Raw genomic sequence first — 186890 nt, forward strand, 5'->3', positions numbered from 1 at the left:
TCTACGGCGATGCCTCGCGGGTGGACGAAGGCACCTTCCGCCGCTATGTCGATTTCTTCTACGCCGAGGGCAGCCGCGAAGCGGTCGGCCGCATGGTGCCCAAGCTGGACTTCGACGCGCTCGACACGCAGGCGCTCAATGGCATCCGCTCGCCCACGCTGGTGCTGTGGGGCGAGCGTGACCGCTGGATCCCGCCGGCGCATGCGCAAGCCTTTGCCGGGCGCATTCCTGGCGCGCGGCTGCAGCGCTACGCCGGCCTGGGCCATATCCCGATGGAAGAGGATCCGCAGCGCGTGGCGGCGGACCTGCTGCCTTTTCTCGACGGGCGCTGAGGCCACCGCTGAAATACGCACCGCACCCGACGCACCCGACGCATTCCACGAATCGACAGGAGTACTCATCATGATGCCAGTCCGACGCGATGTGCATCCCCACTTGCCCGCCAGCCGCATCGGCGACTGGCACGTGCGGGGCCGCCATGTCACCCACTTCGTCAACGCGCTCTCGATCTTCTTTCCGGCGGGCGAACGCTTCTTCATGGACAGCGTGCGCGCCTATCGCGACGACGTGACCGACCCCGAGCTCAAGCGCGCCATCGCGGGTTTTATCGGCCAGGAGGCCATGCACACGCGCGAGCATATTCTCTACAACCGGCTGATGACGGATGCGGGCCTGCCCGCCGAGCCGCTCGATCGGTTCGTCGGCAAACTGCTCAACGTGCTGCGCAAGATACTGCCCAAGTCATGGCAGCTTGCGCACACCATCGCGCTCGAGCACTACACCGCGATGCTTGCCGGCGGGCTGCTGGCGGACCCGGACCAGATGGGCGGCTCCGAGCCCGGCTACCACCAGGTGTGGATCTGGCACGCGCTGGAAGAGACCGAGCACAAGGCCGTGGCCTACGACGTGTGGAATGCCGTGATGAAGCCGGGGCTATATCGCTATCTGCTGCGCACCTTCACCATGCTCACCACCACGGTGACGTTCTGGGCGATGGTGTTCGTATTCCACATCCGGCTGGTGATGGCGGATCGCGAGTGCCGCAACAAGCTCGGCGGCTTTGGCGGCGTGGTGCGTTTCCTGTGGGGCAAGCCTGGCGTGCTGCGCAAGATGATTCCGGAGTGGTTCGATTATTTCCGGCCGGGCTTCCACCCGTGGGATCACGACAACCGTGCGCAGCTGGCGCGCATCGAGCCGCTGATCGCGGAGATCGAGGCCACCTCCGCGCGCGCCGGCGTATCCAGCCGGGCGCCTTCGGTGAGGGCCGCGGCATGAAGGTCTGGCAGTGTGAGATCTGCGGGCTGGTCTACGACGAAGCCGCTGGCATGCCGGAGCATGGCATCGCGCCTGGCACGGCATGGAGTGCCGTGCCGGAAGACTGGAGCTGCCCCGATTGCGGCATGCGCAAGGGGGATTTCCAGATGGTGGCGCTTTAGCTAGCGGGCTAGAGCGGGCACGTACCTGTATCAGCGCCTGGCCTTGCGCGGCCCGGCCTTTGGCGCGTTGCCCGCGCCGCCGTCTTCCGGCGCGTCGTGCAAGTGCTCGATGATGGCCGCCACGCGGTCGCCGAGGTATTTATTGGCTGACTGTTCCATGGCCCGCATCATCTCCGCTTCTACCGCCACCATGGCCAGCGGGCGGATGCGCCAGAGGATATCCACCAGCCGCGGCACGTCCTGCGGCGGTGGCAGCTTGCCTTCACCGAAGCGGTCCAGCTCGCGCACGACCATGGCCACGATCCGGTCCGATACGGCTTCGAAGTGCCTGCGTGCGTGCTCGACGATGGACAGCACATCTTCCAGCGGAAATCCCGCGCGCGCGATCTCCGCGCCGGCAGTCAGCGTGCGCGGGCTGCGTGCGAGGTAGCCCATGCCGTCCGGCTCCAGCAGGCCGAGCGCGATGGCCTTGGCCAGCGCCGGGCGCGATATCGCGCGGCCGAACAGCTTGGCCAGCGCCAGGTAGGAGTAGTGGCGCGGCACTTCATCGGTCCACGGGCTGCTGATGGCGGATTCCAGCCCGAGGATGGAGCGCAGGTCATGCCCTTCCACGATGGCCTTGAGCAGCTCCTGGATATTGTTCAGCGTGTAGCCGCGCGCCAGCAGGTGGTTGATCAGCCGTAGCCGGCCCAGGTGCGTCTGCGTGTAGATGCCCACCCGGCCGCGCCGCTCGGGCGGATCGATCAGGCCGCGGTCCTGGTAGGAGCGCACATTGCGCACCGTGGTGCCGGCCGCCCGCGCCAGTTCGTCGATGGTGTATTCCGGCGGCGCGCCATTGCCATTGCCGGAGCCGGCGGCATCGTGGGCGGCGGACGCCGATGACGACGAGGAGGTGGGCGCAGTGCTGCGCTTGAAGAAGGCCATGGCAAAAATTCTACCCGAGTCGTGCGTCTGCCGTGTGTCGTATGCCGGGCGCTGCGCCTCGGGACACGCACCGCTACAGCTACAATATTCGCAGCGCCGCTCTTCGCGGCGGCGGCATTTGCCCGGATCGTCCCCATTCAACTTCTGCGCGCGCCCTGGCGCGAGTCCTTATGCATATCCGCTGGCTGGAGGATTTTGTGTGCCTGGCCCAGGCCGGCAGCCTGGCGCGCGCGGCGGAGCTGCGTAACGTCACGCCGCCGGCATTCGGGCGCCGCATGCAGGCGCTGGAAGTCTGGGCGGGTGCGCCGCTGATCGATCGCAGCGTGTTCCCGGTGCGCCTCACCGATGAGGGGCGGCAGTTCCTGGAGGCCGCGCAGAGCGCGCTGCGCACGCTGGACGATACGCGCATGTCGCTGCGCGCGGCGCATCGGGCCGATGCCAGCACCGTGGTGATCGTCACCGGCAAGACGCTGGCGCGCTCGATGGTGCCGGCGTGGCTGGCCGGCCTGCGCCATGCGCTGCGCAACGACAAGGCGGCCGCGGGGTTTCGCACGCGGCTTTCCACCTTTCCCACGCACGACGCGCTGGCGATCTTCACCGAAGGCGACGCGGATTTCCTGCTTTGCTACAACTCGCCGGAGCAGCCGGTGACGCTGGACGGCGCGCGCTACCAATACCACCTTGTGGGCGAGGAGCGCCTCGTTTGCGTGAGCGCGGCGGCGGATGGTGGCGGGCCACAGTACAAGTTGCTCGCACGCGGCCAGCGCGCCCCGGTGCCGATGATCGCCTACGCGCAGACGCTGACCCTGGGCCGCATGGTCAACGGCGAGATCGCGCGGCGCGGGCTGGCCAGCCGGCTCGACGTGATCGCGGTCAGCGATTTCGCCGAATCCGTGCATGAAATGGTGCGCCAGCGCATGGGCCTGGCGTGGCTGCCCGCGCGGCTGATCGCCGATGACCTGCACGCCGGTCGCCTGGTGCGCGCCGGGCTGGAGGTGGGCGGCGAAACGGATCTCGTGATGCAGATCCTGCTGTATCGCCCGCGCGCGCCCATGCGGGCGCTGGGCGAGGCCTTCTGGCATGCGGCGGTGGCGGGCTAGTTGTCCAGCGCCACGCGCTGGGTCCGCCTTGGCGCGGCTGGCGCCTGATCCCAGCCCCCGATCCCCCACCCTTGCCAAAACGGCAAGCGCCATTGCCAAAGCCGCACGTTGCTGCGCCTGCACGCTCTCTAAGATCGCCGCATGCCTGCATACCTTGCCTGTCTGCATACGGCGCAAATCTAAAAACGGAGAGACCTGCCATGAACAAACTGCTGCGTGCGGCTGCTGCCGCATCCTTCTGCCTGCTTGCCGGCGGCGCTGCCGCCTCGGGCTGGCCGACCAAGCCGATTTCCCTGGTGGTGGGCTACACCGCGGGCGGCAGCGTCGACCTGGTGGCCCGCACCATCGCGCCGGAACTGGGCAAGCGCCTGGGCCAGAGCGTGGTGATCGAGAACCTGGGCGGCGCGGGCGGCACCATCGGCGCGTCCAAGGTGGTCAAGGCCGACGCCGACGGCTACACGCTGCTGATGGGCTCGGGCAGCGAGGTCTCGATCGCGCGCCTGACCAACCCCGCCGTGCGCTACGACGGCGAGCGCGACCTGGCGCCGATCACCTTTGTCGGCACCCAGCCGATGGTGCTGGTGGGCAAGTCCGCGCTGCCGGCCAAGAACGCCGACGAGCTGATCGCGCTGGCCAAGGCGCAGCCGGGCAAGCTGGCCTATGCGTCGTCCGGCGTGGGCACGCCGCTGAACCTGGCCGGCGAGCTGATCAAGCAGCAAGGCAAGGTCAACATCACCCATGTGCCCTATAAGGGTGCGTCCGCCATGTCCACCGACCTGCTCGGCGGCCAGATCGACCTCGCCGTGATGGTGCTGTCGTCGGCGCTGCCGCATATCCAGGCTGGCCGGGTCAAGGCCTACGGCGTGACCGAAGGGCACCGCGCCCAGGTGGCGCCCAACGTGCCCGCGCTGGCGGAAAGCAGCGCGCTCAAGGGCGTGGACATGGGCGTGTGGTTTGGCCTGATGGCGCCGGCCAATACGCCGCGCGCCGTGGTCGATCGCCTGAACACCGAGATGCAGGCCGTGCTGGCCATGCCCGACGTGAAGAAGAAGCTGGCCGAGGCCGGCGTGGAAGTGGCGCCGGGCGGCCCGGGCCAGTTCGCCAGCTTTATCAAGCGCGAGACGGTGAAGTACAAGAGCATCGTGCAGACTGCCGGCATTCACGAATAAGGGGACGGCGGCAGGCGTACCATTTGCTTGTCGCAAGTGGCGGTGTCGGCGGTTGCCGCCCGCCCGCCTTCCCTGCTTCTTTCGCTTCTTTCGCTGTTCAGTCGCTATCACTGGCAATCTTGCCGATCAAAAAACATGACGACCACTGCCCCCAGCTTCGACGCATACCCGGTTGAAGTCGAATTCCCCGATATCTCCGCCTACGCCACCGGCAACGCCGGCGTGCCCTATGTCCACACCTTCGACAGCGGCGTGCCCGGCCCGCACGTGATGGTCAATGCGCTGACCCACGGCAACGAGGTGTGCGGCGCCATCACCGTCAAGGCGCTGCTGGACCTGGGCCTGCGCCCACGCCGCGGCCGCCTGACGCTGGCCTTTGCCAACGTCGACGCGTACCTCAGCTTCGATGCCGCCCGCCCGGATGCGTCGCGCTATGTCGACCAGGATTTCAACCGCGTGTGGACGGCCGCCGTGCTCGACGACACCACCCGTGACTCGTCCGAGCTGCGCCGCGCACGCGCCATGCGCCCGGTCATCGATACCGTGGACCTGCTGCTCGACCTGCACTCCATGCACGAGAAGAGCTTGCCGCTGATCGTGTCCGGCCCGCTCGACAAGGGCATTGCCCTGTCGCGCGCCGTGGGCGCGCCCGCCAATGTGATCGTGGACGAGGGCCATCCGGAAGGACGGCGCATGCGCGACTACGAAGGCTTTGGCGACCCCGCCAGCGCCAGGAACGCGCTGTTGATCGAATGCGGCCAGCACTGGGAAACCGCGGCCGTGGGCGTGGCCCAGGACAGCACCGCGCGCTTCCTGCTCCATGCCGGCGTGATCGATGCGGGTGACGTGCCTGCCGGCTGGCTCCTGCCCGTGGCGCCGCAGCGGGTGGTACGCGTGACCGAGCCCGTGGTCGCCAGCAGCATGGATTTCCGCTTCGCCGGCCCATACACCGGGCTGGAAACCTTCGCCGAAGCCGGCACCGTGATCGGCTGGCGCGACGGCGAGCCGGTGGTCACACCGTATCCGGATTGCGTGCTGGTGATGCCGTCGCTGCGGCAACTGCGCCCGGGCGTGACCGTGGTGCGGCTGGGGCAGGTGGTGGGCTGACCGGCTGATTTAAGTGCGCAGGCGCGCACTTATCGCTGTAATGGGTACGCCGTCGTCAAGGCGGCGGAGGTGTTCAGGCTGGCGTAGCTGGCGATTGCGGGGCGGCCGGCGCACCTGGCGTGCCTGCCGTGGACGGCTTTGGCCGCATGCCGGGCAGCAATTGCTCGAACAGCTCGTCGATCTTCATCTCGGGCGGGACCAGGTTGCTCAGGTTGATGCCGCCGGCGCTGCGCAGGGCGTCGTAGTTCGCCTTGCCGGCACGCTCGCCGTTGATATAGACGATGATCTCTGCCGTACTCAGGAAATCGCGCCAGTAGGTCTGGCGTTGCATGTAGACCGTGGCGGTATAGGGGCACGACGCCACCGACGAGCCGGGTGACAGCATCTTGAACTCAAAGCCGCGCTGCTGCACCGCGTCGCGGATGAATTCCGCATAGGCATTGCCGCCGCTGCCCGGGTTGGCGATCACGCAAAACAGCGTGCCGTCGGCGGGCTGCATGGAGGCGATACGGTCGCCGCGGTCGACCGGGACGACGGCCTGGTACGTGGCGCAGCCGGTGACCAGCAAGCCTAGGCTGGCGGCTAGCAGTGCTTTTTTCATGATGTTCCTGGAAACGCTGGTGCAAAGGTGCCGAACCGTGTTGTCGGCATGCGCGCCAGGCAACTTTAGGCCATTGCGGCGGCGGCAATCGTTGGAACAGAGCGGGTAAACCGGTCCTGTGCCGGTCCTGTGCCGGTCCAGCGCCGGTTCTGCTGCGGTTCTGTGGCTCGCCCGAGGTTAGCCTCAGAGCACAATGGCCTGCCGGCAGCGTAGCGCCATCACCTGCGCCTCGAAGGCGCGGGCCGCGCGCTGCGCGAGCTGGTCGCGGCGGCCGCCCGGGCGGCCATGATCCACGGCGAGGCGACCGAGCCCGGTCACCCGCCACTCGCGGCGCGTGATGGCGAGAATGTTGGCGAGCGCCTGGGCTTGCTGGACTTGCGGGGCAGGCAGCGTGCCCCGGGAGAGATCTTCCATCATGATATTCAGCGCGGCCCTCGCTCCGGGGGAGCTTCGGGCCGCTTTGCCTTGTCCCGTCGTTGACGTTTGTTCGTATCGTGATGGAAAGATAGACAACGCCGGAACGCGCCATTATCGATAGCGCACCGATCCTGCTGTGGGATGTGTCCTACATGCCGCCGGAGTGGCGATTGGCGTACTGGTTAACCGAGGGGAGAGGGGGAGACAGCCGTCGTCATGGCGCGCGGTCTTGGCCCGGTTGGTGGCCTCAGGCCTTTGCCGCCCCCCCGCTGGCCATCGTGCCCACCACCATCAGGCAGATCGCGGCAAGGAACACCCCCACCAGCAGGATCTGCAGGCGCCCCACCGGGCGGCCCTTCAGGAAGGCGTTGCTGATGAACGGTGGCGAGACCAGGCCCACCACGGTGACGATCAGGATGGTCAGGGCGAGTACGGAAAGCAGGGTTTGCATGCTGGATGTCGATCTGGGTAAATCTGGCTAAGTCAGTGCTCGCACTCAGTTGGCGCCGCCACGCACAAGGCAATCTTCAAGGACAGGCGAGCCTTCCACCTGGCCCGCGCCGGTGCATTCCACGGCCACCTTCTGTCCGCGCCGGACCATGGTGCCGCGCGCTTCCACCTCGCAGGTGCGCCCGGCGGGGCCGCAGATCTGGATCGGCAGGAGCTTGGCGCGCACCACCAGGGTCGGGCTATTGGAGCGGATATCCAGGAAGACCGTGTCGCTTCCCTCGCGCCGCACGCCGCTGGCCACGCCCTCCACGATGAAATACTTGCCCAGGTAGCGGTCGTTGGCCGCGCCGGCGTTCTCCTGGTAATCGTCGACAAGGGTGTCCGCCTGGTACTGCGGCAGGATGTCGGTGGAGCGGTTCGGGTCGATGCTGATCGGGTCCAGCGTGCCGTTCTTGGGCACGCCGCGCGCGCCGGCGTTGGGCTCTGGCACCGCCGCGGACGCTGCCGCGACCGGCTCTTCCTGCTGCTCTTCATGGTTGCCGGTGAGCCACAACATGCCAAGGACGGCAAGGGCGACAACGCCGATAAGGATTTGCTGGGTACGGTTCAACATCCGGGGTTTCCTGCGATAGAAATGGGCCATTGCGCTGTCAGGCACCGGCTGCGCGCATCGATCGCGCGCACTGTGCGCCGGCACGCTCGGCTCGGCTGCCAGCCCGCCTGTGGCAAGGCCTGGCGGTGCCAAGCCAGGTGTTCGGGCGGGGCTTGCCAAAAAAGTTGCCCACAGCTTTGCCCACAGGGTTGTTCGGTCTTCTCCACAGACTTGTCCACAGCCTGGGCGGGGTGCCGTGTGGGGATCCGGGCGGGCATGCGCATGCACTTCATGGCGATGGCGTGACGTAAGGCTGGCTTGCTACGGGGCTGCCTGGCTGCGCCGCATCAAGCCGCAACCGGCAAGCCGCGATCAATGAAGGTGCCGCAGCCCGGTTTCGTCATCGTCTTCGTCCTCGTCTTCCCAGTCTTCATGTTCGACCGGGGTGTCAGGCGCCATGTCGAACACCATCGAGTGGTGCTGCACGGTGAACCAGTCACGGAACTGCTGCAGCGTCAGCGTTTGCGGCCACAGGCTTTCGTCGAACCACTCCCCCAGCATGAATTCGAACAAGGCGCGCCAGCGCTGTTCCACCCACTGCAGCGCTTCCGACGTGGTCGAGACATCGTCCGGCACCAGGAACACACTCTGGTCCTCGCGTACATGCTCAAGGGTCAGCGTGGCTACCGGGTCGATATCCACGGCCATGATCCATTCGAAGAAAGGCTGCTGCGGCACCAATACGACGAGCGAGCGATTGAGGGTAAAGCGGGGATGATCGGTCATGGCAGGGGCTCGTTCGCTGAAACGGCCCATTGTAGCGGTTGGCCGTGCCCGCATGCGATTCATCGGTGGGCCGGCGGCCCGGCATTGCCAGGCCGCCGCCCGCCGCGGATCAGCACGCCTAGATGATGGGCCGTTCGCGCCTGGCGGGGTCGGCGCCAAATGCGTCCCGCGTCGGCAAGGCGGCGGATGGCGGGGGCGGCGCTGGCGTGGGAGTCCGGTCGGGGAACAACATGTCCTTGAGCCCCAGGAAGCGTTTTTCGATCAGGTGCCAGCTCAGCAAGGCCGCTGCGATGGAGGCACACAGGCACGCCGCCGAAAAGCCCAGCTGCCACGGGATCTGGCTGCCGAACAACAGGCGCGGCTCGCCGAACGCCTTGACCGCCACCACGCGGATGATCGGGTGGAACACGTAAAGCGCGTAGCTGTATTTGCCCAGGAACACCAGGTACCGGTTGCTGAACACGACGTGCCGGTCCGTGGCGCAGGCCGCGTAGATCAGGCCCACCGCCACCATGGCAACCACCGAGAAGCCCACGGTGTAGATCAGCGGGCTGGATTCCAGCCGGGAACCCATGGCCGCGAGCCCGCCCGCCAGCACCAGCAGCGCCAATGGCGCCACCTTCACCAGCCAGGGCTTGAAGTGCAATCCGCGCCGGACCGCCATCGCCAGCAACGCGCCCGCCACCAGGCCATCCAGCCGGGCCGGCGTGAACACCGAAATGGCGTCCGCGCTATAGCCTTGCAACACCATGCCGACACGCACCGCCAGCGTTCCCGCCAGCAGCACCAGGCAGAGCCGGCGCATGGCGGCCAACGGCAGCAGCAGCACCAGCAAGGGCCACACGGCGTAGAACTGTTCCTCGATGGCAAGCGACCACAAATGCCCCGCGCCCGCGCCGAAGAACGTGCCGGTCAGCGCCTGCTTGAGGTTGGACAGATACAGCACGAACCACGGCCAGCTGGCCTGCACCGCCTCCAGCTTGGCCTGCTCAAAGGCGCCGATCCGGTGCGAGATCAGCGGGAACAGCAGCAGAAACAGCACGGCCAGGTAGAAGTAGTACAGCGGAAAGATGCGCAGCACGCGGCGCCCGTAGAACGCGCGCAGGAAGTTGGGCGCGCCCTTGGTGCGCAGCAGGATGCCCGTGATCAGGAATCCCGACAGCGCAAAGAAGATATCCACGCCAATCCACCCCGTCATCGACAACTGGTAGAACAGGCGGTCGAGCGGCAGGTCCGACACCAGGCCCACATGGGCAAAGTGATAGAGCATGACAATCAGGACCGCCAAGCCCCGCACACCGTCGAGCGCGCAAACGTGCGTACCGTCTCGGTTCATGTTCACTCCCTGCCTGGGATGGCCACGCCCGGCGCGGGCGGGCCCACCGGGCTGCCGTGGTGCAATGTCAAAAGGTACCGCGCGGCCTGGCCTGCGTTGGTGTGGCAGCCAACACAGCCCAACCCAGGCCAACACACAGGCCAACACACAGGCCAGCAGTGCAACGCCCGCTTACAAGGCCTGCTGCGGCAAGTCCTGGAGCGGTTCGGCCTCGACGCTGCGCGCGGGCGCGCCGCCCTCCTCGCTCCCCGCCTCCATGGCTGTTGCCCGCGCTCGTTTGCCAAGCCAGCTCCTGAGCCGCAGAAACGGCGCTTCGACCAGCACGTAGCTCAGCGCCGCGGCTGCTAGTGCCTCCAGGATGCAATAGGGGAAGCGCAGCGCCAGCGGCGACGCCGTGCTGGTAAACAGCTGCTGCCAGACGTACAAGCTGAACGAGATCGTGCCCACGAACACAAAGGCCTTGCTCCTGAGCAGGCGCGATATCCACAACTCGGGCCGCTCCACCACAGCGAGGATCAGCAGGCCCACCGCCGCCGCCAGCGCCACCGGGCCATAGGTCGCCGTCCAGATGCCGCCGGCCAGGGTGCCGATGACCGGCAGGCCAAGCAGCAGTACCAGGATCAGCGCCGGCAGCACGAATGCGCCGGCGAAGCGTGCGTTCAGCTGCGCCTTCAGCCGCTCGCGGTCCAGGGCGATGTAGCATCCCATCAGCACCGGGTCCACGCCCGTGTGCAGCATCAACCCCAGTTGACCGCGCAACGAAGGCGTTGTGAAATAGCAGAGCACCCGCACCAGCGGCATCAGCAAGATCACCAGCACCAGCCAGCGCGGGTCCTTGCCGCGCAGCAGCAGCAACAGCACCGGCGGCCACAGCCAGTAGAACTGCTCGTCCAGCGCCAGCGTCCAGAAATGGCCGAGCAGCCACGCGCCGGTGGGATGCGCCATGTTGACGTTGCCCAGCCCGAGCAACTCGGAGTAATTCCAGAGGTGCGCGGCCGCAAACAGGAGCTGCCGCGCATCCACATCGATCAGCCCGACGATGCCGAACAGGCCAAGCGCGATCAGGTAGACATAGAAAGCCGGCCAGATGCGCAGCGCGCGGCGGCCATAGAAACGCATCAGCTTGATGGAGCCGCAGGCGCGCCACTCAGCCTGCAGCAGCTCCGTAATCAGGAAACCGCTCAACACGAACGAGATGAACACGCCGACGCCGCCATTCGCGAAATACCGCAGTGGCACAAGCAATCCCGTGTACCCCCCCTTGGCCATGTGCTCCGCATGGCTGATGACCACCAGCATGACCGCGACGCTGCGAAGCCCGGTCAGCTCTAGAACGCGACGGCTCATTTTTCCTACCCCTCAAGGTATCGGGGGGCGCGGTACTCTGCCATGCCCCCCTCGCTTGCCGCCGCGCCACAACGCTCTGCGGCGTCGCGGTGGCCGCGCGCGGCGCGCGCAACCGGTGAGCATGCGGAATGAATCTAGCTTGCCCCGCCGGCGCGCTCTGTGCGCCGGCATACCAAGTGCGTGCTAACGTGCAGGAATGACAAACGCGCGGCTACCGGTTCGGCGGCAAGGAGGCAGGCGCCATGGGATTCAAGGTCGGAATGGCGCTGGCGGCGGAGGGCCTGCTCTTTGCGGCCCTGCTGTTTGGCGCGGCGGGTACGCTGGCCTGGCCCGCCGCCTGGGCTTATCTCATCCTGTTTTTTGGCGGCGGCTATTGGCTCACGCAACGCCTGGCGCGGCACGATCCGGCACTGCTCGCCGAGCGCATGAAGATGCCGCTGCAACGCGGCCAGCCGTTCTGGGACAAGATCCTGCTGCCGTTCGTGCTCGTGGCGTGGATCGCCTGGATGGTGCTGATGGGCCTGGATGCGGTGCGCTTTCACTGGTCCGCGATGCCGCTGTGGCTGCAGTGCCTGGGCGCAGTGCTGCTGGTGCTGTCATTTCTCCTGATCGACCGCGTGTTTCACGAAAACACCTTCCTCGCGGCCGTGGTCAGGATCCAGGCCGAGCGCGGGCACCGGGTGGTGTCGAGCGGCCCCTACGCCGTGGTTCGCCACCCGCTCTACGCCACCATGCTGGTGTTCTTGCCGGCCAATGCGCTGATGCTCGGCTCCTGGTACGGCATGGCCGCATCGCCGGTGCTCATTGGCGCCATCGTGTTTCGCACGGCAATGGAAGACCGCGAGCTGCAGCGCGGCCTCAAGGGCTACGCGGCCTATGCGGCCCGGGTGCGATACCGGCTGGTCCCGTTCGTCTGGTAGCTCATCAGGCGTCAGGCGTCAGGCAGGCAGCCGGTCTTTGCTGCGGTCTTTGCTACTGATCGCAGCGGATTGCCGACGATCAGCGCATCGCAGCCTCAATGAATCTGCATCCCGCGCATGGCGTGGATGCGATCGTGATGCCACTGTATGCCCTCGTACTGGCGCTGCACCACCGCGCGGATCTCGGGCGGCATGTCCTTCATCAGCGCCGACTGGTACTCGCGCTTTGCCGTTTCCTCATCGCGCTCGCAGAGTTGCAGCACCGCATCGTCGTTGTGCGGTGCGATCACGTGCAACACTTCCATCCAGCCGCGATGCAGCGTGCCGCCCATGCTGCCGCGATCCCGGGGCTCCGCGCCCAGCGATGTCACCAGTGCCTGCAACTCCATCACCGAGGCGCGGCACGATTCCGCCGTGCCCGTAAGGATCGCGCGTATCTCGGGGTTATGCACCTCGCGGGCGCCGGTCGTGCAGCTGAGCTCGCCGTCCTTGCCAACCTCGATCAGGTGGTTCAGGGTGCCGACGATTTGTCCTTGCGCGTTGGTCATGATGATCTCCTTGCCGGTCTTGCATGGACAGGAGCCCGTGCGAATTCTCGTGCGAATTCTCGTGTGAACCCCCGCGTACATCCGCGCCGCACGCTACACGCCTGGCGTCGATGCCCGTCCGGGATTCAGGCCCCTGCTTCCTGTGCTTGCTTTGCCTGGTTGGCTTGCCGCGCGGCACTTCTACTATTGGCTCGCGCGCTGGCAGCCGCGTGGACCAGCGGCGGGCGAGATGGGGTGGGATTTCAGTATAGGAGGGTGTGCGGACTCGTTGGGGGGAGCGCTGACCGGTTTGTGCGCTGCAGCTTGCCGGAACCGGCCCGCAACCGATCCGCATGCCCTTGCCAGCACTTTGCGCTAGCCAAGCCACAAAAAAACCGCAAAATCTGCAAACCGGCTGCCGGTAGATTGCACGCCATGGAGACCACATGAAACCCGAGACCCGAATCCAGTACGCCCAACGCATGGAACCCGTCCTGCGGTGGCTGGCAAGCCACCCCGACGCCGACCCGGAGCTGTACCAACTGGCCGACCTGGCCTGCCTGTCGCCGTATCACTTCCATCGCGTCTATCGCGCCATGATGGGAGAAACGGTGAACGCCACGGTACAACGCATCCGCATGCACCGTGCGGCAATCGCGCTGGCGGGTACCGAAGCTTCATTGCGTGATGTGGCGCTGCGCGCCGGCTACGAGTCGGACGCAGCGTTCAACCGGGCATTTGGCGCGGCCTTCGGCATACCGCCGGGGCGTTATCGCGCAGCCCGCTCCGGTCCCTTCAACCCTCAGGAGCTAGGCATGTATCCCATCACGATCGAAACCTTTCCCGGCACCGTTCTGGCCACGCTGCCCCATCGTGGCAGCTATCAGGAAATCGGCCCGGTGTTCACCCGCGTCTTCATGCTGGCGGCCAGCCGGGGCCTTGCCAGCCCGGACGCCATCGGTTTTGGCGTGTACTTCAGCGATCCCGAGCAGGTGCCGGTAGCGCAATTGCGCTCGCTGGCCGGCATGCCGGTTGCGCCGGATGCCGACCTGGGCGAGGAACTGGAGCGATTCGACATCCCGGCGGGCCGCTGCGCGATACTGACTTACACAGGCCCCTACAACGAGATGAGCAAGGCGTACAACTGGATGTTCTCGGAATGGCTGCCGACCAGCGGGGCCGTGCCGGCGGACTTTCCCATGTTCGAGCAGTACGTGAACGATCCTCGCACCACGCCGCCCGCGCAGTTACAGACACGGATCTGCATGCCGGTGAAGCAGGGCTGACGCGCACCGCACAGGCACGCCCGCTTGCGCGCGCGGGCATTCCCCCCGCGCCGGGGTAACGACGCCTGCCGGGGTGATCATGCGGATTTCAGAGTTTCCGCTATCGGCCACGTACAGGTAGCCGCTTGCATCGAGCGCCACGCCAAACGGGCTCTTGAACGAAGTGGCGGTCCCGGAGCCGTCGGCGGAGCCCGCCGTTGTGGAACCCGCCAGGGTGGACACCCGCGCGTGCACTGCGCCGCAGGAAATCGTCACGTTCGTCACCGCTGCTGTGGCGACGCCGTTGTTCAGCAGGTTCCATGCAAAAAATGGGAAATTTCGCAATGACAATGAGTGCGATTCGCATTTATTATCTGAGCGTTAGGTTATCCAACGATAAGCGCTTACCTCAGCAGGCCTAACACGCAGATCTATTGCTCGGTGTTGGATATGGTCTTTGCGAAGGAAGACGCTACGAATCTCACATTCAGGAGCAACGCTTCGGGCCGGGACGGAAGCGAAACCAGGTTCAATGGCTTGTGCATATTTCAAGCCATTGCTGCCGGTTCCTTGGTTTTCAACTATCGGAGGTTTCAAAATGATCCGCCATTCTTTCGGCTTGGTTCTGCTTCGTAAACTGCCAATCCAGTGTTTTAGTTTCCCCCGGTGGAAATCAGTGCTTGCTGTCACCTTTGTCGGATTGTTAACTGGATTGTCGCTCGCAGAGAACGGGACGGCCGACGCAGTAAACCTCCCTCTTCCAGTAGCTATTGCCGCAGGCATCGTTGCATCGTGGGCCGCTTTTATTCTTATCTACGCAATTCTCAATTGGTGGGTTCGGCGCGGTGCTCGCTGGGATGGCAAAGGGGACCTGTTTAATCTTCTGGCAGCCGCCACTTTGTTTTCTGGCATTATTTCAGGCGTACTATTTTTGTTTATTGATTCGCCTGTCGTCATGCTTGTGGTTTGGTTGTACTCGATCTTGATTGCCGTGGAGGCTCTAAGTACGACCATGGAAAATGTGACTCGCATTTATTCACTCTGCGGAGTCTTGATGGCACAGGCTATTTCCATGTTGTTCTGCGCACTTATTCTTACGACCCTCTTCTCCATATTCCTCAGATTTATCAAGAATTGATCGATCTGAGGCAGATCAGCTATGCCAGCTTTATCTGCCAAGGAAATGAAGGACGCCGATGGTGCGGTGTTCCCCGCCGCTGTATGGGGTGGGATGATGTTGGGGGAAGGTTAATCCCCACATTGTAGTCTCGCCGACTCTTTGGGAGATTCCCTTGGAAAAACTAAAGACCGTCATTGGATCCCTGATTTATTTCCTGTTTGAGGTTTGTGTGGGGATGATAGCCGGGTATCTTCCCGCTATCATAATTGGCCTTGCTTTGTATTTCCTGGGGATGGAAGCCAAGGATTGGATAGAGAGAATATTCTCGAGGTCATGATCAGGCGGTCTTGGAGAGATAGATTGAAGCGTTTGATGGTTATCCATCCTTGGGGTGATCAGGCTATCCGCTAGCGTAGTCGCGGTTTCTCACGATGCATAGCCTGGCCGGGCTACGCCCACTCGGCAGACTGCCGGAGCGCTCGACCAGTGAACGATCCAGGTACGTCCCTAAGTCCCCTCGCTTTGCCATCGCCTCTTCTTCTTTCTTGCCGGCTGTCCTTGCTGCCCGCCATCCATGTCAGTCCGCTCCGCCAGCACCTTCTTCGCCAGACTCATTCCCTCGATCATCGCCGACCTGCGCAGAATAGCGAGTCGTTCCCGCGGCGAAACGACGGTTGAGGACTTGCAGGCCGAGGCCTGGCTGGTGGCGAATGAACTGAGCAGGGATCGCGACCCACCTCCAGACGCGGGGGACACAGGATTTCATCAGCAGATCCTGGGGAGGCTCTACAACCGCTTCGTGAAGTTCGCCGACAAGCGATTTCGCTTTGCGGTGCGCCTGGACGAGCAGCGCGAGGACGACGACGGCGGGATGCGAGAGAACCCTATTGCAACCGCTCTGGCGGCGCCAGAAGCTTCGGACCCGTCCTTCGCTCTGGCCGCGCGAGAGGAGTGGCGCTCGCAGGAGCAGCAAGTACTGAGCCGGTTTGCCGAGGCCGTTGCCTACCTCCGGGTCTTCGCGAACATGGGGGACGACCGAGCAGCCATCGCAGACCACTTTGCGATTGCGGCCTGCACCCTTCGCCGACGACTACGGCGGGCAGAGTACATGGTGAAGCTGCAGACGTCCCTGTTCGACGGTATCGCATCCATTCCCGATGACTTCGTGCCGCCTCGGCGGGCGCGGAAGTACCCGCCGGGAATCCATGATGCCGAGGATCCGCCAACGGCTCGCGGGCAGGGCCGGTTGTTTATTCGCGCCTACATCCCGATACGCAGGTGTTGATGGCGCCCCCTCAAACCGCGGAAGGTTGTCGGGGAAACCTCATAGCGTTCGGCATTGTGTGCGCAAAGATCTGCCCGGGCCATGAGCCGGGCACCTTGCCGCACAAGGGTTTGGCGGCCCATCATTGGCGTCGCTTGGCAACCCTTGCTATTCGATTACTTGCCAATGCAAAACCGCGTAAAAATCGTCCCCAGCAGATCATCGCTGCTGAACTCGCCGGTGATGCTGTTGAGATGGTCCTGCGCCAGGCGCAGTTCTTCGGCGAACAGGTCCAGCGCCTGCGCCTCTTGCGCCGCGCGCTCTTCGGCCAGGTCCAGGTGCGATTGCGCGTTGCGCAGCGCGGTGAGGTGCCGCTCGCGCGCGAGGAAGGTGCCTTCGTTGCCGGATTGCCAGCCCACCAGCCGCAGCAACTGGCCGCGCAGCAGGTCGATGCCGGCGCCGGTGCGTGCTGATATCCATACCTCGGCCGGGTTCGGGCCGATGGCGGCCACCACGTGCGGGCGATCCGCGCCGAAGTGGCGCTCGCCTACCTTGGGCGCCAGGTCGATCTTGTTGACCACGCGCAGGATTGGCGAGCCCGGGGGCAGGTGGCCGGAGAGGCGGTCGTCGATGGCGTCGTCGATTTCCGACAAGCCGTGTTCGACGTAGTCGGCCGCGTCCACCAGGTGCAGCACCAGGTCGGCGCGGCCCACGGCTTCCCAGGTGCGCTCGATGCCAATGCGCTCGACTTCGTCGGTGGCGTCTTCGCGCAGGCCGGCGGTGTCGATGATATGCAGCGGGATGCCTTCGATCTGGATGGTCTCGCGCACGCGGTCGCGCGTGGTGCCGGGAATCGGCGTGACGATGGCGAGTTCCGCGCCGGCCAGCGCGTTGAGCAGCGACGACTTGCCCACATTGGGCTGGCCCGCCAGCACCACCGACAAGCCCTCGCGCAGCAGCGAGCCCTGCTTGGCCTGCGCCAGCACGCCGCCCAGCGCATCACGGATATTGGCCAGCTGGCCGCGCGCGTTGGACGCTTCCAGAAAGTCGATCTCTTCCTCGGGGAAATCCAGCGTGGCTTCCACCAGCATGCGCAGGTGGATCACCTGTTCTACCAGCGCGCGGATGGCGTCGGAGAACACGCCCTCCATGGAGCGCGCGGCCGAGCGCGCGGCGGCTTCGGTGCTGGCCTCGATCAGGTCGGCCACGGCTTCCGCCTGGGCCAGGTCGAGCTTGTCATTCAGGAAGGCGCGGCGCGTGAACTCGCCGGGCTCGGCCACGCGCAGGCCCATCTCGCGGCCGGCATCCAGGCAGCGCGCCAGCAGCATCTGCATCACCACCGGGCCGCCGTGGCCCTGCAGCTCCAGCACTTCTTCGCCGGTGTACGAGTGCGGCGCGGGGAAGTACAGCGCCAGGCCATGGTCGATCGCCTTGCCGTGCGCATCCAGGAACGGCAGGTAGGTGGCGTGGCGGGCTTTCAGCGCGTGGCCACACACGGCCTGCGCAATCGCGCTCACGTCGGGGCCGGACACGCGCACCACGCCGATGCCGCCGCGCCCGGGCGCGGTAGCAATGGCGGCGATGGGCGTGGCGCGAGCGGAGCGAGGCTGGAGGGAGTGGGTTGCGGTCATGGCAGTCGTGGCAGTCATGGCGATATTGTCGCAGATCGATCCGGCGCAACCGTGGCACCCGGCGCATCCGGCACATCCTGCGCATCCTGCGCATCCGCCGCGGGCATGTCCAGGCACGCCATCATCAGGCGGCGAGCCACCGCGCCGTCGATCAGGCCGCCCAGGCTGCCCTGCCGCTTCACAAGCTTGCCGTGCAGGCGTTTGGCATAGCGCTTGGCTAGCACCGGCTTCAGGGCTTCGATCACATAGCGCAGCCGCTTGCTGCCAATGCGAAAGCGATGCACGCGCGCCAGGTCTTCCGAGCGCGCTGCGCGCGCCAGCGACTTCACGCGCTTGCGCGCGCGGCGCACCCGCCGGCGCGCGAACGCCGCCAGCCGCTCCTGCGCGGCGGGGCCCGCCCGCTGCGTGCCGCCATTACCCAGATGCGTGAGGTCGCGGTGCAGCACGGGCAGCGGCCAGTGCTGGTGTTCGGCGAGCTGCGCCAGCATGGTGGCGCGTGCGTAGTGGCGGCGCGTGATCGCGGTGTCATGCACCGCCAGCAGCACCGGATCCTCAGGCTGCAAGTCCAGCGCCGGGCGCAAGGTCTCGCTGATGAACACGTCCCAGTCGCGCACATCGCCGGCGGCCTGCGCCAGCTTGCGCAGGCAATCATCCCAGCGTGCGCGGATGGCCTTGGGCAGGGCTGGGGCAAATGCCCAGCACACCGCGCGCAGATGCCGCACCGCAACGCGCAACGCATGCACATCATCGGGATGGTCGCGGCGGTGCAAGGCATCCAGCTGATCGGCAACCGCCACCAGGCCCGCATCGCCAAGCGCGATGAAGGCATCGATGGCGCGCATGCGGGGTTGCAACTGCATGGGAAGGTTGGCGGCGCGCATAACGTATCGGCGTGGGCATAGCTACCGGAACAGCCCGATCTTGCGGAGGCCAGCGTCAGGGCATGTTTCCGGGCACGTCTAATCAGTGTAGGCGATTGTGCCGGTTGCGCCGCACTCCATTGACAGCCTGCGCGCTTCGGGTTGCAATGCGTGCTGGCAACGCCAGCCGGCCAGCCATCACAAGGCCGTACCCGATCACCACCAGTGCGAGGAGCAGCGCCATGTCCACCGAACAAGAACGGCTTTTGCTGCGCGACACCATCGAGGCCGGCTTTCGCCAGGCTGCCTTTGTCGCGGACGTCGGCATCCGGCTGGTGGATTGCGGGCCGGGCTGGTGCGAGAGCGAACTGCTGGTCACGCCCCGCCACCTGCAGCATGGCGGCATCGTGCATGCCGGCGTGCAAGCCACCATGGCCGACCACACCGCCGGCGCGGCCGCCAGCACCATGCTCGACACCGGGCGCCATGTGGTCACCGCCGAATTCAAGATCAACCTGCTGCGCGCCGCCCGCAGCGATCGCCTGACCTGCCGCGCCGACGTATTGAAGTCCGGCCGCACCATCATTGTGGTGGAGGCCGATGTCTTCGCCAGCGTGCACGGCGAGGCGGTGCTGGTCAGCCGCTTCAACGCCACCATGAGCGTGCTCGACCTGGCCTGAGCCAATACTGAGCAAATACTGAGCCAACGCCGGACTACAAAAAACACCCAAGGAGACACTGCAAGATGATCGACCACACAGGCGTTGTCGTCAGCGATTTCGCGAAGAGCCGGGCCTTTTACACCGCGGCGCTGGCCGCGCTCGGCTTCATCAAGAACATGGAGTTTCCCGCCAGCGTGACCGGCCACACCGACGTGGCTGGCTTCGGCCCGCCCGAGAAGCCCGAGTTCTGGATCAGCAACGGCACGCCCAATCAGCCACCGCTGCATATCGCCTTTCGTGCGGACTCGCGCTCACAGGTGGATGCCTACTACAAGGCCGCGCTGGCGGCCGGCGGCCGCGACAACGGCGCGCCGGGTTTGCGCCCGCACTATCACCCGAATTATTACGGCGCCTTTGTGCTGGACCCGGACGGCCACAATATCGAAGCGGTGTGCCACGCGCCTGAGTGATACGGGGGCGCCTGCGCCAGCCACGTCGTGCTGCACTTCATGGCCAGCTACGCCGCAACGGTGCCAAGGCTGCCGCTGGCGGGACTGGCGATGGTGCGGGAGACGGCGGGCAATCGGCTGGATTGGCGAGACGGTCCGATGGTCGCTTGCGCCGAGCCGCGCCTGTGCAAGCGTTAACGAGGAACCTCGTCGCTGTCACGCAGCCAGGCGGGGATGTCTCGCATGCCATGCAGGACGCGCCAGACATCAATGTGGTCGTCGCGCTCAACGTAGAACACGATGTGCGGGTAGCGCGCCAGAGGCCAGGTGCGTAGGCCCGGAAGATCAAGCTCGTGTGCGTAGCGGGGTGAGCCGGAGGCTGGATACTTGCCAATGCGCACGTAGGCCTGCTCCAGCGCGTCAATGAATCCAAGTGCTGCCTGCTCAGCGTCTTCGTTCAGATAGTAGCTGACCGTTTCCTCGACATCACGCCTGGCAAGCGCTCTCGGGATGACAGGCTTGGCCCTCATCCCCGAGCGTTGCGCACCCGCGCTCGCAGGGCGTCGAAGTAGTCGCTATCCACCGGCGTAGTCGGCGCCGAACCGGCACCCGCCAAAAGCAGGCCGCGAAGGTGCTGGCGATCCTGATCCTTGCGGATCAGCTCGCGCACGTACTCGCTGCTGGTGCCGTAGCCGCGCTGGTTGACTTGCTCATCGACAAAGGCCTTGAGCGTGTCAGGCAGAGAGATATTCATTGTGCTCATGGTTTCATGCTAGCGAGTTTGGCAAAATTTGGCAAACTTTCTGCATGGCGTCTTGCTGCCACGGCAACGTCACCTGGCGAAGCACGCTCCGGAAAAGCAAAATCCCCCGCAAGCCGAAACTTGCGGGGGATTTCAGAGAGGCCGCCATTGACGCTTTGAGCGACCTCTTTGGTGCACGTGCCGGGCCGGCGCGGGTTTGCCACCCGCTGGCCCAACTTCAACTTCAGCCCTTGGCCACCACGGCGGTCTTCGCCTTGTTCTTGCCCAGCATCCGGTTGATCTGCCATTGCTGCGCGATCGACAAGACGTTGTTGGTGACCCAGTACATCACCAGGCCAGCCGGGAAGAAGAAGAACATGAACGAGAACACCAGCGGCATGATCATCATGACCTTGGCCTGCACGGGGTCCGGCGGGGTCGGGTTCAGCTTGGTCTGCACGAACATCGACACGGCCATCAGCACCGGCAGGATGTAGAACGGATCCGGCACCGACAGGTCATGGATCCAGCCCAGCCAAGGCGCACCGCGCATTTCCACCGACGACAGCAGCACCCAGTACAGCGCAATGAACACCGGGATCTGGATCACGATGGGCAGGCAGCCGCCGAGCGGGTTGACCTTCTCGGTGCGGTACAGCGCCATCATCTCCTGGTTCATCTTCTGCGGATCGCCCTTGTGGCGCTCGCGCATCGCGGTCATGCGGGGCTGCAGGTCCTTCATCTTGCCCATGGACTTGTAGCTAGCCGCGGACAGCGGGAAGAACACCAGCTTGATCAGCACGGTCAGGCCGATGATCGACCAGCCCCAGTTGCCCAGGAAGCCGTGGATCTTTTCCAGCAGCCAGAACAGCGGCTTGGCCAGGATGGTCAGCCATCCGTAGTCCTTCACCAGTTCCAGGCCCGGGGTGATCTTCTCGAGCATGCGCTCTTCCTGCGGGCCGGCGAACAGGCGCGCATCGGTGCTCACCGTGGCGCCCGGGGCAATCGAGCCCAGCGGCTGCTGCACGCCCACGCGGAACAGGTTGTTGTCGATCTTCTCGACGTAGAAGCTGTGCTCCTTGCCCGATTGCGGAATCCACGCCGAGGCAAAGTAATGCTGCACCATCGCCACCCAGCCGCTGGTACCGGCCGCGGGGACCGAAGCCTTGCCCTTGCCGATGTCGTCGAAGGTGATCTTGTGGTACTTGTCGGCGTCGGTGTAGATGGCCGGGCCGGTGAAGGTGCTATAGAACTGCGACTGCTCGACCTTGCTGCCGTCGCGCGTCAGTTCCATGTACAGCGTCGGCGAGATCGGCTTGCCGCTGTCGTTGGTCACGGCAAATTTCGTGTCGACAACGTAGCTGCCCTTGTGGAAGGTATAGGTCTTGTCCAGCTTGACCCCGTCCTTCTCCGCCGTCAGCGTCAACGACACCTTGTCCGAGCCAGCCAGGTCGCGCGGGCCCGCCGAAGCGGTAAACACCGTGGTGTGGTTGGGCAGGTCGCCACCGATCAGGCCGGAACGGGCCATGTAGGTGCGGGTCTGGTCACGCTCGAACAGCACGACCGGCTTGCCGTCATGCTCCTTGTGGTTCAGCAGTTCCAGGCGCGTCAGGATACCGCCGGCGGTATCGATCTGGGCACGCATCACGTCGGTGCTGACCACGATCTTCTCGCCGCTCGGCTGGGCCGCGGCGACCGGCACGGACGCCGGAGCACCTGCGGCGGTGCCGGCCGTTGCATTGGCCTTGGGCACATCGCCTTGCGGGGCCGAAGCGCCGCCTGCGGTTGCCGGAGCCTGCTGCGTCGCGCTCGGGAAGAACATCGACTGGTGACCGTTGGCGCGCTGCCAGTTGTCGTAGAGCAGCACGAGGGCCATCGAGAAGATGACCCAGAGTATGGTGCGTTTGATATCCATGTCTCGCTGTGGTCGGGGGAAATCAGGGGCGGGGTAGCCGGATCGTGACTGGATGGCCAGTCGCGGGGCGAGCCCGGTCTTGCTTTGTTGCCGATGCCGGTGGCACCGGATCATACCCGCCATCCGTGAACGGATGGCAACGGCATAGCCGGCAAGCGGCCAGCCAGCTGCCGCGCCCTGCGCCATGGCACAGGATCGCTTCGCGGGCGTAATCGGAACAGGTGGGCAGGAAGCGGCACTGCGAGCCAAAAAACGGGCTCAGGGCGATCTTGTAGATACGCAGCAGGGCAAGCAGGATTCGCTTCATGGCAGCGGGCCGGTGTCAGGCAGGAGCGCCCGAGGGCGGGACTTCCGTGGGCGCAGCCTCGGCGGACGTTGGCGGCGACACCCCGGAAGGGGCAGCAGGGCGCGGGGCAAGCGGCTTCACCGCTACCTCGAACAAGCCGGTCAGCTCGGCCAGGCACACCCGGCGTATCGCGGTGCGGCTGGCAAACTCCGCGCGCGGAAACTTGGCCTGCAGGCGCAGCAACACATCGCGGCCCGCGAGTTTGTCCTGCCGCTGGCGGAACAGTTCCCGCACCATGCGCTTGACCAGGTTGCGCTCGGCGGCACGCGCTGCGAACTTCTTGCCAACCACGACACCCAGGCGGGCTTGCGGCAGGCCGTTCTCGCCCACGTACAGCACGAAATGCTGGCTGCGTCGGCGCGGACGCAATGCAAAAACGGATGAAAACTCATCCGTTTTTGTGAGCCTCGCGGCTTTAGGGTAGGCAAAGGTAGTCACGCTAGGCAAAGCGAGCGGAAAAGCTGTGCTTGGCTGCTGGCTACCGGCCGTCCAAAAGGCGAGGCGAGTGGCCAAGGCGGCGCAAGCTGCTGCACCGCCGTGGCCGGTCGCCAGGCCCTTAGACTGCCAGGCGCTTGCGGCCCTTGGCGCGACGCGCGTTGATGACGGCACGGCCGCCGCGGGTCTTCATGCGCACGCGGAAACCATGGGTACGCTTGCGGCGGGTAACGGAAGGTTGGTATGTACGTTTCATGTTGCACTCTCTGGTTGATCTGGGCTCGCCCGGCTTCCGGCGTTAAGCCGGGCGCCGCCGCGTATGGTTCGCATGGGGCTGCCGCGGTTTGCGGTGTTGCCGACTGCTATGGTGATCTTGCTGCCGGCCGTGTATCTCGCGAATCGATGGCACCGACGAATCGGACATCGACGCCGCGCGAAGCAGTTGTGGGAGGGAATCTTGCCGGAGCGGAAGCGTAAAACCAACCCATCCGTTCCAACCCCATCAGCCTGCCCGGCCCGCTGCCTGTTCCGGCCAATCCAGCTGTTTCCGGCGCGTCTCAGCTTAGTCAAACACCAAGGATTCGCACCAGTCTTGCACGGAACAGGTCAGACCCGGCGATGCGCATACGTGATCCCCTGCGGCATCGCAGAACCCGCCATTTAACTGAGTTTCGCGCGACGTGTCAAGACTACAGATGGATTAGAGCCTTGTGAGGCACCCCTGCCTCAAAAACACGCAACAGGCCGTTGTATTTCATTGTCCACAATCGCCAGTGGGTAAGTTTTTTTTCTTCGGGGGTGCCACCCGGGGTTGGCCAAGGTGAGCGAAGTCACTGTTTCGACTGGGTTTTCCCGTGTTTTGGCTACCCGGAAACCCGCGCCAGAACTAGGGTTGTGCACAACAATCCACTGCTTTTTCACAACTTATCCACAGACTTATCCTTTGTGGATAACTTGGGGCGGGGGGTACAATCCGGGTCCAAACACCACACGGGCTGCGTGGCGCAAGCGCAACCCGGGCAACACCCTGGCATGCCGGACAACGGACGCGCAACGGGCAAGCGACGATTTCGTCGCCTCGCTCGTCAGCGGCTCCCGCTTGTCGCGTCGATCACCATGGGGCCCGGGCTGCGGGGTCATTTGCGGATCGCTTAGCGATCGCGTTCTGGTTGCATGAACTCACGGCAGGGATGCCTCACCGATCCTTGCCTGTCGTCCATTCGGCCGGGCTGTCCATGCACCGTGGCGAACACCGAACAACAAAACAATGCAAGATTTCTGGCAGGCAGCAGCCGCGCAACTCGAGCGCGAACTGACGCCGCAACAGTTCAAGACCTGGATCAAGCCGTTGGCGCCTGTTGCCTTCGACGAGGACGCGCACGCGCTGCGCATCGCCGCGCCCAACCGCTTCAAGCTCGATTGGGTAAAAAGCCAGTTTTCCGGCCGCATCACCGCGCTCGCCTGCGAATACTGGGAAGCCAACGTCAGCGTTCACTTTGTCCTGGACCCCGCCGCCTCGGGCCGGGCTGCCGCTGGCTACCCGCAGCAGGCCGGCCAGCCGGGCCAGCCCGGCATGGCGCCCCAGCACGCCGGCCCCGGCTATCCGTCCGGCCAGCCGCTGTCGCAAAACTTCGGCCAGCCCGGCATGCAGCCGGGCCAGGGCGGCCAGGGCTACGGCCCCATGAACCAAGGCGGCCAGCGCGGCGGGCAAGCGCCCTACCCTGGCAACCCGGGCAATGGCGGCAACGGCAGCAATGGCGGCAACTATCCCGGCAACGCCAACCAAAGCAACATGGGCGGCATGGGTGGCGAGATCGTCGATATCGACGTGCCGCAGCTGGACCCGGCCGAGGCCAGCGCCCGCTCCTACCGCGTGCAGCCGTCGCAGCAGCCCATGCAGGGCGGCCACCCCGGTAACCAGGGCGGCCATCAAGGGCATCAGGGCAATCAAGGTCATCCGGGCCAACAAGGCCACCCCGGCAACCAGCATGGCGGCCAGCAGCAGAACGACTCGGTGCACGAGCGCTCGCGCCTGAACCACATCCTTACCTTCGACAACTTCGTCACCGGTAAGGCCAACCAGCTCGCGCGCGCCGCCGCCATCCAGGTGGCCAACAACCCAGGTAAATCTTACAACCCGCTTTATCTATATGGCGGCGTAGGCCTGGGCAAGACCCACTTGATCCACGCTATCGGCAACTTCATGTTGCTGGAGAACCCGCGCGCCCGCATCCGCTACATCCACGCCGAGCAATATGTCTCCGACGTGGTCAAGGCCTACCAGCGCAAGGCGTTCGACGAGTTCAAGCGCTACTACCACTCGCTCGACCTGCTGCTGATCGACGATATTCAATTCTTCTCCGGCAAGAACCGCACGCAGGAAGAGTTCTTCTACGCCTTCGAAGCCCTGATCGCCAACCGGGCGCAGGTGATCATCACCAGCGATACCTACCCCAAGGAAATCAGCGGCATCGACGATCGCCTGATCTCGCGCTTCGACTCCGGCCTCACGGTTGCCATCGAGCCGCCCGAGCTGGAGATGCGCGTCGCCATCCTGATGAAGAAAGCCGCCGCCGAGAACGTCAGCGTGCCCGAGGAAGTCGCCTTCTTCGTCGCCAAGCATTTGCGATCCAACGTGCGCGAGCTGGAAGGCGCGCTGCGCAAGATCCTCGCCTTCTCCAACTTCCACGGCAAGGACATCACCATCGATGTCACCCGTGAAGCGCTGAAGGACCTGCTGACGGTGCAGAACCGCCAGATCTCGGTTGAGAACATCCAGAAGACCTGCGCGGATTTCTACAACATCAAGGTCGCGGACATGTACAGCAAGAAGCGGCCCGCCAATATCGCGCGGCCCCGCCAGATTGCCATGTACCTGGCCAAGGAACTCACGCAGAAAAGCCTGCCGGAAATCGGCGAGCTGTTCGGCGGGCGCGATCACACCACCGTGCTGCACGCGGTACGCAAGATCGCCGATGAGCGCAGCAAGGACGCGCAGCTCAACCACGAGCTGCACGTGCTGGAACAGACGCTCAAGGGCTGACCCCGAGCGTCAAATCGTAGTGAAACAGTAGTGAAGCAGCAATGAAGCAGCATTTGCCAGCCCCGTCACGCGGGGCTGGCATACTGTAGGGTACGCGCCGGGCAGGATCCGGCGCATGAATCAATCGGAAAGCAACACCGGGGCATTGCGGAACATTGCCATGAAAACGGCCTGGGCTAAGGCTTTGCGGTGAGTCGGGACGAGCGGGCGGAGGGGGCGGCCAGCGACAACAGTCGCCAGCCACCGAAGAAGTCTGAATTTGTGTCGCTTTGCGCACAATTTCATCCTCCGATCGCGCTTCTCCCGCTTCACCGCAGCGGCTTATCCTTGGTACAATGGCGAATTAACTTGTTGATTCCAAAGCGTTTTGGAAGCAGTTCTGGAAACTGCGCAGCAAGTTAGTGCCAGTCAGTGCGCACCCGCGGTCGCTTACTACAAACGACGAAGGATAAATTCAATGCAATTGGTCAAAACCTCGCGAGACAATCTGCTGCGTCCGCTGCAAATCGTGAGCGGCATCGTGGAGCGCCGCCACACACTCCCGATCCTGGCCAACCTGCTGATTCGCAAGTCCGGGTCCAACGTATCCTTCCTCTCGACCGACATCGAGATCCAGATCACCACGCACGCCGAATGCGGCGTAGGCAGCGACACCGTGGCCACCACCGTGGCCGCCCGCAAGCTGCTCGACATCCTGCGCGCCATGCCCGACGGCGAAGTCGCCCTGTCGCTCAACGACAAGCGCATGACCGTGCAGTCCGGCAAGAGCCGCTTCGCGCTGCAGACCCTGGCCGCCGAGGAATTCCCCACGGTAGCCGAAGCCAGCGAGTTCGGCGCATCCGTCAGCCTGCCGCAAAAGACCTTCAAGCACCTGCTCGCCATGGTTCACTTCGCCATGGCCCAGCAAGACATCCGCTACTACCTCAACGGCATGCTGCTGGTGGTAGACGGCAAGAAGGTCATGGCAGTCGCCACCGACGGCCACCGCCTGGCCTACTGCGGCGTGGAACTGGACACCGAAGCCACCAGTGGCGAAGGCGCCCCGTCGCGCCAGGAAGTGATCATCCCGCGCAAGACCATTCTTGAGCTGCAGCGCCTGCTGGAAGACAACGACGATCCCGTGCAAGTGCAACTGGCCGCCAACCAGGTCAAGTTCACCTTCGCCAATATCGAGCTGATCTCCAAGCTGGTCGAAGGCAAGTTCCCGGACTTCCAGCGCGTGATCCCCAAGGGCTACAAGAACGCCTTCGCCATCGACCGCGTCAAGCTGCAGCAAGCCCTGCAACGCACCGCCATCCTGACCACCGACAAGTTCAAGGGCGTGCGCTGCATCCTGGATACGCACGTACTCAAGATCAGCTCCACCAATGCGGATCAGGAAGAAGCGCAGGAAGAGCTCGAACTTGATTATTCGGGCGATGCCCTCGATATCGGGTTCAACGTCACCTATTTGCTGGACGTGCTCGCCAACCTCAAGAGCGAGCAAGTCCAGGTCAGCCTCGGCGACTCCAATTCGAGCGCGCTGATCACCGTGCCGGAAGACGACAACTTCAAGTACGTCGTCATGCCGATGCGCATTTGATGAGCCGGTAACAAGGACCACAAGATACGCAAAACCGGAGCATCTAACGGCACACCACGGCTTGCGCAGCAGCCCCAGGGGCCCCGCGCAAGACCCGCCGCACCAGGGGCCGGATCGTCGAGATCCGCCCCTTTTGCCGTTTTTATGTAACCCGCTATGCGGCCCGATCCGGGCGCGCCCATCCGGGCGTGACGAGAGATCGCCGCATTCGCCGTGAGTAAGAGAACATGACCGAAGAGCAACAACCGCAATCGCAACCGCAACAGCAAGACAGCTACGGCGCAGGCTCGATCCAGATCCTGGAAGGCCTGGAGGCGGTGCGCAAGCGTCCGGGCATGTACATCGGCGACACGTCCGACGGCACCGGCCTGCACCACCTCGTATTTGAAGTGCTGGACAACTCCATCGACGAAGCCCTGGCCGGCTGGTGCACGGAAATCACCGTCACCATCCACAGCGACAACTCGATCTCCATCACCGACAACGGCCGCGGCATTCCCCCGCTCGTCAAGTTCGACGACAAGCACGAACCCAAGCGCAGCGCGGCAGAAATCGCCATGACCGAGCTGCACGCCGGCGGCAAGTTCAACCAGAACAGCTACAAGGTCTCCGGCGGCCTGCACGGCGTGGGCGTGTCCTGCGTCAACGCCCTCTCCAAGTGGCTGCGCCTGACCGTGCGCCGCGACGGCCAGGCCCACCTGCTCGAGTTCGCCCAAGGCGCCGTGCAGAACCGCGTGGTGGAAACCGTGCCCGGCCCCGACGGCGTGCCCGTGGAAGTCTCGCCGATGAAGGTGATCGGCCCCACCGACAAGCGCGGCACCGAAGTCCACTTCCTCGCCGACGAAGAAATCTTCACCAACGTCGAGTTCCACTACGAGATACTCGCCAAGCGCATCCGCGAGCTCTCGTTCCTGAACAACGGCGTGCACATCCGTCTGGCCGACCAACGCACCGGCAAGGAAGAAGATTTCGCCTTCTCCGGCGGCGTCAAAGGCTTCGTTGAGTACATCAACCGCGGCAAGAGCACCCTGCACCCCAACATCTTCTACGCCAACACCGAAAAAGACGGTATCGCCGTAGAAGTGTCCATGCAGTGGAACGACGGCTACAACGAACAAGTACTCTGCTTCACCAACAACATCCCGCAGCGTGACGGCGGCACCCACCTCACCGGGTTGCGCGCCGCCATGACGCGCGTGATGAACAAGTACATCGAAGAAAACGAGATCGCCAAAAAAGCCAAGGTAGAAACCACCGGCGACGACATGCGCGAAGGCCTGGCCTGCGTGCTCTCCGTCAAGGTGCCCGAGCCCAAGTTCAGCTCGCAGACCAAGGACAAGCTCGTCTCCTCCGAAGTGCGCCTGCCGGTGGAAGAACTCGTCGCCAAGGCCTTGGGTGACTTCCTGCTGGAAACCCCGGTAGACGCCAAGATCATCTGCGGCAAGATCGTCGACGCCGCCCGCGCCCGCGAAGCCGCCCGCAAGGCCCGCGAAATGACCCGCCGCAAAGGCGTGCTCGACGGCATGGGCCTGCCCGGCAAGCTCGCCGACTGCCAGGAGAAAGACCCCGCCCAGTCCGAACTCTTCCTGGTGGAGGGTGACTCCGCAGGCGGCTCCGCCAAGCAAGGCCGCGACCGTAAGTTCCAGGCCATCCTGCCCCTCAAGGGCAAGATCCTGAACGTGGAACGCGCCCGCTTCGACAAAATGCTCTCCAGCCAGGAAGTGCTCACGCTGATCACCGCGCTGGGCACCGGCATCGGCAAGGACGACTACAACCTCGACAAGCTGCGCTACCACCGCATCATCATCATGACCGACGCGGACGTGGACGGCTCCCACATCCGCACGCTGCTGCTCACGTTCTTCTACCGCCAGATGCCCGACATCATCGAGCGCGGCCACGTGTATATCGCCCAACCGCCGCTGTACAAGATCAAGCACGGCAAGGAAGAGCGCTATATCAAGGACGACAACGAGCTCAACGCCTACCTGCTGCGCCTGGCCATGGAAAAGGCCGCCCTGGTCAACCCCGACGGCAGCGAAGTCGCCGGCGACGCCCTGACTGAGCTGGCCCGCCAGTACCAGCTGGCCGAAGCCGTGATCGGCCGCCTGGCCCGCATCGTGGACAGCGACGCCCTGCGCGCCATTGCCGACGGCATCGAGCTGGACCTGGACAGCGCCGCCGCCGCCGAAGCCTCAGCCACCGCGCTCAAGGCCAAGCTGTCGGAAATGCACGCCAAGACCCTGCTAGGCGCCGCCGTGAACGACGACGGCACGGCAGATGTCTATGCACAGTTTGACGAGAAGACGGACAAGCACCGCCTGATGATCGCCCGCCGGCATCATGGCAATGTGCGCCTGTCTCACCTGGACGCAGACTTTGTGCACGGCGCGGATTACGCTGCGCTGTCGCTGGCCGCCAAGACCTTCCAGGGCCTGATTGCGGAAGGCACCAAGGTGCGCCGTGGCGAGGGCGAAAAGATGCGCGACCAGACGGTGAATGACTTCCATGCTGCCATGCAGTGGTTGTTGTCTGAGGCGGAGCGTGGGGTGTCTCGTCAGCGGTACAAGGGGCTGGGGGAGATGAATCCTGAGCAGTTGTTTGAGACTACGCTTGATGTGACTCAGCGCCGGTTGTTGAAGGTGCAGATTGAGGATGCTATTGCGGCGGATCAGATTTTTACTACGCTGATGGGGGATGAGGTTGAGCCGCGTAGGAATTTTATTGAGAGTAATGCTTTGGTGGCTCGGAATATTGATGTTTGATTGATTTGTTCCGAGTATTATCAGGAGCATGTGAAAGCCAATCCCGTCTGGGATTGGCTTTTTTTCTAATACTCCGCCCAGATTCCTTCCGGAACAGGTTTAGTGTTAGTGCGCTTCTATAATAATTTGCTCATTGGGGATTTCGAGCTGGCGCCGCCGCGTGCCATCAGGGAATGAGATTACAGTTGATTTTCCAAAACCCTTGAGCAAGACGATAGCGCCTTCGAAGGCTTCATAGTCCTTAGGAGTGACTGCTTCTTTAGAGCGAAGCGTTTTTGGAATCAGTGCTGAGTATGGTTCTTTCACATAAATGATCGGTTGCTCGACACGTACTCGTGCCGCTCGCATTGCTGCGTCGAGAAGTTGCCCGGACACTCCTCCCGTCAATAGCGGGAAAACTGCGATCGCCGTGAGGCTAATCATCTGCGTGCGTTTGTTTCGATTCAGATCGTCCGTCTGATAGATGTTCCGTTGCTCCTCCATTTGAATTACTGCATTCTGCTGGGCGGTGATTTTTCCGATTTTCTCTGCAGTCGACTGATAGGCGGAGTAAAAGAAATAAAGTGCAACCGAAATAAGTGGGAGGCTCCAGTATGCTGTTGAGTCTTTCTTTCCAAATATTATAATTATAATTATCGCGAACAGAGAAAATATTACAGATTGCCATTCAAATGGCGCTGGCGGGTGTTCTGGCGTGAAATTTTCTTGAGAATATCTCCTCTTTATCCAGACAGCGACGGCGAAGAGTCGCCTTGTGAGTGGAGAGAGGAGAATGCCAAGTGAAACCAGACTGGCAACAAAGAAAAGATAAACGACACCAAAGCACAAGGCAGCTAGCAAGAATAGTAGGCCGTCCCCAAGCGAGAGATCTTGAGGGAAGTGCGCTATGCGGAGCGAATATCCAATGACGCAGAATCCGCCAATAAGAATGCCAATCTTAGATGCTCCAGTTGTGATTTTTGAAATTGCATCAGAAATCTCTTCTACCATCACTGTTTTCATTCTGGCTCGATGATTGTTGGTCCCAAGGGCGTGTGGCAGGTAACCATTTTAAATGGTGTAAATAAATATCGTCAGCGCAATGATGAAATACACCCTTCTTTGGTGGGGTAGAGGCGGGAGTGTTTATGATCGCTCGTAAATATCGCCTGGTTTATTAGGGCCTCAAGCTGGCGAAGGAAGTGGTCCGCTTGATTGTGCTTCTGATGAGCATGGCCTCTAACTACCGACGCCCTTATGCCTGCCCGATGGTCTATTCAGCTTGAAATCTAGCCTGGCAGGCGGGTTTCGTCCCTACAAACGAAGTCATCAAAGAAGGTCGTGAGCTTAAAGCTGCTATCGAGCAAGTCTGGTCCGCCCCTGACTACTACTTTCATCTCAGACCTGATGGGCATGTCGCAGCGCTGAAGGAGCATATCGCCGGGGAGCTGTTTTCGCACCTAGACATCGAAGACTTCTTCGGCAGCATTTCGGCGAACCGCATTGCCCGGGCGTTGACGGGCAGGGTTAGTTACGAGACCGCCCGCAAGTGGGCGACGAAGTCAGTCGTACGCCAAGCCGAACACGTTTCGGGCTGACACGCTGGCAGGCATTTTCAGGCCCACGTAACGCAAGCACTGTTCAGACCTGTTCTCTAACTCCCAGGTGCAGGCCAGGAGACGCACCTCAAAGGCAGATTTGCGGCGCTTGGGTAGGTTTGCTCGACTCTTGAGAAGGTCCGAGCCTCGATGACAGTAGCGCGAATGCCGTCCACCGTTGCGGGAATTGCCGGGCTTACCAGTGCCCTGTGGGCGTCGCCTTTACGGACACATCGTCGACAGGGGCAATGGAGGGCGGAAAACGAGCCATCTAGCTTGTCGATGTTCGCGAGAGTTCGTCGTCGGACGTGTCGCTAGTTGGCCGGAACACGCCACGGGAAACAGTTGTGAGGAGTTTCCTGGCGGACATGCAAGTCGAGAATGCCTGCGATACTCGGGCTCGCCACATCCGCTCTGTAACAGCTCCCCAGGTCTTGTAGTAGTCGAATATCCTGCTGGCAAGTCCCTCTCGGTCAATGTCCGCCGGTGCGTGTGCGATGTGGGCCAAGGTGAACGCTAGGGCTGCACGATAGAGAATACTTCTGCCGGCTGGCAGGTCGGCATGGTCCGGCGTACCGCGAATCCTATTTGCCTCACCATATAGGCGCGCCGCAACGGCCGCTAGCGGAATTGGCGTTAGATTCGCGTAGCCATCTCTTACGCGCTTCTTAGCCATTTCGATCACAGTCGAGTCAAAGTCAGCGACCAGTTCGAAGACAACGTCGCTTGGATTTCCGACATCCTCCGAACTGTTGTCGCAGCGTGTGCAGCAATGGTTTCGGCCGCATTCGATTGGGCCGACCTCGCCGCAAGCGGCACAGATGGCTAAGTCGCACCATCCAGTCGACATTTCGCTATCCATGTCCAGGTCGGCAAGAGGAAGCGCTCGGTAGAAGCCCTGGCGCGAATTGGGGTACCAAAAATAGACGGGCCAACTATGCTCAAGCACTAAGTAGTCAATCCACGTGTGCGCGGGATCACCCAGGCTATTCAAGCCGATGAGCCAAGCCTTCCACTCCTTTGACCAAGCGAGCTGAACTGTCTTGGAGCATATCGGAACACCTACGTTCTCCATCATCGTGGACGTCAACTTGTCGCATTGAGTCTTCTCCACGATGGATCTGACCTGGTCATTCAACAGAAGCGTTCTGTGAAATTCTCCGCTCGGCCGCTCCAGCGAATTCGGGTCATAGATGGCGATACAGGCAGTTGTGGCGCGCGAGTACGCACACATGAGCTGCTTATCATCCATGTTGGCGCAGCCAACAGTAATAACAATCGGCGATTCTAGTCCTCGAAACCGCAGTACCGCCTGATGCTTGATGCCGGCTTCACGCACGATATTTGGAAGCCAAGGGTTGCCTCCACCGATAGGCGTATTGGTGAGTATGACCACGTCAGAGGCCGTCACTCCTTTGGAGAAGAGCGCCTTCAGCGTGGCTTCGAGTGTCGCGGTCAAGTCTTGCGACACAAGCTCCTGAAGTGCGTCAGGGTCATGAGGCCGCGGTGACGTGAGCTCATAGCCAATGTCGTCGCGAACGCCTTTCAGGCGATCGGTGACGACGCGTGGCGTCCGCATGACGACCGTCAAGTGATAGGGGTTTTTTACCCCAACGAGTTCACTCAGCCGACTCAGTGAGGTCGTCTCGCGTTCGAAGTCAAAGACTTGAGTTTCATCACAGAAGGCGTAGACCTCTTTGCCGGAAAACCAGTGGATTAGCAGTTCCACCCACTCGGGTTTTAGCGCTTGCGCCTCGTCCAGGACCAACCGGTCATAGCTGCCCATGACTCCCGATTCGATGGCAGCACGCAAGTCCGCCAAGCCCGCTTCCTCGCTCCAGGTGTCCGAATTGTCGACCCGCCTCCCGAGCCTCCGCCGCCCCTCGGAACAAAGGCCGTGCCAAGTGTAGGCTCTCGTGCCGCCGCCTGGCGACCACGTTCGGTTGTCCAATAGGTCGCGCAGGAGGGAGTTGAATACAACCACAAGCGTCTTGCGCCCCTCCGCAGCGGCTTCTCGCGCGAGCTCGACACCAAGTACGGTTTTGCCCGTGCCCGGCCAACCCGTTACTACCATTCGGGAGCGCCGGCGAGCAAGCTCAAGGAAATCGCGTTGTTCGTCAGTGAGGCGAAGCCAAATCTGGTTGTCGTATTGAACCCTGTACCCCCAATCGGGGGTGCCATCGAAGTTGGGACACAAGGCCTGCACAAGACGCCCTGCCTTACCCCGGCCGAGGGCGTGCGTACCGCCAGCGCTCCGCCAATAGTTCAGCATCTCGCCAACTCTCTTTGCCAAGGCCGGCATCTCGTTGCAGTCCACCACAATGCGCTGTGGAGGGTCGACGCTGATGTCGGTCAGCGCAAGGCTGACTATTGCGTCGCCGAATCGACTGTCAGGGAAAATGAATCCATATCCGAATCTGATTCGCAGCGTCGGGTCCGCGCCGAGCCAGGCAGTTACGCCATGGACGTTGCGCCGCAACTGCAACACTGGGTCGCGGGTATCTGTTCCGGTCTGGCTGACGAAAGCTCCGTCCTTCACTTTGTAGCGGCCGCCTTTCACCTCAAGAGCGAGAACCCCATGGTCTGGATGGATAACGAGGAAATCAATCTCGCCAGAAGGGGCAAATTGGGCGCCGAGCTCTTTCACCGCTTTGCAGAGCCAAGGCAAACTGTGGATTACCGTGTACTCGTCGGAAAGGTCGCGCTTGAGAAGGTGGTAGATGCTGGTTTCGGCTCTGCTCCCGGTATCTTTGGGCTGCAGCGCTGGGATCATGATGGCCATGGGTGGGCTTGATGGATGCCGTGTCTGAGGTATTTGGATTGCAATAGTAATTGACTGCACCCCAGACGTGCCACAAGGCGTGCCTTGACTTAGTGAGTGTGCTATTGAGAGCAGAGTTGGTTGCGTGTGGCTATAAATCGTCGTTGCGCGTGTACTTGGAGAGCATGGCCTGGCAACAGGGAGCGCGTCAGCCTCGTCGCCCGAGTGTCACTCTTCTAAGGCAGGGGGAGCTATGCAGGAAGGCATCTGCGTCTCTTGAGGGGGAAAGCACGTATCCCCATATCGTCGTGAAAGACGCAAACAACAACGAAGGGACGTCGTGGCCTGGAACCCCACCATGAGACGAATGTTGTCGCTGCCATAGCTATCGGGAGTGAAGGGAATAACTCCCATCAAAGCTTATTTACTATCGCAGCGGGCTCCCTGTCCGGGAATGCCTGTCGAACGAGAAGATGTGCTCGGTGGGGTGTTCGTCGCACCGGCCGATTAGTCGTCCAGCGAACTCGCGACGACCTTCTTCCAGATGGACGAGCTCTCCACAGATTGGGCAGTCCCCAGAGTAGCGAACGAGGCGTATGACCCTCAGGCTATTGCCGTCGCCGTCTTGCTCCTTTGCAGCTTCCAACTGAACACCTCGCTCCCGAATCGACACCAGGATGTCCGGAGCCATGATGATTCGCAAGTCAATCAGTCGCCAGAACGGCCTGAGTAGGGATAGTGCCACCCAACCGACCAGTGCTCCAAGCAAGAGCAGGGAGGTGATCCCCGTGATGGGCAGGGATTCCCACCCAGTCGTCAATGTCACCCACAGCCAGGCAAGTACGGGCCCGAAAATCGCCAGCCCACCGAGGCCGTATGCAAGAAACAGGGTTCTGCGCCACCCCTTCAGGGCGAAGCCGGCATGTACTAGGGGCTTGACCCAAAATGCTGGCTTTAGGGTCAAATCGCGAGCATAGGTGATATTGCCCGGAGCGGAGCCCGCCAGCGCGTCGTCGGTCGCTGGCACCGGTAGAAAGACGATTCCGAAAGAGGAATTGTTTCCCGCGCCGCCGGCACCCTGGGTCTTCTTGGGCCACGCATAGATAGTCAGGCCAGCTTGTCGAGCTGTGTCTTGCACCCCAATTTTCCAAGCTTCCAGGCGCTTCTCCAATTCGTCCCAGACCTTGGAGAGCCACCCCGTCGCTCTCTCGGGGACGATTTGGTGGCCCGCCATTTCGGCGACCTGTTGAGAGGTGTAGACGGTCAGCTCTTTGCCATCTTCCAGTCGCTGAAGCGAATCCTGGGTTAGCGCCTTGGCTACCTTTAGTCCCCGTGTCTCCCGTTCCTGCCGTTTGAAGAAGCTCAAGAACGCGCCTAGGGCTGCCTTCTCGTTCATGCCGGGGTCACCCACAGGGCGGGACTCGCCTTCTTGAAAGGCTTTGATTTTTAAAGGATTTTTCCCGTTCGACACAGTTTGTTCCGCTGTTGGTGACTGTTTCTCCGGTGATGCGCTGACTAGGCTGACTTCACTTTCAACCAGGAGGTCATATGTTTCAGCGAGACGGAGTATGGACGTTTTCCATTCACGGCGTACTGCTGTTCGTCCGTGAATTGCCGAGAAACAACATCACGGTCTATCACCCTATCTGCGAGCCGGTACGAGAACTGGTGGAGCCAATCTGCAGGGGGAGGGGCTACTGGCGGAGCGAACGCAAGAACTGGCTGGTGTTCGAGACCTTCAAGGGTATTGTCCTGGAAGAGTTGGGGCGGATATCACGGGGCTGACGTCGAGACAGAAGGGCAATCAGGGATGCCGCCCTGCCTTGGTTGCCCGTTCGCTTGCGCTAAAGAGCACGTTGCGTACCTGCAGCGCCTGCTTCTTGACGATGATCCTTCAGGGGCTGCTTACCTTCTTAACAGCTTCTTCTGATTTTGCAATTTTGGGGTAACTCGGTTACGTCAATCACAGCCCATATACCAAGCGAATTCAGAATGGGTAAAATGCACGTCCGCTTGACGTCATGGGCCACCTCGAGTAGCGTTCCTCAGTCCGTCGTCTCGGGCACGTCCCAATCGGCCAGCCTTGCTTCGCCTGTTTGGTAGAACTGCTTCACCAGCTTCACGTACTCCAGAAAATCCCGGTTCTCGGTTGCCAGCCGGTTGGCCATATCCCAATCGATCTCATCCCTTTCGCGGGCTGGGATCAAGACCTGACTTTCAGCCGGGTTGTCGGAATCCAGTTTTATCAGGCCGATGCCGTGCGCCGCAAACAGCATCCGTAGTTCCTTGAGTGTGTCCTGGCCCTCGATTTCAGCTGCCGCTAGATAGCCAAAATTGGCCCACGACGAGTTGGACACCGCCTGGAAGAAGCACTCACGCACGTTCGAACGGTTGATCAACAACTTTGCTTCGAACGACCACAGCTTGGTGCGCTTGTCGGAATACTGATTCACACAGTCCCGCACCTCCTGGTGCCACTCAGCGCCCAAGTCCTCCATCCCGACCACGTCCGGGTACAGCCAACGGTTCCCGTTTGGCCCTCGTTTGTTCGATGAGCGTTTCTCGTCAATGCGCTTCGAATAGACCCCGAACTCTTCCCACAGATACAGCGAGAGCAGTGGGTACATCGCGTGTTCACCCAGTGTCTTGCCATTGGTGCTTACGGTGGTAGTAGTGGCCGCACCCTCGGCCGCCGCAACTTCAGCGACGTCTGATTTTTCTGTGTAGTAGTACTTGCGTGGCCTACCTTCGGTCGTCTTCAGCTCAGGGTGCCGCTTCTGCAAGCTTGGGCGACGTGAGCCAATTTCCGCGACCAACTGCTGTACCAAGTCGCCGTCGGTTTTGATGTACCCGCCTTGGCTGTTGGATTTCTTCTCCTGGCACTCCGCAGGATAGGCGCCAAAAATCCACTCAGCGATTTGCCGCGCAGTCAGCTTTTCTTCGGGCCGGGCTTTCAAACAATCCAGTACGGCTTTTGCTAGATTCAGTGCCATCAAAATTCCACGAAAACATTTGTCTTTTTCACGCTAGTCAGCCGCAGCAACGGGCATCAGACCTTCCCACCCACACCTTTGAATTTTTCAACGAAAGCAGCGATTTTCTGGAACACGCTTTGCTTTTTGCTCAGGTATTTCGGATTCAGTGGGCTCATCTTGGGCAGAACGGCATTGAGCTCAGTGCCATTGTCACTGGCGAATTCGCGTTTTAGTGAGGTAGTGAAATAGCGCCGGGCCGCCTCTGCATTCAGATTCTCGGCGGTAATCAGCTCTTGTGCCTCACGCTGTTGTTCCGCTTGAGCAAAGGCGAAGAAGGCGTCTATCACACTGGCCTTATCGCCAATCTTTTCCAGGTCGGTTTGGTTAATGAAATCGACCAGCAGGCTTTCCTTGGCGCGGTTGCCCAGGCTGGCGCGAATCACCCGGCGTACGTCTTCAACCAGTGAGGCTTTGTCTTTGACCTTTTTACTATTCTCAAAAATCAATTCCAGAATGTAGTCCAGGTTGATCTCTTGAGATTTGAGCAGGTCTACCTCAAAGACCACATCGTCCCAATCGATGGTGGACTTCTCTTTTTCATTGGACGATTTTTCACGGCGCAACCAATCGCGAACATCGTTGTAGGTTGAACGGTAGTCCTGAATTTTTCGCTCTGCCGGTATCTTGATGGCTTGCAGCGCAGCCAGATCTTCATCGCTTAGATAATGCTTGGCCTTGAACTCCTCAACGACCGCAGGATCGTTCACGTCGATGCTTTGCAATGCCTTCAGGCTGGCGAATTCATCATAGTTTTGCAGCACGTTTTCAACGCGCAAATACTCACCAAACAGCTTCGCGAAAGCCTTCTTGTCGGCCTCTTTTTCAATGGCTGAAGGGTCAGGAAAGCGCTGTTCCAACTCCTTCACCACTTCCACAAAACCGCGCCGCGCTTCACCGGTGGCCACATCGGTAAAACCTTCCATGTATTCCTTGTAGCTCTTTTCCAGCACCACGTTCTTGGTATTTTTATCGCCAAACAAGGTAATGGCGTCGATGGTCGCCCGCTCCAAATCGCGGAAGGTGACGATATTGCCAAAGGTCTTGGTGGCGTCGTAAATACGGTTGGTGCGCGAATAGGCCTGCATCAACCCGTGGTAGCGCAAATTTTTATCCACAAACAAGGTGTTCAGCGTGGGGGCATCAAAGCCGGTCAGGAACATGCCCACCACAATCAACAGGTCGATTTCCTTAGTCTTAACTTGCTTGGCCAAATCGCGGTAATAGTTCTGGAAACCGTTGCTATCCACGCTGAAGTTGGTTTTGAACAGCGCGTTATAGTCAGCGATGGCCGCGCTTAAAAACTCTTTGGCGCTGCTATTCATGGCTGATACGTCAAAGCTTTCATCCAGAATATCGCCAACGGCATCCTGTTCTTCATTGGCCGCAAACGAGAAGATGGTGGCGATCTTCAGTGGCTTATCACTGCCCTTTTGCAAATCCTTGAAAGACTCGTAATACAGCTTGGCGGCATCCACGCTGCTGACGGCAAACATGGCGTTGAAGCCTTTTGCCGCTGCCTGCAGGCGGTGGGTTTTCTGCCGGAAGTTATTCAGGATGTACTGCGAAATCTCGCGAATACGGTCGGGGTGCAACAAGGCTTGCTTGTTTTCCGCCGCGCTGAGTTTTTTCTCGTCCTGTTCGCTTTCAATGGCTTTGAAGTGCGGGCGCACGTCGTTGTAGTCCACCTTGAACTTGAGCACCTTCTCATCACGAATGGCGTCGGTGATCACATACGAATGCAACTCCCGACCAAACACGCTGGCAGTGGTGTCCGCGCCCAGGGCGTTCTGCGGGAAAATCGGCGTGCCGGTAAAGCCAAACTGATAGAATTTTTTGAATTTCTTCTTCAGGTTTTTCTGGGCTTCACCAAACTGGCTGCGGTGGCATTCATCAAAAATAAACACCACCTGCTTGTTATAAATGGGCAGGTCGCCTTCGCTTTTCATCAGGTTATTGAGCTTCTGGATAGTGGTGACGACGATCTTGTTGTCGTCCTTATCCAGGTTGCGCTTCAGGCCGGAGGTAGAGTCAGAGCCATTCACGCTATCCGGCGAAAAGCGCTGGTATTCCTTCATGGTCTGGTAATCCAGATCCTTGCGATCCACCACGAAGAACACCTTGTCGATGAACTCCAGCTCAGTGGCCAAACGTGCAGCTTTAAAACTGGTCAGCGTCTTGCCCGAGCCGGTGGTGTGCCAGATAAAGCCACCGCCCTCAAGATGGCTCCAGCTCTTGGCCTGATAGGCGCTGTTGATTTTCCACAAGATTCGCTCAGTAGCGGCGATCTGGTAGGGGCGCATCACCAACAGCGTATTGCTGACGTCAAACACCGAATAATGCAGCAACACATTGAGCAGGGTGCTTTTCTGAAAGAACGTAGCGGTAAAGTCTTTCAGGTCTTTGATCAGACTGTTATCCGCCTTCGCCCAGTTCATAGTGAAGTCGAAGCTGTTTTTGTTGCGCGTCGTGGTGTTGGCAAAATAACGGCTATCGGTGCCGTTGGAGATAACAAACAGCTGCAAATACTTGAACAAGGAATGCTCGCTGTTGAAGCTCTCTTTGCTGTAGCGGTGCACCTGATTAAAGGCTTCACGAATAGCTACGCCGCGTTTTTTCAGCTCCACCTGCACCAGTGGCAAGCCATTGACCATGATCGTCACATCATAGCGGTTGGCGTGGCTGCCCGTTTGCTCAAACTGCTTGATCACCTGCACCTTATTGTGGGCAATGTTCTTTTTGTCCAGCAGGTAGATGTTCTGAATATGGCCATCGTCAAACACAAAATCATGGATATAGTCATCATGAATCTTGCGCGTTTTGTCGACGATGCTGTCGCTGGGCCTGTCCAGATAGGTTTCAACAAAGCGCTGCCACTCGCCATCAAGAAACCGCATAGCGTTCAAGGCCTGCAATTGCTCACGCACATTGGCCAGCAGCTTCTCAGGCGTGTTTAAACCGGGGGCATACTCGTAGCCCTGATTCTGCAAGTCCTGAATGAACTCCCGCTCCAGATCGCCTTCGCTCTGGTAGCTCTGATTGCCCTGCCATTCCTTAGCGTATTTATCCAGAACGATAAAGCTATTGGATTCAGCGATGGGTCTTGTGTAATCAACCATTTTGTTCTTCCTGATGCCAAAAGCCATAGTTTTTTTTCAAGTGATCGAGCAATAATTTGACCGTCGCCTTCTCCGCTTGCGTTGGCTCGGCAACGGTTTCATTGGATAGCGTGCTATGGCTCGTAAAATTGATAATTCTGCTTAGATAGAGCTGTTTATCATCAGGCAGAAGATCCGACCACTTTGGATAGCCCAGAAAGCTGGCCGTTTTCTCGTAAAGATTTCGTAGCAACGTGAAGTGATACCTTTCAACCTTGTTTTCAGCGATCGCCTGGTCGATGGTTTGCTTTAAATGCAAGTGATAGGAAAAGCTCTTGTTGGAGTCGCCGTGTTTTTCGGCAAGAGCAAAGGTGCCGTCTTCAAAACGCTCCAGCATGTAGCAAACTTTGCCGTTCAATTCATTGAAGAGTACGTTATAAAAAAGCGGGCTGTGCGTCGTGATGATAAATTTAAGATCGGATTGGCTGGATTTGATCAAGCTAGCCAAATTGACTGCTAAATCGATTAAATGATTTTCATCCAATGAACTTACCGGATCATCAATGAAAACGTATTCCAAATTATTGAAAACATCAGTAGACCGATTAGCAGTCTCTGCGGTGTTTAACTCGGAAGTCATCTGCTCAATCAATGAATGAAACACACTCCAAATAAAGTTGCTTTCCTCGCCTTTGGAGATTTTTATATTTGGCTCTTGCTGATTATTGCCTCGTTCGAATGAAAAGCTGACTTCTGAGAAGTCCGGGCTAAATTGCGGTGTTAATTTTTCATTGGCGTAGTGCTGAAAGGTGGCCGTGATATTCTGATCTTGGCCTTGCTCTTCAAGCACCCATTTGGTGAACGAGTTGGGTTGGATTTTTAACTTTGGCTCTGCATCCTGCTCTAGATCGTTATCCCAATAGAACAAATCTTCCGTGAACGCACTGTAATAGAGGATTTTCTTTTGCGCCAACTCTGACTGCTGCAAATCGTCAGCATCAGTTTTTGGTGCAATCAAATCTTTGAATTCGCGAGATAGGCGCGTTTTGCCCGTGCCGTTAAAGGCATAGATCAGCTGCACCTTTTTGTTGGCGTCTTTCAGCTGCTGGGCGATTTCCGTTAGCGTCTTGCTCATATCAGGCTGCTACCTCTCCCGGTTTCGGAAAACTTAGCAGCAGCTCGCGGTAATGCTCGTACTGCTTTTGGCGCAGCTCGATTTCGCGGGGCAAGCCTTCGGTGATGGAAGTTGTTAGAGTGTCGAATTTGTCGAGGATGGCGACGATGCGGGCTTGCTCTTCTTGCGAAGGAACAGGGATCAATATCTTGGCCAAATTATCGGCATTTACACGCCGCACTTTTGTGCCAGTAATGTATTGTTTTTTTTGCTTTTGAAATTGCTCTGTTTGAAAGAAATAAGAAACGTATTTCGGGTTCAGATTATGTCGGTAAATGCAGGCATCACCGCTCACTGCAATATCTTCCTTGCCTAGCCAAGCAACAGCCTTACAGACATCCTCATCGTTCTCACTGGTTGTTGCTATAACTAAATCGCCAGACTTTGCCTTGCGTGCTTTCTTGGCAAATTCTATTGAAACGTATGTTTTAGTTTTGTCGGTGTATGTGCCATAGTGCGTATAGATTTGGCCATAGTGAATGCAGCCAACACCTGACTCCGTAAAATCTTTTTTTTGCAGCCCTCCGCCACGGATAAATTCGCCAACGCCTTCCTGCCCCATAGGTAAGTGATCTACTTCCCCATCGTCAAAACTCAACAACTGGTTACGATAGTGGTTGTATTGTTTTTTGCGTGTGGTCAGCTCGGTGGTCAGCTCGGTGGTCAGCTCGGTGAAGGCGTCCAGAATGCGAACGATTTCCGCCTGGATTTCAAGCGATTTTTTGGGATTTTCTGGACATGGGATGGGGAGTTTGAACTCTTTTACCTTTGCGTCTGAAATTGCGGGGTATGCTGATCCACTTTGATTTTCTTCAACATGTGTTTTAAAGCTGGCAGATGCAATCCAATGCAAAATCCATTTAGGCAGAACCTCATTTTTCTTGGCGCGCAAAACACAGTAGCCAGTACTCGCAACCTCGCCAGAGTACTCATCATCAATTAAGCAATAGCGCTGTTGGGCTGGGCGAGTTGTTGCGAAAATTACGTCATCTTTTTCAACAAGTTTTTGCGCCCGACTTGGTGCATTGCTGGACGTAACCTCGGGTGTATCGGTTATTGTTTTTGTTTCAATGCTTACAGATGTGAGATCAATATAGCGATAGGTGCGATCCGTATCACGCCACCTGATATTGCTAGTGGCCAATGTAACTTCCCCCAGCGCCTTCCACTCCACTGAAGCCCCATCCAGTAGCATTTCCAAGAAGTTCACGCTGCTCATGCCTCCAACTCCTCGCCTTCAATCTCGGCCACGATGGCGTCAATATCCGAACGCAGTTGGTCGATTTTGGCAACCGTAATTTTCAGTTCGGCATTGAGCTCGCCAATATCCACCACTTCGCGGTTGTCTTTGGCTTCGACGTGGCTGCTCACCGACAGGTTGTAATCGTTGGCCGCAATGGCATCAAAGCTCACCGATTTGGCAAAGTGTTCGATATCCGCTTTGCTATCGAACACTTGCATGATGTGTTCGATGTGCGCATCCAGCAGCACGTTGTTATTGGTTTCTTTTTTGAACAGACCACTGGCATCAATAAACTGGGTGTGGGTGTCTGTTTTGTGTTTGGAGAGCACCAGAATGTTCACCGCAATGGTGGTGCCGAAAAACAGATTGGGTGCCAGCGAAATCACGGTTTCGACGTAATTGTTATCCACCAGATATTGGCGGATTTTCTGCTCGGCACCGCCACGGTAAAAAATACCGGGGAAGCAGACAATCGCCGCGCGGCCTTTGCTGGAGAGGTAACTGAGCGCATGCAGCACAAAGGCAAAGTCGGCTTTGGACTTGGGCGCGAGCACACCCGCCGGGGCGAAGCGGTCATCGTTGATCAGGGTGGGGTCGTCTGCGCCTATCCACTTCACTGAATATGGCGGGTTGGAGACGATGGCATCAAACGGTTTGTCATCGCCAAAATGCGGGTCGATCAGGGTGTTGCCGAGCTGGATGTTGAACTTGTCGTAGTTAATGTTGTGCAAGAACATGTTCATCCGCGCCAGGTTGTAGGTGGTGTGGTTGATCTCCTGACCCCAAAACCCGTCTTCAATGATATGAGCGTCAAAATGCTTTTTGGCTTGCAGCAACAATGAGCCAGAGCCACAGGCTGGGTCGTATATCTTGTTGACGCTGGTTTGCTTATGCATGGCGAGCTGTGCGATCAGCTTGGACACATGCTGCGGGGTGAAAAACTCGCCACCGGATTTACCGGCACTGGCGGCGTAGTTGGAGATGAGGAATTCGTAGGCATCGCCAAACAAATCGATGTGGCTGCGGTCAAAATCACCAAAGTCTAGCCCGGCGACCCCTTTGAGCACGGCGGCCAAGCGGGTGTTTTTGTCGACCACGGTGTTGCCGAGGCGGTTGCTGGTGGTATCAAAATCGGCAAACAGGCCTTTGATGTCGCGCTCGGAGGGGTAGCCGTTGGCGGAGCCTTCAATGGCGGCAAAGATGGCGGCCAGATCGGTGTTCAGGCTCTCGTTGGTGTTGGCGTTGGCGGCTACAGTGGCGAACAACTGGCTGGGGTAGATGAAATAGCCCTTGGTTTTAATGGCGTCGTCTTTGATGTCCGGGGTGATCACGCTATCGGGCAGCTCTGCATAGTTGACGCTGTTGTCATCGGCCTCGATATAGCTGGCGAAGTTCTCACTGATAAAGCGATAGAACAAGGTGCCCAAGACATACTGCTTGAAATCCCAGCCGTCAACGGCACCTCGGACATCGTTTGCGATCTGCCATATCTGGCGTTGTAATGCGGCGCGTTGTTGAATGCTGGTCATAGTGTTGTTCCTGTTTCAATTCGTAGTTTGTTATTTCTTCAAAGCGCTGACCGGTGGTCGATACCCCGGCGCGAGCTTTGCGTTTTCGACGCCATACAAAGCCAGCGGGTCGCTGAGCCAGAGGCGGTACTGTTCTTCTTTAAGACCGTGATCGGGCGACGCATCGACGCTCCAGCGCAGAAGCATGTAGCCCGCGACCGCTGCGCGCACACGCATGCGTATCGAGCCGTCGGTAATCCCGTAATCCATCTTGATGATCTCGGGCCGGGCGAGGCGCGGGTGCGGCACCAAATCCAACTCCACGATCCGCGTCCACTGAATATCGTTGTCCGGGCGCTCGTTGGCCTTGGGTTCTTCATCGACCAAGGTCGGCATTTCGATGCGGGTGATAACGAAGTCGCGGAACTCGCCGGACTTGCGGTCAAACGCCCGAACGTGCCAGCGCAGGCCGGTGTCAACCAGCGCAAAGGGAACAATGACCCGCTCGGACTCTCCGTTGCTCATTGAGTGGTAGCGAATCGCCACCGGGCGCTTGGCGTGGATGGCGCGGCAAATCGGTGCCAGTACGTCCATCCGAGGGCTACTCAAAGCTGCAGGGGACTCGCAGGGCAGCAGTGGCTGGGAGTCGACGCACTCTCCATCACCAAACCCAAGAGCGAGCGCAGACAAGACACGCTGTGGCGCTTGCTCGAAGATCGGGGAGAACGCCTTGCCGATGCGGTAGATCTTGTTGCTGCCGTCGAACTCGATGTTCTGTGGCGCGATTTCCCGGTACAAGGCCAGATCGCGTGTCGCACCGGCAGGGGCCACCCCAAAGCGGTTTGCCAAGTCTGGGCGCCCGATTTCACCCATGAAGTAGAGACGGAAGTCGATGTAAGCCAGCCGCTCCCGCTGTGCATGGCTCAAGCTCTCGACGCGTTGGGGATGCATGATCGGATGATCCTCAACCAAGAAAGGCGACTAAAAGACCGAAATGAAGTGTTTTTTTGCTCATTTTTAGGCGGTTTATATCATCAAATTGATGACATTATGCCCTTCGGCTTGGCTTTTGAGCAAGGAGCCTAACGGACGTGCGATGGGTCGGCGCTGTTGCAGTTCAAGGTGGCGGAGCCCTCAAGGCCAGGACGGTTGCGCCCATATACCGTCACGCGGATGCCCGCGCCTCGGGTTGCAGCTCATCCCAGAGCTCCCGAGCTTCAGCCGCAGCCCTCAGCTTCAGCGCGCTAACCAGAGCCAGTAGCGCGGCTAAGCCGCCGAGTATGCCAGCCGCCACTCGCTGCTCATGCACCGCCTGAGCAGTAAGTTTCTGTATCGATTTGTCCTCGAACGCTTTGCACAGACTCGTAGCCTCAGCGACGCTGAACTTGATCTCCTTTTGCAAGCGCGCCAGGATCTGCAAGGCAGTCCTCAAGCTTTACAGAAGGACTGCCCCAGAAACCACCGATGACCGTTCCATCGGTCTTGAACAAGACCTCGGACCCTCTGGTCCATAGGAACGCGTCATCTATGAGCAACGAGGCTATCGAAAGGCTAACGACGACGTATCCGACCCCGACTATCGCGGACTGGGTTATCGAGTACCTCCTTGGCGGCTTGAGGACGAGGTGAGGCGAGCGAATGTCGACCCACTTGCGCACCCTCTCTAGCCTGGCTATTCCAACCTTGTGCCTATGTAGCCATGACATAAGCCTCAGAAATTCAGGCTGTGTTTCGATCTTCAATCCATAGATGAAGCGAAATCGTTCGAGATCTCGATTCTCCTGAATGAGCTTCTTGAGCTGAGGATTTTGTACTTCGGCCTTGCCAGCCACCAATCGCCAGAGACGCTCAAGCAGGCTATGGAGAGAACCCACGCGGAACCAAAAGAAGGCCGGACCAACGCCCGCCAGAAGCGGGCTGATCAAGGCCGTGACAAGTGGGCCTTGAAAGATTGACGACAGGGATTCCATAGACGTCGACAGCTATCGAAAGAGTGTGCAACTGGTTCTCTGCTATGCAGCGCTGGGCGCGGGACTCCGTGTCTCTGACTACTCTTCCGCCCTCTTAATCTTCTCCAAATCCTGCGCTATTCGATCCCGAATCGGTGAGGTATGCCCATGCTCCTCGTCCGTCTTCCCAGTGACGAGCCAGTACGCATACTGAGGCCAAACCGCCCCAATAGCCTCCACCATCTCCTGTGTCACACGCTGCTGATTGCGGCAGGTGTTCTTCCAGCTATCGGATTTCACCCCAGTCAGCTCCTCCATGCGCTTGAAGCGCCGGTGCCCGCCTGCAACGAAATCTATCAATTCTTCTACCCGATCGCGCATTTCAATTGGGCTATTTAAGCTTTGCTAGGTAAATTTAGCCTCGTTCAGCGACTCGAACGGAGGAGTGGACTGGCAACTTGCTAGCAGTAGTGGCCCTTTGCCGCGCGCGCTGGTGTTGGCTTACTACTCGCGACACCCCGGCGTGGGCCAACCTATTCGTGCCGCACGACAACGAATGCACCTTGCCACCTCTCTTGTGAGGGTGGCGTATGCGCTCGCGCCGAGAACTATCAGCCGCATTATGGACCATGCGGAGGGGCTTCTGCGCCCTACGGATCTGCGCAGCGTCGTGAGGCTCCTTCGCAGAGCATCTCGACTGACATCTCAAACGAGGAGAAGCCTTTGACCGCCCGCCAACGTCACCCCCGCACCGCCGCCGAAGCAAGAGAGGCCGCCACAGAAGCCAAGCTGATCCCTAAGCCCCTCGCGCCGGAAGGCGAAACCACCCCAACCCACGAAACCATCCACCAATCCTGCCACGACCTCCTGCGCGTCAGCGCAGGCCTGGAATCCCTCCTGCTCCTGCTGCAGCTCCAGGCCGACGAGCAAGCCGCCAACAACGGCCTGCATGCCCTGCTGGCGCCGCTAAAGCAGCAGCTGGACCAGGCAGTGAACCGCGTGCAAGCGCTGTACTGAGCCACACCCGTTCCACACACCTGCACCGCGGCCCGCAAGGCCGCAGGCGGTGGGGAGTCACACGCCGATCGAGGCAAGCCCCCGCCGCCGCCGCGTGCCGGGACGATGGTTGCCAACGCCGCCCATCGCCATACCGATGTCCGCGATTGCACCCTGACCGCACCCCGATCACAAAACAGGAGGTACCCATGACCGCCCGCCAACGTCGCCCGCGCACCGCTGCCGCAGCACGGGAGGCCGCCGTGGAAGCCAGGCTGATCGCCGAGCCCGTGCTGCTGGACAACGAAGCGGATCCGAGCCACGAGGCTACCCACCAAGGCTGCCACGAACTGCTGCGCATCAGCGCGCATCTGGAATCCGTCATCACGCTGCTGAACCTGCACGCGGGCGATAGCCGCCTGCATGCCTTGCTGATGCCACTGAAGCAGCAGCTGGACCAGGCAGTGAACCGGTGCCGGCGCTGTACTCGGGCCTGCGGGGTTCGTTCGCGATCCGCGCCTGCGTCGCGGCCCGCCTCTACCCCGACGTAGGCAGGGTCTTCGGCCATACGGCGTAGCCACGTAAATCATGCCGTTTGCCCACTTGGCCAACATCGCTACCACTGAATCGAGAACGGGATCCCTGCAGCAGTCCCTCACAAGAGGGGACCTGCAGGACATGACCGGGGTAACCGCAGTACCCAGCCCCCGCCAGTACCTTGGCGGGGAGCTGGGTTGTTGAGCATCTGGGGAGCGAGGCAATCGCTGCCCCCTCGCCCGGCCGGCCTAACCCAGCAAGCCGGCACGGGCGCGACGACCAATCAACACACCCTGTCATTCGCCAAAGAGGTGATCCCATGGCCGCACGCATGAAAACACTCGCTCCCACCGCCGATGCATCCACAATCAGCATGATTGCCCAAGCGCTCTTGCCGGAGGAAACGACACCCCCGCCGGATGACCCCAGGCGCGAAGCCATCATGCAGAGCTTCGACGAACTCCTGCGCGTCAGCGCGGGCCTGGGCGCCATCCTGACGCTGCTCGATCTGCAAGCCGACGCGGCAATCGATTGCATTGGCCTGCATAGCCTGCTGGCGCCGTTGCGGCAGCAGCTTGACGCCAGCGTGAATCGTATCGACGAGTTGTTCTGAGAGCCGATGGCTGGGCGGCATCCGCTCAGCCGTCAACGTCACGCAGGTTGCATGGCGGCGTAGTCGGGAAGCCGAGCTAACACTGCCGTCGCTTTGCGCAGCGTCCAGATGAGAACCCGCCTCTCAAGTTCTCGACTCGCTCCCGTACTAAGTGACATTTCTTCACGTCACTACGGACCTTTCCCAACGCCGATCAGGCGATCCGCAGGCACATTGGCAAGGTGTTCGAGCACGCCGGGTGTCGGCGACCTGACAAGCGGCGGAAGGCATGCACGATGCGCTCGATCCGTTTGCCCGCGCCGTTTACTCCTTTCAAGACTCGGCGCAATGTCGCGGCAAATGCGTTCACCACGAGACCACGAAACGCACCGCAATAAGCATCAAACGATGCTATATTGAGTGCTCACACTTACGGAGACTCCCATGCGTACGACGATTTCGCTTGATGACGACTTGATCGCCAAAGCTCAGGCTTATACGGGGGTGGAAGAAAAAACGGCACTCGTGCGCGAAGCGTTAAAGGCCTTGATCCAGCGTGAAGCCGCGAAACGACTCGCGAATCTTGGCGGTAGCCAACCGGGCATCAAGGGGGCGCCGCGTCGTCGGTTGGACGTCGAATGATCCTTGTCGACACGTCGGTCTGGATTGACCATATCAACGCTTCTGATCCGATGCTGATTAGCCTGCTTGCCGAGGGGCGTGTGCTGGCGCATCCCTATGTGATAGGCGAGATCTCACTCGGTAGTTTGCGTGACCGTGACGTCGTGCTTGGCGCGTTGCTCGATCTGCCGCGCGCGCCAGTAGCCACACCGGAGGAGACGTTTTATCTGATCGAGCGCGAAGGATTGTTCAATCGTGGAATCGGATTTGTAGACACGTCGCTGTTGGCGTCTGCACGCCTACAACCCGGCATCACCATCTGGACGCGCGACAAGCGATTGAAGAAGGTTGCCGATGAACTCAATCTCAGCGCAGTGCTTGCGCACTAGAAAACGGAAAAGGCGGGCGGGGAGGATCGGGCAGCCGGCAAGCCGAGCCAACACTGCCATCGCCCTGCGCGGCGTCCGGATGAGAACCCGCCTCCCAGCTTCATGGCGCATTCCTGCTCACTCAGGGAATGTTCTTCGCGTTCTTGCAGAAATTTCCCAAAGCCAATCAGGCGATCCGCGGGCACATTGGCAAGGTGTCCGACCACGTTGCGTGTCGGCGGCCTGACAACGGAGGATGGCATGGACGATATGCGAGAGGCCCTGAAACATGGCGACAAGACCGGCACCGGCGGGGTACTGATGTCCAATGCAATGGCGAAAGAGGATTTCTTCCATCAGCTATGCACCGCCGAACAGGAGGCTGCGGCAAAGAACCCGCAGTGCATTGAGAATGCCGACAACGTGGCCACCTATGTCATGGTCTAAGTACTTCCGCGTGGTTGCTGCCGCAGCAGCGATCTTGGCGCAGCCCGCTTTGGCTTGCAGCTTCGACATTTCCTTTAACAGCAATTTCGAGCCTGGTGCGGATCGCCTGCCGGCTTCGGAAGTGCGCAGACTGGCGGAGTGGATGATCGACGATCCGGCAGCCTTTGAGAACAAGAAGGAGTTTCACATTCTCGTCTACGAGGCCCCAACCGATGGAGTCAGTCATGCTCTCGCACGCAAGCGCGTATCGCACCTGGAGCATTGGCTGACGACTTTTGGTGTGCCGGCGAGCATGATCTCCATGGAAATCACCCGCCACAACCCAGGCAAATCGCTGGCGCCGAACTTTGCAAATATCGATTTCATGCCGGGGTGTCCGCACCCTTGCTGCCCAGGTCCGGAACCGACCTCGCAGATTCGTTAGGCGTGCGCTAGATGACGTCACCCTGCCCGGCAGCCTGTTGTCAAACGGCATCGAGCTGGAGGCGCTGCGCGCCGAGATCAAGCACCGCAGACGCGGCACAAAATCACGCCGCGCTCCGGGCAAGATCTGGCGTCCACGTTCCTCACCGGCTCCCCTTCCTGCACCTGTCGATGTGAATCTTCCTCAGTTTCGCCGGCGATATCTGCGGCATGTCGTACGCAATGTTGGTCGCCTCGGTGGCGGTGGAGAGAAAGAGCGGGTCGTCCCCGCCAACCTGACTCAGCTTTGTGAGTACATCTTGCCTGGGCACCCCTGTATCGCGCTGTTGCGCGGCCATGAAAAGGAGGTCGGCTACGCACCGGCAGACCGACAGCCTTTGCGCCTTGCTGACGTCGTCTTGGCTCGCTGGCGTTTGCGCATAGGCTGCGGCAGCGGCAAACAGGGCTGCGGCAAACAGGGCAACGGCCGCAATCATTGCGGCTCGCACAGCTTGGTGATGCATATTGTTTTGCCCCCTCTTCTGTTGAGGTGGTCGGGTCCTGCCACGCTGGCTCCGCGCTTGTGAACATTATTCTCTTGTGCAGGAGGTGATCTGTGTGGCACCGAACCTTCGGCGCAGCTTTCCACGCGCAAGTCCCGCGCAGGAATGGGCTTCCCGAATGCGGCCCGCTGGCCTTCGTTCTGGCGGAGAATACGCGCTAGCACCACTACCGCGAGCCTTCTGATGGACAGCGAAACCGCCGTAAAAGCCCTGGCCGCGCTGGCGCAGCAATCTCGCCTGGCGATCTTCCGCCTGCTGGTCCAGGCTGGCCCGGCCGGCATGCATGCCGGGCGGATTGGCGAGGCGTTGGGCCTGCCGCCGGCAACCTTGTCTTTTCATCTCAAGGAGCTGGCCAATGCCGGGCTGGTCGCGAGCCGGCAGGAGGGCCGGAACGTCATCTACCAGGCGCGCTACGAGCGGATGAACGAGCTGCTTGGATTCCTGATGGCGCACTGCTGTGAAGGGGATCCGAAGGGCTGCGATGTCCCTTCCTTTGCGTGCAAGCCCAAGCGTGCGGCGCGGACAAAGGCCCCGGCTGGGTCGGAGTGAGTTGCGCGGCGGATCGCGCAGGCTGTCGAGCCTGCCACGATGGATCTGGCCGGGCAGGCGTCACGTATCGACGCCTGTCGACACTTTTCGACGCCTTTCCTCAGATGGGCTCACCCGTTCCGCGCGCGTCTTCCTGTTGGCCTGAGGCCTCGATCACGTTTGGGTGACCCTGTTCCTGCACGCGTGGCAGCAATGCGGTATGCAGCAGCAGCCCGATGCAGGCGCCGAGCAGTTCGGCGAGCATGAAGCCGGGCACGCTCGCGGGCGCAATGCCGGCGAAGCTATTGCTGAACATGCGTCCGAAAGCGGCGGCGGGGTTGGCGAAGGAGGTGGAGGCGGTGAACCAGTAGGCCGCGCCGATGTAGCTTGCCACCATGGCGGGGGCGCGTCCGTTGGGGGCGCGGAGGATGACCAGGATCAGGCCGGCCGTTGCCACGGTCTCCGCGATCCATTGGCCTGGCCCGCTGCGGATCTTGGCCGAGACCTGCAGGAGGCTCATATCGAACATGGCATGCGCCAGCCAGGCGCCTAGCACCGCGCCGGCCAGCTGGGCGACGATGTAAGGGGCCAGGGCGGACCGGGGCAGTTCGCCCTTCACGGCCATCACCAGGCTCACGGCGGGATTGAAATGTGCGCCGCTGATCGGGCCGAAGACCTCAATGAGCACGTACAGGCCGCCTACCGTAGCTAGCGTGTTGGCGAGCAGGGCAACGGCGATATTGCCACCGGCCAGGCGCTCGGCCATGATGCCCGAGCCGATCACCACGGCAAGCAGCAACGCGGTACCGATGACTTCCCCTGCAACCTGGCGTGGCAGACCGATCATGGCAGTTAGCTCCGCGCGATCTTGGTCAGGGCTTGCTGCAGCTGGGCATGACCCATGGTTTCAAGCGGCAGCATGAGCAGTTGCAGCATGCGGTAGCCAATGGCCTGGCGCGTGAGCTCGAACGCAAGGCGCTTTGCGTCGTCGCCGCCCTGCGCGTGCGAGGGGTCGGCATAGCCCCAGTGCACCTTGACCGGGCTGCCCGGCCAGTATGGGCAGGCCTCGGCCGCGGCGCTATCGCAAACGGTGATCACGATGTCCATCTTGGGTGCATCGTCGCCGACGAACTCGTCCCAGCTCTTGCTGCGAACGCCTTCCACGCTGACGCCGGCCTGGCTCAGCGCTTCGAGCGCAAACGGGTTGATGCGCCCGCTTGGGGCGCTGCCGGCGCTATAGGCCCGGACATCCTTGCCGAGCTGCTTTGCCAGATGGTTGAGCATGCCTTCGCTCAACACGCTGCGGGCGGAGTTGTGGGTACAAAGGATCAGGACGTTGGTCGTCATGGCAACCGCCTGGTTGTGGTCAGCTTTTCCCGATATCGCGCACTGCCTTCTGGAGGGCAACGGCATCGAGCTTAAGGATAGGTAGGGACAGGAACAGTTCGATGCGGCGTTTCAGCGCGATGGCGGCATCGTTGATCGCCTGTTGCTTCTGCGCCTCGGTCCCTTCGCATGCGGCAGGGTCGGGCACGCCCCAGTGCGCCGTTATCGGCTGACCGGGCCAAACCGGGCACATTTCTCCGGCGGCCTTGTCGCAAACCGTGAAGACAAAATCGAGTTGCGGCGCGCCGTCCCGGGAGAACTCGTCCCAGCTCTTGCTGCGGAAGGCTTCCGTCGGCAGCCCGTAGCGCCGCAGGGTCGCCAGCGCAAGGGGATTCACCACACCCGTGGGGTGGCTGCCAGCCGAGTAGGCCTGGAAGCGCCCCTTGCCCAGATGGTTCATCAGCCCTTCGGAGAGAATCGACCTTGCCGAATTCCCGGTGCAGATAAACAGCACGTTATAGGTCTTGTCGCTCATGATGGCCTTCAGCAGCACGACTTGCTGGATGTCACGGCGATGCCGATCGGCTTGCCCTGCGGGGCGCGCGGTGCGCAACATGCCGAGTCGGCGTTGGCGGACTCCGCGGGCTGGCTTTCACTGAACACCGGTACGTTCCCGAGCGTATGGAAATGCTCCCAGGCGATGCCTTGGGGATCCGTGACCCAGTGCTTCTCGCTGCGTGCGTAGCAGCACGTTGTCTGCCCCTCATCAAGCAGCGCCATATCGGCAGCTTCCGCGCGGTCTTTGAGCGCCGCCAGCTCTTGCGCGTCGTCGGTCTGGAACCCCAGGTGATCCACGCCGGGCTCACCGCCACGGGTGGAGATGGCGAAGTTCACGCGTGGGTCTTCCAGCATCCACTTTGCGTAGTCGCTCTCGACCCGCGTGGGCTCGGCCGCGAACAGCTTCGAGTAGAAGGCAATGCTCTTGCCGAGGTCCTGGACATTGAGGTGGACATGAAAGCGCTTCATTGGGGTTCCCCTTTCGTTCTCCATTAACACGCACAAACGGTAGTGGCGGCATTGTCGAGACAGGCCTCCCCTTGGCAGCAGTTGGCTGTCAGGAAGCCGAGCAGGTCATTCATGTGCGCAAACGCGGCGCGATAGATCAGGTGCCTGCCTTCACGCTCTTGCGTGATCAGGCGGGCATGCATTAATTCCTTCAGGTGGAAGGACAACGTCGCACCGGGCACCCCAATCTGTTCGGTCATCGCGCCGGGCGTCAACCCGGATGGCCCGGCCACCACCAGCAAGCGGAACACCTGTAGCCGCAGGCCATGGGCCAGGGCGGCGAGAGCGCGGAGAGCATCGTTTTCTTCCATATTTCCATAATATTGGAAATATTGGCCAAAAACAAGGGCGACGAATGTGGGCGACGAATGCGGGCTAGCCGCGTGCCAAGTCGACGATAGGCGACACTGGCTGCACGGTCGGGTTGTTGCTGGCCGCGCTCTATCATCCCGTGTGGACCAGCGCCGTGCACGGGCCCGCTGACTTCGGGCTCGCGGTGATCGCGTTTGTGGCGCTCATGTTCTGGAAGCTTTCGCCGTGGCTGGTTGTCATTTGCAGCGGAGCGCCCGGGTGGCTGCTGAGCGTCGCGCTTTAACACTCGCGCCGCCAACCGGGTTTGCGCTAGGTGCGGTCGATCCGTCGCCGCTTGAAGCTGACGGTGTCCTTGAAGTCCTGCATGCTGCCAACGCGGCGCAGGTCCGCCCAGGTGCCCTTGTAGTACGGCACCACATTGCGATCGGTCCACGGCGTGGTCACGTTGCCCATGACCCCGTTGAAATGACCAAACTGCATGAACGTCTGGTTGCGTTTGATGTCTGGCTCCAGGTAGGCAAGGGCATAGGTGGAGCCGTAGTCGTTATAGACTTCGACCACGTCGCCGGAGGTCACGCCCAGCGCTTGCGCGTCCGCTGGATGGATCTCGAGATAGGCCATGGGCACCCGCGCACGCACGAACTCGTTGAACTGGTCGTGGTACATCGTCTGCCATACCTCGTTGACCCGGCCGTTGTTGATCCAGAAGTGATACTTGGCCTTCTGCTCGGCGACCGGCTTCGGCAGCCCGGGCCAGGTCGCCGGCTTGAACTCGGCCTTGCCGTCGGGCGTATCGAACTTGCCGTCCATGTAGAGCATTTCTGTCCCGACCAGCTGGCCGTTGCGATATTCCTTTGTGGGTAGTTGCACGCCATTGTTGCCCATCGCACGCAGGCGCTCGTATGTGACCAGGTTCCCGGTCGTGCCGCCCTGGCTGTCGATCGGGACGGCGCCGGGCTGGCCCGCCTGGCGGAAGCCGTCGTTGAAGGCGTCCTCTTCGGTCCGCCAGTCGAAGCCGCCAAAGCGCGCGGCCATCTCGCCCTTGCCCTCGGCCTCGTACAAGCGCTTGAGCGTATTGGCGATATCGGCGGCGATCAGGCAGTCCGGGCGCGCGGTGCCCGGTGGATCCATGAACTTGTCCGACAAGCGCATCCGGCGCTCGCCGTTCATCGAGGTCAGGTGCATCTCGCCCGGATGCGCGGCCGGAAGCATCAGGTGGGCGGCGTCAGCCAGGCTGGTGGGATACAGGTTGATGTTGGTCAGGAACAGCCCGCCCTTGCTCTTCACGGCGTCGTAGATCGCATCGGCCATCTGCGCCACGGTGGCCCCGCGCTGGCGTGCCATCGCCTCTCGCACAACCGCGGTGCGTCGCAGGATCACGGCGCGGTGCTCCTGCGCATTGAGTGTGGTCTGGAATGGGTTGGCGCCCCACGCCGTGTACATCAGCCCCTTGCCGTGGATGATCTCCTGGTCCACGTAGATCTTCGTGCTGCCAGGATAGGGTGGCCTGGCATAGCCCTCCTGGTGCCCGCCCATGCGCACCACGCCCGTGCCGCGCCGGCCGACGTTGTGCGTGGCCAGGACCAGGTCCACCAGCGCGGACTGGATGAGGTAGTTGTCGTTGCCCCAGATGATGCCCTTTTCATAGGCATGCATCGTATGCGGCCGGTGGCCGGACGCCTTTGGCTTGTAGGCCCACTGCGCCGCGAGCCTGAGCTTGTCGACTGGCACGCCGGTAATGCGGCTGGTGTCTTCCAGCGACAACCGGTTCGCGCGCAGCGCCGCATCGAACCCCTTGGTATAGCCCGCGATAAACTCCTTGTCGTGCCAGCCCTGGTCAACCACATGGGTCAGCAACCCATCGAACAGGGCAATGTCGGTGCCGGGCTCGATATCGAGGTGCAGTACGTTGTCCTTGCCGGCCGCTTGCTCCGCCACCGCGATCGTGGTGGTGCGGCGCGGGTCCACGAAGATCACCTTGGCCGCGGCGATGCTTTCGCCGGGGAAGCGCGCCTTGCGCTTGTCCATGGTCTGGCCCTGCAGGTTCGGCAGCCAGTGCGCCAGGAAGTAGTTGGTCTGGGTCTCGTAGGAGTTGCAGCCGATTGCCATGATCACATCGGCGAGTTCGGCATCCTCATAGCTGTTGTTGAGCTCGCCGATGCCCATTTCGCGGGTGGCATGGCACTCGGAGTTGTAGGCCGGCCGATTGTGGATCCGGACCAGCGGCGTCTTGAGCGCCGTGAACATCAGCTTGCCGGTGCCCCAGGTGTTCTCGAAGCCACCGCCCGCGCCACCGTGGTCAAAGCAATCGAACGCCAGCGCGGCGGGCCCGTCGCGATCCAGGATCCGCTTGGTCACGCCGGCGTAAAGGGCCAGCGCGTCATCCCAGCTGGTATCGACCCATTGATCGGCCATATAGACGCGCGGGCTGCGCAAGCGGGCCCTGGCCACGCCGTCCGGGTTGTACATCACCTTGGCCAACTGGCCGCCTCGCGTCGACGACAAGCCCTGGTTCACGCTGCATTGCTTGTCGGGCACGATGAGGATGTTGTGGCGCTGGCCGTCCCGGTCGGTGACGGTATTCTGCATGTTCGGTGTCATCACCACCGCCAGCGCAGGCAGCTGCTTGCGAAAGTCCAGCCCCAGCGCGTTCTGGCCTGGCGCTCGGCCTCCCTCCATGTTCTCCGGCCATTTGTAGACGTGATAGCCGCACCCGACGATGCAGAAATGGCAGGTCAGGTTGGTCCGCTGCGCATTCACGGGTGGCAGGGCCATCCGGTCCTTGTTAGTTGCCATGGCAGTACGCCCCCTTCACAGCAGGTTGGCTTGACGCCCGTAGATCAGCCCCTCGACACCGACGGCTCTCACCGTGCCATCGCTGGCGTTGTACTGCAGCTGGACCATGGGCAGGTTTTCGGTTGCCTGCCCCGACACCATCTGGCCGCTCTTCTCGGGGTCGAAGATGCTGAAATGGCAGGGGCATTTGAAGGTGCGCGCGCCAGCGTCGTAGGCGACCGGGCAGCCCATGTGCGTACAGAGCGTGCTGTAGGCCACCACGTCGCGGTCGGGGCCGACCCCGCCTGGCACCGGCATCCCCATCTTGATGGCGACGCACGGCGACGACGCGTCCGGGTAGAGGAAACTGACCGGCGTATTGACCCGCAGCTGTCCGACGTGCGCAACCACCTTAGGGGTGAAAGGCAGCGTCGTCCGGCCCGGATTGGCGGGGGGTGGCGCGGCTTGCGCCGGGGTGGGCAAGCTTCCCGAAACACCAATGCCGGCGGCCGCGCCGCCGGTGGCCTTCAGGAACTCTCTGCGCGTGATGGACATGATCACCCCCTCCTGCGGAATGCGATCGCGATGCCCGTCGCGGGTCGCCGGCACTCCGTGGTCGTTGGCATGGGGGCATGCTTGCGGCCGCAGCCCCGGTGGGGCCACGCGGCTATGACTACCGCCGATATTTTTGGAAATATTTAATTATTTCTAGGGCAACGGCGCGGTGAATGCAAGCTGCACTGCGGCAGCCGCGGGAGTGTCTGTCGTAAAGCACTGGGCGCCTTGCTCGCAGTCCACGGCCCGAGGGCCATTGGACTGAAAGTGCACTATGCGGTCCGCATTTCTCTTCGAGATGGTTACGCGTAGTTCAACCGGGTGTACCGCGTGTTACCTCGCTTTATCGCGATTGGCGTGCTCCTGCGGCCCGCTCCCCTTCACCAGCTCCGCACCCACGCCAAGCATGACGCCGCCGGTCCCAACCGTCGTGGAGATTGCCGTCTCGGTGATGGTCTTCGATACGGCTCGCGTGTAGGCGTCAACCTGCACGCCAGCGCGGACGTGTGCCTGGACGGTCTGAGGCATCTGGATGGCCCGGGACGTTGACGTGAGTGATTGCCTGAACAGATTTTGCAGTCCCGACCGGATCGACGCGATCAGCAGCGCCAGCAGTGGGACGGAGAGCAGCATGATGGATAGCTTGAACAGTCCAAGCTTCATAGGGTCTCGAGCGGCCTTTGCGGCGTAGAGGATGCTGAATGCCGCGTATGCAATCAGCACCGGCAGGCCGAGGAACCCTTGCAGCCCTACCGCGCGCAGAACTGGCGCGGGGAAGAGTAGTACGTACAACAGCACACTGGCGATGGCTAGCGGCAGTAGCTGGACGATGGACGCAAGCGTCTTGGCGATGTTGAAGAGCACCCAGAGCACAACCAGGATGCCCAGCGGCGGAAACAGGGCGGCGGCAACGGTGAGTGCGAGAGAGATCACGATGCTGCCGGCAATCTCCGCCCAGTGTCCTTCGGACACGATGTAATACAGCATGCAGAGTATCGCGGCTGCGGCAACCGTCAGGAGGAAGAGCACCGGCTCGTCATAACTGTGCGGGACGAGCGCGTTGCGCAGCATGAGCAGCCCCGCGAATATCGACAGGTACACGAAGAATCTCAGGATTTGGCTGGCTGCCGTCATGGACTCGGTTTCCTCTACTTTTTTATCTGGCAATGCGGCGCCGCTATCGCGTGACGCGCTTGTTTTTTTGGTTCTTGCGGCTTCTGCATCAACGCTGGTTTGCTCCCCTCTCCCATGAAATGGGAGAGGGGAGCTACGGCAGTGCTGGATTTAGCCCAGCGATGCATCGACCCACACAAACGTCGGATGAACCGTTTTTTGCAACCGGGGGACGCACCGCCCGATCCGGTACCACACCTTCAGTGACTTACCTGGCGCCGAAGTGCAGCGCCAACTGCAGCGCAATCGATAGCACGCTCAGGCTCAGCGCGGCCGCGATGGCATAGCGGGTGCGCTTTGTGCCCTGCAGCTGCTCCGCACGGAGCTTGGCGAGTTGTGTTTGTGCGGCCTGGGCGAGTTGGCTTTCCATGCCTTGGAGCAGTGCCTGGTTCGCCGATTCCATCTTGGCTTCGGCGGCTTCCACGCGTTGCACGCAGCCGATGAGCTTGAGGGCTTGTTCCTGGGACACGCCCTTGGCTTGCAGCAGGCCTTCGTTTGCGGCGTTGATCGCGGTTTGCTGCTGCGCGAGTTCGTCCTGCTGGGCGCGGATCTGCTTGTTCTGCTCGGCAAGCGCGGTGGCTTGCTGGCGCAGTTGTGATTGCTGCTCTAGCAGCACCTGCTGCTGGTCGCTGAGTACCTTGGAGATGGCGGTGTTGACGGCCAGCAGTTCCGCGGATCGCTGGGTCAGGCTGCCAATGGATTGGCTAAGGTCAAGGCTGGCATCCTGGATCTTGTCGTCGAGGTCGTTCCACCAGTTGCTGACAAAATTGCTGCTGGACTTCTCGCGGCGCAGGCGGGCGAGGCGATTGCCGTCGCCTTCGGTGGCGTTCTTGGCGTCTGCCATGCGGGAGACCAGTTCCTGGATCTTGCCGGAACTAAAAATATGCTCTGGCAGCTCCACCGAGGAGAATGCGTGAACGATCTGTAGATCCTGCTTGCCTGCGTAACTCATGCTGCTGTCCGTTTTAGAGATGGTTCAGGAATGCGTCGATTTGCTGTTGACGGTGTTCGATGCTGGCAACGCCTTCGTGGCTGCGGCGAACCTGCTCGCGCGTCTGGGCATTGGTGTGCTCCAGGCTGGCGAGGGTGAGGGCGCTCGTCTGTCCTGCCTGGCCATAGGCCGCGCCGATGTCGGCGTAGCCTTGCATGGCTTGGGCGTACTGTTCGACATTGCGCAGGGAGGCGTCACACAGGGCGCGCAGTTCCTCCGCGAACCCGGCGCGGCGTTGTGCGTCGGCCATCAGTTCGTCCAGCAGCTTCTCGTCGCGTGCCTGCCGGTCAAACGCGCTGTCGATCTGATAGGCGAGGTAGGCGGACAGCAGGCCGCTGACAATGCCCACCAGCACGGGGGACACCACATCAGCAAATGGCTTGAGGAAGGGAATGGTGAGCATGAAGGCTGACACACTTTCTTCAAGCAGCACGCCGACCGTGGTGGCGACGACGGTGGCAAGGATCTTCAGCGCGGCCTGCATGGCCTCGCGCGGCGTCATGTGTGCAGGCCGCATGGCGATGAGCTTGAACGCGCGATAGAGGCCGAGCAGTACCTCGCGCAAGGCGGTGACGATGCGTTTGGCCGTGGTGATGAACGAATTGATCAGGAACGTGAGTAGATTGCTCATGAAGCCGCTGACGCCGCCGCCAAGCAGTTGCCCCATGGCATCTGGCAGCTTTGCCGCCACGGTTTGGATGACGCGGCCAAGGCGCTCGCGAATGTCCTGGAAGAGCGTTTTTCCTGCCTCCACGCCCCGTTTGATCAGGACCTTGAACTCATTGAACAGGCCGTTGACCAGTTCGGTGAGCAGCAGCCCTAGCGCCTGGCGCACGGCCATGCGCGCGGCTTGGTCCAGGCCCGTGGTCAGGAGCTCGCCCGTTTGCTTCTTGAGCAGGCTGGTGTCGATGGTGGCGTTGATCTTGTCGGAGGCGGTGCGGTAGGCCTCGTCCATGCGCTTGGGATCCACCTCGTAGTGCTCGGCGTTGGTTTTGTCGTCCTGGCCGGCTTTATTGGCGCGGGCCCATTCCTGGGCATCCTTGTCGCTCTTCGATCGGTTCAGGCTGGCGTCGGTGCCGACAAGGTTGGCGTCGTCGTTCAGGAGCGTCTTGATCTTGTCGACGCTGGCAGTGCCGTCCTTGACTTCGCCAAGCGCAAGGTGCGCGCGGGGATCGGTGGCAACGGCCTTGAGCGGAACGACATGGTCCAGGTCGAAGTCTTCACTGAGCGGCTTGCCGGTGTAGCCATCGATGCCGCTTTGCGCCGCGCTGTCGCGCTTGCGTTGCCAGTCGGTGGTGCTTGCCGCGTAGCTGGCGCGGTCGAACTCGTCGGCGCTTTGCCGGAAGCGCGCGTATCGCGCCTTGTCGTCGTCCGTTGCGGTGGTGCCTTGGGCGAAGTTGTGAGCGGTGGTGACGTTGCCGCCGGTCTTGTCCTGGAACATCGCCGTGGACAAGCCAAAGGGGCCGATGATCTGGGCAAGCACATGCTGCTGGCAATCGTCGAATAGGGTTTGAAGCCGTTGCTCACGCAGCTGCGTTGCGGATTCTCTCATTGCTTGCTCTTGCTTCTCTTGGTTGGGCTTGGCTGGACTTGGCTGTCGTTCGCTTGCTTAGCGCTGGCGCTCGGTGAATTGCGAGAACCATTGCCCGAAGCTGTCCGCAATGCGCTCTCTCTTGGGGGCGTCGTGCCACAGGGCGATGACCTGGCCGTACTGGCCGCCGGTATCCGGGTCCAGGTCCAGGCAGAGGTGATCGCCGGCGCCGTTGTAGGTGAAGGGGATCCATTTTGGCGACCACCACAGTGGCTTCACCCCGGGATCCGGCCTTGCCGTCATTTGTGCGAACTCGCCGCTGGCCCAGAGTTCGTGCCACACCGTCCATTCACGCAGCACGCGTGTGGTGGATAGGAATTCGGTACCGTCGAAGAGCCATTCGGCATGGCGATCCTGGCCGTCGTGCACCAGCAGGCATTGCACATAGTCATCGGGCAAGGACACGCCGAGCTCGCGCTCAAGGTCTGCCACCCGTTCGGCAGATGCGGGTGGGTTGAGTCCTGCCAGACGGTCCGGGTGGTGTGCTGTCAGCCGGGCTATCAGGCGTTGCCATTGCGTGTTCATCTTGGATTCCAGTGATGCGCGTTGCCGTGTGATGCGTTCGCCAATTCCAGATCGGCCATTCCTCGGATAACTTTAGGGAAATCTTGGATCTTTTTTCTTGGGCAGCCGATTGAGGTTGCATGGCATTCAACCGCATGACAGGGGTGCATATTGGAGGCGATACCGGACAGCGAATTGTCCGGTGCGGGCAGCAGACTTGCGGCTACCGATACACAGGAGCCTGCAAATGCATCAGAACGACCCCCTCGACATGACCATCGTGACCATCGGCCACGACGTGCTGACCCCGATCAAGCCGCTGCGGGTTGCGATTCAGCGGTGGGGTTTCTCGGCGGAGGAGGTGCAGGGCGTGATCATGGATTGCCCGACGTTTGCGGGTGCCCTGGAATGGATGCAGGCCGGGCATGCCGGCGCGCGCGCCGACGTGGTTGTCCACCTGGTTGACGCTGCGCGCCTGACCGGCGCTAACGGGGGCGCGATGTGGAATGCCATGGGGCCGGTGCAGGCGATGAGGAAGGCGCGCAACACGGGCAGCCTTGAGATTGCGCTTGTGCTCGGTGCTGCCAGCCAGCTGCCGGCCGTCCGCGCGGGCAGCTGGATCCTCGCTGGCTCGCGCAGCCTGGCGAGCGCGCTGGGCATTCTCTTGCGCTCGACGCTGGATCCGGCCGCGCTGCTGGCGGCGGGCAGCGAGCCGCTCAGGTGGCTGCGGGAGCTGGCATCGCTGGATACCACCTGCTTGCTGCTGCAGCAAACCGACCCCGCGCCCGAGCGCCTGGCCGGCAAGATCGAAGAGGATCTGGTCGCTTTGATCGGTGGAGGATACGCGGCGCCCTCCTGGATCTCCATTGCGGGCCCGAGCGCGGCCATTGCCGCGCTGCGCCAGCGCACCGGGGTCATCGCCCGGCGCTTGATGTACTCCGCGCGCCCTTTCGAAAAGGCGAGCGCGGATCTGGTGGTTGCGTTTCCCTGGCCGGATCTGATGCGCTAGGGCCTCCCTTACGTGACCGACCCCAGGGACGATGGCTGCGTGGACGCTGGCCCGGCGGTGTTGTCATCGTCATCGCTATCGCTATCGCCATCGTTGCAGCCGTCGTCGGCGTACAGGGAAGCCGCTTCCTTGAGGAGCTTGCCGATCTCGCGCCGGACACTTGCCGGGGCAATGACCTCCACAAACGGCGAGCGCTCCAGCAGCAGGTTGTTCAGCGCGATCGACGGCGCAACGGTGGCGGTCAGGACAAAGCCGCCCTCCTCCTCGGTGATGCACTGATCGTCGGAGAGCCGCACGGATCGGAACTGGCTTGGGACGGACCCACGCTCGCGTACGCGCAGAACGAGTGGCTCGGGCGTGCTGGCGAACCACTCCAGCGCCTTCTCCTCCTTGATGAAGGCCTGCAGGTCGAACCCGTGCTCGCGCTTGAGCACGAAGCCGCGGTTCTCCACCGCAAGCATGCGGTCGAGCCGCATCAACCATGGCGAGCCCTGCTTGCCGCTGGAGCGCCGGTGCTTGACCACCAGGTACCAGAATGAGCCTTTCTCGACGATGGCATAGGGCAGCACCTCGTATTCCTTGGGCTGCGTGATCTCCCTGGCCGCCACCTGGTAGCGCACGAATAGCGTCTGGTCCAGGTACAGCGCCGCCCAGATGGTCTCGAAGATCTGTTCGTCGACTGTTGGCGGGATCAAGGGGTAGCCGGCGTCCAGGCGCGCGGTCTTGCCCATCCACGCCAGCGCGCTTTCCGAGCGGCTGTCGATGGGGTTCGCGCGGAGCACGCGCGCAGCGCCTTCAAAGTATCCTTCGAGGTCGCCGATGACGCTATTGGGAAGGTGGTGTCGCGCAAGCTGACGCAGCTTGAGCAGCGCCAGCGAAAGATCGATTGATGGCCGCACGGCAGCTGCCGGCCCGTTTGCCAGCAGTCTCCACTGTCTTGCGGAACCATTGCCTTCACCCGCCAGGTAGTTCTGTTCTTCCAGTGCGGCGAAGGCACGGCGAACGTCCTTTTCCTGGTCCCCTGACATCCCCAGCTTTGCCATGACTGCGTGCTTGAGTTCGGGAGACTTCCATGCATCGCGACGCTGCGAAGCCATGATGTCCAGGACGGCGCGTTGTACTTCGGCGGGAGTCGGCATTTGGGTGAGGCATGAGTTTTGTTATCGCCGGTATCGTATTCGGACCGGACAAGCGTTGTCCAGCCGTACGTCCGCACGCTGATCGAGCCCAGCCTATGCCGGCTACGGCATAAACCTGTAAACTCGGCGCGGATCGATCCCAAAGCCTATTACCAAGCAGCACAGTATTCAGATGACATCGGAATCCAACTACACGCCACGGATCCACCCGGGCAATCCCGGCACGACCTCTGTGTTCTCCATTGCCTCTACCCGCAACGACGAAAGCCGGGCGGAGAACATCGACCTGACGAGCTTGCTCCAGGACGTGCTGATGGCCGAGAGCCAGCCGGTGTCCCGTCATGGAGCCTGGCTGCAGACCGCCGAGGGCCTGTGGCTGCTTCCGCGGTTGGTGAGATGGCATCTGCACGAGAACGGCATGGGGCAGTCATCGACTACCATCCAGGTCTGCCATGAACGGCTCGTACCCGATGGGTGCTTCGAGTTCCAGCATGCGGCCAGCGATAACGACGCGGCAACTGCCATGCGCAATGGCTTTACGCAATGGGCCAGGACCGACGCCGTGGCGCTGCGCGAGGGCACCCGCGCCGAAGTCACCGAGTGCATGTCGATGACGATGGAGTTCCCTGGCGAGGCGGGCCACCGGGCGTTGCGTCGCCGCGTGGTGTTTGGCCCAGCCTCGCATTACATGGCGAAGCCGCATGCGCAGCCGTCATGCCCGGCCGCCGCCCGCGAGGCGAGCGAGCAGGATAGCGAGAGTGAGAGCGAGAGCGATGCGCACGACTTCTGCCCATGCTGCTTGCTGACGAACTCGATTGACGCCTTTCGTCCCTTGCTTGAGGCATCCGAGTTCGCCGCCATCCGCCTGTACGCCGCGCGCGATGCCGAGGGCGAGATCCAGGCGGATTGCCGTGTCAACGGCGAAGACTATCCGGCAGGCCAGCTGGCTTTGATGGACTACGTGAAGACCTGGCCGGAGATGGGATTTGAATTCCGCAAGCAGCTTGTGGTGGTGCGCAACCTGGACTGAAAGAGCGATAGGGCGATTGGGTGGCAGCTGCCACCGCTCTTGCCGCCGCGCGTTTGCCAGCGCTGTGGCCGGTCCCTGCGCAACTGGCTTGGTTAGGAACGGCGGACACAAACACGCTGACCTTGAAAACGTTGGTTGGCGTGCCTCACGCTGACAAAGGAAATGCAATGCCACGATCTACGTCCGACCCGGTCACCACGGGCCGTGCTCTGCTTGGCGTCGGATCGCTACTGATCTTGATGGTAGGTGTGCTGCTCCTGGTGCTGCGGATCGCACAGCAGAACTACATCATGGCCCTTGGCGTGGTCTGGGTGGCCAATGGCCTGACCATGATCCTGCATGCGCTGTACTGGTGGCGCTATGGCTTGTCCAGGCGCTGGAAGGTGGCGGTGGTCCTCCAGGGCTTGCTGACGATCGCGCCGCTGCTGCTCGGAGAGTACGGGCTGGTCTTGATCTTCTTCATGCTGGGCGGGGCGATCCGCTTCTGGTAGCGCCAGCATTTACCGAGATGTCAGAATGGGTATTGAATACAAGATCGTCGTTGACCTGCCGTCAGAAGACATCGCCGAGAAAATCCTTGGCCGCGCGGGCGGCGGGACAGGCAAGAAGGGGGCCTCCGGTTTTGATTTCCGGTCGCCGGGGAATTCGGGCCAAATGCCCGATGCCATCGCCAGTGTGGAGCCCTATGGATTCTACTTTTGCAGCTTCACGGGAATCGATGGCCTGAGCGCTGAAGTGCTTGGCTTCATTGTTGCCGCCGCCGCCGCATACGGAAAGGTGTTTGTGGAGGATCTTGAGTAACGCGGCTGCCGGAAGCAATACGCTGGTTTGCTCCCCTCTCCCATGAAATGGGAGAGGGGCCGGGGGAGAGGGCGGGCGCACGCTCAACGTGAGGCGCCTCGCTTTTGCGCAGGCCCGCCCTCTCCCCCAACCCCTCCCGCCATGCGGGAGAGGGGAGCCACGGCGGCGCTGGATTTAGCCCCGCGATGCATCGGCCCACACGAAAAGGTGTATTGATCCGTTAGAAAGTTTGGAGCTTCGGACTTTGTGTGAGTACGGCATGCGGGTGCGAGTGGCCAGCAGCAATACGCTGGTTTGCTCCCCTCTCCCATGAAATGGGAGGGGAGTTACGGTAGCGCCGGATTTGCCCTATTTTGCGTCCACCGCCGAGCCAAGCTCGCCTAGCCGGCGTACAAATTCCACAGGCTCCACGGGCCGGCAGAATAGAAAGCCCTGCTGTCTTTCACAGCCTAAGGAACGTAGATAGGCTGCCTGTTCCGGGGTTTCCACGCCCTCCGCCGTGACGCTCATGCCGAGCGAGTGCGCCATCGCGACGACAGCGTGGGTAATCGCGGTGGAGTCGCGATTGTCTGGCAGCCCGGCGACGAATGATCGATCGATCTTGAGGTTATGAAGCGGGAAGCGCTTCAGATAGGATAGCGACGAGTATCCCGTGCCGAAGTCGTCGACGGAAATCCTCACGCCGGTACGGGTCAGCGATGTCAGCGCCGGCATCACCGTTTCGCTATCCATCATCAAGAGCCCCTCGGTGATTTCCAGCTCCAGCGCACTGGGATCGAGCCCCGCGCGCGTGAGGCAGCCCTGGACCATCTGCGCCAACCCTGCGTTGATCTGGCGCGGGGACAGGTTCACCGCCATTGAAAGATCCGGTGCGATGGTGCGTCGCCATTCTGCTGCTTGCGCGCATGCCCGCTCCAGCACCCACTGGCCAATGGCTACGATCATGCCTGTCTCTTCCGCGACCGGAATGAACTCCTCCGGCGAGACGTGACCGAGTTCGGCGCTGTGCCATCGCAGGAGGGCTTCCGCGCCAACCGCGCTTGTGCTCTGGCTTTCCACGATGGGCTGGTAGACGACACTGAGCTCGCCCGCGGTCAGCGCGCGCCGCAAGGATTGCTCCACGGCAAAGCGGCGCTGCATGCGTAAGTTAAGCGACGCCGTAAAGAACTGGAAGCTGTTGCGCCCCAGTTGCTTGGCGTAGTACATGGCGGAATCCGCATTGCGCAGCAGCGTTGCGGCGTCACGGCCGTCTTCTGGAAACAGGCTGATGCCAATCGAAGCGCCAATAAAATAGGCGTTCTCGCCGACCGTGAACGGCAGTGCAATGGACTCGAGAAGCTGCGCGGACAGCGCGGCGATCTCTTCGGTGCTGCGATAGCCGCGTATCACGATCACAAATTCATCGCCGCCCACGCGTGCGAGCGTGTCGTCCTCTCGTACACATCCGCTCAGCCGCTGGGCGACGCTGCGCAACAGGGCGTCGCCGGTTTCATGCCCGGCCGAGTCGTTGACCAGCTTGAAGCCGTCCAGGTCGACGTAGACGATGGCAACGCGCAGCGGGTCTTGTCCGTCGTTGTCGCCGGGCGCGAGTATTTCGGTCATCCGGTCGGCAAGATAACTGCGATTGAATAGTCCCGTCAGGGAGTCTCGCGTCGCGAGATACTTCAAGCGCTGGGTGGCGTCGCGTACCGGCCCGATATCCACAAAGGAGACCAGCAGGGAACCCGGTGCCGTCTCGCCGGGCTTGATGATCGGGACCACATTCTCGCTGATCCAGATGATCTCGCCATTGGTCAGTTCGTGCCCGATCACCTCGCCAAGAACCGGTTGCCCCGTCGCTATCACGCGGGACGTTGGCCGGTCCGAGAACGCGATCGGCGATCCGTCGTCATGAAACGACCGCGCCACGTTGCCGTAGATATTGCTGCCAACCAGCGACGTCGCCGAGCGTAGCATGCGCTGCGCACTTGGGTTGCATGCCAACACGATACCGCTTGGCGTTAGCACGAGGATGCCTTCGCTCAGGAGATCGACAACGAAGCGGTGATGTTCTTCGCTCTGCGCAAGCCGTTGCGCGATCGCATCCTGATGCACGGCGAGGCCCACGCTCTGCCCGATGTTCCGCAGGATCGTCTCTTCCTTGGCGGTCGGTCGCCGCGGGACGCGATAGTAGACCGCAAACGCCCCGAGCACCTTCCCCGCATCGTCCAGGAACGGAATCGACCAGCAGGCGCGCAGCCCGATCGGCAACGCAAGCTGCCGATAATCGTCCCACAAGGGATCTGTCGCGATATCCTCCACCACCACCATGCGCCGCTCGAACATGGCCGTGCCACATGAGCCGGCACCGGGGCCGATCTGGAGCCCGTCGATCGCCGCGCTGAACGCGTCGGGCAACGAGGGCGCCGCGCCGAATTTCGCGTGCGTGCCATCGCCATCGAGCAGGAGGATGGAACATGACGGCCCTTCGCCAAGCATCGCCTCGGCGCGGCGGCATACCTCGGCGAGCAGCGCCGGAAGCGGCATGTTGCGCGTGATCAGCCGCAGTACCGTTTGCTCGAATGCCAGCATCTCGTCGGCCAGGTCGGAGGGAGGGCGACTGGTTTGGAGCGCTGCGGCATTGCCGGAATCGGCTGGCACCGGGCTTTCTTTCATGGCTGCGCTCCCTGTTTGAGCCTAGCGGGTGGCAACATTCTACGAACATTGGCGCGTTCTTGCGACCAAAACTGCTGCCTCGGTGAAGTCGTTGTCATCGGCTGCCGCTAGCCTCAATACGCGAGCTGTCTTCCTTTGCCCGCATCCCTCTCGTCATCGGCCCCCCCCAGCGCTCCGCCCTCCCTACGTAGGGTGATGCCTCGCGGTCGGGGCGCCGTTATAAACAGATGCCTTTCTTCCTTTTGCCTCTTCAGGAGCGATCACCGCCCCTGCGGAAAGCGCGGTTGAGACCATGAGTTCAGTTTCACTAACACCTGATTAAAGCATGGCCGTTGTTGCGGACACAATTGTTGAATTTTTGTTAAATCCTTTGACTAATGCGTTCGCCGAGCCATCGGAAGCGAATAAACGCCGGAAGATTGGGAAATTTCCCAAATTTTTTACGATGGCACTCTGCTAATGTCGCGTCAAAATTCAGCGCGACAGAATCGGCAGCATCGTGGCGGCGTTTCCTTGTTGAGCATGGGAATCGCCTTACGCATCGTCTTATCCAATTTCGTTCGCGCGCACTTTGAGAATGGGAGAGGTCCTGTGCGGCGTGGCGAGACTGGGATGGAGCAGCAAAAGACGGCAGTCACCGCAATGGCGGCGCACGGCCTGCGGCTTTCCGCTCTGGCCTGGGGGGCGCTCCTGCTCACCGGCACTTGCCTTGCCGCAGGCGTGGTGACCGATGGCGGCAACAGCGCGCCCACGGTCACGGTGGGGGCCAATGGCCGCATCACCGTTGGCATCACCAATGCGGTTGGCGGCGTTTCCACCAACACCTACCGGGACTTCAACGTCCCGCGCGCCGGCGTCGATCTCGATAACCGCGCGGTGCTCGCCCGCACCATCCTGAATCAGGTCACGAGTACCAATCCGTCATTGCTTGAAGGGCCGTTGAATGTGCTGGGAAACCGCGCCAATGTCATTGTGGCCAATCCCAACGGGATCACCGTAAATGGCATGACGGTGCACAACATTGGCAATCTTGCGCTGACTACCGGGCAGGTGTCGTTCAACGATCTCACCGTCGCCAACGGCCAGCTACAGCGCAATGTTGTCCTCACTACCAGCCAGGGCACCATCGATATCGGCCCCGGCGGCCTGTCAGGCACTTTGCTGAATCTGGAACTCGTAGCCAAGCAAATCCGGGTGGGCGGTAGGGTCGAGAATCTTTATGGGGATGCCAACGCAAGCATCCGTGCCGTGGCGGGGACCGGCAGCGCCGAGATCGATACAAGCCTGTCTCCGACGGACAACGATCCGGAAAGAAAGCACCCGTGGGTGAAATACACCGCGCCCGCGGTGAACCCAGGCCAGGGCATCGCGCTGGACATCACGGCCGCGGGTAGCCTGAGTTCAGGGCGGATCGCACTGTTGGTGACCGACCAAGGCGCCGGGGTGCGCCATGCCGGCTCGGCCTACGCCACCGCCGGCGATTTCGCGGTCTCCGGCACCGGCGATCTGCAACTCGCCTCCGGCAAGATCCATGCGCTGCAGGATGTGGTGATTGGCACTGGCGGCATGCTTGGCACAGGCAACCTGGATGCCGGCCGCCATCTGCAAGTCACCTCCGACCGCATTGACCTGCATGCCACCACGCTGGCAGCCGGCACCCACACAACGGGGAATCTGGTGATGGGCGCGGCAGGCCAGGCACACAGCGAACCCATCAGGCTGACAGGCTCGGTGTTGAGCGCCAGCGGCGGCATCGGGCTTCTGGACGCTGGCGCGGGCATTGCGCTTGCCGGCACGCAGGCCTCGGCCGCGGGCAACCTCGTCATTGCGACATCGCGGCTCCAGACCACGCAGGCTGACACGCGCACGGCACTGACTTCGCGCAATGGCTCGCTGAGCATCCAGGCAGATACGGCGGCGCTGTCCGGTACCGATGTCGACGGCGTCGCCGGCACTGGTATCCAGGTGCGCGATCTTGCGTTGCAGGGCACCGCCATACGCGCCTCCGGCGCCGCCGTGGCCATCGATGCCACCGGCAGCTATGTCCAGCGTGACAGCAGCGTGCTGGCCGCGACCGATGTGCGGCTGCATGCGGGGTCGGTGCTGCTTGACTCGGCCGCCGCGCAATCGACGCTGGTGGCCACGCAGGGTGGCGTGCTGCTGCAGTCCGACCGCGAGCTGACCAGCCAGGGCGCGCTGATCCAGGGGCAATCGCGCATCGCGGGGCAAGCGCAGTCTGCCGGCGCCGTGACCGTGCTGACGGGCGGCACCGTGCTCAATACCTCCACCCCGGACTATCTTGGGATCTTCTTCGGTGCGGGCGACGATGTCACGGTTCGGGCCGGGGGCGATGTCATCAACCGCTATGGCCGCATGCTGTCGAACGGCTACCTTGCCGTGACGGCCGGCGGCGACCTGCGCAACGAGATCACCAAGCAAGCCGGCGCCAACGGCGAGCTGCCAAGCTACCAGGCCGGCAGCGGCCAGCGCTGGCTGGTGCTGACCAAGACCAGCGCGCGCTTTGACGTGGACTATGGCCAGGTTGACCGGCCGGCGCAGATTGCCTACCTGCTCTCGGACAAGGGCACCACGCTCACCGGGCGTAACGTCATCAACACCGGCGGGGAAATCTATGCCAACAACGGCGACATCAAGGTGCGCGCGGCTGACACGTTCCGCACCGAAGGGATCACCAGCGGCGCCGCGCATTATTCCCGCAGCTGCATGATCATCTGCCGCACCTCGGCGTCATCGACCACCACCGTGACGGGTGGCCTGTTGTCCGCCGGTGGCCATATCGACATTCAGGCGGGCAAGCTGGCCGCGAACGTAGGTGGGCGCGTGCTGGCGCTGGGTGACTTGACGGTCAATGCGCCGCTGACCTACGCCGCTGGTGTGACCGGCTACTCGGCGATCGCGCGCGACCGGGGCTTCAAGGCCTTCTTTGGCGACACCTGGGCCAGGCTCTACGCCACGGACATCGGCGGCAGCTGGATGGCGGCGGGCCGCACGCGCATCAGCGGCGACACCGTAACGGATGGGGGCAGTTTCGAGGGTGACGTGGCCATTGCGGGCACCACCATGGTGAAGCGGCCGCGCCAGCGCGTTCCCGTCACCGTCGAGAACCATCTCGGTTTCACTTCCTGGGTGTGGCAATGATGCGGCGCGCTACCCCACTCCGATTCCGATTTTGGCTCCGGCTCCGGCTGTCCTTGTTGGCCCTGGCGATCCTGTCTGCCGGTTCCGTGCAGGCTCAGGTACCGCCAATGCCGTTGCCATCGACGGCGCCATTGCCTCAACTCACGCCGGAAGACCCGGCGCAGCGCCTGTTGCGCGAGCAGCGCCAGCGCGACCTGGAGCGTGAGGCCACCCAGCCACCGGCCCGGATCGAGAGCCAGCAGGTTCTGCCACCCGACACACCCATCGAAGCGGTGCCCGAGACATCGGCCACGTTCGAGATCCAACGTATCCAGGTGATCGGCAATACCGTGCTGTCGGATGCCGAGATCGGCGCCATCACGGCACCGTTCGTTGGCAAGTCCTTGGGGACCAATCGCATCAACCTGTTGCTGCGGCGCTTTACCGAAGCCTTTGTGGCGCGGGGGTTTATCACCACGCGTGCTTATCTTGGCGAGCAGAATCTTGCCTCCGGCGTGCTGATGGTCACCGTTGTGCCGGGCACGGTCGAATCGATCCGCCTCAACGGGCGCGCCATCCGCCCGCGCGGCAGCGATGGTAGCGTCGATGGCAAAGATAGCGGATGGCTCGATACCGTGGGCGGCGGGCTGCTGACAGACGCTGGCACGGGCTGGCAATTCCCCGCGCCGGGCGACACCTTGCGCCTGCAGGATCTGGAGCAAGGGGTTGACCAGGTCAACCGCCTGCGCCGCAACCGCGCCGAGCTGCAGATACTGCCGGGGCAGACGCCGGGCAGCTCGGTGGTGGCGCTGGCTAACCAGCCCGGTGACCGTTTTCGCTTCAATGCCGGCGTCGACAACTATGGCAGCCGGACCACGGGCATCTCGCGCACGCGGCTGGGCATCGATGCCGACAACGCACTGGGCTTGCAGGAGGCGGTCTCCGCCAGCTATGTGGGCACGCGCGATACCAATGCGGCCGTGCTCTCGGCGGCGGCGCCGTTCGGCTACAACACCTTCAGCTATACCGGCTCGATATCCGAGTACCAGACCGCCATTGGCGATACCGCGCTGCTGTACGGCCGCACCTTTGGCCACACGCTGGGCTGGAACCGGGTCCTTACCCGCGACCGGAGCGGGCGGCAGGCTTTCGACCTGACCCTCACCTATCGCAAGAGCGAGCGCGAGATCAACAACCTGGAGCTGGATCCCCAGCGGCTCACCGTGCTGCGCGCGGCCTGGAGCGGATTGCGGCGCTTTGCCGCCAACGACCAGCAGGGCTATGCCACGGCCGAGGCGGGCGTCTCGCGCGGGTTGCGGCTGATCAATGCCACCCGCGACCCCGCCGACATCCGCTCTGACGAAGCGCATGCGCAGTTCACCAAGCTCGATGCCAATGCAAGCCTGCAACTGCCGTTGCCGCGGGCCTTCGACGCCCTGCTGGCCTGGCGTGCGCAGCTCGTCGCGCAGTGGGCCAATGTGGCGCTGTTCGGCTCCGAGCAGATCTACGCGGGCGGCGTCAGCACCGTGCGCGGCTTCCGCGAAGGCGCCATCGCTGGCGACCGTGGCGCGTATCTGCGCAACGAGATGGTGTGGGCCAACGCGCCGGCGCTGGCCGGCATCCGCATGGAGCCGTACCTGTTCCTGGACGGCGGCCAGACCCAATCGGTCGCAACCCGCGACTGGCAATCCGTGGCTGGCACCGGCGCCGGCATCCGTCTTTCGGCCCAGTGGGCCAAGCAAACATTCACCAGTGAGCTGCTGGTTGGCGTGCCGCTCGCGCAGCCCGGCTACCTGGGCACAAAGGCGCCGCTTTTTTTGGCCACGCTCAACTGGACCTATTGAGCTGTGCCTGTTGAGTTGGGCTGGAAGCGGCCTGCCTGAACACAGAACGCAGAACACAGAACTCCGATACCCGATGTCAAAGGAAACCAACATGCAATCGCAGATCTTTCGCCTTATCGCCACCACCGCATTGGCTTTCAGCCTGCAGCCTGTCCTTGCCGCTTCGGTCAACGGCGTGGCAATCCCCGATGACCAGATCACCCGTGCCATGCAGCAGGCACAACTCCCCGACAACGACGCAACGCGCAACGCCATCAAGCAGCAGCTGATCGCGCGCGAGCTGTTCCGCCAGGAGGCGGCCAAGGCCAAGGGGCTGGAAGCGCGGCCCGATGTGCAGCAGGCCCTGCGCGAGGCGAAGGACGCCATCCTGACCCAGGCCTGGCTCAAGGACCATATCAAGCCCGCGCCGGTCACCGAGGAACAGGTGCGCTCGCGCTACAACGCCATCGTGGCAAGCCTGGGCGACAAGGAATACAAGGGCCGCCTGATTGAGCTCGCCGACGATGCCGCGGCCGCCGCCGCGCTCGCACGCATCCAGGGCGGCGAGGACTTCGCCAAGGTGGCGCAGCAGGTGAGCCTCGCGCCGTCCAAGGCCAGCGGTGGCGCGATGGACTGGCTCAGCTTCAAGGTGCCGGCGCAGGAAGGCCAGACCCAGAACCTGCCCTTGCCGCTTGCGCAAGCGCTGTCCACCCTGCCCGCTGGCGCGGTGAGCGCCACCCCCGTGGCCTGGAACAACCGCCGCTTCCTGGTCAAGGTTGACGAAGTGCGCGCGACCCGTGTCCCGGCCTATGACACCGTCAAGCCCGGCATCCAGCAAGCGTTGCAGGCGCAGGAACTTGAGCGGGCCACGACCACGCTGGTCACGCAGTTGCTGGGCAAGGCAAAGATCACGCAGTAAGGCGGCACGCAAAGGCCGCCCGCCCTCCTACGCGACCCGCCCTAAGACATCCAGTTCGACGCACTGCCAGGAAGCACCATGTACCGCGTGAAGCAAGCCGCTCTGCCTCAGGACAACGCACAACCCGATCCATCGCTCGGCCTCTCCATGGCCGAGCGTGGCCGTCGCCGCTTGTGGGTGCGGGCGCTGGCTGGCGTGGTGGCCATCACGACCTGGATTGCGCCGCTGCAGATGTCCTTGCAGCAAGCCCGGCAGGCGGCAGGGGCGTTGGCGGCGGGCGCCTCGGATCCGGCTAGTCTTGCGATACAGTCCGGCGCCGCGCGGCAAAGCCTGATGCGCTGGGCGGTCGCGCACCTGCCGGTGACGGTCAGCTTTGGTCCTGCGGCGGCCCATGCCGCGCCGGTCACCGACCCGAACGCGCCGGTGCGTTTTACCCCGTCGATTGGCACCACCAGCGGACCGGGTGCGCCGGCGGGCGGCGTGCCCGTGGTGGGCATCACCACGCCCAACGCGGCGGGTATCTCGCTCAACCAGTACCGCGCATTCGTGGTCGATCCGATCGGCCTGATCCTCAATAACAGCACCACCGGCGGCGGCACGTTCCTCGGCGGCCAGGTGGGCGCCAACGCCAACCTGGCCACCTCTGGCCCGGCTGGCCTGATCATCAACCAGGTCACCAGCCAGACGCCCGCCCAGGTCAACGGCACCATCGAAGTGTTCGGCGCCCCGGCCGGGGTTGTGATCGCCGCGCCCGGCGGGGTCTATACCCGTGGTGCGAGCTTCACCAACACCACGCAGGTCACGCTCACCACCGGCGTGCCGCAGTTCCTGTCGGGCACCGGGGCAGCCACCAGCTTCGATGCCGCCACGGCCGCCGGCTTCCTCGTGCAGGGCGGGCGCGTACAGATCGCCAACCCGTCGCCGGGGAACCCCAACGGCGTGGGCATCGAGGGCACGGTCGGCAATATCAACCTGATCGCCGAGTCGATCGGTGTCGATGCGGCGCTCTACGCCGGCAACCAGATCAACCTGGTGGCCGGGCGCCAGTTGGTCACGTCCGCCGCTGCGTCCACCGCTACACCATCCGGCGGCGCCTTTGCCACCACGGCCACGGGCGCGAACAACGCGGCCAGCAACACCAGTGCCGCCAGCGGCCTGGCGATCGACGCCACCGCGTTCGGCGCCATGACTGCCGGCCAGATCCATATCGTGAGCACCGCCGCGGGCCTGGGCGTGCGCGCCGATGGCAATCTCGCCGCGTCGGCCAGCAACCTGACGCTGGACTCCGCCGGCAACCTGAAGGTTGGCAGCACCTACGCCAAGCAGGCGGTCGCGCTCAATGCCGCCGGCGCCGTGGTGGCGTCGGGCAATGGCCACAGCGAGGCCGGATACACCCTCAACGCCGGGCAGGACGCCACACTGGGTGGCACGCTGAACGCGGGCAAGGCCGCGGCGGTGTCGGCAGGTGGCTCGATCCACGGTGCCGGTGGCATCCAGGCGCAGAACGCCGTGACCCTGGCCGCCGGCGGCAGCGTGGATGTGGGCGGCGCGGTCCGTGGATCGCAGGTCGCCATCTCGGCGGCGGGCAACGATGGCCGTGGCGATATCCATTTGCGCGGCGATGTCAGCGCGCCGGGCACGATCCAGCTCAACGCGGCGCGCGACACCACCATCGACGGCAGCGCGGTCTCGGCGGCCGATCTGGACCTGTCCACCCAACGCCATCTCACCATCAACGGCATGGCGGGCAGCACCGGCGGCAATGTGTCGCTCACCGGCGTCACCGGCAACGTCACCACCACCGGCAACGTCGTGTCGCCCGGCACGCTTGCCGTCACCGCGGGCACCGATGCCAATCTTGGCGGCCAGGTGCTCGCCACCGGCCCGGTTGGCGTCACCGTCCGCAGCGGGAGTATCACCACCAGCGGGCAGATCGGCAGCAATGCCAGCCTCTCGCTCACCGCCGCGCAGAACGTCACGGTGGGCGGCCAGGCCCAGAGCGCGGGCAAGGCCACCATTACCGCCACCGCCGGCAGCGCCGCGATCAACGGCGCGCTGACCAGCGATGGCGACGCCGCTATCGCGGCGGGGCAGAACGCCAACGTGGCCGGCAGCGTGGCCAGCGGCGGCAACGCCACGATCCAGGCTGCGGCGGGATCGGCCACGGTGAGCGGCACACTCTCCAGCGTGGGCAGCGCCACCGTGAATGCGGGACAAAACCTCACCCTGGGCGGCAGCGTGCTGACCGGCCGCGATCTGGCGGCCACGGCCGGGCAGACGCTCAAGGCGGGTCAGCTCACCTGGGTGGGCGGCAACGCCACCCTGCGCGGCACGGATATCCAGGTCGGCTCGGTGGCGGGTTCAGGCACAACCGGGGGCAATGCCGTCACCGGCACGCTCGATGCGGCCGCCACGCGCAGCCTCGCCCTGACCGGCGACACCACGGCCGCCAACATGACGCTGGGCGGCCAGTCCATTGCCAACAGCGGGGCGACGATCGCCACGCAGCAGCTCACGGTCAACGGCGGCGCCGTGAGCAACGCCGGGACGCTCGCAGGCAACCAGGTCAGCCTGACGGCCTCCACCCTGACCAACCGCGGCACTGTCGGCGGCCAGACCGTCAACGTCACGGTGGCGAATGCCCTGGACAATGCCCAGGGCCTGATCGCAGGCGCCAAGCATCTCGCCGTCACCAGCGGCGCGCTCGCCAGCAACCAGGGCGGCACCCTCTTCGCCGGCGACCTCACCGGACACGCGCCCACGACAGGCGACCTGACGCTGAGCATCACCGGCGGCAGCGGGAGCTTCAACAACGCGGCAGGCCAGATCCTGGCGGGCAACAACCTGAGCGTGAATACGCCGAACCAGGTGTTCGACCCATCGGCGGCCACCGCCGGCACGCTGAACGCCAACGCCACCCTGACCCTCGCCGCGCTGGCCATCAACAACACCGGCACGTGGAACGTGCCGGGCGGCAACGTGGTGCTCAATGCCAGCCAGGGCATCACCAACACCGGCACGATCCAGAAATCCGGCGACCTGACCCTGGCCACCGGCGGCACGCTCACCAATGCCGGGCAGATCGTCAGCGGCAGCCATCTCTCGCTGTTCGCTGGCGCCTTGACGAACACCGGCACCCTGCACGCCAACGGCAATCTGGCGCTGGGCGGCAACGTGGCCAACCAGGGCACCGCCGAGGCCCTGGGCAATCTGACCGTCACCGGCGGCGACTACGACAACCGTGGCGGCACCACCCAGGCCGGCGGCGACATCAAGGTCGATATCTCCGGCACCCTCAACAACATCGGCAGCGTGATCGGCGCCAACGGCAACTTGCATATCGCCGCGGGCGCGGTCATCAATGACCGCACCGCGCCGGTGGATGCGGGCAGTTCCTTCACCAAGGTGGTCAACGACAGTCTGCTCAACGCGACAATCATCGGCAGCTATTCGCCGTGGTTGCCAGGGGGATCCTGCGACAGCTGCCCTGCCTATGCACCAGGCGCAATATCCAACATCACGCTGGCCGACGTCAGGCGCAATCCCGATGGTTCCGTACTGCTGGTTCGCGGTGCGGAGATCATTCCCTCGAACGGGGACCAGCAGTACGGACAAGACCTGTGGCACCTGATCCCGGCCGCCCCGGGTGCGGCTAGGGTGCCGCCCTTCCTGCTGACGCCCGAAAGCACCCTCAATATTGGCGTACCCACCGTCGACCATACGGTGGTGCGCCAGGCCGACGGGACTGCCGGCCAGATCATCAGCGGCGGGAACCTCGACATCGGCACGGCCTCGCTCTCGAACAAGGGCGGCATTATTTCGGCGGGCAGGAACGTAACGCTCAGCGTTGGCAGCCTGGACAACAGCCGTTCTGCAACGCTGGTCAACAGTACCGGGGATGCGGTGAACCAGGGCGAGCTCTCGGCCTTCATGGCGCAGCTCGCGGCACTCACAACGGGCAATACCGACGCCCACGGACCGGGGCCGCTGGTCTACGGCGTGCCGCCGAGCATGAGTGCCTGCGACAGCTGCTTCGCGCCGCCGCCATGGTCGCCGGTCGCGCAAGGCAAGACTGCCACTGGCGCGGCTGCGGCCGCGCCCAGCCAGGTAACCACCAGCTACCAGCTCGGCAAAGCCGGCCAGATCACCGCCGGCGGCAACCTGAATCTCACCGGCACCGGCGACCTGACCAATGCCGGCGACCTGGCTGCGGCGGGCAAGGTCGCCATCAAGACGCCGGGCACGTTCACCAACAAGGGCGTCTACGACAGCAAGATCACCACAACGCCCGGCTGCGTGGCTGGCGCGCCGGACTGCCCGGACGACAGCAATCCCCGCGTGGATTCCCTCGCCTGGCAGCAGACGCCCGGCACGGTGGCCGCTGGCCAGACGCTCACGATCAGCGCGGCCGACATCCAGAACCTGAACGCAACGCTGGCCGCGCAGGGCGATATCACCCTGAACGCCACCAGCAGCGTGACCAACCGCTCCGGCGCCATTCAATCACTGACCGGCGATGTCTCGATCACCGCGCCGACGCTGGTCAACACCACCATGGATACCGCGCGGCTGTACAAGAGCTACGGCGGCCAGAACCCACCTTACGCCGGCGGCTGCAATCCCGGTGGCACCTACGGCAACAGCCAGTGCGCGGCGAATGAGGACGCCGCCGCCGGCCCAGCCGGCGTCATCTCCGCCGCGCGCGACGTCCAGCTGTCCGGCACGAACCTGACCAACAAGGGCGCCCTCATCACCGGCGGGCGCAACGTCACGGTCGGCATGGCCGGCAGCATCGACAACAACAGCATCCCGCTCAACGCCGACTGGGTAGGACGCTGGCAGGAAGACCACAGCGGCGGCGACCGCTGGCACGACACCGGCGGGCGCGCCACGCTCGGCAGCCTGGAATCCGGCATCCAGGCCAGCAACGCGCTGTCGGTGACGGCCGGCGGCCAGGTGCTCAACACCGGCAACCTGATGGGCCGCCAGGTCGACGTCACCGGCGCCGCGCTGGTAAACGGCTACACCAGCCCCACGCAACCCACGCCGCCCGCAACCGGCGCGCAGCAAGTCATCCCGCTGGGGCCGGTGGCGGCACCCGGCGGCGCGGTACCGGCCGCCACGCCGGTGAACAACCCGACCACCCCCTGGCAGTTCAACCCGGTCATCGTGGCCACGCCGGCAGCGCCCACCACCGGCAGCAGCCCGACCATCGACTGGCACTTCAACGCCAACCTCGCCGGCAACCCGGTCACCGCGCCCAACGGCACCACAGACCGCGCGCAGTACCTGAACAACAGCCCGGCCACCGCCGTGCTGGCCGGCGTCACGCCCGACAGCCTGCTGGCGCAGCTGCCCGCCGAACTGCGCCCGGGCAAGGTCAGCTTCTACTACGACCCCTACACCGAAGGGCAACGGCTCCAGCAAGCCGCGCTGCAACAGACCGGCCAAGCCAGCTTCGTGAGCGGCCTGGCCTGGGACAGCCAGAACCAGCTCTCGGTCACCGACCAGGAAAAGCTGAGCCTCTACAAGAACGCGGCGGACTACGCCAAAGCGCACAACATCGCGCTGGGCACGGCGCTGACGCAGACGCAGGTCAACGAACTCGACAAGCCCCTGCTCTGGTACGTGCAGCAAGCCGTACCCGACCCGAACTGCAACACGGTCGCCAGCACCGCGTGTCCCACCGTGAACGCGCTGGTGCCGCAGGTGTACCTGCCAGAGGGCTACGCACAGGCGCTGACCAAGCCCACCGGCGGCACCATCGCCGGCGACAAGGTCTCGCTGGACATCGCCGGCCAGCTGCGCAACAGCGGCGCCATCACGGCCGCCGACACGCTCAACGTGAAAGCCGGCAGCATCGACGCCGGCCCCAACGTGGTGGACATCGGCACCTCAGCCTACAAGGCCCAGGGCGGCTGGAACGAGATCACCGGCACCGTGGTGCAGCCCGGCGGGTTCATGAGCGCCATGCGCATGCACATCGAGGCCGACAGCATCCACGCGGTCAACAACGCGTTCCTGATCCGCAACGCCGACGGCACGGTCGACGAGGCTGCGACGGTGGCGCTGGTGAATCAGCTGAAGGCCAACCTGGGGTTGAACTACACCGAAGGCACGATCGCTGACGATATTCATACGCGGTTTATTCAGGAGAAGAAGGGCGGGTTCGGCCCCATCGGCATGGTGGTGGCGATGGTGGCGGCGGTCGCGATTTCTATCGTGACGGCCGGGGCTGGGACGGCAATCGTGGGCGCGGCATATTCCGCCGTCATGGGCGCCACGGTCGCCGCTGGCGCGGCATTCGCGGCTGCGGGCATCGGCTTGGCGATGTCGGTAGCGGTGTCGGGGCTGATCGCCGGCACGCTCTCCAGCATGGTGAGCCAGTTGATCCTGACAGGCTCGCTGAACATGGGCGCAGCACTCAAGGCGGGTGTGGTGTCGGGGGTAACGGCGGGCCTCACGCAGGGTGCGCTGGGTGCGCTAAACCTGGGGAATGCGGGCGTTACCAGTATTGGCGACAACATTGCCAAGGGCAGTTGGGATGCCGTTCAGTCCAACCTTGGCAACTACGTCCAGGCGAGCGTGGTGCGCTCTGCCATCAGCGCCGGGGTCAATACGGTGGCCTACGGCGGCAGCTTCGGGCAAGCCTTTGCGAACGGGCTGGTGCGGGATGCGGCGGCGGTTGGGGCCAATGCCATTGGCGTGACGTTGCCGGGCATCGGCACGGTCGGCGCGGACACCAGCACGATCCTGGCTAATGCGGCTAGTCACGCGCTTCTTGGGTGTGCTGCGGCTAGCTTGAGTGGAGGCGATTGCGCGGGTGGTGCTGTTGGTGGGGCGGCGAGCGCGATTGCAGCACCGCTGATCCGCGACCAGATCTATGCCGATAGTTCGGTGCTGAACTACAGCGATGACAAGATCCGCTATGCGACCACGGTCGGACTGGCAACGCTGATTGGTGGCGCAGCCGGTGTACTGCTGGGCACGAATGCGACATCTGCCACGCTGGCAGCACAGAACGAGGTCCTGAACAACGCATTGTCAGGCAACCAAACGAAGCAGCGGGCCGATCAAATCGCGGCTGCAAAGACTGCGGCAGAGAAGCAGGCACTAGCCGCCAAGTGGGACAAGGTCGATCAAGCGCAAACCAAGGTCTATACCGATCTGACCAGTGCGAAGGACGCTTACGCAAAGGCATCGACGCCTGCTGACAAGGCGGCTGCCTATCTGAAGTTGCAGCAGGCTGTCACTCAGGCATCTGGCCTCTATGACACCTTCCAGGCTAACGGCGATAGCGGCGGCATGGGCGTTCTGGGCCGAGCGCTCCTCGGCGCCAGCATGACCATGCAGCAGGCCTCGACGGAGCTGGGAAAGCCGCTGGAACTGACCACCCAGCAGCGCGAGGCGCTTGCACAGACCTATATGCAGGTCGGCACCGCGCTGAGTGCGGCCGAGGGGTCGATGGCGAGCAGCAACACGAATCTGGCCAAGGGCGTTCAGTCTCTGGTAGATTTTGTGGGTGGCGCAGGTGCACCGTTCGGCGCGCCTGTCGGCTCGGGCAAGTTTCCCAATCTAACTGCGGAGAGTGGTCCTTACTCACCGGCGCAGGGTGGATCGCCGAGCACGGTGGTTAATGCGGGTCCGGGTTACACGGCGGCGGATGTGTTGCCGACTGCAGCGCAACCAAGGGTCAGCAATGGGGTCGTGCTTGATCCGAATCTTCCCGACCCGGTGGCGGGGCTAGGTTATCAGCCAAAGGTGCTGAACTCATCCAATCCCAATATCGCCAACTCTCAGGTGAATGGCTATGTGGGCGAATTGCGTTTGGCCAATGAAGTGGCGAGTCTGCCTAATCAAACGGTAGTAAGATATGGCGATACCGTTGGGACTCATGGCGCGGATGTAGTTTCCGTGAACTCCAGCACAGGTGAAGTAGTCCTGTGGGACAACAAGTTCCGTAGCAATACGGTTGGAGTCCCGCCCTCGAAAACGTTTACACCGGGATCGAATGCATTAAACAGCACGATTGAACAGGCGCAACAGAGCATAAATTTATCTCGATTACCTCAATCTGTAAAAGATGCCGCAATTCAAAATTTGAAAGATGGCAATTTCACGACTAACACTGTTGGATCCGGTTCCGCAAAAAATTCAACGAATGTTAGATTTTGCAATGGAAACCCATGTTGATAAATTATGTTATATGACCCAGTGAGAATTCGCCAAGTCACTGTGGAGGGTGGCTTGGCTCGAGTTCTGAGAACCCAATATGAAAAAAATCGTCCCATGGGTAACGTCGCGCAGTCTGATTTGGCGGAAGTAATCTCCGCATGGCTGGTCAGTTTGCATGTCGACGTCGCGCCTGTCATTCCGCGATCCCTCAAATGGATAGAGCAAGCCATCGAGCAAGATGAAGAATTCGGGCCAGACCCCAACGCGCATCGCACAACCTTGCACTGGGCCAAAGCCTTGGGCGGGTGGCTGGACACAGGCTGGAATTATGAGGGCGAGTGGGATTCGGCTCGCGTCTATGAGGAAGCGCGGTGGCGTTATGAGAAGCGCCCATGGCCAGCCCACGAAATCATCAAAAGCGGCCTAGATGACTACATGGCTTTTGCGTACCAAGGCGGCGAGCATGATGAGGGATTCGAGGCCGGAATTGAAATGTACGAACGCTGGACAGGTAAGACGAGTGTATCTCTATCCAAAGCACTCAAACCACGTGACTTTGGCTATGCCCTGTGCTTACATCGAACGGCTCGCCAACAGTTTGACGAGGAGGACTTGTTCAAGGCTGGGCGCAAGATGCTGCAGACCAATTTGCAAGAAAACTGGCTAGGTGGTGGGCAGTATATCCGTGCGGCTACGTGGCTAAAAATAGTGTACTGGCATCACGATGAGACTTTGACGCCCCTGCAAGTCGTATTGAAGGCGTATGACAACATGCCAAAGGTGCCACGTCCGGCGTTTGTGCCAGAAATTTAACTTCGTTTTACTTAGGCTAGTACCAGTTGGCATGATCATCACAACTGAGAATAGCGGACGCTATAGACAGAACTGGAAAGGACCATGAGGTGGCCGCGCAGGGCGATATCACCCTGAACGCCACCAGCAGCGTGACCAACCGCTCCGGCGCCATTCAGTCACTGACCGGCGATGTATCGATCACCGCGCCGACGCTGGTCAACACCACCATGGATACCGCGCGGCTGTACAAAAGCTACGGCGGCCAGAACCCGCCTTACGCCGGCGGCTGCAATCCCGGTGGCACCTACGGCAACAGCCAGTGCGCGGCGAATGAGGACGCCGCCGCCGGCCCGGCCGGCGTCATCTCCGCCGCGCGCGACGTCCAGCTGTCGGGCACGAACCTGACCAACAAGGGCGCGCTCATCACCGGCGGGCGCAACGTCACGGTCGGCATGGCCGGCACCATCGACAACAACAGCATCCCGCTTAACGCCGACTGGGTAGGGCGCTGGCAGGAAGACCACAGCGGCGGCGACCGCTGGCACAACACCGGCGGGCGCGCCACGCTCGGCAGCCTGGAATCCGGCATCCAGACCAGCAACGCGCTGTCGGTGACGGCCGGCGGCCAGGTGCTCAACACCGGCAACCTGATGGGCAGCCAGGTCGACGTCACCGGCGCCGCGCTGGTAAACGGCTACACCAGCCCCACGCAACCCACGCCGCCCGCAACCGGCGCGCAGCAAGTCATCCCGCTGGGCCCCGTGGCGGCACCCGGCGGCGCGGTACCGGCCGCCACGCCGGTGAACAACCCGACCACCCCCTGGCAGTTCAACCCGGTCATCGTGGCCACGCCGGCAGCGCCCACCACCGGCAGCAGCCCGACCATCGACTGGCACTTCAACGCCAACCTCGCCGGCAACCCGGTCACCGCGCCCAACGGCACCACAGACCGCGCGCAGTACCTGAACAACAGCCCGGCCACCGCCGTGCTGGCCGGCGTCACGCCCGACAGCCTGCTGGCGCAGCTGCCCGCCGAACTGCGCCCGGGCAAGGTCAGCTTCTACTACGACCCCTACACCGAAGGACAAAGGCTCCAGCAAGCCGCGCTGCAACAGACCGGCCAGGCCAGCTTCGTGAGCGGCCTGGCCTGGGACAGCCAGAACCAGCTCTCGGTCACCGACCAGGAAAAGCTCAGCCTCTACAAGAACGCGGCGGACTACGCCAAAGCGCACAACATCGCGCTGGGCACGGCGCTGACGCAGACGCAGGTCAACGAACTCGACAAGCCCCTGCTCTGGTACGTGCAGCAAGCCGTTCCCGACCCGAACTGCAACACCGTCGCCAGCACGGCATGCCCCACCGTGAACGCGCTCGTGCCGCAGGTGTACCTGCCCGAGGGCTACGCACAGGCGCTGACCAAGCCGACCGGCGGCACCATCGCCGGCGACAAGGTGAGCCTGGACATCGCCGGCCAACTGCGCAACAGCGGCGCCATCACGGCCGCCGACACGCTCAACGTGAAAGCCGGCGGCATCGACGCCGGCCCCAACGTGGTCGACATCGGCACCTCGGCCTACAAGGCCCAGGGCGGCTGGAACGTGATCACCGGCACGGTGGTGCAGCCCGGCGGGTTCATGAGCGCCATGCGCATGCACATCGAGGCCGACAGCATCCACGCGGTCAACAACGCGTTCCTGATCCGCAACGCCGACGGCAAGGTCGACGAGGCCGCAACGGTGGCGCTGGTGAGTCAGCTGAAGGCCAACCTGGGGTTGAACTACACCGAAGGCACGGTCGCTGACGATATTCATACGCGGTTTATTCAGGAGAAGAAGGGCGGGTTCGGCCCCATCGGCATGGTGGTGGCGATGGTGGCGGCGGTCGCGATTTCTATCGTGACGGCCGGGGCTGGGACGGCAATCGTGGGCGCGGCATATTCCGCCGTCATGGGCGCCACGGTCGCCGCTGGCGCGGCATTCGCGGCTGCGGGCATCGGCTTGGCGATGTCGGTAGCAGTGTCGGGGCTGATCGCCGGCACGCTCTCCAGCATGGTGAGCCAGTTGATCCTGACAGGCTCGCTGAACATGGGCGCAGCACTCAAGGCGGGTGTGGTGTCGGGGGTAACGGCGGGCCTCACGCAGGGTGCGCTGGGTGCGCTAAACCTGGGGAATGCGGGCGTTACCAGTATTGGCGACAACATTGCCAAGGGCAGTTGGGATGCCGTTCAGTCCAACCTTGGCAACTATGTCCAGGCGAGCGTGGTGCGCTCTGCCATCAGCGCCGGGGTCAATACGGTGGCCTACGGCGGCAGCTTTGGGCAAGCCTTTGCGAACGGGCTGGTGCGGGATGCGGCGGCGGTTGGGGCCAATGCCATTGGCGTGACGCTGCCGGGCATCGGCACGGTCGGCGCGGATACCGGCACGATCCTGGCAAACGCGGCTGGTCACGCGCTTCTTGGGTGTGCTGCGCAGAGCCTGACGGGCGGGGATTGCGCGGGTGGTGCTGTTGGAGGGGCGGCAAGTGCCTTGGCCGCTCCGCTGATCCGCGACCAGATCTATGCCGATAGCCCGGTCATCAACTACAGCGACGACAAGATCCGTCAGGCAGTGACCGTTGGGCTGGCGACGCTGGTCGGCGGGGTGACCGGTGTAATGCTGGGCACCGATGCGACGTCGGCCGCGCTGGCGGCACAGAATGAGTCTCTGAACAATGCCACTTCGCAGGGGCCGGCACGCGGGATCGTCGCCCGTGAAAATGCGCGGTTGATGGCGCAGTGCGGGGCGGCGTGTACGCAGGAGGACTTCCAGCGCATCGATACCCAGGTACGGCAGGTGGAGGCGGCGGCGATGCTGGCGCGGATGAATAATCTGACACCAGAGCAGGCGCTGAAGCTGGGTGACATGTTGACCAGCCTGCTGCCGCTGTACGGCACGCCGGCAGCGCTTTACCAGGCGGTCACCGGTCAAGGTCTGAGCGGCCAGCCGCTGGGCACGGCCGAGCGCTGGCTGATGGGTATAGCCGGCGTACTGCCCGCGGCCGGGGTAGCCTATCGCAAGTTGAGTGAGTTTGTTGCCGCTAGAGGCGTCGGTGCTGATATCGCACTGCGAACCGGAACGGCAACGGAAGTAAAGGCAGTAGGAAATCTCGAGCCCGGAAATTCGGCAAGTGTCAGTCTCCCACGAAATGGTGATCGATTGACTCTTAATCAAGGGGCGTTGCCCACTTGTGGGCCGACCTCCTGTGCAATGGTATTGGATACAGCAGGGAAACAATTTGATCTCGGAGTGTTGATTTCCGAGTCGGGCGTAACTGCAAGCGGTACGACTATGCGGAGGTTGGCCTCGACTTTGAATAATAATGGCCTGTCCGCTCAGCGAGTGTTAGGGGCAACGTTGGAGGACCTCGCTGCGGCAACAGCAAATGGAAATCCTGCTATTGTTAGAATGAGTTTGGATCGCGGCGGACATGCCATTGTTGTCGATGGAGTTACCGTGCGGAATGGGGTGGCAGTTGTGGCGATTCGAGATCCGGCGCTAGGTCGGCAGTACTTCACGCCAGTGGCAGAGTTTATGCAGAAATTTTCTGGAGAGGCGATTTTTACAAAGAGATGAATATACTAGATGAAAAACTACTATTCTGTGGCTCACAGAGGCGACTGCAAGCTCTATATGGGAAATTGGTGAGTGTCAGTGCTACGTTGGCTATCAGAGGGGGGGAGTGTTTTCTTATTCCTGAAAATAGCTCCATAGATTCGTTATTTAGGGTGGAAATATACGCACCGGGGTTGGAAAAAAAACTCGACCTCATGGTTGGAGGCTGGGTGGGTGGACCCGCTGTCTATTTTGATAGGGTTGAGTTAACAGGGGTTATTCGCGAAGGAACAACTCGAAGGAATTATGTTTCCATATCTGATATAGAGTCTTTGATATTGAATAGGGATGGTGAGAGGTTTGTGCTCTCGATGTGAAAATTTGGAGATGGGGGGTGATCCGAATATTGACGGAGCTATACAAGGGGGGTGATGTGGATGCCACTCCTTACATGCGGCGAATAGTCGGGATGATGGTGATGTATGCAATCCTCTGGCTCGCTATTTCTATCTATCGAGTTCTCCGCGAGGGTTGGCACGCGTTTCATCTAAGCTATTTGATCAGCGGTGAAAAATTCATTCTATCTGGATTAATTTTGCTCCATCTGTACGTCATAAATCGATATGGATGGCGCAAGTTCTTTCGCTTGGTGCGGGACACGCGATAACCTTGTGTTGAGACCGATGGTTGGGGCCGCCAGATTCGATGCTTCCACGATGGCTGATGGCTTTCAGAAACTAAATCAGAACATACGATTTTATGAACACCTTAGCTCTGACACGTTTGCCCCGCCTCTGGGTGCTATTCGCCAGCGGTGTGGCTTTGTCCGGCTGTGCCCCGATGATCGCAACGACGCCATCTTCCGTCGAACTTGCACAGGATGGGACCACGGCGCGATCCATCACGATCCAGGCACCAGTAGTGATCCGGCTCGATACAGGGTACTCACGAACATTGGCTGCCAAATCCGTATGGAAGCCGGTGGGACGCGTGCCGCAAGGGGCCGTCTACCGGCCGGTCGGAACGATCTTCACGATCGAGGGCCGTCAGGTCCACGAAGCCTACCTTGTCCTCAAAGACAAAAAGCTGGTGGGCTTCTATTTGCCGGGGGAGCAGAACTACTCCCCGCTTTCAACCGCAGTACCTCTGACCTTTGGAGAAACCGAATGAAACGAGTTGTACGTATGGCAATGGGTGGGATGGCGATGTCGTTGCTGATGGCGGGTTGCGCATCGGGTGTGAAGCATTCCGATATGGCGGCCTCGATCCCGACGATCAAGCCGGGCGAGGGGCGTATCTACTTCCTGCGCTCGGCGTCCATGTTCGGCGCCGCGATCCAACCGGACCTTCGCCTCAACAACCAGGTTGTGGGGGAATCCAAGCCGGGCGGCTTCTTCTTCGTGGACCGGCCTGCCGGAAAATATGTGGCCTCGGCGGCGACGGAAACGGAGAAGACGCTCAGCTTCGCCCTGGATGGTGGGGAAACGAAGTACGTGCGCAGTTCGCCATCAATGGGCCTGATGGTGGGCCGCGTGGTGCTGGAGCTGGAAACGCCCGACAAGGCCAAAGAGGAGCTGTCGTCCTTGAGCTATACCGGGGACGTGGTGAGGGCGTCGGCAAAGTGAGCTGGAAACTCAGGCTGGGCGGCGTCATGCTGGCATCGCTCGATTGATCGAGGAACAAGGGTGGGCGAACAGTTTTTTTAGCGCCGTCCACTTCCCTCCGCTTTACGGGTGACCTTCCGCCGCGTCCTTCGTCGCGATCGCCCGGTGGCTGGAGGCTGCAATCCCGGTGGCACCTACGGCGACAGCCAGTGCGCGGCGGATGAGGATGCCGCCGCCGGCCCAACGGGCGTCGTCTCGCGCTGCACGCGACGTCCAAATTCCCAATTGTTCAAAGTTCTCCCATGACGTCTTTCTTGCCCCACCGGTCATTGCTGGGTGCGCTGATAGCGCTACCGCTTTTGCTCACCGGATGCGCCGTAATGCCCGAATACGCGCCAACAGGCGCCCCTGACACGCAGGCACGCCTGCGCATCAAAGCGATGGATATGTACGCGTATCCCGCCATCATCCTTGGGACCGTCGAGCAGGACAATGAACCCAAGCGGCAGTTGCTTGCCGTCTTCACGAAGGGATGGGCAGGGATCGGCAAGACCCCGAAGGAAAGCGAGCGCATCGGCATGCCGGCCTCGACAGATCAGGATACCAATATGCCCGTGCTCGAGCGCTACGTGAGCGCGGGACAGCCGCTCTCGCTAATGTTTGCGGCCACGCTTGACGGCAGTCTTGTGTGTCGCGCGGCGGCAGTGATGACACCCGAAGCAGGGCACGATTACGAGCTCGTCGTGCTGCTGCAAGGGACGTCGATTGGCGGCAATGGACGATGCGGACTGCTCGCTTATGAGCTCCAGCCCGGCGCTGGCCCGGAGAACCGCGTGCCGTTCATGCTGCGGCCCCGGTCGGTGGCCGAGCGCTAACGTCGCGGGCATGTAGCGCAGTACGCAGGAACCATCGTATGCCTTATAAATTTCTTCATGTCGTGAATATGAGAACCACAACGCTTGTACTGACTTTGTGCGCCTGCGCGTTTGCGCTGGCCGGTTGCGCGGCCAAGTATCAGGAGCCGACGTCCGGAGAACGTGCAAGATTGCGCGTGGTCAACACCGGGCCGCGGGTCAACACGAACGTTTTCCTCTACCCGAATGCGCCGGCTGCCGCCACCTGCTTCGATTCGAAGGATACTATCGGGCGCATCAACATTGCTTTGCTCGATTGGGACAATGCGCTGCATAAGCACAAGCAGGGCGTCAGCATCGGTATTCCAGGCAACGAGGCGGAAAGGAGCGAACGTTTTGCGGAGACCAATATTCCTGCCAACCAGTCGTTCACCTTCGGCTTTGCCGGCGGCGGTACGCTGGTAGGTGTCGGCGGTTCTCTATCTGTGCGCGGAGGCTGTTCCAGTGAGGCATCGTGGGTCCCGCAGGCAGGAGTGGACTACGAAGCCAGCTACGACTGGAAATCCTGTCGCATGACGGTTTCAACGATTTCGACGCCAGGCGCCACCAACCAGGTGGTGCGCGAACCGGCAAACGTGAAGTACCTGAGTTCGTGCAACCGGCTTCCCAAGCCAGCCAAGTGATTCGCCGTGCTGAACAATGCGGGCGGCGGCTGCGCCCGCGTCTTTTCAGTTGATGTGAGGATACAACGCGGCACCTGGTCATCACCGAGGTGGAGAACCGGTTGGCACGTGACCGCAACTCAGCGCCTTGGTCGCGCAGCACTCGCGATTGGATGCCCATCGGCGCCGTGAGCCGGGCGGCTTGACTTGCCCTGATGAGCCTGCTGCAATCACTGTTGTTTCGTGTTGGGAAGACCAAGACGCCTGCCGGGGGAGCCCCTCCGCTGGCGTTTGGAAGGCTCCAGTCGTGAGTAGCAAAGCACTCGGTTGGAACCTGGGATGTTGCGTGTGGAGATCCTGGCGGGCAGATCCGGCGGTGCACAAAAGCCCGCTATAGTTGTGTTCGCCAGGCTCGAGGGCAAGTACCGCCCTGTGGGCAGGAACAAGCCGTGCTGAGGCGGCGACGATCGAGCCGTTGGCTGACGGCGAAGCCGCCCAAGAAGGAGGATCGAACATGAATCCCGATCAACTCAATACCGAAGCAATCGACAATGCTGTCCTGGGTCTCCTTTACCTGACACTGCACGACTACGATCGGGCGTGGAAAGGTTTTGACTGGGAGGCTTTGAACCGCCTTCATGAGCGCGGTCTTATTGCCGACCCTGTCAACAAGGCGAAGTCGGTGGAGTTCACTGCGCAAGGGCTGACGGAGGCGGCGCGGCTCTTTAGGAAGCAGTTTGTTCTGCCTGATTGCGATGCGAAGCCTGAATGAGCCTGTCGGCAAGCTTCGCTATCCGCCTGGGACGAGGCGGACTCGGATTTCGGGCTAAGATTGCCCTCGCTACATCATGGATCGGAACAACCGACCGATTCCTGATTTCGAGGACGGGCTTATGGCGCTGCTCGGCATCCATGTCCGATGCGGCGCCCGGCCAGGCAGCTGTTAACCTTTGGTTGACAACTGTCGCTGGTTGTATGACGAAGACTAGTTGATAGAAATGGTGACCAAGAAAACCACGCCCAGCTGGAGCGATCTCAAAGCCAGACTGGCCGACCTCGACCGTGCTGGCATTGTGTGCCTGGTGCAAGACATGTACGCCGCCAGCAAGGACAACCAGTCCTTCCTGCACGCCCGCTTCGGATTAGGGGACGACGTCCTCAAACCATACAAGGCGACAATCGACCGCTGGCTGTGGCCCAAACCGTTCACGAACCATCGGCATTCGGTTGTGACGGCGAAGAAGGCCATCGCGGACTACAAGAAGGCCATCGGGCGGCCCGAGGGGCTTGCCGAGTTGATGGTGTTCTATTGTGAGCGCGCGATCGGATGCGCCAACGAGGGCCTGGAGGACGAAAACTACTTCAGTGCGTTGGTGCGGATGTTCGAGCAGGCGTTGATGGAGATCGGCAACTTGCCAGAGGCGCAGCGGCAGCCGCTGCGGAAGCGGCTCGGGGCCGTAAGCAGCCTTGGGCAGGATATTGGCTACGGCGTGGGCGACGACATGGGCGAGCTCCTTGCTGAGTTCGGTGCCGATGGATGAGCGTGATTCCGTAGCCGCACTACAGACTGAGAACGCTCGGCTGATTGCGCTGTTGCAGAAGCACGGCATCGAGTGGCGCTTGCCGACGGTGCGATTGCAGCCTCTGCCCGGAACGGAGTCGTCTCGTCTCTCCACGGACGACAAGGTCGCTCTATTTCGCCGCTTGTTCCGCGGACGAACGGATGCCTATCCCATCCGGTGGGAGAGCAGGACTTCCGGGCGCGCGGGTTATGCGCCGGCGTGCGCCAACGAGTGGCGCACAGGTGTATGCGAGAAGCCACGCCTCAAATGCTCGGACTGTGGCAATCGTCTGCTGATTCCGCTGTCGGAATCGGTCATTTACGATCATCTGGCCGGTGTGCACACCGTAGGCGTCTATCCGTTGCTGGAGGACGACAGCTGCTATTTCCTCGCAGTCGATTTCGACAAGGCCGAGTGGCGCGAGGATGCGCGCGCATTCGTTCAATCGTGCGACGAACTGGGAGTCCCCGTCAGCCTTGAAATTTCCCGCTCCGGCCAGGGCGCGCATGCGTGGGTGTTCTTTACGAACAAGGTGTCCGCACGCGATGCCCGTCGCCTGGGTACGGCGATCATCAGCCATGCGTGCGCACGCACGCGGCAACTGAAACTCGAATCGTATGACCGGCTGTTCCCGAACCAGGACACGATGCCGAAGGGCGGCTTCGGAAACCTGATCGCCCTGCCCCTTCAGAAGAAGCCGAGGGAGAACGGCTGCAGCGTGTTCGTCGACGCCAGCCTGCAGCCCTATCCGGATCAGTGGGCATTCCTGTTGTCAGTCCGGGCAATGGCGCCACACGACATCGAGCCCGCCATCTTGCTTGCCACCGGGGGAGCGCATCCGCTGGACGTGACGTTCATTGATGAGGAGGACTTGGGAACACCTTGGAAGTCCGCATCGCCGTCCACCAGCAAGCTGTCCTTGCCGATGCCGGAGTCCCTCGCCGTGACGCTGGCGAATCTCGTTTATGTCGAGAAGGCAGCCCTGCCGCAGCCGTTGGCGAACCGCTTGATCCGCCTTGCTGCATTTCAGAACCCGGAGTTCTATAAGGCGCAGGCCATGCGGATGTCGGTGTGGGACAAGCCGCGGGTGATTGGTTGTGCGGAGAATTATCCACAACACATTGCGCTGCCGCGCGGTTGCCTCGATGCGGCGAAAGCGTTGCTTCATGACAACGGCATCCGTGCCGATCTTCGCGACGAGCGACATGGCGGGGAGCAACTTGAAGTGAAGTTCGCCGGCGTGTTGCGCCCGGACCAGGAGGCGGCCGTGGCCGCCATGCTGGACCACGATGTCGGCGTGCTGTGCGCCCCGACAGCCTTCGGAAAGACGGTGACTGCAGCGGCGATGATCGCGCGGCGTGGCGTAAGTACCCTGGTGCTTGTGCATCGCACCGAACTGCTCAAGCAGTGGCAGGAGCGTCTCCAGGTTTTTCTCGGTATCGGCAGGGACGTACTGGGTACCATTGGCGGCGGCAAAGCCAGGCCCACCGGCAGGATCGATATCGCAGTGATGCAATCGCTTTCGCGGCAACAAGAGGTCAATCCGCTGGTGGAGAGCTATGGACACGTTATCGTTGACGAATGCCACCACGTCGGCGCGGCATCCATCGACGCCATCTTGCGGAAGGTCAGGGCGAAGTACGTGCTTGGCTTGACAGCCACGCCGATTCGCCGGGATGGCCAGCAGCCCATCATCTTCATGCAATGCGGTCCGATTCGACACACAGCAGCTAGGCCATCTAGCGCCCCCCATGATCTGGAGGTGATTCCGCGCATGCTGAGTACCCGCATTGACCTGCCGCAGGAGGCGGGGATTCAAGATGTGTTCAAGCATCTTGCCCAGGCTCAAGCAAGAACGGACGCGATTGTGGCCGAGGCCGAAGACGCATTCGTGCAAGGTCGGAAGGTGCTGGTGCTGACAGAGCGTACAGAGCATCTCGATGCGATACGGGCTGTGCTGGAGGCGAAGGTGCCGGCACTGTTCGTCTTGCATGGCCGGATGTCGAAGAAGCAGCGTGCGATTGTTGTCAGCGAACTGGACGCGTTGCCTTTGGATGCCCCGCGCATTTTGTTGGCAACGGGCAAGCTGGTGGGCGAAGGCTTTGATCATCCACCGCTGGACACATTGGTGCTGGCTATGCCGGTGTCGTGGAAGGGGACGTTGCACCAATATGCTGGCCGGCTGCACCGCGAGCACGCCACCAAGACTGACGTGCGCATCATTGACTTCGTCGACAGCGGCCACGCGGCGTTGTTGCGGATGTGGGAGAAGCGACAACGGGGATATCGGGCGATGGGGTACCGGATGGCGCAGGGTTAAGCTTACCGGAGCGACCAACCCCACAAGCTAAGCCAGTGCAGCCTCAAGCCAGCCATAACCAACTCTCTCCTGCTCCAGCCGCAGGTTCTTGCGCAACCTGTTGTCCCGCAAATCGTCATAGAGGGTGCGCACTGCGCTGGTCAATCGAAGTAGTTCGCGGTGCGTTGGGCTCTCCTCGTCGCCACACTGTGCTTCAAATGCCCGGGCAAATCGACGCATGCCCGTGCACTTGATTGCGCGTCATCAGTTTATCTCGGAAGTGACCAAATAGGCGCATGGATGTTTCTCGACTTGCTGATTCCGCACGGCTTTCCGTTATAGGTCGGGAATTTCGGCAGGGCGATTGGGGCGTGTCCGGCAAATGAGCAGATCAGTCGGCTGGATTCTGCTGAGGGCGGGTGGGTTCAGAGCCGCCGTTTGCAGCAGACCAACATCTGTACCGAGTCACCGGGCGAAGCCGGCGATGGGCAAATCGATAACGTTGGCGAGGAAGTGGGCGATGCTCTCACTTTCCCGACTAGCGGGCCGCACGGTTACCGCAACGTGCGGGTATCGTGGGTCAATTCACCGGTTCCCTGCTGGTCGCCCGCTCACAGATAACTCAAAAGCACATTTATCAAGCTGGCAAACGTACATTGACGACTTCGGCTCAGCCTGATGTAATAACTGTTGTTAACAGTTAGGAGCGCCAACATGCCAACCAGCGTTGCCCTTGGCAGTCACTTCGAGACCTTCATTCGTGAACAGGTGCAAAGCGGACGCTTCAACAATCTCAGCGAGGTTGTGCGCGCTGGTCTGCGATTGCTTGAGCAGCAGGAGCAGCGCAACCAGTTGGAACTGGAAGCGCTGCGTGCTGAGATCGCAGCGGGCAGATCAAGCGGCGAGCCTAAGCTTGCTGAAGACGTCTTTGCCAGGCTCGAGACCAAGTATCGGTCCGCTGATAAAAGCAAACTTCGCTGATGCGGCTCACGATTACGCCGCTGGCCGAATTGGACCTGGAAGCCATTGCAGACTACATCGCAGCGGACAACCTTGAGCGTGCGCTGACCTTCATCGTGGAACTGCGCGAACAATGCCGACGGATCGCGGGGAATGCTCAGGCATATCGCCGCCGAATCGAGCTGGGTGGTGACATCCGCTCTTGCGCCTATGGCAACTATGTGATTTTCTTCTCGGCTAGCCATGACGAAGTGACGGTTGTTCGTGTCCTTCACGGCGCTCGCGATATCCCGACACTCTTTGGTTCCGGCGAAGCCGTGTAGTTTCCGCTGGCTGACCCTGCCCACCGCCCCCACCCTTGACACCCACCAACCCCCCATGTTCCAATCCGCCCACATTCTGATTTGGGTCGACGCCCAAGCCAACCTGCCTTCCCGGGCAAGGTGGATCGCGAAAGCGGATGTGGCTCCTTGAGGAGCAACCAAACGGGCCATGCGTCGACCCTCCTTACACGGAGGGTTTTTTGTTTTCTGCTTCGGTCATGGATTGCGAGATCACACGCAGCCGCTTCCAGGGCTGCCTGCTGGGCGGCGCTGTTGGCGATGCACTGGGCGCTCCCGTGGAGTTCCTGTCGCTCGCGGAGATCCGCGAGCGCTTTGGCAAGGACGGCATCACCGGCTACGCCCCGGCCTACGGTGGCGTCGGTACCATCACCGACGACACGCAGATGACGTTGTTCACGGCGGAGGGCTTGCTGCGGGCGTGGGTGGGCGAGGCGAGCGGGGGCGTCGGCAGTGTGCCTGGCGTGGCCTCGCGCGCTTATCTGCGCTGGTTGCTGACGCAGGGGATCCAGCCGGCGTTTCATCGCGATGTGCTGTCGGACCAGCCGGGATGGCTTTACCAGCAGGCGGCACTGCATAGCCGGCGCGCGCCGGGAAACACTTGTTTATCGGCGCTGGAGGCGATGCTCAAGCTGGGAGAGCCCGCGCGCAACGATAGCAAGGGCTGCGGGGGCGTGATGCGTGTGGCGCCGGCTGGCCTGTTTGTGTGGCGGCGCGCCGGGCAGCGATCGCCTCAGGATGCCTTTGCCCTGGGAACGGAGCTGGCCGCGCTGACCCATGGACATCCAAGCGGATCGCTGACGGGCGGCGTGCTGGCGGTGTTGATCCGCGAGCTGGCCGACGGTGCTGCGCTGCCTGATGCTTTGTCGAGCGCCAAAGCGTGCTTGTCCACGCGGCCGGATCACGAGCAGACGCTGCTGGCCATCCTGCATGCGCAGGCGCTGGCCGACTCCGGCGTGGCCTTTGATGATGCCATCGCGCGCCTGGGCGAGGGCTGGGTGGCGGAAGAGGCGTTGGCGATCTCCATTTACTGCGCGCTGGTCGCGCGTGATTTTCGTCACGGGGTTGTGCTGGCGGTGAATCACGATGGCGACTCGGATTCCACGGGCGCCATCACGGGAAACCTGCTGGGCACGTTGCTTGGCGTGGAGGCGATTCCGCCGGAGTGGCTGGCGCCTTTAGAGCTGCGCGAAGTGATCACCGAGCTGGCTGACGACCTGAGCGTGTTCCCCGAGTGGGACTTGGGCATCGACCCGGCAGACGAGGCGCTGGTTCAGCGCATCCGGACGAAGTATCCTGGGCTTTGAATGTTGCGCGCTACGGCAGCAGCGTTTGATTGCCGATAGCCGATAGCGGGACCGGACATTGCCTTGTCCGGAATGCGATTTATGATGGCGCTCCCATCTCCAAGCCCAGCAGCAGGGCCCGGTATCCCATGCATCAGGAAGAAGAACTCAGGGTCGCAAAGCGCAAGGCATTGGCCTTGCTGCTGTTCGCGTTTGCCGTTTTCGTCACCACCGTCCTCCTGCCGCGCGCGCCTTTGACGGATGGCGTGCGGGCGGCGGCGGAGGCGGCGCTGGTTGGCGGGCTGGCGGACTGGTTTGCGGTGGCGGCGCTGTTCCGGCGGATTCCGTTGCCGGGCTTTGCGCGCCACACCAACATCATCATCCGCAAGCGGGACGATATCGCGGACGGCCTGGCGGTGTTCGTGAAGGAGAAGTTCCTGGACGTGCCGTCCGTGGTTGCGCTGATCGAGCGGCACAATCCGGCGCTGGTGGTCACCCGCTGGCTGGAGTCGCCCGCCAACGCGCGGCAGATCGGTGATGTGGTGGTGAAGTTCGCGAGCGGCATGCTGGATGTGATGGATGAGCGCAACATCCAGTCGCTGCTGAAGCGGGCGGTGGATACGATGATCGACAAGGTCGATCTGTCGGAGTCGGCGGCGACCATCCTCGACAGCCTGACCAGGAACGATCGGCACCAGGCGCTGCTCGATGGGACGATCGCGCAGTTGATCGCTTTGCTGAACGAGCCGCCCGCCCGCGCTTTTATCTCGGAGCGGATCGTGGAGTGGCTCAAGAGCGATCACCCCAGGAAGGAGCGGCTGCTTCCCACCGAGTGGATCGGGAGCAATGGCGCTGACATGATTTCCGCGGCGCTGAGCCGAGTGCTGACCCAGATCGAGGGCGATGCCGATCACGAGTTGCGCAAGCGCTTCGATGCGGCCGTGCAGCGTTTGATTCAACGGCTGAAGCACGATGCCACGTTCCACGCCAAGGCCGAGGCGCTGAAGGCGCACCTGAAGCAGGATGGGGCGCTGAACGCCTATGTCGGCGGGCTTTGGGCCGAGTGGCGCGATTGGTTCAAGCGCGACCTGGCGCGCGAGGATTCCGCCACGCACCGCAAGGTGGCGGCGGCGGGCCAGTGGATCGGTGCGGAGCTGGCGCGCAACGCGTCCCTGCGCGCATCGCTCAACGATCACCTGCGCGATGCGGCGCGCAATATGGCGCCGGACTTTGCGGAGTTCATCACGCGGCATATCAGCAACACCATCCGCAGCTGGGATGCGCGCGATATGTCCCGGCAGATCGAGCTGAACGTAGGCAAGGACCTGCAGTACATTCGCATGAACGGCACGGTGGTCGGCGGGCTGATCGGCGCGGCGCTGTACCTGATCGCGCAACTGCCGGCGTGGCTCGGCCGCTAGGCGCCTGTTTAGCGTTGCCTTGCCGGTCAGGGCCGGTTGGCTAGCCGCAGCACCACTTGCAGCAGGATTTGCGCGCCATTGACCAGGTCGTCCGGCTCGGTGTACTCGCGCACGTCGTGGCTCAGGCCTTTGACGCTGGGCACGAAGATCATGCCGGTCGGGCACAGGTGCGCCAGCATCTGCGCGTCGTGCCCGGCGCCGCTGGGCATGCGCATATGGCTAAGGCCCAGCGAGGCGGTCTCTTGCTCGATCAGGTCGATGACCATGGGGTGGAACGCCACCGGCTCCAGGTGCGCCAGCAAGCGGTAGCTCAGGTTGAGGATCTCCGCCTGGCAGGTTTGCTCGGCAAAGGCCAGCACTTCGGCTTCGGCCTGGGCGAGCCGTTGGTAGTCGGTGTTGCGCAGGTCGACGGTGAAGGTGGCGCGCTCGGGAATGACGTTGATCACGTTGGGCTCGAAGCGCATGGCCCCCACCGTGCCGAGCTGGCTGTCGCCGTAGCGCAGCGCCAGGTCGTGCACGAAATTGGCGATGCGCATGGCGGCGTAGCCGGCGTCGTGGCGCAGGTCCATGGGCGTGGTGCCGGCGCTGTTGGACATGCCGTCGATCCTGAACTCCATCCAGGAGATGCCTTGGATGCTTTCCACCACGCCGATGCGCAGGTCGCGCAGATCCAGCGCCGGGCCCTGCTCGATGTGCAGCTCGATAAAGCTGTCCACTCGCGGCGCGCCCACCGGGGCTTGCCCGCTGTAGCCGATGCGCTGCAGCTCGGCCCCGACGGTGGTGCCGTCGATGCTGGTTGCCGCCAGTGCGTCTGCCAGGGGCAGGCCGCCTGCGTAGACCAGTGAGCCCATCATGTCGGGCTGGAAGCGCACGCCGGTGGCATTGGTAAAGAAGGCCACGGCAATCGGGCGGCGCGTGCGCAGGCCGGCATCGCGCAGCGTGGCGATGACTTCCAGGCCGGCCAGCACGCCGTAGCTGCCATCGTAGCGGCCACCGGTGCGCACGGTGTCGATATGCGAGCCGATCATCACGGGGGGCAGGTCCTCGGTGCCGGCATAGATGGCCACGCCGTTGCCGATGGCGTCGATCGTCACCGCCATGCCAAGCGCTTGCATGCGCGCAACCGTCCAGTCCCGGCCGAGCTCGTCGGCGTTGGTCAGCGCCAGGCGGCACACGCCGCCGCCTTCAATGCCGCCAAGCCGCGCCAGATCGTCCAGGCTTTGCAGCAGGCGCTCCGGGTGGACGCGCGGCGTGCGTGGGGTGTGTTTTTCCTGTGCTGCTTGTGCTGCTTGTGTCGCCTGCGGTGGGTGTTGCGCGGTCATGCGTGTTTCTGGGCCCAATCGGAATGCGTGGAATGCGTGGAATGCGTGGAATGCGTCCACTATGAAACGATGGTCTCGCGTTTTGGTGCACATGAGGTGCCCGTGAAACGCATGTTTCTCTGCTCGTTGTGCGTCGCGAGCCGCTTGCATTCGTGGTTCAATAGGCCCGGTGCTTATTTTCGCAGTGAACCATCATGACCCTGATCGACATCAAGACGCTCCAGCAAGCGGCCGCCGCATTTGGCGAGGCCCGCGGGTGGGGCAAGTATCACAGCCCCAAGAACCTGGCCATGGCGCTGAGCGTGGAAGTCGCCGAGCTGGTCGAGATCTTCCAGTGGAAGACGGAGGAGGAGGCGCGCGGCATCATGTCCACGGACGAGCGCGCGCACGTGGAGCAGGAGCTGGCAGACATCACGATTTACCTGGCGCAGTTGCTGACCGCGCTCGACGTTGACCTGAACGCGGCGGTGAAGGCCAAGATGGAGATGAATGCCGTGAAGTATCCGGCGAAGACGGGCGGCACGGATTGAGGTGGGGCGCCGCCTGAGAGGCCTTCAGCGCGCCGGTGCCCCTCTTTCTCACCGTTCCATCCCGGGCCACATGCCGGTAGACTTTGGCCGTTGCATCGAGGTCATGCCAGTCATTGGCCGCCGATGCCGCATCGCCGGTCCCCATCCCCCGTTCCGGCCCGACATTCCCGGCCACTTCCATGCTGGAGCCCCCGCACCGCCATGAAGATCCTGATCGCACGACTGAACCACGAAACCAATACCTTCTCGCCGGTGGCGACGCCGCTGTCGTCCTTTCATCCGCAATACGGCGAGGACGCGTATCGGGCGAGCAAGGGCACGCGCACGGCCATCGGTGCCTTTATCGACCTGGCCGAGGCGGCAGGCGCGGAGCTGGTGGTGCCGGTCACGGCCAGCGCCAACCCGAGCGGACGCGTCGCGGCCGATGCGTATGCGGCCTTGTGCGATGCCATCGTCAAGGCGGCGCCCGGGTGCGATGCCGCGATGCTCGACCTGCACGGCGCCATGGTCGCGCAGAACAGCGACGACGGCGAGGGTGAGTTGCTGGCGCGCCTGCGCGAAGTGCTGCCGCACGCGCCGATTGCCGTTGCGCTGGACCTGCACGGCAACGTGACGCAGGCCATGATCGATCACGCGGATATCGCGGTCAGCTTCAAGACTTATCCGCACGTGGACATGTACGAGACTGGCGAGCACGCGGGCCGCCTGCTGATGCGCATGCTCGAGCAAAAGGCGCGGCCCGCGCTGGCCTGGCGGCGCCTGCCGATGGTCACGCACACACTGCGCAGCAATACCGGCGAAGGCGCGATGCAGCGCGCGGTGGCGGCGGCCAGGCAGGCCGAGGCCGACGGCATGCTGGCGGTGTCGGTGCTGGCCGGCTTCGGGCTGGCGGATATCGCGGCGCCTTGCCTGAGCGTGCTGGTGGTGGCCGACGGCGGCCAGGCTGCGGCGCAGGCAGCGGCCGACAAGCTTGCCGCGCAGATCTGGGCGGAGCGCGCCGGCTTTGTCTATGAGAGCGAGCCGCTGGCGGAATCGATTGCGCGCGCCGCGCAACTGGCCGCGCAAGGTGGCAGCGGGCCGGTGCTGTTGCTGGACCACGGCGACAACTGCATGTCGGGCGGCACCTGCGACGATATGCAGGTCCTGCGCGAGGCCTTGCGGCAAGGCTTGTCCGGCATTGCCGTGGGGCCGGTATGCGACCCGCAGGCCGTAGCCGCGATGATCGAGGCCGGCGTGGATGCCCGCGTGACGTTGCCGGTGGGCAACAAGGTGCCGCTGACCCAGCTTGGCATCTACCCGACGCCGCTGACCCTGACCGGCCGGGTGGCCGCCATCAGCAATGGAGAATACGTGATCAGTGGCCCGACCTACACCGGCGCGCGCATCCGCATGGGCCGCACCGTGCTGCTCGATATCGGCGCGGCGCAGGTGGTGGTGACCGAGACACCGCAGGAGCACTGGGACCTGGGCATCTTTACCCATATCGGTGTGGATCCCCTGGCGCAGCGCTTCCTGTTGCTGAAGTCGCGCATGTACTGCCGGCCGGTGTTCGTGCCGATCGCAAAGGCGGTGGTGGAGTGTGATGGCGGTGGCGTGACGAGCTCGCGCTACACGCAGTTCCCGTTTGCGCGTCTGACGCGGCCGGTGTATCCGCTGGAGGCGGACGTGACCTTGGGCGCGTAGCTAGCGGGTGGCGGCCGGAGTGGGCAAGTCCTGATGCCCTCCTCGTGCCGCTGCTACGCCGCCGCGCCGCTAGCCAACGGCTACCGGTCAGCGGCCCTGGCCCAGCGCCGCATCGATTGCCTCCAGCAGGCGCGGATCGTTCGCGGCGACGTCCGGTGCGAAGCGCGCTACCACCTTGCCTTCCCGGTCGATCAGGAATTTCTCGAAGTTCCACAGCACATCGGTGGTGTTCTCCGGGTTCACGCCGTAGCCCTTCAGGCGTTCACGGAAAGGGCCGTCGCCGATGGCGGCCGGCTGGGCTTGCGTCAGTGCCGCGTACAGCGGATGCTGGTCCGGCCCGAGCACCGAGACCTTCGAGAACATCGGGAAGTGCACGTCGTAGGTCAGCTTGCAGAATTCCTGGATCTGCGCCTCGTCGCCCGGCTCCTGGCCTTTGAAGTTGTTGGCCGGGAATCCCAGCACCTCCAGGCCCTCGGCGCGCTTGGCCTGGTACAGCGCTTCGAGCCCTTCGTACTGGGGCGTCAGGCCGCACTTCGATGCCACGTTCACAACCAGCAGCACACGAGCGCGAAAATCCGCGAGCCGGCTGTCGGTGCCGTCGATGCGTTTCAGGGGAATGTCGTACAAGGTGCTTGCCATCTTTCGTCCTTACGTGAGTGGTATGGATGCCATGGAGCCGACAGTATGCAGGCCTTGGAGGTTTCTTGCCGGTGGGCGTCCCGGCTTCCCGCGCATGCTGCGTTGCAGCGTCAAAGCGCCACGGCTGCGCCACAGCCCTGATTGTTGCCACTGCGCGCAACCGCACACCCATTCCCCCGCAGTATTTCCTAAACTGCAAGACACTCGCCATCACGGCCAGCGGTCCCCGCGCTGGCCCTTACGCCATGCCGCGCCTTGTCTTTGCCTCTGCGATCCAGCGCCATATCCCGAGCCCGGAGCGGGAAGTGCCCGCGGCTACCGTCTGCGCCGCGCTGGAGATGGCGTTTCGGGAGCAGCCGGAGCTGCGCGGCTATATCCTCGATGACCAGGGCCAGTTGCGCCGGCACCTGGCGGTGTTTGTGGATGGCTCGGCCATTCGCGACCGCCGGCGCATGAGCGATCGCGTGGGCGCCAGCAGCCAGATCTTTGTGGTGCAGGCGCTGTCAGGCGGTTGACGGCTTGCCGCTGAAGGCTCGGCGCTCAAGCGTGGAGGTCAGCATGAACGATCAACTTCTCATTGGCACGCGCAAGGGCTTGTTGATGCTGCGGCGCGACAGCGCGCTCACCTGGCTGCAGGAGTCGGTGCATTTCCTGGGCGAGCCAGTGAGCATGGTGCTGGGCGATCCGCGTGACGGTGCCTTGTATGCGGCACTCAACCTTGGGCATTTTGGCGTGAAGCTATGGCGGCGCAGGGCGCGCGGCGTGGCGTGGGAGGCTTGCGCGGTGCCGGTTTATCCGCCCCAGCCGGAGCCGGATCCGCCCCGGGACGCGGCCGTGCCGGGCGTACCCATCCCTGCGCAAACCGGCGAACCCGCGATCGCCGCGCCGGCGGTGCCGTGGTCCTTGCAGCAGATCTGGTCGATGGAAACCGGCGGGACCGACGAGCCCGGCGTGCTGTGGGCCGGCACCTTGCCGGGTGGCTTGTTCCGCTCGGGCGACGGCGGCGCCAGCTGGGCGCTGAACCGGCCGCTGTGGGACCGCCCCGAGCGCAGCGAGTGGTTCGGCGGCGGCTACGATGTGCCGGGCATCCACTCCATCTGCGTGGATCCGCACGATAGCCGCCACGTCACCGTGGCCGTGTCGTGCGGCGGTGTGTGGCAGACGCGGGACGGTGGCAGGAACTGGGCCTGCACGGCGAGCGGCATGGTGGCCGACTACATGCCACCGGAGCGGCGCGAGGATGGCAATATCCAGGATCCGCACCGGCTGGCGCAATGTGCCGGCCATCCGCATGCAATGTGGGTGCAGCACCATGGCGGGATCTTTCGCTCCGGCGATGCGGGCATGCACTGGCAGCGCTTGCACGCCAAGCCGTCGAGCTTTGGCTTTGCCGTGGCGGCGCATCCGCGCCGGCCCAATACCGCGTGGTTCGTGCCGGCAGTCAAGGATGAATGCCGCGTGCCGGTGGACGGCAAGCTGGTGGTCACCCGCACGCGTGACGGCGGGGTGAGTTTTGAGGCATTCTCCGAGGGGCTGCCCGCGGCGCCGTCGTATGACCTGATCTACCGGCACGGGCTGGCGGTGGATCATACCGGCGAGCGGCTTGCCATGGGCTCCACCACCGGCAGCCTGTGGATATCGGAGAGCGGCGGGGAGCGCTGGAAGCTGTTCTCGGCACATCTGCCGCCGATTTACTGCGTGCGCTTTGTTTGAGTTGTCCGCGCGCGCTCAGGGCCCATCGATTCACCTGGACAGGACGCGAACGCATGGCTGAAGCAAGCGCTAGGAGCACAACCAAATCCCACGAAGCGCCCATCGCCCGCGTCGGCATCGGCGGATGGAACTTCGCCCCCTGGCGCGACAACTTCTATCCCGCCAGACTGACGCAAAGCCGGGAGCTGGAATACGCCAGCCGCCAGCTCACCGCCATCGAGATCAACAGCACTTACCACGGCACCCAGAAGCGCACTTCGTTTGCCAAATGGCGCGACGAGACGCCGGATGGCTTTGTGTTCTCCGTCAAGGCATCGCGTTTTGCCACCAACCGCCGCGTGCTGGCGGAGTCCGGCGAGTCCATCGCGCGCTTTCTCGACAGCGGCATCGCCGAGCTGGGCGACAAGCTCGGCCCCATCGTCTGGCAGTTCGCGCCCACCAAGCCGTTCGACCCGGAAGATTTCGAGGCCTTCCTGGCGCTGCTGCCGGCATCGGTCGAAGGACGCAAGCTGCGTCATGTGCTCGACGTGAGGCACGAGAGCTTCATGACGCCAGCCTATCTCAAGCTCGCGCGCAAGTACAAGGCGGCCACCGTCTTCACGGACTCGGACAAGTTTCCGTCCTTCGCGGATCTCACCGCGGATTTTGTCTATGCGCGGCTGATGCGCAGCGCACAGACGCTGAGGAGTGGCTACGCGCCCAAGGCGCTGGATGCGTGGGGCGAGCGCGTGCAGGCCTGGGCGGCGGGCGGGAGGCCGGAGGATCTGCCGCAAGTGGATGCCAGCGCACCTGCAAGGCGCAAGCGCGAAGTCTTCGTGTTCTTTGTCAGCGGCGCCAAGGAGCGCGCGCCGGCAGCGGCGCAGGCGCTGCTGGCGCGGCTGGGATGGCAGGCGCCGCCCTGGGAAGCCGGCGCCAGGGGTAAATAGACGCAGGGAGGCGACGGGAGGCGACAAATTGACGACAGAAGCGCGGTAGCCAGCCCGGTATAATCCGGCATGACCTCAAGCCCTACCCAATCCGCAGCGCCCGCCGCTGCCGGCGCCTCTTTCTCCAAACTGCCCCTTTCGCCCGCCACGCTGGCGACGCTGGAGCAGCTCGGCTACCAGACCATGACACCGATCCAGGCGGCCAGCCTGCCGATCGCGCTGGCCGGCCAGGACCTGATCGCGCAGGCCAAGACCGGCAGTGGCAAGACCGCCGCCTTCGCGCTGGCGCTGCTGAACCGGCTCGATGCGCGCCGCTTCGACGTGCAGGCGCTGGTGCTGTGCCCCACGCGTGAACTGGCCGATCAGGTCACGCAGGAAATCCGCCGCCTGGCGCGCGCGGAAGAAAACATCAAGATCCTGACGCTGTGCGGTGGCTCGCCGATGCGCCCCCAGGCCGACAGCCTGGCGCATGGCGCACATATCGCCGTGGGCACGCCCGGCCGCATCATGGATCACCTGGAGCGCGGCACGCTGAACCTGGATGCGCTCAACACGCTGGTGCTGGACGAAGCCGACCGCATGCTCGACATGGGCTTCTTCGACGACATCGCCTATGTGGCAAGCCACTGCCCCAAGGAGCGCCAGACGCTGCTGTTTTCGGCCACCTATCCCGAAGGCATCGCCAAGCTCAGCCAGCAGTTCCTGCGCAAGCCGCGCGAGGTCAAGCTGGAAGAGCAGCACGATGACAGCAAGATCCGCCAGCGCTTCTACGAGGTGGCCGACAGCGATCGCCTGAACGCCGTGGGCCTGCTGCTCAACCATTTCCGCCCGGTCAGCACGCTGGCCTTCTGCAATACCAAGGCCCGCTGCCGCGACCTGGTCGACCTGCTGCGCGCGCAAGGCTTCGAAGCCCTGGCGCTGCACGGCGAGCTGGACCAGCGCGAGCGCGACCAGGTGCTGGTGCAGTTCGCCAACCGCAGCTGCTCGGTGCTGGTCGCCACCGACGTGGCCGCGCGCGGGCTGGACATTGCCCAGCTCGAAGCGGTGATCAATGTCGACGTCACGCCCGACCCCGAGGTCTACGTCCACCGCATCGGCCGCACCGGCCGCGCGGACCAGGATGGCTGGGCGCTTAGCCTGGCGAGCATGAACGAGATGGGCCGCGTGGGCAATATCGAGCAGGCCATGGGCGCCGAGATGGAGTGGCAGCCCCTGTCCGACCTGACTCCCGCCAGCAATGAGCGCCTGCTGCCCCCCATGGTCACGCTGCAGATCCTTGGCGGGCGCAAGGAAAAGATGCGCCCCGGCGACATCCTCGGCGCGCTCACCGGCGACGCAGGCTACGCCAAGCACCAGATCGGCAAGATCAACGTGATGGACATGTCCACCTACGTGGCGGTCGAGCGTTCGATCGGGCGCGAGGCGATGCGCAAGCTGAATGACGGGACAGTGAAGGGCAAGCGCGTGAAAGTGCGCATGCTGACGGAATAACGGTGGCCGCGACGCTGCTGTCCCCGCGCATGGCGGGCTCGCCGTGCCCACTTGGTGCTGCCCGATGAAAACGCCGAAGCGGCTCCAGCCGCTGGTCGAAGACGGCCTGGTCGACGAGGTGTTGCGCCAGTTGATGAGCGGCAAGGAAGCCACCGTCTATGTCGTGCGCAGCGGTGGCGAGATCCGCTGCGCCAAGGTCTACAAGGATGCCGCGCAACGCAGCTTCCGCCAGGCCTCGACCTACCAGGAGGGGCGCAAGGTCAAGAACAGCCGGCAGGCGCGCGCCATGGAAAAAGGCACGCGCTACGGGCGCAAGGTGGCAGAAGAAGCCTGGCACAACGCGGAGGTGGATGCGCTATACCGCCTTGCCGCCGCCGGCGTGCGCGTGCCCACGCCGCACCTGTGCTTCGAGGGCGTGCTGCTGATGGAGCTGGTGGTGGATGCCGAGGGCAATGCCGCGCCGCGCCTGAATGACGTGGCGCTGAGCCCGGAGCAGGCGGTGGCATTCCACGACGCGCTGATCGAGCAGGTGATCCTGATGCTGTGCGCCGGCGTGGTGCACGGCGACCTGTCCGAATTCAACATCCTGGTGGACGCCGACGGCCCGGTCATCATCGACCTGCCGCAGGCGGTGGATGCCGCCGGCAACAGCGAAGCCAGCGCCATGCTGGAGCGCGATGTGGATAACCTCGCGTTTTACTTCGGCCAGTTTGCGCCGGCGCTCAATGGTACGCAGTACGGCAAGGAAATCTGGGCGCTTTACCAGGCCGGCTTGCTGCATCCTGGCGTGAAGCTGACCGGCCAGGTTGCCGTGGACGACACCCCGGTGGACGTGGACGCCGTGCTGGCGGAAGTGGAAGACGTGATCCTGGAAGAAGAGGCGCGCCAGCGCTACCTGCAAAGCGCGGAGTAAGGCGGCAGCGCGGCCGCGCTGCGCTCAGAACTGCGCCGAGTACTGTACGAGCAGGAAGTTGATGCCGGGGTTGGGCCGCTTGATCCTGCCGTTGGAGTAGTGCTGCAGGCGCAGCGCGACTTCGGAGTGCATGGCATCGTCAAAGTGGTAGCCGATGGCGATGCGGTCGCCGAACTGGAACGCCGTGGAGAACACGGTCGTATCCGAGATGCGGGTGCGCGAGAGCAGGTGGGCGCCGATGGCGAGATCCACGAAGGCTGTCGCGTTGCCCCCACCCTGCAAGCGAAAGACGGGCGTCAGGCCGATGTCGCCCATTGCGCCGCTGCTGCCGCCATGCGGATCCCAGGCGCCCGCGGAAATCTCCAGCCCCAGGCGCAGCCTGACCGATCGCGTGGCACTGTCCCACAGGTCCTGCCTCAGGTCCCAGCGCAACTCGAGGCGGCCAAGGTTGGCTTCGGGCGCGATGCCAAGCGAGACGCCGACGCGAGCGGGCTCGAACCAGCCAGCGTCGGCGATGGGCGGCGGGTTTGCCTGGGCGTAGGTACAGGCGCCGTGCAGTGCGAGTACGCCGGCAAACGAAGAGACGCGCATCGAGAGATCCTCGCAACGGACTGCAGGGCTCTCGTCCAACGCGTGGCTGCCCGGCTCTTCGTTTGATCATACACACTGGCAGTCAGGCTCGCCGGGCTTTCGTCAGCGAGGAGCCCGGCGCGGCCACTCGCGTGCAAGCCCCGTCCGCGCACTGGCAACAACAGGCATGCGGCGCTCAACCGAGCCGCACCACGTACCCCGCCTTCGGCTCGCTTCCACCTGCCACCAGGCTCGCGATTCTCTCCTGCGCGGCGCCGAAGCCCCGCGCTTCGATCAGCGTCAGCCAGCCGTTCGCCGGCTCTTTCACATAATCGATAAACGCGCGCTGCGCTGCGTTGAAGCGCCGGTTCACGCCTTCGGGCCCCCAGTCGGCATTGCGCTTGCGGATCTGCACCGGTGCGAAATAGAACTCGGGCTTGGGCCCGGGCAGGCCGGTATCGCGCAAAAAGCCCGTGTTCTGCGCCGAGCCGGCAAAGCAGTCGTACACCAGCGCGTCGCCAAAGTGATGGTGCACGCGTGCGCGCAGCGCTTCGTCGCCGGAGAAGTCCACGTAGAGCGTGGGCACGTCGGTGCTAAGCGTTTCCAGTCCGTCGTAGCTGACCACTTCCTCGTAGCAGCCAAGGCCTTCGACAAAGGCGCGGTTGCGCTCCGAGGTAATGGCGGCCAGCGAGATGCCGGGGATGTCGCGCAGGCAGAAGGCGGTGCCATAGGCGGTCTTGCTGGAGGCGCTGGACACTACCAGCCGGGTCGTGCCGAAGAAGCGGTTGTCTTCGAGGAAGTCGGCCAGCATGAACGACGTGATGAACAGTGGCCGGTACAGGATCTGGTAGTTCTCCAGCTCGGGTGCGTAGGCGGCGTCGTTGGTCACGCGGGTGTACTGGTTGTACGCGGAGGTCAGGGACCGGCGGTGCTCGATGGCATCGTAGAAGCCGCGCTCGGTCACGCGTTCGGGCTGCATGCGGATATGGCTGGCGATGGGGAAGTAGCCGTAGAAGCGCTCGCCCGCCGCCACGCCGGGCACCTTGGAGTCCACCACATCGGCAAAGCCCCACACCGGCATATGGCCCCATTCTTGTTGCCCGGTGGGAAAGAACTGCCAGTAATTCATGGCGTCGCCGAAGGCGGCGTAGGTGATGTTGTTGGTGGTGAGTGCGAAGCGGTCGATCTTCAGCAGGACTTCGCCGGGGGCGGCGTCGGTGCGTTCCTGGCGCGCTTCCAGCCGGCTTTCATTTAGGGCATGCTTGCGTGTCAGCAGTCGGGTGACCGTGAGCGATTGTTCGGCGCTGTCGTTGTGACTGCCTTGGTGGCTGCCATGGTCGCTGTGCTTCGTCTGATCCATCGTCTGATCCATCGTCTGTCCCATTTTCTGTCCCTTTCTCACCGTCGAGGTCGATGCCACCAATGTATCGCCGCAAGCAGGCCGCCGGGTTCGGAAACGCGGGTGCCGCGGCCGAGCCGGCGCAAGCGCCTGCCAGGCCGCTGAAACGCCCGTCGCAGCAGCGCGCGCGCTTTACCGTGGATGCCATTTACGAGGCGTTTGTTCGGATATGGCGGGCGCGTGGCTGGGACGGCGTGACCACGCGCGCCGTGGCGCTGGAGGCCGGATGCTCCGTAGGCACCCTGTACGAGTACTTCCCTAACAAGGAGGCGCTGCTCTCCGGCTATGTGCGGCACACCATCGAGCTGCTGCTGGCGCGCATCGAGGCCGAAGTGGCGGCCGTACCCGGGCTGGACTGGCGCACGCGCGTCCAGCGCCTGGCACGGCTGACCTGCGGCGCCGACGATGCCTCGCTGGAGGGCTTCGAACACGAGATGCTCATGCTGGAAGCGCGCATCGCCGAGACCAAGCATCACCGCCGTGTGTTCGATGAGTTGTACGCGGCCTGGCAGCGCGCGCTGGCGGCATGCCCGGATTTGCCGGGCGCGCCGGACCCCGCCATGGTGCGAAGCCTGCTGGAGGCGGTCTGGGGCGCGCGCCGCTATCGCCTGCTGCTGCAGGCTGCCGAGTCCTCGCGGGCGGCATGGGTGGCGCAGATGGAGCGGCTTTGCCTGCTGGCGCTGGGGGCCGCGCCGTTGTCTTCGGATCCTATGGATTTTATGGATCCTGCGCGTCGCTCCTGAACCCTACCTTCTTGTGCGTGCCGTCGCAGAACGGCTTGTTGCCCGACTGGCCGCAGCGGCAAAACCAGGCCTCGGTCATGCGGGTGATGGTTCTGCCGGTGCCGCTGATGACTTCAAGATTGCCTTTGACGCGCAGCGGTCCGTTGGGGATGGGATGGATATCGAGGGGCCCATCGCGCTGCGCCAGCGGCTCCGATGCTACGGTGGCGGCCTCGCCGGTGGCGACGAAACCCGCGCTGGCGTGGCTGCCGTCGCACAGGGGCTTGTTGCGCGAAGCGCCGCAGCGGCACAACGTCAGGCGAAAGCCGGCGGGCTGGCCATCGATGGTGATGGCGGCGCGCAGCGCCAGCGGGCCGTTCTCGAGCACGCGCACCACATTGACCAGCGGCGCCGCCTCGCCGGGGGAATCGTCGACGTTCTGGTAGCTGATGGCGCCCGATGGGCAGTTGTGCGCAATCTCCGCGATTTCTTCGGCGCTGGCGTTGTCGGGGTGGATCCACTCGCCCTGCACGCCGGGCACGAACACGTCCGGGCGGTCCAGCACGCAGTGGCGCGAATGGATGCAGCGGCTGTCGTCGAAGAGCACGATGACGCGCTTGCCGGCAACGGACTCGGTGGCCATGGCTGGCCCTCCTGCGCATTGCGCGCCAGGTGGCGCGCTCCCTTTCCTTTATAGCGCTTGCCGGCGGGTTTGCGCAGTGCTTTTCAGCGGCTTGGTTTTTTTGCAAAGATTCGTGTGCGTCACCCTGTAAGGCGTGCGCGCGTGGTGCTAATCTGAAGGCGATAGGCAGCGGCGCGGTGCGCAGGTGCCCTGCCAGGCGCTCCCGCCTTTGCGCGGGTCGTGTTGCAATCCGTTGGGATCGAACAAGGAGTGGGTGATGAAAACTGCACGACAGGTTCTTGAGTCCAAACCGACTCAGGCTATCTACAGCATTCCCCCTGGCGCCACGGTTTATGCTGCGCTGCAACTGATGGCGGAAAAAGGCATTGGCGCGTTATTGGTGATCGAACGCGGCGATATCGTTGGTATTTTGAGCGAGCGGGATTATGCGCGGAAGGTGATCCTGATGCAGCGGACTTCCCGGGAGACCTTTGTTCGCGACATCATGACGTCGGCGGTGATTTATGTGCGCGGGGATCAGAGTACCGATGAGTGCATGGCGTTGATGACGCAGCATCGGTTGAGGCACTTGCCGGTGATGGACGGCGATGCCCTGGTGGGCATGTTGTCGATCGGGGACCTGGTCAAGGATATTATTTCCGAGCAGAAATTTATCATCGATCAACTGGAGCACTACATTAGCGGGACGCCCCATCCCAAGCTCTGATCTCATTGCCCCGGTGATTCCTGGTAAATGGAAGCTGATTTACCGCAGGTTCAAGGGCTTAAGGTCACAAGCTTAAAGTCAAAGGCAGTTTCATGACCCCTGCGGGGCGCCGGCCTGTTTTCCTGTCTCCCAAAAGGGCAGGCTAGGAAGGCGCCCCATACGGTCTTGGCACATCTTCACGTCTCGCTTCGCTGCGTGTGACGGGTGGCTTGTTGGGGCCAGCCCAATCTGGCCCCGCTGTATTGGGTACGCTCCCGTCCCTGCGGCAACAAAAAAACCACAAAATTCCGTATTTTGCTTCGTGTCGGCTTGCTGGCAGATGGCCGCTCGTACTGAACAGAAGTACGCACGTTCAGGCAAAAGGCGCGTTTGCGCCGCATCAGAAACCAACTTAGTGCCGCACTCCATATTTGGTATCCGCATATAATTATGCATTCACTGAATTAGGCCCGCCCGGGCCGTGCAGGCGGCATCTGCCAGCTCGTGGCAGTTCTCGATTCGCGCAGCGCTGGGTACGCGTCCAATCGGTTGATTTCAATTTTGTGGCCATGTTCCCCGATATAGGCTGACAAACGAGGTGGTTTGTTGGCGGTTGGGCGCAACGTTGGTTGCTTATGACTACGCGCCCTGCTGCCTCCGATGTCTTCCTCCACTTCTGCTTCATCTGCTTCTTCTGCGGTTGCTACCCCTGCCCTGAGCCACCAGGCCATCATGCGCGTGATCGGCGGGATCATCCTTTGCATCTTGCTGTCCGCGCTGGACCAGACCGTGGTGATTCCGGCGGTGCCGGCGATTGCCAATGACCTGAACGGGTTTGGCCATTTGTCGTGGATCGTGACGGCCTACCTGATCACTTCCACCGTTTCCACGCCCTTGTACGGCAAGTTGTCGGATACCTATGGCCGGCGCCGGCTGCTGATGCTGGCGATCGCGCTGTTCATCCTGGCCTCGGTGGCGTGCGCGATGGCGGCTACGCTGGAGCAGCTGATCCTGTTCCGTGCGCTGCAAGGCATTGGCGGTGGCGGCTTGATGTCGCTGGCGCAGGCGGCGATTGCGGATGTGGTGGCGCCGCGCCAGCGTGGGCGTTACCAGGGTTACCTGGCGACCGTGTGGGCGGTGGCTTCCATTGCCGGCCCGCTGGTGGGGGGCTGGACTTCAGATCATCTGTCGTGGCGCTGGCTGTTCTGGATCAATGTGCCGCTGGGGTTGCTGGCCATGTTCATGTGCTATCGGGGCTTGAGCCAGTTGCAGGTGCGTGGCGGCTCGGCGCGGGTGGACTGGGGCGGCGCGCTGCTGCTGACGGTTTCCATTGTGGCCTTCCTGCTGGCGATGAGCTGGGGGGGCGATGTCTACGACTGGATCTCGCCGGAGATCGCTGGCCTGGCGCTGCTGGCCTTGGTGGCGGTGACCGCGCTGGTCTGGCAGGAGCGCCGCGCGGGCGACCCGATGCTGCCGCCGCGGCTGTTCCGCAACCGCGCTTATGTGCTGGGCGTGGCGGCGTCCGCGATGGCTGCGCTGAATATCTTCTTGTGCATCTTCGCGCTGCCGCTGCATTTCCAGCTGGTGCGCGGCGCCGATGCGTCGGAGTCCGGTTTGCTGGTGGTGCCGTTCCTGCTCTCCACCGTGGCGGGCAATTTCATCGTGGCCGGGCTGGCGCCGCGCCTGGGGCGGATGCGCGGCATCCTGACCGGCGGATTCATTGCCGCGGCGCTGGGCTTGCTGGCGCTCGTGGCGGTTTCGCCGTCCACGCCGCTGGCGCTGGTCTTGCTGGCCATGATGGTGGCCGGCGTGGGGCTGGGCATGACCATGGTCGGCACCTTGATGACGGTGCAGAACGTGCTGGAGCGCCGCGATACCGGCGCCGGCACCGGCGCGCTGCTGGTGCTGCGCTCGCTTGGCAGCGCCTTTGGCGGCGCGCTGGCCGGCACCTTGCTGACGCTGGAATTCCGCCATGCCCTGCACGCTTCCGGCGTGACGCAGGCGCTGGACCTGGGCGCGCTGCGCCACGGCAGCGAGGCGCTGGCCCATCTCTCTCCCGCAGTGCGGGACGTGCTGACGGGCGGCGTGGAGTCGGGCTTCCGGTTGATTTTTGCCGTGGGCACCGTGGCCGCCCTGCTGGCGCTGGTGATCGTGCGCCGCATGCCGGACGTGGAGTTGCGCAGCAGCGTGACCGAGCACGCGGCCACGCTGGCCATGGAGTAAGCGGGAGGAGGCTTGCGCATCCATTTCACGCCCAACGGCGTAAACTACGGACAGACCATCTCCGGAGTTTCCTACATGCGCAGCCTTCCCGAACAGCGCTCACGCGCCCTGCAACGCATCGCCTTGTCCGGCGCGTTGGTCCTGGCCGCTGCCGCCGCTGTTGTCGCCGCGCCGCGTCTTGCGCAAGCCGCCGATACCCCGGCAGCCACCGCCGCCAAGCCGGCCGGCGCCTGCCCGGCCTCGCTCAACTTCAAGTTCCCCCGCCTGCAGGACGAAGCGCCGCAAAACCTCTGCCAGTACGCCGGCAAGGTCGTAGTGGTGGTCAATACCGCCAGCTATTGCGGCTTTACCCCGCAATACGAAGGGCTGGAGGCGCTGTACGCCAAGTACCGCGAACGCGGGCTGGTGGTGCTGGGCTTCCCGTCCAACGACTTTTCGCAGGAGCCGGGCTCCTCCAAGGAGATCGCCGACTTTTGCTACAACACCTATGGCGTGAAATTCCCGATGCTGGGCAAGTCGCACGTGCGCGGCAGCGATGCCAATCCCATGTACGCGCTGCTGGCCAAGCAGTCCGGCACCACGCCCAAGTGGAATTTCTACAAGTACGTGATCGACCGCAACGGCCAGGTGGTGGGCAGCTATAACAGCATGACCAAGCCCGACGACAAGCAGTTCGTGAGCAAGATCGAGCAACTGCTGGACGGCGCGCGCTAAGCCGCCGGGCTACTAAGCTGCCATCGGCACCGCACGGCTTCGCAGCCGTGAAGCCGTGCGCCACCAGGTTGAGCGCGGTAAAGCCGATCCCGGCCAGGCACACCGCCTGCCAGCCGCCAAGCGCCCAGGTGGCGCCGCGCACACTGCCCTTCAACGTGGCCGCGCCCATGGCATCGGCGCACGATTCGCTGGCTTCTTGACCAGCGTCAAGCCGCCGGGGCGCCGCCATCGCTACTTTCGCCGCTTTGGGGAGAGACAGACGATGGCCATCACGCTATACGATGCCGGCGGGCACACCTGCCTGCTGTTTTCGGACCTGGTCGAGGAGGAGCACGGCGAGGTGGTGCAGACCAACCAGTTCCTGATCGTCGACGCCGGCCACGGCGCGCTGATCGATCCTGGCGGGCACATGACCTACGGCGAGCTGTACCTCGCCATCAGCCGCTACTTTCCGCCCAAGCAGCTCGACTACGTGCTGGCGTCGCACGCCGATCCGGATATCGTGGCCTCGGTCGGGCGCTGGCTGACCGCCTCCGATAGCCGCATCCTGATCTCGCGCGTCTGGGCGCGGTTCTTGCCGCATTTCTGCCAGGCGGGCAAGACGCAAGGGCGCATCGTCACCATCCCCGATGCCGGCATGCCGATCGCGCTGGGCAACTGCACGTTGCTGGCGGTGCCGGCGCATTTCCTGCACTCGGAGGGCAACTTCCAGTTCTACGATCCCATCAGCAAGATCCTGTTCTCCGGCGACCTGGGCGCGGCCATGACCAGCGCGCGGGAAGCCGGCGCGGTGGTGAGCGATTTTGCCGCGCACACCCGCGCCATGCTGCCCTTCCACCAGCGCTACATGAGCGGCAACCGCGCCTGCCGGCTGTGGGCCAACATGGCGCGCGGGCTGGATATCGAGTGGATCGTGCCGCAGCACGGCCCGTCGTTTCGCGGCAAGGTGATGGTGGCGCAGTTCATCGACTGGGTCTCCACGCTGGAGTGCGGGCTGGACCTGCTTAGCCAGGACAACTACAGGCTGCCGCCCGTCACCACAACGGCAGCCTGACGCCCGGCACCGGTTGCACGATCAATCGCGCGCCAGCCCCTCGGCCACCAGCGCCTCGTGCACCTTCGGCCGCGCGGCCACGCGCGACAGGTAGGCCTGCAGCGCGGGGTAAGGGTTGAGCGGCATCTGCAGCATATTGGCCCAGTTGGCGACGGCGAAGCAGTAGGCGTCGGCCACGGTGAACTGCGTGCCGCACAAGTAGTCGCGCGTGGCCAGGTGCCGGTCCAGCTCGGCGAAGCGCAGGGCCACCTTGGCCAGGCAATCCTCGCGTGTGCTCTGCGCGGTTTCCTTGTGCCACAGCCACGGGCTGAAGACCTTGTGCAGCTCGGTGGAGACCAGCGTCAGCCAGCCCACCGCTTCCAGGCGCGCCTGGGTGCCGGCCGCCGGCAGCAGCGCCTTGCCCGGGGCGAGGTCCGCCACGTATTGCAGCAGCGATGCGGCTTCGGTGTGGCGCGAGCCATCGTCCAGTTGCAGCATCGGCACGTAGCCGCGCGGGCTCACCGCGTAGAAGTCGTCGCTGCCGTTTTCCGGCTCGCTCAGCTTGTGCCGGGCCAGGTCGACCTTGGCGAGCGAAAACGGCAGGCCGGCTTCGCGCAGTGCGATATGCACGGCCAGGGAGCAAGCGCCAGGGGAGTAGTAGAGCTTCATCGGGTAGTCCTCGCTGTTTTGGGTTCGGTTTTTCAGGGTTTGCCGCCACGCCTTGTGGTGGCAGTGCAGGCAGTCTAGGATTGCGAAAGCGCAATCACAATGCGCACTGACGCAAGCTATGGCTGCAAATCTGCAATGAACATACCCTACCAACTCTCTTCCCCCGATCTCGACGTGGTGCTGGCATTGGTGCGTTGCGCCACGCTGGCCGAAGCCGGGCGCCGGCTCGGGCTTGATGCCTCCACCGTGTTCCGCGCGCTGCAGCGCATCGAGAAAGGGCTGGGGCGGCGCCTGTTCGAGCGCAGCCGCGCGGGCTACCTGCCGACCGAACTTGCCCAGCAGTTCGCACAGCATGCCGAACGCATCGAGGCCGAGCTGGAGGCGGCGCGCGCGCATGCCTCGGTGTCGGCCGGCACGGTGTCGGGCCTGGTGCGCATCACCACCACCGATACCGTGCTGCATGGCATGGTGCTGCCGGCACTGGCGCCGCTCGGGCGCAAGCATCCCGGGCTGAGCTTCGAGCTGATCGCCACCAATGAGCTGGTCAGCCTGACCCGGCGCGACGCCGACATCGCCGTGCGCGCCACGCGCCATCCACCCGATCACCTGATCGGCAAGTGCCTCGGCCCCTTGCGCGTGGCGGTGTTCGCGGCGCGGGAGTTGGTGGAGGCGGCCTGCATCGCGATCCCCGGGCACGGCGGCGCCGTCGACCTTGCCGCGCTGGCCACACTGCCGTGGATCGCGCCGGACGAGGCCATGCCCGATCACCCGTCGGTGCGCTGGCGCCGCAAGCACCTGCCGCGCGTGGTGCCGCAGTACCGCGTCAACAGCATCGCCGGCGTGCTGGAAGGCGTCGAGGCAGGGCTCGGCGCCGGCATTGTTTCGCTGATGATCGGGCGGCGCAGCGGCAAGCTGGTGGCGCTCACCGGCACGCTGGACGAGTGCGACACCGACCTGTGGCTGCTGACACATCCGGAGTCCCGGCATCTGCGGCGTATCGCCACCGTGGTCAGCCACCTGGCGGAGCATGTCAGGCTGGACGCGTAGGGCGTTGAGAACGTGCGCTCACGGCGCCGCCAGCGCGGCGGGAATGGCGCTGGCCAGAAAATCGTAGACCGCGCGGATACGCGCGCTGCCGCGGATTTCCCGGTGCACGGTGAGCCAGACCGGCAGTGGTGGAATGGACAGCGCGGGCAGCACCGTGCGCACGCGCGCATCGCCGGCGGCGATATAGCGCGCCGCAAAGCCCACGCCCAGGCCGGCGCGGATCGACTGCCACAGCACGATATCGTCATCGCTGCGCACCGCGAACGCCTCGCGCGTGATCTCCACGCCCATGGCGCGAAAGCCGCGCAGGATCGTGTCGTCGCCGTCATAGCCGATCAGGTCGAAGCGCGGCAGGTCCTGCGCCGTGCGCGGCACGCCCTTGCGCCGCAGGTAGTCCTCGTGGGCGCAGGCACATAGCGCCACGGACGCCACCTTGCGCGCGATCAACGATGCCTGCACCGGCCGCACCATGCGGATGGCGATATCGGCCTCGCGCCGCAGCAGGTTGCTGACGGCGTTGGACGACACCACTTCGATGGCGAGTTGCGGCTCGCGCAGGCGCAGGTCTGCCAGCAGCGGCGGCAGCAGGTAGCTGGCCACCGCGCGGCTCGCGGAGATGCGCACCGTCCCCGCAATGCCCGCCTGGTCGCGCGCGAGCGTGCGCGCGACCGCGTCCGCGCCCTGCTGCATCACCCGCGCATGCCCGGCGATGGCGCGCGCAGCCTCTGTCGGCTGCAGGCCGTGGCCGGTGCGCTCGAACAGCGGCACGCCGAGCTGCGCCTCCAGTTGCGCCACGTGGCGCCCCAGCGTGGGCTGGCTGCTGGAAAGCTGGCGCGCCGCGCCCAGCAGGCTGCCGGCCTCCATCACGGCCAGGAAGGAGCGCATCAGCGTCCAGTCGAATGCTTCGGCCATTTTCTCCATCGCTCCTTGCCTGGCGTTCTATTCAAAAATGAATTCGCGTGTTGCATATTCATGCAATTGTGGTGTAGCGAAGGATTGCCCACAATGGTCTTCAGGCGATACCGCAAGGAGAACGTGATGCAGGAGAACATGATGCGCGACACCGTATTGATACTTGGCGCCAACGGCCGTCTAGGCCGCACCCTGGTGGATGCCTTCGCGGCGGCCGGCTGGACGGTGCTGGCGCAGGCACGCCGTCCGCTGGCGGGCACGGCAGCGCACAACGTGCGCAGCCTGGCTATCGATGTGGCCGACACCGCGCAACTGCTCGCCGCCGCGCGCGGCGCCAGCGTGGTGGTGAACGCGCTCAACCCGGTCTATACCGAATGGGAGCAGCACGCCGAAGCACTGACGCGCAGCGGCATGGAGGTGGCTCAGGCGCTGGACGCCTTGCTGCTCTATCCCGGCAACGTCTACAACTTCGGCGAGTCGATGCCGCCGCTGCTGCGCCCCGATACCGCCGAGCGGCCCAGCGCGCGCAAGGGCGAGATCCGCCACGCCATCGAGGCCGGCCTGCGCGAGCGTGCGCCCGAGCTGCGCAGCGTGATCCTGCGCGCGGGCGATTTCTTCGGCGGCCCGGGGCGCGGCGCATGGATGGACCTGGCGATCGCCAAGTCGCTCGATCAAGGCAAGGTGGTCTATCCCGGCCCGCGCGACCGCGCGCATGCCTGGGCCTACCTGCCCGACCTGGCGCAGGCCTTCGTTGCGGTGGCAGGCCGTCACGCCGATCTGCGCGGCCATGCCGTGCTGCATTTCGCGGGGCATACGCTAACGGGCGATGAACTGGTGAGCGCGCTGGCCGAAGCCAGCGGCATGGCGCACGCACCGCGCGTGGGCGGCATGCCATGGTGGCTGATCCGCGCAGGCGGCGCGGTGGTGCCCATGTGGCGCGAGCTGGCCGAGATGGCTTACTTGTGGAAGGTGCCACATGCGCTCGATGGCACGGCGCTGGAAGCCCTGGTGGGCGAGCTGCCGCGCACGCCGCTCAAGCAAGCGCTGCGCGCAAGCCTGGGCGAACTGGGTTTGCGAGTGGCCGCCTGAGTGTGGCGTCAGGCCTGCCCAATGATGTCGGCGCGCGTCACCACGCTGCCGAAATGATGCCGCCACAGCGTCTCGCCCAGCGCACCGGAAGGATCGAGAGACGACCCGACGGTGAGATCGGAGATCAGCGTGGGCTGCAGGCCCGCATCGAACAGCGCGAAGCCCGCTGCCAGCACGCAGGTCTCGGTCTGGATGCCGGCAACAAGCACACGTTCTGGCGCCAGCTCACGCAGATACGCAATTGCCTCGGCGCACGGCAGGTAGCCATGCTTCACGAACACGCGATCCGCCGGTATGAGGGACTGGTCGCCCGTGCCGGGCGCCCAGCCGAGCTGGCGCATGAACGGCGTGCGCGCTTCGTCATGGTGCTCCACGGTTGCTACCGAAGGCATCTGGCCGATCAGTGGCAACAGGCCATCGATCAGCCATTGTGGCGGCGAGAAGGTGGGCTGAACGTCGACGATCAACAGGGCTTGTCGCAAGGTATTCTCTCCGGAGATCGCATCGAAATGCCAAGCCGGGAGATTATAAGAGACGGCCTGCGCCCGGCCGCGCAACTTAGTCCAGCATCGCTGCCAGCGTCGGCGGCAAGCCGCGATTCGGCTTGTGCGGCGGGCGCGCGAAGCTGCCTTGCGCCGCGCCAGTGGGCGCCAGCGCAATCAAGCTCTCGCAATGCCGGATCGCGCTGGACACGCCATCCACCACCGGCACCGGAATCCGGTCCTTGAGCGTACGCGCCAGCCCGGCCAGCGGCGCGCCGGCCACGATGATCACGTCCGCACCATCCTCGCGCACTGCCTTCAGGCTGAGTTCCTCCAGCCGCGCCGCATGATCCTCCTGCACGCTGCCGATATCGCGCAGCGGCTGCTGCAGCGAACGCACGCTGGCCAGCCGCGAGGTCAGCCCGTTAGCCGCCACGCACTCGCGATACCAGGCCTCGATCCGATGCGAAATCGCAATGATGGAAAAACGCTGCCCAAGCAGGCAGGCGCTGGCCAGCGCCGCCTCTGTCATGCCCACCACCGGCACATTGAACAGCTCCTTCAACCCCGCCAGCCCAGGATCGCCAAACGCAGCCACCACCAGGCCATCGAACTGCCCCTGATGCTCCGCCGCCACGCAAGCCGTAGCGTAGCCCCCCACCAGCGCCTCGAAACGCGTCTCGATATAAGCCACGCCAAACTGCGCCGTCGCCATCGTCAGCGAAGTCCCCGGCGAAGCCGTACGCAAAGCCTCCGCGCGAATCAGCTCGGTAACGCTCTCGGAAATATTAGGATTAACAACAAGAATACGCATGATCATGTCCGGAAAGAATGCTCACCACCAGCAGGCGCCCAGGGGCCCCAGGGGCCCCCACGCGATGCGAAGCGAGCCGTGAAGGTGTACCAGGCCGTATGGGGCGCCTCGTCGGCAGGCAAAAAGAGCGGAAAAGAGGGGGCCATGTCTGAGCATCGCCTTAAGGCGATGTGAGTTTGGCCCCCGGCCGCTCTTTTTGGCTGACGACGAGGGGGTGTCGCCCCATCCGGCGCGCCTTCTTTGCCTACTTTCTTGGCAAGACAAGAAAGTAGGTCGCCGCCCCGCAGGGGTGGTGAAACTGCCTTTGACTTTGAGCCTTTGAAGCTGACTTTGAAGCTGACTTTGAAGTTAAGCAGTGGAAGTCGAAACCAAAACCACCAAGCCTCAAACCAACGACGGCGCGCCCGCAGGCAAGAACCTCCCCCGCCCCGGAACCGGCTCCAGATACCTCCCATCCTCCACCAGCAACTCCCCCCGCGAGAAGCAATGCACCGGCCACCCGGTCACTTCAATCCCCTCATACGGCGTGTAATCCACCGCATGATGCAAATCGCTATTAGCAATCCGCACCTTCCGCGATGGATCCCACAACGCAATATCGGCATCTGCGCCAACAGCGATGGTTCCCTTGCGCGGATACAGGCCATAGAGCCGCGCCGGCCGGTACGAAGTCAGCTCGACAAACTGATGCAACGAAAGCCGGCCTTGCGCGATGCCGTTGAACAACAGCGGCAAGCGCGTCTCGATCCCGGGCACGCCATTGGGAATGTGGTCAAACGGCTGGGCCGTGCCGCCCAGCTTCTTGCCTTGCGGATCGTCATAGTTGAACGGCGCATGGTCCGAGGAAAACACGCTGAACACGCCATTGGTCAGCGCACGCCAGACAGCAGCCTGATTCTCCGGATCGCGCGGCGGCGGGCTGCACACGCACTTGGCGCCTTCGTAGCCATCATCGCCAGGCAAGCCCATATCCTCGGCAGTCAGGTACAGGTACTGCGGGCAGGTCTCGGCCAGGATCGGCAGCCCCCTGCCCTGTGCCCAGCGAATCTGCTCGATCGCCTCCTTGCCGGAAACATGCACGATCAGGATCGGCACGTCGACCAGCTCGGCAAAGGTGATAGCGCGATGCGTGGCTTCGCGTTCCACCAGCGCAGGCCGGGCCATGCCGTGGAAGCGCGGCGAGATGCGCCCTTCCCCGACCAGTTTTTCAGTGAGCCACGAGATGCAATCCGCGTTCTCGGCATGCACCATCACCAGCGCATCGTTTTGCTTGGCCACGTCGAGCACGTCCAGCATCTCGCGGTCGGATAGCTTCAGATCGTCGTAGGTCATGTAGACCTTGAACGAGGTGTAGCCCTTGCGAATCAGTTCGGGCAATTCATTCTGCAAGACATCCGGCGTGGGGTCCGCCACGATCAGGTGGAAGCCGTAGTCCGCCACCGCACGGCCTTCGGCGCGGCGATGGTAGTCCGCCACAGCTGCCTTGAGCGAGCCGCCCTTTTCCTGCGCCGCGAACGGGATCACCGTGGTGGTGCCACCGCACACGGCAGCGCGCGTGCCGGTGAAAAAATCATCCGCCATGCGCATGCCGTCGGGCATGGGCTGGTCCAGGTGGACGTGGCCATCCACGCCGCCCGGCAGCGCCAGCAGGCCGGTGGCATCCATCTCGCGCGCGGCGCGCGGCAGGTCATGGCCCAGCATGGCGATGCGGCCGTCGCGCACGCCGATGTCGCAGGTGAAGCGGTCTGAGGCGGTGACCACTTCGGCGTTGCGGATGACAAGATCAAGTTCGGTGTTCATGCGCCCTGCTCCTTCATTCCACTTCGGCAAACAAGCGGCCCCAGCCGCGCAGCGCGCGCGTATCCACGCCAGCCAGCCGCAGCGATTTCCACACCACGGTGGATATGGTGTCGTAGACGGGGATGCCGGTCTCGGCTTCCAGCGCTTGCACCAGGTGCGCCGCGCGCAAGTTGGTGCAGAACGTGGTGATGGCAGACGGCTTGTGCTGCGCCACTTCGCGCACCATGCGGCGGATGGTGTTTTCTTCCACCTCGGCGAAGCTGTAGTTCACGTGCAGGTCGAGGTGGCGCTCCGCCGTGCAGCTAAAGCCGTTGCGCTTGTAGTTCTGCACGATGCGTTGCTGCACATCGTCGAGATAGGGCGTGACCAGGCCGAAATCGTGCGCGCCGGTCTTTTCCAGGATTTCGTTCAGCGCCAGCACCGAGGTGGTGGCGGGAATGCCGGTTGCCTCGGTGATCTGCCGGCACAGCGCCTGGTCTTTCTCGAAGCCGAGCCAGCCGGAAGAGGTGCCGTTCCATGCGATCACGTCCACGCGCGCGTCGGCCAGCAATTTGGCGGCGCCGATGATCTTGTCGAGATCGAACTGGCCCAGCGCCTGGTCGCGCAGCGAGATCTCGGTAACGGTGAAGCGCGAGAAATGCGCGCTGACATTGGGCAGGCCGCTCACCATCGCGCTGGTGATGGGTTCCAGCGCGGTATTGGACGACGGCGTGAGCATGCCGAGGAGGGTGCGTTTGGTCATGGGGTAATGCTCTTTAGGAGATGCCGCGCCGCTGCCGGCGTGTGCCGGCGCGGCGCGTGCGACTGTATGGCTAGCTGTGGAGGTCGCGCTGCGCTCAGACCGGCAGCTTCTTCTCGTAGTCGATCGCAGTCGAGGAGATCAGCAGGCCCACGCCGGCGGCGGCAAAGAACATCAGCGCCAGGAAGTACGAGCCGGTGAACTGCACGATCATGCCGACGATGATGGGCACGGTGATGCCGCCGATATTGCCGCCCAGGTTCATGATGCCGCCCAGCACGCCCACCTTGTTGCGGGTGCCGAGGATGGACGGGATGCACCAGTACAGGCCGCACCAGCGCAGGAAGAACAGCGTGGAGGAGAGCAGGGCAACCACCACCACCGGATCCTTCACGTACGCCACCGAGAAGATCGACACGGTAGCCACCACGGCGGCGATGCCGAACAGGGTGCGCATCACCAGGTTGGGCGCGCCGCCCGCGGCCTTCCACTTGTCGGCGATCCAGCCGCCGATGAGTTCACCGATAAAGCCCGAGAAGAAGATGATGAAGCTGGCGCCGCCCATCTGCTTGATGTCGAAGCCGTGCACCTTGTTCAGGTAGTTGGGCATCCACGTCAGCAGGCCGTAGAAGACGCTGTTGAAGCACATCCAGCCGGTCGCCATGCACCACACGGAGCGGTACTTGAGGAAGTCGAGCGAGCGGCCCGACAGGTTGGCCGGCTCGGCGCGGTGCTCGCTGGCTTGCGCGGCTTCGATATAGCTCGCTTCCAGCTCATTGACGCCACGGTGCTCGCGCGGCGAGTTGCGCACGTAGTACCACGCCAGCATGCCGGCCAGCACGGTGCCCACGCCAGCGACCACGAAGGCCAGGCGCCAGGAACCCAGCGCGGTGATCAGCCAGGTGATGATGATGGCGCCGAGCGCCGCACCCAGCGGCGCGCCGCCGTCCAGCAGGGTGGCGCCGCGGCCGCGTTCGTTCTGCGTCATCCAGATCGCATTGAGCTTGCCGCCGGCCGGGTAGATCGGCGCCTCGGCCGCGCCCAGCCCGAGCCGGGTCAGCAACAGCGCGCCGGCGCTGGTGCACACGGCTGCCAGAGCCTGGAACGCACCCCAGAAGACAGTGGCGGTGGCGATCACGATGCGCGGCTTGTACTTGTCCGCCAGCATGCCGCCGGGAATCTGCATGACCGCGTAGGTCCAGAAGAAAGAGCTGAGGATCAGCCCCTGCATGGTGGGGCTGAGATCGAACTCCTTGGCGATCAGCGGCATCGCGACCGAGAGCGAGGCCCGGTCGATGTAGTTGATGGCGATGAGGAACAACATCATCAGGAAAATCTTCCAGCGCACGGAGCTCTTCGTCTCCGTTAGCGCTGCTGCCCGGCTTGTCGTTTGCATGACGCTTGTCTCCTTTGGGGGAATGTTAGGCGGTTTGTGTTGTGTGTCGCGCAACTGGGACGGAGTATAGGATACGTAATCTGTAATTACAACTCTCGTAAGTCGTTGATTTTATTGTTATGCTAACGCACAATTTTGGGATGTGTTAGCCTTCTTGTGGTGCATGTTCCCCATCTCGGTGATGTCTGTGACTCAAACGCTTCCTAAATCCACCCGCCTGCGCACCCTCGGCATGTCGGCCGAAATCGCCGCGCGGCTGCGCACCATGATCGAGGAGGGCGAACTGCCCCCCGGCGCGCGCATCGACGAGCGCGCCTTTTGCGAGATGTTCGACGTCTCCAAGACGCCGCTGCGCGAGGCGCTCAAGGTGCTGGTGTCCGAAGGCCTGGTGCTGCATCGGCAGTACATCGGCTACCGCGTGGCCCCGCTCGATCTGGATGAGCTGCGCTCCACCTTCGAGACGCTGCACGGGCTGGAGGCCACCGCCGGCGAACTCGCGGCGGCGCGCCTGTCCGAGGTGGCCATGGCGCGCCTGGAGCGCAAGCACCAGGCCATGCTGGAAGCTCACGCCGCCGGGCGTCGCACCGAGTACTTCCGCACCAACCAGGAAATCCACCAGCTGATCATCGACGGCGCGGCCAACCTCGTGCTGGCTGGCATCTACGCCATGCTGATGAGCAAGGTCCACCGCGCGCGCGGCGCCGCCAATGCGGATATGCTGCGCTGGCAGGAGTCGCACGAGGAGCACGAGGCCATCATGGCCGCGCTGCGCGAACCGGGCCGGCCGCGGCTGGCGCAGGTGCTGCGCCAGCATTCCGAGAACACTGCAAAAGAAGTCCTGACCGTGGTCGCGCGGACCCTTTCCGAGCCCGCCGGCCACATCGCCACCGAAGCCAAGGGGAAACGATGAAACTAGTACGTGTGGGTAAGCCGGGCGCGGAACGCCCGGGTCTGATCGATGCCGAAGGCCGCGTGCGCGACCTGTCCGGCGTGCTGGACGGCCTCGGGCCGCAGGCGTTGTCGGCCGAAGCGCTGGCGCGCCTGGCCAAGCTGGACCCGGCCACGCTGCCGGTGGTGCAGGCCGAGCGCTTCGGCGTGCCCTGGAGCGGCATCGGCAAGATCGTGGCGATCGGCCTGAACTACGCCGACCACGCCGCCGAGGCGGGCATGGCGTTGCCGGCCGAGCCCATCGTCTTCCTGAAAGCCAACAGCTCGCTCAACGGGCCCAACGACGCGGTGATGCTGCCGCGCGGCTCCGAGAAGACCGACTGGGAAGTGGAGCTTGGCGTGGTGATCGGCAAAGTGGCACGCAACGTCGCGCTCGCCGATGCGCTCTCGCACGTGGCCGGCTATTGCGTGGTGAACGACGTCTCCGAGCGCGAATTCCAGATCGAGCGCGGCGGCACCTGGGACAAGGGCAAGGGCTGCGACACCTTCTGCCCGGTCGGCCCGTGGCTGGTCACGCGCGACGAAGTGGCCGACCCGCAGGCGCTGGGCTTGTGGCTGGACGTCAACGGCCAGCGCGTGCAGAAGGGCAGCACCGCCACCATGGTGTTCGATGTGGCCACGCTGGTGAGCTACGTCAGCCGCTTCATGACGCTGCACCCCGGCGACCTGATCTGCACCGGCACGCCGCCGGGCGTGGGCATGGGCTTCAAGCCGCCGCGCTTCCTCAAGGCGGGCGACACCATGCGCCTGGGCATCGACGGCCTGGGCGAGCAGGGCCAGACGGTGGTGGCCTACGCCTAGGGGCGGGCAAAACCGCGCGCCATGACGACGGCTGTCGCTCCCTCTCCCCTCATGGGGAGAGGGCTGGGGAGAGGGGTGGCTTAGCTAGGAGCCACGCAAAGCGAAGCCCGTGGTGTTTTCCAGCACGCCGGCGTATCGAGCGCCCGCTCTCCCCCCCAACCCCTCTCGCGCGCGGGAGAGGGGAGCACGACAACGCAGATCCAGCGTCGTGCCTGCCGCCTGTACCGCTATCGACACCTGCCTCCACGGCCGCAAATCTCCCCATGATCCCAACGAACGCGAGAACGTTCCCCGTTCGCAACAGTTGTTACCCTGATTTCGCTACAAAGGGTTAAACCGTTTGCGCTCTGCGCCCAGCGTGAAATACTGTTTTCTATACGCCCTACGCCTCGCAAAGGGGCATCGAGAAAAAGAGTACTGCCATGTCAGAACACGCCCCCGAACTGATCGAGTCACTTCTTGCCGACTCGCACGCGACCCGACCCGCCGCCGCCGCCTCCGCTACCTTCGCTTCCCGCGCTTCACGATTCTGTGAACTGGCCGACACCGTCGACAGCCGCGCCGAGCTGGAAGCCATCCGCCACAGCATCCACCAGCACCCCGAGCTCGCCTTCGACGAAGTGCGCACCGCCGAGCTGGTCGCCACTCAGCTTGAAGGCTGGGGCTACGCGGTGACGCGCAGCGTTGGCGGCACCGGCGTGGTCGGCACGCTGCGCCAGGGCGACGGTCCGCGCAGCATCGGCGTGCGCGCCGACATGGACGCGCTGCCCATTCATGAGCGCACCGGCCTGGCGTACGCCAGCATCCACGCCGGCAAGATGCACGCCTGCGGCCACGACGGCCACACCACCGTGCTGCTCGGCGCGGCGCGCCAGCTGGCCCGCACACGCAACTTCAACGGCACCGTCAACCTGATCTTCCAGCCCGCCGAGGAAATCGGCGCCGGCGGCGGCGCCGAGCGCATGCTCGCCGACGGCCTGTTCGAGCGCTTTCCCTGCGACGCGATCTTCGGGCTGCACAACCATCCCGGCGTGGAAGCCGGCACCTTCATGTTCCGCGCCGGCCCCTTCATGGCGGCCTGCGATACGGTCGCCATCACCATCCGCGGCAAGGGCGGCCACGCGGCCCGCCCGCACCAGTCGATCGACCCGATCCTGGTTGCCGGCAGCCTGGTGATGGCGCTGCAGAGCATCGTGTCGCGCAATATCGACCCGAACGAAACCGCCGTGGTCACCATCGGCACGTTGCATGCCGGGCATGCGCCCAATGTGATCCCCGAGAGCGCCAAGCTGGAGTTGAGCGTGCGCTCGTTCAGCCCCGATGTGCGGCGCACGCTGGAGGATCGTATCCGGCGGCTGGTGACCTCGCATGTGGAGGGTTATGGCGCGACCGTGGAGATTGATTACATCCGGGGCTACCCGGTGTTGATCAACAGTGAGCGCGAGACCGAGTTCGCCCGCCAGGTGGCTGAGGAACTGGTGGGATCCGACAAGGTGGTGGCGAATTTCCCGCTGATCGCCGGGAGCGAGGATTTTGCTTACTTCCTGCAGCAGCGGCCGGGGTGTTTTGTGCGGATGGGAAATGGGGCGGGGCAGCCTTTGCTGCATAACGCTGGGTATGATTTTAATGATGAGAATTTGACGGTTGGGGCGGCTTATTGGGCTAGGTTGGTGGAGAGGTATTTGGAGGCGTGAAAGGGGGCAAGGGTAGACCAGTTGGTTTTTGCTGTATTGGCTGGTGTTTATATGAACGGTGATGGTTTTTGGACCCAAAAGCCATACGACATCCCCCTGCGGGGGCTGCCGGTCACTCTTCTTTGCGTCGGCAAAGAAGACTAACGAGAAGAAAGCCGACCCTGCCGGGAGCAGAGCAATCGCGGGTGCTAAGGGTGCTGGTTTCGTCGTATGGCCAGCGGTTCTGCAGGCTTCTGCCGGTACCGGATTGACTGATCACGAACCTGCCGGCTTCCGGGATTCGTGGTGAGGCCCCCGGTAGCGGACACCACTTGCTTCAAGCCGTCTGTCGCTCGCGGCGTGGCCGGCCACGAAGTTGCAGGCGCACCGGTTCCGTCGTGGGCGCGGTGGCACCGGTTTGATATGCCCAAGGCCCTGACCACCGCGCCCGCCCCACCACGAAACCATTGGCAGGCGATGTGTCGTGATGGTCCGCGCCGGTATCGGCAGATGGTCGAACGCGCACCGAGCAAAGCGATCAGGGGCACCACCACGTGACCATTGGATCATGCATTTGCGATGCCCTCAAAGCCGGTATGGCAAAGGCCAGCCAACACTCCGGGCCGTACGACACAACCACCGAGGCTGAACAGCCTTATTGCTCTGCTCCCGGCAGGGTCGGCTTTCTTCTCGTTAGTCTTCTTTGCCGACGCAAAGAAGAGTGACCGGCAGCCCCCGCAGGGGGATGTCGTATGGCTTTTGGGTTCAACGGCCAACGCCGCACAGGGAAAACCCAACCACGGCACCAAGAGCCAACGGTTCCCCCCTCGAGCCCCCAAAAAATCACCGAAAAAACCCACTAGGCGGCACCCCAAACTGCCTCCTGAACATAGTAGAAAACGCACTAGGACTCTCATACCCCAGATCCAACGCCACATCCACCACCTTAGCCCCGGCGGCCAGCCCCTCCAACGCCGACAGCAATCGTGCCTGCTGCCGCCACTGCCCGAACGTCATCCCGGTCTCCCGAGCAAAGCGCCGCTGAATGGTCTTGGGATCCACTCCCAGCCGCTCCCCCCATTGCGCCAAAGTCAGCGCTGTATCGGGCGCCCCGACAATCGCGTCGCAAATCTCCCGCAAGCCCGCATCGGCAGGACGCGGCAAGTGCAACGGCAACGTCGGCACCAGCATGACTTCATCCAGCAACAACCGCATCAGCCGCCCGTCCCGGGACGCTTCCGCGTAGGGCGAAGGGATATCGATCGCGGCGAGGATGAGTTCGCGCAGCAGTGGCGTGATGCCCAGCACGGTGCAGCGGGTGGGCAGGTTGTCAGCGGCGTCCGGCCGGATGTAGGCGGTGCGCATGCGTACGTGCCCAACCATGCGGATCCAGTGCACCATGCCCCCGGGCATCCACATGCCGCGCGTGGGGGGCACGATCCATTGCCCTTCGGCGGTGGCGACCACCATCACGCCATGCACCGCGTGCACCAGTTGTGCATTGGGATGCTGGTGCGGCTTGGTAACGTGGCCGGGCACGTAGTCGGCGGCCATGGCGGTGACCGGCATGGCGCTGCGGTCGTACTGCAGGTAGGCGGGCGACTTGGAGTAGGTGTCGGCGCGGGGGGAGGCGGGCAGGGAGGAGGGCACTGTGGGTGCGGCGCTTTCGGCGTTTTCGGCGCTTCGCTGTGCGATCGGGCGGGGGAGGCGGGGCATGTCCTTTTCTCCAAGGTTCTGGCCCTATTCTCGCAGGACAGGCGGGATCGTGCCATTTAGGATGAGCGCCAGGATTCCCCTATTGCCTTTTCAGCCCCCCGTTTCCATCATGAGCAGCCGCATCGAAACCGCGCCCGGCGGCGCGAACGCCTCGCCGCAAGGCCTGGCCCAGGCTTCCACTACCGCGCAGGCCACCGAGCGGACCGGCTTCCGGGTGCTGGGGGCGATCAGTTTTTCGCACTTCCTCAACGACATGATCCAGTCGCTGATCCTGGCCATCTATCCGATGCTCAAGGGCGGCTTCAACCTCAGCTTTACCCAGATCGGGCTGCTGACCCTGACGTACCAGATCACCGCCTCGCTGCTGCAGCCGGTGGTTGGCCTGTACACCGACAAGCATCCCAAGCCGCAGTCGCTGTCGATCGGCATGGGGTTCACGTTGTGCGGCTTGCTGCTGCTGTCGGTGGCGCCTACCTATGGCGTGCTGCTGGTGGCCGCGGCGCTGGTGGGCACCGGGTCGTCGATCTTCCATCCGGAGTCGTCGCGCGTGGCGCGCATGGCGTCGGGCGGGCAGCACGGGCTGGCACAGTCGATCTTCCAGGTTGGCGGCAACGCGGGCAGCGCGACCGGGCCGCTGCTGGCGGCGTGGATCGTGCATCAGCAGAGCAGCGTGGCGTGGTTCTCGCTGGCGGCGTTGCTGGCGATTGCCGTGCTGTGGCGGATCGGCGGCTGGTATGGCCGTGAACTGGCGCACACCACGCGCAAGCGCAAGGCTGTCGCCGCCGCCGCGCCGCTGCCGCGCAGCACCGTGGTGCGGGCCATGGTGGTGCTGATGGCGCTGGTGTTCTCCAAGTATTTCTACATGGCGAGCTTGAACACGTATTACACCTTCTACCTGATGGAGCGTTTTGGCCTGACGCGGCAGAGCTCGCAGCTCTACCTGTTCGTGTTCCTGTTCGCGGTGGCGGCCGGCACCATCCTGGGCGGCCCGATCGGCGACCGCATCGGCCGCAAGCGCGTGATCTGGGCGTCGATCCTGGGCGTGGCGCCGTTCACGCTGATGCTGCCGCATGCCAACCTGTTCTGGACTGGCGTGCTGTCGTTCATCATCGGCTTTATCCTGGCCTCGGCGTTCTCGGCCATCCTGGTGTTTGCGCAGGAGCTGATTCCGGGCAAGGTGGGCATGGTGTCGGGCTTGTTTTTCGGCTTTGCCTTCGGCATGGGCGGCATCGGCGCCGCGGTGCTGGGCAAGCTGGCCGATGCGCACGGCATCCAATCGGTCTACCAGCTGTGCGCCTTCCTGCCGTTGCTGGGGCTGCTGGCCATTTTCCTGCCAGACCTGGGCGGGCGAAAAAAGCTGGCCTGAGCCTGCGCCTGCACCTGCGCGCAGCGGCCAGTGGCGATATCGGTGTTCGATTTCATGCACCGCACTAGTGCCCATGCGCCACATTGCAGCAACCCAACGTGGTGCCAGGCGCACCCGTGGGGCTGCCATGTCAGCGCATCAAGCGTGTCCTGCCGCATGCCTGCCGCCGGCCGGATGCTGGACGATCACGCCATACCAGCCCAGCCCCGGATAGGTCTCGTAACCCGGCGTGCGGGCAAACGCCACCAGCGCGCCGTCTGGCGCCTCGTACCAGCCGGTGGGGTGGTTGTCGTCCTTCAGCGGGAAGGTCTCGGCCAGCAAGCCCATGCCATCCGACGCGGCGATGACGCGGTGCTTCGCGTCCACCAGCAGGCAGCGCGTGCGCTGCCAGTCTTCCGGGGACAGGCGTACGCCCTTGACCACCGCCTGCGCCTGCGGCGCCCAGTTGAAGAAGATGGCGAGCACGCCGGCGGGTTCGCCGGTGGCGCGGCCGCCTTCGCGGATGGCGGTGGCGTAGGTGGCCACGCTGGCGTTGTCGAGAAAGCGCGATACCGCGACATCGTGCGCGACATAGTCGTCGCCAGAGCCCGTAGCCATCGCGCGCTGGAACCACTCCACACCCGAGACATTGCGCCCTGCCACGCCGGGGTAGGCGTGCGGGCGGCCATTGGCAACGACGCGTCCTTGCGCGTCGATCACCCACAGGTCGAGGTAGACGGTGTAGCTGTTGAGGATGACGCCGAGGCGCTCGCTCGCATGGCTGGCGCTGGCACGGCCGGGGTGGCTCACCGCGTCCACGATGGCGGCATCGGTGGCCCACCAGCGCACGTCGCAGGAGCGCTCGTACAGGTTGCGGTCGACCACGTCGATCATGTTCAGCGCCATGTCGGCCAGGCGCTGGCCCTGGTGGCCGCGCATCTGCCGGATCATGGCGTCACCGAGCTGGGTGAGCTCGGCGATGGAGCCGCCCAGCTCCGTGGTGAGCTCGCCGGTGATGCCGGAGATGCGCTCGGAGACCTGCTTGACCTGGTTCGCCACGACGCTGAAGCCGCGGCCCGCATCGCCGGCGCGTGCCGCCTCGATCAAGGCGTTCAGGGCGAGGAACTTCGTTTCCCGGTTGATCTCCGCAATGCTGGAGATCTTGTTGTCCGCGATCAACCCAACGTGGTGAGACAGCTCGACGATGCGGTCTGCACTTGCCATACGGTATCTCCCATTCAGATCCAGTGACCCGTCAGGAGCGCGGCGTGTGCTGTCGATTGCTGAAAACGGTCCGCACCATGTTTGTTCTGCGTCGCTCCTGTCGTGCTCCATAGGCGAGAAGCGTGCCAGCCCGGCATCAGGCCGGCACGCGCGACAGGCTGGGCGTGCCGATCAGCGGCCGGTCTTGTCCTGCGACACGTCCATGATCATGCGCGTAAGCAGGTACAGGCGCGGTGTGACCGAGTTGAGGTCGACGTATTCCGCATCGTTGGAGTGCGCGCCAAAGCCGCGCAGGCCGAAGCGCTCGATCACGGGCGCCTTGGTGGCTGCCGCGGCAAAGGCCGCATCGGTGCCGCCGCCTTCGGCGGTGTCGTACACGGCGAGCTTCTCGCCGATCTCCGCATACACGCCTTGCGCGTGCGCGGCCAGCTTGCGCGCGGCGTCGGTGACTTCCAGCGGCGGCCGGCGACGTTCGAATTTGACCTCGACCTTGGTATCGGGAATCAGCTGCTTCTTCACGCGTTCCTGCAGCGTGCGCTCCAGGTTGTCGTAGTCGGCGGTGCGCAGCACGCGCACGTCGGCCTGGGCCGTGGCGGTGGCCGGGATCACGTTGCGGTTGGTGCCGGCCGAGGAGATCGTCCAGTTCACCTTGAGCCCGGTCTCGTGGTTGGACAGGTCGCGCATCTGCAGGATCTGGTGCGATAGTTCATACAGCGCGTTGCGGCCGTTCTCGGGCGAGCTGCCGGCGTGCGAGGCCTTGCCGTGCACGGTCAGCGAGATGGCGCCGATGCCGCTGGTGGCCAGCGACAGGCGGTCGCCGGTCACACGCGTGGCTTCGCAGGAGAACACCGCGTCTTGCTGGCTGCCCATCTTGGTCAGCATGGCGCGCGCGCCCGGCGAGCTGATTTCCTCGTCGCCGTTGATCAGCACGGTCAGCGTGCCGTAGTCCTTGAAGCCCATTTTCTGCAGGATGGCCACCGTATGCAGGATCACGGCCACGCCGTTCTTGTCGTCGGCGATGCCCAGGCCGTAGGCGCGCTCGCCGTCGATGCGAAACGGCTGCTGCGCCAGCATGCCGCGCAGGTAGACCGTATCCATATGGCCGATCAGCATGATGTTGCGCTTGCCCGTGCCCTTGAACTGCGCCATCACCATCTTGCCCACTTGCTTGGGCGTGTCTTCCATGCGGTAGACCTCGGTGGGCTCGATCAGCTGCGCGTCGCCGCCCATCGCGGCCAGGCGGTCGCGGATCAGCGTGGCGATGCGGTCCAGCCCTTCGATGTCCTTGCTGCCGGACTCGATCGAGACCAGGTCCTTGAGGGTGGCGATCAGCGCTGGCTTTTCTTGCTGGGACAGCTGGTAGGCGGGCTCCACCGGCGCCGCTTGCGCGGCAGCGGCGCAGAGCAGGGCGGCGAGCGCGGCCGCCGCTTTCAAGGACGCATGGCGGCGGTGGGCAAGCGCGCTGGCGCGCGGGCTAAGGTTCAAGCGCATGTGGGGGCTCCGTGATGCAGTGAGGAAAAACGCAGTGGGGGGAAACAGAGAAAAGGCAGGACGGATTGCAGGGTTCGTGCCAGGCGAGGCGCATGCGTTGCTGCGACGCGCCTCGCCTGCCGCGTCATTCGCCGGCTGCCTCGAAGCCCTGCAGCCAGCGCCGCAACAGGCTTGCCAGCTGCTGGCGCTCCGCGGCCGAGAGCCGCTCCAGCAAACGATGCTCATTGGCCACGTGCACTTCCAGCGCGTGGTCGATGCGCACCCGGCCCGGCTGGGTCAGCTCGATCAGCAGCCCGCGCCGGTCATCCGGGTTGGGGCTGCGGCGCACCAGCCCGGCGCGTTCCAGATGGTCGATCCGGTTGGTCATGGTGCCCGAGGTGATCATCAGCGAATCGATCAGCGCGCCCGGCGACAGCGCATAAGGCGGGCCGGAGCGGCGCAGCGTGGCCAGCACGTCGAACTCCCAGGTATTCAGGCCGGTCGGTGCCAGCGCGGACTCCACCGCGCGGTCGGTGTGGCGCGCCAGGCGCCAGACCCGGCCAATGATGCCCATCGGCGCTGCGTCCAGGTCCGGGCGCTCGCGCGCCCACTGGGCCAGGATATGGTCGACGCGATCGCTCCCATCTTGGGGTGCCTCGTCGTTGCCGGCTTTCGGGGAGGGCGCCGTCGCGCTGCTTGCCTTGGGTTTGCCGCGGGTGGCCATGGTGGGCTGCTGTTGATCTTGGATGACGAGAATCTTGACATCAAGGCTTTCAGTTCGTAAAGTGGATTTTATATCTTGATATCAAGAATATTGTTGTGAAGAAAAATGGAGCCGTGACAACATGAAACCCGACCCGCAGCCCGCGCCCCAACCCGTCTCGCCAGCGCTGCCCGCAGCGCGCCCATCCTCGCCGTCTTCCACGCCTGCCCCGCAGGTTCAGGTACGCACGGCAGATGTCCTGCTGACCGCTTCGGCGCCCCTGATCTGGGGCAGCACCTACCTGGTCACCAGCCAATGGCTGCCGCCGGGACAGCCGCTGCTGTCGGGCGTGATCCGCGCGCTGCCGGCCGGCCTGGCGATGCTGGCGTGGGGCCGGCAACTGCCGCGCGGCGGCTGGTGGTGGAAGGCGGCGGTGCTGGGCGTGCTCAATATTGGTTTGTTCCAGGCCATGTTGTTTATCGCCGCCTACCGGCTGCCGGGCGGCGTGGCGGCCACCGTGGGCGCGATCCAGCCGTTGCTGGTGGTGGTGCTGGCGTGGCTGCTGCTGGGCGCGCGGCCGCGTCCGGCTACGTGGCTGGCCGGGCTGGGGGGCATCGGCGGCGTGGCCTTGCTGGTGCTGGGACCCGCCGCGCGGCTGGATGGCGTGGGCGTGGCGGCCGCGGCGGCCGGCGCGGTGTCGATGGCGTTGGGCACGGTGCTCGCCAAACGCTGGCGGGCACCGGTCTCGCCGCTGGTGCTCACCGCGTGGCAGCTCACCGCGGGCGCCTTGTTCCTGCTGCCCTTCGCGCTGGCCTTCGAGACGCTGCCGGCGCGGCTGACGGTGCCCAACGTGCTCGGCTACCTGTGGCTGTGCGTGGCCGGCGCCGGCGTGAGCTATGCGCTCTGGTTCCGTGGCATTGGCCGCTTGCCGACCGCGGCGGTGTCCGCGCTGGGCCTGCTCAGCCCCGTTAGCGCCACCGTGCTGGGATTCCTGGTGCTCGGCCAGAGCCTGAGCCCGGCGCAGATGGCCGGCGCGCTGCTGGTGCTGGCCAGCGTGTGGCTCGGGCAGCGCGCGCCGAAGGCGGCGCAGGCCGCTGCCGGAGGCTCCGGGGCTTCAGATAAGGCCCATGCGCCGTTGGCGCCGCGGCAAGGGTGAACGCAAGGGCGAAGCAAAGGTGAACGACCAGGGTGAATGGCGCGCCGTTTTTGCGGCATCATGGCGGGCATGACGTCCGCCGTACCTTCCCCCACCTCATCCCGGCCCGCTTGCGATCACTGTCTGGCGCTAGCGGCGGATTCCCGCCGGCGCGAGCCGCATGAGCGGCTTGTGCTCAAGCACACCGCGCCGCTGGTCAGCCAGAGCGCCGCCGGCGTGCCGTTCAGCATGCTCACGTTCACGTGCCGCGAGTGCGGCACCGTTTGGCGGCTCTATGACCGCGCCAACGAGCTCTTTGTCTCGTGGGTGCCGGACCGCGCGCTGGGCCGCGGCGCCGATCGGATAAAATAGCGCCTGTTTCCTGCCTGCGTGCTGACGGTCCAGCGCCCGGTTCCGGGCCGCCCGGCGGCGCCAGCACGGCCAGTTCCGTCGTTCCGTTGTTCCGTCTTCCAACCGTTGTCCTCGTCGTCCCCCGCCATGTCCGCTTCCCACCGAATTCCCCTGCTGGCTGCTGCCTCCGTGTTTGCCGCCGCCCTGACGAGCCCGCTCGCCAATGCCGCTGACGCTGCCAGCGCCGCTGGTGCGTATCCCGCGCGCCCGATCCGGCTGATCGTGGCCTATCCCACCGGCGGCATCAGCGATACCGTGGCGCGCGCGCTCGGCGAGCGCCTGTCGGCCCAGATGGGTGCCTCGGTGGTGGTGGAAAACAAGGCGGGCGCGGGTGGCAGCATCGGCATCGACGCCGTGGCCAAGGCCGCGCCGGACGGCTACACGCTGGGCTTTGCCTCGACCAGCCCGCTCACGCTCAACCCGCACGTGGGCCGCGTCAACTACGATCCGCAGCGCGACATCGCGCCGGTCATGAGCGTGATGTATTCGCCGGTGCTGGTGATCGCCACGTCGAGCTTTGGCGGCAAGTCGTTCCAGGACCTGTTGGCGCAAGCCAAGGCCAAGCCGGGCTCGGTGCGCTGGGCCACGTCGGGCCTGGGCACGGTGGGCCATGTCATGCTGGAACAGGTCAAGTCGAAGGCCAAGGCCGACCTGACCCTGATCCCTTACAAGGGCGCGGGCCAACAGATGAACGACGCCCTCGGCGGCCAGTTCGAGGTGATGAGCACCAACGCCAGCCCCATGCTGACCCAGCACATGCAGGCCGGCCGGCTGCGCGCGCTGGCGGTGGGCGCACCCAAGCGCATCGAGTCGCTGCCCAATGTGCCGACCTTTGCCGAGCTGGGCTACCCCAAGGCCAACCTCACCTCCACCTTCGGTATCTTCGCGCCCGCGCACACGCCCGTGGCTATCATCACCAGGCTGAATGCCGAACTGAACAAGGCCCTGCAAGAGCCTGAGGTGCGCGAGCGCCTGCTCAAGGGCGGCGAAGTCCCCACCGGCGGCACCGCCGCGCAATTCGCCAAGGCCATCCATGCGGAATACGACGACAACGCCCGCATCGTGAAGGAAGCGGGCATCAAGGCGGACTGACGGGCTGGGCAGCCGCGTCACGGCTGCTCGATCAGGTCCAGCCGGCAGCCGGTGGCATACACCGCCGACAGGCGCACGCCATTGCGCGGCTCCAGCGCCAGCTTGGTGCGCACGCGCGACAGGTGGCTGTCCACCGTGCGCGATGCCGGCGGCATGCTGCGGCGCCAGACCGATTCCTCGATGGTCTGGCGCAGCAGCAACTGGCCGGCATGGCGAAACAGCAAGACCGCCAGCTCGTACTCCTTGGGCGCCAGCTTGACCAGGCGGCCGTTGACGAAGGCGCGCCGCTCGGCCAGCACAAAGCGGTAAGCACCCAGCTCAAGGTCGCCGCAGGCCTGCGCTACCGGCGCCATGCGCCGCAGCAGCGCATCGACGCGCGCGGCCAGCTCGGCGTGGCGTACCGGCGGCGGCAGGAAGGCATCCGCGCCATGGGCGAAGCACCGGGCGATATGGTCGTCGTCGTTGTGCTGGCTCAGCAGCATCACCGGCAACGCATCGCCGAGGGTACGGCGTATCCACAGCAGGACGTCGCGCGCCGGGATGCCGGGAACCTCCCAGGCCATCAGCAGCAGCGCGTAGGGCTCGTTGCGCAGCGCCTGCATCAGCGCACCCCCTTCGCGAAAGCGCACCGCCTCATGGCCGCTGAGCCTGAGCGTCTGCTCTAGCAGGACGGCTCGCGCCGGGTTGTCCTCCAGTACTGCGACTCGCATGAACTTTCTCCTCGTGCGCGGTATTGCCAGGGCATCTTAGCGTCGCGGTCCGCGTGGTGGATCGTTAATAGAGGCTGCCGCCGCAGATTGCGAAATTTCTCATCCGAAAGACTTCTCTCGCGGCTTCTAATGACGGATAGCCCCGCATCGTCGGGTCACTCCCTGGCGCCGGCGGCGCCAATTACCGCGAGACCGGCAGGCGTCCAAGCCTTTCCGGCCAAATTGCATGGGTATGAAGATCGCATCACTGGAAGATGAACCCGCAGAGGCGGCCCTGATCCGGCAGATTCTCGGCGAGGCCGGGCATGCCTGCACCACCTTCACGCGCAGCCGCGACCTGCTGCGGCAACTGCGCGAGGAGAACTTCGACCTGCTGCTGCTCGACTGGCAGATGCCGGATCTTTCCGGCAAGGAGGTGCTGACCTGGGTGCGCGCCAACCTGGACCGGCGCGTGCCCGCGATGTTCCTGACCTGCCGCGTGGAGGAAGAAGACATCGTCGATGGCTTCGCCACCGGCGCCGACGACTACATGCTCAAGCCGGTGCGTCGCGGCGAACTGCTGGCGCGCATCCGTTCGCTGCTGCGCCGCGCCTATCCGGACCCGGGCAGCGGCGGCGCGCAGGTGGCGCTGGCCGACTATGTCATCGACTGCGCCGCGCGCACGGTGGCCCATCGCGCCCAGCCGCTCAGGCTGACGCCCAAGGAGTTCGACCTGGCCGTGCTGCTGTTTCGCAACGAAGGCCGCATCGTGTCGCGCGACCATATCGTGGCGGCGGTCTGGGGACGCGAGATCTCGCCGCTGTCGCGCACCATCGATACGCATATGTCGCGCGTGCGCAGCAAGCTTGCCCTGCACCCGGAGCACGGGCTGCGGCTGCTGCCGGTCTACACGCATGGCTACCGTCTCGAACTCACCGGCGCGGCGCCATGACGGCGTGGCTGCGTTGTGAAATCCTGCGCTGGGTCGCGGGCCTGCGTGCTGTCGCGCGTTGCCTGGAGCGTCTCGCCCACAGGATGGGGGCGGGCATGGAAGAGGGCGGGCAAGACAGGCCCGCGGGCATGGCCGCCATCCGCGCCATGCTACCTGCCGGCGGCGCCGTCGATGCGCCGTCCTGCGACAGCGCGGCGCTGGCATCCTGGCAAACCGCCATGCGGGCGTTGTCGCACGATTTGCGCTCGCCGCAGAGTGCCATCCTGGCGCTGGTGCAATTGCACCAGGACGTGCCGTCCGCATGCGCGCACGCGGCATTCGTGGCGCAGACAGCAGGCTATGCGCAGGCGTCGCTGCGGCTTACCGACGACATCGCGCGGTTGTTGCGCGAGCTTGCCCACGGCTACCGCATGGAGATACTGGAGCTGACGGCGCTGCTGCGCGAGTCCGCCGACGCGCTCTGCCTGCATGCCGGGCCCGCGCCCGAACTCGACCTGGCTGGCAGCAAGGCCTGGATACGAGGCGATGCCGCCATGCTGGCCGAAGCCCTGCGCGTGCTGATGGCGCTGGCCATGATGTCCGCTGCCGGGAGCACGCCGCCGCGGGTGTGCCAGCGGCTCGACGGCCGCCTCTGCCGGATTTCGATCGCCTTCGTGCCTGATGCCGGTGCTGATGACGTTGCGTGGCGGGCCGCGCGTGCCCGGACGCCGGCGATGCAGTTTTGCCGTCGCGTGCTGTTGCGCCATGGCGGCGCGCTCGATGCGGATCGCGCCGCAGATGCCGAAGCCGAAGCCGGAACTGAAGCCGATGGCAGGATCACCTGGCATCTGCACTTGCCCATGTCGCTCTGAAAAATGCCCTGAAAAACAAAAAAAGCACCCGAAGGTGCTTTCTTGCAGTCAGACGTTACCCCGCGCGAGCGCGGGGCATGCCGACAAGGACAATCAGAAAATGTGGCGAATACCGACTGCCGCACCGGTCTGGTTGTTCTTGCCCGGCAGTTCGGTCGTCACGCCGCCAGTCACCTTGTTGTAGTCCACGGTGCCGTAGACCTGGGTGCGCTTGGACAGCGAGTACTCGGCCAGCAGCACGCCCGTGTAGCGATTGCCAGCGTTGTTGGACAGGCCATTCTTGTTCTTGATGTGGTCGCCGTAGAACACGCCGGTCAGCGCCAGGGCCGGGGTTGCCTGATAGGTCAGGCCCAGGTAGCCGAGGGCATCCTTGCGGGGATTGTTCACAGCGTTGCCACCGACCGGAACCGGGTTGCCAGCAACGTTCATGAAGTTGGTGTCGATCTGGCCGGTCTTGTCCTTGCCGCCGACATAACCCACGAATACCTTCGCCGGGCCGATGGAGTACTTACCAGCCGCGCCCCACATTTGCTGCTTGTTGCCGAAGGTGTCGCGGATTTCCTGGTACACGCCACCGAAGGCGAACGGACCAGCCGTATAGGCTGCACGGGCGCCGAAGTACGGCTTGCCGGTGGAGCTGGCCTTGGTCAGGCTGCCCGGCTGCTCGCCGAAGCCATAGCTGGCACCCACGTCCAGGCCGCTGAACTTGCCGCCGTAGCTCACGACGTTGTTGGCGCGGAACTGGGTCAGGAAGAACGGCCAGGCATTGGCTTGGTAGTTGCCGATGGTCAGCGGATCGAAGTCGCCGAAGAAGTTAAACCCTTCGGTGTACTGACGGCCCAGCTTGACGGTGCCGAAATCGCCTGCCAGACCCACATAAGCCTGACGATTGAACAGCACGCCGGACGAATTCATGGAGCCGTTGTCGAGGCTGTAGCCGCTTTCCAGCTGGAAGATCGCCTTCAGGTTGTTGCCGAGGGCTTCGCTGCCCTTCAGGCCCCAACGGCTTTGCGTTACAGCGCCGTCGGTCATCTGGAACTGGCTGTTGTTGGCCTGGTTGGAATTGCTCGTGTAGCGAATGCTCACGTCTGCAATGCCGTACAGGGTCACGGACGTTTGTGCGTAGGCGCTGCCGGCCAGCAGCGTACCAAGTGCGAGGGTCAGGGCTAATTTCTTCATGTGGCTCCTTTTCTATTCTGTAGTGTCAGCGGTCGGATCGCGATGACTGACGAGTTTACGTTTCGTGTAAACGCCCGCGAAAATTTAACAAAACAGAAAAGATTTAGACACTAATGCACGCCGTTGGCAGCCTCTAAGCTGGCAATTGGTGCAAAAACGTTGCGACGCCGCGACAAATTTACATAATGGTGCATCGCGAGATGAATCCAGCGTTACTCGCGCACCCCACGGTGTGGGGGATGGTGCCGGCAGCGCGCGCGCGCTCCGGCCACCGAGGCAGGCCAGGCGGGCGTTTCACGGTGAAGCGCCGCCGCTTGAAGCGCGGGCCGGGGCGTGCTGGCCCGGCTCAGGGTTATCCCTGTGGGATCTCGATCTTGACCTCGAGCACCTCGAGATTGTCCTGGCGTTCCAGGCTCACGCGCAGATCCTGGTCACTGATCTTTACGTATTTGGAAATCACCGCGACCAGCTCGCGCTGCAAGGCGGGAAGGTAATCGGCCGGCGCGGAATGGCCGGTGCGTTCATGGGCGAGGATGATCTGCAGCCGCTCCTTGGCAACCGAAGCGGACTTCTTCTTCTCGCCGAGCAGGAAGGACAGAATCGACATGATGGTAGACCCCCCTTACTTGTTGCCGAAGATGCGCGAAAGCAGCCCCGGCTTCTGGTAGTCGGTGAAACGCATCGGCTTGTCCTTGCCGAGGAAGCGGTCCACCAGGTCGCCATAGGCGTCGGCCACGTCGGAGCCTTCCAGGTGGATGGCCGGCGTGCCCTGGTTGGATGCGTGCAGCACGGCTTCGGATTCCGGCACCACGCCGATCAGCTTGATGCGCAGGATTTCCTGGATGTCGGTGAGCGACAGCATTTCGCCGCCGTGCACGCGCTTCGGGTTGTAGCGCGTGATCAGCAGGTGTTCCTTGATCGGGTCGCCGCCTTCGGCCGCGCGCTTGGTCTTGGACGACAGGATGCCCAGGATGCGGTCCGAGTCGCGCACCGAGGACACCTCGGGGTTGGTCACGACCAGCGCCTCGTCGGCGAAGTACATGGCCAGCAGGGCGCCGGACTCGATGCCCGCGGGCGAGTCGCAGACGATGTACTCGAAGCCCATGTCGACCAGGCCATTGATGACCTTCTCCACGCCCTCCTTGGTGAGCGCGTCTTTATCGCGCGTCTGCGAGGCCGGCAGGATGAACAGGTTTTCGCACTTCTTGTCCTTGATCAGCGCCTGGTTCAGGTTGGCTTCGCCCTGTACCACGTTGACCAGGTCGTACACCACGCGACGCTCGCAACCCATGATCAGGTCGAGGTTGCGCAGGCCGACGTCGAAGTCGATCACGGCAGTCTTGTGGCCACGCAGGGCCAGGCCGGCGGAAAAGCTGGCGCTGGTGGTGGTCTTGCCTACGCCTCCCTTGCCGGAGGTCACAACGATGATTTTTGCCATGGCTCTTGGATCCAGTAATGGTTGAAGCTTGCGCTGCTGTGGTTTGGGCTCTGCGGCGGGTGTTACTTCATCCGGAGCGGTTCGAGAATCAGTTTCTCCCCGGACAGCCGCACTTGGGCCGATTTGCCCAGCACATCGGCGGGCAGCGGCAGTTCGGCGGTGCGGTAGATGCCGGCGATGGAGAGCAGTTCGGGCTCCAGGCAGGTGCAGAAGATGCGCGCCTGCGCGTAGCCCTTGACCCCCGCCAGCGCGCGGCCGCGCAGCGGGGCATAAATATGGATGTTGCCTTCGGCGATGACCTCGGCGCCGTAGCTGACCAGGTCGAGGATCACCACGTCGCCGGCGGCGTAGATCTGCTGGCCGGAGCGCAGCGGCTTGTCGATCAGCATGGTGGGCACGCTGCGCGACGCGGCTTCGGCAATGGCGGCCGCGGCGGCGGCTTCCACTTCGGCGGCCGCAGCCTTTGCCTCGGCCTGGGCCGCAGCCTGGGCGTCGGCCAGGGCTTCAGCCGGGGAGGGGCCTGCCGGCTCGGCCGGCGGGGTTTCGTCCCGGCCGCCGCGCCGGCTCTGGCTGTCGAGCAGCGGCAGGCCAAACGACTCGGCCCAGCCCCGCTGCGCCTCGCGGGCCACCACGCCGATAGCGCGGGCCTTGAGCAGGGCCAGGGTCTCGATCACCGTGTCCAGGGCTACCTGGTCGTCGCTTTCCAGCCGGCGCAGGTCCAGGGCCACCACATCGTTGGAGAAGAAATCGGGGGTCGATTCGAAGCGGGACAGGAGATCGTCACGCAGCGCTGCGATGTCGGTGGTCTTGAGAGCGAGGAGGAGGGCGTCGACATTGCCACTGCGCAGCTCGAAGCGTGGCGATTTCTTCTGGGACATAGTCGGTGACCGTGGAAATGGGACATTCTAACTTCGTCTGGGTGCAGAACTGTAACAAATGCCGGATGACCCGAGACCAGTGCCGGATGCGGCGCGTTGATGGCGCCCTTGTTACGATTGCGCCATCTGAACAACGGAGCAGTCATGGGCGCGATCGTCAATAGTGTGGCCTACCGCAGCGGCAAGCGCGTGGGAGATGTCGCCCTGGACCAGATCAGCGACGCAATCTCGGTCCCGGGCACCTTCGTCTGGCTGGGCTTGCACGAACCGGACCTGCCGCTGCTGCGCAAGGTGCAGCAGGAGTTTGGCCTGCACGACCTAGCGGTGGAGGATGCCCTTGATGCCCACCAGCGCCCCAAGCTGGAGACCTACGGCGACTCCATCTTCATCGTGCTGAACACCGCACAACTGGTGGACGACGAAGTGGTGGTGGGCGAGACCCACCTGTTCGTCGGCCCCAACTATGTGGTGTCGGTCCGTCACGGCGTGAGCAGCAGCTACGCGCCGGTGCGCGAGCGCTGCGAGAGCGACGCGCGCGCGCTGGCCAACGGCCCGGGCTACGTGCTCTACGCGCTGATGGATTTCGTGGTCGACCACTACATGCCCATCGTCACCCGGCTCGAGGATGGCTTCGAGCAGCTCGAGCAAGGCATCTTCCGCGACGAATTTGACCGTGCCGCGATCGAGCACCTGTATCACATCAAGCGCCAGGTGCTGCGCCTGCGCAATGCGGTCTACCCGATCGAGGAGATCTGCGGACAACTGATCCGGCTGCACGAGGACCTGGTGCCCAAGGAGCTGCGCGCGTACTTCCGCGACATCGAGGACCACGCCAGCCGCCTGGTGCGCACCCTGGACGTGGTGCGCGAGATGCTGACCACCGCGGTGCAGGTGAACCTGGCGCTGGTCACGGTGGGCCAGAACGAAGTGGTCAAGCGCCTGGCCGGCTGGGGCGCCATCCTGGCGATTCCCACCGTGGTGTTCAGCTTGTACGGCATGAACTTCAATTTCATGCCGGAGCTGCAATTCCACTATGCGTATCCGACCGTGATCGGGGTGACCGCGCTCGCCTGCGGCGGGCTTTGGCGCAAGCTGCATAAGTCCGGCTGGATCTGAGCCGCGCGGCAACCCGCTTGCCACGCCTGGCGCCCCCCGCCGCGCCCCCGTTTTTCCCCGCCCGCCTCCCCGCCATTCCTCTCCGCGCAGTCCGGGGCGGGGCGCCATGCCATGTTTATGGGATTCCCACCTGCTGGCCGGCTGCTTAGTCTTGCCCGTGCCGGGGCCGCAACACCGCTGCCATCGGCCGGCTAACGAATAACAGGGTCCTGCCGTAAATCATGTTGCCGACATGGCGCCGGCAAAAAGAAAGCAGAAGAAACACCGGAATCCATTCTCAGGGGGAAAATCCAATGAAGCTTCAACTTCAGACATTCGGGGTCGCGCTGGGCGGCGCGGCACTGCTGGCGCTGGCCGCCTGCGGTGGCGGCGGCAGCGATAGCACAAGCAGCGGCTCCGCCGGCGACAAGCCGGTCCTGGCCGCAGCTGCGGTGACCGGCACGGCCGCCACCGGCGCGGCGCTGGCCAACGCCAATGTGGCCATTACCGATAGCGCGGGAGCATCGCCCTGCCAGGAAGCCGCGATCACCACCAGCGCCCTGGGCAGCTACACCTGCACCCTGAAGACGGGCGAGGTGGCGCCGTTCTTCGTGGTCGTCACGGACCCCACGGGCAACACGGCCCCGCTGGTCAGCGTGAGCACCGTCACGCCGGCTGCCGGCGCCAAGCTGACCATCAACGCCACGCCGCTGACCACGGCCATCGTGGCGCAACTCGCCGCCGACGGCAATCCGCTGACTCTCGTCAGTGGCAAGACGGTGGACGCCGCCGCCTTGCAAAAAGTCACCGCCAACGTGGTCGCGCAGCTCGCCAGCGTGCTCGCCGCCATCGGCGCGCCCGCCAATTACGATCCGTTCTCGACCGCCATCACCGCCGCCACGGCCGCCGGCGTGGGCAATACCGCCGACCAGGTGCTCGATATCGTCAAGGTGGTCACGGATCCGGCCACCGGCAAGCTGGCGCTGGCCACCGTCGACAACCCGACGCCCGTGGCCATCGCCACCGCCACCAGCACGGGCGGCACGCTCGCCGCGCCGGCAGTCGCCGTTGCGGCCCTGCCGCAGGCAGCGCAGGCGGTCGCCAAGGGGCTCTCAGCCTGCTTCGCGCTGCCCGTCGCGCAGCGCGTGACGTCCTCCAATACCAGCCTGAGCGCGTCGCAGGGCGGCCCGGAAGTCGATGGGGTGGCGTCCGCATGCCAGAACATCGCTGCCGACATCAGCAACGCGGCCGGTGTCGATTTCCTGCACAACGGTTTTTACTTCGGGCAATTGCTCTACGGCATCCTGACCAGCGACACCATGACGGGCGCGCAGTTCAGCGTGCCGGAAATCATGGCGTTCTATCCCGCCGCCTCGACGGCCTCGGGGCGTGACGAAGCCATCTTCAACATCCGGTACCTGGACGCCAGCGGCAACCCTGGCAACATCATCACGACGGCACGCGATATCGCGGGCGGCGCCACCAGCGCGCATCCGTCGAGCTGGTGGCTGGTCGGCAACCAGCAGCCGGTCGACGTCACGCTCAAGCTCCAGATCCGGCGCGTTGAGCAGATGAACCCGGGCTTCAACAAGAGCAACAACAACTACAGCCACTTCCAGAGCGGCATCCAGTTCATGATCAACGCCAAGGGCCCGGGCAGCGTCGTCAACAACGCGCCCCTGAGCTATGCGCGCGTGACCGGGCCCGGCTTGCCGAGCAATGGCATCGTCTATATCGCGCCGGTCCCGGCCGAGGTGGGCCAGACCTATATGGACGTGAGCAACAAGACCGGCACGGTGCCCGTCACCGCCCAGTGCGGCAACGAGTTCAGCCCGCCCTCGCCGTCGTACAACTGCCCGAATTTCTGGTTCTCGCGGACCGCGGGCCTCAGCGGTAGCGCGGCCAGCACCCTGGCGGGCAATCCTGCCAGCCTGGTATGGGCGCAAGCGGCGGACAACGCGGATGCCTCCAAGGTGGTCAAGGGTGCGAAGTACCGCATCGAGCTGTTCCATGGCACCAACACCACGCCGACCTACAGCTACAACAAGACCCTGCTGAGCGACCTCGTGCCGGCCACCCAAGGGGTGAACCTGCCGTGGAACACGCTGGGCAGCAAATCGCTGGCCGCACTGGACCCGTCCAACGCCAGCCTGGCCGGTGCGCAGACGTCGCTGACGGCGGACTGGGTGCAGAATGTCTCCGCCCAGCAGATCGGCAGCGTTGCCGCCACGGTCGACAACAACGGTACCTGGAGCACCTCCACGTCGGCACCCAGGGGCGCGACCTCGATCGTGGTCAACGCGGCGGTGCCGGCCTTCACGGCCACCACCAACCGCGGGCTGCTGTTCGGGTACCGCATGCTGGATAACAGCAACAAGTCGGCGGTCTTTACCTACAACTAACCGTACAACTAACCGTACAACCGACCATGCAACTGACGTAACGGATCAGGCGCTCCTGACGCGGCCGGCGCCACAGCCGGCTTCGGCGACCTGCATAGCCCCGCAAGGCCAACAGCCTGCGGGGCTTTTTCTTGGCTGGCGCCGATGCCCGGCAAGCGGGATGGGCGCCGCCACGGGCTCTCGCACCGTTTTTACGCGATTTTTATATCTTCTTTACACCCCCGCCGTCCCTCTCTATCCCGTTTTTACCACTCGATCCCTAATCTGCCATCTGTGAATCACTCACGGTGTGTTGCCATGGACGGGATCTATTTCATTGGTTTGTTGCTGTTTGGTGCGCTGACTGGCGCACTGCTGCTCTTGTGCGCCGCGCTCGCAGGCAAACCGCCGGGAGCGGCCGAGGGGCCGGGCGCAGAAGCCGCCGACGCGCGCCGCAAGGACAGCGCCACCGACAGGAGGCTGTGATGGACTGGGCTGACCTGCTGGGCGGCGTGCTCGCCGTTGCTGTCTTTATCTACCTCCTGATCGCCCTGTTCCGGCCGGAGAAATTCTGATGTCCACCGAATTCCTGGGACTACTGGTCCTCTACCTAGCCATCCTGCTGGCGCTCGCGCCCTTCGTGGGGCGTTATATCCGCCGCGCGATGGAAGACGACCGCTACCTCGCCACGGCCTGGGGCCGCCCGCTTGAGCGCGTGCTGTACCGCGTGGCGGGCGTGCGCGCCAATGCCGAGATGGGCTGGAAGCAATACGCCATCGCGGTCATCGCCTTCAACATGCTGGGCGTGGTGGCCGTCTACGTGCTGCAGCGTGTGCAAGTCTGGCTGCCGCTCAACCCGCAAGGCTTTGGCGCCATCACGCCGGACTCCGCCTTCAATACCGCCGTCAGTTTCGTCTCCAACACGAACTGGCAGGGCTATGCGGGCGAGTCCACCATGAGCTATCTCACGCAGATGCTGGCGCTCACGGTGCAGAACTTCTTCTCGGCGGCCACCGGCATCGCAGTGGTGTTCGCGCTGATCCGCGGCTTTGCGCGCCAGAGCGCGGCCACCATCGGCAACTTCTGGGTCGACATGACGCGCTGCACGCTCTACGTGCTGGTGCCGATTTCCGCGGCGATCGCGCTGGCGCTGGTTAGCCAGGGCGTGATCCAGAATTTCGACAGCTACAAGGAAGTCAGCCTGGTCACGCCGGTCGAATACAGCCAGCCCAAGGTGGACGCAGCCGGCCAGCCGGTGCTCGACGCCAAGGGCGCGCCGGTGATGGAGGCCATGAAGACCGACAAGCAGACGCTGGCAATGGGCCCGGTGGCTTCGCAGGAAGCCATCAAGATGCTCGGCACCAACGGCGGCGGCTTCTTCAACGCCAATTCGGCGCATCCGTTCGAGAACCCGACCGAGCTTGCCAACCTGATCGAGATGCTGGCCATCTTCCTGATCCCGGCGGCGCTGTGCTTCACCTTCGGCGAGATGGTCAAGGACCGCCGCCAGGGCGTGGCGATCCTGGCATCGATGGCGGTGATCTTCATCGTGATGGCATGCGTCGCCGCAGCCTCCGAGCAGCAGGCCAACGCCGCGCTGGCGGGTTTGCCGATCGACCATGCGGCCAGCGCGCTGCAGGCGGGCGGCAATATGGAAGGCAAGGAAACGCGCTTTGGCATCGCCGCCACCGCGCTGTTCGCCACCATCACCACGGCGGCGTCGTGCGGCGCGGTCAACGCCATGCACGACTCCTTCACCGCCATCGGCGGGCTGGTGCCGATGCTGCTGATGCAGCTTGGCGAAGTGGTGTTCGGCGGCGTGGGCTCGGGCCTGTACGGCATGCTGGTGTATGCGGTGCTCGCCGTGTTCATCGCGGGCCTGATGATCGGCCGCACGCCGGAGTACCTGGGCAAGAAGATCGAGACCTATGAGATGAAGATGACCGCGGTGGCGATCCTCGTCACGCCGCTGCTGGTGCTCCTGGGCACGGCGGTGGCGGTGATGGTGGAGCCGGGCCGCGCCGGTGTGTTCAACCCAGGCACGCACGGCTTCTCGGAAATCCTCTATGCGTTCTCGTCGGCTGCCAACAACAACGGCAGCGCCTTCGGCGGCTTGTCTGCCAACACGCCCTTCTACAACGTGGCGCTGGCCGCGGCGATGTGGTTCGGCCGCTTCTGGATCATCGTGCCGATCCTGGCCATGGCGGGCTCGCTGGCGGCCAAGCGCAGGCTGCCGGTGACGGGCGGCACCATGCCCACGCACGGCCCGCTGTTCGTGGTGCTGCTGGTCGGCTCGGTGCTGATGGTGGGCGCGCTCACCTATATCCCGGCGCTGGCGCTGGGCCCGGTGGCGGAGCAGTTGCAGGCGCCGGTGGTCTCGGCGGCTAGCAAGTAATGGAGAAACGCATGCAACAAGAATCCATGGTGACGCGCAGCAAGAACGCCGGCGTGGCACCGGCAAACACTACCCCGGCCACCAGCGTGGTCACGCCGGCCCTGGCCGCGCAAAAGAGCGGCGGCCATCATCGCCCGCGCGGCGGCATGTTCGCGCCCGAACTCGTCAAGCCAGCGCTGCTCGATTCGGTGAAGAAGCTTTCGCCGCGCGATCAGTTGCGCAACCCGGTGATGTTCGTGGTCTATGCGGGCAGCATCCTGACCACGATCCTGTTCTTCCGCGCGCTGTTCTCGCCCGCCACGGCGGGTGGCGAGAGCGCCGGGTTTATCCTGGCCGTGTCGGTGTGGCTGTGGTTCACCGTGCTGTTTGCGAACTTTGCCGAAGCGCTGGCCGAGGGCCGCAGCAAGCAGCAAGCCGAAGCGCTGCGCGGGCTCAAGACCACTGTCACCGCCAAGCTGGTCAAGGAAGGCCGGCGCGATTACCGCGCCGCCGGCGCCACCGAGGCGCGGGGCGCCGCCGCGCTGCGCCGTGGCGACGTGGTGCTGGTCGAGGCCGGTGACATGGTGCCCGGCGACGGGGACGTGATCGAAGGCGTGGCCTCGGTGGACGAGAGCGCCATCACCGGCGAATCGGCTCCCGTGATCCGCGAATCCGGCGGCGACTTTTCCTCGGTCACCGGCGGCACGCGCGTGCTGTCCGACTGGATCGTGGTGCGCATCACCACCAATCCGGGCGAGAGCTTCATCGACCGCATGATCACCATGGTGGAAGGCGCCAAGCGCCAGAAGACGCCGAACGAACTGGCGCTGACCATCCTGCTGGTGGGCCTGACCATCGTGCTGCTGCTGGCCACTGCCACGCTGCAGCCGTTCTCGGTGTACAGCGTGTTCGTTGCCAAGGCCGGCATGCCCGTCACCATCACCGTACTGATCGCGCTGCTGGTGTGCCTGATCCCGACCACCATCGGCGGCCTGCTGTCGGCCATCGGCGTGGCCGGCATGAGCCGCATGATGGAAGCCAACGTGATTGCCACCTCGGGCCGCGCGGTGGAAGCCGCTGGCGACGTGGATGTGCTGCTGCTCGACAAGACCGGCACCATCACGCATGGCAACCGCCAGGCTTCGCGCTTTATCGCCGCGCCCGGCGTGTCGGCGCAGCAACTGGCCGAAGCCGCCTGGCTGTCATCGCTGGCCGATGAAACGCCGGAAGGCCGCAGCATCGTCACGCTGGCGCGCCAGCAGGCCGGCGCCGCCACGCCCGATATCAGCGCACTGCGCCCGATCTTCGTGCCGTTCACCGCGCAGACCCGCATGAGCGGCGTGGATGCCGGCGGGCGCAGCGTGCGCAAGGGCGCCGCCGATGCCGTGCGCAAGTACGTGACCGAGCGCGCCGGCAAGTTCCCCGACGCCGTGATGCAGGCGGTGGACGACGTGGCCCGCGCCGGCAGCACGCCGCTGGTGGTGGCGGAGTCCAGCACCGATGGCGAGCACGTACGCGTGCTTGGCGTGGTGGAACTCAAGGACATCGTCAAGGCCGGCATTCGCGAGCGTTTCGGCGAGCTGCGCAAGATGGGCATCAAGACGGTGATGATCACCGGTGACAACCGCCTCACCGCCGCGTCGATCGCAGCGGAGGCCGGCGTCGATGACTTCCTTGCCGAAGCCACACCCGAAGCCAAGCTCAAGCTGATCCGCGACTACCAGGCCGAAGGCCGCCTGGTGGCGATGACCGGCGATGGCACCAACGACGCACCGGCGCTGGCGCAGGCCGACGTGGCGGTGGCGATGAACAGCGGCACGCAGGCGGCGAAAGAAGCCGGCAACATGGTCGACCTCGACAGCAATCCGACCAAGCTGATCGAAATCGTCGAGATCGGCAAGCAGATGCTGATGACGCGCGGCTCGCTCACCACCTTCAGCGTGGCCAATGATGTGGCGAAGTACTTCGCCATCATCCCGGCAGCGTTCGCCACCACGTACCCGCAGCTCAACCAGCTCAACGTGATGGGCTTGTCCACGCCGGCCTCGGCCATCCTGTCGGCGGTGATCTTCAACGCGCTGATCATCGTGGTGCTGATCCCGCTGGCGCTGCGCGGCGTGGTGTACCGGCCGCTCGGCGCGGCCATCTTGCTGCGGCGCAACCTGCTGGTGTACGGCCTCGGCGGCATCCTGGTGCCCTTTGTCGGCATCAAGGTGATCGACATGATCCTGACCCTGTTCGGCTGGGTCTGAGCGCAGCATCGAACGCATCGAACGCGCTGAACATAAACGGAGCCATCCATGAATACGCAAGTCCAACCCGCCCAGCCCGCCACGCCCATCCAGGGTGGCCTGCTGCGCCCCATGCTGACGATCTTCGTCGTGCTGTCGGCCGTTACCGGCCTGCTGTACCCCGGCGTGATCACCGGCATCTCGCGCGCCGTGTTCCCGCATGAAGCGGCCGGCTCGCTGATCGTCAAGGACGGCCGCGTCATCGGCTCGGAACTGATCGGCCAGCCGTTCTCGGATCCGAAGTACTTCTGGGGCCGCTTGTCGGCCACCGCGCCCATGCCATACAACGCGGCAGCTTCCGGCGGCTCCAACCTCGGCCCGAGCAACCCGGCCCTGACCGATGCCGCGCGCGCCCGTATCGACGCGCTGCGCGAGGCGGACCCCGGCAACAAGGCGCCCGTGCCGGTGGATCTGGTCACGGCTTCCGGCAGTGGCCTCGATCCGCAGATCAGCCCGGCCGCGGCGCAGTACCAGGCGGCACGCGTGGCCCGGTTGCGCGGCTTGCCGCTGGAGCGCGTAGAAGCGCTGGTTGCGGCCAACACGGAAAAGCCGCTGCTTGCGGTGATGGGCGATCCGGTGGTGAATGTGCTCCAGTTGAACCTGGCGCTGGATGCCGAGAAGCAGTGAGGTTTGGCAGGTCTGGGAGGTGTTGGTGCGCAAACCATGTCGGCTGGCTTGCTCGCCTCTCCCGCATGGCGGGCGAGGGGCTGGGGGAGGGGGCGGGCCGGATGAAACCGTTGGCTTCGCTTCAAGTGGCTCCTAGCCAAACCGCCCCTCTCCCCGGCCCTCTCCCCATGAGGGGAGAGGGAGAGACAGCCGTCGTCATGGCGCGCGGCTTTGGCCCGTTCGGCGGCTTCGGCCCGCGCCCGAAGTGCGTTATTCGTGCCGGTGTTTGACCTCAGGCGTGGCACAATCGTTTTCATCCATCCTCCTCCCGGGCAATGACCCCCACCATGCCTGACACCGCCCAGCGCGACGCCCCCGGCCGGCCCGATCCCGATGCCTTGCTGCAACGCATGCAGCAAGAGGGCGAGCGCGCCGCGCGCGGCAAGCTGCGGGTGTATTTCGGCGCCTCCGCGGGCGTGGGCAAGACTTTCGCCATGCTGAGCGCAGCGCGTGCGCTGCGCGAGCAAGGCAGCGATGTCGTGATCGGCGTGGTGGAGACCCATGGCCGCGCCGAGACCGAGGCGCTGATCGCGGGGCTGGAGCGGCTGCCGATGAAGGCCATGCCGCATCACAAGCTCGACGACCGTGTGCTGCAGGAGTTCGACCTGGACGGCGCGCTGGCCCGGCGCCCGGCGCTGATCCTGGTCGACGAACTGGCGCACTCCAACGCGTCCGGCAGCCGCCACCCCAAGCGCTGGCAGGACATCGAGGAGCTGCTCTCGGCCGGCATCGATGTGTGGACCACCGTCAACGTGCAGCACCTGGACAGCCTCAACGAGGCGGTGGGCGGCATCACCGGCATCCGGGTGTGGGAGACGGTACCCGACACGGTCTTCGATGACGCCGACGAAGTCATCCTGGTGGACCTGCCCGCCGACGAATTGCTGCGGCGCCTGCGCGACGGCAAGGTCTACCTGCCGGAGCAGGCGCGCACCGCGGCCACCAATTTTTTCCGCAAGGGCAACCTGATCGCGTTGCGCGAGCTCGCGCTGCGCCGCACCGCCGACCGCGTCGACGACGACGTGCGCGCATACCGCCATGCCGAATCCATCCGGCCGGTATGGCGCACGCGCGAGGCGGTGCTCGCGTGCATCGGCACCGGCGATGATGCCGCGCAGGTGGTCAAGAGCGCGCGCCGGCTGGCCGGGCAACTCGATTGCGACTGGCATGTGGTCACGGTGGCCACGCCGCGCCTGGCGCCGCTTGCCGAGCACGAGCGCGCGAATATCGAGGAGGCGATGCGGCTGGCCGAAGAGCTGGGCGCGCGCACCGAGACGTTGGCCGGCAGCGATATCGTGCAGGCGGTGGCGGGTTATGTGCGGCGCCACAACCTCACCAAGGTGGTGGTCGGGCGGGCCCCCGGCAACTGGCGCCGCAGCGGCGGCAGCCTCCTGGCACGCGGCCGGGCGCTGCTGGCACTCGGCTTGTCGCCGTTCCTGGGCGCGCGCGCCTGGCTGTTCGGGCGCCATAGCTTTGCCGATTCGCTGGCGCTCGGCTGCCCGGAGATCGACGTGATCCGCGTGGCCGCCGACGCCATGGGCGCCGATACGCGCGGCCGCGCGCAACCGGCGGGCGGGCGCGCCGACGTGCGCGAGGATCCGGCGCGCAACGACGACAGCAGCGTGGTGGCGCACCGCATCGACTACCTGTGGGCGGTCGCATGGTGCGGGGGCGCCAGCTTGTTGTCGGCGCTGACGCGGCCGTGGTTCGACCTGGTCAATATCGCGATGTTGTTCCTCGCGGCCGTGGTCGGCGTGGCGCTGCGCCACGGCCGCGGCCCCGCCGCGCTGGCCTCGGTGCTGTCGGTGGCGGCCTTCGACTTTTTCTTCGTGCCGCCGCGCATGTCCTTCGCGGTGAGCGACGTGCAGTACCTCGTGACGTTCGCGGTGTTGCTGACGGTGGGCCTGGTGATCGGCCAGCTTACCGCCGGGCTGCGCGAGCAGGCCCAGGTGTCGGTGGAGCGCGAGACCGATGCGCGCACCCTGTACGAGCTGGCGCGCGAGTTGTCCGCTGCCTTGATGCCCGAGCAGATCATCGATATCAGCAGCCGCTTCCTGCAAGCCGCGCTTGGCGCGCGCTCGGCGTTCTTCCTCGTCTCGCCCAAGGGGCGGTTGATGCCGCCGGTGATCAACCCCACGCAACGCGGCAATGACGCGATCGATCCCGTGCTGGCGCAATGGGTGTTCGATCACGGCCAGCCCGCCGGCACCGGCACGCATACGCTGCCGGGCAGCACCGTGCTCTACCTGCCGCTCAAGGCGCCGATGCAGACGCGCGGCGTGCTGGCGGTGGAGCCGCAGGAGTGGCGCGCCTTTGCGCGGCCCGAGCGGCGCCGCCAGATCGACGTGTTCGCCACGCTGATCGCCATCGCCATCGAGCGGCTGCATTACGTGGAGGTCGCGCAGCAGGCGCTGGTGTCGATGGAGTCGGAACGCTTGCGCAGCTCGCTGCTGGCCGCCGTCTCGCATGATCTGCGCACACCGTTGACCAGCCTGATCGGCATGGCCGAGACCATGCAGCGCACCGAGCCGCCGCTGCCGCCGTCGCTGTCGGAAACCGTCGATGCCATGCGCGAGCAAGCGCTGCGCATGCGCACCATGGTGGTCAACCTGCTCGACATGGCGCGGCTGCAAAGCCGCGACGTGCGCATGCAAAAGGAGTGGCAGTCGCTCGAAGAGCTGGTGGGCGCGGCGCTTGCCGGCATGCGTGATGCGCTGTCGCGGCACCGCGTGTCGGTCGCGGATCTTTCGGCGCTGCCGCTGGTGGAGTGCGATGCGGTGCTGATGGAGCGGGTGCTGTGCAACCTGCTGGAGAACGCTGCCAAGTACACGCCGCCGGGTACCGGCATCCGCATCTCCGGCGAAGTGGTCGAAGCGGAGGTGCGGCTCGCGGTAGCGGACGACGGCCCCGGCGTGCCGCGCGGGCAAGAGCTCTCGATCTTCCAGAAATTCACGCGCGGCGAGCGCGAGTCCGCGACCGCGGGCGTTGGCCTCGGGCTGGCCGTGTGCGAGGCCATCGTGCAGGCGCACGGCGGGCGCATCTGGGTGGAGAGCGTGAACGCGGACCACACCGGCGCGCGCTTTGTCGTGGCGCTGCCGCGCGGCAATCCGCCTGCGATCGAGCCCGAGCCGCCCGAGGCACTTGAATCGGCGCTGCTAGCCACGCACGGCAACGGCGCCGGGCTGGTTGCGCACGATGCAGCAAACAAGGAGTCCAACTGAAATGGCATTTGAATTTTCGCCGACTGTCTTGCTGGTCGAAGACGAGCCGCATATCCGGCGCTTCGTGCGCGAGGCGCTGCAGGCAGAAGGCTGCGCCGTGCATGAGGCCGAGACGCTCAAGCGCGGCCTGATCGATGCCGGCACGCGCCAGCCCGACGTGGTGATCCTCGACCTGGGCCTGCCCGATGGCGACGGCATGACGCTGATCCGCGAGATGCGCACCTGGACCGAAGTGCCGGTGCTGGTGCTATCGGCGCGCTCCGGCGAGGACGACAAGATCGCCGCGCTGGACGCCGGCGCGGACGACTACCTGACCAAGCCCTTCGGCGTGGGCGAGCTGATCGCGCGTGTGCGCGTGCTGCTGCGCCGCCACGCCAAGACTAATCCGCAAGGCACGCCGCAGATCGGCTTTGGCGAGGTGCAGATCGACCTGGCCAACCGCGTGGTCACCCGCGCCGGGCAGGATGTGCACCTGACGCCGATCGAGTATCGGCTGCTCGCCGTGCTGATCGCGCATCGCGGCAAGGTCATGACGCATCGCGAACTGCTGCGCGAAGTCTGGGGGCCGGCGCACTCGGAGAGCAGCCATTACCTGCGGGTGTACATGGGGCACCTGCGGCACAAGCTCGAAGCCGATCCCGCGCAACCCTCGCACCTGATGACGGAGGTGGGGGTGGGATATCGGTTTGTGGGGTGATGCCATCGGCCGGCAACAGGGTGCCGGCCGATGGGTATAGTCAGGTAGTCAGGTAGTCAGGCGGTCGGCTCAAGCGGCACCGGTGGCCTGTAGCGCAGATTCCCCAGCACCGGCAGATGCCGCAGGAAGCGGAACATGCCGTGGTGGTCGATCCATCTGGCGTAAGCCACATAGTCCGGATCCTGGGACAAATGCCGCTCTTCCGTCATGGCCCGCATCGCATAGATGGCATTCAAGGCCAGCAGCAGCAGGCAGTGGCGCAGTGTTTCATCCGCTGAGCCCTGGGCCATGAAGGGGATGGAGATCATCCACCAGGACAGGTTCTTGGCCACATAGGCGGGATGCTTGGTCCACCGGTAAGGCCCGTTGGTGATGATGCCCCGGTGGGTCAGGTTCGAGAACCGCGCGCCGAAGATCACCGTCGCCCAGACGTAGATCGCCGTCAGCACCAGGATCGCACCGCCCCAGATGCCATAGAGCAGCGGTGTGTTCCAAAGCCACGCGCCCCACTGCAGGCCGGTCTCGTAATGCAGGTACTGCCGCCCGATCAGCGACCAGAACGGCTCGTAGCATATCAGCGCCACCGCCCAGCCCAGCATGGACGGCTCGGCCGAGCGCACGTGCGTGTCGGTGATGCGCAGCGCCATCAGGTACCCCATCACCACCAGGCCGACATCGATGAAGTACAGCAAGCCGTAGAGCAGGTCGAACCAGGCCTTGAAGCTCGTCAGCAGCGCAAAGTCGGCGGCGATGAAGCGTGCCAGGTCATTGCACATATAGGTGAACATCAGGGGCAGGAAGAAGCCCTTGATCAACCAAGCGAGCAGATGCTGCCCCACCACCTTGCCATCCATCTTGTCCCACTGCAACGTGACCAGCTTGCCCATGTGCCAGTAGCCGTCCAGGGGCCGGGTCATCTTGCGGTCGACGAAGAAGAAATAGGGCAGCGCCAGCGCGACCCAGGCCGGCAGCACGATCGCCAGCATGGAGAAATAGCGCGCGTAGAAGGCCGCATGGTATTCGGGGAACAGCCAGTACAGCAGGCCGACAAAGCCCATGCTGCCAAGCAGGCCCGCAAATTTGGTCAGGCTGCGGTGCCACGACGGATCGTCCCGGGAAAAATCCAGGCCGGTGGCTGCGCGCAAGTGCACCTTCTGCCAGATCAGGTCGAGCAAGAAGATGGTCGCCGCCGTCACCCCGACGATGAACAGGGCCGAGTGGACCATGTTGTCGCCGAAGGGCCGGTCGGTCCGCACGATGGTAACGGCCAGCAGGAACGCGGCCAGGCCCACGACGGCGACGGCGCCGTGGGTGGCTGAGCGGGGCCGCGGCGCTTTGTCTTGCGGTGTCGTCGCTGACTGGTTCCCCTCGGTGACGCCATGATGGATATCGCAGTGGGCGCGAAGGGCTGGATTACGCATGGCGAATTGGAGTCGAGTGCTTTTATCAGCGCCGATCCTATCCAATGGAATCACCGCAAAACTGACAAATCCTGACATTGCCAGGCAAAGTGAAAAAGCCCGATCCTTGCTGGGCTATAGTCGTGGCCTTTTGTCGCGAAACACGACTGGAAGGGACAATGCTTCGGCTATTCTGGATCGTTCTCTTGTACTGGCTCGGCCACTCCGCCGCATGGGCGGAAATGCGTCTGCCGCCGGCGGGAGAGGTCTCTCTGGGCGAGCATTGGGAGCTGCTGCGCGATCCGCAGGATGCGCTGACCATCGAGCAGTTATCGCGGCCCGAGTTCGCGGCGGCTTTCCAGCCCCAGTACTCCCCTCCCGCCCTTGGCTACGTGAAGGGGGCCGTCTGGCTGCGCATCACCCTGACGCGCCCGGAGCAAGCCGCGCCGGTATGGTTGCTGGAGCTGCGCTCGGCGTTGCTGGACGACGTCACGCTGTTCGAGCCGCTAGCGGCGGGCGGATACGCGCAGCGGGTGTCCGGCGACAGGCGGCCGGTGGCGGGGCGCGACGTGGATTACCGCAATCCGGTGTTTCAGCTCGACTTGCCGGTGGACAAGCCGGTCACGCTGTATTTGCGCGTGCGCAGTACCAGCACGATGAGCTTTCCCCTGGTGGCGTGGTCGCCGGAAGCGTTCATTTCCTTTATCGGCACCGAGCTGCTTCTGTTTGGCTTGTTCTACGCAGCGCACCTGGTCTTGCTGATTACCAGCGTCTGGTTTTATTGGGTCACGCGTAATCTTTCCTTTGGCCTGTTCAGCCTGACGGTATTGGCCAATCTGTTCACCTCGCTGTCCGCCGAGGGCTTCACGTATCAGTACCTCCTGCCTGGATGGCCGCTGACGAGCGATGCCGTCTACGTGGTGAGCTGGTTTTTTGCGACGCCGCTTGGCACCTTGTTCACGGCGCACTACCTGGGCCTGTACGAGTCGCCGTGGCGGCGTTGGGCGATCGGTTTTTCGCTGCTGGCCTGGGGGGTGGCGCTGGTCATGACCCCCTGCTTGCTGCTGGGCAACGTCTGGTGGATACGCCCACTGGCGCTGCTCTGGGGCCTGCTCACCATGGGCATACTGCTGATCGCTTCCGCGGCGATGACCTGGCGCGGCCAAAAGGCCGCGCGTGTGCTTTTGTTCGTCCTGGTCCTGCTCTTTGGCGGCACCGTGCTGCGCCTGGCGCGCAACGTCGGCGCGATCGATCCCGGCGCGTTCGTCGACAACGCCAACTACCTGGGCATGATGGCGTTCCTGCTCATCATGAATTCGGCCATCAGCTGGCGCTACACCGACATGCGCGCCGAAAAGGAGGCCGCCCAGGCCGAAGCCTTGCGCGTGGCCCGTCAGGCCGAGCGCGACCTGGAGGTCAAGGTTGCCTTGCGCACCCAGGCGCTCAGGAGCGCCATGGCGCAGGTGGAAGCGTCGCTGTCGCTGGAGCGGCGCGCGCAGGAGGAGCAGCGGCAGTTCCTGTCCACGGTCTCGCATGAACTGCGCACGCCGCTGGCGGTGATCGATGCCACCGCCCAGAATCTGGACCTGGACGATGCCCATGATGACCCGCAGACCTCGGCCCGGTACCAGAAGATCCTGCGCGCCACGCAACGCCTGACCATGCTGCTCAATGACTCCCTGCATGAGGATGGCTTCGAATTGCTGCGGCACGGCTCCCGGCCGTCACCCACCGGCCTGGCGGACTTGCTGGAGGACGCCGCGGCAGCAGCGCAACTGCTGTCAGAGGGGCACCGGCTGGAGGTGGATGGGGAGCGCTTGCCAGAAGCCTTCCTGTGCGACGCCAGCCTGCTGCGGCTGGCATTGCGCACGCTGGCCGACAACGCGGTGAAGTACACGCCTGCGGGCTGCCGGGTGGTCTTGCGGGGCCGGGAGGTGGCCGAAGGCGTGGTGCTGGAAGTGCAGGACAACGGTCCCGGCATCGAGGCGGCGGACCTGCCGCGCGTATTCGAGCGCTTTTATCGCGGCCAGAATGCCGGCCAGAAACCGGGGACCGGGCTTGGCTTGTCGCTGGCCCGGCGCATGGTGGAAATGCAGGGTGGCACCTTGACCCTGGACAGTGCGCCGGGGCAGGGCTGCCGCGCCACGATTTTTCTGCCGTCGGCGCCGCCGGGCGTGCAGGCTCAGGCCAGCGCGATGGGCGCGGCGAACGTATAGCCCTTGCGGTGGGCGGTCTTGAGCGGCAATTCGCTGCCCGATTCGCTGCGCCAGCGTTGCCGCAGGCGGCTGACCATGGTCTCCAGCCGGCGCTCGTCGTAGCTCAGCCAGTCAAAGCCGAAGCCTTCGGCGATCTGGCGGCGATCGACGGGCTGGGTGGGATGGAGCGCCAGCATTTCGAGCAGCTTGCTCTCGTTGGACGACACGGCCAGGCGGGCTCCCGCCGGCGCCACCAGCGTGCTGGCCTGTCGGTCGAGCCACCAGTTGGAGACGACGCGGCGGCTCAAGGCGCGCAGGATGGCGTCGAATTCGAGCAGCTTGATCGGCTTGACCAGATAATGGTCCGCCCCGCCGTTCAGGCCGTGCAGCTTGTCCTGCGTTTCGCCGCGGGCCGTGAGCATGACGATGCCGCAGCCGGGGCGCTCGCGGCGCAGGCGGCTGGCCGCATCGAAACCGGTGCCGTCGGGGAGCATGACGTCGATGACGGCGATGTCGGCCTGCGCGGCCAGCGGCAGGAATTGCGCCAGGCTGCCGGCCTGGCTGACCTTCCAGCCTCGCTTTTGCAGGAAAGCCGCTATTTCCTCGCGCAGCTCGACCTCATCCTCGAGCAGGACTACATTGCCCATTTCAAAACCTTGCAGCGGTTGCGTTCGATGATCGTGGCGAGGAATCTCCCTGCTTGCCTGACAAGATTCTACGGCGTCAGCCCGGGCTCCCCCCTACTGGCCGTTGCCCTGGCACTAGCGCCCAGGGTGGCTTAACCGGTATTACGGCCAGACCGGCAGGAATCTTTAACCCCGGGCGCTATCCCGGCGCGGCATGCCACGATTCAAGCCACCTCACCAAACGCCAAAAAACACGCCCGCCTGCTTGTAGACATTGGTCTTGGCCGCCACCTCGTCGTTGCTCACCGTAGTGCGCGGCTTGAGGGTGCAGAACCATTCCAGCAGGTGCAGCCGCATCGTCGAGCGGATGGCTTCGTGGCCGGCATCCTCGCCCAGGTCGAAGAACTCGTCCGGGTCGCGTTCCAGGTCGAACAGCTGCGGGCGGAAACCCTGCCAGTGCACATACTTCCAGCGCGCATTGCGCACCATCCACGCCCGGCACTCGCCTGGCTGCCGGCCCAGCGCGATCCGCGCGCCGCGATACGCGTAGTCCAGCTCCGACACCACGAAATCCCGCCACTGGCCATTGCCGCGCTCGCGCGTGAGGTCCAGCAGCGAGCGGCCTTCCACGCGATGGTCGGCCGGCGGCAGGCCCAGCGCGTCCAGCACGGTCGGCACCACGTCCACGGCCGAGACCATGCGCGCATCCGCGCTGCCGCGGGTGGCGTCGGCTTCGGCCGAGGGGTCGTAGACAATGAGCGGGATGTTCTGCACGGTGTCGTAGAACTGCTCCTTCTCGCCGAGCCAGTGGTCGCCCAGGAAGTCGCCGTGGTCTGCCGTGAACACGATCAGCGTGTCTTCCCAGCGGCCCAGGCGCTCCAGTTGTTCCCACAATTCGCCCAGGCGATCATCGATCTGCTGCACCAGGCCTTGATAGGCGGGACGCACCGTGTCCGAGACTTCGCTGCGCATGAAGTTGGCGCATTCTTCCTGCGTGCGGTACGCGTCGAGCACTGGATGCGGGTTGTCCAGTTCCGCCTCGTGGCGCTTGAGCGGCAGGCAGTCGTCCAGCGAGTAGGCCGCATGGTAGGGCGCGGGCGCCATATAGGGCCAGTGCGGCTTGACCAGCGACAGGTGCAACACCCACGGGTCGTCGCCGCGCGCGGCGATGTACTGCATTGCCTGGCCCACTGTATAAGCCGTCTCCGAATGTGCTTGCGCCACGCGTGCCGGCAGGCCGGCATTGCGCATCTGCCAGCCCGACACGATCTCGCCCTGCGCATTCTCGGCACTGATCACGTAGTCCGTCCACGGGTCGGCGCTGTCGTAGCCTTGCTTGCGCAGCCACTCGGCATAAGCGCTGTGCGGCTCGGCGTGGTGGCCGTCATGGCGGTCGACTTCGACAAAGTGCCCGCTGCGCAGCAGCGTTTCCAGCTCGCTGCCGCCATCGAGATGCAGGCGCTTCATGTTGGCGTTGTCGGGCATCACGTGCGTCTTGCCGGCCAGCGCCAGCGCACGGTGGCTGTCCTTCAGGTATTCGCCCAGCGTGACTTCGCCAACGGACAGCGGCACGCGGTTCCAGGTGGCGCCGTGGCTGCTGGGGTAGCGCCCGGTGTAGAAACTCATGCGGCTCGGGCCGCAAACGCCGGAGGTGACGAACGCCTTGGTGAAGCGCACGCCGCGCGCGGCCAGGGCGTCGATGTGCTTTGTGCGCAGCGTGGGGTGGCCGTAGCACGCCAGGTGATCCTGGCGCAGCTGGTCGCACATGATGAAGAGGGTGTTTCTGGTGGGCATGGCTTTGTCGATGCCGGTCGGGCCGCTGACCTGATCGGCATCAATTAGGTAAATAACGTGATGTAGTTTTTTTGTTATTCAATCCATGTAGAAAATAACATTCATGGAGTGAATAAATTTGATGAAATACGACTGGGTATTTTTAATCCCCGGTATAGCCAGAGGCCTTGACCACTGGTCCCCACCGTCCGGCATCCGCCGCCAGCACCTTGCCGAACTGCTCCGCGCTCCCGGTTTGCGGCTCCAGCCCCAGCTTCAGGAACCGCTCCTTCAGATCCGCCGACTGCACCGCATGCACGATCGCCGCATTCAGCCGGTCGATCGTTGCCTTCGGCACGCCGGCCGGCGCCAGGAACCCGTAGCGGCCAAGCCCCTCGATGTCCTTGTAGCCAAGCTCGGTAAACGTGGGCACATCCGGCAATGCCACCGAGCGCTGCGTCCCCGAGCTCGCCAGGACGCGGATCTTGCCCGCGCGATGCATCTCGGTGAGATCGGCGAGCGTATCGACCGAGGCCGGCACCTGCCCGCCCACCAGCGCATTCATCAACGGTGCCGAGCCGTTGAACGGCACGTGCAACATCTCCACGCCCACCTGCTTGCCGATCAGCAAGCCAAAGAAGTGAGGAATGCTGCCTAGCGCCGGCGAGGCGTAGGAATTGTTCTTGGCCGGGCTGGCCTTGAGCCACTCGATGTACTCCTTCAGCGTCTTGGCCGGCGTGCCGGGGCCGGTGGCCAGGGCCAGCTGGAAGTTGGCGGTTTGTGCCACCGGCACGAAATCGCGCTGGATGTCGTAGTTCAGCTTGCGGTAGGTCAGCGGGGCGATGGTCATCACCGCGGAGTTGGCGACCACCAGCGTGTTGCCGTCGGCGGGCAGGGTGCGCGCATAGTCCATGACCAGGCGGCCGCCAGCGCCGGGCTTGTTCTCGATGACCACGGTTTGCTTGAGTTCCTCGCGCAGCTTGTCGCCGATGAGGCGGGCGGCCAGGTCGGCGGTGCCGCCGGCGGGATAGCCCACCAGGATGCGCAGCGGGCGGTCGTTCTGGGCGCTGGCCGGCGCGCTGGCCAGGCACACGGCGGCCAGTGCGGTCATGGTGGCGAGGGTGGGGACTAGCGCGCGCAGCAGTTTGGCGGGTTTCACGGGTTCTCCTGTTGGTTCGGCATCGGCGGGAAGCCGGCCAATTTATCGATACGGCCCGCGGGCGCCAAAGAAGGATTTCGCGCATCGATGTGCGCGTTTCGTTCCTGGGCGCATGGCTGCCCGGCCGTACCCCGGCGGATGCGCTTGGCACGCGCCCGCCAGTTCTTAGGCAGCGGCACAGACGCTAACACCCAGCCATATAATTGACAAAATCAACTAAATTTGCGGGTGCGGCATGAACGGCAGCCAGGCGGGCGAGCAGGCGCAGGAGGACCAGGAGGACCAGGAGGACCAGGAGGACCAGGAGGACCAGGAGGACCAGGGGCGGGACGCCGGCGAAACGCTGCGGCATCCCGCCCGTCTGGCGGACTTCCTCAATTACCGCCTCTATCACCTGACCCGCGTTGCCCTGCAAGCCAGCGGGCATCACCTGCGCGCCGCAGCCGGGGTGAGCCGGCGCGAGTGGCGCATGCTGTCCTTTCTCGGCGAGCAGCCAGGCACGCGCCTGACGGAGCTGGCGCAAAGCGCCGGGCTGGACAAGGTGCTGGCAAGCCGCGCCGTGCACGCGCTGATGGCGCGCGGGCTGGTGCAGCGCGCCACGCGCGAGCAGGACAAGCGGGCGGCGGCGTTTGCCCTGAGCGAGCAGGGCGAGGCGGTCTACCAGCTTGCCTTTGCGCAGGCCCAGGCCTTCAACGCCCGCCTGGCCGCCTGCCTGGATCCGGAGGAGGCGCGGGTGCTGGCGCGTTGCCTGTCCAGGCTGCACACGCAGGCCGAGGCCCTGCTGGCGCAGGCGCAAGCGCTGCCTAGCAGCGTACCCGCGCCTGCGGAACCGGCGCAGAACTGGTGGCGCCAACCGTAAGGTTTGGCCGGCCGCTTCCGACTGCACCTGTCGGCTTCGGAGTCCTACACTTGTAGACTTGGAGTCAGCGCGTGCCCTGCCTGGAGCCTGCCATGCCGCTTGTCCGTCGCTTTCCTGCCTACCTTCCTGCCCGCTTTCCTTCGCGATTGCGCGCCGCCGCCATTGCCGCGCTGCTTCCCCTCTGCCTGTTCGCCTTCCAGCACGCCCAGGCCGCGCGCCAGCCCCCGGCGCCGGCGCAGGAACTGACGCGCCAGGCGGTGACCGCCTACGACGCCGGCGCCTTCGATTCGGCCTTGCGGGATTTCGCCAAGGCGGCCCAGCAAGGCAACCGGCTTGCGCAGTACAACTACGCCATGATGCTGCTGCGCGGCGAGGGCACGCCGGTGCGCCAGGAGGAGGCGCTGATCTGGCTGCACCGCGCGGCCGAGAATGACATGACGCAGGCCCAGTTCACCTTTGGCGAGATGTACGAGCACGGCGAGCTGGTGCCGCGCTCGCTGGAGTCCGCCAACCAGTGGTACCGCCGCGCGGCCGAAGGCGGCCATGTGCAGGCCCAGGTGGAACTGGCGACCAATTACTTCACCGGACGGGGCCTCGCGCGGGACTACGGCAAGGCCTTCGAGTGGTACACGCGCGCCGCCACGGCGGGCGACGGCGGTGCCCAGTACATCGTTGCCAGCTATTACGAGCGTGGCGAGCCCGGCGTGGTCGAGAAGGACATCGAGCAGGCCAAGATCTGGTACGCCCGCGCCGCCGCGCACGGCGACCCCGGGGCGCTGGCCAAGCTGCGCTCGCTGATCGAGCAGGGACTGAAGGCAAAACAGGCTGGCGCCATGTAATGCTGCGGTAGTCTGGGCATGTTGCCATGCAAGGGCGGCCGCCGCCGGCCGCTATCTGGGGTGCGCCGCCGGGGGCGGTACAACTCTTGCTTGAGAGAACCACACGAAACCTGCGCCAATGGGAGGCACTAGTGGCAACACACGTCGCACTGAACCATGTCACCCACTACCGGTACGACCGGCCCGTGAAGCTTTCGCCGCAGGTGGTCAGGCTCCGTCCTGCCCCGCACTGCCGCACGCCGATCCTTTCGTATTCGCTGCGCATCGAGCCCGAGCAGCATTTCGTGAACTGGCAGCAGGACCCGTTCGCCAACTACCTCGCCCGGCTGGTGATCCCCGAGCCGACCACCGAGTTCAAGATCACCGTCGACCTGGTGGTCGAGATGGCGGTCTACAACCCGTTCGACTTCTTCCTCGAGCCCTACGCGGAGAATTTTCCCTTCACCTATGAGCCCGGCCTGGCTTACGAGCTGGCGCCCTATATGGTCAAGGGCGAGCTGACGCCGCGCTTTGCCGCCTTCGTGGAGAGCATTCCGCGCAACAAGCAGACCACGAGCGATTTCCTGGTGGCCCTGAACCAGCGCCTGCAAGAGGACATCCGCTACCTGATCCGCATGGAACCTGGCGTGCAGACGCCGGAGCAGACGCTGGAGACGGGCGCCGGCTCGTGCCGGGATTCCGGCTGGCTGCTGGTGCAGACGCTGCGCCACCTGGGGCTGGCCGCGCGCTTCGTGTCCGGCTACCTGCTGCAACTGGCGCCTGACGTGAAATCCATCGACGGCCCCAGCGGCACCGACGTGGACTTCACCGACCTGCACGCATGGTGCGAGGTCTACCTGCCGGGCGCGGGCTGGATCGGGCTCGACCCCACCTCCGGCCTGCTGGCCGGCGAGGGCCATATCCCGGTGGCATGCACGCCCGAGCCGGGCAGCGCGGCGCCGGTCAGCGGCGCGGTCGACAAGAGCGAGGTGACCTTCCACCACGAGATGTCGATCACCCGCATCTATGAATCGCCGCGCGTGACCAAGCCCTATACCGAGGCGCAGTGGCAGGCGGTGGCGGCCGTGGGCGCCGAGGTCGATATCCAGCTCAACGCACAGGATGTGCGCCTGACCATGGGCGGCGAGCCGACCTTTGTCGCGGTCAAGGATCGCGACGGCGCGGAATGGAACACCGATGCGCTCGGCACCACCAAGCGCGCCTATGCCACTGAACTGGTGCATAAACTGCGCGCGCGCTATGGCAAGGGCGGCTTCCTGCACTTTGGCCAGGGCAAGTGGTACCCGGGCGAGCAATTGCCGCGCTGGGCCTTGTCGATCTGCTGGCGCGCCGACGGCCAGCCCTGCTGGCAGGACCCGTCGCTGTTCGCCGATGAGCGCGAGCCGGCCGACTATACCGAGGCCGACGCGCACCGCTTCCTCGATAGCCTGGCCAACCGCCTCGGGCTCAACCCCGGCTTTGTGCAGCCCGGCTATGAGGACACCTGGTACTACCTCTGGCGCGAGCGCCGCCTGCCGGTCAACGTCGACCCGCTGGAGGCGCGGCTCGACGATGAGATGGAGCGCATGCGCCTGCGCCGCGTGTTCGATGGCGGCCTGGCGCGGCCCACCGGCTACGTGCTGCCGCTGCGCCGCACCGGCCTGGAAGATGGCCCGGCGCTGGCCGCCCACCGCTGGATCAGCGGGCCGTGGTTCTTCCGCGACGACCGCATGTACCTGCTGCCCGGCGATTCGCCGATGGGCTACCGCCTGCCGCTGGATGCCCTGCCCTGGGTCAGCGAGGCCGACTACCCGTGGCAGTTCGACCAGGACCCGTTCGCGGCGCGTTCGCCGCTGCCCACCGGGGCGCAACTGCGCGCGCAGTTGCCCGGGCTTGCCGGCCAAGGCGCCGAGCCCGGCCAGGCGGCGGAGTTCCGTGCCAGCACCGCGGCCTATCCCGCGCCCGGCTCGGCCGCGGCCGCGCGTGCCGGCAAGCTTGCCGGGGCCAAGCCGGGGGCGGGCACGATCGGTGGCACGGCCGCGCCCGCTGCCCTGGCCGCGGACCTGGCGCGCGTGCCCGAGCGCGGCGAATCCGCGGGCTGGATCACGCGTACTGCGCTGTGCGTGGAAGTGCGCCATCCCAGCCGCGCCGCCGGCCCCAAGGCCGAGAGAGCGGCCGCGGGCGACAAGCGCGGCATGCTCTACGTCTTCATGCCGCCGCTGACCGTGCTGGAGGACTACCTGGAGCTGCTGGCGGCGGTGGAAGCCACCGCCGCCGGGCTGGGCGTGAAGATCGTGCTCGAAGGCTACCCGCCGCCGCGCGACGTGCGCCTCAAGCTGCTGCAGGTCACGCCCGATCCCGGCGTGATCGAGGTCAACATCCATCCGGCCGCCAACTGGGACGAACTGGTCGACCATACGGAATTCCTCTACCAGGCCGCCCACGAGACCTACCTCAGCACCGAGAAGTTCATGCTCGACGGGCGCCACACCGGCACCGGCGGCGGCAACCACTTCGTGCTGGGCGGCGCCACGCCGGCCGACAGCCCCTTCCTGCGGCGCCCCGATGTGCTGTCCAGCCTGATTGCGTACTGGCACAACCATCCCTCGCTGTCCTACCTGTTCTCGGGCATGTTCATCGGTCCGACCAGCCAGGCGCCGCGCGTGGATGAGGCGCGCAACGACCAGCTCTACGAGCTCGAGATCGCCTTTGCCGAGCTGCAGCACCAGCTCGACCGGCTCTGCGGCGCCGAGGGTGGGGTCGGCGCGCACATGCCGCCGTGGCTGGTCGACCGTGCGCTGCGCAATATCCTCATCGACGTCACCGGCAACACCCACCGCAGCGAGTTCTGCATCGACAAGCTCTATTCGCCCGACGGCCCCACCGGCCGGCTCGGCCTGCTGGAGCTGCGCGCGTTCGAGATGCCGCCGCATGCGCGCATGAGCCTGGTGCAGCAGTTGCTGCTGCGCGCGCTGGTGGCCCGCTTCTGGCGCGAGCCTTATCGCGGGCGGCTCACGCGCTGGGGCACGGAGCTCCACGACCGTTTCCTGCTCGGCACCTTCGTGCAGATGGACTTCGAGGACGTGCTCACCGAGATGCGCGAAGCCGGCTTCGCGTTCGACAACGCCTGGTTCGCGCCGCACTTCGAGTTCCGCTTCCCGCGCGTGGGCGAGCTCGCGGCCGGCGGCCTGTCGCTGACGTTGCGCACCGCGCTCGAACCCTGGCATGTGATGGGCGAGGAGGGCAGTGCCGGTGGCACCGTGCGCTATGTGGATTCGTCGCTCGAGCGCATCGAGGTGCGCGTGCTGGGCATGAACGACAGCCGCCATGTGGTCACCGTCAATGGCCGCGCGGTACCGCTGCAGCCCACCGGGCGCGTCGGCGAGTTCGTGGCCGGGGTGCGCTACCGCGCCTGGGCGCCGCCGTCTGCGCTGCACCCCACCATTGCCTCGCATGCGCCGCTGACTTTCGACGTTGTCGACACATGGATGGGGCGCAGCATCGGTGGATGCCAGTATCATGTTTCGCATCCGGGCGGGCGTAGCTATGAGACCTTCCCGGTTAATGCGTACGAGGCTGAGAGCCGGCGCCTGACACGCTTCTTCACGCTTGGCCACACGCCGGGCGTGATGCGCGTGGAACCGCCCCGGCGCAGCCTCGAGTTTCCGTTCACGCTGGATTTGCGACAACGCTGATCCGGCAGCCCCCAAAGCCGCGCCCCGTGTCTCTTCAGCCGTCCCTGCCTTTTGATGAAACCGCCCCTGCCGTCGACGCGGTGATGCACCGCGCGCGGCCGGTGCCGCCCGGGCACCTTGATGAACTGGGGGCATGCGGGGACGGGTTGCGCGAGCCCTGGGCGCGCTTTTTCCAGATACTGGGCGAGGAAGGGATCGACGGCCTTGACCAGCAGGCTGCCGCCATGGCGCGCCAGATCCGCGACAACGGCGTGACCTACAACGTCTACGCCGACAACACGGACAAGGCCGGTGCGCGCGCCTGGGCGCTGGACCTGCTGCCCTTCCTGGTGAGCGAGGAAGACTGGCAGCGGATCGAGCGCGGCGTGGCGCAGCGCGCTGAGCTGGCCAACGCCATGGTGGCCGACATTTACGGGCCGCAGGCATTGCTGTCCAAGGGGTTGCTGCCGGCCGGCCTGGTCTTTGGCCATCCCGGCTACCTGCGCCCGCTCAAGGGCTACCAGCCGCCGGGCGGCAACTTCCTGCACATCGTCGCGGTGGACCTCGCGCATACCTTGGAGGGCGGCTGGACGGTGATGGCCCACCGCACGGAGACGCCTTCCGGCATGGGCTACGCGCTGGAGAACCGCCTCATCATCTCCAGCCTGTTCGCCGATGCCTTTCGCGAGCTGCGCGTGCGGCGCCTGCCCGCCGCGTTCTCGCAGCTGGTGGCCACGCTGGCGCAGCAGCCCGCGGCGCAGCCACCCGCGCCGGAATCCGCGGCGGGCGCCGCCGCCTCGGTCAGCAAGCACATCGTGCTGCTCACCCCGGGGCCCTACAACGAAACCTATTTCGAGCACACCTTCCTGGCCCGCTACCTCGGCATCACGCTGGTCGAGGGCAAGGACCTGACGGTGCGCAACGACGTGGTGTACCTGAAGACGCTGGCCGGGCTGGAGCGCGTCGATGTGGTGTTGCGCCGCCTGGACGACGCCTATTGCGATCCGGTCGAGCTGCGCCAGGATTCCACGCTCGGCGTGCCCGGGCTGCTGCAGGCGATGCGCGCGGGCAATGTGCTGGTGTCCAACGCGCCCGGCTCGGGCTTCCTGGAGACGCCGGCCATCCACGGCTTCCTGCCGGCCATTTCCCGCGCGCTGCTGGGCGAGGAATTGCTGCTGCCGGGCGTGCCCAGCTGGTGGTGCGGCGAGGCCACGGCGCGTGAGGAGGCGCTCGGGGAATTCACCGAAGCCTTCCTGATGCCAACCTACCCGCGCGGCATGGCGCAGCCGTGGGAAGGCCCGCGCCTGGGCATGGAGCGCGGGCTGCAGCGCCTGGCGGACTGGCGCGAGCGCATCGAGCAGGTGCCGGATCTGTTCACCATCCAGGCCGATCTGCCGCTGTCGCACGCACCACGCTGGGAAGGGCCGCATATCGGCTCGCGCGCTGCCATGCTGCGGGTCTATGCCATTGCCGACGGGCGGGGCGGCTGGCAGGTGATGCCCGGCGGCTTCACCCGGCTTGCGGGCGAGGGGCAGCCGGCGGTATCGATGCAGCTCGGCGGCTCCAGCGTCGACACCTGGGTGCTGTCGAGCCAGCCGGCGCAGCCGGGCGCCACGCCGCTGCAGTTCCCCATGGCCGGCGCGGCGCGCGGGCCGGCGGCCAAGCCGCTGGCGGTGTCCAGCCGCGCCGCCGAGAACCTGTTCTGGGCCGGCCGCTATGCCGAGCGCGCGGAAAACAACGTACGCCTGTGCCGCCTGGTGCTGGGCTCGATCGAAAGCAGCGACGACCGCGACGACAGCGCGCTCGACGTGATCGGCGAACTGGTGCTCGCCTGCGGCCTGCTGCCGACCGGCGCGCCGCAGCCGCGCGCCTCGCTGCGTGTGTTCGAGCGCAGCCTGGTGTCCGCGCTGGCGCAAAGCGCCGGCTGGACCAGCGTGGGCCAGAACCTGGCCAGCCACGTGCACGCCGCCACCGAAATCCGCAACCGGCTGTCCAACGATCACTGGCGCACCATCCTGGCCGCGCGCAACGATTTCGGCGATGCCATGGAGGCGGCCTGCGCGGGGAGTCCCGGCGGTGGCGGCGACGCGGGCATCTACGACCGTCCGCGCGTGCTGGCGGCGCTGGATCACCTCTCCATGCAGCTCGCCGCCATCAGTGGCGCGCAGGGCGACCGCATGACCCGCGACGAAGCCTGGCGCCTGCTGTTTATCGGCCGCCATATCGAGCGCGTGGCCACGCTCTCGACGTTCCTGCGGGTGTTTGCGCACAACGGCGCGCTGCTGCACCGGACCTGCTTCGATTTGCTGCTGCACCTGTTCGACAGCACGCTGACCTTCCGCGCGCTGTACCCGGGCCGCTCCGATGTGCCCGCGCTGGTCGACCAGTTGGTGATCGAGCCGACCAACCCGCGCGGGCTCTACGGCTTGCTGGCGCGGCTGCGCGTCAAGCTCGGCCAGATCTCGCCGCCGGCCAGCCCGGCCGGCACAGGGCGCGTGCCGCTGCCGCAATGGCTGCCCACCGTGGAGACGCTGCCCGGCTGGGAAGCACTATGCCAGCGCGGCGCCGACGGGAAATACACCAATCTGGTGCAACTGTGCGAGCAACTGACTGACATGATGGTGCAGCTCTCGGACGAAATCAGTGCGCGCTACTTCAGCCATGCCGGCATGGCCGGCACCCGCGTCGGGGCGCAACCATGAGCGCAACCATGAATGCGACGATGAGCCAGGCGCAAGACGTTGCCGAGCCCGCGCCAGAACGCGTGGCCTCCGTGCTGACGATTCATCACAAAACCATCTACGATTACTCCGCGCCGGTGGAGAACGCCCAGCAGCGCGCCGTGGTGTTTCCGGTGACCTGCCCATGGCAGGCGGTGCACGCGCACAGCACGCAGATCGAGCCGCCGCCGTCGCACCAGCATGCGGACATCGACGCCTTCGGCAACAACGTGCTGTACTTCACCATCGACGTGCCGCACGACTATATGCAGCTCGCCTGCGAGAGCACAGTCAGCGTCACGCCGCGCTGGGCGTCGCTCGACCCCGCCGCCAGCATGCCGTGGGAGACGGCCGTCGCCGCGCTGCGCTTTCGCGCCGGGCAGCCCTTCCTGCCGGAAAGCGAGTTCTGCTTCGCCTCGCCCAACGTGGCGCTGCATCCCGATCTCAAGGCCTACGCGCTCGCCAGCTTCGCGCCCGGCGTGCCCGTGGTGGCCGGCGCCATCGACCTGATGCATCGCGTGCACGCCGACTTCGAATACCAGACCACGGCCACCGAGGTCGATACCCCGGCGCTGCAAGCCTTCGGCCTGCGCAGCGGCGTGTGCCAGGATTTCGCCCAGGTCATGATCGGCTGCCTGCGCTCGCTCGGCCTCGCGGCGCGCTACGTCAGCGGCTACCTGTGCACCGAGCCGCCACCCGGCCAGCCCAGGCTGATCGGCGCCGACGCTTCCCATGCGTGGCTGTCGGTGTACTGCCCGCTGGCCGGCTGGGTCGACCTCGATCCCACCAACGACGTGCTGGCCGACACCAGCCACGTCACGCTGGCGTTCGGGCGCGACTATAGCGATGTCTCGCTGCTGCGCGGCGTCATCGTGGGCGGCGGCGCGCACGATGTGGAAGTGGAGGTCAGCGTGCTGCCGGTCGAGTAGGCACCGCGCCGCGGTCAGCGGCTGGCAAGCCAATTGCTTGTCAGTAGCCTGGGTTTGCCGAGAAAAGGGGGAATCATCATGCTAAGCCGCACCGCCGACCACCTGTTCTGGATGGCCCGCTACACCGAGCGCGCGGAAAACACCGCCCGCATGCTCGACGTCAACTACCAGGCTTCGATGCTGCCGCAATCACCCGAGGTGGCACAGCAAGGCTGGCTGGCGATGCTCGACGTGACGGAGCTCACGCCGGTATTCGCCGCGCACCACGGCGCGGTCGTGCACGAGGAAGTGATCGATTTCATGGTGCGCGACCTGAGCCACCCGGCGTCGATCATGTCCTGCCTGCGCGCCGCCCGCGAAAACGCCCGCGCCGTGCGCGGCGCACTCACCACGCCGCTGTGGGAGACCATCAACACCACCTGGCTCGATGTCCAGCAGATGGTTGCCGACGGCATCCTGCGCCAAGATCCGGCGCAGTTCTTCGAGTGGGTCAAGTTCCGCTCCCACTTAACGCGTGGTGTGGAAGCCGGCACCATGCTCAAGGACGAAGCCTACTGTTTCATGCGGCTGGGCACCTTCCTGGAGCGCGCCGACAACACCGCGCGCATTCTCGACGTCAAGTTCCAGGCCACCGACCTCGGCCTGCAGCAAGACGATTTCTACCAGTGGGCCGCGGTATTGCGCTCCGTGTCGGGGCTGGAGATGTATCGCAAGGTCTATCGCTCGGTGGTCACGCCGGAGCGCGTGGCCGAGTTGCTGATCGTACATCCGGATATGCCGCGGTCGCTGGCGGCCAGTTTGCGGGAGGTGGTTTCGTTGCTGGCGCAGGTGCGCAATGGGCAGTCAGTGGAGACGGAGCGGCGGGCGGGGAAACTGCATGCCGAGCTTAAATTCACTCGGATCGAGGATATTTTTTCTGTCGGGATTCATGGGTGGCTTAGCGATTTTCTTCGCAGGATCCATGAGCTTGGGGGTGGGGTTAGTCGGGATTTTTTGATGAAGGGGGTGGGGGGGTAGGGGGTAGGGGTTTTTGGGGGGCTTTCGCTGTTTATTTTAGCGGTGATGGCCTTTGCACCCAACAGCCATACGACATCCCCCTGCGGGGGCTGCCGGTCACTCTTCTTTGCGTCGGCAAAGAAGACTAACGAGAAGAAAGCCGACCCTGCCGGGCGCAGAACAATCGCGGATGCTAGGGGTACTGGTTTCGTCGTGCGGCCACAGTTCTGCTGGCATCTGCCGGTACCGGTTTGTAGGGCATCGCAATGGCATGGCCCATGGGTTTCGTTGTGGGGCCCCTGACCTCGTGTGCGGTGACCATTCCCACATCTGCCGTTACCGGCACGAAGCACCACGACACATCGCCCGTCAATGGTTTCGTGGTGGGGCGGGCGCGGTGGTCAGGGCCTTGGGCATATCAATCCGGTGCCACCGCGCCCACGACGGAACCGGTGCGCCTGCAACTTCGTGGCCGGCCATGCCGCGAGCGACAGACGGCTTGAAGCAAGTAGTGCCTGCTACCGGGGGCCTCACCACGCATCCCGGAAGCTGGCAGGATCGTGGCCAGTCAAGCCGGTACCGGCAGAAGCCCGCCGGCACTCCGGGCCGTACGACGCAACCACCGAGGCCCATGAGCCTTATTGCTCTGCGCCCGGCAGGGTCGGCTTTCTTCTCGTTAGTCTTCTTTGCCGACGCAAAGAAGAGTGACCGGCAGCCCCCGCAGGGGGATGTCGTATGGCTGTTGGGTGCAAAGGCCAACGCCGAAAGAGACGAACCAAAGAGCCCACACATCCGAGCCCTTGGGCGCAAAAGCCATCGCCGCTCAAAGAAACAGCGACCAACCCCGCAGGGCGATGTCGTATGGCCCTTGGGTCCAAAGGCCAACGCCGCAGCAAAAAAGCTACCCCACCAACTCCCGATGCAACGCCAAATACTCCAACGCCAACTTATGCCTCGGATCCAGGTGAATCATCGGCATCGCATGCTGATGCGACTCCCGGATCTTCACGGACGACGACAACCGTGAATTCAACACCGGCAACCCTTCGCCGACCAGTTCCTCCACCAGTTGCAACGGCAAGGTGGCGCGCGGCTGGAACTGGTTGATCACGATCCCTTCGACTTCCAGGTCCGCGTTGTGGTCGTGCTGGATCTCTTTCACGTTGTCGAGCAGCGTGTAGAGCGCGCGGCGGGAGAAGTCGTCGCAGTCAAAGGGAATCAGGCAGCGCTGGACGGCAATCAGCGCGGAGCGGGTGTAGAAGTTCAGCGCGGGCGGGGTGTCGATGTAGATGGCGTCGTACGCGTCTTCCAGCTCGATCAGCGCGTCGCGCAGCTTGTAGATCTTGTAGCGGGATTCGAGCTTGCCGTGCAGCGTATCGAGCTCGGGATGGGCAGGCATCACATCGAGGTTTTCGAACGGCGTGGCGTGGATGAACGCGGTGACATCCAGCGGCTTGAAGCTGTATGTGAGCGCGGTCTCGAAGAAGTCGGCCACCGTCGGGGTGGCCTCGGCAGCGTGCGCGCCGAGCAGGTACTGGCTGGAGTTGCCTTGCGCATCGAGGTCGATGACCAGGGTGCGCAGGCCTTCGCTGGCACTGATGGCCGCCAGGTTGCAGACGATGGTCGACTTACCGACTCCGCCTTTCTGATTGAATACGACGCGCCGCATTTGAGCCCTTGGAGGTGAACGTTCCAAAGGAGAGAGGATACCTTAGCAAGGTGTCATTTCAGCGGCCAAATCGCACGCCAGGCTATGTTTGTATCAGCCGCTTTTGCCGCGAGATACTCATCAGGATCCCGATGCCCATGCCCAGCGTCACCAGCGCCGTTCCCCCGTAGCTCAGCAGCGGCAACGGCACGCCCACCACGGGCAGGATGCCGCTCACCATGCCCATGTTCACAAAGGCATAGGTGAAGAAGATCAGTGTGATCGATCCCGCCAGCAGCCGCGAGAACAGCGTCGGCGCGTTGGCCGCGATGTACAGCCCGCGGAAGATCAGCAGCAGGTAGAGCACTAGCAGCACGGCGTTGCCGATCAGTCCGAACTCTTCGGAGAACACCGCGAAGATGAAGTCGGTGTGCTTCTCGGGGATGAACTCGAGGTGCGTCTGCGTGCCCTTGAGCCAGCCTTTGCCGAACACCCCGCCGGAGCCGATGGCGATGATGGACTGGATGGTGTGGAAGCCCTTGCCGAGCGGGTCGGTGGTGGGGTCCAGCAGCGTGCAGATGCGGTGTTGCTGGTAGTCGTGCAGGATCGGCCAGTTCACGCCGGGGGCGCAGATATCGTGCTCGAAGCTGACCAGCGCGGTGATGGCGACCACCGCGATGGCGAGCAGCGGCAGGATGATCTTCCACGACAGGCCGGCGAAATAGATCACGTAGAGGCCGGCGGCCATCACCAGCAGGCCGGTGCCGAGGTCGGGCTGCTTGGCGATCAGGCCCACGGGCACGCCGAGCAGCACCAGCGCCAGCACAAAGTCGAACCACCTGATCGAGCCCTCCCGCTTCTGGAAGTACCACGCCAGCATCAGCGGCATGGCGATCTTCATGATCTCGGAGGGCTGGATCACCATGCCGACGTAGAGCCAGCGCCGCGCGCCCTTGCGGATCAGGCCGAACATGGCCACCGCCACCAGCAGGGCCACGCCGATCGTATAGAGCGGCACCGCCACCCGCATCAGCGTCTGGGTTGGCAGGTAAGCGATGACCCACATCACCAGGTAGGACAGCAGGATGTTGCGCAACTGGTCCTCGACCCGGCCGGGCATGTCGATCGCAGCGGAGTAGAGCGCCACGATGCCGGTGGCGAACAGCAGGAAGACGATGAGCGCGAGTGGCTTGTCAAAGCCGGTCAGGGCCGTCTTGATGAACGATAGGACGCGGCGGCGATCCATGGCGCGTCTCCTTCAGCGTGAAGCGTTGCCGCCGGCCGCGGCGGGCGCGGTTGCCGGTTTGGCGCGGGGTTTCGAACTGGCGGGCGCCATGACTGGCGAGGCGGCCGGAGCGGGGGGCGGCGCCGGGCGGCTGTGGCCGAGGGCCTGCGCCATGCGCTGGTCCAGCGTCTGCACCGCCGAGGCGGGCGGGATGGCGGCGGGGTCGATCACCGGCGCCACCACGGCAGAGGCGGCCGTGGCGGAGGCGCCGGCGCGGGCTGCCACCCGCGCCGCCGGCACGCTGGCGCCTTCGCTGGTGGCGGCGGCTTCGCTCGCGCCCATGACGGTGGCGCTGGCGATGCTGGCGGTGTGGCCGGTGGTAAACACGCTGGGCGTATCCACGGGCGGCTTGCCGCCGGCGCGTTCGGACGCGGGCGGGGCGATGTTCGCCAGTTCTTCCGGCCACTTGCCCGTCAAATAGTAATCCATCACCTTGCGTGCGATCGGCGCGGCCACGGCACCGCCGAAGCCGGCGTTTTCCACGATCATCGCCAGCGCGATCTTCGGGTTGTCGGCGGGAGCGAACGCGGTATAGAGCGCGTGGTCGCGCTTGCGCTCGTCCAGCGCGTGGTGGTTGTACTTCTCGTTCTTGCCCATGGTGAAGGTCTGCGCCGTCCCGGTCTTGCCGGCGGACTCATAGGCGGCGCCGGCGAACGCGCGGGCGGCGGTGCCCGAGTGCGTCACGCCGACCATGGCGCGCTTGATCACGTCGATATCCGACTGCTTGAGCGGCAGGCGGTAGCTTTCCTTGGGCACGGTGAGCTCGCGCTCGCGGCTGACCGAATCCTCCACCGCTTTGACCAGGTGGGGCTTCATGGCGATGCCGTTGTTGACCAGGATGGAGGTGGCGTTGGCCAGCTGCAGGATGGTGAAACTGTTGTAGCCCTGGCCGATCCCCAGCGAGATGGTTTCGCCGTCATACCATTTCTGCTGCTCGGGCTTGCGGTAGGCGCGGCGTTTCCAGTCGGTGGAGGGCAGGATGCCGCGGCTCTCGCCTTCGATGTCGATGCCGGTGATCTGGCCGAAGCCCAGCGGCTTCATGAAGTCGTGGATGCCGTTGACGCCCATGTCGCGCGCCAGCATGTAGTAATAGGTGTCACACGACTGAATGATGGAGGCGTTCATGTCCACCCAGCCGTGGCCGCCCGGCTTGTCGTCGCGGAAGGTATGGTTGCCGAGCGTGAACGAGCCCGGATCGTGGAAGCCCCAGGCCGCGGTGCGCTTGCCGGTGGTGAGTGCCGCCAGCGCCATGAACGGCTTGTAGGTGGAGCCGGGCGGGTAGGTGCCGCGCAGCGGGCGGTTCAGGAGCGGCTTGTCGGGCGAGCCGTTGAGCTCGTTCCAGGTATTGGTGTCGATGCCTTCGACGAACAGGTTGGGGTCGTAGGTCGGCTTGGAGACAAAGGCCAGGATGTCGCCTGTGGCCGGCTCGATTGCCACCAGCGCGCCGCGCTTGTCGCCAAACAGCGCCTCGGCCAGTTGCTGCAGGCGGATGTCGAGCGACAGGATCAGGTTGTTGCCGGGCGTGGCGGGGGAGGTGGACAGCGTGCGGATGGGCCGTCCGCCCGCGCTCACTTCCACTTCCTCGAAACCGGTCAGGCCGTGCAGCTCGGTCTCGTAGCTTTGCTCGATGCCGATCTTGCCGATGTAGTTGGAGCCCTTGTAGTTGTCGGCGTCCTTGCGCGGATCGTATTTGGCGCCTTCGGCGCTGTTGGCCTCGTCCATGGCCTCGATGCGTTCCTGGTCGCGCTGCGAGATGCGGCCCAGGTAGCCGATCACGTGCGAGGCGGACTCGCCCATCGGGTACTGGCGGAACAGCCGGGCGCGCACGTCCACACCGGGAAAGCGGAAGCGCTGGGCGGAGAAGCGCGCCACTTCCTCATCGGTGAGCTGGCTGCGGATCGGCAGGCTTTCGAAGCTGCGCGACTCCTCCATCAGGCGCTTGAAGCGGCGGCGGTCGCGCGGCTGGATGTCGATCAGCTGGGCCAGTTCCTCGATGGTGTTGTCGAGCGTGTCGGACAGCTTGGACGGGGTGATTTCCAGCGTGTAGGCGGAATAGTTGCGCGCCAGCACCACGCCGTTGCGGTCCATGATGATGCCGCGGTTGGGCTCGATCGGCGCCACCGAGATGCGGTTGTCCTCGGCCTTGGCCGAGTACTGGTCATGCTTGTACCACTGCAGCCACAGGAAACGGCTGAACAGCAGGCCGAAGCAGATCACGGCAAACAGGCCCGCCGCCGCTACGCGGATGCGGAAGCGGCCGAGCTCCTGTTCGACATTGCGTATTTCGGTCATGGTACTGCGTCAGCCTTGCGGTTTGCCGCGCCCCCCAAGGGGGCACGGCGGGACTTCGGTTGGGGTAAAGCGTCAGATTGGCCGGGTTTCGTCCACGTCGGCGCTGCGGCGCTGCGGCGCCAGCAGCATGCCGGTGGCCAGCGGCCACAGCAGCGCTTCGATGCCCGGCGCCAGCAGCAATTGCCAGCCGGGCAGCGGCGCGCCCATGGCCAGGCGGATCAGCACCGGCACAGCGTGGGCGATGAACAGGAGCGGCAGCACGTGCAGCGCCTGGGTATAGACCGTGAACCACAGCACGCGGCGATGGATGGTGATGGCGAAGTACGCCAGCAGCGAGTAGGCCATGGCGTGCTCGCCCAGCAGGCGCGCGTCATGCACGTCCATCAGCAGGCCGAGCGCGAAGGCCACACCCATGCCGACCTTGCGCGGCTGGTGGATGTTCCAGAACACCAGCACCAGCGCCACCATGTCGGGCACCCACAGCGTGGTGCCCCAGGGCATCAGGTTGAACAGGAAGGCCAGCACGAAACTCAGCGCGATAAACGCGGGGTTGACCGGGCGCAGCAGGTATTGGGGATTGGTCAACGCTTGGGCTCCTTGGCCGGGGCGGGCTTGTCGGCCGGCCTTTGCGCCGGCTTGTCAGCGGGCTTGTCAGCGGGTTTGTCGGCGGGCTTGTCGGCGGGCTTGTCGGCCGGCCGCTCTCCTGAGCGTTCGGCATCCCGCACGCCCGGGCGGTTCGCCCTGACGCTTCGCGCCTCCTTGGCGTCGCGTGGGCCGTCGATGGACTCGCGCGGCGGCAACTGCGCTTCGTAGCGGATCACCAGCAACTGGCGGTGCGAACGCACGCCGGCCACCGGTTCGCAGTACACGCGCGAGAAGGCGGTATCGGCCTTGCGCTCGATCTGGACGATCTTGGCCACCGGCAGGCCTGGCGGGTAGGTGCCGTCCAGGCCGGAGGTCACCAGCAGGTCGCCCTGCTGCAGGTCGGCCGAGGCGGCCATGAAGCGCAGGTCGAGCAGGCCGGCGCGGGCGCCGCCAAAGGCCACGCTACGCAAGCCGTTGCGCACTACCTGCACGGGAATGGCCTGTTCCTTGTCGGTCAGCAGCGTGACCTCCGACTGGAACGGCGAAACCCGCGTGACCTGGCCGATCACGCCGCGTTCGTCGATCACGGGGTAGCCCGCGCGCAGGCCATGCTGGCTGCCGCGGTCGATCACGATGCGCTGGCTGTAAGGGTCGCGGGCGTCGTACAGGATCTCGGCCGCCGTCACCGGCGTGGCCGACTGCTGTACCAGGCCAAGCAGCTTGCGCAGCTGGTTGTTCTCGGCCTCGAGCTGGGACTGGCGCACCGAACCCTCGGCCTCGGTCACCATGCGGCGCTTGATCTCGCGGTTCTCGCTGGCGAGGGTGGCGGATGACTGGGCGTAGTCGAAGGTGGCGCGCAGCGCGTCGCGCGGCACCAGCACCGCGCGCTCCACCGGCATCAGCACGGTGGCGGCAACCTGGCGCACCACGCGCAGGGCGTCAAAGCGCGCATCAACGATGAGCAGCGCCAGCGCGATCGTCACATAGAAGACGAGGCGCGCAACGGCGGAAGTGCCCTGCTTGAAGAGCGGCGGCGGAGTGTAATCCATTTACCCGTGCGCTGGCAGAAAGGTCCCCCGGTGCCACAGGCACGACCGCGCCGCGGCACGCCAGCCGGAGTGGCTGGGGCGTCGCGGCGCGGTGTGGTGCACGGGGACTGGCGGGGTCGGGAGGGTAGCGCGGCAAGGCGCTGCCTCGACCAGGTAGTCCGGCAGGCCGCGTCGCGCCACGTGCGAATCCTCTGCTTACGCTTTATTCGTAAGAAAAGATGCTGCCGAGCTTGTCCATGCGCTCGAGCGCCATGCCGGAGCCGCGTACCACGCAGGTCAGCGGGTCTTCGGCGACCAGCACCGGCAGGCCGGTTTCCTCGGCCAGCAGGCGATCCAGGTCGCGCAGCAGCGCGCCGCCGCCGGTCAGCATCATGCCGCGCTCGGCGATGTCCGCGCCGAGTTCCGGCGGGGTTTGTTCCAGCGCGATCTTGACGGCCGACACGATCTGGTTGAGCGGATCGGTCAGGGCTTCCAGGATTTCGTTGGACGATACCGTGAAGGCACGCGGGATGCCTTCGGACAGGTTGCGGCCCTTGACTTCCATTTCGCGGACTTCTGAGCCGGGGAAAGCCGAACCGATGGCCTTCTTGATGGCTTCGGCGGTCTGCTCGCCGATCAGCATGCCATAGTTGCGGCGGATGTAGTTGACGATGGCTTCGTCGAACTTGTCGCCACCCACGCGCACCGAGCCCTTGTAGACCATGCCGCCCAGCGAGATGATGCCCACCTCGGTGGTGCCGCCGCCGATATCCACCACCATCGAGCCCGACGGCTCCGACACGGGCAGGCCGGCGCCGATCGCGGCCGACATCGGCTCCTCGATCAGGTACACCTGGCTGGCGCCGGCGCCCAGCGCCGATTCGCGGATGGCGCGGCGCTCGACCTGGGTCGAGCCGCAGGGCACGCAGATGATGATGCGCGGCGAGGGGCGCAGCAGCTTGGTGTCGTGCACCATCTTGATGAACTGCTTGAGCATCTGCTCGGTGACCGTGAAGTCGGCGATCACGCCGTCTTTCATCGGGCGGATCGCTTCGATGTTGCCCGGCACCTTGCCCAGCATCTGCTTGGCTTCCTTGCCCACTGCCTGGATCGTCTTCTTGGCGTTGGGTCCGCCTTCCTGGCGGATGGCGACCACGGACGGCTCGTCAAGGACGATGCCCTTGTCACGCATATAGATCAGGGTGTTGGCGGTGCCGAGGTCGATCGCGAGATCGTTGGAGAAGTAGCTGCGGAGAAATCCGAACATCAGGAATCCTGTTTCTGGTGGTTCGCGAGTATGCGAAGTGGCCGGCGCCGCTGCGGGGCCAGCCACGATATTCATAGCGACGGGTAGTATTAAGGCCCCCGGTCGTCCGGTGGGGCCGGCGCCGTTGCCAGTCCGCGTTGTCATCCGCTGCGAACTGCCAGGGCCAGGGCCGCCAGCCAAGGCCGCTTTGCCAGGTGGCGAAAGCAGCCTCTACGGGAACCTTTGATTAGACCACGCGCGAAAGTTCGGTGGAACGGCGCTGCAATTACAAATTAATTGCTGGCGGGGGCGGCCTAATCGGAGGAACCTGTCTGTCATCCCTTGGGGGCCTTCAAGCCTGCGCCGGCGCGGGCCGGTCGGGCCACGCGGCCAGTGCTGGCTGGCCCGGGTGCCGGAGTGCGCCGCCGGGGTGTCCCGCCGGAGTGTCTCGCCGGAGTGTCTCGAAATGCTCCGGAGGAGGCGGTTTTGCACCAATGTGACGAAGGCGCGGCCAAAGGATGGCAACGCGCAATGATACCTTATAATTCCCCCTGTTTCGGGGGCTTCTTCCTCGAAAAAACCTGTAACTTTGACGATTCCCGGGCGCTCCCGGCAGCACTTGCCCGGCCCGCCCCGGCCGCGCCCGCATCGCCTTTCGCACCGACCCCAAGCCATGGCTCTCGACCTATCCGACGTCAAGCGCATCGCCCACCTTGCCCGCATCGAAATCAACGATGCCGAGGCCGGGCAGACGCTTGTGCAGCTCAATCAATTCTTCTCCCTGGTCGAACAGATGCAGGCGGTCGACACCACCGGCATCGTGCCGCTGGCCCACCCGCTGTCCGCGGTGCGCGAGATGTCGCAGCGGCTGCGCGACGACGTGGTCACCGAGCCCAGCCGCCGCGAGGACTACCAGCGTCCCGCCCCGGCCACCGAAGGCGGCCTCTACCTGGTGCCCAAGGTCATCGAATAAAGGTCAGACGCACCCCGGCCCTCGACCCAGCGGCTGCGCCGCGCCGCCTCCAGGCTGCGCCGGCAGCCATCACCTGCCAAGCCAAACCGACCGACATGCCCTTTTCCGCAACTTCCGTGACCTCCCTGCGCGAGCTTTCCGACGCGCTGGCGGCACGCTCCGTCTCCGCCGAAGAACTGGCGCGCGATTACCTGGCCCGCATCGAGCAGGCGGGTGCGCTCAACGCCTTTGTCGACGTCAACCCCGAACTCACCCTGGCGCAGGCCCGCGCCGCCGACGCGCGCCGCGCGCGCGGCGAAGCCGGCCCGCTGACCGGCGTGCCGATCGCCCACAAGGACGTGTTCGTCACCCGTGGCTGGCGCGCCACGGCGGGCTCGCGCATGCTGGCCAACTACGAAAGCCCGTTCGACGCGGCCGTGGTCGAGCGCCTCGCCGCCGCTGGCATGGTCACGCTGGGCAAGACCAATATGGACGAGTTCGCGATGGGCTCGTCCAACGAGAACTCGCACTTCGGCCCGGTCAGGAACCCCTGGGACGCCAGCCGCGTGCCGGGTGGCTCCTCGGGCGGGTCTGCGGCCGCCGTGGCCGCCGGCCTGGCGCCTGCCGCCACCGGCACCGACACCGGCGGCTCGATCCGCCAGCCGGCCTCGTTCTCCGGCATCACCGGCATCAAGCCTACCTATGGGCGCGTATCGCGCTACGGCATGATCGCCTTCGCCTCCTCGCTCGACCAGGGCGGCCCGATGGCGCATACCGCCGAGGATTGCGCCATGCTGCTGGGCGGCATGGCCGGCTTCGACGAGCGCGACTCCACCAGCGTTGCGCCCGCCCTGGGCGGCGTCGACGAGGACTACACCCGCCTGCTGGGCCAGGCGCGGGTGGGCGCCAGCGCCGGCAAGCCGCTGTCAGGGCTGCGCATCGGCCTGCCGAAGGAATATTTCGGCAAGGGCCTGGCAGCGGACGTGGAGCAAGCCGTGCGCGCGGCGCTTGCCGAGTACGAAAAGCTGGGCGCCACGCTGGTCGAGGTGTCGCTGCCCAAGACCGAGCTGTCGATCCCCGTGTACTACGTGATCGCGCCGGCCGAGGCATCGTCCAACCTGTCGCGCTTTGACGGCGTGCGCTTTGGCCATCGCGCCGCCGAGTACCGCGACCTGATGGACATGTACAAGAAGACCCGCGCCGAAGGCTTCGGCCCCGAGGTCAAGCGCCGCATCATGGTGGGCGCCTACGTGCTGTCGCACGGCTACTACGACGCCTATTACCTGCAAGCACAAAAGATCCGCCGCATCATCGCTGACGATTTCCAGCGCGCCTTCACCCAGTGCGACGTGATCATGGGCCCGGTGGCACCCACGGTGGCGTGGAAGCTCGGCGAGAAGAGCGCGGACCCGGTGCAGATGTACCTGGCCGACATCTTCACGCTGTCGACCAGCCTGGCCGGCCTGCCCGGCATGAGCGTGCCCTGCGGGCTGGGCGAGGGTGGCATGCCGGTTGGCCTGCAGTTGATCGGCAACTACTTTGGCGAGGCCGAGCTGCTGCAAACGGCGCACGCCTTCCAGCAGGCAACGGACTGGCACCTGCGCCGGCCCGCGCAGGCATGATCGCAGCGCGCTGGCTGTCCCGCATCGTGCTCGGCATCGGGCTGGCCGCTGCATTGGCGGCCTGCATCCCGCTGCCGCGCTTTGGCGGCAAGCCCCCGCCGATTGCCAGCCGCGACATCGACCTCGCCGGCGATTGCCGCCGCACCGAGGAAGACGGCTTTCGCGAGGATGCGCAGGTGCGCGTGACGGACAACACCGTGCAGCAGTTGTCATGGAAGCTGTGGGTGGGCAAGCGCGGCTCGTGCAGCTTCAACCTGGCCGAATTCCGCCAGACCCAGAAGAAGCCGCATATCGAGCTGCGCGCCAACGACGGCAGCGCCTGCAAGCTGATGATCTGGCAGGATCCGCGCCGGGTCACGCTCGCGCACGCCAATTGCGAGGCGCGTTGCTCGCCGGGCATCTACGAAGAAGCCTGGCCGGTGATGTTCGAGCCTGGCGGCGGCGGTTGCGCGCAGACCCGATGAACCCGCTCAACGCCATGTCCCGAGCCGCCCACGGTTGCATCGCCGCTCGCCTGAAGGCCTTCTTCAGCCTGGGCGCATGCGCCTTGCTGCTGGCAAGCCACGCCGTGCTGGCGCAGGCTTCCATGCCGGCGGCGCAGACGGTGCGTTTCCCGGGCGCCGACGGCGGCCAGCCGCTCAGCGGCTACTGGTTCGTGCCGCAGCGCAGCGCCGCGGCCCCGGTCCCGGCCGTACGCGTGGTGATTGCGCTGCACGGCTGCGGCGGGCTGCACCGCAGTGGCGGCGCGGATGCGGCAGCGCTCCAGAGCCGTTACCGCGAGTACGTGCAGTGGCTGACCGCGCGCGGCTACGCGGTGCTGCTGCCCGACAGTTTCGGCCCGCGCGGCAAACCGGATGGCATCTGCACCGAACGCATGGACAGCCGCGACATCGACGACGCCACGCGGCGCGGCGATGTGCTGGCGGCGTTACAGTGGCTCGCGCAGCAGCCCGGCGTGGACACCGCGCATATCGTGCTGCTGGGCTGGTCCAACGGCGCGCAGGCGGTGCTCAGTGCCATCGACGCCAGCCGCGACTGGCCGGCGGGCGCACCGGCGATCGAGCGCGCCGTGGCTTTTTACCCTGGCTGCAAGAGCGCGGTGCAGCGGCATGAGTACCGCCTGCGCACGCCCCTGCTGCTGCTGACCGGCGGCGCCGACGACTGGACCCCCGCCACCCGCTGCGCCATGCTGCGCGAGGCGGTCGCGGCGCGCCAGCCGGATGCGCGTTTTCGCCTGGAGATCTACCCCGGCGCGTATCACGGCTTTGATGGCACCGAGCCGCTGCGGGTGCGGCGCGATGTGCCTAACGGCTCGCGTCACGGCCAGGGCGTGACCGTGGGCGGCGACCCGATCTCGCGCGATGCGGCGCTGGCGCAACTGGATTCATGGCTGGCCAGCCCGAATCCGTGAAAGAACACCGTAGCCATACATAGCCACACGTAGCAAACAAGTAGCAACACATACAGCACACGAACAGGAATACCGCCATGCAATGGGAAGTGGTGATCGGCCTCGAGACGCACACGCAGTTGTCGACGGCCTCCAAGATTTTTTCCGGTACCTCCACCGCCTTCGGCGCGGCGCCGAACACGCAAGCCTCGCCGGTTGATCTGGCGCTGCCCGGCGTGTTGCCGGTGCTTAACCGCGGCGCGGTCGAGCGCGCCATCCAGTTCGGCCTGGCGATCGGCGCCACCATCGCGCCGCGCAGCATCTTCGCGCGCAAGAATTACTTCTACCCCGACCTGCCCAAGGGCTACCAGATCAGCCAGTACGAGCTGCCGGTGGTGCAGGGCGGCAGCATCAGCATCCAGGTCGAAGGCAAGAAGGGCGAAACCTACGAAAAGACCGTGCAGCTCACGCGCGCCCACCTCGAGGAAGACGCCGGCAAGTCGCTGCACGAAGATTTCGCCGGCATGACCGGCATCGACCTGAACCGCGCCGGCACGCCGCTGCTGGAGATCGTCACCGAGCCCGACATGCGCAGCTCGGCCGAGGCCGTGGCCTACGCCAAGGCCCTGCACGCGCTGGTGATGTGGCTGGGCATCTGCGACGGCAACATGCAGGAAGGCAGCTTCCGCTGCGACGCCAACGTGTCGGTGCGCCCCTATGGCAGTCCCAAGCTGGGCACGCGCCGCGAGATCAAGAACCTGAACTCGTTCCGCTTCCTGCAGCAGGCCATCGACTACGAAGTCCAGTGGCAGATCGCCGAGATCGAGGATGGCCGCGAAATCCAGCAGGCCACCGTGCTATTCGACCCGGACACCGGCGAGACGCGCGCCATGCGCACCAAGGAAGACGCGCACGATTACCGCTACTTCCCCGACCCCGACCTGCTGCCGCTGGAGATCGACGCCGCCTGGATCGCGCGCGTGAAGTCCGAGCTGCCGGAGCTGCCGGTGGCCATGCAAGCGCGCCTGGTGTCGCAATACGGCCTGTCCGCCTACGACGCCAGCGTGCTGACCGCCTCCAAGTCGCTCGCGAACTATTTCGAGGCGGTGGTCGCTGAAGCTGGCGCGGCCAATGCCAAGCCGGCTGCCAACTGGCTGATGGGCGACGTGTCGTCGCTGCTCAACCGCGAAGGCATCGCGCTGGAAGCCGCCCCGGTCAAGCCGGCCCAGCTGGCCAAGCTGCTGGTGCGCATTGCCGATGGCACGGTGTCCAACAACACGGCCAAGAAGGATGTCTTCCCGGCCATGTGGGCAGGCGAAGAAGGTGCCGACGCCGACGCCATCATCGCGGCCAAGGGCCTCAAGCAGATGTCCGACTCGGGCGAGCTGGAAAAGATCATCGACGACGTGCTGGCTGCCAATGCGAAGTCGGTGGAGGAGTTCCGTGCTGGCAAGGAGAAGGCGTTCAACGCGCTGGTGGGGCAGGCCATGAAGGCCACCAAGGGCAAGGGGAATCCTGCTCAGGTGAATGAGTTGCTGAAGAGGAAGTTGGGGGCGTAAGGGGGGAGGGGGTGTAGGGGGGTAGTGGCTTTTGGGGGGGCTTTCGCTTTTTCTTTGAGCGGTGTTGGCTCTTGCACCCAACAGCCGTACGACATCCCCCTGCGGGGGCTGCCGGTCACTCTTCTTTGCGTCGGCAAAGAGGGTGGAGACAAAACAAAGAAAGACCTATTCTTCCTAAACTGAACATGGAGATGCAGTCATGGGGAAG

The 186890-nt window shown here is 64.2% G+C and carries 163 protein-coding genes and 1 riboswitch (1 of these 164 cut by a window edge); of the genes, 90 read left to right on the forward strand and 73 right to left on the reverse strand.

Going from position 1 to position 186890, the window contains the following annotated elements; translation table 11 throughout:
* The 3 genes from AC1RQK_RS12700 to AC1RQK_RS12710 form a co-directional block, all read left to right on the forward strand.
* On the forward strand, nucleotides 1–332 hold the 3' portion of the coding sequence (locus tag AC1RQK_RS12700; RefSeq protein WP_492809232.1) for an alpha/beta fold hydrolase. It extends 631 nt beyond the left edge of the window; only the last 332 of its 963 coding nucleotides appear in the window; its start codon lies off the left edge, out of view; the stop codon is at nucleotides 330–332.
* A 70-nt stretch (nucleotides 333–402) separates the two neighbouring features.
* The gene (locus AC1RQK_RS12705; RefSeq protein ID WP_492373240.1) at nucleotides 403–1275 is read left to right on the forward strand and encodes a metal-dependent hydrolase; all 873 of its coding nucleotides are present in this window, start codon (nucleotides 403–405) and stop codon (nucleotides 1273–1275) included.
* Nucleotides 1272–1436 carry a rubredoxin gene (locus tag AC1RQK_RS12710; RefSeq protein WP_253929397.1) on the forward strand — a complete coding sequence of 55 codons (165 nt, stop codon included), beginning with the start codon at nucleotides 1272–1274 and terminating at the stop codon, nucleotides 1434–1436. Before AC1RQK_RS12705 ends, AC1RQK_RS12710 begins: the two co-directional genes overlap by 4 nt.
* Before the next feature lie 30 nt (nucleotides 1437–1466).
* Here AC1RQK_RS12710 and AC1RQK_RS12715 read toward each other — a convergent pair whose 3' ends face one another.
* On the reverse strand, nucleotides 1467–2360 hold the full coding sequence (locus AC1RQK_RS12715) for a MerR family transcriptional regulator (protein ID WP_492809233.1): 894 nt from the start codon (nucleotides 2358–2360) through the stop codon (nucleotides 1467–1469).
* A gap of 170 nt (nucleotides 2361–2530) precedes the next feature.
* On the opposite strand from AC1RQK_RS12715, the gene AC1RQK_RS12720 reads away from it, so the two are divergent.
* From AC1RQK_RS12720 to AC1RQK_RS12730, 3 genes are all read left to right on the forward strand, one after another.
* On the forward strand, nucleotides 2531–3460 hold the full coding sequence (locus AC1RQK_RS12720; RefSeq protein ID WP_492373237.1) for a LysR family transcriptional regulator: 930 nt from the start codon (nucleotides 2531–2533) through the stop codon (nucleotides 3458–3460).
* 200 nt (nucleotides 3461–3660) lie between these two features.
* Nucleotides 3661–4629 carry a Bug family tripartite tricarboxylate transporter substrate binding protein gene (locus tag AC1RQK_RS12725; protein ID WP_416050054.1) on the forward strand — a complete coding sequence of 323 codons (969 nt, stop codon included), beginning with the start codon at nucleotides 3661–3663 and terminating at the stop codon, nucleotides 4627–4629.
* Nucleotides 4630–4764: 135 nt separating this feature from the next.
* Complete coding sequence (locus tag AC1RQK_RS12730) at nucleotides 4765–5736, forward strand: M14 family metallopeptidase (protein ID WP_492809234.1); 972 nt, start codon at nucleotides 4765–4767, stop codon at nucleotides 5734–5736.
* 73 nt (nucleotides 5737–5809) lie between these two features.
* Here the strand turns inward: AC1RQK_RS12730 and AC1RQK_RS12735 are convergent, their stop codons facing one another.
* The 7 genes from AC1RQK_RS12735 to AC1RQK_RS12765 form a co-directional block, all read right to left on the reverse strand.
* Nucleotides 5810–6337 carry a hypothetical protein gene (locus AC1RQK_RS12735; protein ID WP_492373235.1) on the reverse strand — a complete coding sequence of 176 codons (528 nt, stop codon included), beginning with the start codon at nucleotides 6335–6337 and terminating at the stop codon, nucleotides 5810–5812.
* 183 nt (nucleotides 6338–6520) lie between these two features.
* Nucleotides 6521–6754: a hypothetical protein gene (locus AC1RQK_RS12740; protein ID WP_492809235.1), complete on the reverse strand. Its 234-nt coding sequence runs from the start codon at nucleotides 6752–6754 to the stop codon at nucleotides 6521–6523.
* A 247-nt stretch (nucleotides 6755–7001) separates the two neighbouring features.
* Nucleotides 7002–7205: a hypothetical protein gene (locus AC1RQK_RS12745; protein WP_174424410.1), complete on the reverse strand. Its 204-nt coding sequence runs from the start codon at nucleotides 7203–7205 to the stop codon at nucleotides 7002–7004.
* A gap of 45 nt (nucleotides 7206–7250) precedes the next feature.
* Nucleotides 7251–7817 carry an OB-fold putative lipoprotein gene (locus tag AC1RQK_RS12750; protein WP_492809236.1) on the reverse strand — a complete coding sequence of 189 codons (567 nt, stop codon included), beginning with the start codon at nucleotides 7815–7817 and terminating at the stop codon, nucleotides 7251–7253.
* A 351-nt stretch (nucleotides 7818–8168) separates the two neighbouring features.
* Complete coding sequence (locus AC1RQK_RS12755) at nucleotides 8169–8582, reverse strand: hypothetical protein (protein WP_416050059.1); 414 nt, start codon at nucleotides 8580–8582, stop codon at nucleotides 8169–8171.
* Between the two features lie 118 nt (nucleotides 8583–8700).
* Nucleotides 8701–9918, reverse strand: coding sequence for an acyltransferase family protein (locus AC1RQK_RS12760; RefSeq protein ID WP_492809237.1), 1218 nt, complete (start codon nucleotides 9916–9918; stop codon nucleotides 8701–8703).
* Between the two features lie 171 nt (nucleotides 9919–10089).
* Nucleotides 10090–11265 carry an acyltransferase family protein gene (locus AC1RQK_RS12765; RefSeq protein WP_492373231.1) on the reverse strand — a complete coding sequence of 392 codons (1176 nt, stop codon included), beginning with the start codon at nucleotides 11263–11265 and terminating at the stop codon, nucleotides 10090–10092.
* Nucleotides 11266–11507: 242 nt separating this feature from the next.
* Between AC1RQK_RS12765 and AC1RQK_RS12770 the strand changes: the two genes are divergently transcribed.
* Nucleotides 11508–12185, forward strand: coding sequence for a methyltransferase family protein (locus AC1RQK_RS12770; protein WP_492809238.1), 678 nt, complete (start codon nucleotides 11508–11510; stop codon nucleotides 12183–12185).
* 95 nt (nucleotides 12186–12280) lie between these two features.
* Here the strand turns inward: AC1RQK_RS12770 and AC1RQK_RS12775 are convergent, their stop codons facing one another.
* Complete coding sequence (locus tag AC1RQK_RS12775) at nucleotides 12281–12733, reverse strand: PA2169 family four-helix-bundle protein (protein ID WP_006162538.1); 453 nt, start codon at nucleotides 12731–12733, stop codon at nucleotides 12281–12283.
* A 425-nt stretch (nucleotides 12734–13158) separates the two neighbouring features.
* On the opposite strand from AC1RQK_RS12775, the gene AC1RQK_RS12780 reads away from it, so the two are divergent.
* From AC1RQK_RS12780 to AC1RQK_RS12790, 3 genes are all read left to right on the forward strand, one after another.
* Nucleotides 13159–13998 carry an AraC family transcriptional regulator gene (locus AC1RQK_RS12780; RefSeq protein ID WP_492809239.1) on the forward strand — a complete coding sequence of 280 codons (840 nt, stop codon included), beginning with the start codon at nucleotides 13159–13161 and terminating at the stop codon, nucleotides 13996–13998.
* A gap of 577 nt (nucleotides 13999–14575) precedes the next feature.
* On the forward strand, nucleotides 14576–15115 hold the full coding sequence (locus tag AC1RQK_RS12785; protein ID WP_492809240.1) for a hypothetical protein: 540 nt from the start codon (nucleotides 14576–14578) through the stop codon (nucleotides 15113–15115).
* A gap of 556 nt (nucleotides 15116–15671) precedes the next feature.
* The gene (locus AC1RQK_RS12790) at nucleotides 15672–16382 is read left to right on the forward strand and encodes a hypothetical protein (protein ID WP_492809241.1); all 711 of its coding nucleotides are present in this window, start codon (nucleotides 15672–15674) and stop codon (nucleotides 16380–16382) included.
* 155 nt (nucleotides 16383–16537) lie between these two features.
* Here AC1RQK_RS12790 and mnmE read toward each other — a convergent pair whose 3' ends face one another.
* Nucleotides 16538–17992, reverse strand: coding sequence for a tRNA uridine-5-carboxymethylaminomethyl(34) synthesis GTPase MnmE (gene mnmE / locus AC1RQK_RS12795; protein ID WP_492809325.1), 1455 nt, complete (start codon nucleotides 17990–17992; stop codon nucleotides 16538–16540).
* A gap of 14 nt (nucleotides 17993–18006) precedes the next feature.
* Nucleotides 18007–18852, reverse strand: coding sequence for a CHAD domain-containing protein (locus AC1RQK_RS12800; protein ID WP_492809242.1), 846 nt, complete (start codon nucleotides 18850–18852; stop codon nucleotides 18007–18009).
* A gap of 242 nt (nucleotides 18853–19094) precedes the next feature.
* Here AC1RQK_RS12800 and AC1RQK_RS12805 point away from each other — a divergent pair, with 242 nt between their 5' ends.
* Complete coding sequence (locus tag AC1RQK_RS12805; RefSeq protein WP_150985327.1) at nucleotides 19095–19532, forward strand: PaaI family thioesterase; 438 nt, start codon at nucleotides 19095–19097, stop codon at nucleotides 19530–19532.
* A gap of 65 nt (nucleotides 19533–19597) precedes the next feature.
* Complete coding sequence (locus AC1RQK_RS12810; protein ID WP_492809243.1) at nucleotides 19598–19984, forward strand: VOC family protein; 387 nt, start codon at nucleotides 19598–19600, stop codon at nucleotides 19982–19984.
* A gap of 173 nt (nucleotides 19985–20157) precedes the next feature.
* Here the strand turns inward: AC1RQK_RS12810 and AC1RQK_RS12815 are convergent, their stop codons facing one another.
* From AC1RQK_RS12815 to rpmH, 6 genes are all read right to left on the reverse strand, one after another.
* Nucleotides 20158–20493: a type II toxin-antitoxin system RelE/ParE family toxin gene (locus tag AC1RQK_RS12815; RefSeq protein WP_492373225.1), complete on the reverse strand. Its 336-nt coding sequence runs from the start codon at nucleotides 20491–20493 to the stop codon at nucleotides 20158–20160.
* Nucleotides 20490–20726, reverse strand: a complete 237-nt coding sequence (locus AC1RQK_RS12820; RefSeq protein ID WP_492373224.1) for a type II toxin-antitoxin system ParD family antitoxin — start codon at nucleotides 20724–20726, stop codon at nucleotides 20490–20492. The genes AC1RQK_RS12815 and AC1RQK_RS12820 overlap by 4 nt, the downstream gene beginning before the upstream one ends.
* Nucleotides 20727–20949: 223 nt before the next feature.
* Entirely contained in the window at nucleotides 20950–22620 is a 1671-nt protein-coding gene (yidC, locus tag AC1RQK_RS12825) for a membrane protein insertase YidC (protein ID WP_492809244.1), read from the reverse strand.
* 22 nt (nucleotides 22621–22642) lie between these two features.
* The gene (gene yidD / locus AC1RQK_RS12830) at nucleotides 22643–22927 is read right to left on the reverse strand and encodes a membrane protein insertion efficiency factor YidD (protein WP_082054956.1); all 285 of its coding nucleotides are present in this window, start codon (nucleotides 22925–22927) and stop codon (nucleotides 22643–22645) included.
* 15 nt (nucleotides 22928–22942) lie between these two features.
* The gene (rnpA, locus tag AC1RQK_RS12835; RefSeq protein WP_492373222.1) at nucleotides 22943–23404 is read right to left on the reverse strand and encodes a ribonuclease P protein component; all 462 of its coding nucleotides are present in this window, start codon (nucleotides 23402–23404) and stop codon (nucleotides 22943–22945) included.
* Nucleotides 23405–23522: 118 nt separating this feature from the next.
* Nucleotides 23523–23657, reverse strand: a complete 135-nt coding sequence (rpmH, locus tag AC1RQK_RS12840; protein WP_006578231.1) for a 50S ribosomal protein L34 — start codon at nucleotides 23655–23657, stop codon at nucleotides 23523–23525.
* A gap of 1011 nt (nucleotides 23658–24668) precedes the next feature.
* Here rpmH and dnaA point away from each other — a divergent pair.
* The 3 genes from dnaA to gyrB all read left to right on the forward strand — a co-directional run bounded on the left by dnaA (nucleotide 24669) and on the right by gyrB (nucleotide 30791).
* Nucleotides 24669–26444, forward strand: coding sequence for a chromosomal replication initiator protein DnaA (gene dnaA / locus AC1RQK_RS12845; protein ID WP_492809245.1), 1776 nt, complete (start codon nucleotides 24669–24671; stop codon nucleotides 26442–26444).
* Nucleotides 26445–26901: 457 nt separating this feature from the next.
* Entirely contained in the window at nucleotides 26902–28026 is a 1125-nt protein-coding gene (dnaN, locus tag AC1RQK_RS12850; RefSeq protein ID WP_174424425.1) for a DNA polymerase III subunit beta, read from the forward strand.
* 227 nt (nucleotides 28027–28253) lie between these two features.
* Nucleotides 28254–30791 (forward strand): DNA topoisomerase (ATP-hydrolyzing) subunit B, encoded by a 2538-nt coding sequence (gyrB, locus tag AC1RQK_RS12855; RefSeq protein WP_492373220.1) that lies wholly within the window; start codon nucleotides 28254–28256, stop codon nucleotides 30789–30791.
* A gap of 105 nt (nucleotides 30792–30896) precedes the next feature.
* Here the strand turns inward: gyrB and AC1RQK_RS12860 are convergent, their stop codons facing one another.
* The 3 genes from AC1RQK_RS12860 to AC1RQK_RS12870 all read right to left on the reverse strand — a co-directional run bounded on the left by AC1RQK_RS12860 (nucleotide 30897) and on the right by AC1RQK_RS12870 (nucleotide 36525).
* Nucleotides 30897–31793 (reverse strand): hypothetical protein, encoded by an 897-nt coding sequence (locus AC1RQK_RS12860; RefSeq protein ID WP_492809246.1) that lies wholly within the window; start codon nucleotides 31791–31793, stop codon nucleotides 30897–30899.
* Nucleotides 31794–32639: 846 nt separating this feature from the next.
* Nucleotides 32640–35150 (reverse strand): nuclease-related domain-containing DEAD/DEAH box helicase, encoded by a 2511-nt coding sequence (locus AC1RQK_RS12865; protein WP_492809247.1) that lies wholly within the window; start codon nucleotides 35148–35150, stop codon nucleotides 32640–32642.
* A gap of 406 nt (nucleotides 35151–35556) precedes the next feature.
* A complete protein-coding gene (locus AC1RQK_RS12870) occupies nucleotides 35557–36525 on the reverse strand; it encodes a hypothetical protein (protein ID WP_492809248.1) in 969 nt (322 codons plus the stop codon).
* 152 nt (nucleotides 36526–36677) lie between these two features.
* Here AC1RQK_RS12870 and AC1RQK_RS12875 point away from each other — a divergent pair, with 152 nt between their 5' ends.
* Nucleotides 36678–36914: a hypothetical protein gene (locus AC1RQK_RS12875; protein ID WP_492809249.1), complete on the forward strand. Its 237-nt coding sequence runs from the start codon at nucleotides 36678–36680 to the stop codon at nucleotides 36912–36914.
* Nucleotides 36915–37174: 260 nt separating this feature from the next.
* On the opposite strand, the gene AC1RQK_RS12880 is transcribed toward AC1RQK_RS12875, so the two are convergent.
* From AC1RQK_RS12880 to AC1RQK_RS12915, 8 genes are all read right to left on the reverse strand, one after another.
* Complete coding sequence (locus tag AC1RQK_RS12880) at nucleotides 37175–38122, reverse strand: COG2958 family protein (RefSeq protein WP_492809250.1); 948 nt, start codon at nucleotides 38120–38122, stop codon at nucleotides 37175–37177.
* 56 nt (nucleotides 38123–38178) lie between these two features.
* Nucleotides 38179–41307: an HsdR family type I site-specific deoxyribonuclease gene (locus AC1RQK_RS12885; RefSeq protein WP_492809251.1), complete on the reverse strand. Its 3129-nt coding sequence runs from the start codon at nucleotides 41305–41307 to the stop codon at nucleotides 38179–38181.
* Nucleotides 41273–42394 (reverse strand): anticodon nuclease, encoded by a 1122-nt coding sequence (locus tag AC1RQK_RS12890; RefSeq protein ID WP_492809252.1) that lies wholly within the window; start codon nucleotides 42392–42394, stop codon nucleotides 41273–41275. Before AC1RQK_RS12890 ends, AC1RQK_RS12885 begins: the two co-directional genes overlap by 35 nt.
* A 1-nt stretch (nucleotide 42395) precedes the next feature.
* Nucleotides 42396–43652 (reverse strand): restriction endonuclease subunit S, encoded by a 1257-nt coding sequence (locus AC1RQK_RS12895; RefSeq protein ID WP_492809253.1) that lies wholly within the window; start codon nucleotides 43650–43652, stop codon nucleotides 42396–42398.
* Nucleotides 43649–45205: a type I restriction-modification system subunit M gene (locus AC1RQK_RS12900; protein ID WP_492809254.1), complete on the reverse strand. Its 1557-nt coding sequence runs from the start codon at nucleotides 45203–45205 to the stop codon at nucleotides 43649–43651. Before AC1RQK_RS12900 ends, AC1RQK_RS12895 begins: the two co-directional genes overlap by 4 nt.
* Before the next feature lie 30 nt (nucleotides 45206–45235).
* Nucleotides 45236–46135, reverse strand: a complete 900-nt coding sequence (locus AC1RQK_RS12905; protein WP_492809255.1) for a helix-turn-helix transcriptional regulator — start codon at nucleotides 46133–46135, stop codon at nucleotides 45236–45238.
* Nucleotides 46136–46349: 214 nt separating this feature from the next.
* The gene (locus AC1RQK_RS12910; protein WP_492809256.1) at nucleotides 46350–46616 is read right to left on the reverse strand and encodes a DUF6216 family protein; all 267 of its coding nucleotides are present in this window, start codon (nucleotides 46614–46616) and stop codon (nucleotides 46350–46352) included.
* Nucleotides 46555–47154, reverse strand: coding sequence for a DUF6216 family protein (locus AC1RQK_RS12915; RefSeq protein WP_492809257.1), 600 nt, complete (start codon nucleotides 47152–47154; stop codon nucleotides 46555–46557). Before AC1RQK_RS12915 ends, AC1RQK_RS12910 begins: the two co-directional genes overlap by 62 nt.
* A gap of 702 nt (nucleotides 47155–47856) precedes the next feature.
* Between AC1RQK_RS12915 and AC1RQK_RS12920 the strand changes: the two genes are divergently transcribed.
* The 9 genes from AC1RQK_RS12920 to AC1RQK_RS12960 all read left to right on the forward strand — a co-directional run bounded on the left by AC1RQK_RS12920 (nucleotide 47857) and on the right by AC1RQK_RS12960 (nucleotide 52208).
* Nucleotides 47857–48150, forward strand: coding sequence for a DUF1484 family protein (locus AC1RQK_RS12920; RefSeq protein WP_492809258.1), 294 nt, complete (start codon nucleotides 47857–47859; stop codon nucleotides 48148–48150).
* A gap of 188 nt (nucleotides 48151–48338) precedes the next feature.
* Complete coding sequence (locus AC1RQK_RS12925; protein WP_492809259.1) at nucleotides 48339–48680, forward strand: DUF1484 family protein; 342 nt, start codon at nucleotides 48339–48341, stop codon at nucleotides 48678–48680.
* 317 nt (nucleotides 48681–48997) lie between these two features.
* Entirely contained in the window at nucleotides 48998–49279 is a 282-nt protein-coding gene (locus AC1RQK_RS12930) for a DUF1484 family protein (RefSeq protein ID WP_492809260.1), read from the forward strand.
* A gap of 423 nt (nucleotides 49280–49702) precedes the next feature.
* On the forward strand, nucleotides 49703–49900 hold the full coding sequence (locus AC1RQK_RS12935) for a type II toxin-antitoxin system VapB family antitoxin (RefSeq protein WP_183035768.1): 198 nt from the start codon (nucleotides 49703–49705) through the stop codon (nucleotides 49898–49900).
* A complete protein-coding gene (locus AC1RQK_RS12940) occupies nucleotides 49897–50268 on the forward strand; it encodes a type II toxin-antitoxin system VapC family toxin (protein WP_183035769.1) in 372 nt (123 codons plus the stop codon). Before AC1RQK_RS12935 ends, AC1RQK_RS12940 begins: the two co-directional genes overlap by 4 nt.
* Nucleotides 50269–50508: 240 nt before the next feature.
* Nucleotides 50509–50694, forward strand: a complete 186-nt coding sequence (locus tag AC1RQK_RS12945; RefSeq protein ID WP_492809261.1) for a hypothetical protein — start codon at nucleotides 50509–50511, stop codon at nucleotides 50692–50694.
* The gene (locus AC1RQK_RS12950; protein ID WP_492809262.1) at nucleotides 50681–51118 is read left to right on the forward strand and encodes a hypothetical protein; all 438 of its coding nucleotides are present in this window, start codon (nucleotides 50681–50683) and stop codon (nucleotides 51116–51118) included. The genes AC1RQK_RS12945 and AC1RQK_RS12950 overlap by 14 nt, the downstream gene beginning before the upstream one ends.
* Before the next feature lie 37 nt (nucleotides 51119–51155).
* Nucleotides 51156–51683 (forward strand): hypothetical protein, encoded by a 528-nt coding sequence (locus tag AC1RQK_RS12955; RefSeq protein ID WP_492809263.1) that lies wholly within the window; start codon nucleotides 51156–51158, stop codon nucleotides 51681–51683.
* A 159-nt stretch (nucleotides 51684–51842) separates the two neighbouring features.
* Nucleotides 51843–52208 (forward strand): ArsR/SmtB family transcription factor, encoded by a 366-nt coding sequence (locus AC1RQK_RS12960; RefSeq protein WP_441630194.1) that lies wholly within the window; start codon nucleotides 51843–51845, stop codon nucleotides 52206–52208.
* 100 nt (nucleotides 52209–52308) lie between these two features.
* On the opposite strand, the gene AC1RQK_RS12965 is transcribed toward AC1RQK_RS12960, so the two are convergent.
* The 11 genes from AC1RQK_RS12965 to AC1RQK_RS13015 all read right to left on the reverse strand — a co-directional run bounded on the left by AC1RQK_RS12965 (nucleotide 52309) and on the right by AC1RQK_RS13015 (nucleotide 62500).
* The gene (locus tag AC1RQK_RS12965; protein ID WP_492809264.1) at nucleotides 52309–53034 is read right to left on the reverse strand and encodes an aquaporin; all 726 of its coding nucleotides are present in this window, start codon (nucleotides 53032–53034) and stop codon (nucleotides 52309–52311) included.
* 5 nt (nucleotides 53035–53039) lie between these two features.
* Nucleotides 53040–53534 carry an arsenate reductase ArsC gene (locus tag AC1RQK_RS12970; protein WP_492809265.1) on the reverse strand — a complete coding sequence of 165 codons (495 nt, stop codon included), beginning with the start codon at nucleotides 53532–53534 and terminating at the stop codon, nucleotides 53040–53042.
* Between the two features lie 19 nt (nucleotides 53535–53553).
* Nucleotides 53554–54048 (reverse strand): arsenate reductase ArsC, encoded by a 495-nt coding sequence (locus tag AC1RQK_RS12975; protein ID WP_492809266.1) that lies wholly within the window; start codon nucleotides 54046–54048, stop codon nucleotides 53554–53556.
* Nucleotides 54049–54056: 8 nt separating this feature from the next.
* Nucleotides 54057–54539, reverse strand: a complete 483-nt coding sequence (locus tag AC1RQK_RS12980; protein ID WP_492809267.1) for an ArsI/CadI family heavy metal resistance metalloenzyme — start codon at nucleotides 54537–54539, stop codon at nucleotides 54057–54059.
* Between the two features lie 23 nt (nucleotides 54540–54562).
* On the reverse strand, nucleotides 54563–54889 hold the full coding sequence (locus tag AC1RQK_RS12985; RefSeq protein ID WP_492809268.1) for an ArsR/SmtB family transcription factor: 327 nt from the start codon (nucleotides 54887–54889) through the stop codon (nucleotides 54563–54565).
* A gap of 310 nt (nucleotides 54890–55199) precedes the next feature.
* Nucleotides 55200–57686: an arsenate reductase (azurin) large subunit gene (locus AC1RQK_RS12990; RefSeq protein ID WP_492809269.1), complete on the reverse strand. Its 2487-nt coding sequence runs from the start codon at nucleotides 57684–57686 to the stop codon at nucleotides 55200–55202.
* Between the two features lie 15 nt (nucleotides 57687–57701).
* Complete coding sequence (locus tag AC1RQK_RS12995) at nucleotides 57702–58220, reverse strand: arsenate reductase (azurin) small subunit (RefSeq protein WP_492809270.1); 519 nt, start codon at nucleotides 58218–58220, stop codon at nucleotides 57702–57704.
* A 333-nt stretch (nucleotides 58221–58553) separates the two neighbouring features.
* Complete coding sequence (locus AC1RQK_RS13000) at nucleotides 58554–59354, reverse strand: hypothetical protein (protein WP_492809271.1); 801 nt, start codon at nucleotides 59352–59354, stop codon at nucleotides 58554–58556.
* Between the two features lie 247 nt (nucleotides 59355–59601).
* A complete protein-coding gene (locus AC1RQK_RS13005) occupies nucleotides 59602–60345 on the reverse strand; it encodes a hypothetical protein (RefSeq protein WP_492809272.1) in 744 nt (247 codons plus the stop codon).
* 13 nt (nucleotides 60346–60358) lie between these two features.
* Nucleotides 60359–61936, reverse strand: a complete 1578-nt coding sequence (locus tag AC1RQK_RS13010; RefSeq protein ID WP_492809273.1) for an AI-2E family transporter — start codon at nucleotides 61934–61936, stop codon at nucleotides 60359–60361.
* A gap of 57 nt (nucleotides 61937–61993) precedes the next feature.
* Nucleotides 61994–62500 (reverse strand): SMI1/KNR4 family protein, encoded by a 507-nt coding sequence (locus AC1RQK_RS13015; protein ID WP_492809274.1) that lies wholly within the window; start codon nucleotides 62498–62500, stop codon nucleotides 61994–61996.
* Nucleotides 62501–62726: 226 nt separating this feature from the next.
* On the opposite strand from AC1RQK_RS13015, the gene AC1RQK_RS13020 reads away from it, so the two are divergent.
* Complete coding sequence (locus AC1RQK_RS13020; protein ID WP_492809275.1) at nucleotides 62727–63488, forward strand: hypothetical protein; 762 nt, start codon at nucleotides 62727–62729, stop codon at nucleotides 63486–63488.
* A gap of 8 nt (nucleotides 63489–63496) precedes the next feature.
* On the opposite strand, the gene AC1RQK_RS13025 is transcribed toward AC1RQK_RS13020, so the two are convergent.
* A complete protein-coding gene (locus AC1RQK_RS13025) occupies nucleotides 63497–64585 on the reverse strand; it encodes a helix-turn-helix transcriptional regulator (protein WP_492809276.1) in 1089 nt (362 codons plus the stop codon).
* Between the two features lie 214 nt (nucleotides 64586–64799).
* Between AC1RQK_RS13025 and AC1RQK_RS13030 the strand changes: the two genes are divergently transcribed.
* The 3 genes from AC1RQK_RS13030 to AC1RQK_RS13040 all read left to right on the forward strand — a co-directional run bounded on the left by AC1RQK_RS13030 (nucleotide 64800) and on the right by AC1RQK_RS13040 (nucleotide 66458).
* Nucleotides 64800–65657: a DUF6348 family protein gene (locus AC1RQK_RS13030; protein ID WP_492373187.1), complete on the forward strand. Its 858-nt coding sequence runs from the start codon at nucleotides 64800–64802 to the stop codon at nucleotides 65655–65657.
* 167 nt (nucleotides 65658–65824) lie between these two features.
* Nucleotides 65825–66148, forward strand: a complete 324-nt coding sequence (locus AC1RQK_RS13035) for a hypothetical protein (protein WP_492373186.1) — start codon at nucleotides 65825–65827, stop codon at nucleotides 66146–66148.
* Nucleotides 66149–66173: 25 nt separating this feature from the next.
* Entirely contained in the window at nucleotides 66174–66458 is a 285-nt protein-coding gene (locus tag AC1RQK_RS13040) for a hypothetical protein (RefSeq protein ID WP_492809277.1), read from the forward strand.
* A gap of 348 nt (nucleotides 66459–66806) precedes the next feature.
* Here AC1RQK_RS13040 and AC1RQK_RS13045 read toward each other — a convergent pair whose 3' ends face one another.
* Nucleotides 66807–69113 (reverse strand): putative bifunctional diguanylate cyclase/phosphodiesterase, encoded by a 2307-nt coding sequence (locus tag AC1RQK_RS13045; protein WP_492809278.1) that lies wholly within the window; start codon nucleotides 69111–69113, stop codon nucleotides 66807–66809.
* Between the two features lie 612 nt (nucleotides 69114–69725).
* Between AC1RQK_RS13045 and AC1RQK_RS13050 the strand changes: the two genes are divergently transcribed.
* From AC1RQK_RS13050 to AC1RQK_RS13110, 13 genes are all read left to right on the forward strand, one after another.
* Nucleotides 69726–72272: a two-partner secretion domain-containing protein gene (locus tag AC1RQK_RS13050; RefSeq protein ID WP_492809279.1), complete on the forward strand. Its 2547-nt coding sequence runs from the start codon at nucleotides 69726–69728 to the stop codon at nucleotides 72270–72272.
* A 107-nt stretch (nucleotides 72273–72379) separates the two neighbouring features.
* Entirely contained in the window at nucleotides 72380–74095 is a 1716-nt protein-coding gene (locus AC1RQK_RS13055; RefSeq protein WP_492809280.1) for a ShlB/FhaC/HecB family hemolysin secretion/activation protein, read from the forward strand.
* Nucleotides 74096–74186: 91 nt separating this feature from the next.
* Nucleotides 74187–74993: a peptidylprolyl isomerase gene (locus AC1RQK_RS13060; protein ID WP_492809281.1), complete on the forward strand. Its 807-nt coding sequence runs from the start codon at nucleotides 74187–74189 to the stop codon at nucleotides 74991–74993.
* A gap of 78 nt (nucleotides 74994–75071) precedes the next feature.
* Complete coding sequence (locus AC1RQK_RS13065) at nucleotides 75072–83186, forward strand: two-partner secretion domain-containing protein (protein WP_492809282.1); 8115 nt, start codon at nucleotides 75072–75074, stop codon at nucleotides 83184–83186.
* Between the two features lie 96 nt (nucleotides 83187–83282).
* Nucleotides 83283–83981, forward strand: coding sequence for a hypothetical protein (locus AC1RQK_RS13070; protein WP_492809283.1), 699 nt, complete (start codon nucleotides 83283–83285; stop codon nucleotides 83979–83981).
* 89 nt (nucleotides 83982–84070) lie between these two features.
* Nucleotides 84071–87574, forward strand: coding sequence for a DUF637 domain-containing protein (locus AC1RQK_RS13075; RefSeq protein ID WP_492809284.1), 3504 nt, complete (start codon nucleotides 84071–84073; stop codon nucleotides 87572–87574).
* 738 nt (nucleotides 87575–88312) lie between these two features.
* Entirely contained in the window at nucleotides 88313–88723 is a 411-nt protein-coding gene (locus tag AC1RQK_RS13080; RefSeq protein WP_492809285.1) for a hypothetical protein, read from the forward strand.
* Nucleotides 88720–89178 carry a DUF2846 domain-containing protein gene (locus AC1RQK_RS13085; RefSeq protein WP_492809286.1) on the forward strand — a complete coding sequence of 153 codons (459 nt, stop codon included), beginning with the start codon at nucleotides 88720–88722 and terminating at the stop codon, nucleotides 89176–89178. Before AC1RQK_RS13080 ends, AC1RQK_RS13085 begins: the two co-directional genes overlap by 4 nt.
* Before the next feature lie 359 nt (nucleotides 89179–89537).
* Entirely contained in the window at nucleotides 89538–90032 is a 495-nt protein-coding gene (locus tag AC1RQK_RS13090; RefSeq protein ID WP_492809287.1) for a hypothetical protein, read from the forward strand.
* 38 nt (nucleotides 90033–90070) lie between these two features.
* On the forward strand, nucleotides 90071–90694 hold the full coding sequence (locus AC1RQK_RS13095; protein WP_492809288.1) for a hypothetical protein: 624 nt from the start codon (nucleotides 90071–90073) through the stop codon (nucleotides 90692–90694).
* Nucleotides 90695–91187: 493 nt separating this feature from the next.
* Nucleotides 91188–91445 carry a DUF6429 family protein gene (locus AC1RQK_RS13100; RefSeq protein ID WP_492809289.1) on the forward strand — a complete coding sequence of 86 codons (258 nt, stop codon included), beginning with the start codon at nucleotides 91188–91190 and terminating at the stop codon, nucleotides 91443–91445.
* Nucleotides 91446–91671: 226 nt separating this feature from the next.
* A complete protein-coding gene (locus AC1RQK_RS13105) occupies nucleotides 91672–92214 on the forward strand; it encodes a hypothetical protein (RefSeq protein ID WP_492809290.1) in 543 nt (180 codons plus the stop codon).
* Nucleotides 92207–94555: a TOTE conflict system archaeo-eukaryotic primase domain-containing protein gene (locus tag AC1RQK_RS13110; protein ID WP_492809291.1), complete on the forward strand. Its 2349-nt coding sequence runs from the start codon at nucleotides 92207–92209 to the stop codon at nucleotides 94553–94555. The genes AC1RQK_RS13105 and AC1RQK_RS13110 overlap by 8 nt, the downstream gene beginning before the upstream one ends.
* 27 nt (nucleotides 94556–94582) lie before the next feature.
* Here AC1RQK_RS13110 and AC1RQK_RS13115 read toward each other — a convergent pair whose 3' ends face one another.
* Complete coding sequence (locus tag AC1RQK_RS13115) at nucleotides 94583–94774, reverse strand: Wadjet anti-phage system protein JetD domain-containing protein (protein WP_492809292.1); 192 nt, start codon at nucleotides 94772–94774, stop codon at nucleotides 94583–94585.
* A gap of 474 nt (nucleotides 94775–95248) precedes the next feature.
* Here AC1RQK_RS13115 and AC1RQK_RS13120 point away from each other — a divergent pair, with 474 nt between their 5' ends.
* The 4 genes from AC1RQK_RS13120 to AC1RQK_RS13135 all read left to right on the forward strand — a co-directional run bounded on the left by AC1RQK_RS13120 (nucleotide 95249) and on the right by AC1RQK_RS13135 (nucleotide 98542).
* Complete coding sequence (locus tag AC1RQK_RS13120) at nucleotides 95249–95515, forward strand: type II toxin-antitoxin system ParD family antitoxin (protein WP_492809293.1); 267 nt, start codon at nucleotides 95249–95251, stop codon at nucleotides 95513–95515.
* Nucleotides 95515–95817, forward strand: coding sequence for a type II toxin-antitoxin system RelE/ParE family toxin (locus AC1RQK_RS13125; protein WP_492809294.1), 303 nt, complete (start codon nucleotides 95515–95517; stop codon nucleotides 95815–95817). The genes AC1RQK_RS13120 and AC1RQK_RS13125 overlap by 1 nt, the downstream gene beginning before the upstream one ends.
* 66 nt (nucleotides 95818–95883) lie before the next feature.
* Nucleotides 95884–95989, forward strand: a riboswitch (SAM-I-IV-variant riboswitch).
* Between the two features lie 28 nt (nucleotides 95990–96017).
* Complete coding sequence (locus AC1RQK_RS13130; RefSeq protein WP_492809295.1) at nucleotides 96018–97142, forward strand: ADP-ribosylglycohydrolase family protein; 1125 nt, start codon at nucleotides 96018–96020, stop codon at nucleotides 97140–97142.
* Between the two features lie 128 nt (nucleotides 97143–97270).
* Nucleotides 97271–98542 carry a DUF445 domain-containing protein gene (locus tag AC1RQK_RS13135; RefSeq protein WP_492809296.1) on the forward strand — a complete coding sequence of 424 codons (1272 nt, stop codon included), beginning with the start codon at nucleotides 97271–97273 and terminating at the stop codon, nucleotides 98540–98542.
* A 26-nt stretch (nucleotides 98543–98568) separates the two neighbouring features.
* Here the strand turns inward: AC1RQK_RS13135 and AC1RQK_RS13140 are convergent, their stop codons facing one another.
* Nucleotides 98569–99864: a Zn-dependent hydrolase gene (locus AC1RQK_RS13140; protein WP_492809297.1), complete on the reverse strand. Its 1296-nt coding sequence runs from the start codon at nucleotides 99862–99864 to the stop codon at nucleotides 98569–98571.
* A 194-nt stretch (nucleotides 99865–100058) separates the two neighbouring features.
* On the opposite strand from AC1RQK_RS13140, the gene AC1RQK_RS13145 reads away from it, so the two are divergent.
* Together AC1RQK_RS13145 and AC1RQK_RS13150 are read left to right on the forward strand one after the other, a co-directional pair.
* Nucleotides 100059–100394 (forward strand): nucleotide pyrophosphohydrolase, encoded by a 336-nt coding sequence (locus AC1RQK_RS13145; protein WP_043342674.1) that lies wholly within the window; start codon nucleotides 100059–100061, stop codon nucleotides 100392–100394.
* 201 nt (nucleotides 100395–100595) lie between these two features.
* Nucleotides 100596–102077: a M81 family metallopeptidase gene (locus AC1RQK_RS13150; protein ID WP_492809298.1), complete on the forward strand. Its 1482-nt coding sequence runs from the start codon at nucleotides 100596–100598 to the stop codon at nucleotides 102075–102077.
* 87 nt (nucleotides 102078–102164) lie between these two features.
* On the opposite strand, the gene AC1RQK_RS13155 is transcribed toward AC1RQK_RS13150, so the two are convergent.
* Complete coding sequence (locus AC1RQK_RS13155; RefSeq protein WP_492809299.1) at nucleotides 102165–102716, reverse strand: glutathione peroxidase; 552 nt, start codon at nucleotides 102714–102716, stop codon at nucleotides 102165–102167.
* Between the two features lie 245 nt (nucleotides 102717–102961).
* Here AC1RQK_RS13155 and AC1RQK_RS13160 point away from each other — a divergent pair, with 245 nt between their 5' ends.
* The 5 genes from AC1RQK_RS13160 to AC1RQK_RS13180 all read left to right on the forward strand — a co-directional run bounded on the left by AC1RQK_RS13160 (nucleotide 102962) and on the right by AC1RQK_RS13180 (nucleotide 107759).
* The gene (locus AC1RQK_RS13160; protein ID WP_043342689.1) at nucleotides 102962–103231 is read left to right on the forward strand and encodes a MoaD/ThiS family protein; all 270 of its coding nucleotides are present in this window, start codon (nucleotides 102962–102964) and stop codon (nucleotides 103229–103231) included.
* 43 nt (nucleotides 103232–103274) lie between these two features.
* The gene (locus tag AC1RQK_RS13165) at nucleotides 103275–104429 is read left to right on the forward strand and encodes a WD40/YVTN/BNR-like repeat-containing protein (RefSeq protein WP_492375488.1); all 1155 of its coding nucleotides are present in this window, start codon (nucleotides 103275–103277) and stop codon (nucleotides 104427–104429) included.
* A 53-nt stretch (nucleotides 104430–104482) separates the two neighbouring features.
* A complete protein-coding gene (locus AC1RQK_RS13170; RefSeq protein ID WP_492809300.1) occupies nucleotides 104483–105355 on the forward strand; it encodes a DUF72 domain-containing protein in 873 nt (290 codons plus the stop codon).
* A gap of 69 nt (nucleotides 105356–105424) precedes the next feature.
* The gene (gene dbpA, locus AC1RQK_RS13175) at nucleotides 105425–106846 is read left to right on the forward strand and encodes an ATP-dependent RNA helicase DbpA (RefSeq protein WP_492375486.1); all 1422 of its coding nucleotides are present in this window, start codon (nucleotides 105425–105427) and stop codon (nucleotides 106844–106846) included.
* A gap of 64 nt (nucleotides 106847–106910) precedes the next feature.
* Nucleotides 106911–107759, forward strand: a complete 849-nt coding sequence (locus AC1RQK_RS13180) for a PA4780 family RIO1-like protein kinase (RefSeq protein ID WP_492375485.1) — start codon at nucleotides 106911–106913, stop codon at nucleotides 107757–107759.
* Between the two features lie 24 nt (nucleotides 107760–107783).
* Here the strand turns inward: AC1RQK_RS13180 and AC1RQK_RS13185 are convergent, their stop codons facing one another.
* Complete coding sequence (locus AC1RQK_RS13185; RefSeq protein WP_492809301.1) at nucleotides 107784–108350, reverse strand: acyloxyacyl hydrolase; 567 nt, start codon at nucleotides 108348–108350, stop codon at nucleotides 107784–107786.
* Nucleotides 108351–108525: 175 nt separating this feature from the next.
* Entirely contained in the window at nucleotides 108526–109689 is a 1164-nt protein-coding gene (locus AC1RQK_RS13190) for a DUF2855 family protein (RefSeq protein ID WP_492809302.1), read from the reverse strand.
* A gap of 62 nt (nucleotides 109690–109751) precedes the next feature.
* On the opposite strand from AC1RQK_RS13190, the gene AC1RQK_RS13195 reads away from it, so the two are divergent.
* Nucleotides 109752–110471, forward strand: coding sequence for a TetR/AcrR family transcriptional regulator (locus tag AC1RQK_RS13195; RefSeq protein WP_492809303.1), 720 nt, complete (start codon nucleotides 109752–109754; stop codon nucleotides 110469–110471).
* Here AC1RQK_RS13195 and AC1RQK_RS13200 read toward each other — a convergent pair.
* Nucleotides 110446–111093 (reverse strand): CDGSH iron-sulfur domain-containing protein, encoded by a 648-nt coding sequence (locus AC1RQK_RS13200; protein WP_492809304.1) that lies wholly within the window; start codon nucleotides 111091–111093, stop codon nucleotides 110446–110448. The genes AC1RQK_RS13195 and AC1RQK_RS13200 overlap by 26 nt on opposite strands.
* 256 nt (nucleotides 111094–111349) lie before the next feature.
* Between AC1RQK_RS13200 and AC1RQK_RS13205 the strand changes: the two genes are divergently transcribed.
* The 4 genes from AC1RQK_RS13205 (at nucleotide 111350) to AC1RQK_RS13220 (ending at nucleotide 115769) form a co-directional block, all read left to right on the forward strand.
* Nucleotides 111350–111799 (forward strand): CBS domain-containing protein, encoded by a 450-nt coding sequence (locus AC1RQK_RS13205; protein WP_492375480.1) that lies wholly within the window; start codon nucleotides 111350–111352, stop codon nucleotides 111797–111799.
* Between the two features lie 711 nt (nucleotides 111800–112510).
* Nucleotides 112511–114001, forward strand: coding sequence for an MDR family MFS transporter (locus AC1RQK_RS13210; RefSeq protein ID WP_492375479.1), 1491 nt, complete (start codon nucleotides 112511–112513; stop codon nucleotides 113999–114001).
* A 75-nt stretch (nucleotides 114002–114076) separates the two neighbouring features.
* Nucleotides 114077–114715, forward strand: coding sequence for a glutathione peroxidase (locus AC1RQK_RS13215; RefSeq protein WP_441639140.1), 639 nt, complete (start codon nucleotides 114077–114079; stop codon nucleotides 114713–114715).
* A 262-nt stretch (nucleotides 114716–114977) separates the two neighbouring features.
* Nucleotides 114978–115769 carry an oxygen-binding di-iron domain-containing protein gene (locus tag AC1RQK_RS13220; protein ID WP_492375477.1) on the forward strand — a complete coding sequence of 264 codons (792 nt, stop codon included), beginning with the start codon at nucleotides 114978–114980 and terminating at the stop codon, nucleotides 115767–115769.
* A 21-nt stretch (nucleotides 115770–115790) separates the two neighbouring features.
* Here the strand turns inward: AC1RQK_RS13220 and gstA are convergent, their stop codons facing one another.
* Entirely contained in the window at nucleotides 115791–116417 is a 627-nt protein-coding gene (gene gstA / locus AC1RQK_RS13225; RefSeq protein ID WP_492809305.1) for a glutathione transferase GstA, read from the reverse strand.
* A gap of 135 nt (nucleotides 116418–116552) precedes the next feature.
* On the opposite strand from gstA, the gene AC1RQK_RS13230 reads away from it, so the two are divergent.
* Nucleotides 116553–117464, forward strand: coding sequence for a LysR family transcriptional regulator (locus AC1RQK_RS13230; RefSeq protein ID WP_492809306.1), 912 nt, complete (start codon nucleotides 116553–116555; stop codon nucleotides 117462–117464).
* A gap of 18 nt (nucleotides 117465–117482) precedes the next feature.
* On the opposite strand, the gene AC1RQK_RS13235 is transcribed toward AC1RQK_RS13230, so the two are convergent.
* The gene (locus AC1RQK_RS13235) at nucleotides 117483–118376 is read right to left on the reverse strand and encodes a LysR family transcriptional regulator (RefSeq protein WP_492375474.1); all 894 of its coding nucleotides are present in this window, start codon (nucleotides 118374–118376) and stop codon (nucleotides 117483–117485) included.
* Nucleotides 118377–118469: 93 nt separating this feature from the next.
* Between AC1RQK_RS13235 and AC1RQK_RS13240 the strand changes: the two genes are divergently transcribed.
* Nucleotides 118470–119465: an NmrA family NAD(P)-binding protein gene (locus AC1RQK_RS13240; RefSeq protein WP_492375473.1), complete on the forward strand. Its 996-nt coding sequence runs from the start codon at nucleotides 118470–118472 to the stop codon at nucleotides 119463–119465.
* Nucleotides 119466–119473: 8 nt separating this feature from the next.
* Here AC1RQK_RS13240 and AC1RQK_RS13245 read toward each other — a convergent pair whose 3' ends face one another.
* The 5 genes from AC1RQK_RS13245 to AC1RQK_RS13265 form a co-directional block, all read right to left on the reverse strand.
* On the reverse strand, nucleotides 119474–119947 hold the full coding sequence (locus AC1RQK_RS13245) for an isochorismatase family protein (protein ID WP_150985420.1): 474 nt from the start codon (nucleotides 119945–119947) through the stop codon (nucleotides 119474–119476).
* A gap of 76 nt (nucleotides 119948–120023) precedes the next feature.
* Complete coding sequence (locus tag AC1RQK_RS13250; RefSeq protein ID WP_416050132.1) at nucleotides 120024–120761, reverse strand: aspartate/glutamate racemase family protein; 738 nt, start codon at nucleotides 120759–120761, stop codon at nucleotides 120024–120026.
* A gap of 384 nt (nucleotides 120762–121145) precedes the next feature.
* Nucleotides 121146–122561, reverse strand: coding sequence for a dihydropyrimidinase (gene hydA, locus AC1RQK_RS13255; protein WP_492376702.1), 1416 nt, complete (start codon nucleotides 122559–122561; stop codon nucleotides 121146–121148).
* A 13-nt stretch (nucleotides 122562–122574) separates the two neighbouring features.
* The gene (locus AC1RQK_RS13260) at nucleotides 122575–123303 is read right to left on the reverse strand and encodes a maleate cis-trans isomerase family protein (protein WP_492809307.1); all 729 of its coding nucleotides are present in this window, start codon (nucleotides 123301–123303) and stop codon (nucleotides 122575–122577) included.
* A gap of 94 nt (nucleotides 123304–123397) precedes the next feature.
* Complete coding sequence (locus AC1RQK_RS13265) at nucleotides 123398–124696, reverse strand: MFS transporter (RefSeq protein ID WP_183035833.1); 1299 nt, start codon at nucleotides 124694–124696, stop codon at nucleotides 123398–123400.
* Between the two features lie 181 nt (nucleotides 124697–124877).
* On the opposite strand from AC1RQK_RS13265, the gene AC1RQK_RS13270 reads away from it, so the two are divergent.
* From AC1RQK_RS13270 to AC1RQK_RS13280, 3 genes are all read left to right on the forward strand, one after another.
* Nucleotides 124878–125606 (forward strand): GntR family transcriptional regulator, encoded by a 729-nt coding sequence (locus AC1RQK_RS13270; RefSeq protein WP_492376704.1) that lies wholly within the window; start codon nucleotides 124878–124880, stop codon nucleotides 125604–125606.
* Nucleotides 125603–126445, forward strand: a complete 843-nt coding sequence (locus AC1RQK_RS13275) for a fumarylacetoacetate hydrolase family protein (protein WP_492376705.1) — start codon at nucleotides 125603–125605, stop codon at nucleotides 126443–126445. The genes AC1RQK_RS13270 and AC1RQK_RS13275 overlap by 4 nt, the downstream gene beginning before the upstream one ends.
* A gap of 422 nt (nucleotides 126446–126867) precedes the next feature.
* Nucleotides 126868–128139, forward strand: a complete 1272-nt coding sequence (locus AC1RQK_RS13280) for a M20 aminoacylase family protein (RefSeq protein ID WP_492376706.1) — start codon at nucleotides 126868–126870, stop codon at nucleotides 128137–128139.
* Between the two features lie 822 nt (nucleotides 128140–128961).
* On the opposite strand, the gene AC1RQK_RS13285 is transcribed toward AC1RQK_RS13280, so the two are convergent.
* Nucleotides 128962–129834 (reverse strand): AraC family transcriptional regulator, encoded by an 873-nt coding sequence (locus AC1RQK_RS13285; protein WP_492809308.1) that lies wholly within the window; start codon nucleotides 129832–129834, stop codon nucleotides 128962–128964.
* 109 nt (nucleotides 129835–129943) lie between these two features.
* On the opposite strand from AC1RQK_RS13285, the gene AC1RQK_RS13290 reads away from it, so the two are divergent.
* On the forward strand, nucleotides 129944–131200 hold the full coding sequence (locus AC1RQK_RS13290; RefSeq protein ID WP_492809309.1) for an MFS transporter: 1257 nt from the start codon (nucleotides 129944–129946) through the stop codon (nucleotides 131198–131200).
* Nucleotides 131201–131338: 138 nt separating this feature from the next.
* On the opposite strand, the gene AC1RQK_RS13295 is transcribed toward AC1RQK_RS13290, so the two are convergent.
* The 3 genes from AC1RQK_RS13295 to AC1RQK_RS13305 all read right to left on the reverse strand — a co-directional run bounded on the left by AC1RQK_RS13295 (nucleotide 131339) and on the right by AC1RQK_RS13305 (nucleotide 134597).
* A complete protein-coding gene (locus tag AC1RQK_RS13295; protein WP_492376205.1) occupies nucleotides 131339–132403 on the reverse strand; it encodes a cache domain-containing protein in 1065 nt (354 codons plus the stop codon).
* A 171-nt stretch (nucleotides 132404–132574) separates the two neighbouring features.
* A complete protein-coding gene (locus tag AC1RQK_RS13300) occupies nucleotides 132575–133894 on the reverse strand; it encodes a M20/M25/M40 family metallo-hydrolase (RefSeq protein ID WP_492809310.1) in 1320 nt (439 codons plus the stop codon).
* A gap of 124 nt (nucleotides 133895–134018) precedes the next feature.
* A complete protein-coding gene (locus AC1RQK_RS13305) occupies nucleotides 134019–134597 on the reverse strand; it encodes a MarR family winged helix-turn-helix transcriptional regulator (protein WP_492376207.1) in 579 nt (192 codons plus the stop codon).
* Between the two features lie 121 nt (nucleotides 134598–134718).
* Here AC1RQK_RS13305 and AC1RQK_RS13310 point away from each other — a divergent pair, with 121 nt between their 5' ends.
* The 3 genes from AC1RQK_RS13310 (at nucleotide 134719) to AC1RQK_RS13320 (ending at nucleotide 137214) form a co-directional block, all read left to right on the forward strand.
* Entirely contained in the window at nucleotides 134719–135732 is a 1014-nt protein-coding gene (locus AC1RQK_RS13310; RefSeq protein WP_492809311.1) for an EamA family transporter, read from the forward strand.
* Nucleotides 135733–135792: 60 nt separating this feature from the next.
* On the forward strand, nucleotides 135793–136083 hold the full coding sequence (locus tag AC1RQK_RS13315) for a hypothetical protein (protein WP_150985467.1): 291 nt from the start codon (nucleotides 135793–135795) through the stop codon (nucleotides 136081–136083).
* 126 nt (nucleotides 136084–136209) lie between these two features.
* Nucleotides 136210–137214, forward strand: a complete 1005-nt coding sequence (locus AC1RQK_RS13320; RefSeq protein ID WP_492376209.1) for a Bug family tripartite tricarboxylate transporter substrate binding protein — start codon at nucleotides 136210–136212, stop codon at nucleotides 137212–137214.
* Between the two features lie 17 nt (nucleotides 137215–137231).
* On the opposite strand, the gene AC1RQK_RS13325 is transcribed toward AC1RQK_RS13320, so the two are convergent.
* The gene (locus AC1RQK_RS13325; RefSeq protein WP_492376210.1) at nucleotides 137232–137924 is read right to left on the reverse strand and encodes a response regulator transcription factor; all 693 of its coding nucleotides are present in this window, start codon (nucleotides 137922–137924) and stop codon (nucleotides 137232–137234) included.
* Nucleotides 137925–138156: 232 nt separating this feature from the next.
* Between AC1RQK_RS13325 and AC1RQK_RS13330 the strand changes: the two genes are divergently transcribed.
* Nucleotides 138157–138855: a response regulator transcription factor gene (locus AC1RQK_RS13330; protein ID WP_492376211.1), complete on the forward strand. Its 699-nt coding sequence runs from the start codon at nucleotides 138157–138159 to the stop codon at nucleotides 138853–138855.
* Nucleotides 138852–139706, forward strand: coding sequence for a hypothetical protein (locus AC1RQK_RS13335; RefSeq protein WP_492376212.1), 855 nt, complete (start codon nucleotides 138852–138854; stop codon nucleotides 139704–139706). Before AC1RQK_RS13330 ends, AC1RQK_RS13335 begins: the two co-directional genes overlap by 4 nt.
* A gap of 93 nt (nucleotides 139707–139799) precedes the next feature.
* Here the strand turns inward: AC1RQK_RS13335 and AC1RQK_RS13340 are convergent, their stop codons facing one another.
* The 4 genes from AC1RQK_RS13340 to minC form a co-directional block, all read right to left on the reverse strand.
* Nucleotides 139800–140885: a porin gene (locus AC1RQK_RS13340; RefSeq protein ID WP_492809312.1), complete on the reverse strand. Its 1086-nt coding sequence runs from the start codon at nucleotides 140883–140885 to the stop codon at nucleotides 139800–139802.
* Between the two features lie 352 nt (nucleotides 140886–141237).
* Nucleotides 141238–141492 (reverse strand): cell division topological specificity factor MinE, encoded by a 255-nt coding sequence (gene minE, locus AC1RQK_RS13345; protein ID WP_006164360.1) that lies wholly within the window; start codon nucleotides 141490–141492, stop codon nucleotides 141238–141240.
* Between the two features lie 15 nt (nucleotides 141493–141507).
* Nucleotides 141508–142323 carry a septum site-determining protein MinD gene (gene minD, locus AC1RQK_RS13350; RefSeq protein ID WP_043342744.1) on the reverse strand — a complete coding sequence of 272 codons (816 nt, stop codon included), beginning with the start codon at nucleotides 142321–142323 and terminating at the stop codon, nucleotides 141508–141510.
* Between the two features lie 62 nt (nucleotides 142324–142385).
* A complete protein-coding gene (minC, locus tag AC1RQK_RS13355; RefSeq protein ID WP_492376214.1) occupies nucleotides 142386–143201 on the reverse strand; it encodes a septum site-determining protein MinC in 816 nt (271 codons plus the stop codon).
* 144 nt (nucleotides 143202–143345) lie between these two features.
* On the opposite strand from minC, the gene AC1RQK_RS13360 reads away from it, so the two are divergent.
* The 9 genes from AC1RQK_RS13360 (at nucleotide 143346) to kdpE (ending at nucleotide 155926) form a co-directional block, all read left to right on the forward strand.
* Nucleotides 143346–144317, forward strand: coding sequence for a magnesium and cobalt transport protein CorA (locus AC1RQK_RS13360; RefSeq protein WP_492809313.1), 972 nt, complete (start codon nucleotides 143346–143348; stop codon nucleotides 144315–144317).
* Nucleotides 144318–144610: 293 nt separating this feature from the next.
* Nucleotides 144611–146698: a hypothetical protein gene (locus tag AC1RQK_RS13365; protein WP_492809314.1), complete on the forward strand. Its 2088-nt coding sequence runs from the start codon at nucleotides 144611–144613 to the stop codon at nucleotides 146696–146698.
* Between the two features lie 297 nt (nucleotides 146699–146995).
* Nucleotides 146996–147163 (forward strand): hypothetical protein, encoded by a 168-nt coding sequence (locus tag AC1RQK_RS13370; RefSeq protein ID WP_170301836.1) that lies wholly within the window; start codon nucleotides 146996–146998, stop codon nucleotides 147161–147163.
* Nucleotides 147163–147252 (forward strand): K(+)-transporting ATPase subunit F, encoded by a 90-nt coding sequence (gene kdpF / locus AC1RQK_RS13375; RefSeq protein WP_006164365.1) that lies wholly within the window; start codon nucleotides 147163–147165, stop codon nucleotides 147250–147252. The genes AC1RQK_RS13370 and kdpF overlap by 1 nt, the downstream gene beginning before the upstream one ends.
* Complete coding sequence (gene kdpA, locus AC1RQK_RS13380) at nucleotides 147252–149072, forward strand: potassium-transporting ATPase subunit KdpA (protein WP_492809315.1); 1821 nt, start codon at nucleotides 147252–147254, stop codon at nucleotides 149070–149072. Before kdpF ends, kdpA begins: the two co-directional genes overlap by 1 nt.
* Before the next feature lie 146 nt (nucleotides 149073–149218).
* On the forward strand, nucleotides 149219–151303 hold the full coding sequence (gene kdpB / locus AC1RQK_RS13385; RefSeq protein WP_254615669.1) for a potassium-transporting ATPase subunit KdpB: 2085 nt from the start codon (nucleotides 149219–149221) through the stop codon (nucleotides 151301–151303).
* A 48-nt stretch (nucleotides 151304–151351) separates the two neighbouring features.
* Entirely contained in the window at nucleotides 151352–151969 is a 618-nt protein-coding gene (kdpC, locus tag AC1RQK_RS13390) for a potassium-transporting ATPase subunit KdpC (protein WP_492809316.1), read from the forward strand.
* 326 nt (nucleotides 151970–152295) lie between these two features.
* Nucleotides 152296–155229, forward strand: coding sequence for a DUF4118 domain-containing protein (locus AC1RQK_RS13395; RefSeq protein WP_492809317.1), 2934 nt, complete (start codon nucleotides 152296–152298; stop codon nucleotides 155227–155229).
* A gap of 1 nt (nucleotide 155230) precedes the next feature.
* Nucleotides 155231–155926, forward strand: a complete 696-nt coding sequence (gene kdpE / locus AC1RQK_RS13400; RefSeq protein WP_253932621.1) for a two-component system response regulator KdpE — start codon at nucleotides 155231–155233, stop codon at nucleotides 155924–155926.
* Between the two features lie 56 nt (nucleotides 155927–155982).
* Here the strand turns inward: kdpE and AC1RQK_RS13405 are convergent, their stop codons facing one another.
* A complete protein-coding gene (locus AC1RQK_RS13405) occupies nucleotides 155983–157347 on the reverse strand; it encodes an isoprenylcysteine carboxylmethyltransferase family protein (protein ID WP_492376269.1) in 1365 nt (454 codons plus the stop codon).
* A gap of 158 nt (nucleotides 157348–157505) precedes the next feature.
* On the opposite strand from AC1RQK_RS13405, the gene AC1RQK_RS13410 reads away from it, so the two are divergent.
* A complete protein-coding gene (locus AC1RQK_RS13410) occupies nucleotides 157506–159542 on the forward strand; it encodes a sensor histidine kinase (RefSeq protein WP_492376270.1) in 2037 nt (678 codons plus the stop codon).
* On the opposite strand, the gene AC1RQK_RS13415 is transcribed toward AC1RQK_RS13410, so the two are convergent.
* The 3 genes from AC1RQK_RS13415 to AC1RQK_RS13425 all read right to left on the reverse strand — a co-directional run bounded on the left by AC1RQK_RS13415 (nucleotide 159509) and on the right by AC1RQK_RS13425 (nucleotide 163031).
* Nucleotides 159509–160168: a response regulator transcription factor gene (locus AC1RQK_RS13415; protein ID WP_492376271.1), complete on the reverse strand. Its 660-nt coding sequence runs from the start codon at nucleotides 160166–160168 to the stop codon at nucleotides 159509–159511. The genes AC1RQK_RS13410 and AC1RQK_RS13415 overlap by 34 nt on opposite strands.
* 213 nt (nucleotides 160169–160381) lie before the next feature.
* The gene (locus AC1RQK_RS13420) at nucleotides 160382–161941 is read right to left on the reverse strand and encodes a sulfatase-like hydrolase/transferase (protein WP_492376272.1); all 1560 of its coding nucleotides are present in this window, start codon (nucleotides 161939–161941) and stop codon (nucleotides 160382–160384) included.
* A gap of 142 nt (nucleotides 161942–162083) precedes the next feature.
* Complete coding sequence (locus AC1RQK_RS13425) at nucleotides 162084–163031, reverse strand: Bug family tripartite tricarboxylate transporter substrate binding protein (RefSeq protein ID WP_492376278.1); 948 nt, start codon at nucleotides 163029–163031, stop codon at nucleotides 162084–162086.
* Nucleotides 163032–163314: 283 nt separating this feature from the next.
* On the opposite strand from AC1RQK_RS13425, the gene AC1RQK_RS13430 reads away from it, so the two are divergent.
* From AC1RQK_RS13430 to AC1RQK_RS13455, 6 genes are all read left to right on the forward strand, one after another.
* Nucleotides 163315–163938, forward strand: coding sequence for a MarR family winged helix-turn-helix transcriptional regulator (locus AC1RQK_RS13430; RefSeq protein ID WP_492809318.1), 624 nt, complete (start codon nucleotides 163315–163317; stop codon nucleotides 163936–163938).
* 92 nt (nucleotides 163939–164030) lie between these two features.
* Nucleotides 164031–164777: a tetratricopeptide repeat protein gene (locus AC1RQK_RS13435; protein WP_492809319.1), complete on the forward strand. Its 747-nt coding sequence runs from the start codon at nucleotides 164031–164033 to the stop codon at nucleotides 164775–164777.
* Nucleotides 164778–164908: 131 nt separating this feature from the next.
* On the forward strand, nucleotides 164909–168451 hold the full coding sequence (locus AC1RQK_RS13440; protein ID WP_416050160.1) for a transglutaminase family protein: 3543 nt from the start codon (nucleotides 164909–164911) through the stop codon (nucleotides 168449–168451).
* A gap of 26 nt (nucleotides 168452–168477) precedes the next feature.
* Nucleotides 168478–171132 (forward strand): circularly permuted type 2 ATP-grasp protein, encoded by a 2655-nt coding sequence (locus AC1RQK_RS13445; protein WP_492376276.1) that lies wholly within the window; start codon nucleotides 168478–168480, stop codon nucleotides 171130–171132.
* Between the two features lie 20 nt (nucleotides 171133–171152).
* On the forward strand, nucleotides 171153–172079 hold the full coding sequence (locus AC1RQK_RS13450; RefSeq protein ID WP_492376279.1) for a transglutaminase family protein: 927 nt from the start codon (nucleotides 171153–171155) through the stop codon (nucleotides 172077–172079).
* A gap of 78 nt (nucleotides 172080–172157) precedes the next feature.
* Nucleotides 172158–173096 carry an alpha-E domain-containing protein gene (locus AC1RQK_RS13455; protein WP_492387268.1) on the forward strand — a complete coding sequence of 313 codons (939 nt, stop codon included), beginning with the start codon at nucleotides 172158–172160 and terminating at the stop codon, nucleotides 173094–173096.
* Nucleotides 173097–173976: 880 nt separating this feature from the next.
* Here the strand turns inward: AC1RQK_RS13455 and AC1RQK_RS13460 are convergent.
* From AC1RQK_RS13460 to AC1RQK_RS13485, 6 genes are all read right to left on the reverse strand, one after another.
* A complete protein-coding gene (locus AC1RQK_RS13460; RefSeq protein WP_150993633.1) occupies nucleotides 173977–174744 on the reverse strand; it encodes a ParA family protein in 768 nt (255 codons plus the stop codon).
* An 82-nt stretch (nucleotides 174745–174826) separates the two neighbouring features.
* On the reverse strand, nucleotides 174827–175969 hold the full coding sequence (rodA, locus tag AC1RQK_RS13465) for a rod shape-determining protein RodA (RefSeq protein WP_492376560.1): 1143 nt from the start codon (nucleotides 175967–175969) through the stop codon (nucleotides 174827–174829).
* Between the two features lie 12 nt (nucleotides 175970–175981).
* Nucleotides 175982–178300, reverse strand: coding sequence for a penicillin-binding protein 2 (gene mrdA, locus AC1RQK_RS13470; RefSeq protein WP_492376561.1), 2319 nt, complete (start codon nucleotides 178298–178300; stop codon nucleotides 175982–175984).
* A 72-nt stretch (nucleotides 178301–178372) separates the two neighbouring features.
* Nucleotides 178373–178885: a rod shape-determining protein MreD gene (mreD, locus tag AC1RQK_RS13475; protein ID WP_150992634.1), complete on the reverse strand. Its 513-nt coding sequence runs from the start codon at nucleotides 178883–178885 to the stop codon at nucleotides 178373–178375.
* Nucleotides 178882–179934: a rod shape-determining protein MreC gene (gene mreC / locus AC1RQK_RS13480; protein WP_492809320.1), complete on the reverse strand. Its 1053-nt coding sequence runs from the start codon at nucleotides 179932–179934 to the stop codon at nucleotides 178882–178884. The genes mreD and mreC overlap by 4 nt, the downstream gene beginning before the upstream one ends.
* Before the next feature lie 202 nt (nucleotides 179935–180136).
* Entirely contained in the window at nucleotides 180137–181180 is a 1044-nt protein-coding gene (locus AC1RQK_RS13485) for a rod shape-determining protein (RefSeq protein WP_035859663.1), read from the reverse strand.
* A gap of 652 nt (nucleotides 181181–181832) precedes the next feature.
* Between AC1RQK_RS13485 and gatC the strand changes: the two genes are divergently transcribed.
* The 5 genes from gatC (at nucleotide 181833) to gatB (ending at nucleotide 186682) form a co-directional block, all read left to right on the forward strand.
* Nucleotides 181833–182132, forward strand: a complete 300-nt coding sequence (gene gatC, locus AC1RQK_RS13490; protein ID WP_441640157.1) for an Asp-tRNA(Asn)/Glu-tRNA(Gln) amidotransferase subunit GatC — start codon at nucleotides 181833–181835, stop codon at nucleotides 182130–182132.
* Nucleotides 182133–182227: 95 nt separating this feature from the next.
* Nucleotides 182228–183733: an Asp-tRNA(Asn)/Glu-tRNA(Gln) amidotransferase subunit GatA gene (gatA, locus tag AC1RQK_RS13495; protein ID WP_253932840.1), complete on the forward strand. Its 1506-nt coding sequence runs from the start codon at nucleotides 182228–182230 to the stop codon at nucleotides 183731–183733.
* Nucleotides 183730–184197 (forward strand): hypothetical protein, encoded by a 468-nt coding sequence (locus AC1RQK_RS13500; protein ID WP_492376563.1) that lies wholly within the window; start codon nucleotides 183730–183732, stop codon nucleotides 184195–184197. Before gatA ends, AC1RQK_RS13500 begins: the two co-directional genes overlap by 4 nt.
* Nucleotides 184194–185144, forward strand: a complete 951-nt coding sequence (locus AC1RQK_RS13505; protein WP_492809321.1) for a dienelactone hydrolase family protein — start codon at nucleotides 184194–184196, stop codon at nucleotides 185142–185144. The genes AC1RQK_RS13500 and AC1RQK_RS13505 overlap by 4 nt, the downstream gene beginning before the upstream one ends.
* A 77-nt stretch (nucleotides 185145–185221) precedes the next feature.
* On the forward strand, nucleotides 185222–186682 hold the full coding sequence (gatB, locus tag AC1RQK_RS13510) for an Asp-tRNA(Asn)/Glu-tRNA(Gln) amidotransferase subunit GatB (protein ID WP_492376565.1): 1461 nt from the start codon (nucleotides 185222–185224) through the stop codon (nucleotides 186680–186682).
* Nucleotides 186683–186890: the final 208 nt, after the last annotated feature.

The sequence above is a fragment of the Cupriavidus sp. GW822-FHT02D05 genome, assembly GCF_058802485.1.

Excerpts from the sequence above, each read along its gene's own strand:
- AC1RQK_RS12705 (WP_492373240.1), top strand. The coding sequence starts at position 403 with ATGATGCCAGTCCGACGCGATGTGCATCCCCACTTGCCCGCCAGCCGC.
- AC1RQK_RS12710 (WP_253929397.1), top strand. The coding sequence starts at position 1,272 with ATGAAGGTCTGGCAGTGTGAGATCTGCGGGCTGGTCTACGACGAAGCC.
- AC1RQK_RS12715 (WP_492809233.1), bottom strand. The coding sequence starts at position 2,360 with ATGGCCTTCTTCAAGCGCAGCACTGCGCCCACCTCCTCGTCGTCATCG.
- AC1RQK_RS12720 (WP_492373237.1), top strand. The coding sequence starts at position 2,531 with ATGCATATCCGCTGGCTGGAGGATTTTGTGTGCCTGGCCCAGGCCGGC.
- AC1RQK_RS12725 (WP_416050054.1), top strand. The coding sequence starts at position 3,661 with ATGAACAAACTGCTGCGTGCGGCTGCTGCCGCATCCTTCTGCCTGCTT.
- AC1RQK_RS12730 (WP_492809234.1), top strand. The coding sequence starts at position 4,765 with ATGACGACCACTGCCCCCAGCTTCGACGCATACCCGGTTGAAGTCGAA.
- AC1RQK_RS12735 (WP_492373235.1), bottom strand. The coding sequence starts at position 6,337 with ATGAAAAAAGCACTGCTAGCCGCCAGCCTAGGCTTGCTGGTCACCGGC.
- AC1RQK_RS12740 (WP_492809235.1), bottom strand. The coding sequence starts at position 6,754 with ATGATGGAAGATCTCTCCCGGGGCACGCTGCCTGCCCCGCAAGTCCAG.
- AC1RQK_RS12745 (WP_174424410.1), bottom strand. The coding sequence starts at position 7,205 with ATGCAAACCCTGCTTTCCGTACTCGCCCTGACCATCCTGATCGTCACC.
- AC1RQK_RS12750 (WP_492809236.1), bottom strand. The coding sequence starts at position 7,817 with ATGTTGAACCGTACCCAGCAAATCCTTATCGGCGTTGTCGCCCTTGCC.
- AC1RQK_RS12755 (WP_416050059.1), bottom strand. The coding sequence starts at position 8,582 with ATGACCGATCATCCCCGCTTTACCCTCAATCGCTCGCTCGTCGTATTG.
- AC1RQK_RS12760 (WP_492809237.1), bottom strand. The coding sequence starts at position 9,918 with ATGAACCGAGACGGTACGCACGTTTGCGCGCTCGACGGTGTGCGGGGC.
- AC1RQK_RS12765 (WP_492373231.1), bottom strand. The coding sequence starts at position 11,265 with ATGAGCCGTCGCGTTCTAGAGCTGACCGGGCTTCGCAGCGTCGCGGTC.
- AC1RQK_RS12770 (WP_492809238.1), top strand. The coding sequence starts at position 11,508 with ATGGGATTCAAGGTCGGAATGGCGCTGGCGGCGGAGGGCCTGCTCTTT.
- AC1RQK_RS12775 (WP_006162538.1), bottom strand. The coding sequence starts at position 12,733 with ATGACCAACGCGCAAGGACAAATCGTCGGCACCCTGAACCACCTGATC.
- AC1RQK_RS12780 (WP_492809239.1), top strand. The coding sequence starts at position 13,159 with ATGAAACCCGAGACCCGAATCCAGTACGCCCAACGCATGGAACCCGTC.
- AC1RQK_RS12785 (WP_492809240.1), top strand. The coding sequence starts at position 14,576 with ATGATCCGCCATTCTTTCGGCTTGGTTCTGCTTCGTAAACTGCCAATC.
- AC1RQK_RS12790 (WP_492809241.1), top strand. The coding sequence starts at position 15,672 with ATGTCAGTCCGCTCCGCCAGCACCTTCTTCGCCAGACTCATTCCCTCG.
- mnmE (WP_492809325.1), bottom strand. The coding sequence starts at position 17,992 with ATGACCGCAACCCACTCCCTCCAGCCTCGCTCCGCTCGCGCCACGCCC.
- AC1RQK_RS12800 (WP_492809242.1), bottom strand. The coding sequence starts at position 18,852 with ATGCAGTTGCAACCCCGCATGCGCGCCATCGATGCCTTCATCGCGCTT.
- AC1RQK_RS12805 (WP_150985327.1), top strand. The coding sequence starts at position 19,095 with ATGTCCACCGAACAAGAACGGCTTTTGCTGCGCGACACCATCGAGGCC.
- AC1RQK_RS12810 (WP_492809243.1), top strand. The coding sequence starts at position 19,598 with ATGATCGACCACACAGGCGTTGTCGTCAGCGATTTCGCGAAGAGCCGG.
- AC1RQK_RS12815 (WP_492373225.1), bottom strand. The coding sequence starts at position 20,493 with ATGAGGGCCAAGCCTGTCATCCCGAGAGCGCTTGCCAGGCGTGATGTC.
- AC1RQK_RS12820 (WP_492373224.1), bottom strand. The coding sequence starts at position 20,726 with ATGAGCACAATGAATATCTCTCTGCCTGACACGCTCAAGGCCTTTGTC.
- yidC (WP_492809244.1), bottom strand. The coding sequence starts at position 22,620 with ATGGATATCAAACGCACCATACTCTGGGTCATCTTCTCGATGGCCCTC.
- yidD (WP_082054956.1), bottom strand. The coding sequence starts at position 22,927 with ATGAAGCGAATCCTGCTTGCCCTGCTGCGTATCTACAAGATCGCCCTG.
- rpmH (WP_006578231.1), bottom strand. The coding sequence starts at position 23,657 with ATGAAACGTACATACCAACCTTCCGTTACCCGCCGCAAGCGTACCCAT.
- dnaA (WP_492809245.1), top strand. The coding sequence starts at position 24,669 with ATGCAAGATTTCTGGCAGGCAGCAGCCGCGCAACTCGAGCGCGAACTG.
- dnaN (WP_174424425.1), top strand. The coding sequence starts at position 26,902 with ATGCAATTGGTCAAAACCTCGCGAGACAATCTGCTGCGTCCGCTGCAA.
- gyrB (WP_492373220.1), top strand. The coding sequence starts at position 28,254 with ATGACCGAAGAGCAACAACCGCAATCGCAACCGCAACAGCAAGACAGC.
- AC1RQK_RS12860 (WP_492809246.1), bottom strand. The coding sequence starts at position 31,793 with ATGAAAACAGTGATGGTAGAAGAGATTTCTGATGCAATTTCAAAAATC.
- AC1RQK_RS12865 (WP_492809247.1), bottom strand. The coding sequence starts at position 35,150 with ATGGCCATCATGATCCCAGCGCTGCAGCCCAAAGATACCGGGAGCAGA.
- AC1RQK_RS12870 (WP_492809248.1), bottom strand. The coding sequence starts at position 36,525 with ATGAACGAGAAGGCAGCCCTAGGCGCGTTCTTGAGCTTCTTCAAACGG.
- AC1RQK_RS12875 (WP_492809249.1), top strand. The coding sequence starts at position 36,678 with ATGTTTCAGCGAGACGGAGTATGGACGTTTTCCATTCACGGCGTACTG.
- AC1RQK_RS12880 (WP_492809250.1), bottom strand. The coding sequence starts at position 38,122 with ATGGCACTGAATCTAGCAAAAGCCGTACTGGATTGTTTGAAAGCCCGG.
- AC1RQK_RS12885 (WP_492809251.1), bottom strand. The coding sequence starts at position 41,307 with ATGGCTTTTGGCATCAGGAAGAACAAAATGGTTGATTACACAAGACCC.
- AC1RQK_RS12890 (WP_492809252.1), bottom strand. The coding sequence starts at position 42,394 with ATGAGCAAGACGCTAACGGAAATCGCCCAGCAGCTGAAAGACGCCAAC.
- AC1RQK_RS12895 (WP_492809253.1), bottom strand. The coding sequence starts at position 43,652 with ATGAGCAGCGTGAACTTCTTGGAAATGCTACTGGATGGGGCTTCAGTG.
- AC1RQK_RS12900 (WP_492809254.1), bottom strand. The coding sequence starts at position 45,205 with ATGACCAGCATTCAACAACGCGCCGCATTACAACGCCAGATATGGCAG.
- AC1RQK_RS12905 (WP_492809255.1), bottom strand. The coding sequence starts at position 46,135 with ATGCATCCCCAACGCGTCGAGAGCTTGAGCCATGCACAGCGGGAGCGG.
- AC1RQK_RS12915 (WP_492809257.1), bottom strand. The coding sequence starts at position 47,154 with ATGGAATCCCTGTCGTCAATCTTTCAAGGCCCACTTGTCACGGCCTTG.
- AC1RQK_RS12925 (WP_492809259.1), top strand. The coding sequence starts at position 48,339 with ATGACCGCCCGCCAACGTCGCCCGCGCACCGCTGCCGCAGCACGGGAG.
- AC1RQK_RS12930 (WP_492809260.1), top strand. The coding sequence starts at position 48,998 with ATGAAAACACTCGCTCCCACCGCCGATGCATCCACAATCAGCATGATT.
- AC1RQK_RS12935 (WP_183035768.1), top strand. The coding sequence starts at position 49,703 with ATGCGTACGACGATTTCGCTTGATGACGACTTGATCGCCAAAGCTCAG.
- AC1RQK_RS12940 (WP_183035769.1), top strand. The coding sequence starts at position 49,897 with ATGATCCTTGTCGACACGTCGGTCTGGATTGACCATATCAACGCTTCT.
- AC1RQK_RS12945 (WP_492809261.1), top strand. The coding sequence starts at position 50,509 with ATGGACGATATGCGAGAGGCCCTGAAACATGGCGACAAGACCGGCACC.
- AC1RQK_RS12950 (WP_492809262.1), top strand. The coding sequence starts at position 50,681 with ATGTCATGGTCTAAGTACTTCCGCGTGGTTGCTGCCGCAGCAGCGATC.
- AC1RQK_RS12960 (WP_441630194.1), top strand. The coding sequence starts at position 51,843 with ATGGACAGCGAAACCGCCGTAAAAGCCCTGGCCGCGCTGGCGCAGCAA.
- AC1RQK_RS12965 (WP_492809264.1), bottom strand. The coding sequence starts at position 53,034 with ATGATCGGTCTGCCACGCCAGGTTGCAGGGGAAGTCATCGGTACCGCG.
- AC1RQK_RS12970 (WP_492809265.1), bottom strand. The coding sequence starts at position 53,534 with ATGACGACCAACGTCCTGATCCTTTGTACCCACAACTCCGCCCGCAGC.
- AC1RQK_RS12975 (WP_492809266.1), bottom strand. The coding sequence starts at position 54,048 with ATGAGCGACAAGACCTATAACGTGCTGTTTATCTGCACCGGGAATTCG.
- AC1RQK_RS12980 (WP_492809267.1), bottom strand. The coding sequence starts at position 54,539 with ATGAAGCGCTTTCATGTCCACCTCAATGTCCAGGACCTCGGCAAGAGC.
- AC1RQK_RS12985 (WP_492809268.1), bottom strand. The coding sequence starts at position 54,889 with ATGGAAGAAAACGATGCTCTCCGCGCTCTCGCCGCCCTGGCCCATGGC.
- AC1RQK_RS12990 (WP_492809269.1), bottom strand. The coding sequence starts at position 57,686 with ATGGCAACTAACAAGGACCGGATGGCCCTGCCACCCGTGAATGCGCAG.
- AC1RQK_RS12995 (WP_492809270.1), bottom strand. The coding sequence starts at position 58,220 with ATGTCCATCACGCGCAGAGAGTTCCTGAAGGCCACCGGCGGCGCGGCC.
- AC1RQK_RS13000 (WP_492809271.1), bottom strand. The coding sequence starts at position 59,354 with ATGACGGCAGCCAGCCAAATCCTGAGATTCTTCGTGTACCTGTCGATA.
- AC1RQK_RS13005 (WP_492809272.1), bottom strand. The coding sequence starts at position 60,345 with ATGAGTTACGCAGGCAAGCAGGATCTACAGATCGTTCACGCATTCTCC.
- AC1RQK_RS13010 (WP_492809273.1), bottom strand. The coding sequence starts at position 61,936 with ATGAGAGAATCCGCAACGCAGCTGCGTGAGCAACGGCTTCAAACCCTA.
- AC1RQK_RS13015 (WP_492809274.1), bottom strand. The coding sequence starts at position 62,500 with ATGAACACGCAATGGCAACGCCTGATAGCCCGGCTGACAGCACACCAC.
- AC1RQK_RS13020 (WP_492809275.1), top strand. The coding sequence starts at position 62,727 with ATGCATCAGAACGACCCCCTCGACATGACCATCGTGACCATCGGCCAC.
- AC1RQK_RS13025 (WP_492809276.1), bottom strand. The coding sequence starts at position 64,585 with ATGGCTTCGCAGCGTCGCGATGCATGGAAGTCTCCCGAACTCAAGCAC.
- AC1RQK_RS13030 (WP_492373187.1), top strand. The coding sequence starts at position 64,800 with ATGACATCGGAATCCAACTACACGCCACGGATCCACCCGGGCAATCCC.
- AC1RQK_RS13035 (WP_492373186.1), top strand. The coding sequence starts at position 65,825 with ATGCCACGATCTACGTCCGACCCGGTCACCACGGGCCGTGCTCTGCTT.
- AC1RQK_RS13040 (WP_492809277.1), top strand. The coding sequence starts at position 66,174 with ATGGGTATTGAATACAAGATCGTCGTTGACCTGCCGTCAGAAGACATC.
- AC1RQK_RS13045 (WP_492809278.1), bottom strand. The coding sequence starts at position 69,113 with ATGAAAGAAAGCCCGGTGCCAGCCGATTCCGGCAATGCCGCAGCGCTC.
- AC1RQK_RS13050 (WP_492809279.1), top strand. The coding sequence starts at position 69,726 with ATGGAGCAGCAAAAGACGGCAGTCACCGCAATGGCGGCGCACGGCCTG.
- AC1RQK_RS13055 (WP_492809280.1), top strand. The coding sequence starts at position 72,380 with ATGCCGTTGCCATCGACGGCGCCATTGCCTCAACTCACGCCGGAAGAC.
- AC1RQK_RS13060 (WP_492809281.1), top strand. The coding sequence starts at position 74,187 with ATGCAATCGCAGATCTTTCGCCTTATCGCCACCACCGCATTGGCTTTC.
- AC1RQK_RS13065 (WP_492809282.1), top strand. The coding sequence starts at position 75,072 with ATGTACCGCGTGAAGCAAGCCGCTCTGCCTCAGGACAACGCACAACCC.
- AC1RQK_RS13070 (WP_492809283.1), top strand. The coding sequence starts at position 83,283 with ATGGGTAACGTCGCGCAGTCTGATTTGGCGGAAGTAATCTCCGCATGG.
- AC1RQK_RS13080 (WP_492809285.1), top strand. The coding sequence starts at position 88,313 with ATGAACACCTTAGCTCTGACACGTTTGCCCCGCCTCTGGGTGCTATTC.
- AC1RQK_RS13085 (WP_492809286.1), top strand. The coding sequence starts at position 88,720 with ATGAAACGAGTTGTACGTATGGCAATGGGTGGGATGGCGATGTCGTTG.
- AC1RQK_RS13090 (WP_492809287.1), top strand. The coding sequence starts at position 89,538 with ATGCCCGAATACGCGCCAACAGGCGCCCCTGACACGCAGGCACGCCTG.
- AC1RQK_RS13095 (WP_492809288.1), top strand. The coding sequence starts at position 90,071 with ATGCCTTATAAATTTCTTCATGTCGTGAATATGAGAACCACAACGCTT.
- AC1RQK_RS13100 (WP_492809289.1), top strand. The coding sequence starts at position 91,188 with ATGAATCCCGATCAACTCAATACCGAAGCAATCGACAATGCTGTCCTG.
- AC1RQK_RS13105 (WP_492809290.1), top strand. The coding sequence starts at position 91,672 with ATGGTGACCAAGAAAACCACGCCCAGCTGGAGCGATCTCAAAGCCAGA.
- AC1RQK_RS13110 (WP_492809291.1), top strand. The coding sequence starts at position 92,207 with ATGGATGAGCGTGATTCCGTAGCCGCACTACAGACTGAGAACGCTCGG.
- AC1RQK_RS13115 (WP_492809292.1), bottom strand. The coding sequence starts at position 94,774 with ATGCGTCGATTTGCCCGGGCATTTGAAGCACAGTGTGGCGACGAGGAG.
- AC1RQK_RS13120 (WP_492809293.1), top strand. The coding sequence starts at position 95,249 with ATGCCAACCAGCGTTGCCCTTGGCAGTCACTTCGAGACCTTCATTCGT.
- AC1RQK_RS13125 (WP_492809294.1), top strand. The coding sequence starts at position 95,515 with ATGCGGCTCACGATTACGCCGCTGGCCGAATTGGACCTGGAAGCCATT.
- AC1RQK_RS13135 (WP_492809296.1), top strand. The coding sequence starts at position 97,271 with ATGCATCAGGAAGAAGAACTCAGGGTCGCAAAGCGCAAGGCATTGGCC.
- AC1RQK_RS13140 (WP_492809297.1), bottom strand. The coding sequence starts at position 99,864 with ATGACCGCGCAACACCCACCGCAGGCGACACAAGCAGCACAAGCAGCA.
- AC1RQK_RS13145 (WP_043342674.1), top strand. The coding sequence starts at position 100,059 with ATGACCCTGATCGACATCAAGACGCTCCAGCAAGCGGCCGCCGCATTT.
- AC1RQK_RS13150 (WP_492809298.1), top strand. The coding sequence starts at position 100,596 with ATGAAGATCCTGATCGCACGACTGAACCACGAAACCAATACCTTCTCG.
- AC1RQK_RS13155 (WP_492809299.1), bottom strand. The coding sequence starts at position 102,716 with ATGGCAAGCACCTTGTACGACATTCCCCTGAAACGCATCGACGGCACC.
- AC1RQK_RS13160 (WP_043342689.1), top strand. The coding sequence starts at position 102,962 with ATGCCGCGCCTTGTCTTTGCCTCTGCGATCCAGCGCCATATCCCGAGC.
- AC1RQK_RS13165 (WP_492375488.1), top strand. The coding sequence starts at position 103,275 with ATGAACGATCAACTTCTCATTGGCACGCGCAAGGGCTTGTTGATGCTG.
- AC1RQK_RS13170 (WP_492809300.1), top strand. The coding sequence starts at position 104,483 with ATGGCTGAAGCAAGCGCTAGGAGCACAACCAAATCCCACGAAGCGCCC.
- dbpA (WP_492375486.1), top strand. The coding sequence starts at position 105,425 with ATGACCTCAAGCCCTACCCAATCCGCAGCGCCCGCCGCTGCCGGCGCC.
- AC1RQK_RS13180 (WP_492375485.1), top strand. The coding sequence starts at position 106,911 with ATGAAAACGCCGAAGCGGCTCCAGCCGCTGGTCGAAGACGGCCTGGTC.
- AC1RQK_RS13185 (WP_492809301.1), bottom strand. The coding sequence starts at position 108,350 with ATGCGCGTCTCTTCGTTTGCCGGCGTACTCGCACTGCACGGCGCCTGT.
- AC1RQK_RS13190 (WP_492809302.1), bottom strand. The coding sequence starts at position 109,689 with ATGGATCAGACGAAGCACAGCGACCATGGCAGCCACCAAGGCAGTCAC.
- AC1RQK_RS13195 (WP_492809303.1), top strand. The coding sequence starts at position 109,752 with ATGTATCGCCGCAAGCAGGCCGCCGGGTTCGGAAACGCGGGTGCCGCG.
- AC1RQK_RS13200 (WP_492809304.1), bottom strand. The coding sequence starts at position 111,093 with ATGGCCACCGAGTCCGTTGCCGGCAAGCGCGTCATCGTGCTCTTCGAC.
- AC1RQK_RS13205 (WP_492375480.1), top strand. The coding sequence starts at position 111,350 with ATGAAAACTGCACGACAGGTTCTTGAGTCCAAACCGACTCAGGCTATC.
- AC1RQK_RS13210 (WP_492375479.1), top strand. The coding sequence starts at position 112,511 with ATGCGCGTGATCGGCGGGATCATCCTTTGCATCTTGCTGTCCGCGCTG.
- AC1RQK_RS13215 (WP_441639140.1), top strand. The coding sequence starts at position 114,077 with ATGCGCAGCCTTCCCGAACAGCGCTCACGCGCCCTGCAACGCATCGCC.
- AC1RQK_RS13220 (WP_492375477.1), top strand. The coding sequence starts at position 114,978 with ATGGCCATCACGCTATACGATGCCGGCGGGCACACCTGCCTGCTGTTT.
- gstA (WP_492809305.1), bottom strand. The coding sequence starts at position 116,417 with ATGAAGCTCTACTACTCCCCTGGCGCTTGCTCCCTGGCCGTGCATATC.
- AC1RQK_RS13230 (WP_492809306.1), top strand. The coding sequence starts at position 116,553 with ATGAACATACCCTACCAACTCTCTTCCCCCGATCTCGACGTGGTGCTG.
- AC1RQK_RS13235 (WP_492375474.1), bottom strand. The coding sequence starts at position 118,376 with ATGGCCGAAGCATTCGACTGGACGCTGATGCGCTCCTTCCTGGCCGTG.
- AC1RQK_RS13240 (WP_492375473.1), top strand. The coding sequence starts at position 118,470 with ATGGTCTTCAGGCGATACCGCAAGGAGAACGTGATGCAGGAGAACATG.
- AC1RQK_RS13250 (WP_416050132.1), bottom strand. The coding sequence starts at position 120,761 with ATGCGTATTCTTGTTGTTAATCCTAATATTTCCGAGAGCGTTACCGAG.
- hydA (WP_492376702.1), bottom strand. The coding sequence starts at position 122,561 with ATGAACACCGAACTTGATCTTGTCATCCGCAACGCCGAAGTGGTCACC.
- AC1RQK_RS13260 (WP_492809307.1), bottom strand. The coding sequence starts at position 123,303 with ATGACCAAACGCACCCTCCTCGGCATGCTCACGCCGTCGTCCAATACC.
- AC1RQK_RS13265 (WP_183035833.1), bottom strand. The coding sequence starts at position 124,696 with ATGCAAACGACAAGCCGGGCAGCAGCGCTAACGGAGACGAAGAGCTCC.
- AC1RQK_RS13270 (WP_492376704.1), top strand. The coding sequence starts at position 124,878 with ATGTCTGTGACTCAAACGCTTCCTAAATCCACCCGCCTGCGCACCCTC.
- AC1RQK_RS13275 (WP_492376705.1), top strand. The coding sequence starts at position 125,603 with ATGAAACTAGTACGTGTGGGTAAGCCGGGCGCGGAACGCCCGGGTCTG.
- AC1RQK_RS13280 (WP_492376706.1), top strand. The coding sequence starts at position 126,868 with ATGTCAGAACACGCCCCCGAACTGATCGAGTCACTTCTTGCCGACTCG.
- AC1RQK_RS13285 (WP_492809308.1), bottom strand. The coding sequence starts at position 129,834 with ATGCCCCGCCTCCCCCGCCCGATCGCACAGCGAAGCGCCGAAAACGCC.
- AC1RQK_RS13290 (WP_492809309.1), top strand. The coding sequence starts at position 129,944 with ATGAGCAGCCGCATCGAAACCGCGCCCGGCGGCGCGAACGCCTCGCCG.
- AC1RQK_RS13295 (WP_492376205.1), bottom strand. The coding sequence starts at position 132,403 with ATGGCAAGTGCAGACCGCATCGTCGAGCTGTCTCACCACGTTGGGTTG.
- AC1RQK_RS13300 (WP_492809310.1), bottom strand. The coding sequence starts at position 133,894 with ATGCGCTTGAACCTTAGCCCGCGCGCCAGCGCGCTTGCCCACCGCCGC.
- AC1RQK_RS13305 (WP_492376207.1), bottom strand. The coding sequence starts at position 134,597 with ATGGCCACCCGCGGCAAACCCAAGGCAAGCAGCGCGACGGCGCCCTCC.
- AC1RQK_RS13310 (WP_492809311.1), top strand. The coding sequence starts at position 134,719 with ATGAAACCCGACCCGCAGCCCGCGCCCCAACCCGTCTCGCCAGCGCTG.
- AC1RQK_RS13315 (WP_150985467.1), top strand. The coding sequence starts at position 135,793 with ATGGCGGGCATGACGTCCGCCGTACCTTCCCCCACCTCATCCCGGCCC.
- AC1RQK_RS13320 (WP_492376209.1), top strand. The coding sequence starts at position 136,210 with ATGTCCGCTTCCCACCGAATTCCCCTGCTGGCTGCTGCCTCCGTGTTT.
- AC1RQK_RS13325 (WP_492376210.1), bottom strand. The coding sequence starts at position 137,924 with ATGCGAGTCGCAGTACTGGAGGACAACCCGGCGCGAGCCGTCCTGCTA.
- AC1RQK_RS13330 (WP_492376211.1), top strand. The coding sequence starts at position 138,157 with ATGAAGATCGCATCACTGGAAGATGAACCCGCAGAGGCGGCCCTGATC.
- AC1RQK_RS13335 (WP_492376212.1), top strand. The coding sequence starts at position 138,852 with ATGACGGCGTGGCTGCGTTGTGAAATCCTGCGCTGGGTCGCGGGCCTG.
- AC1RQK_RS13340 (WP_492809312.1), bottom strand. The coding sequence starts at position 140,885 with ATGAAGAAATTAGCCCTGACCCTCGCACTTGGTACGCTGCTGGCCGGC.
- minE (WP_006164360.1), bottom strand. The coding sequence starts at position 141,492 with ATGTCGATTCTGTCCTTCCTGCTCGGCGAGAAGAAGAAGTCCGCTTCG.
- minD (WP_043342744.1), bottom strand. The coding sequence starts at position 142,323 with ATGGCAAAAATCATCGTTGTGACCTCCGGCAAGGGAGGCGTAGGCAAG.
- minC (WP_492376214.1), bottom strand. The coding sequence starts at position 143,201 with ATGTCCCAGAAGAAATCGCCACGCTTCGAGCTGCGCAGTGGCAATGTC.
- AC1RQK_RS13360 (WP_492809313.1), top strand. The coding sequence starts at position 143,346 with ATGGGCGCGATCGTCAATAGTGTGGCCTACCGCAGCGGCAAGCGCGTG.
- AC1RQK_RS13365 (WP_492809314.1), top strand. The coding sequence starts at position 144,611 with ATGAAGCTTCAACTTCAGACATTCGGGGTCGCGCTGGGCGGCGCGGCA.
- AC1RQK_RS13370 (WP_170301836.1), top strand. The coding sequence starts at position 146,996 with ATGGACGGGATCTATTTCATTGGTTTGTTGCTGTTTGGTGCGCTGACT.
- kdpF (WP_006164365.1), top strand. The coding sequence starts at position 147,163 with ATGGACTGGGCTGACCTGCTGGGCGGCGTGCTCGCCGTTGCTGTCTTT.
- kdpA (WP_492809315.1), top strand. The coding sequence starts at position 147,252 with ATGTCCACCGAATTCCTGGGACTACTGGTCCTCTACCTAGCCATCCTG.
- kdpB (WP_254615669.1), top strand. The coding sequence starts at position 149,219 with ATGTTCGCGCCCGAACTCGTCAAGCCAGCGCTGCTCGATTCGGTGAAG.
- kdpC (WP_492809316.1), top strand. The coding sequence starts at position 151,352 with ATGAATACGCAAGTCCAACCCGCCCAGCCCGCCACGCCCATCCAGGGT.
- AC1RQK_RS13395 (WP_492809317.1), top strand. The coding sequence starts at position 152,296 with ATGCCTGACACCGCCCAGCGCGACGCCCCCGGCCGGCCCGATCCCGAT.
- kdpE (WP_253932621.1), top strand. The coding sequence starts at position 155,231 with ATGGCATTTGAATTTTCGCCGACTGTCTTGCTGGTCGAAGACGAGCCG.
- AC1RQK_RS13405 (WP_492376269.1), bottom strand. The coding sequence starts at position 157,347 with ATGCGTAATCCAGCCCTTCGCGCCCACTGCGATATCCATCATGGCGTC.
- AC1RQK_RS13410 (WP_492376270.1), top strand. The coding sequence starts at position 157,506 with ATGCTTCGGCTATTCTGGATCGTTCTCTTGTACTGGCTCGGCCACTCC.
- AC1RQK_RS13415 (WP_492376271.1), bottom strand. The coding sequence starts at position 160,168 with ATGGGCAATGTAGTCCTGCTCGAGGATGAGGTCGAGCTGCGCGAGGAA.
- AC1RQK_RS13420 (WP_492376272.1), bottom strand. The coding sequence starts at position 161,941 with ATGCCCACCAGAAACACCCTCTTCATCATGTGCGACCAGCTGCGCCAG.
- AC1RQK_RS13425 (WP_492376278.1), bottom strand. The coding sequence starts at position 163,031 with ATGACCGCACTGGCCGCCGTGTGCCTGGCCAGCGCGCCGGCCAGCGCC.
- AC1RQK_RS13430 (WP_492809318.1), top strand. The coding sequence starts at position 163,315 with ATGAACGGCAGCCAGGCGGGCGAGCAGGCGCAGGAGGACCAGGAGGAC.
- AC1RQK_RS13435 (WP_492809319.1), top strand. The coding sequence starts at position 164,031 with ATGCCGCTTGTCCGTCGCTTTCCTGCCTACCTTCCTGCCCGCTTTCCT.
- AC1RQK_RS13450 (WP_492376279.1), top strand. The coding sequence starts at position 171,153 with ATGAGCCAGGCGCAAGACGTTGCCGAGCCCGCGCCAGAACGCGTGGCC.
- AC1RQK_RS13455 (WP_492387268.1), top strand. The coding sequence starts at position 172,158 with ATGCTAAGCCGCACCGCCGACCACCTGTTCTGGATGGCCCGCTACACC.
- AC1RQK_RS13460 (WP_150993633.1), bottom strand. The coding sequence starts at position 174,744 with ATGCGGCGCGTCGTATTCAATCAGAAAGGCGGAGTCGGTAAGTCGACC.
- rodA (WP_492376560.1), bottom strand. The coding sequence starts at position 175,969 with ATGGATCGCCGCCGCGTCCTATCGTTCATCAAGACGGCCCTGACCGGC.
- mrdA (WP_492376561.1), bottom strand. The coding sequence starts at position 178,300 with ATGACCGAAATACGCAATGTCGAACAGGAGCTCGGCCGCTTCCGCATC.
- mreC (WP_492809320.1), bottom strand. The coding sequence starts at position 179,934 with ATGGATTACACTCCGCCGCCGCTCTTCAAGCAGGGCACTTCCGCCGTT.
- AC1RQK_RS13485 (WP_035859663.1), bottom strand. The coding sequence starts at position 181,180 with ATGTTCGGATTTCTCCGCAGCTACTTCTCCAACGATCTCGCGATCGAC.
- gatC (WP_441640157.1), top strand. The coding sequence starts at position 181,833 with ATGGCTCTCGACCTATCCGACGTCAAGCGCATCGCCCACCTTGCCCGC.
- gatA (WP_253932840.1), top strand. The coding sequence starts at position 182,228 with ATGCCCTTTTCCGCAACTTCCGTGACCTCCCTGCGCGAGCTTTCCGAC.
- AC1RQK_RS13500 (WP_492376563.1), top strand. The coding sequence starts at position 183,730 with ATGATCGCAGCGCGCTGGCTGTCCCGCATCGTGCTCGGCATCGGGCTG.
- AC1RQK_RS13505 (WP_492809321.1), top strand. The coding sequence starts at position 184,194 with ATGAACCCGCTCAACGCCATGTCCCGAGCCGCCCACGGTTGCATCGCC.
- gatB (WP_492376565.1), top strand. The coding sequence starts at position 185,222 with ATGCAATGGGAAGTGGTGATCGGCCTCGAGACGCACACGCAGTTGTCG.